This is a genomic window from Bacillus sp. FSL K6-1338, from assembly GCF_038006965.1.
Lineage (GTDB): Bacteria > Bacillota > Bacilli > Bacillales > Bacillaceae_G > Bacillus_A > Bacillus_A thuringiensis_S.
The window spans coordinates 1-230,686 of sequence record NZ_JBBOWI010000002.1; the positions used below are offsets into that span (position 1 = coordinate 1).

Sequence of the window (230,686 nt, forward strand, 5' to 3'; positions counted from 1 at the left end):
TCCTTCTGGATCGATAATCATTGCATGCGTATCTGCAAGTGACGTTTCACGAGCTAATTTCATTTTTAAAAGTAAACTTTTTCCGGAACCTGAGATCCCTGTTACACCAATGTTATAGTTTGGCGGGCGATAATCTGCATTACCAAATGAATTTAAAAATTCTACTTGCCCAGTAATTTTATTCTTTCCTATTGGTATGCCACCATTAAATCTCCCCGATCCTGATACAAATGGTGCAAACGTACATAACGCACGTCTATCGATATTTCGATAGGTATCTTGCAGTGTATTTGGTGCACCTAATGGCATAGTAGCTTTCAAACCACTCTTCACACGGTTCCAAGTACTTGCTATCTTAAAGTGAGATGCTTGCATTTCATCTTCAATATACTCACATAAAACGTCCAATTCTTTCTTTGATTCTGCGTAAGCAACACCCATTGTACTCACCATATAGGAGTCGTTTTCATTGAACTGGATTTCATCCATTAAATTGTTTGTATCTTGAATTTTTGCATCTAAGTCTTTTTCTTGGTCAATGTTTCCTCGTGTACGTTGGAAAGAAAGATTGGAACGTAACATCGTCAGCTGCATATCTAATGATCGCATTGCTTTAGCTTTTGGTTCTTTATGAATATCGATCATGACATCCACTTCCCCAGCCGAAGTTAACATGTTGAGCCAATTGGTTTGCATCATACGCGGGTACCCATCACGTGGAATATAAAACGGACGAAAGAACGTATTACTTCCTAAAGATTGTTTAATGACCCCATAATCTTCTGCATCAATTTTCATTCCTTCTGGAGCAATAACATCAAACACTGTTGTTTGATTGTCTAATTGCGTCGGTATTTCCTCTTCTTCCAACTCTTCCTCCTCTAGCTCCAATTCGTCCCTCTCTTCTGCTTCTATTTTTTTCTTTTCCTTTTTCTTTTTTCCGAACAACTTCATGTTTACGCCACCCCGTTATTTGATTTTTCTGCCTTTTCTTCCGCTAGCACTTTCTTCATTAACTCTAGTTTTCTTTCATTCGTTTCCCCTGTTGAATAGAGGGAGAAATTCTCGTTTTCAATTAAGTCCTGGAAACGAGCTTTTATAGCTTTACGACGGTTAAATGCTACATATAAAAGTTCTATTAATTTATCTTTCGTTAACATTTCTACATTAATTTTTGCTTTCGATAGTAGATTTCGAGATGCATTATAACGACGATATAGTTCGTTAAATGCCTTATCTACAATCTTTTCTTCTAACTCGTCCTCTGTATCAGCCGTAATTGTACTAATATCAACCTTGTATGGATAAATTAAATAACGTTTTTGTTCATATCGAGGTTGCGAACGTTGCCAGTACTCTAAATTATCAATAACTTCTTGACCATATAGAACCGTCTCTGGTGTAAGGTCCTTCGCACCTTTCATCGTTTCTGTCATTTTTCGTACAGGATCTGTTAAATCTACAAACTTACTTTGAATATATACTTTCGTATTAAACTCTAATGTGGTTAACCATGATTCAATTTTGATATCAATCGCTTCTTGTTCCATATTGGAAAGTAAATAATAGTTAACTGGATGTGCTTCCGCAATCAGGACAAATGTGTCATCATGATACCGAATCATATGATTATCGATTTCCTTAATGTCTTCTACAAAATTACGAAAGAAGTCAACATTATCCTCATCAATTTCCGGTTCAGCAGACATATTTTTTTTATTTTTCTTTCCAGCTTTTTCAGTAGTGTGTTTCTCTACTCCACCTTGCTTTTTCCCTTTTTTCTTAGAACCAAACAGCGGTTTTCCATTCATTTTCCGATAAAAGAAAAATCCTACAATGGCTATCGCCGCAAAATATATCATTTCTAACATTTACAGATTCTCCTTTGCCCATGTAGTTGGCTCGTACCCTTTTCTCCACTTACCTTTTTCGGAGCGGCTACGCATTTTAATAATTAAATACTTATCTAGATACATGTGTTGTTTTTCTTTATATATAAACGCAAACGCTATTACACTTACTACCGTTGGTAGTGCTAAAATTAAGCAAATAAAAAATGCTACTACCGCATCAATAGGTGCAAATAACCGCCATAAGAATGGTACATATAAATAAAGGGATGCCCCGCCACCCAATAGATAAATCAATTGGCGTTTGCTCAGCACACCTAATAGTGTTTTTTGCTCCGAAGTCATATCAACAGGAACAGTTACTTTTCTCATTCTTTTTCCTCCCTTGTATAAGAGAAGCTCTCCCCAAATCGAGGAGAGCTTGTACAAACTCTTATGTTAGATTGTCGTAACCCAAGCAGCGATATCGTAAGCTTTGATCATGACAAAGCCTCCAATTGCTGCGCAGGCTAAACCAATCATAGCTTGTGTACGGTTTTCAGGATTCTTCCCTTGTGCACCAGATAGTTTAATAGCTGCAAATACAACGCAAGCTGCCACCCATATTCCCCCAAAACCAATTAAGGTTTTCACCAAAGTGTTCATGCTTTTTTGGACGGTTTCAGCATTGGCACCACTGCCACTACCACCAAGCCCCTTCGTAAAGCTACTTTTTGCCAGTAAGAAATCTCCTACAGATGTTGTCATAAGTTTTGCAGACAACCAATTCAACATAATTCCTGCACCTCCAGGTGTTTTTGCTCGCAAAACGCAAAAAGACCTCAATACACGCACACGTCCCCTAAGGACATGGCGCATATTGAGGTCTTCTCTTATATGCGAACTGATTAATTTTATATTTTCATTGTAAAATCTTATTACTTTTATATTATAGCAATACGTTTTTATAAAAACAAGTCCTTGTTTACACCTTTATTTATACCCTCTTTGTTAGGATCGTACCATACTATAAGAATTAAAAAAATATTACCGTCCTTAAGACCTAAAGCATTCATATCTTCTTTCAGTGAGCAACATGATTCTATTTTATCCATTTTGGAATTTTATCTCTAAGGGTATTCGCTTCTTTTTTCTTATTCATTTTAATCTCTCCAACAACTTATTATGCTCCTTAATAAGAGTATACTACCTATTAAGGAGTGTCTAAGCCTTGTGTTTATCAAACTATTCATTAGAAACAAAAAACAGGTAATTGTGCGTTTTTCACAAGTACCTGTTTTTCACTACTTCTATCTACTCTTTGTTTCTTAAAATTTCATTAACCTTTTCGACACTTAATTCAGTGGCTTCCGCTATCTTCTCTATAGGTACACCTACTTTAATTAAATTATGAATCATTTCTATTCTAGCTTCTTTTGCAGCTTTTTCTTCTGCTGTCTCTATTTCTGATATTCTATCTTTTATTGCCTTCTCTCTCGCCTCATATAAGCGTAAAAAGTCTTTATCACTACTTAAACGCTCCCAATCCTCTATTGCCTTTTTCAAAACTGGATCTTTTTCCATCGCGATTCCCTCCAGGATTGTAGTTAATTTCTCATCTTCATATGCAGGAAATAATAATAGCCAACGTGCTAATATATCCTCCCATGGATCCATTCGATCTTCTTGCCATTCTCGAATTACTTTTGGAATCTCAAGAAAGTGCAATTGCATATTCTCTGAAATTATGTGCTCCGATTTTTTGTTCATGACTACACCGACATTATGAAAGTCCTCTTCTCCTGGAAACAGAATGAAATCCACTATATTAATACAAATAGTTGGTCTTAATTCTGTATACTTCATCCCCTGAGTCATTTGAGAATAATACATGCCAGCCCAGTAGAACAAAGATCGCTCAATCATGTCTTTTTTGTCGCGAACCTGTATCTCTATATTTAATTTTATACCATTATTCAGAGTAGCTCGCAAATCTAAAATAGACAATTTATCATCCTTTTGTTCCCTTGGAAGATGTGGATCATCTAAATGCAAAGAAATAATTTCCTCATCTAAAGAAGATTGTAATACCGCATTAAGAAAAGCAATGAGTATACCCTCGTTTCCTTCTACTCCAAACAAGCGCTTGAAAGCAAAATCAACTCGTAAATTTACTAGATTTTTTTTCATAGATGTATTCATATTCTTCTACCTTTCTTTTAGTGAATTTTTATCCTCTGTAGTAATTAGATATAAGAAAAAGATAGAATTACAAACTCTATCTTTTTCAATCTACCTATTTATGAAAATATCAACCTACTTTATTGTTTAATTACAACAAACCCTTGTACTAATATGCTTTTAAAACATTATATTTAAGACCCTTAAGAGAAAATAATTACAAGAAAGTTTTACACTAATGTATTTCCTTTAGGAATGCATACTATCTTAATTATTACAAGAAAGTTATGGACTATCCTACTAAAATAAATTATTAAAAATTTATACACTCCCACTTAATACTTGAGCATAAATAAAGAGTGTGTTCTGAAAAGGATCAAAACACACTCTTTATATTTTTTCTTGTAAAACAAAAGTTCAGAACAAAATGGGTTAACTTTCTATCTATATCCCTTTGTTTGTTTATAAATTCGATATTAATTTTCTTCTTCTCTTATTTATTCATCATGCTCACTATATCTCAATAAAAAAGCCGAAATCATAGATAGATTTCAGTTTATCCTTTTTATAAAAGAGTTATATTTATTTTAAACTCACGAATGAATTTTTTTGTTTTAAAAACGATGATTTATAATCCTTAGCCCACACTATCTTTTAGTTTGTTTGATTATGAGCCTTGATCAATTTTTCAACGTATTCTTTTATATCCCCTTCGCCTTCCCTTACAGCCACCTTTATACTTGCAGCCTCTTTTATTTTAGATAAAGTAACTACTTTATCTTTGAATTTTGTATTTAATAAATATCGAACTCTTCTTTTTTGAAAATCTTGTAAAGATTCTTCAACTGTGACAATGTAACTTTGTAATAAAGAATGATTTTTCTTTTTTTGACATTTCTGGTATACACCTAACATTTTCGTAACAGCTGCATACGTTTTTCTAATTAACTTGCCTCTATTTTTTTCATATCCATCCCAGTTATTAACTATTTTTTTTGCTTCTTCGATTAATATCAAATCTTCTCTATTGTAGCTTTCTACACTCTTTTTTTTTGAATACTTCCCCAAAACCTTAGGTGGTGAATGTTCCTCTAACCACGCTCTCTCATAATTGCTTAGCCACGCATATGCTGCTCTATTTAAATCACTTAATTTCGCTCTCGTATACGCTGGATATTTATTTCGTAATTGTATCCAATTATGCTTGTACTGAGCTGTTTTCTTTTCTCGAGCGACCTTCAAACTGTCTTCTCTCAATTTTTTAATTGAGACATTTTTACGATCCTTTAATATTTTTCGTATAGTCCGTGGTGTAAAACCCGTTTTCATAGCTATTTCTTTTTGTGTTAATCCACTAGATAAAAGTTTGCTAAACTCTACTTCCCATACGTGACCTTTTTGAATAATCCTATTATTAAAGAATGCAACTTCTAGGGGGTTTTGTTCCCATCCCCTAAGTCTATATATATAACCACAATCACACTCAAAATCCCCTTGAATTTCTCGATTCAATCCGTGAACACTGATTTTCACCTTATCTACACATTTTTGTAAATAATGATTCGATAGGGAATTCATGCATAACCATGGACCTTTTCCAAAGGGTTCATACAAATATTCATTTTCAAAAAATTTTTTTACTGAGCCACACAAACATCGCATAACCAAAATATGCCTAATGGGATGACAAAATTGTATACTACCCTTCCCCAGAATATAATTTCCCCATGATGATCTTTCATCTATGTCAAATGAAGATTCTAACATCCTTAATAGGGTTTGCGAATAATGATCTTGAAGTAACTCCCTTAAGCGCTGATGTCTTTTTAAAGCGGGGTATCCAATCCCTTTAACCTTCAAAAGTGTCTCATATTTCTCAACGTAATAATCTTTTGAAAAAGACGAAAAATTTTTATCCAGCAAATATTTTACATCTTCTGCAATTCCTATTAATTCATCCACAAGTTCACTTTCCATGAATACTTCAATGCTGTTACTATCCTTTAGATTTGGATAGATAAAATTATGAGACCGAAAAGTCGTAATATTAACCGGATGTTTCTTTAGAGGTAATTGATGTTTAATGCATACAAAAACTCCTGGAACCTGATGTACTCTATTCCAATAACCTTCACCATAAAGTTGATATTGTTCCTTTACGCATACAGAGCAATAATATAAATGCTCTTTTGACTTTATATTCCCTTTTTTCAAACTAAATAAACTCTGATAAACTTTTGAAGAGATTCCTATGCTTAATTGTTCGTACCATTCTTTTGTTTTAAATGGTCTTATAAGTGGAATCAGTGAATGCCTTTCTATAAAATACTTTTCAGTAAACACATCTGAAAACACCTGTAAATTATCAACTAAATATTTTAATTCACCAATGGATTCAATCCCGAGGAAACAGCCACTTTTATTAAACAACTTCTTCATAGTATGCTTTTTTGATAAATCTGGACTTCGAATATGATATCTAGAGACTATACTATAAAACAATTCATCCTCATACGGTACAGGAAAATAATCAAGCATTTTACATCACCTTGATTCTTTATAATTAAATTCTTTTAAAGGGTCCTTAATATATCCTTCACCATTGAGAGCCTCATACGCAGACTTTCTATTCTTTTTACCTTCATCAATGATACACTTTAATTTATTTCTATCCTCTACTACAACTTGTTTCTTTTTGTTCTCTTTATCCTTAATATATTGTAAAGCTTCTTTCATCAACTCACTAATTTTAGAGTTAGGTGATTTATTTAATACATATTTCGTTGCTCTTTCTGCATCCTTCTCGTTTATATCTAAGTTTATAAGGGAAATAATCAATTTCTCTACCTTTGTTGGTTCTATTTTCTGGCGCTCTTGTGCGATTTTTTCTTTTTTATCTTGGAGTTTAGCTCTCATATCAATTACTGGAAGTTTATTAAATATATAATCTTGTATATCTAACGATACAATATCTTCATATTTTGCAATCTCTGTTTCACAACCAGATTTAAGAGCTTGAAGCATAGGTTGAACAAGTCTTAAATCTTCTTTACCAACTTTTCTGATTAGTTCTGATGAAATTTTTTCAATGCCCGTTTCAATCGCTCGCCCCTGTGCTAGTAAAAACAACTTTATAGCTATATCAGTAATACCCTCGCTTTCCTCGTAAATAACATCTAATAAACCTTGATTTAGTTCCACATGTTGCTTTGTCCACTGATAATCCCACATACTTGTAATTAAAACTTCCCAATCTTCTTTATTACTCATTTGTTGCCAGACCATGTCTCCTTGTCCACTACCACGACGTGCTTGTCTAAAATCTTTTTGTAAAAGGCTCCTAGCTCTCATGGTTCCAATTATCATTACCGGAATTCCAATTTCATTAATAAGAGTAACAAAAAAATTCATCATTTTCTCTGAGGCATCCCCTGTCGCTGCCAACAGATGTTGAATTTCATCTATGATCAATGCACCAACACAATGTAATCTAGAAATTTGCCCCATCCTAGTTACCATTGAACTTATAGAATTAGAGGATTTCCCATAACTTTCGAGATAGTTTGTACCAATTAATTGATCTATCTTGTCAAAGAAGTTTTGACATAATGACTTTAACGACCCATCATGTGGGCAATTTAATTTTAACCAAACAATTTGAAGCGTATTGAGGGGATATCTATGAATAATAAGTTGAGGATATAATGAAAGTATTCGTTCTATAGCTGTTGATTTTCCAATTCCAGAGAAACCCATTAATGTGAAACTAGATGCAGTAGCCCGTATATCCGCCGGCAGACTTAAATTATTTCTTTCTACTAATTGATGATGTAATTCATTTAGTACTTGAACATGTTGCTTTTGAAGAGGATTCCGATTCACATATCCATAGCGTAAAAATCTTGAAAAACGTCTTTCCAAGTCTAATGTTTGAGAGATTGGTTGAAAAAAACGAGTTAAACGTAATAAAGCATGAAATCGATGATGATCTGATAAATTTCTTTCTTTTTCATGATAATTGGGTAAAAAGCTAAGTTGATCAAAAGCTTCTTCATATGACAATATGCCAGGTAAAGCTTCTATCAACGGATTCCCCTGATAATCAACTAATTGCTGTTGTTGATAATGAGCTAGAACAGCGTATGTCCCATTATCTAACTGTATTTCTCTTAGATTGTCACTCATGCTTATGCCCCCTCCTTTTATTGAATAATTCTTTAACTGAGCGACGCTTGAATTCATCTTCTTGTTGTTTGTCCAAATGAATAACCTCTGGTAGAGCCTCTTCTTCATTGTTATCAAGTTTAAATACTTCCTTAGTTCTTCGCATTTTTCTCTCCAATTGGGTATGATGCTTAATGTCTTTAATTTTCTTTTTCTTTGTTACATGCTTTGTTTGTTTTTTGCTTGCTTCCTTAACAGCTTCTTTAACAATAGATTGAATATTATCAAAAAAGTTAATTTCATTTTGTAGTAATATATGTTCTTCTTCTTTGTAACCTTTACTTTCTAAGCTATTTAACTGTCTAACCTCCTCTAAGGCTTTATCTTGATACCGCTCTTGATGTTTTAATAAATAGCAGTTTTCAAATATCTTTTCATCCTTTGTATGAATATAAATATTATTCATATTTCGAGGATCATAAGAAACATCCACTTTCCAACTTTTCTTTGTTCTTGCTGTAGCAAACCATGATTGTTGTATTGCCGTGTCACAGCTATACAACATTTTTTCAAATCTGATTCCTTTTGCAGTGACTGTAGCAACACCTCTCGGCATTAAATAAAATTTCATGATATCAGGATGAATGACTCGTAATTTCCCAGAGCGATTTTTTATTCCCCATTTCCACAATTCAATTGGTGTTGGTTTTACATTATCAACTATCATATCTTTGTCCCGTATATAATTCTTCATATAAAAATTTTTATTGTAATGCAGAATAAAATTGATAATAATTTTTGTATATTGTTCTATATCGAGTTTCGCCTCTAAACGTGGATCTTTTGCCCCCCTTTCACCCCAATCTTTTGAAACATATCCAGGTAAAAAGGGGCGTATTGTTTCTTGAGATGTATCAAATAATTTTTCTACAATTCCTTTCCAGTCTGGACGAAAAGATGGATTATTTTCCACTGTAATATTAAGCCCTTGTATCAAATGATTTACATTATATCCTTCTAACTCTCCGCGATCTCCTAAAATAATCTCTGGTAGATGTGCTGCTGGCCAACAATTATCTGTAATATTAATACCATAATCCGCACAAAAGTCCTTTTTATAAACTGTAGAATTCAAAAGTGCCATCATCATTCCAGTCCATGAGGGACCTTCAATCCCAATATAAAAACCAGTAATTAAATGGGTAAAGACATCCGTTACATAGTATATAGTTGGTCTCTTCAATACCCAATCAGAATTATAACGAGAAACTATATATACGTTAGCGATTGTCGCATCAATTTGATATCTGGATCCTGGTCCAAAAACTTCAAAAGAAGACGAACCTAAAACGGCCCTATGATCTCTTTCGAATTTCTTTCTCCCATGCTTAGCTGACGTAATTTCTTCAACTCCATATTCTTTATGAAACCAATAATAAAACTGTCGAAAAGTAGGAACGGTATCTGCGTCTTCAATCACAATATACTTTCTTCCATCTTGATAACGAATGCTTGCCTGAAAAGCATCCCTAATCATCATTTTGTATGTAAATGTCAGTGTATTTTCTGGATTTGTAAAATAATAATTTTGTATAGCTTTCTTGAATATTTCTTTTAATTCCGATGTAATATTGATTCCCGTGCTATTTGTCATTCTCGGTCTACCCGTCTTATTTCCGCTCCAATTCTTCGACTTCCCCTTATTACCGCAATTTTTAAAATCAGGAAGTAAGCTATCTCTGACCTTTCCTCTTTGCCAATACCGCTTTAAATATTTGTAAATCGTTTGCTTTGAGCAACCAAAATTCCCTCTCATTTGTCTAATTAACGTACCTCTTTTATCTCTTTTATAAATGTTAGGTTCTTGAATTATTAAATCTTGTATAATATTCCATGCCTTATCTCTCATAAGGATATCTTTTTCTGTCAATTCTTGATGATTTACAACTGGAAATACTTCATCATTGCTTACTTTCATATACTGTCCATTCGAAAAGCCTTCTTGAAGACTTTTCAGTGTATCTACAAAAGGCATAGCTTTTTCATCATACACATCGATTAAATATGTAATAACATTACTTTCATCTATCCAGAGTAATCTGTATATCTTTGAATCATCAATTGATTTAAATATTTCATTAACTGATAGCGTAATCAAAATTCTCATCGCCTCTTTCACTAAAAGCTAGTTCGCTTATACTTAAACCTCGCATATTTAATTTTTGCGTATTGATATCTACAAAAATTAACTTTCTAGCTAATAAATGTTTAAAATAATTAATTGACGCACCTTGTTCCAAATTATACTGTTCTTCAAACTCATTGCAGCTTTCTATAAGGCTCTTATCCACATTTTGAAATGTCATTAAGTAACTAAAAAAGAATTTTACAAAAGTTTCATCTTCAATTTCCTCGAGATAATAGTGCTTATGAATCCACGAAATATTATGACATGTTATATCAGGAAAATCCTTTTCTGTTACAACTCCCCAATCGATTCCTTTCCTTTCCCAATATTCTCTTTCTATCTCAAACTTTTCAATTACTCTTTCATTTTCTAATTCACTACTAGGTTTTATAGTCCTAGCAATATATTTAATTTCTTTTCCGTCACGAACCGTCAGGAAAAAATCTGTTGTCAGAACTATTAACGTTTCAGTTCCTTTACAAATAGGATGATGTATCCCTTTCTCTCCAGCAATTTTATATGTCAATTCTCGATTTAATGGAAATTGTTCACGAATATCAATAACTTCTTCTATCCATTCTAATATAAAAAAATAATCCCTCTCTAAATCTGATAAAAACTCATGTCTCCTATTAGTTTTCCATCCCATTAAACGAGAGCTATTACCCGTTGAAGATACATTTTGTATCGTTAACCAGGGTTTATAGTTATTTAATTCACCTTGTCCTCTGCCTTCTTTTATATACTTCTCTATTTTCTTTTCCGTCCAATCATTTTTACGCTTTGCCATTTATATATCCCCTCTTAAAAAATTTTTATTATTTACATTATCGGATATTTTTATGCGTACAATACATATTCTCATTTATAAAAAAATGGATATCTTTTATAAAATATCCGTTTCACTCTTAGTGTTGATATAGATTTTGTAATACTTGTTTTAACTCTGGTTTAATTGCAATAATAGAACGCACTGTTCTTACTTGTTGTTCTGCATCTTCTGTATTAGAAGCATGACCTAATTCTAATAATAATCCTGTAGCAACTGTACCTGTACGATTACGTCCGCCAGAACAATGGAAAAATACTTTTTTATCTTGTTCAACAGCTTCCCTGACCGCTGCAATTGCATTTCTTACTGATTCATCTTGTCCTTCTACACCTTCTACGATTGAATAAGCATGACGTTTAGTTCCAGCCGGAAACCCTTTTGGTTCTTCTCCTCCAGCACGTAAATCAAACACCTCTGTAATCCCGTGCTTTTTTACTGCGTCTTGTATAGCGTCTACTCCACCAATATATACTTTTCCTTTTACGAGTTCGTGATAGTTAGTCATGTTTGTTAATCTTCTTCAATTAATACTTTGCAGCAATTCGATTCGCCACCTATTACAAGTCCTGCACCTTGTTGATCTTCTGCATAGTCTAGTGTCAATGTATTTACAATATCAACGACCTTTGGATCCATGGCAACTTCAATACCATTTACTGTTTCTGTTACATCATTTTCTTGCGCTTCTCCTAAATTAATACCGTAGCTTGGTCCACAGCATCCAGCACCCTCAAATGTAAAACGTAGTGTTGAAACACCGTTTTCTTTCATAGTAGTTTCAATAAAACAATGCTGTAAACATTTATTTTTATAATAAAAGAAAAACTCGTATCTAAAAAAGTTTGTGCAAAATACGAGTTATATTTGTTACTAATTAATTGTTTTTATAAAAAAATTTATTAAATTTTTTTCATACCTTGAACTTCTAAACAATTAACCTATTATTCGAAATATAATTCTTCAACTACTTTAGATTCGTTTAACATTTGATATAAAATAGAAATATTACCCTTGGAGCAATACGCCCATTCACGACTTTCTGAAAACGTAAAATACAAATACCTTTTAGCTCTAGATAAACCTACAAAAAATGTACAAGTATCCTCCTGTTGTTGTTGAGAAAAGCTCCAAAAAGCATTATCATCAAATCCTACAAAAAATACCGCTTCATATTCCAATCCCTTACTTTTATGAATGGTCATAATTGGAATAGAGTTTTTCCCTTCAAAAATATCAATAGCAAGTAACCAATCTTTTGTTTCTTGAAAATAGTTGTATAAATGATATTCAACATCTTCCTTCAATTTGTTAATATATTCACCTTGAGAATACTGAGGATAGTATTTTCGTATTTGATTTAAATCGAAAAAATTAAGTATTTCTATAACCAGCTCCCTCAATTCTTCTACATGGGCTACTGAAGATATTTTTTTCTTTACAAGCTTCAAAAACTCTTTCAGTTCCCTTCTTAAATTATCATAAGAATATTCATTTTTAGATCCTTGTATTCCTTCAAAGATAATTTTAGAGTTCCAAACCAAAAGCCAGGCATCGCTATTATAAATATCTAAGGCCGCTTTTAATACATTAAGAATAAGATTTACTACATCTTCCTTTAACAAGTCTTGAAATACAGTTTCATTTCTAGCCTTAATATTCAATGGTTTTAGTTCTTCAATTATTGATGTTGCATATTTGTCAACTGTTTGTTTTACAATTATGCAAATCTCATTAGGAGTAGCTCTATGAGTCTGTATTAGTTCCTTAATTTTCGAAACTATTATTTTCGTCTCGATTTTATAATCTGAAAAATACCATATTTCTGCTATACCATCATCTTTAGACCATTTTGGATTAGGTACCGGTGTAAATGGATTATCCTGTAAATAATTATTTACAATCTTCTGTATTTCTAATAATCTGGGTGCCGATCTATGATTCATTTCTAAAGAATATTCTCTAGCTTTAAAATCTTGTTTATAACACTCAAAAATATCTTGTTTTGCACCAGCCCAAATCATTATTCTTTGTCTATTATCTCCTACTGCTGTAATAAAAGTATGAGTGTTAAAAAAGCAAACCTTTACAAGTTCATACTGTAATGCTGTAGTATCTTGAAATTCATCTAAAAATACATTACTATACGTCTCCCTTAAGGACATAAGAATATATGGATTATTTTCTAGAATATGAATTGCTAAACGAGTAATCATCGGAAAGCTCAAAGTAGCTTTATGGTTTTCATCTCCTTTTAATAACAGATGCCATACATTTTTTATTAAATCATTTTTTTCATTCGCCAACCTCCCACTTACTAAACGATTAAGGAGAATTTTTTTTGTCTCTTTATCATTAATATACATATTAAACTTATTAAAAGCCCTTACAATTGCATTTTGCTGCCTATCAACTATTTCATAATCAGGGTTAGGTCTATATTCTTCTGGTAGTGCATTTAAAAATCTATCTAATATACTTTTAGCAAACGAATCAAATGTCTGAGATGTAAATCTATTCATCAATTCATTAGATACCCTTAAACCAACTCGCTCTTTCAAATTAGATGCTGCATCTTTTTTAAAACTAATTGCTAAAATTTTTTTAGGATTGGTACAGTTATTAGTCTGTAATAAATAGCTTGCTTTTTGAGCAAGCAACTCTGTTTTCCCTGCACCTGGTCCTGCGACTACTAATAAATTTTTCAAATCCTTTACAGCTTTTAAAGCTTGATTCTCTAAGATTAACCCATCACTTGGATGCCATTCTTCAATAGAATTTCTCATCTCTTTCATTCCCTTATAAGAATAGTTTTTGCTTTTTCACATAATCTTTGAATTACTACAGGCATATCTTCCTTTAATTTTTCATCTTCAATGTAATTTACGGCTTGTAAATGTGTTACGGGTTTCCCTCTTGTTAAGAAGAAGTAATTATACCAAACCATTAATTCTTTTTGAGTATCAGTATATGTTTCCCCACTTCCCCCTTTTTCCTTGAGAGTCCGTTTAATACTTTCTTTGATTCGTTCTTTATATACTTCTAATTTTTTTTCTTCACTAGTTAGGTTATGGAGTCGTTTCTGTTTTTCACCTTCCCTTATTTTAATAAGCGGACCTTCCCCTTCATTTAATGTCATTAAATAATGTGCTAAAAATTTCTCAATCATTAAAAAGTCTATATCTAAAGGACTAGAAAAATATATATTATAATTTTCAAGAAATCTGCCCCAGTTCCCTAAATTCTCAACTTTTGCTTTCGAATCCAATTTCCACTTATGCATATTTTCTAAACGATCATCTGATAAAACTGCGCCTCCTTTTAGTTCTAGAAGGGATTCTTTCTTAGCTCCAATTTCAATTAATTGTTTCAGAGCATATTTAATTCTTCCCCAACCTCCTCCTTCTCTCTCTCTATCTAAATCTAATAATGTAATAAACGGAATATCCAATTGACTTAACAACTTCCAAAAGTGATTTACATGTCGACCACCTAAAGGTACAACAGAAATACCTACGGAATCTAATTCATCTGTATATAGACGTAAAAATTTAGGTAAAAGTATTTCTTCACTATCACCTTCACCTAAAATTACTAATGAAGAGAAATAAAGTTCTGGGTAAGCTTTAACAGCCTCCTTGACATATTTATATGCCACATCTTGTTTGTCTGGTAAGGTAATTTCTTTTACGATAGTAGTGCAATTTTCCCTGTTAATTCTCAAATGTCTAATTTCAGTCGGCTCTATTCTTTGAATTATAGTCGGGTTATGAGAAGTAATTAGAATTTGAGCATTGTTATGACTTTGTATACTTTTAAGATTTTTAATAACTTTACCTAATAAATGCGGACTAACATGATTTTCTGGTTCTTCAACTAAAACTAATGTTAGTGCAGGAGGATCGACATTCAAAATCCTTTCTCCCTCCACAACTTTTCTTTTTATTTCATCTATTGCTTCATTTTCTAACTCTAAAAGGGAGTCGATTAAAGTTAAATAAAATAGGGACTGTAACCCATCACCTAATTCATTAACTTTAAATGCTTTTTCAGTATGTGATGGAGTAAATTCTACATCTAATTTTTTTAAAATTGTATCTAAATCACTACTACCAAATTTTATATTGGCCTCTTTATATCTAGAGTCATTATGATAATTTTTCCATTGGGAGGAAATTATTCTTTTTATTGTAGCAATACCTTGTTGATTAGCAACCTGCATATCTAGTGCCTCTATTTTTTCATTAACCAATGTTTTATCTGTTTCTTTCCAATTAATTTGTTTTAAAATTCTCCATAGAATTGTACCCGTAGCGTTTTTTAATTGTTCTGTAGGGTTTCTTACAGCGGGTATGTAAATAACTTTTATTTTCGATTTATCATGCATTGATAACGGTTTAAGATTGTTACTTCCATCTTCCTTTTTTTGTGTTACATAATAAAATTTATAGTCAATAATCCCTTCTGGATCACTTCCTCTTTCCCAACTAGCTTCTAGGCGCATAGCAATATAAGGTTTACCACCTTCTTTGTTTACTACAAAGTTTTCATAGTATATTGGGATTGCATAACTATCTGCCTTTTCGTCTTCTTTAAAGAATTCAAAGTGTGCTTCTATAGATAAATTGTTTTTTTCTATCTCTTCAGGTGATTGATTAAAAGGAACGTGAAAATCAGCTTTTTTTATTTTACTATCTCCAAACAGTTTTTGAAGCGCACTAAGGACTGCTGTTTTACCTGCACTATTATGCCCTATGAATGCCGTTAAATCTGTAATATTAATAGTAGTAGATTTCGGTCCAAAACTACGGTAATTATTCAATATCAATTGGGTCAATTTCATAAGAATCTCCTTTTAAAAAATATTTTTATTAAATATAAAATATGCTACTTTTACTCACACTTCCATTATAAAACAAAAACCAACACTTGGAGTATCAAGGTTGGTTTTTTTATCCATTTAATTAAATATTGTAATCCTCCAAAAAATGTTTTACACTATGTTCGCCTATCCAATACTTTATAATTTGAATTTATTTATTCTACAGATAATAATTTTCCCATTTTCATCACATCTACACGCTCGCCGTCCATTATTGCGTTAATTTTTTATTAAATAAAAAAGGAACAACACTGCTACCTCAAATATTAGTTCTTTTAAGTATTGAAATCAGCGTAATTTATATATTTCCCCTATAATATTACTATGTCAGACATTTTTATACTTAAAATGACTTCTTATCCATTATAATTCTAGGGGGATACATAGTGACCAAAATTAAACTCGACTTTTTTGAAGAACTAATCTCATCACACAATACAGGCTTAATTGTAGGAAATGGATTCAGTATGAACTTTGATAGCTGTTTTAGCAATATTTATGGCTGTTTAAAAGAAGGAAGCTATGCTTTATCTAAAAATGGTGTATTTTCCATTTCACCAGGTGCTAAACCTCATACTAAAGCAATAATTAAGGAAAATTATAATAATGTATTAAGGTATGTTCGTACCCTTAATCAAAAACAATTAGAGGAAATTTTTAAAGATGCTATAGCCTTTGCAGGATTTATTACAACAAACTCAACTATTTGGGATTTTTTAAATCAAAATAAACATTTAAATCGATTAAAAGTTGGACCAGATATGCTAGAAATTACAGAAAATATCTATAGAATTGGTATTACTAAAGGATTTCAATTTGTTAATATTGAAAATTGGCCAATACTTATATGGTTATTTCACTTGATTGAAGACCTAGCTGAATTTAAAAATTATAATCAGCAGAATAACCGTTTCATTACCCTCCTTAAAATAGGTGGACGAAAAAGCATATCGCCGCCTAACTCAGCAGGAGATGTAATCGTAAAAACAAAATTTAATGGTTTTGCAATTTACTATCGTTTGCTTATGTTAACTATCATCTTTGGAAACGGAAAAGCAGTTGATTTAAAAAAAGCAGAGTATGTAGAAAAAGTTAATCGACACTCGTTGACATGCTGGTTACAAGAATTCAAAGAGCTGTTCAGCTTAAATTATGATCTACTTCTGGAACAAATCGGTCATCGACCTGTAACTTATCTACATGGGCATTTCCGAAATAATGCAGCAGGGTTTTCGTATTTTCAGTCATACTCTATGAGATATGGTGATAAACAATATTATACCAACGATATTATATTAGGTGACTACGCTACTACGAAGGTATTAGATCAACTCATACATTCCCTAGCAATGAAAGATATCGCCTTTGAACAACCACGAGTTGATCCATTAAAAGAATTAACATTAAAAATGAATGAATCCAAAATAAATCATATTGTATTTTTTGGTATGCATCCAGAAAATGATTACCACATTTTAAGTGGAATATACCATAATTTTTTAACGACTAAACTAGATACTCCCATGATTACATATTGCTACTTTAATGAACAGGAGATAGAGGATTTCACTTACACTTTCTATAAGATTACCGATTCAATTTACAGAAATAAAAATTTAATTCCTCTGCATTTTGTTGACTCTAAAGAAGTTATTAATCGATATTTTGTGTAAATATATATATCAATCTATGTTATAACTGGTAACTGTTTAGAAAATAATAAAAAGATGTTTTGAACAAATTACCTAAAAATGTCCAAAGATCCTAAGTGTTTTAATTATATGTTTGTAAATAAAGTAACCATCTATCTAGCTATCATGCATAATAGCTAGATAGATGGTTACTAAGGTTGTTTAAATACAGACACTTACTTTCATTGTAAAATTTTTAAAATAATAAAATATTTAACTTTCGAAGAATGAATCATTTACAATGACTTCTTAGAAAATCAGTTCAAAAAATAACTTCTCAATACTTTTGATCAATCGTTGAACTAAATATTTCTTCTAAAAAAATTTCTGTTAATTCCTTATAAACAAACATTTTAACACTGTTTTCAATATTACGGACATTAGTAAATCGATCTACATTTGTTAACAAAAAGGATTTTAAGTCCTTTTTATGTAGATATTCAACATCTTCTTTACTGAACTCCATAAGAACTTCTTCATAGAATTTACTTACAAGCCTAGTTTTACTAGCAGTATCTAAATGATTAAACTTTATAAAATGCGTAAACCTAGAGTAAAGAGCTGAACCGATTGTATCATGTATTTCTTTTACTGAATTAAAATTAGATGTACAGATTATGATTGTGTTTGTAAGATCTACTTTATAGTTGTTATCTTCATAAATTCCTTCATCGAATATTTGGAAAAATGCCGAATAAAAATCAGATGGGCATTGACTAAATTCATCCAATAAGATTACATTACCTTCATTTCTTATTAAATCTTTTGTCAGCGCTTTCCCTCCCATTTCTCCTCCAAAAAGGTAGTTATAAAATTCATTTGCTTTAAACATGGACAATTGCTGCCTACACAAAGGTGCTGAGCTTATACAATTATTAATAATCTTAGCACTTTCTGTTTTCCCAACACCCGGGGGTCCATAAAACATTAATACGATTGGCTTACTGGATTGTTTATTTATTAAAGGGTATAAGGCTGTTATCATTTGTTTTAATACACTATCTTGCCCTAAAATTTTCTCATTAAAAGTTAAAGCAACTTTCCTTAAATCATTTTTCGTTAAAGGTTCTCTCTTGTATTTTTCCTTCATAACTCCTACACATTGTTCTGAATGCTTTAGACTTTCTAAACCTTTAATAAAGTTTTTAGGAGGGTTTTGAATAACTGCATGTGATATATAACCTAGTTGAATCCAGCTGTATATGAGATACGGTAAGTTATCTATAAAGTGATCTCGAAAAGAAAAGAAGTCCTCTGTCTTAGCTACTAATACTATTTCTTCATCTTCATTTTGTTCTTTAATTGACACAAGTATAGTATCTAGAGAAACTTTATCTAGATTTTTAGCTAACTCTTTAAGAGGAAATCTTTTAAAACTTTCATATATCCTGTGTTCTTCAGTAAATGTGTTGAAAGCTGTATCTGGTCCTTCGAAAACAAAAAAATCGGTCATTCTTTATTCAACCCCCGCTAAAATAATATCTATAATATCTAAATTATCCTTTTCGCTAGAAGGCTTTTCATTTTTTTCATTTTCAAAAGCATCGAACCCTAAACTTTCACTGTTCACATCCTTCTTCGGCTGTATTTCATACATGAAGTTCAATGAAGCTTCCGTTGCTTCTCCTACCTTTACTCCATAAAGTGTTAAAGACATCAATTGTAAATCTTGTAATCTATAATTATTTCTAAATCCATCTAAATTGAATCTAACAATAGATTTTTTTGAATCCCCATCTACTGCCACTAGCTCGTAATATCCTTTTGCACTTTCTAATATCTCGTCCATTTTATGAAAGTTAAAATTTTCAATATCACTTTGTAATGTATTTTTACCAAAGTCTTCTTTTAAAATTTTTATAAAAGGCGTGATTGATTTCAAATACGTTGCAGACTCCGCTAAAATTGATAAATCGTTCACTTTAATTGTTTCTAATTGAATTTCTTTATCTCCTTTTTTCGGTTTGGGATTATACAACAGTTCTAAAAAACTAGTTAAAATGGTATTAGTAATATTGGTAAAGATAATATTTCTTTTATTTCTAGATAAACCTGCTTTTAAACTTCCTGTAATACCTGTAGTTAAATTATCTAACCATCCTGTACCAAAAGCACCTTCCCCACCAAACTTACTTGCCTTTTCAACCATACTTTGCAAAATTTCTTCAGATCTACCTTTATTCTTAATATCTATTAAGTCTAAAGCAGACGCTTCATCAAAATATATGATTTTTCTCATTTTATACGCTCCTCAACTATATAGAATACTTATAAATAAAAAATCTCTTATTTGTTAACTAAAGGAATAAATACATTTCCTTCTATTATATAAAAGAAATGATAAAGATGATATAAACGTACTATTTAATACCATCTTTTCAAACAATTATTTTTAGTATTAGTACACAAAATTCTGTAATTATAAAATAAAAAAGCATGACTTGAAATTGTCATGCTTTTCCTTATGTTTCATGTTTCATTCTTCATTCATACATATATTTACTGTTCTTTTTTCAAGATTCTCTGTATTTTTTCTACACTTAATTCCACTGCCTCTGCAATTTTTTCGAAAGACAAGCCCATTTTACTCAATTTTAGAATTATTTGTTTTTTCTCCCCCATGGCTCCTTGCTCTCTAGCGGTCTCTATCTCTGATACCTTATCTCTTAGCTCTTTTTCTCGTGCTTCATACAAACGGCGAAAAGACTCATCACTACTCATATGTTCCCAATTCTGGATTGCTTTTTTCAAAACTGGATCTTTCTCCATTGCTATCTCCTCCAAAATCGTTGTTAATCTTTCATCTTCATGTGCAGGAAAGAGTAATAGCCAGCGTACTAATGTATCTTTCCATGGATCGACACGTTCTCCCTGCCATTCTTTTATGAGTTTTGGAATTTCAATAAAATGCAACTCCAGATCCTCTGTTATAATACGCTTCGATTTTCTATTCATTACCACTCCTACATTATGAAAATCTTCTTCCGGAAAAATAATGAAATCGACTAAATTAATACAAATTGTTTGACGTAAAGACTTATAAAACATGCCTTTTTTTAATTGAGAACTATACATGTTTGACCAATAATACAAAGAACGTTCCTTCATATCCTTTTTATCTCGAACTTGTATCTCTATATTCACTTTTATACCATTGTTTAAGGTAGCACGCAAATCTAAAATAGACAGCTTATCATCCTCATGTTCCTTTGAAAGATGTGGGTCATCTATATGTAAAGAAATAATTGTTTCCTCTAAAGTTGATTGTAACACTGCATTCAGGAAACTAGTTAAAATTTCCTCATTTCCTTCTACTCCAAATAGCTGTTTAAAAGCAAAATCAACTCGTAAATTTACTAGATCTTTTTTTGTATTTGTATTCATATTTATTCCCTCTACCTTTCTTTCCTACAGTGGATAACTATAAAAATCCCTATCTATAGACATAACAAAAAGATAGAATCATTCATTCTATCTTCGATATCCTAGTTATTCATAAAAAATATAATTCGCTTCGCGGGTCTTATACTTTTTATAATTTTCCTCTAATTGCAAAAGCAACCGAATTAATATATTTTTGGAATTTAACAACTCATTTGTATTTACACGTCATTACTTTAATTATGCATTAGTCTACAACTTTGTTGTAAAGTCCATAACTATGTTGTAAATTCTACAACCTTCTTGTATAATCCACGACTTTGTTGTAATTATACATTTATGACCTTCACAATCTCTGAAATACAGGTTTAAATCCCGCTTGCATTGTATCATCCAACCCCTTACCTTGCGTTGGATTCCATGCAGCTATGATTACGTTATAGCCCTCTGTCTTTAACTTTGTCGCAAAGTCTATAAGAGCTTTTCTTACTTTTTGATTCTCTACTAAATCGGCATCAAACGCTAAATAGACATTTTCTACACCCATATCCTTTAATACAGGCATAGTAATTCGCCAAGCATTTACACCAGGAATCGCAAGAACCGTTGTTCCTATTTCAGAAAGCTCCTCTTTATTAAATCTCTCTGGAAGCAAATCAGCAACCAGATCTGCTTTCATAGCTCCCTCTGTAATCATTACTGAGTTGGTTTGATGTAAGGTACCAGAATTCCAATGTTTCAAATGAGAACTTGGTACAGCTACATGTACAGGAAGTGGATTTTCACTACCGCCTGCACCAGTTCCTTGATTTTTGTTTGCTGATGAGACCCACAGATATTTTTGCCCTTTATGAATCTTTACAACAATTTGTCCCTCTTGAAATGGAATCTCTACCTTTTTGCTCACTTCTAGTTCGCCTTCAAAGATACAATCACCATTTTTAATTATCTTCACAACATTAGGCTGTTCGATTAATTCTGCTTGAACTCCAGTAGGTGCAGATTTCACATGAACGGAGTTTTTCACTTCATCCACACGAACCTGCCATCCAACAATTTGATTGTACTGATTCCGAAAAGGAATCAATATACCAGGAGATCCTGACATCAAACGAAGAGAACGTTGACCTTTCTTCATCTCATAGAAACCCGGGATTCCCTGCCAGCAATTTTTATTCCCCATCTGTTTAAATAGCTGCTCCCAAACAGTCGTATACGTATTATCCTCCTCTAACACAATTTGTTGTTTTAAGAAAGAACGATATTGACGTATTTGTATTTGTTCTTCGCTCATTTTTCTATCTTTTAATAAATGTGCATGATGATGCTCTTGTAATGGTATGAACTCCATTAATTTACGATTAAACACATTTAATTCCTCATTACTTTTCTTATCATGAATCTGAATTTCATCCACCTCAGGCAATTGATATTTATCTTTTCCTTTTATGTAGTGAATGTAGCTTGGATTGCCCGTGTTTTTTCCATAAATCCATTTACTTTCTACACGTGTACATGCTACCTTATCTTGCGAAACGTGCAGCATACAATTACCTGTATCATAACAAACTGGACAAGGTATACGGTAAAACTCCCACCAGCTACCTCTCGGATAAGCACTTGTTAAACGAAACTGTCCTTTTTGAATGTTATAATTCATTTTTCCCCACTCCTTATATACTGTTTATTATATATGGGACTATTACTTCGATTAAACTTTTTATAATTACATTAGGATATTACGTATAATCATCTAATGGATATACAAAAGGATACGCATTACAAACTAAATAATCATTTCTATGTTCTTGATCTTGCAAATCCGATTCTACGTATGCTTCAAATGCTCTAGCAAACATCTCGTGATTTGTAGACTAATACTTTTTGCTTCTATTCTTATATAACTTAATTGCTGTATCAAAGTACATAGACACTTGCGCTTCATAAGATATTCCATCAAATTTTCCGCCTGTTTTTCATAATAAGCCAACATTTGTGTAGCTCTCTTGAATTCTTTGTCAATCTTACGTTCCATGCGTGCCTTTGTTACTCCTGATAAAATAAAAGACAGAAATTCATAGTAATTCTTCACTACAAATTTCTGTCATTCCCTCTGTCTGCATACTTCCATATAGTTCTGTAAATTATTCATTACGATACACTGACACCTGTTAAAGAGAATACATCCTCTTTTATTGGATTAAGTGCTTGTTATGCACGTAAACTTTGAATAGGATCATCTGGATGTACAGAATAAAATAACGATACTTCATAACCGTTTATCATAATTAAATACCCCTAAATAAAAATTTTTGCTCAATGTGATAATGGGTTCTCCAATCAAACAGACTTGGAAACAACACAAAAAGGACTTCTTCAAGTCGATTAAAAATGTATATAGCAAAATAAGCTATATATACACTAATCGGCTCAAAGAAGCCCTTTCAGAATTAAAACAAGACGCAGCTTGCTTCTACATCTCAACCACAACTCATAAAGTGTGAGAATAAACAGAATCAAATAAACAATAAATACAATTACATATTAATGAATTCACATAAAAATTTCAACAACTTTATATTTCCTTAAGATTTTTCGCTCCATTCTACTTTCCAATGAATATTTTTGTAGAACCATAAGTTTCTACCGTGTTAAATTGCAATTGTAAATCTTGCTCTCTTATACTAGCTCGTACATATCACACTAATTTCATCAGTCATCCCCTAATACTATTTAAAATTTATCATTGTTTTATATACTCTATTTCAGACTAACTCTTAGATAAATATAAGGTAAGATTTTAATAATTTTTCACAGCATTTCCCCACATCATCTAAAAGCATCAACTTTTAGACAGTTGAAATTTATTTTCGTTCTTTGTGTTCGTTTGTTTTGTAAAATGTTAAATAAAATTGAAACTGCATCCTTCTAGTTAATAAGTAGTAATTAAAAAAAATAATAAAAAAGAGTGCTATTAAAATATGCACTCTTTCAAAAGACTTTACCAATCTCGATGGTCACCATGATCATGCTCACGATCGTGGTCATGATTACGTCTACGACGACACTCATCACAATCGCAGTCACGTCTACAATGACAGTCGTTAAAATCGTTTCTTCTTCGTCTACGGCCGCAACCGCAAAATACTAAATCATCCCAAAATCTATTACAATCTCGAGAATGTCCAAAATTATTATCCCATCCCATAGATATGATTCCCTCCTCTAAAATAGAATTCATCATATTCTATGATTAAAAGGTAGAAATAGTTTGTTTATTAGTCCATGTTTCAAACTAATAATATTTCAATTTGCAAGTCTATCTCACGCCCTATCTTTCCTTAACAACAAACAAGATACCATCCCAATTATGGCAACGCCCACGATAATTCCTATACACTTAATCAAGAATATTTACCCTAACATCATTTATTTCTTTGCTTCCATACCCCATTCTCTTTACGATAAGTATTCTTCCCATTCATGAATCCGGCTGTATTACCAGGGATGCTATATTTCTTATTCTTAGTCTTTTTCTTCATCCTCTTTTCTTCTTGAACAGCCTGCAAATCTACCTTCCATTGTTTCAACAAATCCTTTTTACGTCGCATCGAATTTGTACCCCTCAGATTAAAATGAAAATCCATTAATCATATTATATATATTTATGTTTTATTTTCAATATAAAGAGAGCACCCTCGCTATTGGCGCTCTCAATGTGAATTGGGGTTTATTCTGAGCATTGAATAGGACACGAAGAACTCGTCCTATTACATTATATGCTTGTCCTTATCATAATGTGCAAAAAAAAGCACCCTCGCCCAGGCGCCAAAAGATACATATACTTTGAGGTAACTAACACGTTAGAAAAGACCCTTCCATATCATTGTATGATTATCGATTATCTTTATACCTAGATGACACATTAAATACGTTTAATGTGTCATCTAGGTATAACTAGGAAAAAAGCAACCGTTATGGACGTTTTCCTCATCTTACCTAATCAACTACATAAAATAACTTTTTTGATACATTTATGAAACATTTATGTGTTATCTTCAGTAAGTTCTTTTCTTTTCATAAACCGTGTGGATTATACCAACACAAGAATCTCTAGATCCCTAAATCTAGAGATTCTTCGTTTTAATAACTATTTTGTCCAACCATGTATAGACAACTATATATTTAGGTGTTAAAATATTATTGTGATTCCCACGTGGTTTCACATACGACTTTTTTCTTCGATTATGGGGTTCTTACGTAATGTAAGGACCATTTTTTATTCAAATAAGGACTTTTTAAAAATTTATATGTACATATTTTTCAGTATATAATTAAATTATCAATATATTAGAGACAATAATGATTTTGTAATATATTTGTTTCGGAATGAGTGCAGTTTTTAGCATACTGAAGAAATTTCGAAAGCCTCAGATAAACCGGTTCTTGGTTTTAGTTGATTCTTTAATTTTGCTGGGAGCTTTATTCCTAGTAGGTAGCATCTTCATCCCTCTTTTAACCCTTGAGTAAAAAGGAACGTTCTTACTGCCTTTCTTACTCACTAATTTCAAATGCACTGCGTACACTTTTCCCTTCTTTGCTGTTTCATATGAATTCATACCATTTTTGACCTGTTTGAAGAAGGCCGACTGGCTTATTCCATTCCGTTCAGCTGGTGTTATCATCCTAGAATTAATGTCACCTTTTATCTTTACATGTTAAAAAATATTCGGATAGGAGTCCTAATACATATTATTAATATTAAGCTGGTTCACGTCAGAGGAAGGTACCTTAGGTTGTCTTTTTTTTATTTTCTTTCGACATAATATGAAAATATGCAAATTAATAATTTGCTATTATTATCTAGAAATCTTACATTTATCTACAAATTATTATTGTATTTTTAATTTTTTAAATGTAAAATATTTCAATGTAAATACATACCATTTAGGGAGATGGAGAAAATTATGAAAAAATTATTAGTTTCAGCAACAGCGGTAACACTATTAACAGTGGGGTACAGTTCTTCTGCATTTGCAGCTAAGAGTCCGAATGATACAAAAAACTGTGGCCATTTTAAAAGTCAACAAGATGCTCAAGCATTCTGGGATCAAAATGGATATGGTGTTGGAAATGATCCACACCGTTTAGATAATGATAAAGACGGCATTCCATGTGAAGATTATAAATATCCAAAGAGCACAAATACTACAACAGAAAATAAAGAAACTACTAAACCTCAAGAACAACCTAAACAAGAAAATACTAAACAGGAAAACACTAAACAAGAACCTGTTAAACAAGAAAACACTAAGCAAGAGAATTCAAAACAAAATAACCAAACAACAAATACTACACAAGAACAAACTAAGCCTCAAACAACTGCAAAAGAAACAAAGAAAAATACTAATACAGTTGTGAAAAAAGAAACAAAAAAACAAGGTGAAAAATTACCTAATACAGCATCAAACGGTGTTACAATGATGTTAGCAAGCTTAGGATTAGCATTAGCTGGTTCTGTATTAATGTTCCGTCGTAAAAAGACAAACGCATAAAATAGTTCCTTAAAACGGCAGGAGAAATCCTGTCGTTTTCAAATGGAGTGATAAAAGTGAATAAAAAACAATGGATAGGCTTATGTTTAACTGTTATTGGACTTACTATCTTTTCCTATTATTTTCTAGAATGGTATAGTGCTAGACAATCAGCAGAGTCGTTAACAACTAACGAGGCTAAACAATATGAGACCTCCACACCTTCTAAAGAAAATGAAACGCAAAACATCAATCAAACAGAGACAGAGATAAAGACTGACACTTCATTACAAGAAGAACCTGTACAAATTCCCGCTTCAAATGTAAACCATCAGTTAGGAGATAAAGTAGCATATTTAATTATCCCTAAAATACAAAAGAAATACTCTATATATTGGGGAGCCGATGATAAAGTACTAAAAAAGGGTGTAGGTATGTTTGTTAGTGACTTAACTACTACACCATCTGGAAATGGCCATACAGTTTTAAGTGGACATAGAGATACTGTTTTTACCGAGCTTGGTCAATTAAAGGAAAATGACCAACTTATTGTGGAATATGAAAATAAAACATATACATATAAAATTAACAAGCATTGGATAACAGATTCAGAAGATCGAACAGTTATTGTAGAAAAAAGTGAGCCAACATTAACATTAACAACTTGTTATCCTTTTGACTATATAGGAGACGCTCCAGATCGGTACATAATTGAATCATCTCTACTTTCCATTCGGTAAGGAAGAAGATCCAAAAATTAAAGTGGTTTAAGTAGGAAGAAGGCACCTTTGGGTGTCTTTTTTTATGAGTAAGAAGTACTGCCAATATGCGAGAAAAAATAGGTCATAAGACGGAATTTCAGCCTGAAAATTCTAAACTATCTTTTTTATTTCCTTTCGACATAATATGACAATATCTTTATATATAGTTTGTTATTATTATCTTGGCAATCTTATATTTTACATAATTGGAGGAACAAACGTGGGAAAAATATTTAAATTTGGATGCCTAGGCATTATAGCTTTATTTGTAATCGGAATAATTGCTATGGTCGCTGGTGGTGGAGACACAACTGAAAAAACTTCAACAGACACTAAAGCAGTATCAAAAGAAGGTGTATCTTCTGATGTAAAAATCGCTGTAGGATCTATGGAAACAGTAGATTCTGTGGGTAATGAATATACAAAAGAACAAGCACAAGGTGTCTTTAAAATTTTAGAAGTTACACTTACTAATAATCAAAAAGACGCTATCACTGTTGATGCTAATAGTTTTAAATTAGTAGATAGCAAAGGTCGTGAATTCACATATTCAACACAAGGTCAAACATCTTTTGACTTAGCTAATGGTGGGAAAACTGACTTCTTCTTAAAACAATTGAATCCTGGTCTAACACAGACAGGTAAAATTGTATTTGATATACCAAAAGATGCTGAAGGTCTTTTCTTAAAAGCAAGTGGCGGTATGACAGGTAAAGAAATTAATTTAAAAGTTGAATAGGAAAAAGGCACTCGAAGGAGTGCCTTTTTTTTAACAACTGGCATTACTTAATGCAGTAAAATAACACTTAAATAGGGCCCAATACATATTATTAAAATTAAAGTGGATCAAGTCAGAGGAAAGCACCTTTGGGTGTCTTTTTTTCTACATTAAAAAGCCTACCTATTTGAACTGAACCTAAAAAATTAGACAAATATATTAAGCAGCTACTAAGGATTGAACTCTGTATTGCACAGGGGACAATCCTTTTAGTTTTGTTTTAATTCTTTTGTGATTGTAGTAATGAATATAAGTTTCTAGTTCTTGCTTAAATTGTTCCATACTTTCAAACTCTTTAAGATAAAGTAATTCAGATTTTAATAAGCCAAAGAAATTTTCCATGACTGCATTATCTAAGCAAATTCCCTTACGGGACATACTTTGGATAACGTTATGTTTTTTAAGCGACTGATGATATTGTCGCATTTGATAATGCCAACCTTGATCCGAGTGTAAAATAGGAGTTTCCTTATCATTCAAACGTTGAAACGCCTTATTTAACATTTTAGAAACAAGGGAATAGGCAGGTCTATGTTCTATATTGTAAGCTATAATGTCTCCGTTATATAAGTCTAAAATAGGTGATAGATATAGTTTTTTACCATGTAAGTGGAACTCCGTCACATCTGTTACCCATTTTTCATTTGGTTTTAATGCGTGAAAATTACGTTTTAAAATATTAGGAGCGAATTTCCCGACAGTCCCTTTATATGAACGATATTTTTTTAGTCGAACAAGACATTTTAATCCCAGGATATTCATTAAACGTCGAACGGTTTTATGATTTAATGCATGGCCTCGATTACGTAATTCCAATGTAATACGACGATAACCATACCTCCCAAAATTCTCAATAAAGATCTCTTTAATTAATTCTTTAACTTTCTTATATTTATCTGGACGTTTCGCTTGTTTCATCCAGTAATAATACGTAATACGAGCGATATTAGCGACTTTCACAAGGTCAACGACCTTGTATTTATGCCTTAATTCATAAATCAATTGCGCTTTGTCTTGGTCTGTGATTTTTTCTTCTTTTGAACTAAGGCATTCAACTTTTTTAAATAGTCATTTTCCATACGCAGACGTTCATTCTCTGCTTGTAGCGCTTCTATAGAACCTTCAAGAGATACTTCGTTTTGTTTTAAATGTTGTAGCTTAGCTTTTTCTTTGGCCATGGTTAGACGCCCCTTTTTCTTTGATTTTAGGGCATCTAATCCTTCTGTTTCATAAGCTACTTTCCATTTTCGAAGTGTTTCGCAAGAAGGAATATTAAAAAAAGCAGCTGTTTCTCTCAGAGATGTCCCATTTTCATTCATATAATGAATTACATCTAGTTTATACTCGAGAGAGTAAGTTGTATAGCGTTTTTCAAACGCCTTTTCCCCTGAAAATTCAAACTGTTTAATCCATTGATAAAGTTCTCTAGGATGAACCCTTATAGAATTAGCAATGGCTTTTCCGCCTTCCGTACCTTCTAGATATCGTTTTACTGCTTGTATTTTATCTTTTGAAGAAAATTTAGCTATAAAAAATACACCTCCAATTGTTAATTATGTGTCTAACAATTGAGGTGCACTTCATTCATAGATAGGCCATTTGTGATTTTGCATTTGCGCACGATGATATAATAACAAAACTCCCTAATTCTCAAGCTCCTTCATTGTTCTTCTTCAATACACTTAAGATGGTACTTTGTATATTAGTCTAAAGTACGAGCAGCTGCATAGAATGATCCAGAACCACCATTTCTGTGAGTAACTTTAAGCTTATATTTACCTTTTGAAAGAGTATTGTACGTATTCGTAAAACCCTTTCCTGCTGCTAACGACCCCTTATCAATAACATTGCCTTTTGAGTCTTTTAAAAACCAGTCAAGCGTGCCTTTAGTATTGTTAGTCATATGAACTCTCATATCCGCTTTTTTTACATGTTCGAACGACACTTCTCTTTCACCATTTATCAGACTGAAATCATCTTTAAGTATTTGGGTACGTTGGATAATTGGTGCTGAATTTTTAGTATTATCTACACCTTCTGTACTTGCTGATGCTGCTCCAATCCCTCCGGTTAATGCGATACCAGTTGCTAATGTTCCTACTACTAATTTCTTGAACATAATAAATCCCCCTTTAATAGTTTTATAACTTACGCTTTAAATGTATCGCAATTGGTATTTTTGTAAATATTTTGAATGTTTATAAATACTTGTTTATCTTTTTGGTAATATTGGGATTCTATTTTATCAAATGGAAAATAGAGGGATTTAAATGAAGATTAATAATGCATAATAAATCAATCAGGTATTTTAATATACTCTCAAAGAGCTGATACACAATTTCTTTAGATTGGAAAACTAAAATCTAATCTACCTAAAAGGAATGCGCCTAATGGCGTCTTTTCTTTATTTTCAAAAAGAACTGCTCAATTAAATCTTAAAAAATAAGGTAAAGTGAACCCGTTGAAATACATGGAATAAACCCTAGTTTTATCCTCTAATCTAAAGGAGGCACTATTGTTATAGGATATGGTGGTAGTTACGGTAAAGGATTCGGTTTCGCTGGAGGGTTAGCTTTATTAGTTGTATTATTTATTCTATTAATCATTATCGGATGCAGTTGCTTCTGCTAAAAAAACTATTGGAAAAGACACTCATATATGAGTGTCTTTTTATGTTTATAACTTTTTTTAGAAAATATTTGAAATATTATACAAGTAATTATATCATTATATAGTAATTGTTTATAATTATAGAAATATTTAGGGGGATTTTTAATGAAATTAGGAAAATTAGTATTAGTCGGAGCTTTAGCATTAGGGGGGGTATCAGCAGTTGGCACACTTGATGCAAAACCAGTGGCAGCAGCAACAAATGTACAAAAAGCAGTAACAACTGAGGACTGGGGCTTTAAAACAATTTTTGACGTGGAAGTTGGAGCTAAAATGATGCCTAGCATTTACACACACAATATGCAATCCAGCTATAAAACTGGTGGTCGTCCTATTTTTATTACTGTACCTTGGGAAACAAATACATTCACATCTCAAGAACAAATTAAAGTCTTCAAAATCCTACCGGGTGGCAACTTAGTTCGTTATCAAACAATGAACTGGAAACAAGAACATGATTACGGTTCAATGCAAAATTTTGCAACATTTGAAGCGCAAATTACAGATGCTTATGATGCAGGTAATTATATTGCAGTAGGATATGTTAAAGGTGAGTTTGTAAAAACTGACTTCTTTACTATCAATAAATAATTTCAATAACCGCTTCCTTAACAAATAGGAGGACAGTTATTTTTTGTGTAAACGTATATTTTCTCAAAATTTTATGATGACCTTTAATACATAAAATATGGTTATCAAGTCGGAAAAAGGCACCGTTGGGTGTCTTTTCTTTTTCTCAATATAAAAAAGCCCACCTATTTCCGTAGGCGAGCTAAATGTAACTTTGCACAATTAATTTATAGCAAAATCATTTGTAGCGAAAGTAATTAAATTTAACTTTGTAACCCTAATACCTTAATAATCTCAATTGTTTTATTATCTTTTATTTTAAAATAAAGCCTTTTCCCTATACGTTCACTAATTACAATATTTCCAAAGGCTAATTTACGCAAATGTTGTACAATCAAATCCTCTGTAATTCTTGTTTGCTTACTTAAATCAGAAACTGACAACGATCCATATGTAATCAATTTACAAACAATTGATAAACGAGTAGAATTCCCTAATAATCCCAAAACTTTTATATTTTCTGTATAGAAACTAAAATCCATATGAAAAGCATGTAACAGATCTTCCAACCTCCTAAAATAAGATGAATAACAACCAAAATATCTTAACATAAAAACAGTAAAAAATAACCTAAAATATTCCAATTATTCATTGAGAAAAATGATACTTGAATGGGAGACCAATACATATTCTTAGAATTAAAGTAATTCAAGTTGGAGGAAGGCACATTTAGTTGTCTTTTCTTTTGTACATTATCTCTATTACGTGCTCATTGATTTTCTATATACGTTTGATACAATTACTGTAGTAGTATTACAGTAATTGCTTGTGTATATAATAAAAGAAGAGATGCGCTAACATTTCTTCTAATAACTGCTACCGTCAGGGTGGTGGTTATATCATTTATTTTTTACGAAACCCACCCTTTTGCTTTGGACGGCGACGAGGAGTGGTTTTTTTGTTATCTTTTTCTAAAATTTTTTTCCTAAAAACATACGCAGAAACTTCACGTACAATGGCTTTCACAAATTCTTTTAGAAGCTTAAACAAAAACCCCATAGGTATATCACCCCCTTTCCTTCCAAATGGAAAGAAGGGATAACCAATCACCCTCACAATATACAGTTAATCCTCTTCTATCATACTAGTACAATCTCACCAATATAAAAAAGACCACCATTAGGCAGTCCTTTTTGGGTAGTTTTAGAGATAAAATTATAACATATTAATATATAAATTATAAATTTTTTCCCAAAAGATACTATAAGTTTTTTATAATTATTGATTTCTCAATCTTCATTTTATGATAAATTTTCCTATAAGGATTAACAAATAACAGTAAAATTATCAATCCATTAGATTATTAGAAAAAACTGGTTATCCGTATAACTATTTGGTAAAATATAGATATCACTTAAGAAGATAAAGTTAATATAGATTAACTAAGTAATCCAAAAGAAATGTTTTATTACATAAAAAAAGGCTCCATTGCTGGAGCGCTCCAAAATAAACAAACGAATTAAAACAAGAAACAGACAATTTAATTATATAGATAAAATATAAATAAATCCATATATATGTAATATTGCATATAAAACTTTATTTATTGATGCTATAATAGACTTACTCGATGATTGTTATATTTTTTTATGGTTTTTAAGCAATACAATACCTTCTTAACACTAAGTGTACAAGTAAAAGAAGACATTTTAATCGATATCTTCTTTTTTTTATAATAACAACACAATAAATTTCTTTATGAATTAGAGGAAACTCTAAAACAAGAAAAAGTATTGTTGTAATCAAAAACTGGGCATCAAACAAAAAGAATAAAAAACAGGTAATTGTTCGTAATCACAATTACCTGTTTTTTATCATTTATATTTACTCTTTATTTTTTTAAAATTTCATTAACCTCTCCTACACTTAATTCAGTGGCTTCCGCTATCTTCTCTATAGGTACACCTACTTTAATTAAATTGTGAATCATCTCTATCTTAGTTGCTATTCTAGCTTCTTTTGCAGCTTTTTCTTCTGCCGTCTCTATTTCTGATATTCTATCTTTTATTGCCTTCTCTCTCGCCTCATATAAGCGTAAAAAGTCTTTATCACTACTTGAACTACCCCCACTTTCACTTCGTTTAGAAGTGAGGGATTCCTAAGTAAAGAGTTCTATCGAACTCTAATTGATTAGGCTAACCCCGCAGTCCTTGCGGTTAGAAGCCTTATTGCTTCATTCTTTAGATTGATACTTGCGTTAATATCCCTATCATTGTTTGCACGACAAGAAGGACAGTCCCATTCACATAGGTTTAGATTTTTAACGTCTTTATTTTGATATCCACAACAAGAACATAATTGGCTGGAAGCAAATGTTTTCGATACGACAATAACTTGTTTGCCATACCATTTTGCTTTGTATTCTAACATGGATCAAAATTGCGACCAAGATACCTCACTAATTGCTTTTGCTAACTTATGATTCTTTAACATATTCGATACTTGCAAATCCTCTATACCGATAACATCGTGGTTTTTGATGATTTCAGTTGAATTTTTTACTACCAACCATTAAAATATTTTATAATCTTTATATATAAACTTATTTTTAGGAGTAGATAGAATGCCAGTTACACTCGAACTTATTCTTTTCATTCTTATAGCAATTAGTGCTGTTGGCTATTTGATAAAAGAATCTCAAAAAACTAAGAAAAGAACCCTTGGAATTTCACTAGAACTTTTAGTTCTTTTCTGGTCAATATGGAGAATATCGACTATCATAATCCAAATTTCAGAATATAATCTCTCGTGAATAAAATTCAATATTCCGTCAATAATGTATATGACATCAGATTTTCTCCTTGTTCCCCCTTGGAGAACCGAACAGTTAGCTAATTTGGCTAGCTGCTTTGTTGTGTAAAACAAAGCATTTATAAAAAGCTTTCTTAACATCCAATTAATGGAAGTCAATTACCTTTTATGGTAATGTTTTGGTAATCCCATAAAGATCTATCGTTCCATTAACAGGACCCGTCCCCCTAATCGGGTCCTGTTAAATGTTCTCTATTAAAACAGTGTTTTTGTTCAACTATCATCTTCGCTTCTTCACATTCTACAATTCCATATGCAATATTACATATCCTATATGTTCAATTTATAAACATGTAATAATTGGTTTATAAAATATTTAAAACTAATATTGAAAGGAGAATACTAAATGTCTTTCTTTTCGTGGTCTCCTCTTATTTTCTTAGCAGTTGTTGCAATTATCATTTCTATTAAAAAGAATAAGAAACAATAGTTTTAAATAGTTACAATAATTTATTTCTAGGAGGTGTATTTATGTCATTTACAGTATGGAGTGCAATTTTTATGACTTTAATCGGCGCAATGTCCGGAGCAATCTTTGGTACAATTTCTTCTAAGAAGAGTAAAAATACCAACTAAAAACCTACTAATAAAAATGAATTTTTATTTTAGTGACAGCTGATACGATTTTAATATTTCAGCTGTCATTTTCCATTCAAATAACTATTTTGTTCACTTTTTTGATACATTTACGAAATATTTATATGTTATCTTCAGTAAGTTCTTTTCTTTTCATAACATTGTGTGAGTTATACCAACACAAGAGGCCCTAGATCCCTAAATCTAGGGATCCTTCGTTTAAATAACTATGTTGTTCGATTTGATGTATAGACAACTGTATATTTAGATGTTAAAACATTATTGTGATTCCCACTTGGTTTCACATACAACTTTTTTTCTGCGATTATGGGGTTCTTACGTAATAGTAAGGACCCTTTTTTTATTTAGTACCCATAGCCAGTAAATCCGAGGCCCATATTTCTCCTTTCTGATTCCAATAATCCCAACGTTTCTACTAACGCTATGACGCCTACTGGTGCCTCGTTTAATCAAATGAGTTTCTGCCCTTTAAATGCGTCATAACGCTATTACGCTTCAAGAATTTGTCCACGGTACTTGTTGCGGTATAATCAAAACTTCCGACTACATCCTCCAATGTTAGTTGCTTCATGCCCCTAACCCCATTGGACGTGATTTGATTTTGTTCTTATCTGCCTGATCCATAATTAATGCAGCGATTTCTAGTTGATGCCTTCCTAACTCTTTTGCTATTTCAAGAATATCTTTATCCTCATCCCACATTTCTCTCAATTGAATCACTTCGCTTTCATCAAACACTAAATCCAACTCTTCTAAAGCAATATATAAGTTATGACGCGACTTGTTCATGTACTTTCCCTGCTGCAACGCCATTGTGTAATTCTCCTTTTCCAAATCCGTTCCAAGTCTTGGAATCCCATTTCCCCTCCAGTTGTAATTGATGAATTTCTCTTAACTCCGCCATAACGGCATGACGTCTTCTATCCACTTCTTCAGGACTGCGATTCCCTGCTTTGCAAATACTCGGAGGAAACGAATTATGCAAAACTCATTTTATACAAAGTGGTGGTTTTGGTTTATCATTGCCGTTGTCGTAATTGTTGTTGGCGGAAAAAACACTAAAGAAGAAGCTACAACAACTCCAACCGAACCAAAAAAAGAAATAAAACAAAAACAACCCAAACAAGATGTTCAAGTTCAACCAGAAAAGAAGGAACAGCCTAAACAAGATATTCAAACTCAACCAGAAAAGAAAGAACAACCTAAACAAGATATTCAAACTCAACCAGAAAAGAAAGAACAACCTAAACAAAATGTTCAACAATCTGCATCGGGATTCACAAATCCTATAAAAAATATTGATAAAACAGCTGCTATGAATGCAGTCAAAGAAAAAGCAAAGAAAGACTTCCCAGATGATTACATGACACAGAATTATTTAGCAGATGAACAATCTAAGGCGTTTGATTATCTAAATGGTATTGAACTCAAATCTCAGGAAGAAGTAAACGTTATGAAGAAAGTAATCAACGACTTCCCTAATAACTTCATGCCTACTAAGTATGTTTATGAAGAACAGATAAAAGCTATGAACAAGCAGTAATAAGATATTATGCTTTTCATTTTTTCGTAAACAAAATATGGATAAATACGTTAAAACAATATTCGGATGGAAGTCCAATACATATTATTAAAATTAATGTGGTTCAAGTCGGAGGAAGGGACCTTGGGATGTCTTTTTTTGTTTATTGTTTTATTTATAAAGTGCTTGAATTCAAAAAAGACATAGAATAGAACTTAATATAATAATCCCAATAAACCGATAATATCAATAACCTTCTTATTTTCTACTCTACAATAAAGCTTTGTACTCTTGCGCTCGATAATTACCATATTACCTTTAGTTAGTTTTCGTAAATGTTGTAAAATCATAGGTTCCGAAATATGCGTCGCAGCGTTCAACTGGGAAACTGTCAAGGTCCCACTTACAATCAATTCACGTACAATTAATAAACGACTTAAACTGCCTAATAATTCTAAGATTTCAGCACCATTTTCATAATTACTAGAATTTATATTAAAATCGCCCAACATACTATTCATCTCCCTAATATTGATACAAATACTAGCTCAAATAGCTTAACATAAAAATCGGATGTATTCTCCTAATAATTTCTATAAAAATGTAAAAATTTCAAGTTTTGATGGTTCAAGTCGAAGGTGGGCACCTTAGGGGGGATTTTTTTATATTCATAACTTTTTTTGGGAATTATTTGAAATATTATACATAATTTTATATTATTATATAGTAATTAATTATAATTATAGAAATATTTAGGGGGATTTTTTTTATGAAATTAGGGAAATTAGCATTAGTCGGAGCTTTAGCTTTAGGTGGTTTCACAGGTTTAGCAACATTGGACGCAAAGCCAGCGGCAGCAGCGGAAAATGTACAAGTAGCATCAACAACTTGGGGCGACCCAGCAACATTATTTGATTTAGCACAAATTGCTTGGAATTTCCCAGCTTATTTATCCGATGATGTTAAGCCTTCTTATAAAACTGGTGACTACTTCACAGTTAAAATGGGTTGGTACAACGGAGTAGATGGCAATCCAATGAAGATTTATCGTGTTCTCGATAATAACTCATTAGTTCGCTACAAAACTATGTATCCAATTCCAGTAAATAACGGCACTCTTAACGAAGCTGTATGGAGTACTGATATTAATTCAGTATACGAGCCAGGTCGTTACATTGCTGTTGTGAATATTGATGGCAATTTCTATCAAAGTAATATCTTTACAATCAACAAGTAATACGTTTCTGTCCTGAGTATGACAGAATAAACTACTCTCTTTCATCTAAGACCTCACATAATTGAACTCATAAACTATTATATTCCTGAGGAGGAAACGGATTATGAAAAAATTATCGAAGGTAGTATTAGCAGGAGCTTTAGCTTTAGGTGGATTTACAGGTTTAGCGGCACTGGATGCAAAGCCAGCGGCAGCAGCGGAAAATGTACAGAAAGCACCGACGGTTGACAACTGGCCTTTCAAAACCCTCTATGAATTAGCAAAAGGCACGACTGCATTACCAGATTTTTGGATTAATCAGTTCAAACCTGCTTATTACACAGGTGATACATTAACATTTAGTACGAATTGGGTAGACCAAGCATCTGGGAACGCATTGAAAAATTTATTGTGTATTAGATGATAAGGAATTGACGTTAGCTCGCTATCAAACACTTTATCCTAACAAAGATTGGAATGGAACTGAGTGGAGAGCTGCATATAGAACACCTATCACTTCTGTTTACGAGAATGGTAGCTATATTGCAGTTTTAGATGTTGATGGCACTTAATATCGTAGCCAGGTCTTCACAATCAATCAATCAATCAATAGTAATACCTTCCTAAGCAAGACGGTATAAACTGCTTACCTTCATCTTAGATACTACAGTGATGATTTCATACATAAAATACAATTATCAAGTCGGCTGAAGGCACCTTATGGCGTCTTTTTTTTGTACATTAAAAAGCCTCGCCATCCTATGGAGATGGTGAGGTGCTTATGTATATTATTCACTATCTTGTTTTCTCTAATACTTTCTTCTTGATTGAACATCTATTGCGTTGCAAACATTGCAAAAAGAATCATTACTACAATTACAAGTACGGAAAAAACATAGACCATACTACTAGTACCTTCCTTATTTTGCTTGTTCTCTTCTTTCATCCGTTGTACAGCATAAAAGAAATCACATATAGCAGAAAAAATTTCTAACAATATCTGCATAACTTATTTGCCTCCCCTTATAATATATGTGCAGTATTAATTAACTAATAATTTCCTTATATATTATATCAGCTAGGGTCCATGGAAGAATAACTAATTATTTTTATAAATTAATGTATTAATCAATATGGCATTAATACAGGATAGTCCAAGTTAGAGGAAGGCACCTTAGGGTGTTTTTTTTATAAAAAAGAACTCCTAAAACGCCTTAAATTAGTCAACTTCAATATTACTCTTTTTTATTAGTTTGTTTTAACTTAATATATTAATTTTAAGTTAAAAATTTGTTATAATTAGTAAATGATTATATTAATTAGATGGAGAGGATACAATATTATGGGTTATAAGTTTCGTAGAATTATCCAAGTTTCCCCGGGTGTGAAAATTAACTTTACATATACAGGTATGGGAGGGAACTCCATTCCACCTGAATCAAGAACAACAACTTATATACCTGGAACTGGAATCTCGTATATGCCACGAATATCTGAGTCAAACAACTATTATATACAACGAGGGTATCAAGGACCAAACACTTCCTATCCCACTATGGATGAACAAGATTACAATACGGTAAATGCATTTGAGCCAGTAAAAGAAACCCAAACTTACCTTGTTACTGCTTTTCGTAAAAAGGATAATCAAGTAAACTCTGTAGGTAGAAAACTAATGAAACCACTTTCCATAATTGCAGGCGTTTTTGCGGGCCTATTCTTACTTATGATGCTTGTTATACCTGCTCTATTCCTGGCAGCCATGTCTTTCCTATGTTATAAAAATATAAAAACACCATTTGCGGTTGTATGCCCAGAATGTGATGCTGAGAATTTATTCATTTTTGAGGAAGAGAAGATTGCTTGTCGTAAATGTGAGAGCACTCTTATAATCCAAAAATAAAAGGTTCTTGAATACACTCCCCAAAAATGAATTGTGGTATTGAATTTCAAGATGGCCCTTGAAGGCTCCAGCTCTCTTTTTTATTTCCTTTTGACAATATAAAGATAAATAGTTTGTTATTATATTTAAGGATTTATTTATATTAGGAGGAATGAACAACTATGTTTAAAAGATTAGCAGTATTACTTATTGGAGCTCTATTATTATTTGGTTTATCCGCTTGTGACAGCGTTAAATCAATGACAAGTAATGTCACGGTTGGTAAGGTAATTGAAAAATTTAAAGCTGCAGGATTAGAAGCTGACAATCCTAGTGACCTACCAGAAAAAGAATTTGGAAATACTAGAAAAGAAGCAAAGCGCATTCTTGTTCCAGCATTAGGTGAAGATAGTGGTGGTAGAATATTTGAGTTTAAAAACAAAGAAGATCTTGAAAAAGCTAAGAAATACTATGACGATTTAGGTAATGGTAATCAAATGCTATTCTCTCATACTTACGCAAAAGGTAACTTCCTTATACAAATGAATGGTGATATGGAAGATGCACAATTTAACAAATATAAAGAAGTTATGGACAAAGTAATTAAGTAAGTTAAATAATCCGCTTTCATTTATATGAAAGCATGTTAGAATTATCTTTGGATTAGCGTCCAATACATATTATTAAAATTAAGATGGTTCAAGTCGCAGGAAGGCACCTTTGGGTGTCTTTTTTTTATTTATCTTCGACAGTGAAAATCATACATTACACATTTATGATGAGATTTCTAACATCACAAGCGGAACAAATGCAATTAATAGAATCGGTAAATATCCAATCATTAAAATGTATGAATTATAAAATTTAAAAGACTATAAAAATGCAAAGGTACTTATTTATTTACCTGAGTCACATAAAGATTTTGGTTTAGTATCTTACGGTTATCATGCAGAAATAGATGCTTTCGATTTCGGACTTGATATTAGTGATGTGACAAAATATCAAGCATTTATAGAACTCGCTAAAAATCATGTATAGTTCACGAAACTGTTAGAAGAAATAGCAAGAAAAAAAGACAAAAGTATTATAACTTTTGTCTTTTTATTTTAAGGTTATCCATTCGTAACTTTCCCATTCTTTAGGCTTCTTATCATACTTTAAACGGCCAGTCGTACAGAATGAAGCAATTATCCATTGAATAAAGTTCATCTTGGCATATGGATCTATACAATCTTCTAACTTCTTTAGCTGATAGCCTGTACTATTTTTCTGCCAAATTGTATATAAACGAAAATGAGTTGTCGTTACAAGTCTAGCTTTTGTTGTAACTTGCCATTTAGAAATTTTCGTTAAATCCTCTTTGACTTTTCTCTCATACTCTTGTTTTATCACTTTATAAGTCTTATCTTTTTTAATTAATCCATTAGAGATTGTAAAAGGCATTTGATGCACCTCATAAACTGTTCCTTCTTCATCTCCTAAAATATTTGATTCTACTAGAAACATATTTTTTAGTTTTAACTGTTCTGTTAATTCTTTTCCGCTCCGATAAAATGGCTTCTTTATCTTCTGCAACAAGATAACCTGCACAATTAATCCTATTAGTAAAGGATATGCTAATACAAACAATATATTAATAAACATGTTTAAAATAATAACGCCTATTAGAGCAAAAATTGTAAAGTAAATATAGGTTTCTCTTTGATGAATGATTCTACTGTTCAAGCCAAGATACCTCCATTTTGATAAATAGTGAAAGCAATATACACAATTGCTCCTAATAAAATAGAACAAGCCCCTGGAAAGCTCTGTATCAGCTGTATTTCTTTCTTTGGTAGTTTTGCCCCAAATATAGAAGCAGCATGCTCCAATTGGTCTTTAATCGCTCCTACAAACCCTAGAATTTTAATTAAACGATACACGCTAGCAATCCAAAAGAATAGTAAATGGAAAGCTGTTAATGTAATAGCGGTAAGCATAGCCGATTCCTCTGCTACATCGCTAACATATAGAGCTGCCACCACAAGCATTTTCGTATCACCGGGTGAAGAAAATTTAAATGTCTCTAACAATAAGCCACATACTAAGGCCATAGTTAGTACAATTACAATCTCTTTTCCCGTTCGTATTCCAGCAAAATACGTGATACCTAAACCTACTACTAAAAAAATGAAATGCCATATATTTTTTGTTTTTCTATACTTTAAGTCGGTAAATACATTAAGTACCATATAACTTAGAAATAATCCCATGATATACAGGCTCATTTTCTTTACTCCCCTCTTAATTTCATATAAAAATACTGTGTAAAAAAGGGAACCACTTTTAGAGTAGCCCCCTCGTTTATTTTTATATTTATTTTTTGTTCCAAGAATCAACATCTGCATTGCTTGATGCTTTTGTGAATCGAGCTAGAATTGTATCATAACCACCTTGGATTGCTTTCCATACGAACGGGCCAATTACTAATACAATAATCACCGCTAACGCGATTAACATACCGTTTTCTGATGATAATTGTGAGTCTTCGTTTTTTAACCAACTTTTCATTTTTGCTAACATTTCATTTCGTCTCCTTTATATATCAATTTTAAGTATCTACTAAAATTAGAACTTATCTATTTAAATCTTTAATTACTTATTCCAAGAATTTACGTCTGCATTGCTTGATGCTTTTGTGAATCTTGCCAGGATCGTATCATAACCACCTTGGATCGCCTTCCATACAAATGGGCCAATTACTAATACGATAATTACCGCCAGAGCGATTAACATACCGTTTTCTGATGATAGTTGCGAATCCTCATTTTTTAACCAATTTTTCATTTTTGCTAACATGATTGAATCTCCCTTCTCCATTTATTTGAGCTATACGTAATAAACATCATTCATCTAAAACTTCTATTACTTGTTCCAAGAATTCACATCTGCATTGTTTGATGCTTTTGTAAATCGAGCTAGAATTGTATCATACCCGCCTTGAATTGCTTTCCATACAAACGGGCCAATTACTAATACGATAATCACCGCTAACGCGATTAACATACCGTTTTCTGATGATAATTGTGAGTCTTCGTTTTTTAACCAATTCTTCATTTTTGTTAACATGTGTAATGCTCCTTTACCTATTCCATTTTTGATAACATCTACTATAAACTTGCAAATCCTTGCATTAAGGATTGAATAACAATCACCATTGGATAAATCACAATACATCCAATAACTGCGACGTTAAATTTATTCATTTCCATCGGCTTATTTTGAATGAGACGGTTATAGTTCTCATGTTTTAACTCACGCATCATTTTAATCTGTGCATCCATAATATGAAGACTCTGTACCTTGTCCGTTTTTTGCGCTTGTTGCAATGCAATCGTAAAGGTATTTACTTCTGGACTATTTAAAGCAGCAGCAAAGTTTCGAAATGGTTGATCCGAGCCAGCATACATTTCTAATTCCGCAGTAAGTGTAGATACATACGGACGAAGATGTCTTCCAGCATATATCTCTGCCTTTTTTACTGCTTCTAATGTTGTATGTGTTTTTAACAGCTGCAGCATAGGAATTAGATACTCTGGTAATTCGAACTTCCTAGCTTCTATCGCCTGCTTGATTCTTCTCTTTAATAGATAATCAGGATAGAAGTAAAGCAGTGGTGAAATCAAAACTCCCACTTTAAATAAGTAGTAATCATGGAACACCGTACATATCAAGAAAACAGAGGTGAAAATGATGGGATATGCTACCTTCATCTTTAAATATTCTTCTGGTTTCGTATCCAGGCCAGCTTCTTCTAATTTTTTCTGAATCTGCTCTTTCTTTTCTTCTGTCAGGTACTTATGTGATAACGACTGGAAGGGCGCGAGCATCATCTGATTTAAATTCTTCTTTTCAATTCGTTTTGCATTTTCTACATAGTTCGTAAGTAAGCTACCGCTATCTTTTTTACTTTGTAGAAAGGTAGAGAATACCCAGTACATGACAACGAATACCACTACAGCTAAAATCGTAGCCACCTTATTCCCCTCTTTCTGTTGGGTTATAATTTGCAATCTTTTCTACACGGGTTGCTAAGAAAAAGACAATGAACATATTTACCGCTAACGCGATTTTTCCCATCATAGAACCTGCTAAAAATCCATATGCTTCTTTTGACATCAACATAATAACAATCGGCATAGCAATGGCAATTAAGCAGTTCTGTACAAAGGCACGTTGCGCTTGCGACAAACTAGAACGCAATCTTGCCAGGTATAGCTTTTGTTTTTCGAAATCTTCTGCAATATCTAGTAAGACTTGAACTGAATTTGTTCCACCTTCTCGGCTGCACACTTCCAACATTTCATGGAAGAAAACCAATTCTCTAAAGTTAAACGTTTCATTGAATCCTCTAAATGCACGATGCATTGTGGTTCCACCTTCTAATAAAAGAGAAACTTTCTCTATTTCTTCTTGAATGCTTTCATGCATCATTGGCTTCACCTGAACTAATACCCGTTTTGCATTGTTACTAATTTGAAGTGCATTTGCTACAGCTTTCATATAGATAGAAAGACGGTCAATGACAACCAAGTAGTAACGTTTTTTTCTTCGATAAAGAAGAAACCTTGGAACTAAAAATCCAGATAAAACGGTAATCAGTGTAAAAGGATCTCTACCAAAAGAAAAATAGAATACTGCTGCAATACTCATTCCGGAAAGAATCGTATATACCCAGTACATACTTTTTGTTAATTTCCACTCGTACTTTTGGGCTTCTTGGATAACGGATTGTGGCAAATACATTCGTATCCCTTTGATATTTCTTAATTCCAAGCGCCTTTCTTCTTTCTCATTTTCTTGAACAAATTGAGAGAGAGCAGAACCCTTAGATTTTGCAAAAAGTAAAACGAGCAATACTACACTAATAAATATCAAGAATATGCATCCATAGGCTAATAAACTACGCATATTGCACCTCCTGTTTTGAAAGGAATGGTGCATAAAGAGCTGGATTTACAGTAGAAGAACGGAATTTCTTCTCCATATCAGCTGATATTCTTCCTGTAATAATATGTTGGCCATGAATTTTCCCTATTCTTTCATTCATTTCATCTTGTTTCTCATATGTTGGCATAAACTGAGACAATGGATTAAACTGTATATCTTCCTGATAATCCAATAGTTCAATCATCTCTGTAATATAACGATTTCCATCATCTTTCTTTTCCAAAAAGACAATTACATCAAATGTCTGTGAAATCAATTCATATAAATACTGGGCATCAATATTCGCACCACTTTGCAGACACATAAGCATTAAACGCCTAACTGCTTCTTTTGCACTTCTTGCATGGACAGAGGTGAAACCAGGATGTCCTGTTTGGAAAAAGTTAATCATTTTTAACGCTTCTTTCCCCCTCGATTCCCCTACAATTAATCGCTTGGGCCCTTGACGTAAAGCATTTGTTAACAATCTATCAAAGTCGATTGCATTTTCTTCTACTTCCGATGCCCTACACTGCATCGGAACAAAATGATGTTCTGGAAAAATGCGATGCAAATATAATTCAGGGTTATCTTCTACTACAAGAGTACGTTCTTTTTTCTTTCCTTTCGGAATGTGAGAAGCAAGATATTTCATAAACTCTGATTTCCCTGTACCCGTAGCTCCAGCAACTAAAATATTCATTTTGGCTTTCACAGCTGCAGCCAAAAAGTTCAACATTTCTTTCGATGCTTGATTGGTAGATAACATCCGCTCTTCAGAAGCACGAAGGTGATCCGCATTCTTACGAATCGTTATCGTTGTTCCGAGTCCCCCAAGTTCATCTAACGCAATATTGATACGTATATACGGAAATACGCAGTCAACATATGGCTTTGCTGTATTTAATGACTCTGATGTACTGTTTACCATCTTATAAGCTAGGGCTTTCACTTCTTCTTCTGTCTCAAATCGGTAAGGAAATGTACATTCTCCCTCTCCGATTTTTTCGTAAATGATTTCTTTTGTGCCATTGATATAAATATCAGTTACATCCTTATCTTCTTTTAAAGGTTCTATAATCCCAAATCCAACAATTTCATCACACACCATATTTAGTAACTGTTCTGAAGGTACATCTGAAACGACGACTTGATTGCTTAGTAAAAAGCCTTTAATAATTTGCTCCACAGCTGTTCTCTTCTCTTTATTCATAAAGGATTCGCTTAAGATATCACGATGTTCTTTTACTAAAAATGCACGAATTTCATCCGTAATATCTTTAATTTGTTGAGCTGTAGTTGTTCCTAACTTTCGCACCGATTTAGAACGAATCCTATAACCAAAGTGATATAAATCCACTCGATTTCGCTTTAAGGATACTTGTTTTCCCTGTAAATAGCCCCACATACTACTTGCCACCTTTTTAATTTCGTAAACCAAAGAGACCCTTTTTCATAGAGGAGTGCTGGGATGGAATATTAAGACCAGCTGCTTCCATAATATGATGGACCTTTGCATTAATTTGCGGGGAACCAAATTGCATCCCCCATTCATAACTCGTACGATCTCTGTCATACGGAATTGTCACTGCAATGTTTTGGGAAGAAAGCTTTTCAATATCTTCTACATAGTCCTCGTCTCCCATATTCAAAACATGAATCATACGAGGCAATGTTAGCTTTGCTTCTTCTATTAGTTGTAATTCTCTTTTAATTGCTAACGCACCACGAGGGTTGCCATTTAGCACATGAACAACAAGGTCTGATTGGTATAGAATTGGGTAACTAAGCACCTCGGATAATTCAGTTGGTACCGATAGAATGATGTAGTCATATTCTGTATCTACAAGTGATTCGATAAATGTCGTTACAAACAATTCTTTGTTTTGAATCTCTGGGAATTGATTTAAGCTATAACCTGATGGAAACACCAGAAAATCCATCTTATCGTGTAATTTTTGCGCCAGCCTTGGATTCACTTTTTTTTCTAGTAAATCTTGCTTGGTACAAATATATTGCAAGAGATTGTATTCATTTTCTTTTCTTACAAGCCCTAGCATGTTTTTACTCTCATGGCTAAGACCTGTTCCAACCGCGAAGTTTGGTCTTACTTGGTCCGCTTCTACATAAAGCACCTTTTTCCCTAAATGAGCTAACTCATTTGCCATCGCAATACTTAACGTACTTTTTCCTACGTTTTCGTTTGTCGCATAAAAGGCAACCATTCTTACTTGCCGGTCCATCTTAAAAGCCCCTTCCTTATTTGGATTCGTTCAGATACTGTGCAACATATTCTTTTACACTTTTAGATATGGGATTGGTTGAATGCTTCTCTACATAGTCTAAAATATTTTTCTGGTCAGATATTTGCGAGAATCCTTCTGCTGTTTCTAATTCTTTCCCTGTTTGTTCTACCTTTTGTCCAACTGCAACAGGAATTACATCTCCAAGTGTTTTCGCACGGTTTAGATATTGAAGTTGTTCTGGTGAAACAGCCAATGTATATAATCGTGTTACCTTTGGCTTTTGTTTTCCTTCTTGTTCCTCTTTTGATTCTTTCTTTTCTAGTACAAATGCATCTTCTGTATTGCTATCCTTTGCAGCCGTAACACGTACACGTTGGAAAAGACCACCGAATACTACCTTCTCATTTTCCCCGTCCTTCACAACCTGCTTAAAATATAAGTCCACATAAGTGTTAGGAATGATACTATTACCTGAACTTGTTTCCAAATCAACGAGTAACGGGAATGCAACTTCTCCATCTTTCAAATTTAAAATGGCAGAGTCAGGTAACTCCTCTTTCTTTACTACTTTATTTTTAAAAAGATAGCTATTTTCGGTGATGGGCTGCCCATCATTTGTCCACTTACCTATAACCTCTTTTTTACTTACACGTAATGCATTTGGAGGAATCCCATCACCAGGTAATGTTCGTTCCACTAGCATTTCTTCTTTAATCTCTGTATGCGCAGGTATATCCTTTGCAGCTACAACAACTTTTGTTGGTTTTACTGCATTTTCTACTGCAAAATGATTGTATCCATAGATACCCGCTACTGTTATAGCAGCTAAACCTACCGCTGTAATCTGCTTCATTTGAAACTTAGACGGCTTCAATGTTTATATTCCTCCTTATGTAGCCTTTAAACGCAAAAAAGGACACACCTATGGCGTAAAACGCCTTAGGTGTGTCCTTTTAGCTAATCTAAAGTCTATATGAAAATGTTGGATTTATTTTCTTTAATATTACAATCTCAATATTATGATATATATAGTTTCATGTCAATCATTTCTAAAAAATATCTGTTTTTTCTATTTAAAAACACGTAATCGATAATTAACTTCGCTCCAAAAACCCTGTTATAACAAGGTTTTTAACCTATTAAGCATCCCAAAAATATGTTGTAATTAATCTAACACAACTGAATATTCCAAGGTGTTCGTTTGCTATCCTTTCTCTTTCATTTTATGGAGAAAAGAAGAGATCGCATGGAAATACTGTTCACAATAGTTGATACAAGAGACAAAATTATTATTAAAACGAAATCAATTTTGTTCCTGTTTCAAAATACTTTGCAGGAGCATAACTTTTCCCATTCCGATCCTGAAATTCACTTCCAATATATAACGATGCAATCATTACGATAATTCCAATGAAAATTACACGTTTCATACGTTGTTTTTTCTTTTTATCCATTCAATATTCCCCTTTCTACAAAAAAAGACACATCCCATTACGGGATGTGCCTTTGGTTTATCCATTCAGCTACTAGTTTAAGAAGGATATCTTATTGTGTCGATTCATCTAATTATACTATATTTTATTCTCATTTCCTATTTCTCATGTAATACCAATCTGTTAATTTATAAAGTACGTCTTCCTTACCAACCCAATTCCAACCAACTCCACTTCCTCCAGGGAATGGATCGTCAGGAAATACTCTTCTTTTTATGAAATCATCATACGCAACACCTTTAATCTCTACTTGCTCAATTAAACATAGACTCATTTCATTGATACCTGCTGGAGCTGTTTCTATATTAAAGGTATATACACCATCTTTTGTCTTCATTGGGGTATACCATTTTTGCCCACCATCAATGATTTTCTCTTGTCCATCCCAGTATAAAGACTTCGTTGGTCTTTTACTATCGAAGACATGGCCCGTTTTCTCTGATAGATACATATTTTTTGGAGAAAAACTTGATATGGAACCTGTATTTTTCTTAGATTCTAAATTTTGTTTAGATTTTAATCCCTCATCAGCAAACGGATATTGTGCCGTTGCTTTTGCAAATACACCAAGATAATTTTCATTCCACTGATTTTTATATGTTCCGTTTACTTCATACGAAAACCCATAGCCAGAATGAAGCTTAGATGGTGCCAAATTATCTATACTTCCACTTAATGTTTCATAGAACATTTCTCCCACCGTATCCTCTTTTGACACACGTTCACCTACTGTCTCTACTACACCTTTCACACTCGTTACACCACACATTGCTTTTTCTTTTGAAGGCTCATAGATAGCGATTTTAATAGGATTATTTTTATACGTAGTTTCCTCTATGTCTATGCGATTACCATCAGGGTTAATTTCTGCCTGAATTGTTCCTTTCCCTTTATGTTGCCAGTCAAGGTTCAAGGTTTTCCTTTCTCCCTCAGTTAATCTTACCTTTTGTGATGATACTTGTTGTCCGTTATGTTTTAACACAACTACTGTTTCAGGATTCTTATATTTTTCTTCTAATACATCTAACTTTTTAATTTTATTCTTCTCTTTTTCTAGTTTCTGTCTTGCATTATCTAGCTTACTTGCTGCACTATCTAATTTATTTTCTTCCCAAGAGCAGTCTCTATCATAATAGTGATCCTTTCCCTCGGCATCTACTTCATGAATTGGATTGCGACGACAATAACTTAAACTGGACTGCGCACTATCTCTATCAGATTCAGCGCTGTTTATTTCTTGTTGAGACTTATTAATATTGTTGTTTACCTTTGCTCTATATTGATTACGCTCTAGTTTAAATGTATCACGTGATACATCTACTCTTGTTTTGATATTCTTTCCTTCTCTTGCTGTTTCTCCTTCAATTCGATCAGCAGAAAAATCAATTTTATACTTAAAATCATCTTCATCTCCTGGATCTGGGTTAGGTGTTACTTCAGTACCACAGTTACCATCTATGGTGAAATCAACAGTTTTCTCGTTTGATTCCCTCTGAACAGCATCAAGGACTTTAATTTTCGCAGTATATCGGCCACACATTTGTGGCTGCCACTTTAGTTCTTCTGACTTAAATTGCCCTGCATCTCCTTCATTTGGTTTTTGGTTATCTTTTTGTGGAGTTGAACGTAAGTAATTTTCTTGATGATGAACAGTTTCGCCATCTTTTATAATATCAAGAATCCACTTGACTCGATTACGTTCACCTGCAGCTCTTTGATAAGGATTTACTGTTGTTCCATTGGGATCTCGATCGTTATATCCTTTATTTTTACTTACATATTCAAAACCGTTGAATATAAATTTAACAGGTACATCTTTTTTGCTACTAGAGGCTTTAATGTCTTTTATTTCAGGCTTACTTGTACGTACAAACCACAAATTATATTTATTAGCGTTTCCTCCGGATCCAGCATACCCTCCGGATAAATAGGCAATATCACGAATCCAGTAAAAATCGCCATATACTTTACTTCCTTGATACTGCGAAAGTCTATACTTCAGTATTTCTGCTAAAACAAATTCAGGATTCCCCCAATACTTACTAGCTATTATGTCATCATTAATTCTTTGTACTTCGGTTACCATACGATCTCCTGCAGGAACTGAATTGTTTAGGTATCCTTCATTAGCAATACGAACAAAAGGTTCTGAGAGTTCTTCATTTTGTACTTTGTTTTCATTTGAATTATCCCAACTAAAAGAACCATTATATACAGCTGGATAATGTAAGTCACTTAAATATAGTGATTCCTTTGCGGCATACCCACTTCCTGGACGATAAAACCTTCCTGGCATTTGCAGTTCTTTTGCTTTCATAAATTTTTCTTCATCCCCATCAAAGAAGGGTACATCACTATTCTTTGCATGTGCCAATGTAGGTAATAACAACAATGCAGACGTACAACTAATTAAAAATTTCCTTTTTAATTTCATATCTTATCCCCCTAAAAAACAAAAAAGGACACACCTGTACCTTTAGTAGGTACGTAAGGTGTGTCCTTTACGTAATTATCGTAAAATTATTTTATTATTATATTACGTGTATAATGATATCAAATTTCTCTGATAATAACAACTTTATTTCTTTTCCACTTCAACATACATCATATGTTCCGCAGTTGAGTGTGCAATACGGATTTTAAAATTATCTTTCTCAAATACTTTTGTTTTTTGTGTATCAATTGCTTCCTGTAACTCATTATCTAAGTTCAAACCACTTAATAATTTCGTCCACTCTTTAGTTAAAGATACTGTAGCTTTGTTATTATCTAAAAATATAATTTTATAATTTCCTTCATTATCTGATTGCACAACAAATTGCGCTCCAATAGTACCTGCAGGAAGATACATATTTTTATCGAGTAAAGATACATCGTTACTAATTTCACTATACTTTAAATTTGTACCGAATCTTCCATTAACCTCTTTTATTATTCTTTGTGCTTCATTCGAAACTTGTTGCTTTACAACTGGCATTTTTTCAACTGCTTCAGGGTAATATTCAATATTCTCTGTGACTAGATTAGAATCCATACCTGCAGGCAATTGAACTTCAGGTTTCGGGTCTGGCTTCACTTCTGGTTTTTCCTCTGGTTTTGTTTCAGGCTTTGGATCTGGTTTCACTTCTGGTTTTGTTTCAGGCTTTGGATCTGGCTTCACTTCTGGTTTTGTTTCTTTTTCAACTGCATTAATAGAGTTATATAAGAATTGGCTATACGCTTCACGTGTTACAAACATTTTTGGAGAATACATATTATCTCCTGTACCAATTGTAACCCCATTTTCCTCTAATGCACTAATTGCACCGTAAGACCAAGAATTTTTATCAACATCTGCAAATTTTGTTGTTTTCGTTGCCTTAAATTTAAAAGCATTTGTAAGCACTTGTGCCATTTGTTCACGAGTTAAAATATCATCTGGACCATACTTCCCATCACCAAATCCATTTACAAGTCCTGCTTTAGCAAGTGCTAAGATTTCTTTTTCAAACAAATGTCCTTTAATATCAGTAAAAGGATTTTTGAAGCTAGCATCTGCATCTGCTGGTTTTACGTACATATAAATCATACGAGCAACTTGCCCACGAGTTACATTATCACCAAAGCCAAAGATATTATTTCCGTACCCTTGCACTACTTTACGATTTGTTAAATCATAAATTGCTTTTGTAGACCAGTGATTTGCTGGAACATCATTGAATTTTAATGAGTCTGTGTTATCAGCCTTAGCAGTAAATGCTCCTGCTCCTAGTAATGATGTACCCATAATTGTTAGTGCTGTTGCTGTTTTTAAAAATTTGTTAGCCATTGTTTGTTCCTCCAAATATATTAGTTTTTCATAGATTCTTTTATTGTACCTAATTTAAACATAAAATCCAGATAATTTAACATATAAATTAATTAATTAACATTTTTTATAACTTCTGTTCTATATAGGTATATTTTCCTGACAAAAAAACTATACTTTTCAGCATAGTCTTTTATAGTACAAATCTTAGAATTTTCATTACTTAAAATATACTTGTCCCAATCCCTCTTTACTCGCCCATATCGGAGCTTTTATGCCATCTACACCAATCAGCTTAAATATGAAGAAATGGTGTTCTGCTTTCACCTTAAAAGAAAGGGATTGATTATGATCGATGCGTCCCTTTGTATACTCATACTTCCATCCATCCATCTTTTCTTCTTTCATTCTTTTCTCTATCCCAGGGACTAAATCCACCCTTTTTCCATTGTAATCATATTGAAATCCACCCTTATTTTCTGCGTTTTCTACCATATCAGCAGCAAAGTTATGTGCTTTCACTAACTGTATTCCATACAAAACGCCTTCGGGTAAAAGGCTAATTAATAATAAAGAAAAGGTAAGGAATAGAGCCGTAGTTACTGTATTTTGCATTTTTAATGCACCTACTCTTTTTCTTTATTTTACGTTTCCACCTAATTGTTTTTCTTTTCCATTCGCATCATAAATAATAATACTTCTCGCTTTACTCTTTATCGTTTCTTTTTTTTCATCAAATTGCTTAAAATAACTAGCAGCTTCTGCATCACCTTCGACAGCAATCATTGCTGGTTTTTCCTGTACATCATGTACAGTGAAGTTACGTTTTGAAGCGGGATCTTTAAAATCCGCATTACCGTTATACGCCTTTTCAAACTCTTGTTTCGCTTTTCCTGGATCAATAGCTATTTCTTCTTCTGCACGCAGAGTACCTACTTTTACAGACTTAGCCACAGCTATCTCGCCTCCCCTTTCTAAAGACGATTTATTATCAGTATGTGTTGTATCTCCAATCACCATATCAGTTACAAAGAATAGACAACCTACAAATAACAGCAACATACTTGCTGCAACAATAAACTTTTGCATTCCTCTTCATCCCCCTTAACTTTCAGACTTTCGAAATCGAAATCCACTTAAAATGGAACTTTTTTTTGGATTCAACAATTGATTTGGTAGCAATAACTCTGCTATTCCCTTCATTATTCCTTCTATCTCTTTATAATAGTTGCGACTTGATAGTAACGTACTACTATTCAATTGTGACTCAAACACATCTTCTATTTCATATGGTGGTAAAGCAGTTAATACCTTATCTCCAAAGCATTCTTCTACTATTTCATGCTTTAAAAGTGCAGGAGAAAACTTATTCCCAATGATCCTCACTTTCTCTAAAGCTAAGTAAGAAACGAGCTTTCTCTCTTTTTGTGTAAGAGGATGCGCTATTTTTAGCAATTGATGCAGATCTGGTTCCACTACAAAGAATATGTAATCCGCCATTTCACATATCTCACTGTATAAATCTTTATCCCAATCGCTCCCTGCATCAATAATAGATATAGATGCTTCTTGGTTGGCCAATAAAACCTTAATAAAATGGTCAAAGTCCTGCTCTGTTTCGTTTTTCAGCTCTTGGTCAACTATAGGATTCTTTACGATATAATTTATTCTTCCTTGCTTCCATTTTGGAATTGATAATATATCAGATTCCTTCTGTAGCATCTCTTTATATCTCTGCAACATAAATTCACTACGATAGTTTTCTGGTGCTTCTGTATATCCCTTTAATAACGGATACGTATAACCATCATCATATAAATTCTCTATATAATTCACATCAATCTGTAGTTCATTTAAGTAAGCGGCTAAAAGATGTGAAACAAAAGTGGCACCACTTCTCCTATTCACGTTGGCCACAACAATTGTTCTTCTTGGAATAGCAATACCAATTTGTTTCTCATATACTGGCTCAAAAGCCAATTTATACTGTTTTTTTATAATTGGCGCTTTTGGCGTTTCTTCCTGAATAGACTTACGCTTTTGTTTGTTTTTAAATAATTTTAAAGTAGAGTGTGATTCACTGTTGTTACCTTCCTCTAATTCACTTGATACTTTCTCTTCTTCATCATCAAAAGGAACTTCAGGCAATTTCGTATGTTGCGGTGCTTGACTTGCTCCTACAATTTCCACCACATTTTTAATATCCGATTCCTGTAGCAGCTGCGGGATGACTTTATTATCAATATCAATTTTACGAGAGTTAAAAATGTCATAGATACCTAGATAAATCAGCTTCGCTAAAAATTCATCATTATTTTCACGCTCTGTAAATACTACAATGCGAATATCCCGCTGAAAGCGAATGTCTCTTAACTTCTGTAAAATAATTAATTCTCGCTTATCTTCGTGTCCCGCATCAATATTTAATCGTTTGTCATTAATACATAGAATATCAGGTTGCTCCGTATCTAGAATTTCATCTAAATACTTTATGTGCATAACATCACTATCAGCTACTTCAAATCCTGCACCAACAAAATCCTCACGTAAATATGCCGTATACACAGTATCACTAATAGCTAATACAATCTTTTTCATTATAAAAAACTCCTCTTTGATAGAAAATCACTTTAAAGTAATAGCATGTTTTCAAAAGGCACTTTTGTTGCGTTTTGTATTTTTGTTAATAGTTCGGTGAGAAGCGATTCTATTTCAAATCCATCCAAATTACATGGCATATTATCAATAAGGTTATATTTGACTCTAACCTCTAAACGATCCTCTATTTCTTCTAACGGCATCGCACTAAATAAACTCTGTTCATATATAAATCCATCCTGAAGATTTTTTTGTATTTCTGTCTTGTCTTTGTAAACAATGGTTACTTGTGCTAATTCAATAAAAGGATTATCTAAAGTTAATTTTGTATTCCAGTTTAGACTCCAGATTTCACAGCGGCCATCCGCATGCACAACATTAGCAGCTACAGATGGAGTAATCGTAAATAAACGATCTACTGGAACATTTGTAAAAGTAGTTGTTTTTCCTTCAACTACTTTCAGTCCTCTTTCCTCACGTTCATGCTCAAGCGAAATTTCCGCACCAAACAATGCAATTTCACAAAATACTTGTTCCATTATGGGTTTAATGCCTTCATACGTTCGAACAGCAAATACACTAAATTCTTGTGTTTCATCCGTTCGAACTAATTCATAAATGCTAAATTCCGCTGCATTTACAATTGCAAAAGGAATATCTTGTACAAAATTAGGATTTATAAATAGAGAATCCGGAATCACTGTCTCTGGATGTTTGAAAAACTCTAAACCAAGCTGATATCCTTTTAGAAATGCATTCTTAGCAGCAGCTGGGAATAATGTTTCAAATCTTTTGAGATTGCTTTTAAATTGCTTCTCTTCGACCTCGTTATTAAATTCTCTATCTTGTAAAATGTTTACACGATCAGCAAGCAGTAAAAAATAGTAGTTAATAAGAGAATTAATTCTCTCCTCAAAAACTTGATTATCTTTACAATATTTATCAAATCTTCTTTTACTTTCACTAATAATTTCATTCATTCTTTAATACTCTCCTTATCATTTTCTAGTTATTAAATAAAAAAAGACACACCAATGGCAGGTATATGCCCTCGGTGTGTCCGTTTAGCAAGAATTAAATATCTCTCGATTTGTATATTAATTTTAAACAATAAAACTTATGTATAAGATTATCTATATAATATCTAAATGTCAATACTACTTCGCAATTATTAAATAAACTCACAAAAATAATGCTTCTAATTGATTAACCTTTTCTTTTTTGCATATGTCATTTAATAACCTAATTCAGGTAATACTATTAGTATATCTAAGTATAGGATTTTCATAACAAAATTTCGATTTTTTTATTTACAACTAAATTTCAAAAGTAAAAAACATTCATTTAATATATTCCTTACCTTAGAGAACTTTAAATATAAAACAATCTTTATATTACTCATAGCATAACTAACAGCAAAGGACTAAAGCATATTAATGTTATGTAAACAATAAAGCGACACAAACTCGTTCGGTTGATATTAACATATCAACTGACATTGACATGAAATTTCATATTGAGAGATGAATACAAGTTAAACTAACCATCCAGTTCATACCTAAGCCAATTTATTAATTACATATTTCGCAAACAAAAATTATAAAATTGCTTTTAAGTTCCTATTTTAGTTATTAGACAAAAAGCACGCTAATAATGAATATACATCCATAACATATTTTTCTTGTAACAATTAAAATGACTTTTAGTTAATATATACTTATATTGGAATGATACACAAAATCATTTCTTCTACTCAAATACTATAAAAACTACAATCTATAATTATAGATTGTAAAGATATTAGCTGCACTTTTTTTATCATAGAAAAGAACTCATACTTATAGTATGCCCAAATAAATAAGTCGTATACCTAAGTATTACAACTGCTATTTATAACCAAAACTCCCAATATGCTACACCGTTCTTTTTATAAACCTCCTTGATCAAGAAGGTTTCAAAGAAAGTCTATCTCCATTTAATTTTTAACACAATTTGAAGTACACAACCCAAAATTGTTAATGTCATATAAACAATTAACCAACACTAATACCCTCGAATGAAATCAACATATCAATTGACATTGATATGAAAGGAAATAAAAATGTACAGATGTTAATTTCATATTGATATTTTATGTGTTATATCAATCCGATGATACTCAGATATAAATTAACGTAAAACCAATTAGTAGATCTACATTTATTATCATTAGTTACTGGAATGTAATAACTAACAAACCAGCGCATGCTATATTTTATTACTAATTACTTTTATTAACTTTCTAATGGGTATTTAAGTCATAAACACCCATTAGAATAACTAGTATCTCTAAATGTAAATGGCAGTTTTCTATTTCTGATCAACATGACATTAACAATTAGGATGATTTATCCTTTGTTTGGGTGTTTTTTTGTTAATGTCGTATTAATCTCATAGCAATACCTCATTTTATGTCAATGTTATCTTTATGGATATTCGAAGTATGCTTATCTAATTTTCGTTAACATATCAATCTCATTGTCTTGTTTATGATCTTATTAATATATGTAAACATACACCAGAAATCGGATATCTACAAAATACATCACTTGGATTATTCTAGTATTCTAAGTCGAACCTTAGTATCTTAAAAACTTCCTCAAAATTATCTATAAAATCCTTCGTTTATGGTTCACATTTCATGTTAAAAGGTAATCTTTTTAGATCAGCATGTATACAAAGGGTTGATCTATATCTATTATAGTTAACAAAACATTAACAATAGGTGTTCGTATGTTATTAGTAGGTGGTTGTAGTATTGATTTCATGTCAATGTCATGTTTCATGTTAATGTCAACTCACAGGCTCAATCTGTTCTTTAATACTGATAAAGATCATTTTGTTGATACTGACTACATAAATTTCTATCATGACATGCAATATACAACTTAAATTGTACATTCTATACTAAATTAATATACATAAATAGATCCTAACTTGTATGTAGCAAGTAAATAGGGAGTAGGACGAACCTCTTCGAAGCATTATGATTGTACTCCTATATCCTTAAATACCGTTTTGTTTATTGAACAATACTAACTCTACATTAATATTATTTACTTTTTGCTAGCTTTTATACGTGATAATTAGATTTTGAGCGTTACTTTGTGTATTTTCCGTTATATAACCGGATTATATCCTTATAACTTATTTACAAAATAGCTTTATTTCCTTATCATTAATATTAAGTAGCCTAATTTGTTAATCTCATAGCAACTATCAGTAGCGCTACTACAATAATATATATATTCCCATTAACAAAACATTACCAATTATATATTTCAAATTGGTAATAAAGTTACTGATTCACCGAATTCTACGCTAAACGTCAATGTTTTGTTAACAAGTATATGTTTACATGTTAATTCTATATTTCATGTAATTCACTGGATTGGTAGGGATTTTTACAAATATTATCGAAATACTAGCTAACATGTTAATCTCAGCTCACATGTTAATTATAATTAGTTATTTATGAGTTGATTTTTGAGGAGGTAGTTACAATGATTGAGCAAAAAAATGAAAAACAAGACCATCAAATTAACGATGATGATATATTAGATGATAATGTTTTCGAAAAAGCATGGCGAATAACAGAATTCTCAAAACTAGTAGGACGTCATCATAATACAGTTTATAATTGGTTCAATATCCTAGAAGAAAAGGGACTTCATGAAACTTTAAGAACTCAAAATACAAATGAAAAACTCTATAATGCTTTAGATCTTGAAATTGCTCTATTTATAAAGCAGAAAAGGGATGAGAAATGGTCTCTAGATGCAATTATTGACCTTTTACCACACCAATTTGATTTAAGACCAGTTTCACCAGAACATCAAACAAATGAGGTATCCACTGAATTAAACCTTCAAGCTACTGCTGAAATTATTGAAAAAATGGTAACTAAACAGTTAGAAGAAAAAATAAAACATATTGAATCTCATTATGAAGAGAGGGTAGAAAGTATATTAAAGCAGTTACCACAACCAGAAGATGTAGAAACGCTAAAATTACGCCAACGCCAAGATAGGCTTGATAATTTTATTATTGAGCATAGGGCACGTCAGGAATTAAGAAAACAAGCAGAGAGCTTATGGAATAACAAACCTGAGGAAGAGCGCACTAGAAAAGCAGGCTGGTTTAAAAAAGAGGAAGACTTGAGTAAAAAACAACTCTTCATAGAGCAGTACATACAAGATAATATTATTGAGTATATAAAATCTCTTATGGATTCAGTGGAATAATAAAAAAGTCTGGAACTTAGTCCAGACTTTTTTATTATTTTGTAGTACCAAACATCTTATCTGGATCTAGAAAATCTGCTAGATCTTCATCTTCATTTGCTCCAGCATTATTATTTTCTTCGTCACTACCCATATCAATAAAATCTCCAAATACAAAACCTAAATCCTCATCCTCATCTATACTTTCAATCGTACTAATTTGAGACTTTTTATACTGAATTTGGCTTTGTCTTTCTTTAAATTCATTAAATTCTTCAACTAAACCTTTAGATAATCTCGATGGTAATGCATCGGTTTTATAGAAGGTATATACAGTTCCTAAGAAATCATTCTTACTTACCAAATATCCATTAAAAACTGTACCATTTATAGGTAAATTATTTGAAACTTCTACCTTAGCGTCATCCATAAAGGAATCATTAATATTCTTTTGCTCATCTAGGATAGCAAGCATACCAAAATGATGTACTTTTGATGCTTCAACAGAACCATCATCGTTCTTCTTCATCAAATCAATCGGGGGATGGAAAGAGCTTCCTCTTAATGATTCTTGGAACATTTCTATAATTGCATGGCTATTTTCTATTTGATTCATATTACGTGAAACCTTATTAATTACTAAACAGCCCGTTTTCTCAAGTAAAATACGTTTAAAATCTTGAGAATCCAGTATTACAGATGTACCAGATCCATTAGCAGCGGTATTTAACTCATGAATAATTTCACTAATACGTTGATTTGCATAATCTCGTGAATTAGCGATACCTTTTTTCTCATTTTCATTCAATTCCTTAAATTCATCGTAAAAATGCTGGTTATCAGCAAACACAACAAATGCTACACCTTTTGATTTATCATTTGCTAATTTCCAAATTTCCTGTGAAAATTTATTTACTTGTCGTAATACATCAGGCCCATCTGCTCGGACGGGAAGAGTTACAACAATCCCCATTTTAATAAAGTCTTTGCGCTCAATAGCATTTTCAAAGGCTATTCTCGCAAACTTCGCTTGATTCGCCTTGATTTCAGACATTGGATATAGCTGCGCAACTTTTTGTAATTCTTGTCTGATTACTGGCTTGTTATGAAAAGCCGAAAATTCTTCAATAGCCTTAATGATTGTAGAAGTTCCAGTTCCTCCACCTAAACCTGCAAAAAATAAAACAAGTTCATCCGAAGGTCTTACTCGTTCAGTAATAAATTCTTTTAGCTTTTCTTTTGCTTCCTCATTTGAATCAAGGACTTTTACTGCACGCTCAGGATTCTTACCTAAACCACCTAATTTCAGTGAAACTTGATTACTTTTGGGTACATTTTTTAATTCAGCTAGATCTCCATCATTACTGTTTAGTGCTAAGCAATTATATACTGCTGTACCATCTGTATGTGTATATTCCGCAAATTTATCTACCATTCTAGTACCAGCTTGACCAAAACCGACCATCGTCATTTTAACTGCCACTTCATTCTTCAAGAAGTTTTTTGCCATTATTTTATCTCTCCTTATTTATCTTTTTTCTTTTCCCTAACTCAATCAGTACTTGTTGCCCTCTATAAGTTGAGATCAAAAATTTATATGGGTGCATGGTTTTTTCATAGATTAAAGACATTGATGATAGTGTACTCACACTTATTTCAGCTGAACGTCTAGATATATTCGTACGTTCAACCTCTAAAGAATAGGATTTTCCCTTTTTTTTCTTTACTCTCCTATCAATAACTACATTTTCCACTATTTCATTAATAGATATGCCCCTCATGTACTTCGTCTCTTGAAATTGTTTATTTACTATGTTTCCTATGTATAGAAATACACTATAGAGTATCTCATCTTGTTCAAGTATATCAGCAAACATGTTTACTACTTCATCTGCAAACTTGATTGTTTGATATTTTTCACTTAAAACTTCGTTCAAGTCGTCCCCCCCTTAAAACACTGGTTAATTATTCCTAGAAACATAGTACATCATTACACGTCGTATATCAAGTCATTATAAATAAAACTTATATACAGGACTTGTATATAAGACTTATAAAATTAAAAATAGAATTAATATATATTTTATAAGGGTTTATGTATACGCCTTATATATAATGCGTATACATGTTATATCAATCTTAAATTTCATGTGATTGACATTTCAAAAAAGATTATTAAAAAAACCAAATCAAAATTCTAAAAAACAGATAAAAAACCACCAATTTTTTTAGCATAAAAATTCCAGAAAAACTTATACACCTTATATATAAGCTTTACATATAAAATGTATAAAATAATGCTTTTATATCGTAGTTAAATCAAAAAAACAAATTATCTAGTTTACATACAAGTTTTATATAAGACCCTTATATAAAACTTGTATGTAAACTGTATTTATAAAGCTTATATAATTCAACTAAACTTTTTTTAATATTCCAACAATAAATATTGTTCGAGTATATTTATATTACTAGGGAGATTTCAAGACATTCTTATAGCAATTCACACTAAGTTTTTCTTTGTTACCTAGCTGTTTTAACGGGATTTATCACTTATAAGACCGCTCATTGTTAATGTTATGTTAATGTACTGTTCTTCACTTAGTACTTGTTAGTTCACATTATTATATATGTTATAAGAAAAATCATCCTCTTTTCCTCATTTGAATTCAATTCCTTGTCAATTTCATTCATTCCTCAAAAGCCAGTAGAAGAGGTTGTTAATTTCATATGAACAGCATCAATACCCTTGATATTCAACATATTAAAAAGGGAGTACTAGGATAAATCAACTTTGACATTCTAAAAGTAGTAGGCTAACAACCACATCTCTATTATAAAAAAGATACATTTGTTCAAACTAGATTATTAAAAGTGAAATCTCATCTTATTAACATCAAAGTGATACTTACATTATAATAAATTTTTTTGTAATGCAGGAGGAATGATGATAGCAATTACAACCTCACATAAAATTAACAACTGTTCAATTTTATTATTTCAGTTAAGATAACTCCTTGTTTAACGAAGAAAAAGTGAAGGTAATTCAATTGACTAAAACCAATATGTTAAGTATCTATAGACATATTGTTAACTTATTTATGATTTGGTATAAACAATTAATATTATTTGTCTAAGTGAATTTATGATTCTATACAAGAAAAAAACATAAAAGAAAAAGTTGGAATTTTACATTGAGCAAATAGTAGAAGTTGAAAAGAGCGTTTCATCACTAATAAAAAGTTGAATTTCGAATTAAGGATAGAAAAAATTATTCTTTATTATCAATAAACCTTTTTATAAATCTTGAATAATTTTAATCAATTAAAATAGTAGTTTGGCTATCTAATAAATGTTAGGACGTCATAACATTATTTTATAAATAGAATTTCATTATAACTATTGTTAGGTATCTAGTAGTAGCTCGTCCTAACAAAACAAACGATTTAATAGAGCCTTATAAATCAATAATTTATAAGAGATTTATAAGAGTAGTTTTCATCTCAACTTCAACGTACAAAATGAAGTACCTCTAAAAATTAAAATGTCTTATTAATTTTTTCAGGTTTTACAACCACCACATCAATGTAATAGTATATTAAAAATAATAAGTATTTAATTTAGTTTAATTCAATATAAGAGGTGTATGCATTGTCCGAGAAAGTGTATAAATATAGAAGATCAGGTACCCAAAAACATTTTCACTTAAAAGAAGCTGACATATTTGTCTTTACAGTTTTATATTACAAAAGAGCACTTACAACAAGGCAAATCACGCAGTTATATAGTGCATTTGAGGGAAGAGAATGTTCTGAAGCTAGCATATTTACAAAGCTTGACCGGTACTCACAATATGGAGCTATGTTAACTAAAAGAATAGATAAAAGGGCTGACAGTATTACGAAACGCGCTTTATTCTCCTTAAAAGAAAAGACAATTGAATTCTTATTGGAAATAGGAAGAATTCCCAAAAAAAGTTCAAAAAGACGGTACTCAAGAACAACTTCTCTTCACACTATGTGTTCACGTGAAGTCATGATCCGTACTCTTTTAGCGACTACAAAGAAGACACAAACCAATGAAGTATTATATGAATTGGATATTCGTTCTTTTTACCAGAAAAAAAATATAAAAATTGAGGACAACCAATTGGCCTTGATTCCTGATGAACATATTTCATACCAAGATAAAAATATCCATATTGAGATGGACATGTGCAAAGAGACAAATTCTATCTTAGTTGAAAAAGTAGAGAAGTACATAGAATATGCAAAAAAAACAAATGAGGATGTAACGGTTGTCTTTGTTATGTACGACAAATCAATGTTCCTTGCTGAAGATGCAGAACCGCCATACATACGTATGAAAAATCTATTATTTTCTATGCGGAAGCATCATGAATTATTAATGAATATACCAAATCTAAATGTACACATTTGCTCATTGAAAGATGCTGGGGATGTTATTTCAGATATCATTCTAGGAACAAATGATAATCAAAACTTGGAACAAGATATTCTTTTTCCTTTATCTCAACGTACAGTAGGAGATGTCAATTGGCGTTACACTTTTGTCGAAAAAATTCAAACGTTTAAAGAATCAATAGATGGTGGCCTTCGACGCACATACAAGAGAGATAAAGCTTCTATTCAAGATTTCTTTTTTATTTTTGGAAATGAAAATGATTACCGAATGATTGCAAGATTAGATGATGTCGTGTTTTCAAGAAGGGATGGAGATGAAGGCGTTCCGCTTGTAGTTATCTATCCTAAACGTGAAAATCCTAGAGATATTCTACTGATGGACACTTATGATAATGTACTACTTCTATCCATTCAAAATACAAATATAGCAACCGATGAACAGATCATGGTACATGCTGCAAATAACGTTAATCCGAAAAGACGTAAACTTGTAGAATTATATTAATCGTTTATTTTTTATATGTTTTTATATGTTTTTATATGTTTTTATATAACTTTATTGATTTTTATTATTTAAGGTGATAGAATAACGTTTGAACTAAACACTCAAAACTACAATCAAATCAGAACATATGAAATTAAGGCAAGCGACACACGCTGTTTTTACAGTGGGTGTCGCTTGCCTTTTTTTGTATGGAGAAAGGTGGAAGTGGAAAATGACAATGAACTTACAATTTGCAACAACTACTGGGGGAGTGCTCTCAGCAAGAGAAGCATTTAAAACTCCAGAACTAGTCCTTAAACATATTACAGAAGGGGGAGCTAAATTTTGCGTTTCCCTACAAGATATCAAAATTCCAGGGAAACCTAATTATTATTGGTACGATGTAATAATTGAAACTGCGGCGAATAACAAACTAGAGATAAATATTGCAGTACTTTCTCAAGAAGAATATAACCAATTGTGTGAAGGAGATAGTATTGACTTATATTTAAAACAAACTGAAGATGCAGCGAAGTTCTTTCTAAAAAAATCAAAGGAACAATTCAAGCCAGAACTTCATAATCGTTTTACATTACACCATAAAGCTCAACTATGTCTTTAAAAAGTAGGTGAACCCTTATGGAGACATCTAAGCAAAGATTACCATTATACACTACAATCGCCTTAATTAGCGGATTTATCCTTTCATTTGGATTTGGTGTAGTAAACTATATCCAGTTACTCTACTATGCATTTGAACCACCGTCTTATCCTATAGAAATTACATATGTACCACTATTTTTAATGTTCTTCTCTTTGCTATTAGGAGAATTTAGTTTTAGGTTCTACAGCCGTATCCCAGCTTTACAATTTCAAAATGGCAAGTTATTAATTTTAATTGCTTCTCATATTGCAGTAGATATTCAGTTTTTATGGTTTGCAACTACTCCTATCCATGCGAAAGTTATTCCTTATCTTATGAATAAAGCAAAACATGTTAATTTTGGTGAATATCAAGCAATAGGGGATGTATTAACAGGAAATTTCCATACACTCACCATGATATTTGTATTCTTACCGACCGTATTTATGATTTTGTTTACTCTTTGGTATAGTGGCCATATTATCCGTTACAGAGAAGAAATCTTAAAGTGGGTACAAAAATACGAATATAAAAATCATAAGTTGCAAAAGTGGTTTAATAGCCAAGAGGAACAAATATATCCTGATGTTGAGATAGGTCCTCATATTAAGCACAAAGAAATGATTCGAATTAAGGGGAAAGATAGAACCCTAAATGGAATTATTATTGGTCCTATTGGTTCTGGTAAGACATCTAGTTTAATTATTCCAATGATTAATCAAGATTTACACTGGATGGTACGTTTTATAAATAAGTTTGAAAATACGTATAAAAAGAATAATTATGATACAGAAGAAGTAAAAGGAACATTTTTAAATGGGATAACTGTTATTGAACCGAGTAATGATTTATGTCAAAAGGTATTTAAATTAGTACAAGCACACAAGATTCCTGAAAGTTCAATTTATTATATTGATCCCACAAACCCTGATACCAAAAACATTAATATTTTACGTGGACCAGTTGATAAAGTAGCCGAGGTTTTTGCAATGGTTATCCAGGGTTTGTCGGAATCTAATAATGCATTCTTTGAACAAGCACAACGGAACCACCTTAAGCAACATATTTATTTATTAAAACTACATAACCCACAAAAAGATGTGACCTTTGATGACTTAATAGATATGTACGACGATGTAGAACGTGTACACCGTATGCACAAACTATTAAAAGTACAGGTAGAAAAACTATATGATTTTGTTCAAAGTGGTGTTGCTTCACGTGACCAAAAAAACGAATATAAGATTATAAAAGGTATCGATGAATGGTTCGATAATACCATTCGTGAAAAAACAGGTTTCCATGGGGAACCTGCCGTTTATAAATCTGGAAAATATCGTGGAAAACCAATGCATTATGACCGGGAAGAAGAATATGTAAAAGGTTTGCGTAACATCTTAAAAGATTTAGCCTCAAATGTTTTAATACGACGTGTTTTATTTGGAAAATCAGATTTTGATTTTGATGTTCACTTAGAGCAAGGTGGTATTTTACTAGTAAATACAGCCAAAGGAGAACTTGCAGATCTTTCTAATGTACTAGGAAAATTCGTATTACTAAGTATGCAAAATGCTGTATTCCGAAGAGAACCAAATATTTCACCATACCATCATATTATTGTGGATGAATTCCCTGATTATGTTGTGCGCCCGTTCAAAGAGTTCCCTGCACAATCTCGTAAATATAAAGTCATTCTGACAATTGCAAGTCAAACACTATCTCAATTAGCTTTAGATTTCACAGAGCAGTATATGTTTACTTTATTAGGTTCGTTCCGTAACAAGATGATATTTGGTGATGTAACACCATATGATGCGAAAATTTTCTCTGACATGTTTGGTGAAACAGAGGAATTTAAAGAATCCGAATCTGAACAAGGGATCTCTCCTATGCAAGAGAACCCCGTTAGTCGCTTAGGTTCGACATATCAAAAATTAAAAGAAGTCGTTATGTCACCAGGAGATATCATGGCACAAGGTGCCTTCATTTGTGCTGCACGTATTGTACAAGACAATCATGTACAACCTGTACAACAAATTACTAGTAACTTTGTACCCAAAGAGGAATTTGCTCAAGCAATCATTCAAGTAGAGCTTAAGTCTGGACAATATTGGGAAACTGAACGTCTACGACTCATTGAAGAATCTATCGCAAAATCAAATCCTATGAAACATGTAGATGCAAATAATATAAAACAGATAGAATCATTTCCACCTATGCATGGTGATAAAATAGGACAAAATCAGTCCATAGAAACAAACAATAATAGTACATCGATATTATTAAAGGGCTCTCAAATCAATACTACTCCTTCATCTAATACAGATTTAGATAATACAACTTCACGAGGAGAGAGCATTCCAAACGAAGACATAGAAGCCAAGCAAGAGGAAACAAGCTTCTTTAAAGATATCCTATACGATGATGTAGTATCCTTTGTTAAGGAATCAGGGACTGCTTCTATAAATGCACTACAGAACGCATTTAAAATCGATTATACACGTGCTTCAAGATTACAAGATGCCTTACAACGGAATGACGAGCTGCCGAATATAACAAAGGAGACACATATGGAACTTGTAAGTCCTAAAAAAAATATGGAGCTAGCAGAACGGAAGAAAGAGGTATCTAATACTATGTTGGAACCAAAAAGGGATATAGATTACCCAATTCATTTAGGAATTCCTGTAGAAACTCATCCATTGCAAAAAAAGCTTCTAACAGAGGGACTTATAACCACAGTATTAGAGGAAACAAAAACAGATATGAAAACTAATTTGAAACCAGCTACAAAAACAGTTAATCCCACTAAAGAAAATAAACTTGATGAAGAGGTTGCAAAAGTTTACGAATCTATTAGCATTACTGTTCATCAAAACTTAGAAAAGAATATGGTAGAGAACACTAGAAATAATGAAGAGCAGCATGAAGATAAACATATCGACTATAAAGAACGCAAAAAAAACTTAAAAGCCAAACAAAAGAATACGTATAACAATACAAATTCACTACTTAATAAAAACCAGCAACAAAAGAAAAATACATCTAATGTAATGAGTAAGGAATTAGATGATTTTTTTGATTAATACCTATAGAAACCTAAAATAACTTTTTATTCAAGATTATATTTTTAGGGAAAATCTAACTTAAATTAGGAAGAAAGGTTAGATATAGTATTTTAACTTTTCCCTTTTCAAAAAATAATACTTGCACAAATTACATAAAAACGTTATATTTTAATTAATAATTATACAAATAAAACATGACTTACGTGAAGGACACACCTTACGTACCATTCCAACGGTACAGGTGTGTCCTTTTTTACGTTCTAGGAGGAAAATATAATGGTTGAAGATAAGGTAAATACTCATATTACAAAAGAACTAGGGATGGCATTTGAATCGGATAACACGCTAGAGGACATCTTTATAGAATCAACTTTCAATCAATTTGAAAGAATACGTGAATATGAATTAGAAGAATTAGCTCGTATGAAACGTGAACGTACTGTAGGGAAAGGCTTAATTACCATAGTATCTGAAAAATTATTCCCAACTAAAAACGGGACATCTGAGCGGATACAAGTGCTCACAATGCAAATTGGTACTCATACAACAGCATATTGTCCACTTACAGAGGCAGGTATAAATATTCCTAAAAATCCTCAATGGCTGATAGGTAAAACAAAACCCGTTATTATTGAGCATTTCCAAAGAACTGAGGAAGGGAACTTTGCTGTTGTATCTATCACTGCAGGAGAACTTGCACTGCAAAGAAAATTATATGAAGAAATAGTAGAGCAAGAGGGGAATAAAGTATACACAGGAACAGTTTCTGGACATATTCCATCTGCACAAACTATTCTGGTTGAAGTTCATGGTGTAACAGTAGGAGTAAGATACTCGCAATGGTCTCATTCATTCGTTCGTTCGGCGGATATTATTATTGGCGATGTTGTAGAGCTTATCATCGATAAAGTAGTGGAAAAGGATGGGCGCTATGAGTTTAGAGGAAATAAAAAGAAACTTGAAACGGATCCAATGGAAAAACTATTAGAATTAAACAAACGACGTGACCGCTTTGTAGGTAAAATTGTAGGTGTAGATGCTATTGCTGGGATTTTCGTAGAAGTTGCACCAGGTATTCAGTTTAAAGGGCTAAAGGGTCGTAATCTGGCAAATCCAACTGTGGATGACGCAGTAAACCAAACAATTGTTACATGTGAGCTGCTTAATATTGATGCTAAAAATAGAAGAGGAACTGTACGTATCCTAAATTATCCGCAAGGCCAAAGTAAAAAATCTAATTCGTCAATTTACCAATTTTAATGGATGATTATGCGTACAATAGAGAAACAAATGTCTACTTATATTCCTTCTATTCCTCATTTATCAAGTGAGGATATACAAGGACTTCAAATATATCGGATACATGATTTGGATAAAACCTATGTATTCCACTCTTATGACGAATTAGTTAAGTTTAAGCAGCTTTTAACAGAGGAACAATATGCTATACTCAATTTTATTGGTGTTCATACATCCGTTCGGTTTAATCATTTATTATATCTATTCAAGAATAAATTTTCGCGGAAGAGAATTAACAATGCACTTCAAGGATTACTTTACTATCAATTTATCGAAAAATGGCAAGTAGAAATTTTTGATATGGAAATCTTTGAAGAAACATATACCTTATCCAATAATGGATTTAAACTACTAAAATACTGGCAAGGAAATATGTTCTTCTTTGCCCCAGAGCGTCTTGACAATCATGGTAAATATGTTCACCTGCGTTATTGGCATGACATAGACCTACTTTGTCATTTACGCTACGCTCCTTCATTTTTAGGTCATATTATGCATCCATCTATTAGTAAAGGGGTTTTTACCCCTTCTTTAAGTTTTATAGTAAATGGAGGAAAAGAACGTAAATTTAACTTTGTTGTATACTCCACCTTATTATCTGATCAAAAGGATCGATTAAAACGAATAATTGCTAGATGGCAGACTTTTGTAGAGTCAGGAAAAGATGTTATTATGCAGGACTTAGGGAATAACCCTACAATCTTAGTTATTTATGTTTCTACTAAAAAACAAGCAAAGCAAATTAATAATGAACTATTACTTGATTTAATTCCTGGTAAAGTATTGTTATGCATAGGGGAATCTTTACATTTTCAAGGATTACAACACGCTTTTTATCAACCTCTTGCAGAAGGGGAGATCAAACAATTAGATACAAAGCTATTTATAGAAAACTAAGCCACCATACAAGCTTTCGCTTTAAGGGTGGCTTGTTTATTTTATAATTAGCTTGGAGTATTCAAAAAAACTTAACAAAATTAATAATCCTGTATCTACCTCTATACAAAGCACAGATTTTGCGAAATAATATTCTTTGACACCTGTTAATCAAATAACATTATATACAAATATAGTTATTTTATTGGAGGAATATACAAGAAAGGAGTACTATATTGCTACGTATACAAAGAGGGTACATGTACGATCCTGATGATAATGAGGTAATAGTAAATGAAATTTTCTATGAAGGTACATCAGAAAAAAAGTTAGGCAGTAAAATGGGTGTATTTGATGCAGTTAAAGTACCTGTTGCTATTTTTCAAAAGGTCCAGGAAAACGAAAGTATGACCTATATGGAAAGTGTTGAAGTAGAAGAAATAAATATAAAGGAAATACTTTGTTATTTAGTTCAAAATCAAAAGCCAGAAAAGCTATATTTTGAAATACAGTACATGAAGTAACTCCAGGAACTGAATATAAGAGGGGATTTATAGCAGGGGATTCAGGGGCATTATTATACAATACATGTGGGATCTGCATATAAACTTCCTTCTTATCCCTGTTCTATTGAAAATAATTGAATATAATATAAAAATAGTTTAATATAAATCTATATTTATTGTTTAATTGATTCCGTTTATTCCCACACCCTATGTGTTGTGGTTGAGTTTTAGAAACAAGTTGTATTCTTGTTTCAATTATGAAAGGGCTTCTTTGAGCCGATTAGTGTATATATAGCTTATTTTGATATGCACATTTTAATCGACTTGAAGAAGTCCTTTTTGTGTTGTCTTCGAGTTAGGAATCACTTATACATAAACTTTTAGGACTAAAAGTATGCTAAATGAGAAAACACATATTTTGTGCTTTTTGTTTAATTTAGAGGGGAGATTATATGAATTTTTACAGAGCATAGCATAAAAAAATATGGATAAACGCACATATTTCCTGCTTTTTATTTAGAAAAGAGGATATTTATGATGAAATATGAACATGTAATTACTTTAGATAAGCCAACATTATCAATAGGGGAAATCATTTAAAACTTTCAAAAGAAAAAAATTAATTACCGCGTTAAAAGTTATGAACTTACTATCTATAAAATCAAACCTTTATATTGTTGGAAATTCCAAAATTTTACGATGAAGTAAGATAATAAGTATCCATTCATAATGGCATTCGAAAGAGAAGAAAAAGGGAATCTAAATATGGAAAGTACTTGTTGCAATGCTAAAAGCACGAGGAATCAGAATATGAAACTTGAGAGGAGTTATATAATATGATTACAGTTAATCGAGGATACATGTATGATCCGGAAGATGATGAATTTTTAATTACCGAGATTTATTATGAAGCTGCTACAGATACTAAACTAGGAAGTAAAATGAATAACTTATCTTACTCAGCCATTCCTAATGAGATTAAAGAAAAAATAGAAGCAACTGCTTCATTATCCTATGTGGAAAGCATTGAGATGTCTCAGCCATTAGCTGTCCTATATCAAAATGAAATTAACATGTATGGAAAACCAGAAAAATTATACTTTGAGTATACAAACATTTAAAAAGAAAAAAGACATTGAACGGTTTGTTTCAATGTCTTTTTTCTTTTTAAACTATAGAGGAACAAATGGTTAAGGCTTTGTTTGGCATCCTATAGTGTTTTAGGTGTGTTACACTTATATTTGTAAATTATAATATCAGGTTTGTTTGCTACTATTCGATATATATAACTGGAGGAAAAATTATGGTTTTTTTTAAAGTACTTGTAGATAATTTTCGTATAATCCTTTTATAATGATATATCTATTTATGCCATTCTCACCACGAACCACTAAGGTATTTCTAACAAACTGTATATGGCTCATATTAGGCGATACAAGCTCTTGTAAGGACAACCCATAGTTTACTACTAAATCTATTATAAAAGCGTTTCTATCCATAATAAGAGGGCGATATTTAACTTGTCTTTCTGTTAATCCTTTTGTTGAAAGTATAGTTTGTTTTAATAGTTTTTTTCTGCTTCGATTATAAAATCCTTATCACTTAGTGATTGATCAGGAATTAAGGAGAGGTGAAAACCATATACTGAAGTTTAAACATGTTCAATTTATTTAAGAACCGCCATATTCTGTGTCTTGTTTTCTAGCTCATAGAAATACTCCTAATAATTTTCTTTAGATAGTTCACTCCATGATTTGATATGTAGGAGTTTCTCATTTGCTCTTAGTCACTTATAAAAACCTTTAATATCGTAATTATAACGTTCAACCCTAGATTGTTTACGTCCATTTTCTGCTAAATAAGCAGAAAATGCTTCTAATGCTACTTCTAAACTAATACCCTTGATCATTATAATCACCTAAATTCTTATTATATATTATAACAAAAAATAAGTGAAAGACCTGCTACCGCCCTTTGCTACGCTCGGTTGCTGGCATATCAAAAAGGAAAACGGACAAACAACCCTTTTCCTTTTTGATATGTTGTTTTTTATTTTCAATGAAAAAAAGACAAATCTCGTCCTAATAAGGATTCGTAGATTTGTCCTTTTACATGGGAGTAATGATATGTTTAATTACCATTATTATAACGGGTTTTACAAATATTTTCAATTAGGTCTGACATCTTATTAACAATCATATTAGTAATAATAAAATCTATTATAAATATATATCTTATATATTAAAAAGAAATAAAGACAAAACTTTTATAGGCTATCAAAAATGGGGAAGAGATCAACTCTCACAAGGAAAAATTTAATATTAGAACGTAAAAAATCATAAATAGTAGAAAATGTATCCCTAAATTTAATAATTATTAGAATTTCAATTCTACAAAAAAGCAGAAAGAAAATTATATATTTCTACATAAAATCGGAAAAAAATTGATACAAATCATATTATATTTATTCAACCTTTAAAATAGAGTGTTTTTTCTATATTTTGGTAAATAGGGAGGTGTCCGGGTTTTATTTATCCACATTTTGTTCAGAGAATGTAGCTATTTGTTCACATTACACAGTATTTACACATAACTCACATTATTATTGATGATTTTTATTAGATAAATTCAATAGCACTAGTATTCCCAACAATATTAGTAAAATAGTATTCACATTTGATCATATTTGTCCTCATATCTACTATTTTTATTAATATCCTTCTGATTTTTTGTAGATATAAAATTGGATATTTTACTACACGTAAAGAATACTTAATGTGTAGTGTGGAGATTCTACTATAGGTAGAAGAGGATTTATATAGAAATGCATAAAAAAAGACTCCATTTTACATGAAGTCCTTCTAGTTATGTATTTATAAATAGATTAGTAAAAAAAGGGCCGAATAAACCAAACACGAATAGCCCTCCACTTTCGATTTTTTCAAAAATAGAGAGCTTGTTGCTATTATTTTATTTCCATTGCGGTTAGCACCTGATCTGGAGCTGTTATTGTTACACCGGCACGTACTAAACGTTCGAAGGTACGCATAAATTCTAGTAAATTAAACTGCTTTGGTAGCTCAATAACACGAAGTTTTTCTTGTGGCAGCTTATCAATTGCCTCGATAAACCATTCACGTACATCACTTGGAATCGTGCGTTCTTTATGGCCACGAACTTTTAGTTTTTCACGCATTTCAATTTCTAAAGCGATATATGCATGGAGATTCACTCCCTGATCATATGCATATTTTCTAAATAACGTTTCTTCCTGGTATTTTAGATAATTACGGTGATAAGATTCTTCCGTCACTGGTACCGCAAACTTCTGCTTCAGTAGTGCATGTACATTTCTAAACATCTTCTTAATGTTATGAAGAGAGTACATAGAATAATGTAGACCAAAATTAAAGACAGCTTTCTCACGGTCACTATTTCTCTCTTTTGGTATATGTTGTGCAATAAGAGGGTAGATACCTTCTTTCGCCGCTGTATCCAGAATTTGATATTGAGATGTCTGATGTAATAGTTTTTTCAATGTATATATAAGTTTTGTAGGGTATCCTTCTTTGCGATCAACCATATCACGAAGCCCACGAATGACACTACGAATTTGACGATGACAAGTATACTTTAGTACATGAATGAACTTATTCATGCCTGTAGACAATTCACCGATATTCATTTCTTGTAGAAGTGATTCGATGAATTTCGCTTTACGTGCATAGGTAGCTTTTGGTGTAAACGGATCCCTGTATTGTTCTTCTCCAGATTCTTTCGAACATAAGAAGTCTGAATGGATAGATAGATATAGCGTTGTATATCGTTTTGTATGCTTTACACCTTTTTGCATTTTGCAAATTTTGAATAGGGGACTACCCGTACATGAGAATGTAATTGTTAATTCATCGATAACCGCACGGATTTGATGCGGATATTTTTTATGTAAGAAACGATACATCCCGCCAAAGTGAGTCTTGTTTCCTCTTTCGTCTTGCTTGTCCAAAGAGCGCTTTAGCGTTATTTCTGTATGTTGTTGCATTGCGATGTCTAAGAATAGTTTCTTAGCTGCTACAGATAGCTTAAAGAAATCCTTTGTAAATACAACAGGACTAATATATACGTACGGATTTGCTTTTTCTGTTTCCTCATTCATAAAATGAGTGAGTTTGATTGTATAACGGCCATCTACTCCATTTTCGATGGAGATAATGTTATGTAAGTTTAATTTCTTTAATGCGATATAGAATTGAGAGTGTTGGATATAAGCAAATTCTTCTTTATATTGCTTGTAATCTTCCCACATCATATGTATGGTTACATTTGGAATGACGCCGTTTGTATAGCATTTTTTATGTAAGTACAAGAACACTTCAAGATCAGCATTCGTAATACCGTATAATTTATGTTTTCGTCCTGCTTTTTCTGCAAGTGTAGACATTGCCCGACGTGAAAAAGATGGTTTGGCTTTTTCAACAAAACCTTCTACATCCGCAATACGCTCTTCGTATGTCATATGCTGCAAAATATCTTCTAAATATGTATCTTTATAGCTGTAGTATTTCTCCTCAAATGTTTCCACAAACTTTTGCCAAGACTTTAGTGTTACTAAAACTGCGTTTGTTGTTTTCGCATTTAAGCTACGTTGATTACGTATCACAAATGATTTTCCCATCTTTTTCACCTCCGTTCTACAAATTCAGAAATATATGTCAAAATACTATAAAATATACCAATTTTGATTATAGCAAATCGAAAAATGATGAAAGGTGCTCCTTTAAGAAGAAAATTAGCAACTTGCAACAGCTTATGAAGCTAGTTGTATCAAGGGATAAGAGAATTTCATGATTTTTTTTTGTGTTAAGGATACCGCAAACGTGTTGCAAGTTGTGTGGTATGTATAAAAGTAAGCGAAAAAGCACCTAAACCCTTGGTATATAAAGGATTAGAGTGAAAATGGTAGGAAAGTTAGGGAAAGGATACCGCAAACATGTTGCAAGTTAGTGAACGCAATCATTAAAAATGAATTGTAATAAATACCCTTGATATAAAAGGATTGGTGGGCATTTATAGAATGAAAGTAGGGAAAGGATACCGCAAACAGTGTTGCATCTTGTGAGGGAAATAAGGGCATGCATACCGCAAACGTGTTGCAAGTTGGGTAATATGTATAAAAGTAAATAGAAAAGCACCTAAACCCTTGGTATATAAAGGATTAGAGTGAAAATGGTAGGAAAGTTAGGGAAAGGATACCGCAAACATGTTGCATATTATGTATGTAACTTATTAAAAATATGAGATAAATAGCTTAAAAACTTTAAAATGACATGATTTTTTTTAGAATTACTTAGTTGAGAAAAAAATTATACTGTTGCAAGTTGAAAGAGATAGGGAAAGGATACCGCAAACGTGTTGCAAGTTGATTAGAAATAGGTAAGAGAAAGAGCAAACGTGTTGCAAGTTGAGAAATATAAGGCAAACAAAGCGCAAAAAGAATGTAAGTAAGGAGAAATAGGTAAGAAAAAAAGCAACCTGTTGCAAGTTGAGGAGTTAAGGAAAGCAAGGCGCAAAAGAAATGTAGGAAGAAGAAATAGGGAAAAGAAAGAGCAGTATGTTGCAAGTTAAAAAGTTAAGGAAAGCAAAGCGCAAAAAGAATGTCAGTAAAGGAAAATAGGTAAGAGGAAGAACAACCTGTTGCAAGTTAAAGAGTTAAGGAAAGCAAAGCGCAAAAGAAATGTAGGAAGAAGAGATAGGGAAAAGAAAGAGCAGCATGTTGCAAGTTAAAGAGTTAAGGAAAGTAAAGCGCAAAAGGAAAGTAAGTAAGGAGAAATAGGTAAGAGTAAGAACAACCTGTTGCAAGTTGAAGAGTTAAGGAAAGCAAAGCGCAAAAGGAATGTAGGAAGAAGAAATAGGGAAAAGAAAGAGCAGTATGTTGCAAGTTAAGGAGTTAAGGAAAGCAAAGCGCAAAAAGAATGTAAGTAAGGAGAAATAGGTAAGAAAAAAAGCAACCTGTTGCAAGTTGAGGAGTTAAGGAAAGCAAGGCGCAAAAGAAATGTAGGAAGAAGAAATAGGGAAAAGAAAGAGCAGTATGTTGCAAGTTAAAAAGTTAAGGAAAGCAAAGCGCAAAAAGAATGTCAGTAAAGGAAAATAGGTAAGAGGAAGAACAACCTGTTGCAAGTTAAAGAGTTAAGGAAAGCAAAGCGCAAAAGAAATGTAGGAAGAAGAGATAGGGAAAAGAAAGAGCAGCATGTTGCAAGTTAAAGAGTTAAGGAAAGTAAAGCGCAAAAGGAAAGTAAGTAAGGAGAAATAGGTAAGAGTAAGAACAACCTGTTGCAAGTTGAAGAGTTAAGGAAAGCAAAGCGCAAAAGGAAAGTAAGTAAGGGGAAATAGAGAAAAGAAAGAGCAGCATGTTGCAAGTTAAGGAGTTAAGGAAAGCAAAGCGCAAAAGGAAAGTAAGTAAGGGGAAATAGAGAAAAGAAAGAGCAGCATGTTGCAAGTTAAGGAGTTAAGGAAAGCAAGGCGCAAAAGAAATGCAAGTAAGAAGAAATAGAGAAAAGAAAGAGCAGTATGTTGCAAGTTAAGGAGTTAAGGAAAGCAAGGCGCAAAAGAAATGCAAGTAAGAAGAAATAGAGAAAAGAAAGAGCAGCATGTTGCAAGTTAAGGAAAGAAAGTTGCAAAAGGAATGCAAGAAAAGCAGAATAGAGAAGAAAGAAACAAAAATTTGTAAATATCTGTTACAATAAATTAAATATAATAGTAGTTAAGATTTTTATACTGAGAATTATTTAATTGTGATCCATGGTTTAGGGAGGAAAAGAAAGTGGATAACTTATTACAAATGTTTCGAGATGCATTGTTAATCTCTGAGCCAATTTATAAAACTAACGAGCTAGTATGGAATAAGTGGAATGCATATTTTAAAGATGTTGAAAACAATAATAATAAAGTACTCACATCACCTCATGCTTCCCCATCATTTACTGCATTAGTGTCTTGGCTAGAGAAAAAACAAGAATCCGGTACTACATTAGTACAAATTTATGCCAAAATTGATTCCTATAAGGAAGAAATATATAAAGAAATTGAAGGATTTATAGACAAAGAATTCCAAAATATAGCTTCTTCAAGTTCCATAATAGTAGAAAATGATCAAAATATAGAAGAGACAAGTATAGTAAACCATGAGGATTATTATGAGGTAAATAACTCTGCTGTTTATTATAAGCTAAGAGATGGGATTGCAAAAAATCAATTTGAAGAAGATGAACTGAGTAAGGTTTTACAATATCCTATTGAAACAAAATCTTCTAATGGTGTAGCCCAGCTTTCTTCACACAAAGATGAAGATTTAAGACTTACTAATATAGAAGAAGCTGCTCGATGGAATACTCTTGTTGATGATGTAATGAGTAATATGGATGATTTAACGGCAGATTGTTTAGATGCAATTACAATACAATGGATAAACGAAGCAAAATCTCCAGACGAATTCATTGATTTTTCTTATGAGCAAGTTTTAGAGATGTGCAACATTCCAAAAACAGTAGTCAAAAATAAGGAATACTATAGAGCGGAAGATAAAATTAAAATAGCAAAAAGAATTGCAGCTTTAGCAAGTATTTTTATCTATTTAAATGATGAGAATGAAGTCGTAGTATTAAATGACCGTGAAGATGAAGGGGAACGACTAGAATTAAAGCGTGAGGTTGTTAAACGATTATTTGTATTAGATTCGGTTGTATTGTGGAGACATAGTGTTACAAATGAATATATGGGTATTGAATCTTGTCGTATTAAGCCAGGCAGCTTTTTAACCAATTATTTATACGGATCAAATAATACAACAGCATTATTGTCTAAAAAAGCACTTGAATACAATAGTTATAGACACAAATATCATAAAAGGTTAATACGATACTTAACATGGCAATGGAGAATTAGACAAATGTATTCATCATTGAAAAAGCCATATTCTATAGGTGGGGACAAAGGCCTGCTAGCAGTAATGGATATCCCGAAAGATTGGAAGCCTAATCGTATTAGAGAACAGTTAGAAAACGTTCTAATGGATTTAGAAAATGAAAAAGTAATCTCTCATTGGGAGTATAGTGACCCACTGGATGAACAACAAATTGGGAAACGTAATTGGTTTAAAAATTATTACACTAACTTAGGAATAACGATTTTGCCACCTGAAGAAATGCTACAGTCAATGGATAGGGTAATAGGAAAGAAGATTGTAGAGGAACCACAAGAGCAATTACCCGAAGTAACAGTTGTTAAAGAGATAAAGAAGACTGTAGAATCAGTCGAACAAATAGAGAAAAAGATCCGTGACCAAATACTGAAAGTACACAATGAAAAAAAGGTAAGCATTCGTGAAATAGCAGATGAAATGAGTATTTCTCCGTCTACATTATCTAGGTTTTGTAATTATAAAACAAAACGTTTATCTAAAAAAGCATTAGAAAAGCTAACAAAATGGTGTGAAAGGCAAGAAATATTAGAAAAGATGTAACATAGACTAAATATTTCTTTTAATAATAGTCAAATTAAAAATACACATACATTATGTATGTGTATTTTTAATTATTATCACCAATAATAGTCTAAATTTTCTTTATTGATGGTGGTTTTGGCGCGCGAAGATCCTACTGGAAAGTCATTATAGTTATGCTATTTAATCCACTGCAATTAAATTTCTTGTCTTATCGATATGGTTCAGTAACATACGATACTCTTCTTCATACATAGTTATACGTTGTAGAAGAGATTGATTCTCTGTTTCTAAATCTTCAATTTGATTTTGTAATTTTGTCAATTCATTCACATCTTTATAATTTTGTAGAAAGAGAATAATATCATCTAATGTAATAGACAAAGAGTTTTTTTCTTTTTCTGATGGGGAGAGGGGAATGTTGTTTCCCATTTTTCGGTCTTGTTTTGCTTGTTGTATTTCTTCTTGGTATTGTTTTCTCACATATGAATTCCAACGAAATCCACAAGCTGCGGGTGTTCTAGCTAGTAGTTTTGCTACTTCTTTGAATGCAGCTAACTGTGTGCCACCGTTACGAATATTCTGAAGTACTGTTGATGCGAGAAGTAAATCGTTATCATCAGTCCAAGAATCTTGTCTTGAGATTACCACGTTTTAACCCCCCTTATATGTTTTATATTATATATATGCAATTACTCAAAATGATAGAAGTTCAACTTCTCTTGAAATAATTGGGAGTAAGTTGGTAGAAGTATGTATGATTTTACATGCAAAATTGCATTTAAGGTTGACTATTTTGTAAAGGTGTAACTATAATAGTTACAGTTGTGCGGCTGAATGAATACAATGGTTGGTATGAATTCGTTGTATTAATAATGTATAAACAAATATTAAAGAAAGAACGGAGTTGGAAATATAGTCCTACATATAAAACGTTTGTATAAAAAGAAATTAGGTAATATACATTTTTTTATAACTATATATTAATAAAAAAGAGGTGCACGTTTTGAAAATTTTTAAGGGAATTCTAGTTTCTTCAATTGCATTAACAGCATTTAATGGGATAAGCGGACTACTTCCAAGTGAAAAATCAGAAGTTGCCTATGCAGCTACTTACAATTATTCAAATAAGCAATTGAATTCTACTGTACATAAGCAAGTTACTAAACAATTAATTTTGAAATTTAAAAATGAAGCGAATTTACCATATCAGGATGGAATAGAAAAATTCATTAAAGAAGAAAAACAAGATCCTGAATTAATTGGAATTTTAGCTGAATATCCAAATGTAACTATAAATCGACTTTTTAATTCTTTAAATCCTAAAGAAATTAAAAATCTTGGTAAAGAAATAAAAGATTCCGATCAAATTTCTTCTAATTTGTTAAACTATTATATTGTAGGAACTCAAGATGATATTGATGTACAAGCATTACTTACAAAAATTGAAAAATCATCTCTTGTTGAAACGGCGTATTTACAGGAAGAAGAGGCGCCACCAGCAGAGCGTTTGCCAAATTTATCTGTTAATCCATATGATGAGCCTAGACTTACAAGACAAGGTTACCTTGAACCAGCACCATTAGGAATTAATGCACCTTATGCCTGGAGCATAAAAGGTGGAGATGGAAAAGGAACTACTTTCGTAGATATGGAGTATGGGTGGTTATTTAATCATGAGGATTTAGTGAATCAAAAGATTGAATTGATATCTGGACAGAATAAAAGCGAGCACCATGATCACGGTACCTCAGTCTTAGGAATTGTTTCGGCAGAGGATAATAACATAGGTGGAATTGGGATCGCACCGAAAGCTAAGGTAAAGGTTGTATCTCAGATTAGGGATAACGGAAATTATAATACAGCTGATGCTATTTTAAGCGCGGTTAACAATATGCAAGCTGGAGATATTCTTTTACTAGAGGCACAAGCAACTTACGATGGATATGGAGATAAGAACTATTTTCCTGTGGAAGTAAAACCAGACATATTCGATGCAATTCGTATGGGAACAAATAAGGGAATTATTATTATTGAAGCAGGTGCAAACGGCGGAAATGACTTGGATCAATTTAGAGACCGTAATGGTAAACAAGTTTTAAATCGTAATAGTCCTGATTTTAAAGATTCAGGGGCAATTATGGTTGGGGCAGCTTCTGCAAGGGTTCCTCATAAGCGTTCATATTTCTCTAATTATGGTAGTAGAGTGGATGTGTATGGATGGGGGAATGCAGTAGATACTACAGATGCTAAACCAAGTGAATTTATAACAAATTTATATACATCTAGTTTTGCTGGAACATCTAGCGCATCACCTATTATTGCTGGTGCTGCAGCATCAATTCAAGGAATTGCAAAAAATAATCAGGGTAAAGTATATACACCAAGCCAGATTAGGGCTATTTTAAGTGACCCTAGCACCGGAACGAAATCCAATGATCCAACTTCTGATAAAATTGGTGTTTTACCTGACTTAAAAGCTATTTTATCTAAACTTGGTTTTTCACCAAACTTAGGTAATGATTCTTCCATTGTATTTCCTGAGGAACAAGAAATAAATAAAGGAAATAAGGGAAATGAAGGATCTACTATTACATTCCCGAAAGAAGATACCGCTAATAGTGGAGAGGACTCTAGCTTTATTTTCCCAGAATAATAGAAATACCTCCTATTAAGCATGGGGCAAAATAGTTTACTCAATAAGAATAAAGGATATGAATTCAATAGAAATATGAATTTATATCCTTTTTATTTTAAGTTGTTTTACCTACCTTACAAAAACGTAATGTTAGCGTAATGGAAATGAATTTTGGCAGCCAATAGATTAGGATATAATTTTTGTGAGAAAAGATATGAGGTGAATAATATGAAACGAATAGTGCTTATGTGTAGCGTTTTTGTGATGTTTACTGTGTTGTTATCCGGGTGTAATTTAAATCGTCTTGGTACAGATACATATTATGTGCAAATTACCAAGGATGGTGAAAAATTAAAAGAGAAAAATGTAAATGGGGATACGACTTACGAATATAAATTACCTGGATTTGATAAGGATGGTAAAGAGAAAGAAATGGAGTTTACAGCGTTAAAAAACCTTCGTAAAGAAGCGTTTTTACGTATATATTACTCTGAGAAAAAAGGTGTGAAATCTTGGGAAGAAGTGAAAAAAGATGAACTCCCTACAAAGGTAAAAGAAAAATTAAAGGTGGATTAATATATAATTCTTTATCATTTTAGCCAAGAAGACTCCTTCCTCAAGGAGCGTGAAGGGTCACAGTCCAGTGAGTAGGTGGGAGATGAATTGGGTTTGAACAAGGGATGGCGGGAAGCCATCTTAATTGTTCGACATATAGAAAGTATTACTCCACTATCTATCGAATGTACGTTTGGTGTATAATGGTCATATACCGAAATGGAGGTGAATCAAATAATGATGAATAAAGCCTATAAGTTTCGTATCTATCCAAATCAAGCACAAGCAATTCTAATTAACAAAACGATTGGGTGTTCTCGTTTTGTATTCAATTATTTCCTATCCTTATGGGATCATGCATACAAAGAGACAGGAAAAGGCTTGACCTATGGTACATGCTCTGCCAAACTACCTGCCATGAAGAAAGAGCTTGTTTGGCTAAAAGAAGTGGATAGTATTGCGATTCAGTCGTCCGTTCGCAACCTTGCGGATGCTTATACGCGCTTTTTTAAAAAACAAAATAGCGCACCGCGCTTTAAATCTAAGAAGAACAACTTACAATCTTATACCACAAAACAAACAAATGAAAACATTGCCATTATAGGGAATAAAATAAAGTTGCCGAAACTAGGCCTTGTTCGATTTGCCAAAAGTCGTGAAGTAGAGGGACGTATTGTAAATGCTACAGTTAGACGGAACCCTTCTGGTAGATATTTTGTGTCACTATTAGTTGAAACAGAAATACAAGAACTTCCGAAAACACATTCTTACATTGGAATAGATGTAGGACTAAAAGATTTCGCTATTTTGTCAAATGGAACACACTATAAAAATCCGAAGTTTTTCCGATCATTAGAAGATAAGTTGGCGAAAGCACAGCGTGTTCTTTCTAGAAGAATGAAAGGATCTTCTCGCTGGAATAAACAACGAGTAAAGATAGCTAGAATTCATGAATACATATCAAATGCTAGAAAAGATTACTTGGACAAAATCTCAACTGAAATCATCAAAAACCACGATGTTATCGGTATAGAGGATTTGCAAGTATCGAATATGTTAAAAAATCATAAGTTAGCAAAAGCAATTAGTGAGGTATCTTGGTTGCAATTTCGATCAATGTTAGAATACAAAGCAAAATGGTATGGCAAACAAGTCATTGTCGTATCGAAAACATTTGCTTCCAGCCAATTATGTTCCTGTTGTGGATATCAAAATAAAGACGTTAAAAATCTAAACCTACGTGAATGGGACTGTCCTTCTTGTCGTACACACCATGATAGGGATATTAACGCAAGTATCAATCTAAAACATGAAGCGATAAGACTTCTAACCGCAAGGACTGCGGGGTTAGCCTAATCAATTAGAGTTCGATAGAACTCTTTACTTAGGAATCCCTCACTTCTAAACGAAGTGAAAGTGGGGGTAGTTCAATAGAGCAATATATCCTCAAACTATTAGAATGTATATTGTGAAATAGGCGAAAGTTCTTTAGAGTTGTTAAAGTAAGAGGCTGACAGTTATTGTCAGTCTTTTAATTTTGCAGGAAGAAAATAAAAAAGGCATTTAACAGGAAAGTGTTGGATTATTAACAATTATTTAAGATCCAAAGCTACAATATATCTACTCCTGAACTATAATAATTTTAGGTCAGAAATAAGCTTCTGATTTTGTGAGGAGTTAAGTACTAAAAAAGCTTAATTTTGTTTACGTATTTATAGTCGTTTAAAGGATTTATGATTGGTTATGATATAATAAAATTCAAGTACAATAAGGGGGATTAATTAAATGATTTTTCAAAGCATGATAACAGCTATTATAGAAAAATTACAAGAGACGGTGAATCCCTATTGGATAATTGTGTTTGGATCAACGGCTGAGAACAGAGAACGAGAAGATAGTGATATTGATATAGCTTATGTAAGTGACACAACATTAGGGAACTATGAACGTTTTTTATTAGCACAGGAGTTAGCTAACAGTGTTCAGAGAGATGTTGATTTAGTTGATTTATCCGAAGCTTCTACAGTTTTTCAAGCTCAGATTATACATACAGGAAAGACAATATTTTGTTCCGATGAAAAACGTAAGGTTATTTTTGAAATGAAAACTTTAAAAATGTATTCAAAATTGAATGAAGAACGACAGGTAGTATTTGATGATATAAAGAAAAGAGGTTCTATATATGAAGAATGAGGTTATTTTAAATAAAATTTCTACAATAGAGCGTTGTATAAAAAGAATCCAAGATGTGTATGGAAATGACCCTGAAAATTTAGAGGACTTTACAAAACAAGATTCAATAATATTGAATATACAAAGAGCTTGTGAAGCGAGTATTGATCTAGCAATGCATATTGTTGCTGGGAAAAAATTAGGACTACCCCAATCTAGTCGAGAGGCCTTTGATTTATTGGTTACAGCAGGATTACTTAGCGCTGATCTAGCAAATAAGTTAAAGGCGATGGTTGGATTTCGTAATATTGCTGTTCATGATTATCAAAGTGTAAATTTAGATATTGTTCGTCAAATTATTGAAAAACATTTAACTGATTTCAAACTATTTACGAAGGAAGTAATGGGGATATTGGAATTTTAGGCGAAAGAACAGAATAATAAAGCTGAGAGATAAAGTAATTCTATGACTAAAAAACCAGCTATTGAAACAATTACTTAATTTCGTAAGAAGAAACGCGGTCATAAGATGAGTTTGTTTTTGATTTTAGCGAATAAAAACAATATAAAATAATAGAGTTTCAAAAAAATAGCCCTCCACCAGACCTTTTTTGGTCAGATGGAGGGCTATTTTTTTTCATGTTTTGACAAGTTGCGGTAAGATAAGCCTGCATTTGGACAGACTTCAGCCCCCGAAATCGAGCATATCGATAGCCATGTAGTTCTTTGGCGTCCGCAAAGCTTCGCTCTATAGTTGAATAGCGTACTTTGTAAAACTTTTTCCCTGTAACTGTTAGTTTGTTTTTTCTAGCGATATCCTTATATTTCTCCCATATATGATGAGTGATAACTTTTTGTTTCTTTGAAAAACATACCTCACGTAGCGGACAAACAGCGTAGTCTTCTGGGTTGGATTTATATTGATGATATCCTTCACGATCCGTTGTCGCATACTCTAAAATACACCCCATCGGACAAGCAAATGCATTCATTTCTTCTACATATTTAAATTGGCTTTTTGACCCTTTACGCTCCTTGAGGAAGGAGTCTTCTTGGCTAAAATGATAAATTTGAAGCTATAAAAGTAACAGAATTATGTAATAAGTGAATCAAAAAAACAACCCCAAAAGCAGACATGGTAACCTGATATTTTTCATTCTTTTTTTTATATACCCAATAAGCATAGTTATATAAAAGACCAATTATTGTTGTACCAACTATATAATTGATTCCATATCGATGATTTAATCCAAATATAATTGAAGCTATTAAAATGATAAGGTAATCGCGATTTTTAATGTGAGGAATCCAACTCAATATCCAAAATAAAAATACTTGAAAAACTACAGTTTCATATATAGGTGCCGCTAATACCCCTAATAAAACTTGAAGAATAAGAGGTGCTTCTGTTATTGGGTTTTGTTGTATTTCAGGTAAGAATAGATCTAATGGTATTACAAATAAAAATGATCCTAATAAAATAAGAAAAATAAAAGAAATTGTAGGCAAAGCAAACATAAATCTATTTATTTTTTTGAGCATATATATTTCTCCTATAATCTTTTATTATATCTATACGAAAAGTAATAAATAATCGAGTCTCTTTTTGTTTGACATGTTTTCGTCTACTATTGATGAAAACCGTTCTGTAATTGAATCCTTGGCTTATATGTAGGTGTAGCGATAAAGTAGGGATATATTAACACTATATTGTTAATATCAAAATATTAAAGAGCTAAGTGAGATATTAAGGTCACACCAATTTTATGATGAATATAATATCAAGCCCGTTAAGGAAATATGCTGTATAGGACACGCTTGTACTGATTATTTTACTATGTGAATATTTAAGTGCATATAGTTTTAGAGGAGTATGTATTTTTGCATTTTTTAATACAAAAGTTTTTTATTAAAAATTTACTTTCTGCGCTACCTCATATGAATTTAAGACAATTAAAGAGTAAAGGCCAAAAGAGTCTAAGTTTAGATTGTACAGGTAAATATTATAATGTTATAGAAAAATAAGGAAAAAAGTTATAAAATAGGAGATTGAATTAAACTTTCAGATTTTATTGTTCTGCAAGATAAAAATAACTAAAGATGAGGCTCTTAAAAATTCTTATCTTTATTTAAAACTAACGATAGTATAAAAAATCCTCGCTGAAGGTACTGCAACAAATCTAATTTGAAAATCTTTAGGAGATAAATATGGAATTTTAAATATTCTTAGTCGTCTATTAAACATTATAGCAATTATTATAGGCAAACCCTTTAATATCATCGATTTAGAAGAAATCAGTACAAATAGAAAAGATGAAGTAGTAGAAGTATTGTGTCTTCCTTTAAATAGATTTCCAGGAGTAGCTGGACATATAAAAGATGCGATCGCAAATGAAAAAAATTGGAACGTTTGGTTGAACGATTAGTATGCTATTTTAAAGTTTAAATTAATAACAGAAAGAAAACCTCTTAATATGTTACTACTTTGTTTTTGTATTGTTGAAAATAAGAAAGGAGAAATCAATGAAAAAATATTGGCATAAGCTATCGTTGCTTCAAAAAAATGTATTACTAACGGTATTAGTAATTCTGACCCTTGTTGGAAGTATGGGAGCGTTAAGTTTTAATATGTTTCAAAATAGTATGATGTCTATATTTGAGAGGCAGTCTTTTGAAACAGGTGATGCGGTATTAAATCAATTAGATCTAGAAATAGTAAGAGATGTAGCAAAAGACCCCACAGCTCAAAGAGTGAATAAAGAAAAATTGACAGAGCAATTAGATAAAGCTATAAAAGATATGAAAAGTGTTGGGCAAACATATGTTACTGGAGCCAAGCTAAATGATAAAGCTGAATTACAAATAGTAGCTTTGGATACAGAATTAGCAAATACTGTTTCTGTAAAACCAGGTGAATACTATGAGCAGCCTACTTATTGGATAAAAACATATGATAAAGTAAAACAAACAAAACAGGCACAAATGACAGAAGTGTATGAAGATGAATTAGGGTTCTGGGTAACAATTTTAGAGCCAGTTACAGATGAAAATAAAAATATAATTGCAATTGTTGCAGCGGATTTGGACGCTTCTATTATTCCAATTACAAAGAAAAACTTTATGATACAAGGTTTACTATTTATTATAATTTCATTAACAATCGCAATTACAATGCAAATATTTATCTCACGAAACTCCATATCGCCTTTAAAGGATTTACAAGAAGGGTTACGTAAAGTTGGTGAAGGGGATTTAAGTATTAAATTGAATGAAAGATCTGATGATATAGGGATAACCAATATCTATTTTAATAACACTATTAAAAAGTTTAATAGGATTATAGATAAAGTAAGGCAGACTGCTGAACAGGTTTCGACATCTTCACAGGAATTGTCGGTAAGTACAAAAGAGAATAGCATAGCCTTTAAAGAAATTGCAAGTGCTATAACAGGATTAAATTTAGGAGCACATTCTCATGAATATGTACTGCAAAAATTTTTAGGAATTGTACAGGAAATGGAAAGTAAGATGAAAGAAATTAAAGGAGCTGCAAAACAAGTTGGGAATGTTTCGGAAGACATAGAACAGCATTCTGTAGAGGGAAAAGATTTGATTAAGCAAATTGTGAATCAAATGAAAAGAATCAAAGATACAGTTCAGGATGTATCTTCTAGTATTTATGCATTAGAAGCACGATCTAAGGAAATTAATGAAATTCTTACTGTAATTACAACCATTTCAAACCAAACAAATTCATTAGCTTTAGATGCTTCTACTGAATCCTCATGTGCTGGAGAGATGGGGGAGGAATTTCCAGGTGTTACGGACGAGGTACGTATATTAGCGGAAAGAACCGAGGCATCTGCAAGGGATATTGCTAAATTAATTGGTGAAACCCAGACTGAAGCAGAGAGAGCTGTAAGATCCATACAGAAGAGTTCAAAGGAAGTAGAATTAGGAATAATACTTGTTCAAAGTAGTGGTGCTTTTTTTGAAAAGATTTCAGAATCTGCACAATCTGTTACAAATCAAATTAAAGCGACTTCGAATCATTCAAGTGACATTCTAAAAGATAATCAAACTATTGTTCAGTTTGTAAATGAATTATCACACATTGCAAATACATATGTGAATAGCAGTAGTAATGTGGAGAAAAGTATGAAAGAGCAAGAACTATATGTACAAGATATTGCAGAGTTAGCAAATTCTTTAAATTGGCTCTCGCAAGAGTTACAGGGGTTAATAGGGGAATTCAAAAATAAGTAGGATAGGGGAAGGTGTAGGTATAGAGTATGACCTATACCTTTATTTATTCCTATATAAGAGATGAAAGCTTAGGTATATATGTAAAATAGCTAAACGAATAACTTTTTGCATATTTTGTTGGAAATAGAGCATGATATTACCAAATTCAACGGAGGTGTTTAAAAAATGCAAATTCACGAAAATAATAATTCAAACGAAATCTTAATAGCAGCTGCAGCAAGTGCAATTGAACAAATGAAATATGAAATCGCTCAGGAGTTTGGTGTTACACTTGGACCTGATTCAACTGCACGAGCAAATGGTTCAGTAGGTGGAGAGATTACAAAACGTTTAGTTCGTATGGCGCAAGAGCAGCTATCTGGTCAATATAAAATTCACTAAAACTAAAGGTATATCCCATTGAAGGGATATACCTTTTTAATTTGTTTTTAAAGAGGATCGTTACATTTTTTATTATTGATTAAGTTTAGAAACAGCAAATTTAGCTGTAAAATTCATCTTCTTCATGTACGTAGAATTTACACCTGCTTGAAATTGTACAGAAATATTACCGTCTTTTTGTGCTTTAAATACGCGACCATATGGGGAATTAGCATTGAATGTACCAATTACTTGATTATCAGCATCAAAGACCGTATAAGAAATTGGGAACCCTGAATTTTGCACAAAGACTGTAAGTTCTTCCCCTTTTTTAAGATTAAATGATTCTTTTTGAGACACTTCATAGGAACTCATAGAGTAGTATTTTGTGACTTCTTGAATTTCTAAATTCGTAGTAGCTGCACTCGCTTTTGATGCCTCAGCCCCTGGTAAGTTCATACCTGATAATACTGCAATTCCTAGTGCCCCTGCTAAAATCAATTTTTTCATACTAGTATTTCCTCCTTTAATATATTGTGAGATTTGAAACGAAAGTGAAAATCTCAATCCCTGAAACCATTATAGTTACAATGAGAACTATTTTCAATGGGAATTGGTATGTAATTTTGCATACACAAAGTAGCGATATAAGGTAATCTATTCAAGTTTTGAAGTCTTCTTAACAGAAGGGAAGGGTAATTTAAAAAAATCATGAAACAGATTGTAAATGAACTTTATATCTTATGTAGAAAGACTAGAAAGTGGGGAATTCATAATTTGAAAACACCAAGGTGGAGTTTTTCTGAATGGAAATGAACAATCCTCTATTAAAAATATTTTTTAACACCAAATATATTAAATTAATCCTCATATAACACATTATTTTTCAGTAAATGTTAAAAACTTTACGCGTATGTAAATTTTTAACATTACTATTTTTCTCAATTGTATAATTTTATTTACGAATTATACTTAATTCGTAATACCAAAATTAGGAAAGGACCTTTGAGACAGGACATTTATCTTAAATTCTTATTTAGAGGAGTGATTTAAAAAATCAATGTAGGAAATGTATCTCTAGATTAATTAGGAAAAGAATTTGAAGTGTTATTATACTCATCCAAAAATATAATCAGCATTGTTTAAAATACGTGTACATTTAATATATCCACTTTTGAAATTAGTGAGAAAACTGATATTTCGTATGCAAGTAATAATGAAATTGAACGAAAGGACTGATTTATATGAACAAAAGAAAGAGTGGTAGATTACAAAAAACTATAAAGGTGTTTGCGACATCCGCTATTTTAGCAACTACTTTATTTGCCCCTATCATGACAAATAATTTAGCTGTACATGCTGAAACTGCACAAACTGCAACTCAACTTGAACAAAGAGAGTTTGATCTTCCAGGTACAGGAAGTTTTTCGGATGAAGCAAAAAGAGAAAAAAGAGGTGAGCAAAAAAATTATATGCCAACAGGCATTTATGTGAAACCTAATGAACAGGTTACTATTACAGTATCAGGAACGCAAAAGATTAGAGCCATTATTGGGACACATCAATATGATAAAGAATGGGGAAAAGAAATTGACCTTTCTCCCGGCTCTAATACTATTTCTTCACCAAACGGCGGTGTATTAGGGTTAGATAATTTTCAAAGTACAGGAACAGTTAAGGTGCAGGTAACGCAAGGCGGAAGTCCTATTCCTTTCTTTGAATTAGGGAAACACACGAAAGAAGACTGGGTTGCCATGATGAACAAATATCCAGATGCACATGCGGTACAATTGAAATCAGAACGAGCAGTATTAACTGTAACTCGTGATAGTGCCAATAAATATATTGTAAATCAAGATCCTGTGCCACTATTAAATAAATATGATGAAATGATTAGAGCGCAAGACAAGATATCGGGGCTATCTGAAACAGAATCTAATCCTTTACATCGTTCAACTCGTCGTATTTGGACCTTTGTAGAAAACCCTAATGCACAAAACTGGGGCATGTATGCAAGTTGGGATGGTGCCGTCTTTACAACTGCTGGTGAAGCAATCAAAAGTACTTTAAATGTAAATGAGTTTGGATGGGGACAAATGCATGAAGCGGGACATGCAAGACAACAATATCCATGGACGTGGAATGATTTAAGAGGTATGGGTGAAGTAACTGTTAATCTATATTCTTTAGCTGCATTCAAGAAAATATATCCAAATAAACCAACACGTTTAGATACAGAGGGAGATTATAATAGGGCTTTTGCTTATTTAAAACAAACGAATAAAGAATATAAAAATATTGATGACCTGTTTGTAAAACTTGTTATGCTTTGGCAGCTTCATTTGGCATATGGGGATGATTTTTATCCAAATCTTCACAAATTATATCGTGAGATACCAGAGGATCAACTTCCCAAAACAGACGAAGATAAAATACAAGCTTTTATTTACAATACATCGAAAATAGCAAAACAAAATGTACTACCGTTTTTTGATCAGTGGGGATTGAAGGCAACCCAAGAAACGAGACAAAAAGTAGAAGCTTTAAATAACCCGACATTAATTGCACCTATATGGGAAGCAACGGATGCTAAACCTGTTAAACCACTTGCTGTATTATCTAAAAAAATAATGAAGGCAAGTGCAAATAGTGAGGAATCAACGGGTTCAGCTAGTAAGGCGATAGATGGAAAAACAGATACATTTTGGCATAGTAGTTGGACACCAAATCAATATCCATACAATTTAACACTAGAACTTGGCGATACACGTACCATTTCACAATTGGCATATCTTCCAAGGCAAGATTTGTCAGAAAATGGCCGTATTTTAACTTACAATATTTATACGAGTATAGATGGTGTTAAGTATGACAGAATATCGTCAGGAACGTGGGAAAATAATAGTAATAAGAAAAATGCAACATTTGATCCAGTTACTGCAAAATATGTAAAAGTGGAAATAACAAATGGACAGAATGGATTTGCTTCAGCAGCTGAAGTAGATATTCTAACTGATTCTCCATCTGTTAAACCATACGTATTGCCTAAAAATACAATGAAAGCAAGTGCAAATAGTGAGGAGTCAAGTGGTTCAGCTAGTAAAGCAATTGATGGGAAAACAGATACATTTTGGCATAGCAGTTGGACACCAAATCAATATCCATACAATTTAACATTGGAACTTGACAAAAATCAAACAATTTCAAAAGTGGATTATCTTCCAAGACAAGATGGATCAGAGAACGGCCGCATTTTAGGGTACAGTATTTATACAAGTGTAGATGGTATTAAATATGAAAAAGCATCATCAGGAACATGGGGAAATAATAGTGATAAGAAAACGGCAACATTTAACCCAGTTACTGCAAAGTATGTAAAAATAGAAGTAACGAATGGACAGAATGGATTTGCTTCAGCAGCTGAAGTAGACATTTGGGGATATTAATCTTTTACAGAAATGGTTGGGGATTATAGCACGTCGCTATTAAGTTAATAAAGTGTATCCATAAAACAAAAAACGCTATTCTTTTTGTAGAAATATACAGAAAGAATGGTGTTTTGTATGAATCCATCAATTCAGGATGAGTTTCATTTGTTCACTAAAGAACTACAGCGATACCCATCTTTAACAACTTGAATAAAAGATAGGTTTGGTAAAATGTAAAAGTTAGTATAGTGCACGAGATTTGACGGTCTTATGTATCTGGAATCGTCGAGGAGGAGCAAGCGATTCTGTTACTTGATTATTTAATCAGTTTTATGCAAATACAGCTACACATATGAGTTCAAAAGGAGTTAATCAATGTTTGAACCGATATTCGGATTTATTTCTACAGAGTTTATTATATATAAGTAAACATTTTCTTATCTTTCTATATCTTTTGAGAGTATTCCGTGTGCATCAAGTGAATATATTATTAATTTTATCTGTATTTTTTTTTTATTATAAAACATTTTAGGGTTGATAAAGTTTTATCATATGGGATTATTAAACAAAAATGATAAATTATATGTTATGATGAAAAGGCAATAAAGTACATCATCCTGACTTTATTGTGTATGTTTAGCCTATGTATGTCGTTTGTATTAAAAATAAGAAGTCTCTTAAAAAGAGACTTCTTATTTTTTGTATGGAGGGGGTACTACAGATGATGGATTACTACCAAATATTTTTAATTACGATGGCAGGTATTGCCTTGTTTTTTTATATACAACATGCTGGAAAACCAACGAAAAGAAACAAATGGAAGTTTTTAATTATAGTATTTTTATTTTACCTTTTGAATTATTTATTTCTTAAATTTTTATAGATAGATGTAGAGGGGATACGTTTATCATTCTAAAAAATAAAAAAGGAAGGTGTAATCCTTCCTTTCATTATCCAGTATGTCCGTGCGAATATTTAATAATATTTACAGTACTTTGAGTGCCTGTTGAAGGACTTGATCCAAAAGTTACTGTAACGACAATTAAAATACCAAGTAAGCTAACCGCTAATTTTTTCATTTTAATGCTCCTTTTTTAAAGTTTTTTTCATTGGCTTTACTAGCTTCATAAAAGTAATAGCTAGCTTTTAGATGATTATCTTCTTTGTAAAATTGGACTGCTAACTTTTCGGTATATTCATTTATATACTCATATAGTTCTTCTCGTTCAAAATAAGAAATTCCTTCTAAAACAGCTTTTTCTAAATCATTAGCACAACTATGTAGATTTATTTTTTCTAAAATATTAAAGTGATGAACATAACCTTCAATTCCCAATTGAGTAGAGAGTTGGAGGCCCTTTTTTATTAATTCTTGAGCAATTTCATGTTCTCCTAATTTATAATGCTCTCTAGCTTCAATGAATACGGCTTTATAATCGCTAGGTAGTTTCTGATTAACTTCAGATAAATATCGTAATGCTACTTCAGATAGATTCTGTGTAGCGTACATAAATCCTAGATTGTGACGGACAATTAAAATATTGTATTCTAAATTTTCTTTTTGGAACGTATCCATAGCAGAGATAAAGTGTTCCTCAGCTAACTCCCATTCCTTTAAATGAGTGCATGCTAATCCATATAAGTTATTACAAAAGGCAACTTTTAATTCATATCCAGAATGCTTTGAAAATATATCTTTTGCCTTCATTACATGATTAATACATAAAATTGATCTATGTGTATGACAGTAGAAAATGGCTAACTCATAATGGAATTCAGCATGTTCAATCTCATCAGGTATGGTTTCTAACAAGTATTCGGCTTTATCGTAATGTATTTTTGCAAGGCTATGATTGCCAGTAACATTGGAATGAATGGCTTTAAAGAAGTGATAATAGTATGAAAGGAAATCGTCTGTAGGAGTTTTGTAAGCATCACTTTGTTTAAAGCTATCTTTAGAAATACTTAAGCTATCAATTAAATATTGATGTCTAAAATCTAGTAGTGAGTAGTATAATAATATCGTTTGATTTTCTTCTATATTATGGATGTTGTTTTCAATTTCTTGTTTAAGTAATTGAGCGGCGTCTACATGCCTAGCCCTAATTTCTTGATACCATTCATTTAATAAATGAGTTATTTGCTCGTTCCCCTGTATATGAACATTCATTGTTCAATTTCATCCTCTCCAAAAATATTATTCAGCAATTAGTATCATATCAGAAATTTCCTTTATCAAAATCTATTTAATAGCATTTATCAATAAAAGACGAAACATTCTGTTAGTTTGTTTATTGAGATTCAAGTAGTATGTATTATTGTAATTTCTATAAAAATAACCTCTCTTTTTCAATTTAAAGAGTGGATTAAAATATATTATCTCAACAGAAGAAAAAGGGAACATACTTAAGTAATTATGTATAGGGATAATAGGAAAATAGAAATACGTAATAAAGGTGAATTTGAAATGTTAGAGTTAAAAGAAAAGCAAGAGAGAAAATAAATCTTGGAAGAAGATGTAAATGTATTAAAGGAAATGGCACATCCAGTACGGTTAAAAATAGTAAATGAGTTAATGTACCATAAGACATGTAATGTTAAACAGTTAATAGAGATTTTAGAGCTTCCACAATCTACGGTTTCACAAAATTTGTAAAAATTGAGAGGAACCGTACTTCGTGCAGAAAGAAAAGGATTAGAAATGCATTATTATATTGAGAATTCCAAAGCCCGTCAAATCGCTAGAGTTTTAAATATATAGATTGGAAATAACATCAAAATCTTCTGTATTAAAGCAGGGGATTTTTTTGTTTTTATTAAGCTGTAAATATTTATATTAGAGTAAAAAACTATTTTCTTATTATAGGAATGAGATAGGAATATCAAATGGGTTTTAAATAGTAAAAATATAGAAAAATAAAGAAAAATATGTTAATGTGATAATCGAAATATAAATTTATTCGAAAAGGAGTGAAGAGAGTATATGTTAAAAAGGGGTGTAATGTTATTATTCTTTATTCTATCTATCTCGACATTTAGTATGGTAACTCAAGCTGCTAATAGTTCTGAGTACGTGAATCAATCATTCTATGGGTATAAAGAACCGTCATTTACTTCAGCTAAAACAAATGGTGGATCAGAGTACGGTGCCCAAAATGTAGGAGTCGTAGAAAAAAGAGATAATGGCTGGTGGAAGATTGAAACATGGGAAGGTCCAGTTTGGATTAACTTGAATGGGGAAGAACGTGTCATGGGAGATTTCTATGCATATGATGAACCTTCTTTCTCATCAAAGGTTGCGAATGCTGGAGCGAAGTATGGGCGACAAACATTTAGAATAGTAGATGGAACAACAGATGGTTGGCTAAAATTTAAGACGTGGGAAGGCGACAAGTGGATGAATCCTACGTCTGAACAAATTACTGTCAACAAAACGATTTATGCGTATAATGAGCCGTCATTTAATGCAACGAAAGCAAATTATGGAGCACCATATAACCCACAAAATTGGGGAGTAGTAGAAAAAAAAGAAAATGGCTGGATGAAGGTAGGTACTTATGAAGGTTATAAGTGGATTAATCCAGATGGAGAAGAAAGATTCATAAACAAATCATTCTATGCGTATAATGAAGCTTCATTTAATGCAGCAAAAGCAAACGCTGGAGCATTATATAATCCACAGAATTTTAGAGTTGTAGATGGAACACCTAGTGGATGGTTAAAGGTTAAAACATGGGAAGGCGAGAAATGGCTGAATCTAGATGGAGAAGAAAGATTCATAAATCAATCATTCTATGCGTATAACGAGCCTTCATTTAGTTCAGGCAAAGCAAACGCCGGAGCATTATATAGTCCGCAGAATTTTAGAGTAATAGATGGGACAACTAGTGGATGGTTAAAGATTAAAACATGGGAAGGCGACAAGTGGGTTAATTTAAGTGCGGAAGATACAGGTATAGAATTCTACGTGGAAGCTACTGCATACAGCGTAGAAGGTAGTCCACCACATGAAAGAATTACAGCGTTTGGAATAGATATAGGAAAAAATCCTAACATTAAGTTAATTGCAGTTGATCCTAAAGTTATTAAACTAGGAACAAAGGTTCATGTTGAAGGATACGGTGATGCAATTGCTGGAGATACAGGTGGGGCTATTAAAGGCAATAAAATTGATGTTCTGTTTCCTACAGAAAAGCAAGCACGTGAATGGGGACGTAAAAAAGTGAAGATTAAAATAATGAAATAGGATATATCTATTCTTTGCTTCGAAAATTATATATTAGACAAAATAAAAGGGAGGATATTTTTATGTTTAGGAAAAGTATAGGAATCTTATTATTTTTTATTCTATCTATCTCGACATTTGGTATGGTAACTCACGCTGCTAATAGTTCAGAATACGTGAATCAATCATTCTATGGGTATAAAGAACCATCTTTTAATTCAGCTAAAACAAATGGTGGGTCAGAGTATGGTGCTCAAAATGTAGGAGTCGTGGAAAAAAGAGATAATGGCTGGTGGAAGATTGAAACATGGGAAGGTCCAGTTTGGATTAACTTAAATGGGGAAGAACGTGTTATGGGAGATTTCTATGCATATGATGAACCTTCTTTCTCATCAAAGGTTGCGAATGCTGGAGCGAAGTACGGGCGACAAACATTTAGAATAGTAGATGGAACAACAGATGGTTGGCTAAAATTTAAGACGTGGGAAGGCGAAAAATGGATGAATCCTACGGCTGAACAAATTACTGTCAACAAAACGATTTATGCATATAATGAGCCGTCATTTAATGCAAAGAAAGCAAATTATGGAGCACCATTTAACCCACAAAACTGGGGAGTAGTAGAAAAAAAAGAAAATGGTTGGATGAAGGTAGGTACTTATGAAGGTTATAAGTGGATTAATCCAGATGGAGAAGAAAGATTTATAAACAAATCATTCTATGCATATAATGAAGCTTCATTTAATGCAGCAAAAGCAAATGCTGGGGCATTATATAGTCCACAGAATTTTAGAGTTGTGGATGGGACACCTAGTGGATGGTTAAAGATTAAAACATGGGAAGGCGAGAAATGGCTGAATCTAGATGGAGAAGAAAGATTCATAAATCAATCATTCTATGCGTATAACGAGCCTTCATTTAGTTCAGGCAAAGCAAATGCCGGAGCATTATATAGTCCGCAGAATTTTAGAGTAATAGATGGGGCACCTAGTGGATGGTTAAAGATTAAAACATGGGAAGGCGACAAGTGGATGAATCTAAGCCAAACAGATTCTGGTTCTTCTGGAGTAATTGATTTAGCTTTAAAACAACTTGGAAAGCCGTATGTTGAAGCTGGGACAGGACCAAATGGATTTGATTGTAGTGGCTTTATTTATTACGTATTTAAAAATAATGGATATAACATTGTGAGAACAAGTGTTGCAGGATACTGGGGCATGGTTACTAAAATAAATGACCCTCAGCCAGGAGATTTAGTATTCTTACAGAATACATATAAAGCTGGTCCTTCTCATTTAGGAATATATTTAGGAAATGGTGAATATATTCATGCTTCTGATGAAACAACAGGTGTAATTAAAAGTAAGATAAACAGTCCATACACTCAGAAGCATTTCTTGGGGTATGCTAGATTTTCAAAATAATTAAATTGGATTTAATGAAGAGACAGTTATCTAAAATAGCTGTCTTTTTATAATTGGTATCATTTTGGGATGGGGTTTGGCTAAAAGCTTCAGATAAAAAGAAGCTGGATAAATTAAAAGTATTGATGCTATTGGATAATTGCTATAGGGCATTTGTGTTTATCGCTATAATAGTATAGTTATATAAATCTAAAAATCAAGAGAATTCAAACCGAGAATAAGAAGTGGAAATAAAAGATAAAATTTACCAGTAAAAATATAGAAAAATAAAGTAAAATATGTTAATGTGATAATCGAAATATAAAATTATTCGAAAGGGGAGAAAAGAATATATGCTAAAAAAGGGTGTAATGTTATTATTCTTTATTCTATCTATCTCGACATTTAGTATGGTAACTCACGCTGCTAGTAGTTCAGAATACGTGAATCAATCGTTCTATGGGTATAAAGAACCGTCATTTACTTCAGCTAAAACAAATGGCGGATCAGAGTACGGTGCCCAAAATGTAGGAGTCGTAGAAAAAAGAGATAATGGCTGGTGGAAGATTGAAACATGGGAAGGTCCAGTTTGGATTAACTTAAATGGGGAAGAACGTGTCATGGGAGATTTTTATGCATATGATGAACCCTCTTTCTCATCAAAGGTTGCGAATGCTGGAGCGAAGTATGGAAGACAATCTTTTAGAATAGTAGATGGAACAACAGATGGTTGGCTGAAAATTAAGACGTGGGAAGGCGAAAAATGGCTGAACCCTACGGCTGAACAAATTACAGTCAACAAAACGATTTATGCGTATAATGAGCCTTCATTTAATGCGACGAAAGCAAATTATGGAGAACCATTTAACCCACAAAATTGGGGAGTAGTAGAAAAAAAAGAAAATGGCTGGATGAAGGTAGGTACTTATGAAGGTTATAAGTGGATCAATCCAGATGGAGAAGAAAGATTCATAAACAAATCATTCTATGCGTATAATGAAGCTTCATTTAATGCAGCAAAAGCAAACGCTGGAGCATTATATAACCCACAAAATTTTAGAGTTGTAGATGGAACACCTAGTGGGTGGTTGAAAGTTAAAACATGGGAAGGCGAGAAATGGCTGAATCTAGATGGAGAAGAAAGATTTATAAATAAATCATTCTATGCGTATAACGAGCCTTCATTTAGTTCAGGAAAAGCAAACGCTGGAGCATTATATAATCCACAGAATTTTAGAATAATAGATGGAACAACTAGTGGATGGTTAAAGATTAAAACTTGGGAAGGCGACAAGTGGATGAACCCGCATGAAACAGATTCTGGTTCTTCTAAATATCAAATACCTGTAAAAAACCCAAATGTGAGTTCATGGTATGGAAGTCGTTGGGGGACAGTGCATAAAGGTATTGATTTCGCAGCAGCAAAGGGTACACCAATAATGGCATCTAAATCAGGAACTGTACAATTTGCTGGTTTTGGTGTAAGAGGTCAAGGATTTGGTGGATATGGAAATGCGGTAGTTATTAGACATGAAGACGGACTTTGGACATTATACGGTCATATGGACTCAATTTTAACTACTGTAGGAGCACATGTACAACAAGGTCAAGTAATAGGAAAAGTAGGTAGTACAGGCGATTCTACGGGGAACCATTTGCACTTCGAAATTAAGAATCAGTATATAGGTGGACAAGTAGATCCAAAACCATATTTACCATTTTAATAAACATTAAGTTTGAATAATTAATATACGATAAGAATAATAAATTTATTGCATATTTAATAAAAGGACAGTTATCTAAGGATAACTGTCCTTTTATAATTTATTAATGCTTCAAACTTTCATGTTTTAGAGGAAGAAATTATCTAATAGAAACCAATAAAGTACTTGTGTTAAGAATAATTTTATAAATTTCCTTGATAATAAAAACCTTATTATGTAATATATAGTTATATTGTTTATCTATTTGATTCCGTTTATTCCCACACCTTATGTGTTGTGGTAGAGTTGTAGATTTGTAGAAACAAGTTTTGTTCTTGTTTTCATTTTGAAAGGGCTTCTTTGAGCCGATTAGTGTATAAAGCTTATTTTGCTATGCACAATTAATCGACTTAAAGAAGTCCTTTTTTTAAGTGGATATATGTAAAAGACATTGAGTCAGAGAAAAAGATCGTTGTTTAGAAGGAATGAGTAATAAAGAAATAAAGGATAGAGCATCTAACAAAAAGAGTTATATGAGATTATAGTAAGTTAAATCTCTTATAGAGATTTCAAAATACCGAAGTAATAAGCACAGTTAAAGGGGAAGGTCTCAAATTTTTAAAGGGACATAATAATGCATCTATAGAAGAGGAGAATTAAAATTGAAACCAACTAGAGAAAAGTACGTAATTAATGGGGAGTATACAATAGAACGTAAGCTTTTACATAAAGAGATTATTGAATCACTTCTAAAGGGGCAATTACAGCAAGAGCAAGAACCTGAGGCTATATTACTTGGTGGTGGTTCTGCAGCTGGAAAAAGTTCAATTGGAGAGTTAGTAAGTAAGGGATATAAACATCAGAAACAAAACCTGGTTTGGATAGATCCTGATAAGATCAAAGAAAAAATACCAGAATATCAAGAGTTAATAGAATCTGAAAATATTGAGTTAATGAAACAAGCAGCTTTTTTAGTTCATGATGAAAGTAGTGATATTACCATGAAACTTTTAAAAATCTGCATGAAAAGAAAAATAAACTTTATGTACGATGGTACAATGAAAAATGAAGTAAAATACAAAAAGTTAATTCAACAATTAAGACTAGCAAGTTTTAGCATTAAAGCAATTATTGTAGATGTCCCAATAAAAGTTGCCTTAGAGCGATCTAATTTGCGTTTTAAAGTAACAGGAAGATTGGTACCCGAATATATAATTAAAGAAAGTCATATGAAAGTAGCGATTACATTTTCTAAAATTAAGGATTTAATAGATTGCTATACTTTATATGATAATACCGGGAAGGAACCAGAAGTTTTTGCTTTTAAAGAATCAAAACGAGTAAAAGAAATTATTGTAGATGAATCTCGAAATAATCAATTTATTGAGAAATCAGCTCTTGTTTTTTAGTGAATATATATCGTATAAATTTTATAACATAATTAATAGATTTTTTCCTGACAATTTATTATATTATTGATATAATAAATACAGGAGGCGATATAAATGGAATTTAAAGACCTTATGAATTATATTGAAGAAAATAAAGAAGAACATTTTCATGATTTAATCGCTAAAAATGAACGGGAAATTGCAAAAAAAGAAGAAGAAGAGAAATAAATAATTTTAAATAGAAGAGTTGGCCTTTTGGGTCAACTCTTTTGTTGTTATAAATGGTTATAAAATTGAATTTCTCAATTGTTGAGTAAAAGGAATTGCAGAATTTTTCTGTAGAAAAGGTTGTTTGGTATTGAAAATGAAACAGACAATTTGCTAATCATAGGAGAGTTTTTTAGTATTATATTAAATAGAAAACAGCGTAATGAGTTAACGCTTTAGGAGAGAGTATATGAATCATTTTATTGTTATGCAGGGGCATACATATCAAGAGGAAAAAGGATTAGAAATTATTTGGTCACCTAAAAAGGATAGAGGCGGTAATGTACCACATTCATGGAAAAGAATGATGGATGTAAAAGAGGGGGATCGAATCTTTCATTATGTAAAAGGGAATATTGTAGCAGTTAGTATAGCTGAAGAGGATTGTAAGGAATCGAATAAACCATCGATTATGAAAAGCCATGATCAATGGAATGATGAAGGCTATTTGGTATCTTTAAAATTTCATGAGTTAGAAAAACCAATTAATATACGTGAGAAATTTGAAGAGATATCGCACCTGTTGCCAATTAAATATTCACCTTTTCAATCAGATGCAAATGGAAACCAAGGTTATTTATATCCATGTAATGAAGAATTAGCCCTTAAATTAATGGAACTAATTGGTGATTCAAACATTTATAAAATAAATGATGAGCAATTAGAGTTAGCAGTTGATCCGGTAAGAAGGACAGAAAATAACACATTAATTCCAGTTATAGCTGAGACGGAATCCGAAGTAAAAGCAAAAATCCGAATTGGACAGCAAAAATTTAGAGAGGAATTAATTGAGATTTGGAGCGGAAAATGTGCATTATGCGGAATAGATTTACCAGAATTGTTAAGAGCAAGTCATTCTAAGCCATGGAAAGATAGTACAAGTATGGAACGCTTAGATCCGCATAACGGTGTACTACTGTGCTGTAATCATGATGCTCTTTATGATAAAGGATTTATCACATTTGATGGACAGGGACGACTGCATATTTCCTCATTAATAGTGGAAACAGATTATTTGAAATTGGGATTAATACCAAAAGCTAAGATAGGAATTCAACCGGAAAATAAATTATACTTTAAGTGGCATAAGAGGAATATTTTTAAAGTAAAATAGTATAATTTTCAACTTCAAGGACAGGAAGAACATAAGAGAGACGAATTGGGTTATCCAGTAAAGGGGAATGGTACATGTATAACTGTAATCAATGTGGAACAGAAATGATTATGCAATTACAAGATAGATATAGAGAATATTGTCCCAAATGTGAAGAGCTTAAACCAAATAACTTGGTATACTATAATCTATATGAATTACTAGATTATATGGAAGCTAATCACTACATGAGTAAGGAAAATATGTTACATAATTTTTTGAAATGGGAGTTTGATTTAACGAAAGGGAATATATTCAAGTTATATCTAGCCATAGATAAATATGATCAATTGAATGATGAGGATTTTACAAGAAAATTAGAGGACTATATGAAGGGTATTCGATTAAAATTAAATGTTAAATATGAAGATGATTATATCTGGATCAAGGTTAATTAGAGGGAATTATAGATGTAATGAATTTTGTTTTAAAGAGATAGTAAGTGATTGAGAGGAGATTAATAATGATGGAAGATTTGCAAAAGGTAGTAATAAAATTTCGAGATGAGAGAAATTGGGGGCAGTTTCATAATGCGAAGGATCTAGCAATTTCCTTAAATTTAGAAGCATCAGAGTTGCTTGAGACTTTTCAATGGAAGTCTAGTGAAGAAGCAACAGAGACGAAAATGCAGGAAATAAAAGAAGAAGTGGCCGATGTAATGATTTATTTACTTATGCTAAGTGATAAATTAGATATCGATCTAGAAGAAGTAGTACATGCTAAGTTGGAAAAGAATGCAGAGAAATATCCTGTAGAAAAAGCATTTGGAAGTAATAAAAAATATAACGAACTGTAAAGCGATAATCGTTTTACAGTTTTTTAAAATGGTTATGAGAAAGCAGATGGTTGAGATCATGATTTGGATGTGTGTATTTCAAAAGTATGAAATACACACATCCTTAAGTATTCTTAAAATTAAAAAGTAGGGAGTTATTCAAATGCTATCATTTGCAGCAAAATTATCTTCATTTGAAATAATTAAGAAAAAGCGGAAAGATTTTGAGCAAGGCAGTATGAGAGACTTTGAAATTGATAGAGTACCTGTAGTCTATATTCAACGAGATAAGAAGAATTTATATGTAGGTAAGTCCACAGATATATATGAGCGTTTTGTTGCACATATAAGTGATGAAGGTAAAACATTCAATGAAGTTATTGTAATAAAAAGTGAATTATTTAATGAAAGTTCAATTAAGCATATTGAAACATTGTTAATTGAATATTTATCTGCAGATGATAAATTTAACTTACTGAATAAAGTAAGGGGCCAAAAGATTCATTCTTATAACGGTATTGAAGATATTCAGAGTATGTTTAAAGAAATTTGGAATGAGTTAATTGAAGAACGGGTAGCTAGTGAGAATTTAGGTGAGATACATAATAAATTTATTTATAAATATTCACCATTTAAAGAGTTATCGGCTAATCAAATTGAGGTTTGTAAAGACATTTTTAATACGATGCTTACTACATCAAATAGTCGACATTTGATTACAGGGGACCCGGGTACCGGTAAAACAATTGTATTAACAAACATCTTATATGCGCTTGCTTATGACAGTGAAACTGGTAAAGCACGAGAGGGATTGAATTATGAGGATATAGCACTTGTTATTCCACAAAATCACTCATTAAATTTATATAAGAGCTTAATGAACAAACTAGGTCTACAAAGTATTACAGTACTGTCACCTTCACAATTTATTAAGCAGGCAAAAAGTAGGGGCACAAAATATAAATATGTTTTTGTGGATGAAGCACATCGTCTGAAACAATATTTTGGTAAACAAGCACGTGATTTAAAACATTTAGTTACTGATAATGGTTATACAACTGAGTTGGAGTTAATAGAAACATTCGCGTATCACTTAACTGTGGTTTATGATCCATACCAAACAATTCGACCAGCAGATATAGATACAGATGTATTCCAGCAGTTGGCAGCGAATTATAAGAGGCATCCCTTACATAAACAATTCCGTTTAAAATCTGGAGATCAATATTTAGCATGGCTTCGTAAATATTTACAAATAGCAAATAATGTTGGAGTGTATGAAGAAGGGTTATTGCGGGGTTATGACTTTAAGGTAATGGACTCTATTACAGAGTTGAATCAATCTATGAAAGCGTTAAATGAAAAACATGAATTATGTCGTGTAGTCGCAGGTTATTCTTGGAAATGGATTACACAGATGGACAAAAATCATTATGATATAAAAGATCCTGTTACAGGCGATACATTCAAATGGAACTCAAAGGTAAAAGGTTGGATTAACTTTGAGAATAGTATAGAGGAAATAGGATGTATACATACTACCCAAGGTGCGGATTTAAATTATGTGGGTGTGATTTTAGGAGCTGAAATTGATTGTGATTACGCAGGTGAAGAAAATGGAGACTATGATTTAAATAAAGCTAAGATTGTGGTGAATCCAAAAGAATATAAAGATCGAAATGGTCTTCCAATTAAGGGAACAGATATAAATAATGAGGAGTTAACATCCTATATTAAACGTATTTATTACGTGCTATTATCTCGCGGGATAAATGGATGTTACGTTCATGCAGTAAATCAAAATATGCAGAGATACTTAAAAGAAATAGTGAGAATAAGTCATTAATTATATAAAGAAGTTACTGTAATTACAGTAACTTCTTTATATTTAGTAAAATGAAAGGTATATAGACATTAAATTTTAATCGTAAAGTTATGTTTTATTGTTAAAAAATTTCGTTAAAGATATGAAAAGATACTACTACTTAGAAAGTGTATAGAATGAGGAGTATAAACACTGTTAACATGATGCAAATGTGCATATTAAATAGAAAGTAAAGTAAATTGATAATTCATGTGGTAAAATTTTATATATAAATACAATATATGAGTAAGATGTATGCTTTGGACCTTTAGCTCAGCTGGTTAGAGCAAACGGCTCATAACCGTTCGGTCGTAGGTTCGAGTCCTACAAGGTCCACTTATAAACAAGGAGAGAGCACTCAAATGAGTGCTTTCTCCTTGTTTATAAGAAATAAAGGGGATTGTATGATGAAAATAATTGACTTAGAAGCAGTAAGAAAAAAGAAAGAAAAAGTAATGGTAACTATTCCAGTTATAGAACTAATATATGGGGATGATGGAGAAATTGAATTTAAGATAGTAGGAAAAAAAGTTGTTCCACAATCCATGTTAGAGAATTGAACTACTTATAATAGGCTGTAAAGTCGCAAAGTAGACGGAGTTCAATAAAATTTCATTCCTCTAACGAGGAGAGGGTTTAAATTACATTAAAATAGCAATACTTATATTTGAATTAAGAAAACTAAAATTAAGTATAAAAATATATGGGTTTTGTTTTTTATAAAAATAAGAAATCATTGATAAAACAACAGTGGTTTCTTATTTTTTAGGATTAGTGCAAGACATTTCTAGCTCTCTTTTTCAAAGGATAAATCTATAAGTTTTATTAAAGTTATGTTTGTCACATTATAAGTAGAGATTAAAATTATTTCTCGACCTCATACACTATATGTGTTTTGAGAAGCGTTCGATGACCTTTACCTTCAGGGAAAATCTCTCTCCAATCAAAATATTTTAAAATATCTTGCTTATATTTACCTGCATTTCATTTTTGATCAGCCTTGACTATGTGATTTAAAACTATTCCATAGGTCAAATTATTAATAGTATATATATTTTTTTTTAGGGGAAGATGAATTTTGAAGGGATAGGTAAGTCGTACCTTCGAAATTTATTTTAGTAGGTGAAATAATGAAAAAACAGTTAGAACCGTTTGCTAAATTAACTCAAGTAAAATCATTAGACGTCGGAGAAGAGCAAAAGGAATTCAAGCATGTACAGAAGTATCTCTCTAGATTTGGGTATTTGAAAGAAGATACGTACGAGGTGAATAGGTTAGATGATACTACATCTAAAGCGTTAGAAATGTATCAAAAATTTAACAAGTTAAACAAAACGGGGGATTTTAATGATGAAACCCGTAGCCAAATGCAAACTAGTCGATGTGCACTACCGGATTTTAATAATGGTATTACATTTAGAATTAGATGTTCTTGGGATAAAAAAAATCTTACATATGCATTTGACAATATTACAGCAGACGTTCCGAAGCCAGACGCTATTCAAGCTGTGAGAAATGCTTTTAAAACATGGGAAAATGTTTCTAGCCTTAAGTTTTCAGAAGTTGCAAAAGATGAAAATCCTGATCTTATAATTGGATGGCGAAATGCAAATGATGAAGATTTGGATATGACAGGAGGAACATTAGCTCACGCTGATTTTCCTCCGGGATGTTCTATTATTACAAACGCATTACCATTACCTATTCATTTTGACGATAGTGAACATACTTGGTGTATTGGTGCATTTAGAGAGCAATTTGATATTGAGACAGTTGCAGTCCATGAAATTGGGCATACACTAGGTTTAGAACATTCTGATGTCCAAGGGTCTATTATGTTTCCAACTGTTGGTTCAAATTTAATTAAAAGAAATTTAGCGCAAGATGATATCTCAGCTATTCAAAGTTTATATGGAGGTCATTAATGATCCTCTTTAAAATCTCAAAAAAAGAATCCGCTTATTGTGGATTCTTTTTTTAATTTAAAATGAGTAATGATAGTGGTTTATCTTTAAAATATATTTTAGGCTCATTATTATAAAAAAACAATATAAGTTCAATGCGTACCTTCATGTATAAATATGAAATACTTTTTCATTGAAGTTATAGAAATCACAGCATTACAAATTTAATTTAGGTAATGGTTATTTAGAGCTTAAGATTGATTGTCAGAAAAGGCAGAATCATAAGACCTCAGCCCTTTTTAAAAAGGTTTATAGAATTCTAATAGTTCAACTGGAATATTATTTTTGTATGCTATACATGCTTTTGTATCACCAGGTTGAATGGTCTTTTTGTCAATTAACAAAAGCGCAGCAAATGTATTTGCTTCTATCTCTAATTTATCAACGGAAAAGAATGTATTCTTACGCAGGAAAGGTGTATTTGCATGAGTATGTAGAACCGCGTGTCCTAATTCATGAGCACAAACAGTTCTCTGCATAGATGGAGATAAATTAGTATTAATAACAATGAAACGATTTCTTTTTTCATATTTATAAAAACCATTTATTTCTTCATGTAAATCCCATGTTAGTACATGTATTTTTAAGTAATCTGCAAGCTCATAGGGGTTTGTCGTGTTGTATTTGGTGCTAAGTTGTTGGACTAGATCTCTAATGACGAATTTCAATGTTTTCCCTCCTAAGCTTGCATCAGTTATCGTCTGGATTACGATATTTCTTAGGCACGTATTTTTTATTGATTACTTTTGTTTGTTTTACAATGTACTCCATCGCATCTAATAATGACTCTACTGCTTCTTGACTCATAGGTTCACCAGAGAACATTAAGCCATCTTCGCCTTGTAAATCTTTCTTTATTTTTTCCATTCTTTTTGCTATATCTTTCTCATCTTTTGGCGTTACTTGTTCGTTTGGTTCGTCTGCAACAGATCGACCAAGTAAATAGTCAGCTGAAACTGAAAAGCAATCAGCTAATTTACTGAGAACATCATGTGGAGGGAACCTCTCTTCTGATTCGTAGTAACCTATCATTCTTTGGGATACTCCAATTTTTTCTGCCAGCTGTTTTTGAGTTAAATTTTCTTTTTTTCGTAAGGATTTTATTCTAAGTCCTATCACATTGTTCACCTCTCTAATTGAACTAATTGTTCTCTTTGAGTTTATTTTAGCACAAAAAGTTCTTTTGTGCATTGACAAAGAACAATTAGTTCTTTAATCTGTATTTAGAACTAATTGTTCTTATGGAGGTAGGGTAATGGGAAATAAAATGTACGATCCGAAAAAAAACTTATATAAAGAAATTGCTAGCTATTGCGGAGTAACTGAACGCTATATTCGAATGATAGATCAAAAAGAAAGAACGCCATCAATGGAGACAGCTAGGAAGATTGCACAGTTTTTTGATAAGAGTGTAGATGATATTTTTTTTAGTAATAAATCGAACTTTAAGTTCTTTTTGGCCTCACTTTGGTTTAATAAGTCTGGAAAGTAGATTTTTTTATGAGGAAGTTAAAGGTTGCAATAAGTAAGTAAAAAAGGTTTGAAAATATGAGAGGTAGATAATATGGGGATTTTTCGAGTAAAAAAAGATAATAATTATTCCGTTATTAATAATACCGGTCTAAAGGATAAGAGGCTTTCTTGGAAGGCGAAAGGAATATTAGCTTACATACTCACACTTCCAGATGATTGGGTGTTTTATAGAGAAGAGTTATCGCAACATGCAAAAGACGGTATTAATAGCTTAAGAGCTGGAATGCAGGAATTAAAAGAGTACGGATATATTAGAAGATTTCCTGTTAGAGATGAAAAAAACAAAATTGTTAGGTGGGAGACAATTATTTACGAAATCCCAGTGGATGATTATCCACCAGTGGAAAACCCACCTGCTGGAAAACCTGTTGCTGGTAACCTACCGGTGGAAAATCACAAGCTACTAAATACTAATATACAAAGTACGAAAGAACTAAATACTGATATACAAAATATAAATCATCGTCATGATAATAAACAAAAATTAATCTCACAAAGGTTAATAAATGATGATTTTAAAATAAGTCATCAATTTTTAATGAAGAATAGAATTTCATTAAGTGAAATAGCGATTAGAGAGCTTGGTGTATTTTGTGAATCATTAGGTAGTGAACTAATTGGGGAAGCAGTAAATAGATCAATTGATGAAAATGTACCAAAGTGGAGATATGTACGTGGGATTCTTAAAAAATGGGAAACCAAAAAGGTAAAAACACTCAAGGATGTAGCTATGCTAGATGCACAGTTTGATCTTGGTAAGAATAAAAAACAATTTGGATCAGGGAATACTAATCGAAGTGAAATGGTACCAGAATGGTTACATGAAAAAGAAGATGTTCCAGAAGATCAGCCTATAAAAAATAATGAGTTAACTATTGAAGAAGAGCGTGAGAGATTAAAAACTTTATTAAAAGAATATAAATCATAATTAATATTTATAAATTTTATTAAATTGATAATAAAGGTTAGTTTATCTTTGGTGATCAAAATAAAAGCAGGATTTAAATAAAGAAAAGTAGGGGGATTATTATATGTTTGACTGGCTCAAAGATTATCAGAAACTAGAAGAAGAAATAGCATATTTAGAATATAACTTAGACAAATCAAAAGCAGAATTAAAGCGCTGGACTAGTGGAGACTTACAAAATGTACGATTAACTGCTGAATCCGAAGGGGCTAAAGTAGAAGATCGGATTGAAGCGATTGGATATGAATTAGGACATAAGATCAATGAAGTATTTGATTTAAAGATTTTAATTAATAAGTTTACAGGATTAGATCATCAAATTCTCAAAATGAAGTATGTTGATGGAATGACTTTAGAACAAATAGCGTTTGAATTACATTATAGTACAGGTTATATTCGCCGAAAACATGCTGAAATAAAAAAGATTGTCAAGTTTGTAGATGGGTTTTAATGTTACCTTTTTGTAGGGTACATGCAGTGTACAGAAAGTATTGAAAAAGTGATTTATAGTAGTAATATAAGATTTCGACGAAAGGGCAACTATTTTTATGGTTGCTCTTTTTGTTGTGAAAGAAGGTGAGCAACATGAAGTAATTTTAAAAAATTTTTTCATTTAAGTGTTAGATGTAATTAGTAGATTAAGAGTTCTATAGAAAAAATAATAGGAAAATAAGGAGAGATTTAGTAATGAGTATATTAGCTGCTTCAGTTAAAACAAAGAATCTGCCACAACAAGTGTTACGTTGGCAATCAATGGTAGAAAGTGAATGTTCAGCACAAGGTGTGTCTGAATTAGTTCCCTACGTACTTGGGATTATTATGGTGGAGAGTGGAGGAAACTCTGAAACAACATCTGATATTATGCAGTCCAGTGAATCACAAGGTTGGGCGATGAATACAATTAAAAATCCTAAAGATTCAATTTATTATGGAGTAAAGCATCTAAAAGGAGCTTTTGATGATGCAAAGAAAAATGGTATTACAGATTTAAGTGCCATTGTTCAATCATATAATTTTGGACGAGCTTACCTTCGTTGGTTAGCATCTAATAATAAACAGCATTCATTACCAGTGGCAGATCTGTATTCTAAAACGGTTGTTGCGCCATCACTTGGTAATACAACTGGTGCTATGGTCAAGTATAGTCAGCCTATTGCCATTGCATACAATGGTGGCTACCGATATAAAAATGGAGGGAATTTCTTCTACTCTGAAATTGTTAAGCAATATGTAGATTTTGATGAAGCTGGTAATAACAATAAACCAATACAACCGGTGGGCTTGGGGATTGCTGTAAATAAATATCCGAATAACGGTGGTATTAATCTATATAGCCAACCACAAGGAGGACATTTTACGAGAGTAATTTATGATAAAACACCGTACCTTATTATAGATGCAGCATGGTTTGAAAATCCTATGATTTGTCTCGGAAACGAGGCATGGGCTGCTCTGGAACATTTCGATGTGCAATGGTTCAGTGCTTATTCAAAATATCCACCAGGTGGCGGTATTAACACGTATGATGGTCCTAACGGAAATTATACAGGTTTTGTAGATGGGTCTGTTCCATATAGACTTTTAGGACGAAAAGATGGTTACCTAGGTATTGGAAATAATGCATGGGTAAAAGAAGAACATTTTGATGTTAGATAATAACGGGGAGCTTTTTGTTCGGTTAATCTTAAGATTTGAAAAGCTAAAATACATCCAAAAAATAATAAATATAGACAGTGAACGAAGGTGCTCATTCAAGCACCTTTTTTATATTGTGTAAAAATAGAAAGGAAGACTAATATGGCAAAATTTATTTATCCTACAGATACAACAAGAGTAACAAGTGGTTTTAGAGGTAGTAGACCAGATCATCATGGGGTAGACCTTGCTGAAGCGGGCTATCATCCGATTTATGCAGCAGCTAGCGGGCAGGTTAGCCGTTCTTATCTTTCATCTAGTTATGGTGAATGTATTATGATTGTGCATACTATTGATGGAGTTACATGGGAAACTGTATACGCTCATATGCGTAGTGGTTCTCGAACAGTAAAAGTAGGCGATTATGTTACACAAGGACAAACTATTGGGGTTATGGGGAACACAGGGGAGTCTAGTGGCCAACACTTACATTTTGAATTGCATAAAGGGCGCTGGGATGCTAGTAAGAGTAATGCTGTGAATCCACTAGATTATTTGGGGAAAGGTGACAGTGGCAACAATACTGATAAACCGATACAACCAGTAGGTCTTGGAATTGCTGTAAATAAATATCCAAATAATGGGGGTATTAATCTATATAGCCAACCACAAGGTGGACATTTTACGAGAGTAATTTATGATAAAACACCGTACCTTATCATAGATGCAGCATGGTTTGAAAATCCTATGATTTGTCTCGGAAACGAGGCATGGGCTGCTCTGGAACATTTCGATGTGCAATGGTTCAGTGCTTATTCAAAATATCCACCAGGTGGCGGTATTAATACGTATGATGGTCCTAACGGAAATTATACAGGTTTTGTAGATGGGTCTGTTCCGTATAGACTTTTAGGACGAAAAGATGGTTACCTGGGTATTGGAAATAATGCATGGGTAAAAGAAGAACATTTTAATGTGAGATAGTATTTTGAAATCTATAAATATCAAATTAAATGGAAGAAGCAGTGTGATACTTTTTTATGAATTCGTTTAAAACGATGGTGTAGGAGTGTAGAGAGGAATTAAAGGAAGAGCAACTGATAAACAGTTGCTCTTTTTCTTTTTTAGCAGGTGAAGACAAGGAATTTATTAGAGATAATGCTGGCCGTATGGAGATTAGGTTACTAGATGTACTAAATAATGCAGTGAGAATTTTAAGTAATAAAAACGAGAGAATAAAAAGGAGATGTTCAGTAATGGAGATTAGAAAAAAATTAGTGGATTCAAGTAAATATGCTATAAAATGTCCCAATGCAATGAAGCCAGAATTCATCACAGTACATAATACGTACAATGATGCATCAGCTGAAAATGAAATTTCTTATATGATTGGAAATAATAATGCAGTTTCGTTCCATGTTGCAGTAGATGACAAAGAAGCAGTACAAGGTATTCCGTTTGATCGTAATGCTTGGCATGCTGGTGATGGTAACGGAAATGGTAATCGTAAATCCATCGGAGTGGAAATTTGCTATTCTTTAAGCGGTGGGGATAGATATTATAAGGCGGAAGATAATGCAGCAATTGTTATAGCTCAGTTAATGAAACAATTCAACATTCCAATTAGTAATGTACGTACACATAAATCGTGGAGTGGGAAACATTGTCCACACCGTATGCTTGACGAGGGAAGATTGGATCAATTCATTGAGAAGGTAAATAAAGCATTTAACAACAATAATAAACCAATACAGCCAGTAGGTCTGGGGATTGCTGTAAATAAATATCCGAATAATGGAGGGATTAATTTATATAGCCAACCGCAAGGAGGATATTTTACGAGGGTAATTTATGATAAAACACCGTATCTTATTATAGATGCAGCGTGGTATGAAAATCCTATGATTTGTCTCGGAAACGAGGCATGGGCTGCTCTGGAACATTTCGATGTACAATGGTTCAGTGCTTATTCAAAATATCCACCAGGTGGCGGTATTAACACGTATGATGGTCCTAACGGAAATTATACAGGCTTTGTAGACGGGTCTGTTCCATATAGAATTTTGGCACGAAAAGATGGTTATTTGGCGATTGGAAATAATGCATGGGTAAAAGAAGAACATTTTGATGTGAGATAAGGTTAAAGAATTAGAGTCACTCGTATGAGTGGCTATTTAATTTTTGGATTGGAGTATGATTGGAAATAGAAAATGTCAGTAGTGTTCTATACTAAGTTGTTTTTATGTATCGATTCAAGAATAAAAGGAGTAGTTTAGTGCGTAATTTGTTTATGTTGAATTAAATAAGAAGTAGGAAAGAGGTGGTAAAATGGATAGTTTACAAGAGGTGAAGGGTGATGTTCAGGAAATAAGGCAAGATATTAAGGAAATACGATTAGAGATTAGAAGTTTAGAAATGCGGACGACAGGTAATGAAAAGGACATTATTAATATTAATAAGCAATTAGACAAAATCAGTGCTAATACAACTTGGATACTACGCCTTATTATTGGTGGACTAATTGGAGCTGCTCTTACCTTCTTTTTGAAAGGAGGAGGTATGTAATGATTGAAATTACAGCAATGATTGGGGTTGTTGTAGGGATTTCACAAATTGCAAAAACAACTGGACTGCAAACAAAATATATTCCGTTATTTAATTTAACACTTGGCATTACGCTAGGTGTTTTATTTTTGTCTCAAGATATTAAAATGAATCTATTTCAAGGAATGATTATCGGATTGTCAGCTAGTGGATTATTTGACCATACAAAAATTATAAAAAGGGATGCCGATAGAAAATGAAAAAGAAATACAAGCATATTTTATCCATAGTTGTTGCTATTATTTTAGTGTTATCAATTGAAACAAATGTATTTGCTGATAGAATTCTATTTATTCCTGATTTACCAAAACAACCATACCGTTATGGTGTTGGAGCTTATGAAGGTGTTGTGGCACATTCTACAGCTACCCCAGAGGCGCCAGCAATTAATATTCAAAAATATGAGTCTCGCACATGGCGTTCAGCGTTTGTTCACTACGCAGTGGATTGGAATGAAAAAATTCAAATTGCATCTACAAAACATCAGGCATGGGGGGCAGGTCCCGCAGCAAATGCTAGATTTGTTCATGTTGAATTGTGTGAGACAAGTGATCCATTGAAATTTAAACGTTCATATGAAAAATATATAGAATTAATTGGGGAAATCTTGCGAGAACGAAATATTCATCCCTCTAAAGGATTATGGACACATAGGGATATTACTTATAAATTAGGTGGGACAGACCATGAAGATCCACTGGATTATCTTCGTAGTCATGGCGTATCTGAGGCTAAGTTCCGAGCAGACGTGTTAAAGGTTTATAACGGGAGCACGGTTACAGTGGATACCAAACCACAAAAACCAAATGAAATATCTGGTACAGTAGAGTCGAATGGTATTGCATATATTGAAGGATACAATGTAAATCTCCGCTCTGGACCATCAACAGAAAATAGTGTTATTCGTAAGCTACAAAAAGGTGAGGCTTATAAAGTATGGAATAAATTAGGGAACTGGTTACATTTTGGTGGTAACCAATGGATTTATTACGATTCTTCATATATTCGTTGCCAAGGCAATGAACCTGCTACAGTAATTGGTAAAAGAGTTATTTCAAAAGTAAATAATTTACGTTTCTATGATTCTCCATCTTGGCAAGATAAAGATGTTGCCGGTACTGTAGATATGGGTTTAGGATTCATTATTGATACAAAGGTAATTGTAAATAATTCACCACAATATAGAGTGCACAATAGTAAAGGTAAAACATATTATATAACAGCAAACGAAGCCTATGTGTATGTGAAGTGAAAGAGAGGATCTGCTCTAGTATGGGGCGATCCTCTTTTTTTTATTTATCATATATAAATTAGGTTTAATGGTGAAAAGAGGGGCTATGAATGATCTTTAGTTTGGAAAAATATTCTTGATATAAAAATAATATAGTGTTATATTATGATTTAATAATTTATTATTTAAAAATGAATTTTTGACATGATATAGATTTACTTAAAGATGTCGATTTTGGTAAAACAGAAGGTAAGGTATTAGGTAAAGAGACATAGTGTTTATGATGGTCGTTAATCCTTTATTATAATTTAGGAGAAATATATTAAGTAAGGAGTTTTTTTATGCTGAAATGGGCTAAGTGGATTGCCATGTTTGTGATTTTTATCTGTAGTATTTTAACTATCGATGCTCTTGTTGGTAGCAAAAAAGGTATAAAGGCCATTACAGCAGCAGTTGAGGAATTCACTGCGGATAAAAAAAATATAGGAAATCAAAAAGAAGTAAAGCAAGGAGCCGAAACAAGTGATTATAAACATTTAGACAAGCAGCATTATGCATGGGTAATGGATGATTATTTAAAGGATCTATCTGATGTGGCGAACAGATTTAGTATTTTAGAGGCTGATGCAGAAATTAAGGGTACTATAAACAAATCATGGGTTTCAGATGTAGGCGATGTTTTCTATAAAATGTCTTATCTCATCTCAAGTGTACGATATGTAGAACCCCCAACAGAATTAAAGGGTCTACATTCATCTATTTTAAAGGCGATGGATAACTTGCAATTTGTTATAGACAACTATGGAGATGCTGCGAGCCAAACAGATTTAGCGAAATTAGGAAAATGTTTAAAATCGTTAAGAAGTGCTAGGGATACAATAGACGAGGTCCGTAGTGAATTATCCACTTATGAATAATTATCATAAAAACCGATTAGTATTACAGAACATCCTCAAAAGTATATATGAAGTTTAGCGTTTTCTTTGCGGTTAAGGAAACAGTAATCTCAAAGGTTTCAATTCTAATGCTTGGTACATGAAAGAGGATAACAAGCAAGGAATGGAAGGCAGGCAGGGAAGATCAAAGCTGTTGAGTTCATGGACAAGGCTGGCATAAAGAAAGCGATATTTTAAAAGAAAATGAGGGAATACGAGGAAATAAAATCATTAAAATGATATAAATAGATTTTATACTTTTAGTATTTGACAATGCAACCACAGTCATTAGAGAGGATATAGTAGTCTGTGTAATAACAAAACCAAAACTTACGTTAAGTATTAGCGGACTTGAACTACTCACCACTTAACGTCCTAACGGACGTTTGAAGTGGGAGATTCCTGCGAACACCGATGTATCCACCAGTTATCTTAGCAGGCTCTACCCGCAGTCCCTACGGTGAGAACATAAGTATCTTGTACGCTGACTCACCACACTATCTACTTTAGCTTGGTTTTCGCAATTTTGAGAAGCGTGGGGCGATAGAACGTTGAAGATTTTACGGTTGCAACGTTTTTCTGCAACCAACCTCATATCTTCAGTTTTCGAAGAGCAATCTGTACAAGTAAATGATAACAAATATGTTGGCTTATGCCAACCGACATTCATCTTCCACCTAAAATTGGTGTTTCACACCTTCACATTTTTGAGGAAGGAGTCTTCTGTCGGAAAACGATAAAAGACTGATTTTGAATGTCATGATGTCCACTAATGCTTATAGCGTGATTTGGTTCTAGTGCTATACAAAGGCCATCATCACCATACTGAATAAAGTGAATAAAATATAGATTTGATTTATAAGTCGGAGGAGGGCACCTTAGGGTGTCTTTTCTTTTATCCATTACACCCATTGTTTACACATTGATTTTTTATGTTCATTTGATATAATTATTACTACAGTAGTATTACAGTAATACCTTGGGTATATAATAAAAGAAGAGATGCTCTATACATCTCTTCTGGTAACTGTTGCCGTAAGGCGGATAGTTACTAAATAAAGTTATTTTCTTTTTCTAGAACTTCCCTTTTGCTTCCGACGGCGTAGGGAGGTTCTTTTACGTTTTTTGCTAATATTACTCACTAGTTTGTTTCCATAACCAGTAACAAGAATTGTCAAAAATACCTTCAACAAATCCTGTAGCAAAGACAGTAAATATTCCATCATAGGAGTTACCTCCTTTCCCTCTATATAAAAAAGAGAAAGGACAGCAACCAACCACCCTACGTCATACAGTTAAATCTATTCCATCATACTAGTACAATCTCACCAATATAAACAAGACCACCATTATTGATAGCCTTTTTAGGTAAATGTAGAACAATTAATTACAACATGTTTATAGCATGATTAATATATAATAATTTCGTCTTATGACCTTTATCATAAACTATTACATGATATATATTTTTTGTACCACGCTTTGTTAATGCATTTAACCTTCGTAGGTGTTGAAGGTTTAGAACTATCCTTTAGTATAGTCATATCATTAGAACATCCTGCGGTATTTAGACAGAATGTAACTAATAAACATGATAGTAATAATTTATTCACATAATCACTTCTAATTCTTTATTAGTTAACATTTTTTCATGAAATACGTTCTTTACTAATTTTACATTACATTAAAGTTCAGAAAATATTCTTCTACTCATAAATTGTTACATTTGATCTAGGGGAACTCTGCTAATAATAAAAGTTGTTCTAGTCGAAGAAAGGCATCCTATTACTGATAAAGGTAAAACTGTTAGTTATCTAATTTTCCCAGTCATTATGTATTTGATGTATGTAACAAAGGAACTAATAGCAGAAAATGAACTAAAAGGTACATAAATGGGGACAATCTGGAAATGGATCTTTTGGTTATTTATTGTACTATAGTTTTTTTACAAAAAAAAGTATGTGCCGAGACTAGATTATTAAAATTACAATGTAGGGAGCTGGGGAGGGAGTTAAAACAGGGTGATAAAAAAGAGTTTTAGAAAATATACCTGTGACAATTTAGAGTGTCATAGGTGTACTAATATTGTTTTGTATATTAAGTTAAAATACTATACTAAATTTTACTTCTTTAATTTATAAAGACATTTCACCTTCATTAGCTAATAATGTAGGGCCAATCCATATGGAAAATATGTTCAAACCTTTACTTGAACATGGCAATATTTAAAAGATTAATATAAACATGGAAAAAACCGTCTTGAATTGGGCGTTTTTTTTAGTTTATACTTTCAAATTCAAGAAGTTTAAACTTAGTGTGATTAAACTGAAAACATCCTTATAAAACTTAGTTTTAGTCATTTGTTTAATATGAATTATATTTATTTAACTATATATAATTCCTTAGATTTTTGATAAGTATCCATCATATTGACTTAAACCTCAAAAAGGGTATTTCTATTAGACGGAAAAGGTAAGGATTCTAAAGTCTAATATGCCTCCACATTGCTAATAAGATAATAAATGAAATGCCTAAAATGAGAAAATTGATATTCTCAAATGAAGGGGTATATTTTTTTGCCTTGAGTTCCTTTTACAACTTTTAAATTGATGAATATGTGAATTCTTTATTCCAAAGAATTCAATATCTACAGAAAGGTATTTAAGGTTATTGTAAGGTAAATGAAAGTTACCTGAAAGAATCCCAGTTTAATATACAGGTATGAATTAACACAGGAGGGATGAAATAATGTTAAAGGAACTGGGAATAGGTTTAGTAACTTCCTTAATTTTGTTGAGTACAAATGGTATTGCTGATGCATCTACTAACAGCGTACATGTAAAAAATGAAATGATATCTAAGAGCACAAAAAAGTGCAGTGACTGTTGGCGTGTTGGTCAATCTAGGATTGAGGAAGGAGTTGCAGCAAAGCATACAATAAAAGGTGGAGAAAAAGTTGTAAAAGTTACATTACAAGACGATGGAATGGTTAGGATGGATGTCATTGGCAAAGGGTTTGCTGAAGTTAAAGTAACTAGGGAGAATGGGAAAAGTGTATATTATCAGTTTGAGGTGATTTAATTATAAATCAAATATAGGTTTTCATTTTAGAACGTTGCCTTCCTATAATTAGGAAGGCTTTTATTATTACATAACTAGGATAAAATAATAGTTCGCTAAATTGGCTAGGAACATAACTAAAAATGTCAGAGGAAATTTAATAAATTGTTTCACATGAATCATCTTCTCTTGGTTGGATTAAAATGTTTACCTTCGTCTAAATACAAGTTATACACACATATATTGATCATATAAAGATATATATTACACATAATATTATGTTAAAGGTGGCGAAATGTATCATGAAAGATTTTGTTCTCGAAAAAGAAAACATTATTCGTAAATATGGTGAATGGACCGCTTATGATATTAAATTAACGGATACTCTATATACAAGAGATATTCGACAACCAAATCCTGCATTAAAAAAAATTGTGACAATGATTCAAGATATCACACAATGTGATTTTAAAAATCTTCGAATCTTAGATTTAGCTTGTTTAGAGGGGCATTACGCTATTGAGTTTGCTATGCAAGGAGCAACTGTTGTAGGGATAGAAGGAAGAGAATCAAACATACAAAAAGCTATATTCGCTAAAGATTTATTAAGGTTGGAAAACTTAACCTTTTATCAAGATGATGTAAGAAATTTAAGTGCTGAAAAATATGGTCAATTTGATATTGTTTTATGCTCTGGTATTTTATATCATTTAGACTGCTCAGATGTATTCCCCTTTTTAGAAAAAGTATATGAAGTATGCAAAAGGTTTGTAATAATTGATACTCATATCACTTCTACTCCCAATGTATCAGTACTTTATAAAAATTATGAATATAAGGGACACACAATGCTAGAACACTCTGCTAATTCATCAATAGAAGAACGTTTACAATCAAAATGGGCATCATTAGATAACGTTACTAGTTTTTGGATGACAAAATCCTCTCTATACAATTTTTTAACGCGAACAGGTTTCTCTTCTATAAATGAATCCAGAAGTTTAGTTCAAGAAGATAGGATTACTGTTGTAGCTTTTAAGAAATATCCTATAGAAATTAAAAGCTCTCCTGAAACAGAAAAATACATTGAACCCGATTATTTAGAATGCTAAAAATAACACGTTTAAGTTTAATGTTTTAATCAATCTGTATGAGGTAAAACTATATGTCATTTAAGCTAAAATCTTAAAGTATCCCTAAACAAAATTATTAGTTTTCCAAAAGCTATTTATATAAATACAACTCGTTGTTTCCGTTTTGGGATACTATAAAGTTGTAGATAGTGATGGAATAGCACCGCATTACTATCAACTTAAAGAAATACTTCCGAAAACAAAAAATGAAAAGAATAATAAAAAAGCTTATCATTACGTGTTAAAAGATAAGCTTTTTTATTTTAGGGTAATTACAAGTATTGAAATTCTTTTAATACTCTCATAATAAACTTAAAGATGCTCTTTTCGACCTTGTAAAATTAACCCTTTATTATTTAAAAGCTGTGATATACCAAATAGCAACAACATTTCCATTTTTATCGAGTACTCTGCCTTCAGCTGCTCCTTCTTCATATGCTGTTACTACACCAGTTTTAGGGTTTACATAAATTTTGTTTTCACTAAATAAGACATATTTGTATTGATTTCCGCTTGGCGTCATTGACCAAGGTTTCCCCACTTTAATATGCATAAATTCACCTTGCACGTCAGATACTTGATAACCCGATTTTGTTGATTCTTGATTGTTTACTGCAGCGTGAGTTTTAGTAGTAGCAAAAGTTCCTAAACCTCCAATTCCAATGGTAGCTGCTAACGCAATTCCAACAAATTTTTTCATGTGATAATGCCTCCTTTTTTTATTCATACCTGTATATTAAACGGTTAGTCTTTCATGTCACTTTCATTTATCTTACAATAACCTTAAATAGAATTTTGAAAATTCTGACTGATGCGAGGGAGAGTATGAAAAAAAATATATTAATTGTTGATGATGACAAAGATATTATTGATCTTTTAAAGCTTTTTTTAGAAATGGAAAATTTTTTTGTTGTAGAGGCTTCAAATGGTGAAGTTGCCTTAAAGTGTCTAGAAGAAAATCATATTGATTTAGCTATTGTTGATATTATGATGCCTAAAATGGATGGTTATCAATTAATCAAAAAAATTCGTGAGACGTTACAATTTCCAATACTTATATTGTCAGCCAAATCTCAAGAAGTAGATAAAATTATAGGTTTAGGGATTGGAGCAGATGACTTCATTACAAAGCCATTTAGTGCTTTAGAAATTATAGCTAGAGTTCAAGCTCATCTTAGAAGGTCCTATGAATTTAATGATAAGGCTGTAGAAGGTAAGGAGAAGCAAATTCATATGGGTGATTTAGTATTAGATCATCATTCTTGTACACTCTATAAATCAAGCGAATCCATTTCTCTCAGTGCTACGGAATATAAAATCTTAACACTTTTTATGGAAGAACCAGGGAGAATATTTACTAAAAAACAAATTTTTGAAAGTGTATGGTCGGAGTATTACTGTGCAGATGATAATACGATTATGGTTCATATTAGTAGACTGCGAGAGAAATTAGAGGATTCTCCTAAGAATCCAGTTTATATAAAAACGATCCGGGGACTTGGGTATAGATTTGCTAGGAAGGAAGAACTTTATGAAAAATAAAGTTTTATATATCTTGATTAAAAATTACGTTATATTTGCACTAGCAATAGGTTTCACCGTAATAATTTTATTTATATTTTTGATGTATCAAACAGAAAAGCAACTAGGAAAGCTAAATAAATTAAAGGCAAGTGAAGTAGTTCGTGAAAACTTTAAAACTATTAATGCAGAATCAATAGAATCATTTGGTGGTTGGGTAGAAATTCTTAATGAAAATTTACAAGTTATCTATACCAAAGGGGAAAAGAAGGATAAGCTTTTATCATATTCACAAAGAGAATTTACTAAATTATTATTTGATAATGATAAGCTTCCTTATTATTCATCTGTAGCAACATTTGTAACGAAAAAAGGTGAAACATTATATTGCCTTGTTAAGGTTCCTAAAAAAGCAATAAAGTATGAATATACGTTTTCTGATAAAAATGAGGAATACGTATATGTTTTTTATAAGATATTGCTTACTACAATCGTTTTATTTTTTGTATTTTTCTCTATGAATGTATATATATTTAGTAGGCAAATTGCTAGGAAAATAACCAGGCCATTGGATAAACTAGCAACTGGATTTGAGGAAATTGCTAGTGGGAAATATGATAAAAGGTTAAACTATGAAACATATTTTGAGTTAATGCAAATACAGCATTCGTTTAATGTTATGTCTGAAAAACTCGATAAAATAGAGAAAGAGAAGAAGAGGTTGGAAGAAACCAAGCAGAAGATGCTTGTAGATTTGTCTCATGATTTAAGGACACCAATTACAACTGTTCAAGGTTATATTGAAGCATTACAACTAGGGATCATTACAGAAAAAAGTGAAAGAGAAAGAACTTTGAATGTAATATATAATAAGATTCGAATCATTACGGTATTAACTGAAGATATTTTTGAACTGTCTAAATTAGAGCATTCTGATTACCCTTTTGAAGTACATCCAACTGATGTATCTGAGTTTATTCGTGAATTGCTTGTAGAATATTATGATTTATTTCAAGTGAAGCGCTTAATCCTTCAATATCAAATTCCCTCTAAAGAAGTGATTGCTCCAATTAACAACAGATTACTATACCGTGCTATCTCTAACATAATATCTAATGCCCTACAGTATAATACGGCAGGTACGACCGTGTTTGTATCGTTAATTGAGGATGAAAGCAAAGTATATATAAACATTATAGATAATGGAATTGGAATACCTGAGGATATGAAACAGAGTATTTTTGATGCATTTGTTCGAGTAGATGATTCTCGAGAAAATAATGGGGGATCAGGTCTTGGATTAACTATTGCTAAGCATATAGTGGAGAAACATGGAGGGAAGATTAGTTTAGAGAGTGCAAAGAAACGTACAATTTTTTTTATTTCTTTGCCTAAATTGAATGGGTAGGTATTTTATCTTTTTTGAGGCATTTCTTTTTATCATTTTAGCCAAGAAGACTCCTTCCTCAAGAAGCGTGAAGGTTCACAGCCCAGTGAGTAGGTGGGAGATGAATTGGCTTCGAACAAGGGATGGCAGGAAGCCATCTTAATTGTTCGACATACAGAAAGTGTTACTCCACTACCTATCGAATGTACGTTTGGTGTATAATAGTCATATACCAAAATGGAGGTGAATCAAATAATGATTAATAAAGTCTATAAGTTTCGTATCTATCCAAATCAAGCACAAGCAATTCTAATCAACAAAACGATTGGGTGTTCTCGCTTTGTATTCAATCATTTCCTATCCTTATGGAATCATGCATACAAAGAGACAGGAAAAGGCTTGACCTATGGTACATGCTCTGCCAAACTACCTGCCATGAAGAAAGAGCTTGTTTGGCTAAAAGAAGTGGATAGTATTGCGATTCAGTCGTCTGTTCGCAATCTTGCGGATGCTTATACGCGCTTTTTCAAAAAACAAAACAGCGCACCGCGCTTTAAATCTAAGAAGAACAACGTACAATCTTATACCACAAAACAAACAAATGAAAACATTGCCGTTGTAGGGAACAAAATAAAGTTGCCGAAACTAGGACTTGTTCGATTTGCCAAAAGTCGCGAAGTAGAGGGGCGTATTGTAAATGCTACAGTTAGACGGAACCCTTCTGGTAGATATTTTGTGTCACTATTAGTTGAAACAGAAGTACAAAAACTTCCGAAAACACATTCTTACATTGGAATAGATGTAGGACTAAAAGATTTCGCTATTTTGTCAGATGGAACCCACTATGAAAATCCGAAGTTTTTCCGATCATTAGAAGATAAGTTGGCGAAAGCACAGCGTGTGCTTTCTAGAAGAATGAAAGGATCTTCTCGCTGGAATAAACAACGAGTAAAGGTAGCTAGAATTCATGAATACATATCCAATGCTAGAAAAGATTACTTGGACAAAATTTCAACTGAAATCATCAAAAACCACGATGTTATCGGTATAGAGGATTTGCAAGTATCGAATATGTTAAAGAATCATAAGTTAGCAAAAGCAATTAGTGAGGTATCTTGGTCGCAATTTCGATCCATGTTAGAATACAAAGCAAAATGGTATGGCAAACAAGTCATTGTCGTATCGAAAACATTTGCTTCCAGCCAATTATGTTCTTGTTGTGGGTATCAAAATAAAGACGTTAAAAATCTCAACCTACGTGAATGGGACTGTCCTTCTTGTCAAACACATCATGATAGAGATATTAACGCAAGTATCAATCTAAAGAATGAAGCGATAAGGCTTCTAACCGCAAGGACTGCGGGGTTAGCCTAATCAATTAGAGTTCGATAGAACTCTTTACTTAGGAATCCCTCACTTCTAAACGAAGTGAAAGTGGGGGTAGTTCAACATTTAGTATTCATTTTCCATTACTATCTGTCAATGGCACCATTTTTTGACTGATTGGATGTTGAGATTTTGGTATATTTAATTTCCTTTAAACTTGCACCTCTAGATTCATGGGAGTTTTTTTCCTCTACTTTCGTAACTTCAAACCTTTTAGTTGTAGTATTGTTTACTCCCTTACTGTTCACTCTACATACAGTAACAAACAAATCTTTAATTGGAGGTCTTTCATTTTTAAGTGGACTTATACCAGCAAAAGCAAATCGGTCTTTCAATGATAATGGACTTGAAATAGGGGATATGCTCTGAGAATCTTGTTAATTTTACAGAGTCTCCAAGGGAAGTTACTTTTCCAATTTGGCCTGCTCCTTTATTTTCAATTCATCCTAAACCAAACTCCATAAAAATATTTGTTCCCCATTGCACCCATATCTGCTAGTGGCATAACTTGCTTCGTAACTTCAGTATTTGTTCTTATTCGGTCAATCTCTTCAATTTGTTCTAATAGTTCTAGTTCAACTACATCTGTTGAAGCGATCCTTAATTGAAATTCGGTATGAAAAGCTTCATTCTTATCATTAAGAGCTATCAATTCCTTACTAGAAATATTTGATACATTGAAATATTCTTACATGGTATAATTTTCTTGATGATTTTGGAACTAGAAGGGGTTTAAATGATGGGAAACTTTCAAAGTAATTTTCAAACGGCTACACAAATTGCTACACAAATGAAAAATGCATCGGATACAATTCAAGGTGCGACAAATCGTTCTATAGCAAAGGCGAGCCGTACTACACTATCTGTTAATGCTCAGGCGCAAGAAGCGAATCAACAAATGCTAGATTTGACTAGACAATTTTGTGGGGCCTTTCAACAAGCAATTGATAATATTCATTTAGTAGCTAAGGATTTTGAAAGAATGGATAACGAACTACAAAAGACATTTCGCTAATGTGGCAACCTACGGTAAAGGGAGAAGGATAGGGAGAATAAGATGAGTCAAGATGTAGAAAAGCAAATAAATGAACTTAATCATGAATTACGGATAGTATTTGAAAAACAGGATCGAAATCAAACGGAGATTCAAATCCAGGGACAAGCAGAAATGGACTTTCACGAATTGAGAAATCGAAATAATCGTTTATTTAATAGGATTTTAGAAACATGGCATGGTGATAAAGATGTTTCTCATTTTTTTATGAATAAGCTTCAAGAGTCGCAACATATTGAGCGGAAATTAACATTGGAATTGGAAAATCAAAAAGAAACATTACTTAAAGAAAGACGCAATCTTATTGATTTAGAAACCGACCTTACCTATCGGCAACAGCGATTAAAAAGGGAGGACAAAGCATGAGTTTAAATATGTATTTAGGGGAAGTACAAAATCAGACCCAAAGCATGAATGCTGTATGTGTCACTACTATCCAAGCTATGGAGCAAGCAATCCAATCAATTGATACCTTTGCAACTGATACAGTTTTACAAGGGCAAACATATAGTAGTGCAAAAATATTTTTTGTCCAAACTTTTCGTCCTTTAGCACAAGGTATTATTTATTTATGTGAAGAATTAATCCGTCAAAATGATGCATTTCCAAGCGATTTTCAATCACAAGTTGCTTCCACAGATGTCATTGAACAAGAAATAAGAGAGCAAATTCAAGAAATTAATCGAATGATCTCAAGTATAGAATCAATTAGTATTGCTACAGTATTGCCTGGAATAGATGCCATGGTTATTGTTTTAGTCGAGATGAGAAAAAAACTGCAAGAAAAATTAGAGCATCTATATGAATTTAACTATACGTCCAGTAATAACTACCACACAGCTCTTCAACTTGTAGCTAGCCTTACTGCCGGCCTTGCTGAAGTCCAAAGTGGAAAAGGATTTAGTCCTGTAAGTGGTACGTTTAGTACACAAGGATTAAATATGGATTGGACCGTTTCGATCCAAGAAATTGCTGATGAAAGAAAACGTCAAGTTGATAATCTTTTAAAGGAAGGATCAATAGAAGAGGGAGCGGTGTGCAAGAAACCTCCTGAAAAATCTACTTCTGAAAAAATTATAGATGGTATTTTAGCAGGTACGGGTCAAGCAGTTGAAGATACAATAGATGGTATTTTCGCCCTTGGTAAATGGGAAACATGGGAGAACATGGGGTACGCTTTTACTCATTTAAATGAAACCTTACCCGCTATGTGGAACACATTATCAGATTCGTTTATTAATGATGTAATAAATGGAGACGCTGAAAGTCGTGCTAAGTGGGGAAGTTATGCTTTTACACAAATTGGACTTGGACTTATTGGTGATAAGGGGATAAGTAAAGTCACTACATTAGCAAAAGGTGCAAAATTCTCTACAGGAATGTCTTCTTTCGCAAATAAATTGCCACTGACGGATCGGTTGGCATTTGCAGGTGCAAGTGAATTTGGAAGCAATCAAATAAAAAGTTTTGAAGTCTTACAAAAAGCTCGTGAAACATTTATGTTTTCTACGACTGGTAGAAAAAGTAGAGTTAAGGATGTACAAGATGTAATTCAGGAATATGCAGATAAAGTACTTGATAGGGTAACTGTAGAAAAGGAATATCCTAATTCTTATACGGCATCTCAAGTGTTACGTGAAGAACTAAAAGATGCTGGAATTGATCCGCCTCCATACCATAATGCCGCACATCATATTGTACCGTGGAACGATGGTAGGGCAGTGGAAATACAAAAATTAATGAAAGAGTTTGAAATAGATCCTAACTCTGCTGCTAACGGAGTATTTTTACCTGGATATCGAGCAATAGATAGTAAATATGTAACTACGGAGGCAATGCATATAGGTAATCATGGACCTGAGTATATAGAATTAGTATATAATACGTTGACAGAGATTAAAGAGTTTGGTGGTACTCAAGCTGATGCTGTTGCAGCGCTCCAAACAATCAGAGAAGGATTATTAGATGGCAGTATAAAACTAAATCAACCAAAGTAATAAAAATTGAGTAAGTAACAGATCCTGTAGGAGGGAAAGTATGAAGATTTGGGAATTAAAAAGTAAGTTTAATAACTATGAGTCTTTCCAGTTATTAAATTTTGAAGAAGATCACAAAAAATATATTGATGGAAAAATAAATTCAGTAACTCATTTAGCAAATTCATGGGGAAATATATATATAGAGTGTATTGAAGGAGATATTCATAGTGATTTCCCTAAATTTTGGGGAGGAACTGGTGCTCCAATGATTAGTGAAAAAGCCAAGCAAGTACTTGAACCTTTAATAGGTGATAATGTTGAATTTTTACCACTCTTACGCAATTCAACTAGTGAGGTATATTACTTGGTCCACGTGTTGAATGTACTAGATGCGATTGATGGTGATAAAGCAATCTTTAAAAAACTGATTACAGGCCTTATAGTAGGTTGTGAAAAGTTCGCATTTGATTTTAATATAGTTCAAAATGAAATGATTTTTAAAGTTTACATAAATGGAAAAATTCATCCGACGGTTGTCTTTATTTCAGACGAGTTGAAGGCTCTTATTGAACAAAGTGAATTAAAAGGTTTTGAATTTATTGAAGTATGGGATTCGGAAGAGGGTGCCTAAATAATCTAATTTAATTAGATACCCCTATATCTAATATAGCAAGAAATAAAAAGCTTATGCAATTGTATAAGCTTTTTATTATAAATAAGTAAAGGTTCAGAAACAACAACATATTACTCAGTAGTAAAGGAGAATCGTTATGAAGATATGGGAATTAAGAAGTTCTTCTGATAACTATGAGTCTTTTCAATTATTAAATTATAAAGAAGATAAAAAGTTTTTTGAAGAGAAGTTCAACTCTACAATAAAACTAATAGATTCATGGAGAAAGTTACCTATTGAATGCTTAGAAGGAGGAAAGACCACTGATTTTCCACACTTCTGGGGAGAAATTGGTGCCCTAATGGTTAGTGAAAAAGCAAAAACATTATTAGAACCTTCAATAGGCCATAATGTTGAATTCTTACCACTTTTACGCGATTCAACTAGTGAGGTATATTACTTGGTCCATGTGTTGAATGTACTAGATGCAATTGATAGTGATAAAGCAATTTTTAAAAAACTGATTACAGGTTTAATAATAGGATGCGAAAAATTCGCATTTGATAGTAATACTGTTCAAAATGAGATGATTTTTAAGGTTTATATAAATGGGAAAATTCATCCCACGGCTGTTTTTATTTCAGATGAATTGAAGATTCTTATTGAACAAAGTGATTTAAAAGGTTTTGAATTTATTGAAATATGGGATTCAGAATAGGGTGCCTAAATAATCTAATCTAATTTAATTAGATTAGTAATGTGAACCTATATCTAATAGAGTAAAAAATAAAAAGCTTAAGCACATTGAAATGAACTCGAATATTAGTACATGATAAAAACATCACCTGAATTCGCATTCTAATCTTTCTCGTTTTATTTTTTTGCAACGATGAATGAGGAAGAATGCTTATCATGTTTTAAATTAAAATTATATTGGCTAACGTAAAGAATACCAATCATTTACTTCTCCCATCAGCACAAGTAAATGATTGGTACTTCTTGTTAATATCGCTAAGTATTAGCTACGAGCAGAATACTTTATTTCATTCTTTTTTCCCTTACAGTTTGATCTTGTAATCGCTGTTATTCTTTTATTAGTCGATGAACAATTACACGGGTTGGGATTTTATCAGTCATTCCTACATAAGCGTTAGATATTTTGCAGGTTTGTCCAGTCTGAAAAGAGCTTATGAAACCATCCATTATTCACGTTCTTCTTCATATATTTGTACCACAATTATTTTTTTGCTGTTAAAACTAGTTTTTAAGAAGCATATGTTTTAGCAACTGCAGAAATTCTGTATCACTTTTATCATCTTTTATATAATCCTGTTCGTAGTTAAAAATCATTCGTACTAACATAAAAGCTGTAAGCGGTAATGGGACCTTATGCAAAGCTCCTTGCTGATAACCTTTTTCAAGTAAATTACTTATCATGTTAATTGCTTCTTCTTCAGATTGTTTAAAACAAGTTGTAATTTCAGGTGAATGGTACTCTTTATATTCTTGAAAGAGTGTAGAAACAAATGGATCTTGATGATATTCTAGGCTGATATAATGAAGAATTTTTTGTATTCGAAGTAAAACATCTTTTTCTTCTTTATATAAATTAAATAATTGTGAGCGTTTAAGCTGAATATGACGCATATAGCAGTCGCATAATATTTCAGTTTTATCTGTATAGTAATAATAAATAGTACCTTTACCAACTTTAGCTGTCTTTGCAATTTCATCAACCGTTGTGTTACGGACACCACGCGTAGAGAACAGTATTGTGGCAGATTGAATGATTTTCATTTTTTTATTTTCTTTTTCTAATTTGATCATTGTCTACACCCTATCCTTGAAATATTTAGCGAAGTTTTCTGTCTTTACATTCTGTATTAGTTCATTTCTAATTTTGTAAATCCTAATAGAAAGTCCTCTATTTTCTTCTTATAGAATAACATACACCATTCTTATTTCTAGTATATAACTATAATAGAATGCAACTGTATCACTTAGGATGAAAATGAAAGTTTAAGGTAATAATTTTTTAATCGGACGATGAGAATTCAAGTGAAAGGGGACGGTGATTTCTTTCTTGAATGAATTATTTGATTTTTTATTCAATTCATTTTATTATATAAACATGACTAAAAGATGTTTTTAGTCGGATTTTTTTACGGAAAACCGACTGATATTTGATTTTAGTCGGTTTCTATACTATTTGAGAGAAGGTAGACACTATGTGTGGAATTGCAGGGTGGATAGACTGGTCTAAAGACCTGTCTCATGAACAAGAAACGTTAAAAAAAATGACAGATGCTATCATTCACCGAGGGCCTGATGCAGAGGGACATTGGTTTTCAAAACGAGCGGCATTAGGTCATCGACGTCTCATCGTCATTGATCCTGAAGGTGGCCTTCAACCTATGCTCTATAAAGATGGAAATGATACAATTGGCCTTACGTTCAATGGAGAGATTTATAATTATCAGGAATTACGTAAAGAACTTGAGGAGAAAGGTCATGAATTTCAGACCAAGTCGGATACAGAGGTATTACTACATGCTTACTTAGAATGGCAAGAAGATTGTGTTCAACACTTAAATGGGATTTTCGCTTTTGGTATTTGGGATGAAAGATTTGGGAAATTGATGCTTGGTCGTGACCATCTAGGCGTGAAGCCTTTATTTTTCGCTCAAAGGGGAAGCGCAATTCTCTTTGGTTCAGAGTTAAAAGTTTTACTTTCACATCCACTTGTAGATGCTGAGGTAGATAAAGAAGGACTTTCTGAAATATTCTGCCTTGGACCAACACGTACTCCTGGTCATGCTATTTTCAAGGATATACATGAAGTGCGTGCTGGCCATTATATGACGTTTACCTCTAATGGCTCGACTACGACACAGTATTGGAAACTTGAAAGTAAAAAACATGTAGATGATATTGATACAACAGTCGAGACAATCCGCTCCATTTTACAAGATACGGTTAAACGTCAGTTAATTGCTGATAAACCAGTGGTATCTATGCTTTCCGGAGGTTTAGATTCCAGTGGTTTAACAGGTTTAGCAGGAAACGAATTTGGGAATAAAGGGGAACGTCTTCATACATATTCTCTGAATTTCATCAATGATGAAAAAGACTTTGAGCAAGACTTCCTTCGTTTTGATCGTGATGAACCTTGGGTGAAACGTGTAGCTGAATATGTAGGAACAAAGCATCATTCTATAGAGTTAGGATCAGATAGTTTAATAGAGTATTTATTAACTCCAATGCGAGCGCGTGATCTACCTGGAGTTGGAGAACTAGAAACGTCTCTTTATTTGTTATTTAAGGAAATGAAAAAAGATGCAACAGTTGCACTTTCAGGGGAATCCGCAGATGAAGTATTCTCAGGATATCCATGGTTCCATCAAGAGAAGTTTCTAGATGCAGAGATATTCCCTTGGAGTGTTAATTTATGGTATAGTACAGAGATTTTATCAGAGAATTTTAAAGCGAAGATTAGCCCTGAAAAATATCAAAAACAAAAATTTGAAGATGCGGTTGCTGAGATTCCCTTTTTAGAAGGTGAAAGTGATCTGCAAATGAAGCAACGTCAAATGTCTTACATGTTTATTACACGTTTCTTGCCATTTATGCTAGAACGAAAAGATCGCACAAGTATGATGAATGGCTTTGAAGTACGAGTTCCATTTTGCGATTACCGGCTTGTAGAATACTTATGGAATGTCCCATTCGAAATGAAAAGTATAGACAATATTGAAAAAGGTATTTTACGTCGAGCTTTTGAAAATGTACTTCCAGAAGATGTACGTTATCGCAAAAAAAGTGCATATCCAAGCACAAAGGATGCCTCTTATCTACAAGGTATTAGTGATTGGATGTTACATGTGTTGAATAATCCTGAATCACCTATTTTGCCATTAATTAATGTAGAAAGAGTTCGTGCTATTGCAGAAGGAAAAGACGAAGTAATTTCAGGTAATGATGCACGAGGTATAATAGATTATTTACTTCAAGTTAATAGTTGGCTTCAGGAATATAATATTAAATTAGTATGGTAGATGTAATTTTCAAATAAAGAGAATAGCTGAAACATCAATGACCTAAGTGAACCGCACCTCCAATGTATTAGATAGTTATCTAATAATTGGAGATGCGGTTTTATTATCTTGATTTGCAATAACCCTAATCAGTTAGTAAATTAGAGTCAAATAAAGAACTAGGGGAAATAGTATGAATTGGAGGTACTCCGTAAAGGAGAATACGATGAACCTTTTAATTAGAGAATTAGAAGTAAATGATTTAGACAATTTACGGGAGATTGATGATAGTTTTATAGTGAATTCTCGGTTAATTTTTTCTCTTTCAAAAGTAAATAAGCAAAATAAAAGGGAGAAAAGCAATTAGAGCAGGAACTGAAAGTATCTGATGAAGATTTAGAAGAGTAAGTTTTTAGGGGAATCAATATAAAATTTACAAATGAAGAACGAACTCAGCTCACATATAAAATCGGTGATATTAGCGAAAAAAAATGCAGGCGTTGTTATTACAATCGTTCATCAAATGAAAACTTTAGTGTTAATGAATGTAAAATTTGCCCAACTGATATGAGAGAAATGAGAAGGCGGAAATTATGAATTTATGATTTGTAAGGGAGAAGAAATAAAACTATGTGATTGAAAATTGTAGGTTTTATTAAAATAACAATAAAATCAATAAATTGTAATTTAACGATTTTATTGTTATTCTTGTAAAAGCTGGGAGTTAAGTAGATAAGATCATTCTAAAATAATATTGGTTAGCCAGTTAGAATAAATGGTAATCAAGGAGGTTTGACTTTGAGAAAAAAGAAACTAGGCAAGAAAATAAATGGACGTATAGGACATGCTAGAAATTTTTTAATCACAGTTGTATGGGGATTGGAATTGGGATTGGTAGTTTATATGAGCTTTTATTTTGGGGTGGGAATAATATTTGTATTTCTCATGGGATCTACAATGTATTACTATTACTTGAAATTTAGTGGTAAATATCATGTTAGAGCTATAACTAATGAAGAATATCAGGAGATTAAAGGGAGGAAATTAATTCATTATACAGATTTCTTTTATGAGGAACAACTTATTAATTATAAACAAACAGGTCTTATTAACTTAATTGGAAATTCAAGTGCTAGTTCAAATTATAGAATGAGATATAAAGATAAGTGTAAGAAATTTGTTTGGTTTCATATTGAAAGTGAATCTGAAAAAAATGAGCCCTATTTTAGTAGTTTTGTGGAGAATCATTTTTTTGAAGGTGTACCAAGAAAGTATAAAATTCTTATTAATGCAGTAGATTTAAAAAAAGAACAATTATTTATTAACCCTGCCAATGAAAATGTATTAGTACTAGGTGATGTATTAGTTAAAGGGAGAATAGAGGAGAAATTTAATTGGTATAATGATAAATTATATTTTAAAAGTGTATTAGGATCTGCAAAATATATATTAATATTACTACCAATAAGTGGCCAACAATTATTAGGAAACCTAATAAATAAATTAAGTAAGTAAATTTTAATATGGTGAAAACACGGGAACCATACTGTATGAATCAATTGTCATTGTTGGAGGATATCGATAAAAAGAAAATATGTAGACTTGTAGTGAAGGAGTTGAAAAACTACAAAGCATTATTTGTCCGGATGAAAAAAACAAAAAGAACAGGCTTGAGGAGGGGCATCTTTTTTTCCTTAAAATAAAATGTGACAAAAAAATCATGAGATAAGTTTTTTCAAAAGAAAAAAAGAGCAATTTATTTAATAGCTACTGCTTTTGGGATTATATAAACAGGTACCAGATGGTGTTTTTTTATTTGCAATAAAAAAACAAATTGGCAGTATGGGTACTATAAGTTATAACTTTAAATCTTTATAACACAATATAGGTATTAATGATTTTAAAGGAGGCAATTTATAATGGAAAATAAAAAAATAGATTCTGCAATAATTATTTTTGCTATTACTGTATTTACGTATGGGATTGTGTGTTTGTATGAAATGGGATTTAAAACGTTTTATAAATTACCTCATAAATTAATTGATGTAAACCCATCTATAATAGCAGTTATTACAATTACCATAGGTTCCATTGGTATATTAGGATTGATTTATAATGTATTTTTAAATGAAGATACTGGTTTAAAAGATTCTTTTAAAAGGTTACTAAAATTAGATAATAGAAGAGGGAGAAATGAGAGGGATCTTAAATGGTGCTCTTTTATAATTCTTATTTTAGTAATTTTTTTATATTACTTTAATGTAATTAATTTTGATAAATTCTATTCAAGTGGATGGTATCTTGTTGCGATAGCAGTGAGTTTATATACACTTTCTAAAAACTATATAAAGTTATGGGTTTGTGTTGCTATTATAGTGATTGGATTGTCAATTTTTAAAGCTGGTTTTGGTATGGCTAGTATTAAGGAGGACTATCTAATATTGAAAGGAACGGATTTAGTTGTATTAGATTTTAAAGGAGATAAGGCAATTGTTGCTAAAGTAGATTTTAAGAAGAAAATTATTTATCCAGAATATCAATTTATTAAATTAGAATCTAATAAGCCAAACGAACAACAGTTTGAACTAAAATATACTGGTTTTATGGAAATGAAAAAATAAAATATACAATACCTAAGGATTTAGATGATATGAATAGATAAGTATTTACGTTTGCTTTCCCATTTTTTTAATTGTTTTAATGAATCAAAATTAAAATTCTGTATACATCTTTTGTACTAGTAGAACTAAGTCTAAAAGTATGTACAATTACACCATTTGACTAATGGGTAAACTTTACAAACTGTTATATACTAGTATTGTGTCTTGCCTTTATAGGTGCAGTACACAGCCGGTGATTGGCTAGTGGATGTCTTTCCATTTTGCCAGTGCCGGTTTTTTATTAGATAATAAAGAAAACGAAGTTTTTATAAGGAAAGAAGGGGTTGTTTTGAAAGATGTAAATTCTATCTTTATGAGAGAAAAGATTGCTAGTTTTTATCTTTATTTTATTTCTTTTCTTGGTTTGGTTACTATAACTATATCTTTACTTGAAATTAAAATCCCTTCTCATCCAACAATACTCATATTGTTGTTACTATTTATGGGGATTGCAGAGTATTTTCCTGTAAGATTTTGGAGAGGAACTAGCTCGCTTACCTTTCCGATAATTTACGCTATGAGTTGGCAGTTTGGAATCCATATAACTATTGTTGCTATTGTACTCGTCACGCTAATTATTCACCTGCATCGTCGTTCACCGATACAAAGAATGTTATTTAATAGTACTCAGCATGCACTTAGTTTGTTCTTGGCCGAATGGTTTTCAGACAAATGTATGTCCTTAATAGTTAATAAGATAGGTATGTCAGTTCTGTATGAGAATTTAATATCTTTGTTATTATTTTGCGTGATTTTTTGTTTTTTCAACAATCGCTTTTACGATTTGTTAATGATACTCCTTCCGCAGCCATATTCAATCTATCAGTGGTATAAAAAAACTGTAACGGTATTTCTTTGCGAAACTTTTGGTTTCTCTTATGCGGCACTAATGCACGTATTAATTAGTACATATAGTGTGGAAGTAAACGAGATTACAGTACTGTTTTTCTTTTTTCCACTTGTAGCAACTTCCATTATTAGTTCTTTTTCTGTACGGATAAGGATGGAGAAGGAACGATTATATGAGTTATTTCTTATTACGACCGAAATTAGTCGAGGATTAACCGGAGGAAACTTGAAGCATATTAAACAAGCACTTAAAGGTTTTTTTGGTATACAAGCATATGTAATATGGACAAAAGATGATGGGAACTGGAATATTCTATTAAAAGATGGAAAAGTCAAATCTGATATTTCTGATCATTTAGAAAATTTTCGAGCATTTGAGGAACTTTCTAAGAATATTGTATTTAATGATTGGAAAATTGGTACGGCTCCTGGAGATGAAATATTTGATAGTGTCATACGCTCACTTGTATATTTTCCTCTTATTGTAAATGATGAACTAGTCGGGATGTTTGTTGCAGGGAAGAGTAGAAATGCGGGTTTCTTCCCAGAGGATGTACAGTCGTTGGCTACATTTTCTAACCAATTAGCTAATGTAGTTAAAACAAGGATATTGATTTCTGAACAGGAAAAAAGAATGATTCTAGAAGAAAGAAATAGAATCGCCCGAGAAATTCACGATGGTATTGCGCAAACATTAGCCGGGGTGATATTCCAACTAGAATCCGCGCAGAAAAAATACCGTAATAAACCAATAGATATGCAGCAAGTAGTGGAGAAAAGCATAAAAGATTTAAGAGGAAGCCTAGGAGAAGTTCGCTATTCTATTTATGCTTTAAAACCATATCCGACACAACAATTAGGCCTTAAGCAGGCGATAGCAAGTAAAATAAAATCTTTAAAACAAGAATATGAACTAGATATTACATATCATGAAAGAGGTCATGCACGTGCGCTTAGCTTTTCGAAAGAAAGAGTTATTTTTGATACATTGCAAGAGAGTTTGCAAAACATTGTAAAACATGCACAAGCAAAAAAGGCTGATGTTTTACTCAGTTATCAAAGTGAGCACGTGCTTTTAAGAGTTAAGGATAATGGAGTTGGTTTTTCACTGTTTGAGTCTATGGTGAAAACAAAGAATGAGCCACATTATGGTATATTACATATGAATGAGCAAGCTGAACAATTAGGGGCTACTTTACAGATTGATAGTTCCGTAGGGAAAGGGACAGAAATTACACTGTTAATTCCAGATTCACAAACAAGGGGTGCGTAAAATGATTAAAATATTAGTAGTAGATGATCATGCTTTTTTACGGGATGCAATTCGGAGCATACTAGAGGATGAATCTGATATGAAAGTGGTTGGAGAAGCTAGCTCGGGGGATGGGGTATTGGGAAAAGTAGAAGAATGCGGACCAGATTGTATTTTGATGGATATTAATCTTCCAGGGAAAAATGGGATTGAAGCTACAGAGTTAGTGAAAAAAAAATATCCGAATTGCCGAGTACTTGTGTTTACAATGTATGAGCATGATGAGTATTTAATGGATGCACTCCAGGCCGGTGCTGATGGTTATTTATTAAAGGATTCATCATCGGAGCAGGTAGTGGCAGCAATTCGAATGTTATATCGAGGCGATTCCGTTATTCATCCACGTATGACTAAAAAATTAATTACATATCATCAGCAAAAAATGAAAGTAGAATCAAATGAAAATGAACTGACGGAACGTGAAAAGGAGATTCTCTTTGAACTAGTAAAAGGACTTAGTAATAAAGAAATTGCTGAAGTTCTATATATTAGTGATAAAACCGTTAAAATTCACATCAATAAAATTTTTAAAAAACTAAATGTGAAAAGTCGATCGCAAGCAGTGATTTATGCAGTTCGAAATCAATTGGTTCCGTTGGATTAAATAAGAGATTTTTCAAAGAACTATCATGTTGCTTTATTCTGTATTACACAGAATAAAGGACAAGATAGTTCTTTTGTACTATGTAGGCATAGAATCCTTAAAGAAAAGATACTCCTTTTGTTTAATTTTCAGAATAATCAAAATGTGAAATAATGAAAATAGAATTACATTTTAACTTTGTTAATAATTCATTTCGTGAAAATCCTTTATTGGAAATAAATGATGGAGGGCTCTTATAGAATGAGAAACGTGAGTAATTAGCTATATGAGGTATGGGGATGGTAGTAGCGTTGGAAACCTTTCGTGATACAAAAGATTAAGTTTAATAGAGTTTTCAATACTAAATGGGAAATTAAGAATCAATTTGTTTCAAAAAATAATATTAATAATGGGGAGATGCAATATGAAACGAGGGAAATTTGGAAAGATTCTTATTGGAACGTTAACAATTGGAATGTTATTGTCTCAAGGAATTCCATATAACGTCTTAGCTGAAGAGGTAAATACATCTACTTTAACTGGAATTGATGATGCAAATGCTATCTTGAAAGGTCTTACAAAGGAACAACGTAATGCCTTAAAAACGTTAGATACAAAACCAGGTTTTGTTATTTCGCCAGGGATCAATACAGCAAGTCCTAATAATGTGAATGTGATTATAGAGTTTAAGCAAGCACCTAGCAAAATTGAGGTATTAAAACAAGCGGCTAAAGGGAAAAAGGTGGCTCTTTCAAATGCGGAACAAAAGGTTGAGGCATCACATAAAGGGTTTAAAGCAGAGCTTGAACAACTTCAAAAGAATAAAGAGAAAGGGGCAAATTTAAAATCTGCAAAAATAACAAGAGAATATAAGAATGCTTTTAATGGTGTAGCGATTTCTTTACCTGCGAACATGATCGAAGACTTAGTTCGTACTGGTTTGGTTAAGCGTGTATGGGAAGATCATGAGGTTAAAATTGATTTGCCGAAAGAAACAGCTAAGACTGCTGTTGAACCAAAAATGGCAGATAGTGTACCGCAAATTGGTGTGGACAAGCTGCATGATGAAAAAATAACAGGTAAAGGAATTAAGGTAGGTGTACTAGACACAGGTATTGATTACAACCACCCAGATTTGAAAGATGCATATAAAGGATATCGTGCAAAACAAGGTGAAGATCCAAGCAAAATAGATCCGAACTCCATAAAAGGATGGGACTTTGTTAATAATGATGCTGATCCAATGGAGACAACGTATAAGGATTGGCAAAATTCTGGAGGATATCCTGAGATTTATGAGGGAAGTGCATATTATACATCCCATGGTACGCATGTGGCTGGGACAATTGCTGCAGACAAACAGAATAGTGTGGATTATGCAGTGAAGGGCGTTGCTCCAGATGTAGATTTATATTCATATCGCGTATTAGGTCCATATGGAAGTGGACAAACAAGTGGTATTCTTGCTGCGATTGATAAAGCAGTGAAAGACGATATGGATGTTATCAATTTATCACTAGGAGCGTCTATTAATGATCCTTTATATCCTACTTCTGTGGCAGTGAACAATGCGATGTTAGCTGGTGTTGTTACTGTAGTAGCAGCAGGTAATAGTGGTCCGGAAGAAGGTACCATTGGATCACCTAGTGCAGCGGCACTTCCAATTACAGTGGGAGCCAGTGACGCTGCAATGACAATCCCAACGTTTTCTGCAGATGCAGGTGATTTACATGTGGATAAGATGATGCTACTTGGAAAAAGCTTTACTGATAAGATTGAAGATTTGAAAGGTCAATCCGTATCAGTTGTATATGCAGGGCTTGGGAAATCAGGTGATTTTACAGGGAAAGATGTAAAAGGGAAGTTAGCTCTTATCCAACGCGGTGAGATTACATTTGATGAAAAAATTAAAAATGCTAAGGAAGCAGGCGCAAAGGCGGTAATCGTATATAACAATGTAGATGGTGAAATTACAAGTTACCTTGGGGAAAATACTTCATCTATTCCATCGTTCCGCTTAACAAAAGTAGATGGTGAGAAATTACAAGCAAAAGCTGTACAAGGAGATGTGTCGTTAGTATTTGGGGAACTAAGTAATATAAAAACAGAGGGAGATCGCTTAGCTGATTTCAGCTCCCGTGGTCCTGCAACTAAAACAGATGATATTAAGCCAGATATTGTAGCACCAGGTGTGTCTATTTTCTCAACAGTTCCTGAATATATTAATGATCCAAAGGATGGAGAAAATTATCCGGTTGCGTATGGACGTATGTCAGGTACTTCTATGGCAACTCCTCATACTGCAGGGGTAGCGGCACTCATTTTACAAGAACATCCAAACTATAGTCCATTTGAAGTAAAAGAAGCACTTATGAATACCGCAGTTGACTTAAAAGAGGAGCGTTCAGTATTTGAGGTGGGCTCAGGACGAATTGATGCATATCGTGCAGTTCATGCAGATACATCTATCGAGGTTATCGATAAAACATCAAACGTTGTAGATGATGAAGAAGTAGAAATTGAAGAAAAAACAGGTTCTATTGCATTTGGATATAAAAATCAACTAGAAACTGTGCCTATTAAAGATAGTCGAAAAGTCTTAATTAAGAACAGCAGTAAAACAGATGGGAAAGAGTTTAAATTAGAAGTAGAGTTTTCACCTACAAGTGTAGGTGTGCAAGATGCAGCGAAGAATGGTGTGAAGCTAAACGTACCAGAGTCTATTAAAGTAGCTCCTGGTACATCAGAGGAAATTAGCTCTGAAATTATCATTCCAGGAAACGCTGAATTTGGTAGATATGAGGGATATATTCATATTACAAATAAAAACAATGAAAAAGAAGTATATCAAGTACCATTTGCAGTTAAATTCACCGAAAAAGGGATTGCGTCTGTAGATTTACTGAGGGATGCAATGGCAACAGATGCTTCTAAATTCCATCCGTTTATGGAAAGACCAAGTTCACCGTTGACATTTAAATTGAATAGTCCTCTTGAAACCATTGATGCAGTTGTGAAGGACCGAAAGACTGGGAAGGCATTAGGAGTCGTTGGTACACTTAATGCAAGTAGTCTAACACCGAATGTTGAATATATGATGTTTTCTGGTATGGGAGGGTATGTACTTCCATTTACAGGAGATCCAGCTCATCCAATTGCGGATAAACCTGTTATGTTGCCTGATGGAGATTACGAATTGAACTTTGTTGGATATGATAAACAAGGAAAATCTTATACAAAAGGCGATAGCATTATCATTGATAATATAATACCTGAAATGAAATTTAAGGATGTACAACCTGGTATACACGAAGTCAATGATTCTATGTTTAAAGAAGAAGACGGCCAGCGGGCTTTATGGGTGCATGGTAATATTTATGATTCTACAGTAGATGCATTAAAGGCAAAAGGCTTGCAGTATGATCAAAAAGCGAATCAAATTGTATATTATCAAAACTCAGCCTTTCCATCAGGTTGGCTGAATACAATTCAAGCAAATGGTGATTTTAAATTTGGAGTACTTCCAGAGGAAATAAACGAGCCGTTAAATCTAAAATTATTTGGATATGATCTTGCAACTGCAGGGAATATGGCAACTGGATATAAAGATTACGTCTTTGTAAAGGAAGGGACAGAATACGCTGTTCCAAGTTATGACAAAGAGAAAATCAAATTAGGAGAAAAAATTACGTTAACTTTGAATCTCAATAATGTAAAACAGCTTATGTCAGGTACATTTGAAATTCCTTATTACAAGCAGCTATTTAAATTTACAGATGTGAAACCAAATCCAGCACTTACGGAATATGTAAAACAACATGGACTGAATCTTAAATTAGAAGATCCAAAGGTAAATGAAGAAGGAGCTTGGGAAAACAAGGTGAAAGTTGGCGCGTCATTGGAAGGAAAAGAATTTAAAGGATTAGATGGTGATACACCATTTTTAGATGTTACATTCGAGATGACGAACGATGAATACTTTAATGATTTAACTGCATTTGGAGTAGATAAGTTCTCTTATACAAAAGCTGGTGCATCAGAAGGCATTGAGATTCCTGCGTTTAAAGATAAATCTTTTGCTATTGTTTCGAAACATTCAACGGTTACAGGATATATTGGCCCGGAAGCTTTCTTGAATGAAGAGGGGTATTTAGGTAAGAAAGACTATACAAAACTAGGAGCAAAAGTGTACGTAGTTGGCAAGGATGGAAAGAAATATACAGGAACGATTGGTGATAACGGGCAATTTGAAATTCATAGTGTCCCAGTAAGCGATAAAGAATATGATATTTTCGTAGAAATGCCAGGTCATTTAAATAGTAAATTAACAACAAAAATAGGGAAAATGCAAGACGGAGAATTAGTGGGACAAAACTTTAGAGCTGACATGGATGATAACCTTGCAGGTGATGTAAACGGCGATAAAATGGTAGATATTCAAGATGCTAGAATAGCAGCTCTGTCATATGAAAAAGGAAAAGTGTCTGTTAAAGATGGTGACGTGAATCAAGATGGTGTTGTAAACGAAACTGATATTCGTTTTATTGAGAAAAACTTCTTGAAAAAGGGTCCAGATGCTAAAGAAAATCAGAAACCGAAAGAAAATGTAGGGCCAGTGACGTTAGAGAAAATTTTACGCTCTATTGGTTTAGAACCAAAAAAATAAGTAGGAAAACTTCTAGAGTAAATAAAGTAATCAGACAATGAATAGTAAATGAAATGGGATTGGGTAACAAATGACCGGTAATGATTTACGGTAACATTACCGGTCATTTTAAAAGTAATAATTGTTTGGGTGCATGAAATAGCTAGTTTAAAGTGAGTTCGCTTTCATTATGTGACAAGGTGGTTGCTTAATTAGTATTGTTTGTGGGATGGAAATAAGTTTTGTAATTTGACCTTTAAAAATAGGGGGACTTGTGAAATGAGTATGAAGAAAAAACTTGGTATGGGTGTTATAACTGCAGCGCTTGGCTTATCCTTAATTGGCGGGGGAACATATGCATATTTTAGTGATAAGGAAGTATCACAAAATACGTTTGCAGCGGGTACTTTAGATTTGAGTGTGAATCCTGAAGTTGTTATTAATGTCGACAATTTGAAACCAGGCGATGAAATGGAGCGCGGTTTTCAATTAGTTAACAAAGGAACCTTAGCAATAGGAGATGTGAAACTCCTGACAGATTACAGTGTAATCGATGCGAAAGGGGATAATGGAAATGCTGATTTTGGTGATCATATCCGTGTTGATTTCTTGTGGAATTTGGATAAAAATGAGGTTCCAATTTGGTCTACTACATTATCTGAATTAAAGGTAGCTACGCAAAATGGAAGTATTCCGGATCTTGTACAAAAAGGTGTGGTAGACCGAGAAGGAAATGGACTTGCTCCTGGTGATGATGATACATTTTATGTAATGTTTACATTCGTAGATAGCGGTGAAGACCAAAATGTATTTCAGGGAGATGCATTGAAATTAAATTGGACGTTTAATTCCATGCAAGCAAGCGGTGAAGAAAAGTAAGCGTAGTAATTTGCATACTATATGTTTGAGACGTATAGTATACGAATGATGATACTTTTTTATCCATAAAGAAAAGACACCCTAAGGTGCCATCCTCTCACTTGAACCATCTTAAAATTAAGATGGTTCAAGTGAAAAGAAGTATAAAGTATTAATAGGGATGCAAATTTCAAAATAAAAAATACGTTAAGTAAACTTTTATTCGAAAATTCACATTAAGTAATAATGTTTAAAAATTAAGTTTATAAAAAAAATAAGATGTTTATAAATGTAAAACCTACGGGAACTTTTCCTGTGGGTTTTTTAAGTAGTTTTTACGAAATTATGAGTGTTTTTTATTTTGTATTTCAATAAGTTCATCTTGTACCATTTTTATATAATATTCTTTTTCTGTTAGTTCAAATATAAATAATGCTTTTTTCCAGTTATAAACAACATCTTCTACATTGTGTTGTTTAATCTTTAATAAACACTGACCTTTTAAATAGAATAGTTCACCTAATAAGTATAAAGTATTTAGATTAATTGCTAATTTGATGCCCCTATCAATGTATTTTATTGCCTCTTCATGTTGATATGTGAAGTCTAAACATTTTGCTAAATTGAAAATGATTTTTAATTTAATTTCTTTATCTCTAGGAAAATCTAACTTATTAAAATTAGTTAAACATCTTTTTAATATCGTAATACTTTTTTCATATTCTTTATTTTCCCCATGAAATATAGCCATTGTCTGCATAATATGTATTTCTCTTTCTGATAAAAAATCAGAATTGGTTAAAGTTAGTTTTAACGCATGATTTAAAAGAGTTAAAGCGGTTTTTGTTGATCTATTTACCTCAAATATAGCAATTGCTTCATGCCATATTAGAAATTGTTTCTCTTCGTTTGTTTGAAAATTATTCAAGTTTTTCTCTTTTTTTACTATTTCATAAAGTTCTTTGTATTGTTTTTGCTTTAAGCAATCTTTTATTACGTATTTTACATTTTCTACATATTTTAATCTTTTGTTTTGAGTTAGTGCAAATATATGATTCGGATCAATGCCAAGTCTTTCTGATAATTGATATAACAATATACTAGATGGATAAATTATACCTTTTTCGATCTTGCTAATTTGACTTTGTGAACATATTCCATGACATAATTCGGATTGTGATATATTTTTTTTAATTCTAAGTTCTTTAATGGTAATACCCAAATCGTTAAATTCCATTTTTTCACCTACTATTTAGCACTGTATTAGTATAAGAGTTTTCTCTAACTTTTAATGTAATGTAAAATTAATATATTTACAATTGTTATTTGTTTTAAAGGAATTACCGTTTTCATAGGATGGGTGAGGCTTTTATTATGTACAAAAAAAGACACCCCTAAGGTGCCTTCCTCCGACTTGAACCACGTTCATTTAGTATAAACTTATCCGTATTATCCCTTTGTTATGCGTGTAAACACACCCTATAAAACAGAATCGTCTATATACACCAGATTGTTAGTTTACAAAGTACAAGAGATTTGAGATCAGTATTAGAGTGACGCGACACCTTCTATAATGATTGGTATGTTACGCCTTTCAAAAGAATCTGCTTTATAGAATGTATCCACGTTTATTATTTTACTATATATAATATTTATTTGGTGTAATTTTTGTAGATATGTATAATTACATAAAGTTGATGGAAAAATCAGAGTATAATTTGGATTGTGTAATAAAGATAAGGCCCACCTACGGAAATAGGTGGGTTTTTGTTGGGTATTACTATCTCATTGCACACAAGGGAATTTCTATTAAAATCATAGCATATTTTTATAGCTCTTATATTGAGAAATAAAGAAAAGACACCCAAATAAGAGTGTCTTTTCCCATAGTTTTTTAGCAGAAGCAACTGCATCCAATAATGATTAAAAGTATAAAGAGTACAACGAGTAAAGCAAAAACGGACTATTCTACATTATCTGAATTAAAGATAGCTACGAAAAATAGAAGTATTCCTGACCTTGTAAAGAAAGGTATTGTAGATCGAGAAGGAAATGGATTTACTCCAGGTGATGATGATACATTTTATGTAATGTTCACATTCGTAGATAGCGGTGAAGACCAAAATGTATTTCAGGGAGATGCATTGAAATTAAATTGAACGTTTAATTCCATGCAAGCAAGCGGTGAAGAAAAGTAAGTGTAATAAATTTGTATACTCTATGTTTAAAATTGTAACAAGAAGCATAAGATGGCCGTTTTGATCAACTTATTCCTTTTTAGTTTGCGGACAACGTATGCTTCTAATATGTATACAACAAAAATAACAACTAGCGCCTCGTAAGAGGTGCTAGTTGACGTGAAATTCGTTATTGATACTGAAAAAGGATCTTTTTTTTTAAAAAATCTGGCCCATTTCTATATTAAGTGTAGTTTTTTCTATACTTAATTAATTTTATATACTGAAATAAATTATTTGTTAAATTTTTTTATCTACCACCAAATCCAGGTTGCATAGGGGCAACTTGGGGGAACATGACCCCACCACCAGGTGAAAGTTGAGAAGCTGCAACTGGCGCTAATCCAAGACTAACATTTCCACCAACTACATTAGGGAATACAATTGTAACCACTTCGTTCCCCATTTGATTAAAAGCTACTCTAAAAATAAAAACACGCGTTCCTGCTTGAAGTTGTTGACCATTAGGTAAAATAACAGACTGAGGAAGAATATGAAACTGACCTACTAAATTTACAAATGATTGTTGTCTAGGATTATTTGTATAATCATATGAGTATTCATCATAATTTTGTTGATACATAAACTTTCAGCTTCTTTCTATTTTAAATTTTAACGAATTTTCCGAAAGGATTCTCCTTCCTCAAGCGTGTGAAGGGCGTAGCCCAACGGTAGGTGGGAGATGAATTTCGGTTTGGCGTAGCCAAAAGGTTTTCCTTTTTATTTTGCCTCTGATATAATCAGTCTTATAAATTATAAGGGCTGGTATATAAATGAAATTAGATAGTAATAACCATTCAGTATTCTTGTTATATTATCACCTTGTGTTGGTCGTGAAATACAGAAGAAATGTGTTTGATAATGATATGTCAGACTATGCAAAAGATATGTTTGTTCGATTATCTAAAAACTATAACATCACGTTAGTTGAATGGAATCATGATGTAGACCACGTTCATATTTTGTTCAAGGCACACCCTAATACAGAAATGACAAAATTCATCAATGCTTATAAAAGTGCAAGTTCTCGACTTATTAAAAGAGACTTTCCACAAGTGAAAAAGAAACTTTGGAAAGAGATGTTTTGGTCAAGAAGTTTTTGCTTGCTAACTACTGGTGGTTCGCCAATAGACGTAGTAAAAACATATATTGAAAATCAAAGTGAAAAGTGAGGTGAAATGATATGACAAAGCAGAATAAAGCATATAAATTCCGTTTGTATCCAACAGAAGACCAAGCACATCTTATGCGTAAAACATTCGGTTGTGTACGTTTCGTGTATAACAGAATGTTAGCTGAACGGAAAGAAGCGTATGAAAAACATAAAGATGATAAGGATCAACTAAAGAAACAAAAGCTTCCCACTCCTGCGAAATACAAAGCAGAATTTGAGTGGTCAAAAGAAGTGGATTCATTAGCTTTGGCAAATGCTCAACTAAACTTGCAAACTGCCTATAAAAATTTCTTTCGTGGTCAAAATGACTTCCCAACATTCAAAAGCAAAAAAGACAGAAAGTCTTATACAACGAATGTAGTGAACGGAAATATTATGTTGCTTAACGGTCATATCAAATTGCCAAAACTGAAAATGGTACGTATCAAACAGCATAGAGAAATACCACAAGACCATATAATCAAGTCATGTACGATTTCTATGACACCTACTGGTAAATACTATGTGTCCATTTTGACTGGTATTTATGAAACAGATATTAATAATAAAGAACAATTAAATGAAAAGTTAAAAGAAAAAATGAGTAATACCTTTATTTTATGTTTTGTCGCAATAGGTGCTACCACATACAAATATAACTTACCTGAAGATTTCGTTGGATGGTTATCAGTAATAGCAAGATTTATTATACTTTTTGCTTTCCTATTTGGTATTCAATATCTTATTACAGTATTAGCATGGAAGAAATCAAATAAAATTTAATAAGTATAGACAAAAAAGCTTATCTTTTAGCACTTAATGATAAGCTTTTTATTATTTTTTCATCTTTTTTCGTTTGGGTGTACAATGAATTTCTTAGCTTGATAGCGATGGGATAGAACCACATCGCCATTAAGCGGAAGTTTTATAATACTCCAGAACAAAATTTCGTGCTAACTTGTAACAAAAAAACATGTGAAATTGCCCATAGATAACTATCTTATAGTAATTACATAAACTAGTGTGTGATATAATAATATAAAGATATTACATTTAAAGGGGGATTCAAATTGGTTAAAAACTTACCTTTACTAATAGTGATTTTACTACTTGGTATAAGTTCTTCTACGTTAAGTACGAATGGATACTTTTCTCCAGTTATAGAAGGGTCTTTAATGATTATAAGTATTATTTTAAACATTGCTGCAGTGATAGGTTTATCACTACACGTTCTTGTATACCAACCTATGAAAAGATATGAAACAAATTTAAAAGAGACATTTAAATAAAATAATTATATTCGAGGTAACAACCCATCGTTATTGAGCTAAAAAATGTATCCATAAAAAGAAAAAATACGCTATTCTTTCTGTAGAATCATAGGAAAGGATGGCGTTTTTTAAATTTTATAGATACTTTGTGGTAGCCTCAAGTAGGAGGATTTAGCACAGACAAACAATAATATTTTTTGTCTAGAAAGGAGAATGTTTTTTGAAATACACATTAAGAAAAAAATTAAGGGTGTTTTTTATAGGATTACTAGTACTAGTAATAATCACTTCTATTTTCGTTTATTACAAGTTTTTAACACCTTCAGCAGATATTCAACAATACAAGGAGTATTATGCTCCAAAAACAACACAAAAAGTATTGAATCAAGGTGAGGTAAAGGTCACATTTTTAGGAACATCATCTTTACTATTTGATGATGGAAATACACAATTAATGATTGATGGTTTTATTTCTAGGCCATCCTTACCAAAAATGTTGTTCAGCAATATAAAAACAGATGAAGATACTGTGGATAAAGCTTTTAATCAAATAGGGGTTGATAATAATAAACTTAAGGGATTATTTATTGCACATACACATTATGATCATGCGTTTGATTTAGCTTATATAGCTAAACGAACTGGAACACATGTATATGGTTCAGAATCAGCAATTAACATAGGTATTGGTGGTGATATAAATAAGAACCAGATGTCTGTATATGAAGTAAATAAGGCTATGAAGTTTGGTGATTTTACTGTTACTGTCCTTCCATCGAAACATTCACCAACCTTTGATGAAGGAGAAAAAATAAAAAAGCCACTTAAACAACCTGCTAAAGTCCTAGATTATCATGAAGACCCTTCTTATGATTACTTGATTACACATAATAATAAAACTTTCCTTGTTAAACCAAGTGCTAACTATATAGAAGGAGTATTAGATGATATTCGAGCTGATGTCTTGTTTTTAGGAATAGGGGTATTAGGAAAGCAGGAAAGTACTTTCCAAAATACGTATTACAAGCAAACTGTACGAAAAGTACAACCGAAGCTTGTTATTCCAATACATTGGGACGATTTCAACAAACCATTGACAGATACTCTTGAAGCAATGCCTAAATATGCGGACAATACCAAAAATGGATTAGATTTTATAATTCAAAGGACAAAAACAGATAAAATTGATTTTCAAATACTTCAAGGTTTTAGAAGTATTTACTTCTAAAAAAGGGATCCACCACACCTCTATCAAGTTAAGGAACATAAAAAACGATAATAATGAACTTCTGCGCTAAAAAAAGACACAAAATTTTCGTTTAGGGGGTAATCTGTTCTGTTAGCTTGATGGATGTGGGTTACGGCCAGCATTTCGGAAAAACCTACAAGTGAAATAAGTAATAAAAAGTCAATATTATTTCTACATAAACTAGGTTTTTCTAGACAAACATGTTTATTATCACACGCTATTACCTTAATTTAAACATTTAAATGAAGACGAAAAACTCTAACAATAACAATTTTTAAAATTATAAATCATAAGTATATGCTCTTCTTACATATATAATAGAGAGCTTGTCTTATTAAATATTAAGTTATGTAAGAAGGGAGAATCCCCCTTGAAAAAAGTATTATTATTTGGAGACCCAGGTATAGATGATTCTTTGGCAATTATATATGGTTTATTACATCCTGAAATTGAGATTGTTGGAATTGTTACAAGTTATGGAAATGTTACAAAAGAACAAACGACTCGAAATGCTGTTTACTTATTACAATTAGCTGGAAGAACAGATATCCCTGTTATCAGTGGTGCCTCTTTACCATTTCTTAATGGTTTCACTGCTTATTATCCAGAAATACATGGTGCAGAAGGACTTGGACCTATCCAACCACCAGAAAGTGTAGCATCAATTCCTATTCATAATTTTAGTCTTATTCTGTCAATTGTTGAAAAATATAAGGAAGAATTAACAATTGTTGATGTAGGTAGATCCACTTCTCTTGCAATCGCTTTAAACCTTTGGAAAGAAACAATGCAAAGCATAAAAGAAATATACATAATGTCCGGGGTATTTCTTCAACCAGGAAACGTCTCACCTGTAGCTGAAGCAAATGCATATGGTGATCCAGTTTCAACCCGGTTTGTAATTAATCAATCTAAAAATTTAACAATAATTCCTTTAAACGTAACAAATTCAGCTATTTTACTTCCAAATGAAGCAGAATATATTGCAGAACACACTACTACCCCATTTAAATCATTAATTAAACCAATTTATGATTATTACTTCAGTGCCTACAAAAAATTAAACCCTAGTATTAAAGGCGCGCCTTTACATGATGTTGTTGCGATAAGTGCAATTGTCAATCCAGATTTCCTTCAATATATGTATCGAAAAGTAGAGATTGATTTAGAATCTTTAAGGGGACAGACTGTCGCAGATTTTCGACCAGGAGCAAAAGCAGAGGGAGCTAGGATTGGATTGAAATTAAATCAAAAACAGTTTATTAATAATTTCATGGAAATTATGATAGATAGAGGAACAAATTAGGGGTACAGCCGCATGCCCATCAAGCTAAGAGAAGACAACTACCCCAAAAACGAATTTTTGTGCTGACTTGTAATAATAAAGCTCATTTTTTTCTTTTTGGGGTGGATCTGTTTTCTTAAGTTGGTGGGCATATGGTGCTACCCCTAATAATGGTAATTCTAATCTTGATAAAAGCCTGGAACAAGATAATAAATAATATAGATAAGAACCTCGCCATTTCCATAAGATGGCGAGGTTCTTACGCATAAAGAAAAGACACCCTAAGGTGCCTTTTCTAATAGTTTTTTAGCAGAAGCAACTGCATCCAATAATGATTAAAAGTATAAAGAGTACAACGAGTAAAGCAAAGCCTCCAGCAAAACCGCAGCCTTCGCCGCAACTACCACCATATCCCATAATAATAGTTCCTCCTTTAGATAAGAGAAAAAGACTAGGGGTCATTCCATGTGTTTTAATGGGTTCACTTTATCTTATGTTTTTACGTATGACTTGAGCAGGTCCTTTTGAAAATAAGGGAAAGATAAATTAATGTGTTTCCCTTGAACGTTGTTAAATTACACATTTTCTAAAAAACAAACTATTTAATTATATAAATAATATGATTATTTAATATAATGTATTAATCCTAACAGAAGGGAGGATTAACCATGCAATTAGTTTGTTTTAAAGTAGTAAATGGACAATACTTTTTAGTTGTAGAAGGTATCGAGATTCCAGCGCCAATTCCAGCGTTTGCTGCAGCTTTATTAATTGGTTTAGGAGTAATCCCGCTTTGTTCTTAATTTAAAGAATTTCAAACAGCTCTACCTTTCAATTGATAAACCCTTAAGCATATGGATGCTTGAGGGTTTTTTATAATAAAAAGAAAAGACGCCATAAGGCGTCCCTACAATTAGGTAGATAAGACTTCAGTTTTCCAATCTAAAGAAATTTTGTATCAGTTCTTTGAAAGTATATCATAATATCCAGTTGATTTATTATGCATTATTACATACTTCTCTCAAACCTTCTAGTTTTTATTTGATAAAATAGAATCCTAATATTACCAAAAATTAAATAAATATTTCTAAAAACCCTAAATATTTATAGGGATAACAAAAGTGATACATTTAAGGTGCAAATTATTAAAAATATAAAAGGAGGGTGAATAAAGCGGTATTTAAAAAAGACTATTATAAACGGTGAGCAGTTATACAGGTTATATGAACCTGAATCTTGTTAAAAAATGATACTCATTTGAGTGTACTTTCTGATTTGAACCACCTTGATTAAAATAATGAAGAATCATCATTCGTTTATTCTGATTTCTGGAAAAGTTTTAATAGATTCATGTTGAACAAACATACTTTTTAGAAAGAGGAGAGATTATTGATGGATAGTCAATTACTATATCAACAGCAAAAAAGAGAAAAGGCACTTGTGATTGGAGCTGGTATTGCAGGCTTACTTACTGCACGCGTGCTTTCCAGTTATTTTGAGACAGTGATAGTTGTTGAAAAAGATGAGTTACCTCAAAAACCATCTGAACGTCCAGGTACACCCCAAGACTTTCATCCTCATCGTGTATTACCACGTGGAGAAATAATTATGAACCGTTTCTTTCCTGGATATGTTGATGATTTATTAAATTTAGGGGCCCATAATGTCAAGAATGATAAAATGATTCGATTTTCTCCGTATGGGGCACTGGAACTAGTTATAGAACGAAAAGGTGCAGCAAGCAGTCGAGCATTGTTAGAATGGACAATCCGCCAACGTGTGCAAGAAATTCCTAATGTCCATTTTTATTCAAAGCAAGTAGTCACAGGCCTTTTAGCTTCGTCTGATCACAAGCGTGTTATTGGAATTAATATTCAAGAACGGGACGAATTAAAAACAAAGCGAACTGTGTTAACCGATTTGGTAGTTGACACATGTGGTCGTCAATCTAAACTCAATAAATGGCTTACATCTATGGGCTATGATGTTCCAGAACCAGAACGTTTAAAGGTGAATTTCGGATATAGCACGAGATATTATAAAGTACCTTCACATATCAAAGAGAAATTGAGTGCAATTTCTGAAGGAGATCCTGCTAAAAAGGTTGGAGCTGTAGGTTTATTATATATTGAAGATAACATAGCTCAAGCGCTACTATTTGTTGCTGGAGGTACGCATTATCCACCAACAAATTCAAAAGAATATGAAAAAGAACTGGATTCTTTAGTTACCCCTATGATGAGGGAGTTAATTAAAGAGTTAGAACCAATTAGTGTCCCAAGGGGATTTAGAGCGCAGGAGTCCACTCGTCAACATTTTGAACAAATGGAAAATTGGCCATCTGGATTATTAGTGTTAGGTGATGCTTTTTGTAACTTTGATCCCATTTATGGACAGGGGATGACCGTAGCCGCCATTGAAGCTGAAATGTTAGATACTTGTTTAAAAGAACATTCTACTCATAAACCTGGATTCGAACGCAAGGTGTTGCAACGTATGCAACAAGCTATTGAGCCGGCATGGTGGCTGAGTTCAATTGCAGATTTACGTTGGAAAGGTGTTGAACATGTAGGAGCCGTTCCACTAAAAGGTGTGGAATTTGCACAGAAATATTTTGATGTATATCTTAAACAAGCTGTAAAGCAAGCGAATGAGGGGAATTCATCCATGCTCCAAAAATATATAATGATGAATGGGCTAGTTCATTCGCCTCATGAAATCATTAACTCAGATATGTTAAGGATGTTAATCAATGGAGATGAGTCTTTAGAAGAGAATGAACTTTTGAACGAACTTGGAGAAGTAGATAAGAAACCAATGCAAGAAAGAATACATGAATTAATCCCTTCCTTTACATTAGCTTTTGAGAATAGTATTCCAAATCTGTTCTCATCCATTTCAATTTCTAATGCCAAATGAATAAAAGAAACATTGCTCTAATTAGGGCAATGTTTCTTTTATTAGATAAGCAGTATTTAATAAACTACTTTTTCAATTGTTGGCATTATAGCGATTGGTGGTAAAGAGTAAGTCCAAGCAGCAGCGTATACATTTAATTTTTCACCTAATTTGTAGTTTTCACCATTGGATACAGGTACTCTTAAAATTTTATTTTGGGAAACTAGCTCCCATCAATTATTCTGATAATAAAGTGCGTCTTCTTTCGTAAAAGCATCAGCAACAATTAAGTAATTATCGTCTGCTGAAATAACATAGCCCGTGAAAGGTATTTGTATTCGTACCTGTTCCTCCTTAAATTTTATTACCACATAAAGGCCGCAATAAAATTAAAGGTAAAATAAACAGAATATTTTAAATTATATATATCAACTTATTTAAAGGTTAATCTAATGTAATACCATGATACCATGGTTTTACATTAGATATAGATAATTTTGGAAAAGGGGAAGATTCTATGAATGTTCAACTAGAAAATGAACAAATAACAAAATTATTAAACGACTGGTATCAATCCATGCTAAAACAACAATTAGTTAAAGCAAAACAATTAAAAGAGTATGTAGACAATGAAATTAACAATGTCAAAGAAAATCAAAACGTACTCTTATATTATTCTTTATTAGATTTTAGATACAAAGCATTAACAGATTGGATAAGTATTAACGAAAGCAGTTTTGATGAAATGGATAATTTCACAACTCCAGCAGATGACTTCCTAGCTTATTATTATCACTTTTTTAAAGCATTCCATTCTACTTTAACATCCAATTACACTGAAGCAAGTGAACACTATGAAAAAGCTAAAGAACTATTAATACACATTCCTGATCCAATAGAACATGCTGAATTTAATTATCGAATGGGATATTTTTATTATCAAATCTATAAACAAGTAATAGCTCTTGATTATATAAAATTAGCTAAAGAAGAATTTTTAAAACATGAAGGTTATGAAATAAATGTAGCACTATGTGACAATTTTATAGGTCTGTGTTGTATTGATTTAAAACATTTCGAATTAGCTGAGGAGTCATTTAATAAGGCACTAGACACATTCCAAAAAAATAATCATAAAAATTCTATCCTTATGGTAAGACATAATTTAGCTTGGTTATATTCAAAACAAAATTTATCTAAACTCGCAATTCGTCATGTATCTGAAGTAACAAAGAACAATCCTAACCATTTCAAAGCATTTTTCGTAGAAGCATATGAATACTATAAGATAAATGACCATAATTACAGCGATCAACTAATTCAAAAAGGATTAAAACTTAGTAACGATTTTAACAATCAAGAATTCCAACATCGTTTTAAAATTTTAAAAGCTCTCAACAACAATGTCCCTACATTAACTTTAGAAATATTTATTTCAGAAGGTATTACTTATTTCAAACAAGAAAAACTATGGGAATGCGTAAAAGAATATGCTGATATCTTAGCTCTAAAGTTTTATGAAGAAAATAACCATAACAAAGCAAGTCAATATTTTTACATGAGCAATACAGCTCAAAAAAATGAATTAGAAAAAGGAGCGTTAAAATAATGAAAAAAATCTATCTAACTATACTTGGAATATCTTTAATTAGTATCCTATCGTTAGGGTTAAACGACTCTTTTAAAAATCAAGCTGTAAATATAGGAGACGGTGGAGGTGCACCAGCAAGACCAGATTATTTATTACAAACACACGCTGACTTATAAGAAAAAAACACCTTCATTCTAATATGATCCCCTTATAGTAGACAGGAAAAAGAAAGCACATTAACCTATTTACTATGGAGGGGATTTTTCTATGGGAAAAATTAGAGTTACTTACGATGTAGAATTTAAGAAAAAAGCTATAGATTTATATTTAAAAGAAGCCATGAGCTATAAAACTGTTGCGGAAGAATTAGGTATTCATCACTCAGTTGTAAGTCGTTGGGTAAAACACTTTGAAGCTGAAGATATTAAAGGATTAGAAGAAAAACGCGGTAAAGCGAAAGGACCAGGTTTAGGCAGACCAAGAGTTAGACCAGAAGATCCAGAAGCCAAGATTAAACGATTAGAAGCGGAAAATGAAATGTTAAAAAAGCTCTTAGGGATGTAAAAGGAGGCATGCAAGCTATATCCAAAACGAGAAAGTTTGAAGTAATATTTGAGATGTTAGAAAAGGGGTATACGGTTACCCTATTATGTACCATTGCTGGTATAACTAGAAGTGGGTATTACAAGTGAATAAAACGGCACTTAGTGCCTTCTGAAAAACAACTAGCGGACACTTAAATCAAGAAAAAGATATTGGAGTGTCATAAAAAACTAAAAGGGATTTATGGATATAGAAGAGTGCAAGTGTGGCTGAAAGTCACATATAACCTTCATTTGAATCATAAGCGTATACAAAGATTGATGAATGAATTAGGCATCAAAGCCATAATTAGAAAAAAGAGACCTTATTACGGAAAAAAAGAGGCATATGTAATTTCAGATAACCATCTAAATAGGGACTTTCAAGCCTCAAAACCAAATGAGAAATGGGTAACGGATATAACCTATTTGATTTTTAATGGACAACGCTTGTACTTATCAGTTATTAAGGATTTGTACAACAATGAAATTGTTGCCTATGAAACCAGCCGTAGAAACGACTTAAAGCTTGTGTTAGATACACTTAAAAAGGCAAAGAAAAAACGAAATGTAAAGGGAATTCTCTTACATAGTGATCAAGGATCTCAGTATACATCTCGTCACTATAATCAATTACTTACAAAATATCAGATGAAGGTAAGCATGTCTCGAAGAGGCAACTGTTGGGATAATGCTTGTATGGAAAACTTCTTCAGTCACTTTAAAGCAGAATGCTTTCATTTATATTCCTTCCGCAAAGCGCATGAGGTTAAATTTGCCGTGCGCAAATACATACATTTTTATAATCATCAAAGATTTCAAAAGAAATTAAATAACCTGAGTCCATATAAATATAGAACTCAGGTTGCTTAGTTGCGCTTTTTCAATACTATCTACTTGACAGGGGTCACTGCACTTTAAAGGATTCTTTTTTTTGCCCTTCTTCTCTTTTCCACCCCTTAACAAACCAGATTAGCTAGCCAAAATAGGATATGCGAAGGGGAGGGGGCAAAGCTGGGGCGTGGAAAGCCTTTTGACTATGTGTAATTATTTCACTGCCTCTTTTAATTCTTTTCCTGCTTTAAAAGCAGGTGCTTTTGAAGCCGCGATTTGCATTTCTTCACCTGTTTGTGGGTTACGTCCTGTACGTGCAGATCTTTCACGTACTTCAAATGTACCAAAACCAAGAATCTGTACTTTCTCTCCAGTTGCTAACGCATTTGTTATTGTATCTAATAATGCTTGTGTTGCTGCTGCAGCATCTTTTTGTGTAAGTTCAGCTTTTTCTGCTACTACTTTTGTTAATTCAGTTTTATTCATTTTCTGCACCTCTTCATATGTAATTAGGTGACTATTATAACGTGTGTGTATTCATGACGCAATTATACTGTACTTAGAAAAGGCCATAGCAAGAGATAGAGGACAATGTCTGTGTAAAAGGCATAAGAAGGATATTAATTATCGCTTTAAACTCTGTTCATATTTCTTTACATCTTCCATGGTTTTAAATATTAATACATCAAAAATTCCTTTTTCATTCCCACATACGACAACAAAACCATCTGTTGCTTCCAAAACTCTACCGACGCCACCATCTGTAAGTGTAATACTGGTGATATGTTTTACGTTCAGTTTATCTTCTTTTTGAATGTAAGTAGTTATGGGGGTTCCTACAGGAAATGCGTCTGTGATTTCTTTTGTTGTATATGCGCCATCATCTACTGATTGAGTTTTAGTTGTAATAGAATCAGTTTGAGTGGCACATCCTGTTGAACATATTAAAAGAATGCCAGTAATCATACTTACACATGCTGTTTTTACCATTCACAAAATCCTCCTATAACTGTTCGTATTGTCAACCCATTTAGGGTAACAAACTATATATACGAAGTTTGTTGGTTTATGTGAGTCGTAAATTAACAAAGATACAGGTATTTTGCCAGAATGTGTTTTAAGCAAAAGAAAAGACACCCAAAGGTGCCTTGCTGCGACTGGAACCATCGTAATATGGTATTGGGTGCCAACCCGAATATTATTTTACCACATTAAGTAATTTTGGTTGTTGAGAAATATAATTCAAATCTATATGTTGTTTATTTTTGCTTCGTTAGCTTTTTTGTAATGGATTCTTCAACCTGTTCAGATTTACTTTTAATTTCATCGGTAATTGCTATCTTGCTACCCGGGTGCACACAATAACAGTATTTATTGTACCAGAACAAAAAAAGTGATTAAATGTAAAGAATTTGAAATTCGAAACGTATGTTATTATTATATTGAGAATTATAAATTAAAGGTGGCATCTGGAAGGGAATAGTTATAAATGAAAAAAATAAAGGGGAAGTTATCTTTTAGCATTGATATTATAGGTTGTATCCTTTGCATTATAATGCTTATTATAAGTCTTGTTAATTTTAGAACATGGGTACACCCATTTTTATTCCTTATCTTCGGACTAATTTTCTTCATTAATATAGTAAATACCCGTAAGAGAAAAGGGCGTAATTCAAATTAAAATAAAATTGTATCCGTATAACCAAAAAACGCTATTCTTTTTGTAGAAATATACAGAGAGGATGGCAATTTTTATAAATTTTTTGTTTTAAGATGAACTCCAATGATTTGCTGAGGGATTATATCAATATTTTCCTCCTTCACTTTTAGAACAGCTTACTAGAGGGGGAGATTTTGTTTAAAGAAAGGGAGTTTTTGCGATGTTACCTGATTATATAAAGATAGCTTATGAGATAGCCCAAAAAGCCCATGCTGGGCAAGTAGATAAAGCAGGTATGGATTATATCAAACACCCTGAGGCAGTTGCTAGCTTTGTAAATACGAACGAAGAGAAGGCTACTGCTTATTTGCATGATGTTCTGGAAGATACTGAGATAACTGCTAATGATCTGTTAAGTGCTGGTATACCTCATAACGTAGTTGAGGCAGTGCAGGTACTGACAAAAGAGAAATACACACCTTATTTTGAATTTCTGAGCAGAGTGAAAGAAAATTCTCTTGCCCGTACAGTTAAACTTGCAGACTTAAAACATAATTCTGATCGTTCAAGACTTGCTAGGATAACAGATAAAGACCTAAAACGATTAGAAAAATACCGCAAAGCGATTCAGTTTTTAGAGGAATAAAAGAAACAGCAACTTCTTAAGTGACAATTTCTTATAATACTAGTTGTTTAAAGAAACTCCTTCTTGTAATGTTTTAAGGCATGTAAGAACAATTCTCTGGTTGTTATAAAATAAAAAAAATAAGAGACGATATTCTAAAGGAGTCTAGAATATCGTCTCTTATTATAAGCCTTAAAACGTTAATTCAGGAATATGCAAGTGGTTTTTTAATAAGTTCCAAGTCTCATCTAGAATGGGTTTTGGTGGTATGTAAATAATTGTTCCATCCCGACCTCTTGTTAAAATAACTCTATATGCATTGAGTTTAATTTGGAATGGATCTTCAACACCCCATTGATAGTGTTGCCCCTTCCAATTCCCATTTTGTAGATATAGATCATCATCCCAATGAACAAGCGTCATATCTAGTTCAAGACCCTGTGTTTGGAATTCAGTTGAGCTGTAGTTGAGCGCTCTACAATAGTATTGGGATTCGGCATAGTTAAAGTATTGAGCGATCTTACTAGGGCGTTCATATCGTTCATCTCTTGGTAGAACGGGGACTTCTTTTTGATGATCAGCGCCACCAGCACAGACAACGCCAACTGTTTTTGTATCATCCTGATAAAGCTGATGTAAAGTGTGTTTGGCTTTGGCTAAATCACGCGTAATAAAAAGTTGATAATGTTCTTTTGGTAGCTTATGAATAAGCTGTTTTGTTTGTTCAAAATTAGCATCTAATAAGGTATTAATAATTTTATAGTATTTTAAAGCTGCATGAGCACGGAAAGATGAGTTTAAATGTAGCTGAGAATGTGTTCTATAATGTGCTGCATTTGTGAATATAGAATTAGAATGTTTAGAGTGAACAGTCACGTTTTTTCCAGCGATCGCATGATTCCACAGGGCGAGACCGCCTTCTTCTCCAGAATAGATCTCCTGTCCGTCTCCGATTAAGCCAATTGTTACACTCCACGGTTTATTGTTTGTTGTAATATTCATTATAATATCCGGTTCGCTTAAGTTTTGGGCTGTTCGATTTCGTTTAGTGAGCGATTGATCGACTTTTTTTGTATCCCATGCTCGTTGGGCCTCATCAAAAATGATTATTTGTTCTTTTGGAATCATTCTCTTTTCGAGAAAATCCATTTTATAGCCATATAGACCTTGTACGAAGGTTCTATTTTTCAACGTATCTTGTAATACGTCTACTAATGGGCCGTTACCAGATAAATAAACTGCATTTTTCATCTCGTGTGCAATGGTCAGACCTAAATATGTTTTACCTGCTCCTGGCTCGCCAGATACTAAAATGAGATGATGGGTATTTGTAAGTTGAGCTTCTTCAATGATTGAGCGTACAGTTTGTTGTACTTCTGGAAAATTACTGCTTGATACAGCTTTAATGTCAGGGAGCGGTTCATTATTTAAAATGGATCGAGCAGCTTCTAGCATAGAAGGTGAGGGTTCATAGACACCATTGATTACTTCCTCTAGCGTTAAAGTTGGTGCTTCTGTTTTATTTAATATTCGTTTAAGTATGGTTTCCAATCCATCAACGGTGGAAAGGGTTACTTGGTAATCTTTTTGGAAAAACCAATGTTCACCTTCATAGTTTGTAATCAGTAAAACACCTATGACTTGCATGTTAGATTGTTGAATAGCCGAGTGATAATGTTCGAGATCACGCATATAAAGGGATGTTTGGATATATTCAGAAGGCGAAACGTTATTATAACTTTTACATTCGAGGACTATCAGATAACCATTGATTAGTAAAAGTACATCTGGACGACGACCGCCTCCGCGTAAAATCTCATATTCAAAAATAAGTGATGCATCTAAATTAGAAAATCGATTAAATAAACTTTGTAGTTTATTGAAACTATCAATCCATGCTTTCTTTTGAGAAGTTATTTTTGAATCATTAGCATTGGTTTTATAGATATGATCTAGCAATTGTTTAACAAAAAACTGTACATCTAATTGCTTAAATTGTTCAATAGTTCCAGCCCAGCCGCAGTTCAAGATAAAGGCCTCCTTGTGACGTGGTTTTATATATGTATATCCTTATTATACGTAATAATATAACTAGTAGGGAATAAGAAAAGAGTTATCCTTTTATTTGAAGCATTTTCTTCCTCAATTTCCTGATTAAAATGAAGAGGTAAGGAAGGGGAGATGAAGTGAGCTGAAATAAAGTTGTTTTAGTGCGTTTGCTTTATTTTAAAAGTAGTTTGAGTGAAGGAGATAATTTGTTAAATACACTATGTTGTTCATTTCCTTCTTGATTCATACCTGCCTGATAAGATGTAAATCCTTTATACGTTTTTCTTTTCCATTGCCATAAGCCATTAGTTTGATCGAATTCACCATAGTAATGATTGTAATCGAGTTTGTTTCCAGTGTTTTTATTAAAATTATTGCTAATAAAAATACGGCTATTACTTGCATAGATTTGGTTATTGTTAATTACATTGTTCCGAGTATCGTAATTTAATTCGATTTGGCCACTCTCTTGATCTTTTGTATCATTTTTATAAATTACATTGTTCGTAATCATGTTATTTTCAGCATATCCTTGCTTACTGTCATATCCACCAATTGCAATGCCACTCATGATATTATTGGATATTGTATTGTCTCTAACAGTAATTTGGCTTGCGCTTTTTCCTGCATGTTCACTAGCTACTTCAATACCGAGATCATTTTCATAGCTTTGATTTTGCTCAATGATAATTTCCTTCCCACCATCCACGTAAATACCATCAGCTGAATATTCATTATAACTAGTATTATTGATGGATGAATTGTGGTGGACAATGTTATTACGAACAACTCCATTTCGTGCCTGATCTAAAGAAGCTACTGGAGATACGCCTTCATGTCCAATTAGAACAATTCCAATGTTGTTGTTATCATGTACTTTGTTATTGGTAACTTCAAAAGAATCCACATTCCCATTCACAGCAATAGACTCACTTAATCCTAATTTTAAATTTGTTACTTCGTTATTATCGATGACAATATGATTTAAATTATTTTGTGCACTAGATGAAGTACCGTAGACAGCAATACCGTGTGCGTTTCCATCCTTTACATTCGCTTCAATGTGGTGAATATAATTATTTCTAATATCAATGTAACTTCCTGCTCCAGTGATATAAATACCAATAGGGGTTTCGTTAACTTTCGTTGACTTTAAGTTACGAAATTCTAATCCCTTTACTTGAATATAATTTTTGTCTTCTATTGTAAATAACCCATCATCTTCTAACTTGACTTTAGAACCATCAAGAATGACTTTTTCATCTTGGTAATTTTGAAAAGTAATGGGTGCTCCTGAGGTACCAGAATGAGCGACACGAACTTTTTGGTTATAAACCCCGCCTCTTATGTAGATTGTACTTCCTTCTTTTGCGACATTAGCAGCTTTTTGAATGGTAGCGAAAGGGTGATCTAATGTACCAGGATTGAGGTCATTTCCTGTTGGAGATACATAGTAATTTGTAACAGGGTTTGCATTGTTATTGGATTGTGCAAAGGGAGAGGCAGGGAGTGTGAAAATTAACATACAGAAAGAAAGTATAAAGATAAAAAGCGATTTTTTTAATAAGGGAAATATTGTTTGATATTTCATCATGATCCTCCTTCTTTTTTAGGCATTCCTTCTCAACTATATAGTTAAAACTGGCGATTTATATCTTGTTTCAATAAAAATATTTAATTGAAACTGGAGAGGATGTGGTGAATGAGATAGCGAAAAGGTTATAAAAAAGACACTAACAGGAGTGTCCAAATTAATTAGGAGTATATCTTTCAGTACGAGTTGTTGTTTTATCTCGATTGACTTGCGCACTTAATTTAATCAATAGGTCACGATCTATAAGTAATACATCATTTGCATGTGCTAATTTACGTGCTGGTTCTGTGAAATAGTTATTAGTTACAACCCAAGCATGAACAGCATCGTAATATCTTTTAGCTCCAACAACTTCTTGTACGGATTGAATACCGACTTTATTTTTATAGCGCTTTGCTTGTACAACGATTTTTGTACCATTATTTTTTAAAACCAAGTCAGCCCCAAAGTCACCAGAACCTTTGGTAACTTCTGTTTGGTACCCAAGCGCTTGGTATAAGGAACTTAAGTATTCTTCGAATTGTCGGCCATTCATTTGATCAATTTGATTAATACTGGATTGGCGAAGTAAATCTAAATAAATTTTATGGGCCTTCTTATCTTTATTTTTCTTGTACATATCTAAAGGGAAAATGATTATTAAAAATAGTAGAGCCATTTGCCATAGTTCCATAATTAAAACTCCTTTTTACTAATATAATGATATATCAAATTATATAGTAATAGTTTTATATAAGAAAATAGATGTATATATAAGAAAATTTTAATAAATTAATTCTTTTAAAGAAATGGGGATTAATAGATAGGGAAAAGTTAAAGAGGTAAAGGAATAAGACGTGAAAGAGAATTTGCTATTTTGATAGGTGATACATATGTGTTGCTCTCTGGTGCGATGGAAGAGTACTCATATGAAATAAAGGGTTTAAGACGTTATACAATTGGTTTGGTTGGAGAATGGCCGTGAATAAACAGATGTACTAGCAATTAAGCTAGAAAAGCAAAGAGGAATTGAGCTCACTGAAAAAGAATTGCAAATGATAAAAAGAACTCTAGAATCTAAAAGAATGTATATAAAAGTTCTGCATTTTAATATCGTACCTTTTCGCGAAATAATAAATAATTTTGTCGAAAGGGTATTGAATATTATGGGAAAAAGGTAAAAACAGAAGTTCGACAGCCTGCAGTTCCTCAACGTTCAATTTTAAAAACGTCAATTGATTCAATGACACTTAATATTGAAAATGAATTAGTGGAAAGTTATATATAAGCACCTATATAAGGACTTTTTTCTATGGGAATTTTTTAAGATGAGAAATATAGCTTTGTATGAGTTGAATTATAAAATAGGAAATTAAGTATTATTTAAATTTAAGAGAGGAGATTAAAGAGTTCATTTGTAATGAAGTTCTTAATGATGAAGACTAGCCATGTTCTTGAGAAGTGTATTATTTAAAACTTAATATTAGATTTTATTGATTTTATATCCAGTTTTCTTTTATCCTTATATAGAAGGAGGCTATCATATATGAGAAAAATCCGTAAAGACATTCGATCTATTACTCGATTAGTCGTTGCTTTAGCAATTATTACAGTGATTATTGTAATATGTAATACCATAGGAAATATGAAAATGTTAACAGAAATGCTTCAGGAAACAGCAAAATTAGGAATAAGTACAATTATAGGTTTAATTGCAATTTCTATTGCTTGTATGTCTTTTCAAAATCATGAATCTAGAATGGAAAATAAAAACTTTTATTTGAACTATTTGACACTGATGCTCGTTACGTTAACTTTTTTACTCGCAACTTTTTTGTTTCCTTATTTGCCGATAAATTCTAATTTGTATTTGTATTATGCAATTTTTAACATTTATTTTCTTTTGGGGATAATTTTGTTGGGGGGATCATTAATAGCTACTTTTGGGGTTATTAAGAAGGCTTTTGAATAGGAAAGAAAAACTAGTAATCATTTCCTATAAATAATTTTTGATTTTTTTATGGAGATAGACAAAAAGGGATGAAGATAATTCATCTCTTTTAAATGTTTTATTGTTTTCAGTAACACCTAAATGCTTTTTAATGTATCTTGTAGCATTTGAGAGTAGTTTACATTATTAGCTGTTCCTATCTTATTTATAATCATTCCTTCTCAACTAAATAGTTAAAAATGACGATTTATATCTTGTTTCAATAAAAAAGACCCGGGACTGAATTCCGGGTCAAAGGACATCAACCATCGTGGTCTCCGTCTGCCATCGTACTTTGAACGACTTTTACTACGTGACTATCTGTTTGAGATGTAATTCCCAATTTAAATATTAAAGCAGTAGCAATACTTATTACTTTAATTAGCTTTTTCATTTTAAAGCTTCTTTCGCATCGGCTTTTTTCTTAGCTTGAATTGCTTTATAGAAGTATGTACCTGCTTTGGCATGCTGGCCTTGTTCGAAAATCTTTTCTGCTAAAGCATTACAGCATTCATAGATATACTCATATAAATCTTCTCGTTCAAAGTATTCAATTCCTACAAGAACCGTAGCTTCTAATTTCTCAGCGGATTGATGCCATTTCTAAAATATTCTCCGTATAATACTCCCCTTGCGTTGAATTGGGAGTCGTTACAAACTATGTTTAGTAAGAACATTGAACTATTTATTTTTTTAATTATAATAAAATTATATACGGATATATAATTTTAAAAATTCATTTCAAAAGGGTGGTAATTCAAATTGAATTTAGGACTAATTGTTGGTATTCTGCTAATACTTGTTTTTGTATGGGTTATAATATCAGGGATTCGTAACGGAGACGCTACTATCTCACAAATGTTTGGAAGTGTAATTTGTATTTTTGTATTAATTTGGCTAACTAAAGGTTGCGTACCTATATCAAAAGAATCGTATGAAGAACAAATTGTATCTAATGTTGAAGGCTTCCAACATGATGCTATACAATTTCAAAAAGCTATTGAAAACTCCTTTAACTACTATGAAAAGGGTAATGTAGTGTATTCGAAAGAAGAAGCAAATACTATATTAACAGATATACTTAATATTCAGGACACTGTAAAAAATCTAGAAGAATCACAAAGAGAAATCAAAAAGATGAAAATACCTGATGAATACAATTCCGCCCATACAGATTTGGAAATAGCTACGCGTTACCTTGTATTAGCAGCAAAAGCTATTAGTTTGTTTAAAGAAACAAACGACCCTGAATCTCTAAATAAGGCACATGAGTATCTTAATCAGTACAGTGCCAACATAGAAACCGCAGTTATTGAGTTTAAAAAAGTAAATGATATAGATATTATAAAAAAATAACACATATTAAAACGATTATGTTCTCTAATTTGTGGGCGGAAAATACACACCGCTCTTTTTTTATGTTCAACATTTAAGGACATTCTATTCAATGCTCTAAGTATGTTGTTTTTGCTGATTTAATAATTTAAGAAATTTTTAAGACAATACATGTATGTGAAACTTAAAGATTAGTTGTTGTCAATCTATTAATTTGTTTCATATTCGTACAAACTGGAATATTTTTAAACGGGAGCTTTATAAAATTACTGATTGAATAGATGAGAGGGAGAGTGGTGGCACAAATTAAAGAATGGGGACTAGCAAACCCAAAACGATCTGCATATTAAATTATAATAAAGCTTACTAATATCGATACATTATAGGTTAAAGTTAATAATAAGTATATCGTTTTATAATAATGTAATATTTATTGTATTTATGACATAGTTAATTAGTTTTCTAATTGTAAACAAAGAATTTCTTAACTCATAGCTTCATAGAAATTTTCTTTAGTTTATCAAATTATTATGAGAATATATAAGAATATAGGATACTCTCCCCTTAAAGTAGAATGTGTAAAAGACTGTGAGTAAACATGGATGTTACACTTCTAATTTGAGGGGATTTTATTAGGGATTATAATAAACTGGAATTTTTAATTTATTTAGACAGATTAGAATTTTTATTAACAGATGCTTTTTGAAAAATATTACAACGGATCTAATACAAGGTGAAATTCCTGGGTATTTAATCATTTTCCCCCTCCTTTTTATAAGCCTTCCTTCTCAACAATATAGTTTAAACTAACGACTTATATCTTGTATCAATAAAAAAGACCCAGGAATATATTCCGGGTCAAAGGACATCAACCACCATGGTCTCCGTCTGCCATCATACTTTGAACGACTTTTACTACGTGACTATCTGTTTGAGATGTAATTCCCAATGTAAATATTAGAGCAGTAGCAATACTCATCATTTTAATTAGCTTTTTCATTTTAAAGCTCCTTTCGCATCGGCTTTTTTCTTAGCTTGCATTGCTTTATAGAAGTATGTACCTGCTTTGGCATGCTGGCCTTGGTCAAAAATCTTTTCTGCTAAAGCATTACAGCATTCATAGATATACTCATATAAATCTTCTCGTTCAAAGTATTCAATTCCTGCAAGAACGGTAGCTTCTAATTTCTCGGCAGGGACATTATTATTAATGTCTCTTAAAATTTTAAACCGATGCTGATATTCTTCATTGTTTAGTTCTGTACAGAGTTGTAATCCTCTTTCAAATAAAATATTAGCAGTTTCTTGGTTTCCTAGTTTAGAGTGTTCTCAACCTTCGATGAAAATGGCTTTATAGTGGTTAGGTTTCTTTTCGGATACTTCAGAGAGGTAGCGAATAGCTAATTCAGACATATTTTGCCCTGCATATAATAAACCTAAATTATGACGAACCATTACAGTGAATTTTTCTTCTCCAATTTTTTGGAACAGATCCATTGCTTTTACAAGATGTTCTTCGGCTAGTACCCATTCTCTTAAATTGGTACATGCCATGCCTAAAAGGTTTTCACAGAATCCAATATTTCGTTCATGGCTTTCATGTTTAGAGAATATTTCTTTAGCTTTGTTAACATACTTAATTGATTGGAGTGATTCATAAATATCATAATGGAAAGCACCAATTTTATAGTAAAATTCAGCCTGCTCAATTTCATCAGATACCTCATCTAGAAGTTCTTCTGCTTTATCATAATGATCTCTGGCTATTGAATAGCTGCCAACGGTACTTGCATGAATTGCTTTAAAGAAGTGATAGTAGTAAGTTAATATATTATCATCGGGAATTTGAAAACTTTCTACTTTGTCGAAGCAATCTTTTGAAATGTTTAAATTGTCTACTATGTATTTATAACGAAAATCTAATAGAGAGTAATATAAGTGCAAGCTCTGATCCGAGACATCTATCATTCTATTATCAATTTCTTCTTTTAGCTGGTGAGCATTATCAATGCGTCTCGCACGAATTTCAATATACCAATCATTTAACATATTAGCGACTACTTCATATTCTTTGACTAAAGTATCCATAGTATCCTCCTCATTCTATTGCAGTATATGTATTAATAATAATAGAATTTGGATATTTTACACACAAAAATATCAAATATTCTAATTAATCTAAAATTAATTTTGAGAGTTCATGATATATAATATTAATAATAAGTTTATATATAGTTCTTAAATCGGAAATTCGTATTATTGTTTATTTTAATATAATAATATTAATGAGCTATTATAAGAGAGGGAGGATATTCTTATTGAATAATATCCAAAAGAAACTAGGATACTTAATTTGAAAATTATTCATAGATTTATTGTGAAAATTAATTTTAAAAGTATTTTTCATAAATTTTAATATAAGTAAAAATATCTTTAATGATTAAGATATGGGGGAGAAATGGGTAAAATGAACTACAGTTGGAACAGGTATTGGTATGAAAGAGAAGAAAAAGTAATTTTCGATCATGATGGGTTTATTGTTAACCCAAAGGACAATAAAGAGCAGAAACTAGTTACTTTTAAATCAATTTCTTATAAAACATGTTTAATTCTTTTGGGAGGGCCGGGAATAGGAAAATCTAATACTATAGAGATGGAGTATTGTAAGCTCAAACAAGAACTAGTTAGAAATGCTAATAAAATAGATAAAGTGGAGTTTGTAGACCTTAGTAAAATTTCTACTCGTGAAGATTTAAAAGAAGAACTACTAGAAAATCCTTTTTTTGATGAATGGATTAATGGAAATGGACACCTTTATTTATTTTTAGACAGCTTTGATGAATCATTTATTAAATATGAATCTTTGACAAATATGTTAATAAAAAAGTTCCGTGAGCATAAATCTAAACTTTATAGATTAACTTTAAGAATAGCTAGTAGGATAATTTTAGAAGTGTTTGAATTAGAGAAAGAATTAAAGAAGTTATGGGGGGAAGATTCCTGTGGAATATATCAACTAGCACCATTATGTAAGGAGGATATTATAAAAGCCTTAGAGGAAAATAACATATCAACAAAAGATTTTATAAAGGAAATAAAAAATAAAAATTTAGTTTCATTTACTGGAACACCTGTTACTTTGCAAATGTTAATAGGTTACTATCATACGGGATATGGCGTGTTACCTAATTCAAGAATTGATATTTATAAACAAGGATGTAGGGGTTTAGTCAGTGAGGTTAATCCTAGCCGTAAGACAAAACAATCACAGGCTGGTAGGTTAAGTGAAATAGAATGCTTGAATTTAATATCAATAATTGCAACTATTACTCTGTTTTGTAATAAAAGTATTGTAAATACAAGTGGCATCTTAGGTGTGATAAATAAGTCTGAAATAGGTTATGTTGATATTGAAACAATAATGAATTTAGAAAGGGAGTCGGATGTTGAAGAGGCATTAAGAACAGCCCTTTTTGTAGCACGTGGAACAAATAAATATGGATGGGCGCATCTAACATACGCGGAGTTTTTAGCAGCAAATTTTATAAATGAACATCTTAATAATGACCAAATTATGAATTTGCTTATTCATCCTAATGATTCAGAAGAAAAAATAATTCCTCAACTTCATGCCACAGCTGCTTGGATAGCAGGCATGAATCCAGTTGTTTTTGAGGAGATTTTAGAAAGAGATTATAACGTATTATTTTTAGTTGATTTTACAGATATAAATGGTACCCAAAAAGAAAGGTTTATTGATAAGTTTTTAAACTCACTAAATAAGAGGGATAATCGAAACTTTTATGCAAATTATCAAATATATAGTAGTTTAAATCATATTAATCTTAAACAACAGTTAAGAGACTTTATTTTGAACAATACAAATGATGAAATAGCTGTTGTAATTGCAATGGAGATTGCAATTCAATGCAGTATTGATTTTAAACAAGAGTATTTGGATTTAGCTTTAAATAGAGGCGGTGAAATCCAGGAAAAAGCTATACTTTCATATCTTAAATATGCAAGCAGTACAGAACTAGTATGTTTAAAACCATTAATTACAAACCGAGTATATTTAAGAGATTCAGTGTTAGAGCACATCTTAGATCTGTTAAAAAAAAATAATTTAATTGAAACTGAAGAGTTCATGACCGCATTACTTAAATTTAAAATAAATCAAACTTCTGATGAAAAAAGACTATTAAGGTTGGTTAATAATTTTAAAACCATTGATTTTAAGATAGCTTTAAAGTGGGGAAGAGATAAACTTAATATGTATTCCTCAAGGACATTTACTTATGTAATTGATTTATTAATATATCTTATACTAAAACGTATTGATAATGAAACTATAATAGAATCTTTAATAGAAGAGGTATTGTATTCTAGATATGAAAGTGCTAAGCCTATAATTTCAAAAGATCCCTTATATATATTAAAAGATGGGTTAGACAAAAAGAAAAAAATAACTTTATATTTATTAGAATTAGAACATAAATCAGAAATTCCCTATATGGAACTTGTCGCAAATCAATTATTTACAGTTAAAGATTTATCATGGTTAAAGTCTATAAGAGCTAGCAAGAGTTCAGTGCTTTCTTGGAATAGTATTGATAAGTTAATAGAAAAATTAAATAAGCAAATAAAAGAAAACATGAAAAAAGAAGAGACCTTGTTAAAGGATGAAGTATTGGTTAGAAAAGAAGTTGCTGAAATTGATTTATCTATTGATAATGCTGTGGACTCTTGGATTAGTTTCTGTAATCAACCATTATTAAATGAGTTTAATATAAACTTTTTAATAGATCCAAGAAAAAGAATTAGACTTTTACTTATAAATGAAAATATAAAGCAAAAATTAATTAAAGCTGCATTAAATTATCTATTGACTTATCAGTTAGACAAGGAAAGTTTTTATGAAATGATTCATTTTACTAAAGATGTTGAGGCTGGAAAATTAGCATTCGAAATTCTATATGAAGCTCAGCAAGATATCTTGATAACTTTGCCTGAGACAGTATGGGAAAAATGGGCACCTATTATCATATATTCCCCATATTCATCACCTTTTGGAGAGAAATGGAATCATGATATTTTAAAGTTAGCTATAAAAATAAATAAACATATTATATTGAATGGATTTATGGATATGTTAGATAAACGAGATGTAATTCGAAATTTAATTACTGATTTTTGCTATATATACTGGTGTGATAAGTTAGCGGAATCCATATTAGAAAGAGTGGAATCGGATAAAACTGATATTGATAAAATATTATATTTGTTAGGAGCTCTTTTAGAGAATGGTTATAAAAAGGGATATGAATATGCAGTATCAATCTTAACACAACCTATACCTAATAATGGTGATTGTAGGAATAAAGCAATAGAAATTGCAACTTGTTTGATTAGTAAAGGTTATGATGCGGGTTGGGATACTATTTGGGGAGTCATTAATACTGATAAACAGTTTGGTATTGAAATTTTTCACAGAATTGATACAAAAGATTACTCAAAGGGCTTACACCTTGGAAATTTAATTGGCAATAAGTATGTAACAGAAAAGGACTTAAAAGAACTTTACTTATGGATTAAAACTAATTTATGTAACAGTCAAGAAAAGATTGTAGACTATTCTAGTTGTATAGGGTGGCAAGGATCAATATTAAACGAGTTAAGGGGTCGAGCTAACAAAAATGCTTATGAAGCAATAAAAGAAATCGTAGAAGCTTTACCGAATGATATGGAAGCATTGTATATGTGGTCTTCTATAAAGCATAATTATATAAGAGATAACTGGATACCACATAGCCCTAAAGATATTAGTAAATTATTATTGGGTGGATCGAATCTTTTAATATACAACGAAAAACAATTATTAGAGGCAATTTTAAAATCATTAGATCGTTTACAAAAAAAATTGCAGGGGGAGACGCCTGCAATGATTGATTTATGGAATGAGTCAATAGAGAATGGATTTAGACCTAAGAATGAGAATGCTTTTTCTGATTATATTAAACGACATCTTGAAGAGGACTTAAATCATAGAGGAATTATTGTGAATAGAGAAGTAGAAATTAGAAGGGGATATGGTACTGGAAGTGGTGAAAGAACAGATATACAAATTAATGCAATTATTAAGGATCATACTGAACAAAGAAATAAAAAAATTACAGTTATAATAGAAGTGAAAGGCTGTTGGCATAGAGAACTAGATATTGCAATGGAAGAACAACTGATAAATAGATATCTATCTGATAATGAATGTAATTATGGTATCTATTTAGTAGGATGGTTTTATTGTAAGCAATGGAGAAAGTCTACAGTTACTTTTGAGGAGAAAGGTAAGTATTTTAAAGAGAAGGCAAAAGATTTATCCAACAAACATAAAGTAACAGTTGTACCCTATATAATGAATACAGCATTAAGGGAGTAGTAACTAGTTTATTAATTTATATATCTTATAATTTTTGTATAGTTTAATTGATAAAAAAATTGTTGCGTTTAAATCTTCTCCTTTTTATATAAGTATTTTGGGGATATTTTTATATTTAATGTATTTTTAATAGTTATATTTTTGATGTGAAGGTGAGATTTTTATATGAAAAATAATATAAGTGAAACTTTGTTAGAGATTTGGTGAATATATCAGGCCATATTTAAAGTTTTAAATTAATGGTCAAGTTAAATCAATAAGCTTGAGAAGTCAAATGAAATCATTTCTTTTAGTTTAAATTTAAGTAACTAACGAAGAAGAATATTACTTAAAAAACAATTGATATAAACGAAATTTCTACATAAGAGTAAAATGATTTGGCGGACTTGTAAATATAATTGTATTTGTAAAAATTGGACGTGATATGAGTGAAGAAAAATAAAATTTTAATTGGAGAAAAGACACCGATTTAATAAAGTTTTAGATATTAAAATATGGATGAAAATAATTAAGATTCATCTGGTTTTGTACACCCCCCCACTAGAATTAAAGGTGGGGGGGTGATCATTGTAATTATCTTAACTTATTAATATTCATCTTAATGAATATGATATCAGTAAACTCCCCCGTTGTATTCTCTATACTTCCTTATCAAAATTGTTCTATATATTTTGTTGGAAATTCTTTTAAGAATAAAATTTAAACATTTATACTTTTTTCATTCTTCCAGTAGAAGCTCCTTTATCTTTTCAAATTTAAACAATATTTTAAAAGATTCATTCTCTGCACAATTCATTAATTCTGAATTATATGTATATTCGTATTCTTCTAAATGTCCATTTCTCTGTTTTTGTAATTGAAAATATCTTTCTTCTTCAAAACGATTATTCAAACCCTCAATAATTGAAATTTGTAAAAATAGTATCCCATTACAAGATAATGGGAACGTACTCATGAAATTTAGTAATTCTAAAAGTTTAGAATTTATAGTATCTGTAATAAATGTAACGATGCGCTCATTAGTTTGGGTTTTCAATCCTTTATTATTTAACTCATTAAAAAAAGTTTTAAATTCTTTTTTGAGTGGGCTTTCTATAATTCTAAACATCTTAGAGAGTGCCCTATTTAAAATACTTCTTCCCTTAAAGTCATCTAGAAATTCATCTGAGAACCATGAAAATTCAAACCATTTATTATCGTTAAATTGCTTTAATTGGGGGAATTGAACTACTCCACTGCTAAATATATATGAAAACTCTAAATCACAGCATAGTAACTTTACTAATAAGCATCTTGTTTTTGTAAGTTTTTGATTATAATTTTCTACAATTTGAATCCATTCTTTATCTAGCCTACACAACGATAAAGAGAGCTTACCAAACAGTATGCTTGTTAATAAATTTTTAATTAGCTTATTTTGCTGAGTTTCATCACCAATCACTAACTCACTTGATGAAATATCAAAGAAACTGGCTAATAAATCTAATTTATTTTTACTTAATAAGTAGGGATTATTTTTGGTTAACTTTATTTTCTTTAAATTAGTTATTACACTTGGATCAATTAGATAACTTCCAGAGCTTGAGAAATATTTGTTTTTTTCATCAATTTTTCTAACTAGTTCTATATTACTAGTAATATTATTTTTCCTCATTAAATTTGATAAGTTCCAAGCAAATTGATGGAAAACAAGCTTTTGATAATTAAACATATTTTTCTCCTTAATACTTGATATCAGTTTATTCCCAACTGTAGTCCTTTTTAAATCTTAATTTAAAAGTATTTATAGGTTCTGTTTTCATCTAGTAGGTATTGCCTATTAAATTTTATTTGAAATAAATAAAACACTTGAAATTAATCTATCTTCTCTATTTTATCACAATAAATTCTTGTAGAAATGTGTGTGAAATAAATAATAATCTATCAATGCGAAAATAAGGATTACAATTTAAAGTTGTACATAGAAGAAAGAAAAAGAAATATATAAAATTGAAGGGGTATTTTATGCTTATTCATCTAGTTCAATTAAATAAAGCAAGTAAAAATAAATTTTGTGAATACATTATTTTTAATAATGCAATAAACCTATGCCTATTAAACTAATTTAGTTTAAAAGCTATTCTTTTTTTATTTTAAATTTTTTTTGAATTGCTATTAAAATATATAAGCGTTGTGAGTAAAATACATGGATAGAATGAAATTTTACTAAAATATACAATCTCAATCTAACGATCTGTTTGTAAAGAAGTTATGCAAAATTAAATGGAGAATTTCATTTATATTTCACCGTTAAAGATTAAGGAGGAACTACTATGGAATTTCAAATTAAAACAAAAACAGGAGAAGAAATATTTTTTAAAATGAGTACACCTGTTGCTCTAACATTAATCTCTACAATAGCTACAGGTATCGGTACCGTATTCTTTCAAACGTTTATGTAACAAGGGATGTAGGATACCACTTTTATATTATTAACATTAATATCCTTCTACTATAGGCAAGAATAAATAAAAAGGGATGTATAGCTTTTGTAAAGGAAATAGAAAATGGAGAGGGAATAAGAGGTAAGTAACAAAGAGATTACCAAGAATAGGGTATAGAAGATATTATGTTATATATTTAATATTAAGCATAAGGAAAGCATTCAAACATTTAACGCGTGGTAAACCTTAGTAAGAAGTAAAAAAGTTGATTTTATTTTAGCGAATTTATGCATTCCATTTATTAAAAGAGCTGATCAAAGGCACTATGATAAAGTACCAGCAAGTATAGATTAATTTAAAAGGGTTGGGGGATATTAAAGAAAGCTTAGGCGGAAATAAAAAAATATGGCGTATTGTGAATATGAAGAAAGAACCATTAAGTATGAGATTAACCAAGTATTTATAGCTGCTAACCAATTATTATTAAAAAATATTAAGGGTATAAAGGCTCAACAACAGCTAAAGCATAGAGATCATGTATTAAATGGTGTATGGTTAAAAGAGAATTTCAAGTGTGTCATCATTTTTTGTATACTTTAGAATTGATCGTATAATAGCTAGAATATAAAACTTTTATTCCGAGCATCTACTTTAAAGAAGTTTCTTAATTTATCAAGGTATTTTATTAAATACAATTTATATAATAATTTATTTTTATAAAATAAAAAGTAGCAGGAAGAAAGATTTTTTTAAAATTAGGCAATTGAAGTAAAAATGATAGGGTTTAGATTGGGAACTTAAACTAAATCCGTTGAATGATTATCCTTATATAAGAATGGATGCATTTTTATTTTTTTTCTTAGATATTTTAATGAAAATCTTATGGGAAATTGTTTTGAAGTTGTATAATTAAACTTAATAACATAATATACAAATTTTTTATAAAATAATATTGCTTGAAGGAAGTTTAAGGTATAAACTAAAGGTATTAGAAAAAAGGTTTAGTTATATAAAGTGCAGAAGAAATTACAGTTTTATATGGAGGGAATTATGAAAAATATTATTGTGGAAAAGGATAATTTAAATAATAAATGTACCGAATGTGGAGCTACACTAGAATACAATGATGAATGGGATGATATGTTTGATAGATATGATCAGACTACTCCAAATTTTGATATGGTTACTAATCGATTATATCAAGATGGGATACCTAAGTATAAATGTACTAAATGTAAAGTGGCTTTCTTAGTAGCTCATCGATAGTCTTCTATTATGTTTTGATAAATTAAAAATTTCAAATTTTATTTGTTAAAACAAACTAATAATTTTTCTTTATAATTTAGTTTAAATATAAAAAGGCATGTTTTAAGCAAGCATACTTAAAATATGCTTTTTTTGTTCATCTGATACAATAATTAAGCTTTTTCAAATTTTGTTAATAAGTTTAAACGGGGCTAAAGGATGAGGGATGAATGTTGCTGTTTTGGAAAAATAAATATTCATATAAAAAATATATATGTAATTTATAAGGAGTGTTATCTTTGGAAGAGGAAAATAAACTTTGGCTTTTAAAAAAAGAAAATTGGTGGATTTTTTTGGGGATTTTAGTGATTGCTGTAGCGATTGCTACACCTTTTGCAATTCTTTATAAGTTAGGATGGAAATTTGATTATGAGCAATTCAATAAATTGGGAGTAGTTGGAGATTTTTTTGGGGGCACGACAGTCGGACTGTTTACTTTAGCGTCAATTATGTTTGTAATTGCTGCAATAGTAATGCAAAAAAAAGAGTTAGCCTTACAAAGAATAGAATTACAATTAACTCGAGATGAATTTAGTATTGGTAATAATACAGCTAAAGTTCAGCAAATAGATAATGCCTTTTTTAATATGCTAACTTTACATCATCAAATTATAAACCATATCAGCACAGTAGAATTTGGGCGTAATATTACTGGACGAGAGGCAATTGTAAAATTTAAATCTATTTATGAAAATATGTTGCAGACTAAACAATATTCATGTGGGAATTTTAATACTTACGATGCAATTACTCAGGAAACTTTGGATGAAGTATATGGAAATTTTCATAATGAATATGGTAATAATGTTGGTCATTATATGAGAAATAACTATCGAATAGTAAAATTTATAGTAAATAATGTGGCAGAAAATGAGGAAGAACAACAAAAAATAAAGAAAAAAACAGGAAGAGAACCGATAATAGGTGATAGAAGGTATTATTTTGGAATGCTACGTGCTCAGTGGTCGAATGCAGAATTTGAATTGATACTAATTAATTCTCTATACTCCAAAAATTATAAGTTTAAAAAATTAATATTAGAATATGATGTATTAGATATATTAGAAACAAGTCAAAACAATAATACTTTGAAGCCTAAAATAAAACTTAAAGAAAGTATGCAAACATTTATAGCTTATGCAAGTTTGATTGAGGAGTAATAAAGTTAGTAAATTAATAGATGTTTTTTTGCTTTTTTTAAATAGACATTTAAGAACTTAATTAGGAGATTTTAAAGAGAAGTAGTTAAAGCGAAAATATTTTTGCTTTAACTACTTTTTAAATTAAGGATTTCTTAACAGTGAAAATAGAAGTTTAGTTATTTATTTGAAAATTCCGTCTGAATTTCTGGGTTGAAAATGATAAAGCCTCTATAGGTGAAGTGAATTCTTGGAAAAAATCTCATGGGAAATTATCAGAGTTAATTCAGATAACAGAGGGATTAGAAAATTTAAAAATTCTTGCGAAATATCAACTATTATCTAAACTTGAAAGCATAGATTGTATTCTAATAGGTACAAAGTAAGGTGTTTCTATATCACTTTTATTAGAAAAGAAACAAGGGTAAAACGTTAATCTAACTGCCAGCTCAAAAAAGTAGAAAATAAAGTAACTAGATATCTGTATCTCTAAGAGAATTAAGAAATTAATAAAAAACTTCATAGAATTTCTTATCATATAAATTTTGTTAATTGTAATTCTGATTTAGTTCGGCTCTATAAGAATAACTTTATAAATTGTATTGATTAGAATTCTAAATATGATTTTAGTAGGGAATTTTATATTTTGTTGACCTATAAAACATTTTAAGAGACATTTTGAAAAATGAATATCATCCACTTTCTCTAATTGGAGAACAGTAAAAAAAGTATAAATACAAATAGGTGATATGCTATAAATTCTTATACTATAAAAAACGGATATTTGTTAAAATACGAGTTTCAAGAAAGAATAGTATAGATGTAGTACTTTTAAGTCAACAGATCTTAGATTAGTAGTATTGTATATTGTTGATATTTATATATTGTATAAAATGATAACCTGTAGAACTAATTAGAAACCTACAAATGAAAGAATTAGAAGGTAGTATAAAAGAGATGGAATGTGGGCTTGCAGAAATATTATCTTTGTAGTAGATATCTTTTAGAGTCTACTACATATGTGATAAGATTTTTACACATAATTGTGAGAAATTCTTAAATCAAAGTCGAAATAAAGAAAGGTGTATAAAAATTCAAAAAAGGGTTCTTGTATGTTATAATTTGTTATCTGTATATATAATTTAAAGTGAAATGGGATTGATGTATTAAGCATTGTAACACCCTATCCACATTAAATTAAATACAAGTTTTTTACACTCAAAAAAGAGGAGATGTTAAATATGATATATATTTATCCAGATTATGAAGTTGCGGAAAGAGCTGGGGCAGCTGGTATGTTTCAAATAATAAGTATTCGAGAAGATGATTTGGATATAACAGATAAAGTAGATCAAGGTAAATTTTACCATACTGGTGATGAAGTTTTAAAAGATATAGGACTTAATCCTAAAAAAACTGATTGGGAGTTTGAGGGGTGACCTGTAAATAAGGTTTAGTAGATTTATAAAACTTAATCTAAATAATAAAAATTTTTAAGTGAAGAATAGAGTTCTCTATAATAGAAATGAAATTTTTAAGGGATGGTTACGACATTGAATTTGAGCCATCCTTTTTTATGATCTCAGATATATTCTTTTAGGTAACTAATGACCACGGTAACCTACTAAGAGTGGTTTTATACTTGCAGTAATCAAGGAGATTAGAATTATTATGCAAAGAAGAAAACATTTGATAGCATTTTAAAAATAGTTTGTATCAGAAGTAATAAGAACCGAAAATTAACCCCTAGTAGCTAGAAGGTATAACCTTAGTCTAAGCTTATTAAACAAAAGGGATAAAAGTTTTTCAAATTTATTAAGTAAGGAGTGTCATCTTCTGAAGTCAAACAACTAAAAGCGTAAAAGAGCATTGAAAAAGATTTAGAAATCGTTATCGTATGTGATGTACTAAAGAAGAAGAGCTTTCACTTATTAAAACGTTCGATTTAGTTCATAAATAGGCTGGAAAAAGGTTTCTCTTCTTTAAAAGGAAGTTACTTTGGAATCAATAATAAAGAGTAGTATGAATTGGGTGTAAGGATATTACGTAAAGATAACAAGGTAATAGATAGATATGAGAATCAAAAAATGTTCACTTAATATATAATATCAGATTTAGATACACAACAATAAATTTTAACATAGGTAGATGTTTTTTACATTTCAAAAGTTATTCTCTTTATACTGGAGCAGGGTAGTAAATCTTAATAACTTATTATATTTAATCCTTGCCAACGGCTAAACTTTTTAGGGTTTTTATGGTGAAACACGGAAATGTTTTGTTGGAGGTTGATAAACAATATAAATTCAATGCACTATAAAGTTAATAAAACTACTTTATTTTATTAAAGATCTTTAAATTAAATAATAAGACAAGATAAGTGAGGTAAATTTATGGCTCAAGTTTATGAGGAAGTATTACAGGGGGAGTTACTTAAGATTATTCAGTCTGGTCAGTTTTATGATAGTATTCAAGGAATTGAGGAAATTGATCGTCTCAATGAAAGGGATTATGACGAAGACCTTTTTCCAAAGTTTACTATTGACTATTTACTTAGACAGAAGGCATATAGGTCTGCAAAATTTATTCTACAAAGTTTAAAAGAAGGTTTTACAATAATAAATGGAAACAGTATTCGGAGCGTTTCTTTACAGAGCGGCGAATATTTAATGCCGGATTTTCTACTAGTTAATGATGAAACTCAGCAAGTAATCATTATAGAGTTGAAAAGAGAGAAAAATGCAGAGAGACAGACCGTAACTGAAATAACTGGATATGCTCATGAGGTGAAAAATCATTTACCTTTCCTAGCAGACTACAACTTTTCGTTTGTTATTGTTTCCACAGAATATAATACGCTCCTTCAGCATTCTGTTGGAAATTTGCTGTTAAATAATACTCATAAGGTGTTATGTTTAAATCCAGTAATTAAAGATAATAAAATTTCCTGTTTGGATATTGTGTTACCTAATTCATGGTCTGATCTAGATATTAATTATCTGGATAGAAACTTTTTCTTTGGAAAAGAATTACATATTCATTTTGAAAATGTTTCGCAGCCGCTAAGTTTATTAACAACAGCTATGGATTTGATTGTAAGGGATGGAGAGAGAAATCATTCCCACGGTTTTATATTGCTTTGCAAGTTAAAGGATAAGACTTATTCTTTAAAAATATATATTCTAAATCCTTATAATATATTTAAAAAATCGTTAGAGTTAAATATGACACCGAAAAATCAAGGAAATCCATTAGCACAATATATTTTAGGGGCCAATGGTGAGAAAGGATTAGAAAGAACTATAAGAAATTTGGCTGAACAGGGAATGCGCTATTTTGCCAAATACACAGAAACAAAAATTATTTGGGGAGATAATTCAGATTGGGAACATGATCGTCAAGAGGCAATGAGCACGGCTTTACCACTCTATATTGATAGTTGGGGAATTATAAATGAATTCACACATGAAATATTCTTGCATCCTGGTGCATCAGATCGTTTCGTTCCGGAAGCTTATCTTTATGAGAATAATTTCCATAATCCAGAGATTGGACTTCAAATCATTGATCAAATTACCAAAAATGATTTATTTGCTTTTGGGAAAATAAAATTGAATGATTTGTTCCACTTTGGTTCTATGTTAGGGATGTGTCAAAAGATATCAGATAGCTCGAAGCTTAACTTTGAAATGCTTGCTTTCTTGAATTGGTTGGTGATGGATCTTGCACACCCCTGTAAAGAAGTTGGTTTTAGATGCCAGGATTGTATTGAAGAATTATGTCCACCAAATCTTCAGTTAACCACCTATCCCGTTGATAGGATAAAAGAAAATGTTAGTAAAATTGAAGAATATATTAAATGGATGAATGGTGAGTTTTTAGAGGGAAACTCCAAAGTCTTTAAACAGTTTTTTAATTTGGGAGTTCAGTTTGGTTGGAGTCTTAACACAATATTAAAAAACAAGATTTTAAAAATACCGGAGGGGAATCTTACACCTATTTATGATCATCTTACAAAAATTATGAAACAAGAATTTAATAAAATTATAGAATTCTATTATGATGAGTTTCCTGCGAACTATCGAAATGCAATTTCTACATTTTTGGACACAAAAACCGGGAATAAGAATTTGTTATTGGAAAGTATACACAAGTTGAACTATTCGCAAGCTATTGAACGATTTGACCTTTTTTTAGATATAATGACTTTTATTACTGATGAAGTTTATCATGTTTTAAGGAATTCACCATTACAGAAGTCTGTAGATTGGGAATTTTTAAAGCAGAAAATTAATGAAATAAAAAGTACAGGTAATTTTGCATGTGGTATCTTAAGGGACAGTGCAGGAGTATTTAAGGTATTTGAGGATCGTAATAATGAACTAGTTTTGTTACATCTAATAAATACGAAAGAAAACGAAGTCATTTTCCTTGATGAGTCTGATTTGATACCTTTTGCAAAAAAAGTAACATGGGATTTTCTAGAGAAGGGTAATTATAAATGAAAATATACTTCATATGGATTATTGTATGGCAATAATGGAAAAATACTAAAGTAAGAATATAAAAATAAGTAGGATATGATGAAAGACCTATCAAAATATTTGATAAAACCAAAGGAGATATCGACAAATTAATAAGTCCTATATTTTAAGGGTTAGGTAAATTTAGGAATTTGTTGGTTCGTTTTGATGGGAATTTAAAGAATATTGAAACAGGAAACAAAGAAAGAAGTTTGAAGGATATTTAAAAGAGACTATAGATATTTAAAAAAGAGAATGGAATTATTTTTATAGATGTTAACTTACTTGAAGATTATATAATGCCAACATTAAGTTTTATTTAGGAATGTTCTATTTAAATTCTTTAATTGAAGAACATTTTAGAGAATAATTAAGAAGTATAAAAAGCTCCTTTATTTGTAGGAGCTTTGTTATATTAAATATACAAGTATCTTTGGTGAAATCTACAAATTTGAGGGTGTTTTTTTATTAGTAACTGTACTCATTGGATTTTGGGTGCATTGTTTTCTCAATGCCTTTAACTAAAACTTCTTCTTTAATTGCTTGGTAAATTCTTGTGAAGCTAGGAATTTCAACTAAACCCTTTCTTCCGTGAACTTTCTTATTCTTACATTCCTCAAGTAAATTATTTTTATTCAAATTAAATGGAAACTGATTGTAGCGGTTAAAACCATGTTTTAAAAGCAATTTAGCTCTCTTTTTTAATGAATTTAGAATTGTAGATAATAGCCATTTGTCAAGTTGTTTCATCTGCTCTTCATCATCAATTAATGGATAGAAACTCATAACCCCTTTGAAATTTAAACGTTTATAAGAGCCATTTAAATAATTTTTTAACATATATTCACTTAAATTACCGTATAAGTATCTCCTTATTTGCATTATTGCGGTAAAGAAGTGACTATCATTATTATTGCTTGGGATTTTTACAGACTGTAAAGGTGTTTTATTTAACGGTTGAATTAAATTCTTATATAATAGATAACTAATATGTTTTTTTATTTTGTTTACCGAATTTGGCTTAATACTAACGGTATCCCCAGAAAGTTGATAACCTAAAAATTCAATAGAGTTTTTATCTGAGTGAAGTTCAGAAGGCATTCCTTTTTTTGATAGTAGGCTTATTCCATGTGATTTATCAAAATTTATTTCAACACCTGTTTCTCTGGAGAAATCTTGCATAATATCGAATGATCTACAAATCTTCGTATAATCTTCTGACCATATAACAGTATCATCAGCATATCTTGCGAATCTAAGGCCTTCTAGCTCTAATTTTTTATCTAAACGCCAACAGGCAATATTTGCTAAGAATAAAGATATAGAAGTGCCTTGCGGAATACCTTTTGTAAAGTGATCAAGAAATACTTGTATTCCTGTTTTCTCAAATTCACTTACTAAAAATCCATTTTGATTAAGCTGCTCAATCAAATAATTATGATTAATTGAGCCGAAAAAATCCCTGAAATCAAACTCAGCAACAAACATTCTGGGATTAACCTTAATGTCTAATGCAATATCTTGAATAGCATAATGAACATTTCTATCGTTTCTATAGGCATAGGAAAAAGAGCTAAATCTATGTTTATTTTTGCTGAGTAATCTATTATAAAAATAATTAGATACTGCTTCGTCTGGAATTTGAAAAATATGTACAGGTCTAGTCTTATTACTGTTTTTCTTTGGGATTTGCTTTAAATATGGTTTAAATGGTTTATAAGTTCCATTGATTAACTTATTAAAAATAGATTTAGCGATTTGTTTCTGATGTTTTAAAACATAGAAAGGGTTATATTTCTTGTTAACTTTCCATTCTTCAGGAATTTTAATTTCTTTCTTTGGAGGATTTTTAATCCTTCTTTGTTCTCTCTTGCAGATTAATTCCAAGTTATTATGATATTTTTGGAATTCTTCAGCTTTACGAGTTGCTATTTGGTTTATGTGTAATTCTATATCTTCGAGTAGCATGTTTTGTTCCTCCTAAACAAAAAGCCTTGCTTATTGCAAGACTTCCCACGGAAACTATAATTAAAAGTAAGTTCTCACTTAGAACTAAGCATGAAGTAGCTTTGTTCTCCATTTTCGAATAAATCATTCGAATCAAATAGCCTCCGTTCGTCACCTGATGACATAATTTTAATTTATCATACTTTATATATTATGTAAATATTGGACTTTTACGATTATTATATTGAAACAGGAATTAATCCTTATTGCTGGTTAGGGTTTTGTAGTTACGTAGTGATTTTCATTTGGGAAATTTAGGGAATAAAATCTTTGGTGGGGAGGAAGTGAAGAATATACGATCTTTAAAGAGAAGGCTAGTGGAAGAAAGCATAGAGAGATTCAACTGAATCCTTGGGACAGTGCAAGAAGGTGACACTATTGTTGTTATTAAGTAGGGCAGTTTCGCAAGAAGTGCAAAGGATGCGTTAAGCATTAAATAACAAAGGTGTTTCTTTTATTGTCTTTAACATAAGTGGAGATCAGATTGATACAAGTATGGAAATTGGAAAATTAATGATTACTGTCTTATTTGGTATAGCTGAATTTGAGGCAGATATGATTAAAGAGAGGCAATTAGAGGACATTGAAGAAGCAAAGCACAGAGTTGTCTATAATGGAAGACCTAAGAAGTATACAGAGAATAACAGAGGTTTACAATATACCCTTGAACTATTCACAACAGAGCAATGAGTAAAATGACTGTTAAAGAGATTGAAGGAGCATTACAGAAAAACTTTGAGGCGAATGGGTTTATGAATGGTACATTAAGTGTGGAAATAGCAGATTAATTTTATTGAAGTGCTCTTAAACTAATCTGGAATATTAATATTTTTATAGATGGTTTTTTGTTAAAATTAATTGAATTTTTTTCTAGATAGATGATATGATTCATTAATTCATACAAAGAGTCTTTTTAGTATAAAAGGTAGTGCATATGAACTTATTCATACAACCATATTATAAAACTGTAGGCACCATAAAGGGTGTCTTTTCTTTTGAAATGGGAGTATTTAATTATATGTAACCATAACCGATGCACTCGAATTAGGACATCTACAAAAGGCAGAGTACATCTTAAAGATTGAGAAGTTATGGGGAGAATTTACAGAAGCAATTGGCGTAGTATGAAAATCTGTAAGAATGATGAAATACTTGGTGTAGCCTGTCCGAAAACGTCAATTCCTCAAATACCGAAGGGTACCGTTTAGCTTTTAATTTACATTCAAAAACCTAGATGCATCAAGCGTTTGATCAATTTTTTTCGATTTGTTATAAAGTAAAAATAATTAACAGTATGACATTGGATATATTATATAAAATGAGTGTTGACTACAAAAAAAAGCCCTACCGTAATCGGTAAGGGCGAAGCATTAATTACTAGATTTACCTTGGCAACATGTTCAGACACGTATATTTGAAAAGAACATGGTTGTTTACTCCGATGATTGGAAATACTATTCATTTGGAAAATTGTGAAACTCGTAATGCCACTGGAAGAATTTTGAATTATTAGAGTTCCACGACAGGAAAGTTTTTCCTTTTAAGTGTGCTAATCGTCTTGAAAGATCCTTCGTTATAATGTGCGAACTATTTTTATCCACAGTGACGATACGGCCGTCGTATCCTACACCTATATACCCTAGCTCAAAAAGTTTATCGCAACCGTTTAAAGTACACATTAGGGTGACGACATTATAGTCTTTTTTTTCCTCCAATGTACAAGTCGCTCTTTTTTTTATGTGACTGCAGACGAGTAAATCTGCACCCATAGTTTCTCCGCAGCACGCACATACACCAGTTGGACTATTATTAAGTAGGTGCTTTCGAAGGTGAAATTGTTCTAAGCGTCCTGTTTGATTTCGATTTACATCTAAGTCCCCGTTGAATTTTGTTAGCTCGTTTTCAAAGGCGAGTTTACTGATAGTGGGTTGGAACAAATTACTTTGTAAATCATAATAATTAAAGATTTTTGCGCTTTTTTCGTTATCTAACACGGTGAAAGATTGGATGAAGTCTTTGTTATAGCCAATGACTTTTGTTAATTCTTTTATATTTATTTCTTGTGGATTTAAATCTTGAATTAGGTATATCAACTCAAAAGGTTCTTTGCCCGTTTTTGTTTTCCATAGTTTTTCTGCTAATCCTTTACTCTCGATTTTATGTGTGATAACCCCTGAAAAATATGCCATCCTATCACCGCAAAATAACACAGTTGAGCCAGCTGTTATACGAAGGAATTTGCTTCTATTGAAAAGTGTTGTCCCCCAACAATGAAAACCGGATGATCCATACGTTTCGGAAATACCATCGAAGGTCTTTTGATCTACATAAGGTTCTAGAGTTTCAAGAGAGACTTTTCGATAGATAGTTTGCTGTAAGTTTGCTGATACGATTGTGTCAGCTCTTCGTGCAGGTTGCAATGTAACTGTTGGAAGACAAGCTTCGATGTTGGAATTTGCTTCTTTAATAATTTCTCTCTCTACTGAATTAAGTGTCTCTTCGTCAAAATCTTCTCCAAAATCTATGGGGGAGAGTTGTTTTCCGATGAATTGTACTCGTACTCCTAACATATTGGCAATAGTAGTTTGGTGGTCTTCGGGAATCGGTTTTCCTCTTATCCACTCACTAACGGTTTGCTCAGAAACTCCTACTGCATTTGCGATTTCTTTTCCTTTAATATTTTTTGTTGCAACGAGAAAATTGAAAACAGACATGTTAATCGCTCCCTTTTTTAGAAAAACTAATGGGTTGATTTTTTGCTTACGCATAATATACTAAATACATTACTAAGGAGTCAAGTATCAAGAATTTTTTTATATAACAAAGTTTTTAATGGGTTTATTTTATTTTATACTGATAGGTTGATTTTTATGTGGTTCTTTAGTGAAACGAGTTTAGTTAATAAAGGATTCAGTTTTATATTTGTTTGCTAGAATACATTTCGGGACACTGATGAGGTCGTCAAGATGTCAAAAAGTCCCTGCCTTAATTGGCAAGGACAATCAATTAATGTATACTTCCTTAGCTTTATAGGAGTTTTTAACCACTTGGGCAATTAACGTAATCCCTCACGCTCTAATAGCCTGTATAACGTTCCTGTACCGATTGAAAGCGTTTTGCAGATGTCTCGCACTGTGATTTACCTTCTTTGTACCATTGGATTGCCTGCGATGCCTTATGAGCCTTTTTACCACCTTCGATTAGTTCGACCTTATGCCCTTTGAACCTACCATTTGCCTTGGTGATTTCTATACATTCTTTTTGTCGTTGTTTAATCATGGAACGTTCGAATTGTACGAGTCCCGAGAATACAGTTAGTAGAAATTCATTCATCGGATTTTCACTTGATGTGTCTAACCACGTTTCTGTAACGGACTTAAAGCCCGCATTTTTTCTTTGATCCGCTCGATAATCTCCAGTAGATCTTTTGTTGAACGTGAGAGACTAACTGTTTTACAGTCGTCAGGCTTATAATTATGATTTTCAAATTGTACCTTCTCGTTTTTCATGAATACTACGTAGTTACAGATCACATCAGTCGTAAATGTATCGATATTTCTACTAAGACCTTTTTCGTGGAGGAAATACGTAAAGTATCGAAAGTTTTCCTTATATTGATGCAAAGTACGTTCAGCTCGACCTTCAGCAACCTTAGCATGTTAGAATTTCTCGAATAAGTCGTCAATCGTATGTGTCGTAAATGTTCCTAACTCTTTCTTTACACATTTTCCTTTACGCTTTTAAACTGTGCCTTCATTATTAAATGTCGTCAAAAGCGCCTTCTATTTCGTTTTTGAAAACGAGATGAGAGACGTATAACTATCCGTTGCAGCCGACCTCCACCGTGTTTAGCCGGCAACCGCCACCCTGCGTCAAGTCAGCGTTAAGTCAACCACATCAAACGTTAATCTGACGCGGCTTACGACCAATGTATGACCCAGGAGAGGCTCGAACTCACGACCTCCGTCCTGTCAAGGTGGCGCTCTCCCTGCTGAGCTACGGGAAAATGTTGACTTAAAGGGTTTTTTATTGGGGCATATAAACAAAATTCAAATGAAATAGAAATGGTTATTGTAAATTACGTGACCATTTTGTGAACACAAAATTATGTCCTTAATTAGCTGTACAATGGTTATTGATATTATTAGATTATTTGAGGATAAATGGAAATGAACTCGTATAGGAATCTATGTATTTAAAGGATAATATGGTATAATTAGCATGTTTTATTAGAAAAAATACGAACGTATATTCTTGTTTGGTAGGTAGAGGGGGAACAAATATGGATATAAAAAGGTGTGAGACTTGTGAAGAGTGGGGAGATAAACCTCATCAACATCTTCATATAGAAGAAGATATTGAAGGGTTACTTGAAACAAGCGAATTGAAACGCAGTCAAGCTACATTGGAGGCCGAAAAAGTAGATTTGTCAGAGGCGATTATTTATAGATATGTTTGGACACCAACCGATTTATTCAAGATGTCATCTAGCCAGTCTATAGCTTCTGTTGCGCATTGCCTATGTATAGACTGCATTAACTATAGTTTATCCTTTGTTCCTCATTACGGAGATGGGGCATATTGTACAACTAATGGACAACTTAAGAAAGAGAGTCCTAGAGTAGTGCATACCCATGGAATTGATATTAGAGGAATGAATTATCGAGTTTTAATGAGAATTAAAGATACTTCTAATTTTAAAAAGATAAAAAACACAGCAGGTGTGACTAGAAGTGTTCCTGTTGGGAAAAAACTACATAGAGGTGAGCTAGTATTTTCAGATAAACAAGCTATTAAAATTATTGGTTTTCAACAGTGGGATGGACAAGAGTGGAAAGACGTGTTATTAGATGATTTGAGAGGAGTGAGTTAATTGAGTATTAATGATATTATGTTTAACCCTTATGATGAAAATATATCAACAGAGATTGTAAATATAATTGAAGAATACTTAAGTGAAACTCATCCAAAAGTAGCGCTACAAGAATTGTCAGATAGGGTATTTTATGATAATTCAGTAGGCTGGAGAGAACCGTTATTAAGTATATTTCAAAAAAATAACAAATTAGCTAATCAAGTTCCTGCATATTACTATGAATTAATTCGAAATAACTGTGATGAATTTTTACCGCAATTTACATATCTTGTAACTTTTTTAATAGCTGAAAAGATATTACCAGTAGATGTTATCTCACATATGGTAGTAAAGAGTCTAAACAATAAAGAGGCCAAGTACATATTAATGGCATTTTTAGCTTCTTGGGATATCGAAATAGCTCTAGATTTAGATGCCCATTATGTAAAAGAAAATTTTGAACATATTATTTATTCAAGTCAATTAAAGATTAAAGAATTAATATTAAGTTCGTCTAGAAATGAATCTTACTTCAGTGTAATTGAAAATATGCTAATGGATGTGACTGTTCAGTACCATTTTAACCAAGAAATACAAAGAATAATAAGGTCTCAAAATAAAGTTGAATTAGAAGAATTAGACATTTTTCTGGAAAAATGTAACCGAAGTGAAAAAGAACAAATTATTGAATTTATAGCAGATTTAATCGAACTAAATACTATACAAAAGTTTTTAAAAGAATCTTGGAATTTTAATTTATTAGAACGATTATATAAAAACTTTGCTCTTAATGCAGAAGTAATGTCAAGTAGCCTAAAGGAAATTACTATCAATGCTTTGAACAGACTTAAAAGAAATTTGGATTCTGATTTTGCGATTGCTGCTAGACAAGAAATACATAAGTTGAAAGAAAATGATAAAAAATACATTACTAAAAGAGTTGGAGAATTATCAGAAGCGAAGATAACTCAATATAATGAGGTGTTTACTTCACCTGAAAACGGACAGTGGGATTGGAAAGATTATGCTAACCATGTAGTAAGATATTATAAGGAGAAACACCCAAATGAGGATGTTGTAAATGTAATTCAATTAGCTAAGGATTTAGGGCTGAAAACAATAATAAAGAAACTAGAAACTGAACAGTTTGATGCGTGCTTAGTGAGAGATTGTACATTAAAGGCCCCTGTAATTATTGTAAATTCCACAAAAAAATCAATAGGAAGAGTTAATTTCTCAATAGCACATGAGATAGCACATGCTATATTACCGCATCACGCACAAAATAACTTTTTCTGTTTTTTAGATGATGTAACTGAAACAAGTAAAATTAAGATGGATAAACAATTAGAAAGAGAAGCTAATAATTTTGCAGCATATATTCTTTTACCTTATAAACAATTCGTGGAAGATATTTCTCGTATGGATTTTACAATTAAAAATGTAAAGCGGTTAAGTAAAAAGTATAATGCTTCATGGGTTCTTGTAGCTAAAAAGTGGGTAGAATTAAGTAAGTTAGACATAGCTATGGTTTTCTCCGAAAAAGGAATTGTAGATTGGTGGACTCGTTCAGAAAGCTTTCCTTATTATAGGATTGAAGGTACTATTCATAAACAGTCCTCGGTATTTAGGGTGATTGAATTAGAGGGAAATAAGGTAAGTAGAAAGAATGTAACTTTTGATAAATGGTTCCAAGAAAAGTATCCAATATATAGGATTCAAGAGCAATCTTATAGTGTATTTGAGGATAAGATTTTAACATTAATCCAAATAATTGAAGAAGATTAAAGCAATGTTTTAAAAACTATTTTATATATTTTAGGTGAATACCAATCAGGTTATTGTAAAAGAGGATATTATATAGAAAGCATTCAAATTTTGGTATGAGGATAGTTAAAAGGTTCAATGATAATGCCATTGGACCTTTTATTTAATATGTTATATAGTATTTCACGTTTAGTGGGTAAATAATTGAGAGAATGTAGAAGAGAGAAATGTTAAATAAAAAGAAATTTCTTTGCAAATAATTTATATATTATTAGTAAAAAGATGATTTAAGAAGTGTTTAAGTAAAGAGTATACAATGATAGAATATATATTAAAATAAAGAATTTACTAAAGGTGATATGTATGATTACTTATGTGAAAATGGATTTATTTCAAAGTCCTGCCCATGTGCTTGTTAATACTATAAATACAGTTGGTGTTATGGGGAAGGGGATTGCTAAGACTTTTAAAGAAGTATATCCAGATATGTTTAAAGAATATCAAGTACTTTGTGAGAAAGAGTTATTAACAGTAGGAAAGTTGTGGATATATAAAACGCCTAATAAGTGGATTTTGAATTTTCCTACAAAAAAACATTGGAGAAGTCCTTCAAAAATAGAATATATTGAAGCTGGTTTGCAAAAATTTGTGAAATCATATGAGGAAAAAGGGATTGATTCTATAGCGTTTCCACCACTAGGGTGTGGGAATGGTGGCCTCAATTGGGAGAGTGAAGTAAAGCCTTTAATGGAAAAATATTTAAAAGACCTTCCGATTGATATTTATATTCATTTACCACCAGCAGAATTAAAGACTGCAAAGAAGGAACATTTAAATGTAAAAGAGATTAAAAATTGGTTACATTCTCAACCTAATTCCTTAAGCTTTTATGAAGTTTGGGAAGATATAGTGAATCTAATTGAGAGCGAAAAAATACTCTTTTCTAAAGGGAAAACATACGAACTTAAAATCTTAGAAAGAGATGAACAAACTTGTATACAGTTTATTTTAGCTGGGAAGATTGAGGAAATTACTAAAGAACAACTGAATGATATCTGGGATTATTTAAGAAATGTGGGGATATGTACAAGTAAGTCAATTCCAAGTCATTTAGTTTCACAGACTAATTTAGTATTTAATTTACTTAATGGATTGCCATATATTAGGCCACTAGAAGTTGCACATGGCATCAGAAAATCAGGCGATATTTTTGAAATGGGAATTAGATTAGTACCCGTTTATGAAAGTGGGTCACAACAAGGGGAACTTATGATATGAAGAATAAGTTAAACTCACATATATTTTCAGAAGTGTTTACAGAAATGGCTAAAAGTGATTGGATTGGTTCTAGAAAATGGTGGACAAATTATATTTTTCATTTTACTAATATCAATAATGCAGTGGAAATATTAAAACAGAAACGCCTTTGTTCTAGACAAAAGGCATTATCTGAAGGCTTGATGGTTACGGATAATGCTAGTAGAGATGTTATAGCAATAACTGAAGAGAAGCGGAAACAATATGTAAGATTTTATTTTAGGCCTAGAACACCGACTCAATTTCATAATGAAGGGTTTAAGAGTGTTAATCAAAAAGAACATTTAAATGCACATTGCCCTGTGCCTGTTTTTTTCCTATTTGATTCATTAGCTATGTTATCAAGAACAGATTCTTATTTTACATATGGAAATTTAGCGAGAAATCCTGACGTTTATTGTAAAAGTGAAGATTTCAGGGGAATGCCATTTCAAAATGTTTACCATGACCAATGGCATTATGAAGACCAAATTACTTTTAATCGACATGCTGAAGTTATCATTCCAAATGAGTGTGATTTAAATGATTTAAAGTATGTTGTTTGCAGGAGTCAGGCGGAAAAAGAGACATTGATAAATGTATATAATGATTTCAGTGCGAATACTATTGATTCCTATAAAGTTTTAGTCAAACCAAGCCTGCATCTTTTTTTTAGAAAATGGTTTTACATAGATAAAGTAACGCTATCGGAACAGTGTATAGTTTTTGAATTTAACAAGGGTGAAAATCGGCATGCAGAGTATGATTTTTGTTGTGAGTTTGAAAAAACAGATACTGGAGAAGTAAAAGTATGGAGAGACCCAAACTTTAATCCTGGGAACAGTTTAAAACTTAATTTTAAGAATGGACATCATCAGTATATTTTGTCGGTTTATATTGATGGACATTTGGCTTATAAAGGGAAATATCATAGAGAAAGTGGATTACCTTTCTAATTTCTATAAAAGGATATTTTTAAAGAAGAACAGCAATGTTAAGTAAATAATAGTTATAAAAATTCCTCCATTATAAACTATATAGAGCAAACGTCTATAAAAGTACTTTTCGGAATATGAAATAAATGAAAAATATCCCCTTTATACAGAGCTATTTTGAAGGGTAATGAAGGGGTAATTTATAAGGAAAGTGAAAAATATACTTGTGGAATTGTTAATGTATTTTAAAATGCACATAGTTAAGATTTGTAGTTTTATAGGCAATAACTAAAGGGAGATTCTTTGCCGAAATTTTGTTGCAAACCTTAATAGGTTAACTTTTTGTGGTCATTAATAAATAATTATTACTAGTTTCTATTAGTCTTCATATATTAAATATAAGGGAATCGTAGCTCACTTATATAATATAATTATATATTACCACGGAAAGTTAACCTGTTAAAAAAGTTGACTAGCAACTTCTCAATACTCTGTCAGAGGTCTATACTAGCCCTACATGAAGTTGTTTGTAGTGGGGTGCAAAAATGTCAGTTTACTAGTATCTTCTCCATATCAGTATCTGAAGTGTATTAGGGTGGTCGTTGAGAGGTCTTGGCTAGAGTCTTCATATACCCTTATCTAGAACTTGTTATAACAAGTTAGTTCTTACAAATCTTAATATGTATTATTTTTGTGGTCGCTCATAATTACTAATGTAATATATATTGTTCCAAAAATGGTACATATTTAAAATCGTGACAAATAAAAAAAGGCAGCATAGCTACCTTAATATATGATATGTATTTGTTAGATATTTACCGTTTTCCATTTTCCTTTTAACATATATATAATTCTCATCTTCTAATAGTCGAAGATATTCTTGAATTGTGTTTTGACGTATCTTGTAAATAGCAGCTAACTCATCCTGAGGTATCCTGAACTTCTTTTTCGTTCCACATAGACTCTTCAAGATGCTGTAAATCAAAAAGCCATTGCATCCTAGTTTTGAGTTTTGAATAATACTTTTGAATACTTCAAATTCTATGTTGAAAGTATCAGATACATTGTAAAGTGTACCGTCATATTCTCTTTTATCTTCATTATCAGGAATAACTTTGCTGCGTTCTATTAGAGTAGTGGCATCTTAACCCTAACTCCTCTATATGGTACAAGTTCTTTTCTATGAACCATTTCACGTATGTCACTAGCCATTTTAAATCCTTCAACAAAACCTGTTTCTTCGTAGTATATTGGGTTCATAGGATAATCAGTGATTGTTTTAATATACCCTAACTGTTCAAGTAATCCTCCATCTTTAATGATTTTATCCACTGTTTTGTTAATCGAACTGTAGCCAAGAAATGATTTCATCTCACCCTGTGTGATGATTGTATTGTCATCTTTTAAATACCAACAATATTTATATAGAAAATTCAGATATGTATAGTAGCAGTAAGCGAAGCTGAACGGTTTAATACTATTGAAATGTTTTGTAAATTCTATAAAAATCTCATTAGGTAAGTATACGTGTTCTCCCTTTTTTTCCATTTAAAATCTCTCCATACTCTATTTTGAAAATTTACAATCAGCGCTGTTTGTTTGCTCAATATATCACAAAGTGATTAGGGTTGTCGAAGTTCAAAATAGCTCTTGAAATGAAGAAGAGGAATTTTAGTATGTAATCATTTGTTAAATTTAATGAGAGGATAGAAAGGGGTTTTTAATCTATTAGAGTGTTGCGAGCAGGTTTCTCCATTTATTGGGGGTTACTAAAAGTTTGCTGTCACAAATCATAATAAGTTAACTTTTTGTGTTGATTAATAACTACTAACGTAGTGTCTGTATACTTAGTTTATCTAGTATATATATAACATTTTCCAATTTACTAGGTGACTAGTCGCATAGTAAATATAATATAATTATATATTACCACAGAAAGTTAACCTATTGGGAATGGTGAGAAGTGGGAACTCAAAATCAAAATCAGGGCAAAATTTGGGAGTGTATGCTTGCTCGTGGTATCGGCTTGTTGGTCAATTATTGTAAACTATCCGCCACCTTTTCGGTCACATAAATTTAGTTGTGTGACGTTTGTCTTTGTTTTTCATTGGGGGTGGTTCGATGTAGTGGTTTGTTTTGCGCGACAATTACCTTGAATAGTTTGACGAAAAAGTTCGAGAACTTGCGGAGAGATTTGAGAGTATAGGGCGTTTCAATGGCTTTTAAGGCTATTCATTACAAGATGTTACAACTCTACTTTAGATTAATATGTTTGTTGTACAGATATAACTCTAGAACCTCTACAGGAGTCTCGAGAGGTTCTAGAGTTATATGTATGACACATAGTATCAAATTGGAATTTTATTCAACTAGAGAAACCTGCATCAAATTGATACAGCACAAGAAGAGACAAGGGGAATAGTGATGGCATGCACATATCATATCCATGTCATCAACATACCTTGTCTTGTGTTGTTCCGTTAATACTGTCTATACACTCCCGTACCTTCTATATACTTATTATGCATGTGCTTGCCTTTCTCTCGTTGTCTTGCCTGTCCTTGTCATGTTATGCTCCTACTTGTTAGTATGTGCCTGTCTGTCACTGTCCTACGATTCAATGAATATAGTTAGTCCGTGCCATGTTGGTATCATGTTACATCTTTTGCATAAAGCTTTTATATGAGAAAAAGCCTTGCACATCTTAGCAGGGCTTTCTTATTTGTCAAACGCTATGATGTGAGTAAAACAATTGGCCTAAAGCTGTCTGAGATATCACATGTTTTTTCCGTCCTATTTCTGTTGATTAGAATATTACACCTTTGCTAGGAATTATATAACCCATGGATATTTCTCCTTGTCATTATTATTGCAGCTTTCTCTTTGCTCGAATCAATGTACTCATACTTGATACCCGTCAATTGCCCTAGTTGCGTATATAAATGCGTTTCTAGTAATTCTAACGTATGCTCTATTTGTTTCGGTGTGTACTTGTTCGGTCTACCTTCTCGAAAGTCGTCACGCTGCTTAGTGATTGCCTTACCTTCCTGCGGACGCTCTATGATTAAATTACGCTCCAGTTCTGCTACTGCGAATAACGTTTGTAAGAAGAAACGCCCCATCGTTGTATTTTCTAGCAGCACTACATTAAGCGCATGAACCAATGGTTGTAAAAGATTAATTAGATTTAATGAGTAAATGAGATCTATTATCCCTTCACAATGGCGGTAAGTTCGGCGTTGACGGACATTTTTGGTGGTTTACATGGTGTTGGGGCATCTATTACAAAACAATAAAAATCCTACAAATCTAAACTAGGAAAGTATAAATAACTAGCAATGAAACCCTAATCATATCAATGAAAAAACACCTAATATGCATTTAATAAAAAATCAGTTTGCATTAAAATATTTTAATTAATATAGAAATGTTTTTTATTAATTAGGATTATTAAATTTACAGTTTTTCATGATATGATAAATTAATAAATGAAGTTAGTTTTTTCCTTTTTTATCAAAGAAATTAAATTGATAGAAAGGAGATGAGAAAATGGAAGAATTAGTATGGTCTTTTCTAAAAGGAATTTCTTTCGGTGTGGGGAAAAAGGCAATAGAATCACTTTACACTAATACAATTAAAAGCCACTTCTTCAACGACTGCAATCGTAAAAAAAGTGGCTAATAAAAAAGATTAAATAAAGTTAATGGTAAAACTAACTTCACAAAATATTTACCGAAAGCAAGGGTACTGCAATACCTTTGCTTTTTATTTTGTGTAGTTGTGTAATACACTTCCATTATAACATGTTTGTAGATGAGGCACACCGTACCCAAACCTGTAATATTTTATTATTGGCATACAAATAACATACTTTAAACAGCAAAAACGTTATCGCTAAAACTTAACAAAATAAAGATTTTTTATAGCAAACCAATCTGATTTTAATTTTTATCGATAATTCATGTGCATTCACTACTATTCTTGTTTTATTTGAAGGGAGTATGGATGAGGGTGGTTAAATGGAAACGGTGTACATAATTATTATCCCCTAACGTGCTATAATTTACTTATGTAATAATATGTAAAGTGAGAAGGAAGGATTTAAATATTACAATGACACAGGAAGAGTAGTATATATTCATCCTGCTACATTTATTCATGGTTGCAAAGGGGATGAAGCACCCATTAAGCCATTGGAAGAAAGATTATTTATTCTACCAGAAGGAACATATCCTTGGATAAAGATGTGGGATTACGGTGAAAAAAGAGGATTGCAAATTTTGGTTTCACCTACTATGGATTAAATTGAGTGATGCTTATCAAGGAGGTTGAATAAATAGTAAATACAGAAATATATTTCCGTATTCCTAAAGAGAATTATAATATGTATAAGAAAGTATGGATTGAGAAGATTTCATGGGATTGAAGAAAATGGATATAAACATTTATATAAATTGGTAAAAGGGGTTGGAAATATGAATAATTCTGTAAACTTTACTGTATTATCCATGAGCTTGTTAAAGGATTACGATGTAGTACCTTTTTTAATAATTGCACTAGGAACCGTTAAGCATACTCATGATTTAATTGATAGTTGTTATGATGAAAGAGAGCAGGAATATTATGAAGCATATCGTAGAAGTAAATTCTATATTCCTAAGTTACATAATGGTTATACTGTTTCAAATCAAGAAAGAATAAAAAAAGTGGTAGGAATGTTACAATGGGCAATTGATAACGAGGATGATACGAATATTATAAAACTTATGAAAAAAGGTTATAGATTGGCATATAATTATGTTTTGCAAAAAAAAGATAGTGTTATTCTTCATGAGTTTTTAAATGATAAATATAGAAAGAATTTTGCTAAGAATACTTATGAAGATAGCTATACTTTTTCACAAATGCATTATATGAGTTATATTTCAGTGGTAATGTATAGTACTATTAGGCAAAATAAAGAACTTGTAATAAATTCAATGTTAAAAATAGATTTGGAAGAGATGGTTGGAGGAGATTCTATGAAATTTCCTATCACAATTACGGAAGCCATTTCTGATGTAGAAGAATGTTATAAAAATGAAGAAATCGTTAAACTTTTTAATGAATATGAAATTGCGTTTAAACAAAAAAATCACGTTTTAGAAGATATAATTGGTTATCTAACTGACAAAGAGAAACGAATTTTTAAGAAACTGCATTCCCAGGATATAGAACAAGCGGATTTTGATTATAAAGTGGCGAGACAAGGTAAAATGAAATTTCATTCTATGATTTCTGCATGGGTGCAGTATATGGGAATTAATTATAAAGATTTGAAAATGAATATAGTATTTTCTAAGGAAGACTTGATTCGTTTATTTGCGACATATACTTTTTTTAAAAAGGAATTTAGCATTAGAGATGATAAACATAAGGATATTATTATATTCTCTTTCTTAAATATTTGGGCTATATCTAAAGAATATGAATATACAAAAAATAAATATTTGGAAGATATAAAAGAGGAATATTATGAAGAGTTATCTAGTATTAAGAATGAACTATTACTTCAGACGGAACAACTTGCGACAAAGAAGGCGGAAACTCAGGCTAAACAACAAGTTATAGAAGAAGAAAATAAATTATTAAGAGAAGAGAATGAAGCATTAAAAAGGAAAATAAAAAGGCATGAGCAGCAGCTTCAAGAAGTGAAACAAAATTCTACGGAACTTTTAGCATTACGTGAGTTGCTATTTGATTTGGAAAATAAAGAAGAAAATCTTCAGCGTAGAAATTTACATATTGAAGAAGGATATGAAGATAGACTTCGATATCTTAATAGTAAAAAATGTGCAATAGTTGGTGGTCATCCAGATTGGCAAAATAAGATAAAGAAGGGTATTAGTAGTTTTGTATTTATTGATGTAGACGAAAAGTGTAGAAATTTGAGTTTTTTAAATAAAATGGATGCCGTTTTTATAAAAACGACTTATCTTAATCACTCACTTTATTATAAAGTGATAAACGCTGTTAATATGAGTGGTGTACCTATCTTTTATCTTAACCGTACTGATAATATTGAACTAACTATTAATGAAATGAACGAAAGATTATCGTCTCAGATAAGTGCAAACTAATAATAGATAGATTAGTTTGCAGTCGGATTAATGATTGTCATAAAAATCTCTGAAAGAGAGAATACCGAGTGAAATTAATTCATAAAATTATTTTTAGAATTGTTAATAGAATGTTTGAAAATCTTGCTATTTTTCGACTGAGTTCGACAAGAGTTTTTTTGTTTATTTGTTAAAATAAAACTTACATTCTAATTTTAAGGGGGGAGATAGAAAATGCTGAATTTAGAACCGTTTGTTTATGTGAACAAAATAGTAGTTAATGATACAGATAAAGTGCGAGAGTATTTTGAGGAACTTTTACAGAGAAGAAATAGTACAGAGGGCTACCATTCACTTGAGAGTTCAGAAGAAGTCATTGCTATTAATTACTATAGGGTTATAAATACATTTGATTTTTCTTTTGATAAAGAAAACAATAAAATCATCTCAGAAGAAACCCCTAAAATTATGAATGCAGAATTAAGATTGAATTTAGAGAATGGAACGCTAATCGTCTGGGGGAAACCCAGTGTAATTAAGTTTATAAATAAAATTTTACAGGATGAAGAACTTTTTCAGGTTAAATCAAATGGATTTGAATTTGAGAATTTTTATAAGAATTTTTCAGAGTGTAAAACTGAAATAACGGAAGTTTCATTTAACGATATTAGAGTTCTTAATAAATATATACCTATTGCCACTTTGAGTACAACAAGTAATAATGACGCTTTATATTTAGTTGAAAATCTAGGTGCAAAAGTCTCGAGACTAAAAGTTAAGGTTTTTTCTAAAGACGATGAGTTTGTTGAGCTAGATACCAATCTTGAAGATGGGATAATTAAATTTAATTTTCAAGTTATAGATAAAGTGTTTATTGAAGATATAAAAGAGAGAATTAATAATTTGAAATTAATATGAGGTGTATTTTATGTCAGAGCAACAACAATTTGAAGGGGAAAGATGGACAACACAAACTATAAGGTTATTAACAGAATTAGGTTGGAGGCAGGTAGGATGCTCTAATTTTGATATTTCTTGCGAAAAGAAAAGTCTTCATGGAACAAAAGATGGAGAAAGAAGAAATGACCACGGAGTAGATTCGCTTTTTACATACCATGATCCATATCTAAATGAAAATTTAAATATTATTGTTGAATCAAAGAAAAGAATTTGGTCTGGCATTAATAAATCCAATATTGAATCATTTGTAAAACAGCTTTATATGACCGTTGAATGTGCGGATTATTCTCATAAACTACATGAATTAGGATGTGAAGGCGTCAATACAGGATTACTTATGATTTGGTGCGATGAGATAGATAAATATAACCATGATAAAGTAATTGAATATTTATCTCAAATAAAATTACCGCAAAAAAAGAAACCTATTACATTATATGTTGCAACAAATCATGAGATTTTAAGGTGGTCATCGTTAATAGATTATAAAGAAAAATTAGAAAGAGATTGTGAGGAATTTAATTTCTTTTACCCTAGTGACTTTTATAGAAGAGGAAAAAGTATGGGCACGCAAAAAGGTTATTTAAATTTAATTCAGTTGTATTCTAGCTACATTTTTGCTAAAAGCCGAAAAAGGGTAGAAGCAGGTGATGTTATCACAACAATTGACATAAATCATGTATTCTTTTTTGCGGAGCCAACTAAAAAGGAATTGGAGTTTATGTATCAATTATTGCAAGATTTTCAATTTGAAGCTGCAAAAGAAATTCATATTCATTTTCATGGAGAGCAAATAGGATTTAGAGAGGCTATTGAAGAATTTGTTCGCAATAAAAGGAGCTATTTTGAACTTAATGAATCAAAACTGAAGATTAAAATTAAGTATATGGATGAATTAAAGAAAGTGCCAGAAAAGTATAGTGTTAAGGAGGGGGTATGAATTGATTAAAAATTATCCTAAAAAATATAGTATTAGAAAAGTTATGCAAGAGCATCTTTCAACAAAAGATACTAAGGATTTTTTAAAGATGAGAGGGGTTTTAGCTATTTGTAATAAAAAGGAGGATTTAGCTAAAATCGGGGGGGATTACTACTTCAATCAGAAAGATTATGCCGATTTAAAGGCGAGAATGGATGTAGAACAAAATTATAAAAGGTCAGGTAGAATTTTATTTCCAAAGGAGCATTTAGATAGCCTGCAATCAGCTTTAGAACTATTCGGAAATTCCTATATTAATCGAGAAGATAATACAAGATTAAGAGTTTTAAAAAATGCAGATGGTACTACGAATGTTTTACTAACTTATGACGAATACAAACCAAGCATGATTGATTTATTGGATAGTACTACACGTGAAGTTGAAATTAAGTTGAATACACATGGTGCGAATTGTAGCTTGGATTTTAATATGCAGGCAGTCAGTGATTATAAAAAAGTTAAGGAATTGATAAAATATATTACTGATAATGATGAAGATATTAAATTCGAGTTTCAAGAGATTTCTTTAAATAAGTTAAAAAAATCCAATAGAATAGAGTTATTTGAAAGATTTTTCAGAGCTATTGATAACCCTTGGGAATTGGTTGAGATAAAAAAGTTAAAAGTTAAAAGAGATTCAACAGAGCAAAAAATAGATGCAGACCAACTAGCAGGAATTAATTCTGCTGTTTTAGATGGTGATAATCTAAATGAAAATAGGTTTGTAAAAAGTACACTAGACCAAGGTTTTTATTTTTCCATGGCTTCAATGAGGTTAGACCATATATCTAGTAATAAATTCATTGACTTGGTTATTGATTTTAAAACGAGACCTGAGATGTGTGAAGTAAAAATAAATAATTCTGGAGTTTATGTGGTTAAAGAAGTTGGGGATGGTTTGGCGGAACAGAAAAGTGTCATGGAAGGCAATGAACAAGAAAAGTTGTTACTAGAATATAAAAATAAACTTTATGAAATTTTTCTTGAATTAGGTAATGTGCCAATGGTTAATGTAGAATTTGCAGCATCTAATGAAGTTGCAGCTTCGACAGAAGATAAGGAATCAGAATAGATATAGTTCTACATAACTTTATAATGTTGAATATCAATAATAAAACACTGTGTTAAACCTTTTGACATAGTGTTTTTATATGTGAATATCAGTATACTCAAAAAATACTTTTATTGAGTATAGAAGGGTAAAGAAGAAAGGGCATTAGCGATGCAGTGGAGGGGATACAAGGGTTGTCCAAAACGTTACAACGATATACATAAGAAATTACACTATGCAATCAAGATGAAAGTAAAATAATAGTCGATGAATTTAGTGAAATGAAACATATAAGCCGAGTAACTTTATACAGAGTCATAAAACAGTAGTAATGAAAAAAGAGAACTATCTGTTTCTTTTATATAAGGAGAGGGGATATTTTCGAACTTTGTCTTTTTTGGAGTAGCATAGTTGTTTAGTAGAGATATTTACAAGACAATGGATGAAAAGTACTAATACATTTAAGTTAAAATGAAGATTATTTCAAGTAAATAGTATTATTATAAAATGACTAGAAAGTAAAGGAGTGTAAAATAATGTCACAAGCACATGAGGTTATAAGTGTGGGAAGATATAAATATATTTTAGCTAATCACCATAGAAATAGACAAAATAATGATAAATCTCTTTGGACTATTACTCAAAACGAAGAACTAGAAAGTTTTAAATTAATGTCTAATAATAGTTGGATAGTAGATGATAATAAGGGCTGGTCTATACATAGGGTAAATTATTCGAATGAAATTTTAGGAGTCAGTACTCAAAAAGAGAGTGTTCAGATTGCAAAATTTGTAGATAGTTCTAATAATCTAGAATGGCATGGATATCCAGTTGATTATAGAAAGTCTGTGTATGATAGACCACAATCTACAATTTTAAAAGATTGGGTTAATCAAGGGATTATAAAAAGAGCTGATATGTCCAAGATTTTAAAAGGGAAAGGCTGCACAATTTAAATGAAAAATATAACTATAAAAATAGAAGGAGAGTTTTGGGATTATTTAATTAAGTACAATGAATTAGTTCTCTGGACATTTGATGGTAAAATTGAAATTTACGATTGGCAAAAATTAATTATAGATTTATCGATAAAAAGAAATGATTTTAAAATATTGGAATTATTTCAAGGTAAATCAAATTCGGGGCCAAATGATTATTATTCGCCTTTATATGAAGATGTATTAATATACATTTCAAAATATGAATTAAGAAATTACATAAAAAAGGAACTTGAACTACCTTTTTATGATTTAGTAATTTCTATTGATTCTTATAAAAATAATGTATTTGTAAACACTGATGAGGGATTATATGTTATAGATATGTTGAATTATATTGATAAACAAAAAATATGGGATAGCCCACTTTATGATATTAGAGTTGGTACATATGGTAGATTAGCTTTATCTGCTGGAGATGAAGGAGTATATGAATATAATACAACTGAAGAAGTACTAAAGAATAGCTTAGATGTAAGAAAAATAGACAAAAATATTTATTTGTTATCGAATAAGCATTCAAATTCGGTTAATTGGGTAAATAACTATATATATAGTACATCTGCTATAAAAGATGCTTTTATAACACAATCAAAAAGTAGAATAGAAGAAAATAATTATATAGATAAAATTATTGAAGAACCTAATATATTTAAATCATACAAAAAACAAAGACATGAAATAAGTTGGGCAAGTAATGGTAAATTATATAGGGTGTTTGGTAATAATAATTTGGAAATAGTAACTTTTACTAGAGACAACAGACAAAATCTAAGCTTCACATCCAGGTTTGTAAAATTCATGACTTGGAAGGGGGATATTATTTCAGGTGCTAGTGCTAAATTTGGTACTGTTGTGGAATGTGAAAACGCTTTAGTTATTATCTATAATGAAGAAGAAGTTTTAAATATAGGGGGTGATATAATCAGATGGAAAATCTATAATAGATACCATAGATATAATAATATATTAGGAATAATTTTTGAGGATTCAATTATGTTTAAAGCATATGATACTAATGAAATAGGTTACTGATAAATCATACAGAGTAGATTTTATATAAAGATATTGAATGGAAATAAGAATTTTTACCACAAAACTTATTGAAGTTCGCTCGTTGTTGCGGTTATATGCTATAGATGCTTATAAATTATTAATTAGTGTAATAAACCGTGGTCAATCTCAATGTATTGTTACAATGAATTTTAAAATTTTTCCTATTCCGAACTGCTCCTTCAATCGTTAGATACAGTCTAACAACTGATGGGGCAGTTTTTATGACTACATTTTCTTCCAAAGAAAACATACGAGTGGTGAGGTGAATATTTATAGGATATCAAAGATGGGAAAATGATTGCTATATCTATAGGTGTTTAATATTATTTTCTCTATAATAAGATTAAACGATTTAAAACTTCAGGTGAAAAAATTTTGAAAAACGTTATAAGCTCTACTCTGCACGATGGGGAAACTTGATGTACTTCATTATAGGGTCGAACATAGGTGAATTATTAGAGAAACAGTGGCAATTTTTAATATTCCCTCATATAAAATTCTTTGAAAATGGAAAGAGTTTTATTTTCTATTAGTAAAACTTTAAGCAATAGTCAATAAATGAAAAACATCGGTTATAATAAAATTACCATATACAGTACAGTTAAGGACTTCTAGGAGGCTCTTAACGATGAAAGGAAGCGTCAAAAAAGATAAGAATACAGGAAAGTATTTTTATATTGTTGATATTGGTATTGACCCTTTAACAGGTAAACGAAAGCAAAAGAAGAAAAGGGGATTCATTACTAAAAAGAAGCAGAAAATGCTTTAACAAAGCTGCTCTCAGAAGTTCATACTGGAACATATGCAGAACCTAGTAAGTTGCTTTATGGTGAGTATCTTGAGAGTTGGTTTAATACAAAGAAACATAGTTTCGGTATCCAAACAGCAAAGGTATTGAAAGGTTATTTAAACAGTCGTATCATCCCTTCCCTAGGCAACATCAAACTAGCTAAGTTTAACATCATTGCATATTCAAAACTATGTCAATTCACTGCGAGATGAGGGTTTAAAGCGAGGGACAATCGAGAAGATAATCAAAATCATTCGGAACTCTCTTGAACATGCGATTGATTTAGAGTTAATAAGTAAAAATGTTGCAGCGAAAACCAAGTTGCCTAGAGGCGATAAGGAAGAGCTAACTGTTTGGAATGAACAGGAAGTACAGTTGTTCTTAAAAGCTGCGCAGGATTGCAGGTATTCTATTGTCTTTCATATGGCTCTTGTAACTGGAATGAGACAGGGTGAATTTCTAGGGATACGGTGGAAAGATGTTGATTTAGAAAAGGGACATTTAACTATTAGCCAAACGTTAAGCCATGATGGGAAGATGTTCTTGCTTGGAGGAAAGACGAAATCAAGTTTAAGAAAGATACTATTACCTGTATCCACAATAGCAAAGCTAAAGAAACATAGAGCAGTCGTATTGAAAGAGAAGCTGAGTCAAGGTGAGGAATACCAAGAAAATGACTTGGTGATGTGTACGCCTTCTGGAACGCCAATCAATCCTGCTAATGTTAGGAGAAGTCTAAACGCTTTGATTAAGAAAGCAGTTGTGCCAAAGATTCGTTTTCATGATTTACGTCATACACATGCAACTCTGTTATTGGCTAAAGGTGTGAATGTGAAAGTGATTTCTGAGCGACTAGGGCATAGTAATATTAAAATCACATTAGACACTTATTCGCATGTATTGCCAACAATGCAAGAAGATGCGGTTAACAAAATAGAAGAGATTTTGTAGGGAATGTGACCAATTCTGTGACCACTGGTTGTTTAGGGAGCTATTGTAGACAAATAAAAACCGCATCAAACGTTAATTTGACACGGTTTCTACAAATATGACCCCGGAGAGGATCGAACTCACGACCTCCACCCTGTCAAGGTGGCGCTTTTCCTGCTGAGCTACGGGATCATGACCATTAAGGAGCGGTCGTATGTCACCGCTTATCCTTAGTTTGGTGTAACAATGTATTTACCATTGTTGTTAGATTTTCCAATATAATAAAGTAATTATTAGTATTTCAATAGAGATATTAAAAGGTATATTGTTTAGTAAATAGAGGCTAGGGAGTATCTTTTTTATACTTATATTTGTTAGAATTTTTTGGTAAAATGGAAATGTTATAGTACAAACAAATATTTATTATACTAATTATTAAATTATCAAGAAAATATAAAATAGTTTTTTATTTTAACCAGGAGGAATTCTATGAAAAGAGTAGTATTAACAGGAAATGGTTTATCTGTAGCACTAAACTCTGATTTCAGCTTGAAATCTATTACAGAAAGATTTTTTGATAGATTGGATGGGAGTCATAGGGAGTTTATTAAACATCATATGAAAGATAATTATTCACAGTTAGATTTTGAGGAGGCAATAGCCTCTATTGAACAGGTCTATGACTCTTTGGCACATTATAATGGTTTTCTAATTGGAGAAAAAGGTAAAAACTTTTTGGATGCTTACAAATTGAAGAATACGGAGTTTAATGATCATATTAAGGCTATACAAACAATAATTCATCAATACACATCATCTATCTTGGATTTAATAATTAACAATGTAAAGCAAAAAGATATCTCAGATAAGTTGCAACCTTTTGTTGATTGGTTAGTGGATACTATTGATTCATCTGAGAAAATAGATTTATTTACTTTAAATTTTGATTTGCTATTAGAAACTATTTTATTGACCTATTATTCAACAGATAAATTTGCAGACTTTCATTTTAGAGGGAAGAGATGGAGTGCAATAAACAATGAATGGCAATATTACTTTGACCCTGATAGAAGTAAACAAATACATCCGATAAATTATCAAAATAATATAAGATTGCATCATTTACATGGGTCTTTGTCTTCTTTTAAAGATATAAAGAGTGGAAGGCTTTTTAAGATTACTACAGAGGCATTAAGGGATAGCAATTTATATGAAAATATTTTTGAGAAAGGTGTTACTCCTTCAATAGTAACAGGTGGAGGAAAGAGTCTTAAAGTTCAACAGAATCCATTTCAATTTTATTACAATGAATTCAAAAAAAGTATGGTAATTGAGGATGATCTCTGTGATGAATTGTACATTATTGGATATAGCTTTAGAGATGATCATATAAATAAGACAATTGCAGACAGATGTAAAATTGCTAGAAGAAAGGAAAAACCAAAGCCGTTCAAATTGGTAATTGTAGATTATGCAAATGATGATACTTCAAAATTAGAGTTTATTTCAAGGATTAACAAAGCCTTAGAAATTCCAAAGAAACATGCTTTTCAGATAGATAGTGCAAATATATTATTTGGTGGAGCTAATAGTATTAAAAATATGTTAGTAAAAGTATGAGGCTGAGAGATTGCCTCTTTTTTATGGTAAAATAAAGAAATGTAATACCAACATAATTTTAATTCCTTAGGGAAATGAAAGTGAGGAGTCTATTTGTTAGAACAATTTAAAGGAATTATAGGTTATACAGATGAGGAATTTAAAGAATTATGGGAAGAAGCAGTTTTTGTAATTGATACTAATATCCTGATAAATTTTTACAAATATACATCAAAGGAATCTACACAAAGTTTGTTAGATATTTTAAAGAAATTAAAAGAAACCAACAGGTTATGGATACCTCATCAGGTAGCTCTTGAATATTTTTTTAATTATGAAGACAATATGTTCAAACCAAATGAGGGTTATGAATTATTGGGTAAGGAGTTAGCTAAACTAAAAGGGGATGCTAGAAAAACATTAACTACAGTTAAAAGTAAACATCCATACATAATGACTGAAAGATTTCAATTTTTTATTGAAAGTATAGAACAGTCAGATCAAAAACTCCAAGAACAGCTAAAGAAAGAAATTGATAACTTGCCTGATGCTAATGCAATTCAAGAGGATTTATTAAATTTGTTAGATGAAATAATTGGAGAGCCATATTCACAAAAGAGGATAGATGAGATAGAAAAAGAAGGTAAAAACAGATATCAGCATGATGTGCCCCCAGGATTTAAAGATAAAACTGACAATAATAAACAAGATTTTAGAACTTATGGTGATTTTAGGTATCAGCAATTATATGGAGACTTAATAGTATGGTATCAAATAATTGATAGAGCTAAAGATAAGAATAATCCAACACCAATAATTTTAATTACAGAAGACAGAAAAGAGGATTGGTGGGAGAAAGATGGTTCAAAAATCAAAAGACCTCATCCTCAACTAATTCAGGAATTTATTAATAAAACACAACAGAAATTTTATATGTATAGAACGGAAAATTTTGTAAGGAATGCAATGGAATATTTAGAAGCAGATGTTACAGAGGAACAATATAAAGAAGTTACAATGGAAATTGAAAACATTAGAAAGATTGAAGATTCAAAGATTGAAGATTCAAAGATAAAGAAAGTCAATAGTCAAAAACAAAGTGACATTGACAAAGTACTTGAATACTTAACTGAAAATGAGAGAGGTATTTATCAGTTAATGATCACTGAGACATATGGTCTACCATTTGATATTACTGTAGATTTTGTTAACTTTACTAATGCTGTTAAATGGGCTAAAAATATTGCTTTGCCTAGAATAGAGAGAAAGTTTCAAGAATTAATTACTCATCTTACATCAATAAATAAGGAGAAAGGTGAGCAGGCTCAGTATGTGTTTAATTCACTACCTGAAGATTCTGATGAGAGAATAGTAATGCTCTTAGAAGAAATAGAAGAAATATTAAAAACAATAGAAGTTTATAATTTAATTCCAGGATTAAGATAGTGATAAATGCGAAATAAGATCTTTACACTGTGGAAAAGCAGTTAGGTCTAACTCAAAGGAGCATATCACCTAAGCTAATTTATCCTTTACTAACATAGTTAATCTTAATGAGTTGAGGTAATTACACAACAATTACAGGCATAACGTAAATTTTCAAAGAGAGGTAGGTGCCTCTCTTTTTTGTTTAAGATGTCCACCATAACGTACATATTTGTTCTTCAACCAAACAATCTAATCAGAAATAAAGTTTGTTGTTATATCTGACTGATAAAATGCTTTTGTACTTTTTTCGTTATGAAAAACTTTAATATTGTTGAACATAAATATGAATTGATTTAAAGATTTTGGTCGCAAATTCTGTTTAACTTTAAATTTAAGAAAATTTTCGAATAATCGTTCACCTGCATTTTCCTTTGTAATTCTTTTAGCTTTTCGTTCATATGGCTGTCGTTTTCGTACGTTTCCTTTTTCACTAAATTATCCTAAAGACAATAAAAACACTCCTTGTATTCAGAATTTTAGATTTAAAGGAGTGTTGGGTTTCAATCAATATTTGAGTGGAACCTAATACTATTTCTTTATGTTTAACAGTATACATATATCAACGTTTTTTTAAGTTATAATTGATAATCCTTCTGTAAAACCTGTTAAGGAGGAGGTCTTTTAGATAAATTAGTCTTCTCTTTGTATTATAAACTCCCAAAACTTTTTTAATTCCTCACGTTTTTGAGGAGTCGCATTGCTTATATCTTTAAACCATTGATAAAGGTCAGGATCTTGTATGTCTGTAACTTGTCTTATTTTAGTTGTACCGAGGAGGTAATCAATTGATACATCAAAGAAAGTGGCTAATTTTATCAATGTATTATAATCGGGTTCACGATTTCCTTGTTCATACATTGCATATGTAGTTCGGGCGATCCCTAGTTGTTTTGCCATGTCTTCTTGACGCAGTTTGCGTTCTTTTCGAAGAGTGTGTAGTCTTGTGCCAAACATATGCTACCTCCTTTTAGGTGTTTTCTATATCAATTATAACGTCACAATATGTAACATTTAATAAAGTACACGAAATGTGTAAAAAATGTTGAATTTATAATTATTTTCATGTAATGTGATTATTAGATACACATTTTGTGACAATAAATGGAGGGGAACAATGAGGTTATGGTTATTGGAAAAACGCAAATATAGAGAGAAAACACAGGATTATATTGCATATAAGGCAAGAATATCTAGAAGTATGTATGCAATGATTGAAAGTGGTGAAAGAAATCCAAGTGTTCCTGTCGCAAAGAATATAGCTAAGGTACTAAATTTTGATTGGACTCTTTTTTTTGAAGATTAATGTCACGATACGTGTAAATTAGAGGGTGAGAATTTTATTTATATATTGTTTTCCTAAAACGAAATAATTTATTAATTATTTTTAAGAAAATATTAGATAAGGGAAGTGTTTAAATATGAATATGAAAACATTTGAAATGCGTGAAAAACGATTAGCAGAACTACTAGGTGCAAAAGTACTATGGGAATTTATAAGTGCTGTCACAGAGGAAATTGAAAAACAAGAATTAGAATCTACACCAGGTTTATTAGAAGATCTATTTGTACATGTGAAAGAAACCATTCAAATTCAAAATATGAATCAACGCATAACAAAAGCACCTGTAAAAACAGAGGCTAATGGTATAAATAAAGATACATTATTTATGGAAGCATATGTAGAATTAATCAATCATAAGTTTGTTATTTCTGAATTAGCTGTAGAGCTTTCATCTGTTCTAAAAGAATTAAATTATTTTGTTCAATCATCTTTGCCACAGCTTCAAAATAAGCTTGATTCTCAAGAACCTCAATCTGCTTCTCTTTAGAAAGTGATTGAAGTATTTCTTTTATTTTTTTACATTCGTATATGTTATTCTCCGAGTTTTCGATTAATTTATTACGACGATTGGTGTATTCAAGTACACCTAAAGTCGCTAATGCGCGAGGGTATAATCCTATAATTTCCATTTATTCCTCTGCTTTCCTCTGTAATAATTCGATAGGGGGAAGGAGATTCTTTTAATGATTTAATGGAATTGTATATAGTTATATAACCCACCTTTATACTAATAAAAGAGTTATTTAACTTAATAGATAATAGAGATAAATTTATAAATGCTTTTAGTTAGAATTAGAAGAAGCACAGAAAGTGGTGAATAGTCGACCGTACAAAACGCAAAGGTTATATTCAAATACTGTAAGAAATGTAAAAATAATCAATGAGTTATTGGTGGGTTATTTATTATTGCTAAGTCTTTAAATAAGTAAGCATGTGCTTGCTTGGCTGATATTAATATATGAAATGGAGTAATAAAAATAGAGAACTATGTAAAGGTATCTGAGGAATGCTTAGGAGAGGATTAGGAAGATTGAAAGAGTGGTCGCAGGTGAAATTATTGAAGCATATATACGATGAAAAATGTGAGAAATAACGGCTGTTAAGACGATGAAAAATACTATAGTAGATCCGACAAAGTTTTATAAATTAGCAAAAGGATATGAAATGAAATTATAGCTGGAAAAATAAGACCGTATTTTTTATTTAAGGGTGTGGTTTCATAATTTCTGCTCGCCAGATGCATGGTAAATCTAAAGGAAAAAAGAATATAAAGTACAATATCAGGGTTTTCATATCAATGTAGAATATGTATTTTTTAGTATTAGTAAAAAAAGAGCTGTATCCTTGTTAGGATAAGACTCTAAAAATATAGTACGATTCATATTTTTATGAAATCAAATTTTATAAAAAATGATTTTATATTGGTTCAAGTGGCCATTGGAGTGTATGTACGATAACATCACTTCGTGGATCTATCCAAAAAGTACTTCCACCTTCTAGCTGAACGAGAAAGAGTACTTCCAATTCTGCAAAAATACTAATACCAGGAAATATTTGATTGATTATCACTGGTGGCATAGGTTGTGATCCAGTGAATCGGTGCTCCTGAAATTTATTAGAGCCCTCTAGAAAAATGAGTGTCTGAACCGCGGTGTTTTCACTAAGTATTTTCTTATTATCAACTCCAGGTGGAGCAAAGATACGTTGAAAAATTGTTTGCCGTGTAATCATCCAGCATTTACTCCATTGATCACCACTAAACCAATCTTCAGCGGTCGTAGATCCAATAATATTTCCAAATAATTCGATGTTAGGCGCAGAACGCCATGGACCTTGATCTGGCCGTGGAATTCGTTCTGCCTGGAGTTCAAATAAGGAAGATACACCGAATTGTAGTTTAAGTAATGAACTACCGTCATAAGTTTTCATCCCCGTAAAGTGGAAACCATCTGACTTTAACTCGCCTATAAAAGGGGCAGTATTTTTAAAAATTGAATTCGCCCAAAAGAAAAATGTATTCTGCCGATTTGGAACATGGTGCATTTCATCACATCCTTTCTATCTTAATGTATGAAGGCAGAACATGACCTATACCTGCTATGTATTCAACATTTATATCCCGGAAAAAGATAATGTTAAGGCAAATATCGATGGGTATTTACAGTGAAAAATGCATAATTCGAAAGAGAGACGTATTACATTACCATTAGCTAATTTTACATAAACATTTACAAATAAACCGAAATCGTAAACCATAAAGGAAGCGTATGTAGAATTAATCAAGCATAAGTTTGTTATTTCTGAATTAGCTGTAGAGCTTTCATCTGTTCTAAAAGAATTAAATTGTTTTGTTCAATCATCTTTGCCACAGCTTCAAAATAAGCTTAACTCTCAAGAACCTCAACCTGCTTCTCTTTAAAGAATTTTATTTCTTTATTCTCAAATATGTTATTTCCGGATTGTCGGATTAATTTATTATCTATGCACAACGTATTGTAGAATATGTTTTATTTTAAATTATATATGTGTGATATAATATATAAATCATTTTTTGGGAGGAATTATTTATGAAGTGCAATAAATATAATTGGGTACATTTAAAGAGGGAAAGCGTATCAATGACCCTATAAACTACGTCTACCCTTATTATTGGAGGGTAAAGTGTGAATTCATCTCATTCACATTCAATATTACGCCATAATCAAATTTTATTATGGCTCTGTGTTCTTTCTTTTTTCAGCGTTTTAAACGAAATGGTTTTGAATGTTTCATTACCTGATATCGCTAGTGATTTTAATAAGGAACCAGCAAGTATAAACTGGATAAACACAGCATTCATATTAACTTTTTCTATAGGAACAGCTGTATATGGAAAACTATCAGATCAGTTAGGCATCAAAAAGCTACTCTTATTTGGAATTATAGTGAATTGCTTCGGATCAGTTATCGGGTTTGTTGGACATTCGTTCTTTCCTGCACTTATTATGGCTCGGTTTATTCAGGGAGCTGGCGCAGCTGCATTTCCAGCACTTGTAATGGTTGTTGTTGCGCGTTATATTCCAAAAGAAAATAGCGGTAAAGCATTTGGGCTTATTGGGTCCATTGTAGCTATGGGAGAAGGTGTCGGACCATCTGTTGGTGGAGTAATTGCCGAATATGCTCATTGGTCTTATATACTGCTTTTGCCTGTTGTAACGATTATCACTGTTCCCTTCCTTGCAAAATTATTGAAACAGGAAGATGTAATAAAAGGAAGTATTGATGTTAAAGGAATAATATATATGTCCGTCGGTATTGTATTTTTTATAATGTTTACGACATCTTATAGAATTTCCTTTCTAGTTGTTAGCATTATATGTTTCTTGATATTTGTTAAACATATTAGGAAATTGTCTAATCCTTTTGTTAATCCTTCGCTAGGAAAAAATATATCATTTATGATTGGAATCATTTGTGGAGGACTTATATTGGGAACCGTAGCAGGATTTATTTCTATGGTTCCTTACATGATGAGAGATGTCTACCAATTAAGTACTGCCGCAATTGGAAGTGGGATTATTTTTCCTGGAGCAATGAGTGTTATTGTTTTCGGTTATATTGGGGGAGTGCTTGTTGATAAGAAAGGTTCTCTATTTGTATTAACAACTGGAGTTGCATTTCTTTCTATAAGCTTTTTAGTAGCAGCCTTTTTTATAGAAACAACGCCTTGGGTCATAACAATTATAGTAATGTTTGTTTTTGCCGGGCTTTCTTTTACGAAAACAGTTATCTCTACCATTGTTTCAAGTAGTTTGGAACAAAAGGAAGCTGGTGCTGGAATGAGTTTGCTTAATTTCACAAGCTTTCTATCGGAAGGGATGGGTATTGCAATTGTAGGTGGATTATTATCGATACATTTGCTAAATCGAAAATTATTACCTATAAATGCTGATCTGTCCACTCATTTGTATAGTAATTTGCTATTACTTTTTGCAGGAATCACAATTACTAGCTGGTTAGTTACAATGAAAATGTATAAACGCTCAATAAGAAATATATAAAAGAGCCAAAGAATTCATTTTTAAACGAATTTATTATTATATTTTTGGATAGTGAATATCTTACATCAAAAATTAAATGATTTTAAGCATAACCTCGTCCTAATTATAGAACGGGATTATACTTTCTTTAACTCGTAAACATAAATAACTTCATTGTCGCTTTATTATGATATAAATTTGATTGTGGCTTATAAGGTGTAGTCATTGAGCGATGAGAGGGATAATAATATTGCTGTGGACTTGAAGGTGAAGATGGATGATAATACAAGGTCTATCACTCCTTATCTTAATCATATTTTTCTCGATATTTTATTCATCTGTATATTTTTGAATAATTGTCTATGCATAATTGGGTGAATGCCAACTAAAACAGACGGTTTCCTCTTAAAACTCAATACAACAATATATGTATTAGTTACATTGGATGAAATAAGAAACCCAACTTAGATAAGATGGGTTTTTTTAATATGATACAATGCCTACCTGATGCCCAAAGCTCTTTTTGGATCTGGGAATATCTGTTAGCACCATCCGCAGTAATAGCAACAATCTAAAGGACTACTTCCACCTTTTGCGCATTCTTTCATACAAGGATCATTTGAAGGGGAATGAGTACTATGCGAATCTACGTACATCGTTTCAGGATAGGAATAGGGAGAATAAGATGGCTGTGGATTATAAGGTACAGCTTGGTTCATGCCATAAGTTGTATATGCCGTAGGTCTTGTACATTGTAGATACCAAGGTCTTGTTTTATACTGCCAACATATAGGCCGACATTCATATTCGAAACCTGGAGCTCCAGGTGTGCAATCCGCCATACATTGGGCATAGGTATAAGGGACTTTATAACAATACTGACGGTACAAAGACAATCACTCCTTATCTTAATCTTGTTTTCCACAATATTATATTTAGCTGTATACTTTTTGGGAAATTGTCCATGCATAATTGTCTAACCATGCATAATAAAGGTTAAATTTAAAATATGAACAAAGCTACTTTAACGGATCCGGAAACGTTCGTTAATTGAAAGGCGGTGAGAAATTGGGTTTAAGGGACAGATTTTCAAATTTTTTATTTAAACAAGCTGAAAAGCGAGGTTTGTTCGAAGATATTTTTAATAATACTGTTCGATATGGTGGTAGATATGCAGGCGATGATAATATCTTGGAATCTAGTGATGTTTATGAATTACTACAAGATATAAGTAATCAAATGATGTTGGCTGAGATTGTTGTGGAAGATAAAGACGGTAAGGAGAATGAGGAGACTCATTCCTTGTTTGATGTAGAGGGGGGATTTTCACAATCGGAGGAGGACTAGTGGAGAGGATAGGTATAGGTTGGTTCAGACACATGGTATGGAAATGTTGAGTGTCCGAGAAAGAAATATGAGAGTGTGGAAGCTGAAAAAGAAAATTGATGATAAAGAGAATGAATTAACAAACATAAAGAGAAAGGTTAAAGAAGGCATGGATGCTGAGCGAAAGAAACTTGACAATAGAAGGACAGGGTTCTAAGAGGTTTTAAACCTTGTTTATAATAAGAATCAATTAACATCAGAAGTTGATAAGCTAGGAATAGATGTTGAGGCTAAGAAAGTCGAGATTAATATGATTTACATTCTAATGGAAAACAATTAAACTGTATAAATGAATTAATTAATTAATTAATAAATAACAGGTACAAAAAGGAGAATTATCGTGAAAACAAAAAAATGGACAATTTGGGGAATTATCTTTTACATTCATTCAGCAGTATTACTTTTCTTAGGATTCGATAGACTCGGAGGATATCAAAATTCTGAAACATATACCGATTCAAATAAATATGCCTACGTAGGCGGAGATGCGTATAATTATATTATCAATACAAATGTACTTACAGGTTTCTTTGTACTTAGTGCTTCATTTTTTGTAGCAGGTACGATGTTAATTGCAACTGGTTCAATTCTAAGGGCTATCAAGGAAAAGTAAGTGAAGAACAAATACTTGAACCGTCAATAACAATATATAATTAAAAATGGACTTCTTTAGGGAGGTCTATTTTTATCTTTACTTTTGTTTCTACGAAGCCGGACATGACTTACGGGATAGTACACATTCAACTCTCTGCTCATTATAAGGAGAAGAATGGAGTCTCTAGAATTGTTTGCTGAAGGAGCTAAGCTAAGAGTGTTTTTAATAAAATCAATATTTCATTAGCACTTGATATGCAATTTAAATGTAACGTTTTTTGTAACCTGATTTTAATAAAATAAAATGTACCTGTTATTTGCTTGTGTATCGTTATATCATACTTATTAGATAGAGATTCGGAAGTATCAGCAAAACATTATAAAAATGTCTCAAACCCTTGGTATCATTGGGTTAGTAGCTTATTAATAATATTATGGTAGTATATGAATTGAGATAAGTCTCGCTCTTCTATTTAAACTTTAAAGACTTATTTGATTCTAAATATAATCAAGAACAGGAGAATGATGATGAATCTAAATAGTATGGTTAATTCAGCTTTAAAAGAAAAAGAAATAAGTAAACATTCATGGGCTTTAAAATCAAATAATATTGCTATGAAAAAAATGGATAAATCCTCTTTTATTAATAATGAAACAGGTATTCCTATTGATATAAGGTCTTTTTTTGAGATAGATGTAATGAAGGAAAATAGCAATTTTCAAATAACTCTAGAGTTTATGAAACAAGACTATCTTGCTAGGATTAGAAAGGGGTTGGGAGAAAAAGCTAGGACAAAATTATTATGGCCTAGTAAACTAACCGAGTATGTTCAAATGAAGTATCCTATTATATATGAAGAATTTAGAAAGAGTAATAAAGTTGATGATAACGTACCGTATATGATTTTTAAAAAGATAGATGAGAAATACTATAAGGTTTCTTTTTCTACAAGTTTGGAAGAATATGAAGGAATAGGTTCTGTTCAAGTTACTTCAACTTCAAAGTTAGAACCAGTTAAAAGAAACCGAGAGTATAGTTCTTATGGAGAGGAAATAAGAGATTCTGTTGTATATGAGTACTTATTCAATGCTAAAAGTCAATGCTGGATTGATGAAAATATCCTTGGTTTAGATTCGAAGGAGAGCAAAGGTTATGAAGCTATGGGTATTCTACATCATATTGGGATAAAGAATGACCATAAAGGAATCTTTGAAGGAATAAATATTTCTGATGCTCTGTCTCTGTTACAAAAAGAAATGGAAAATTTTAATCCTATTAAGGATGTTCTAATACGATTGAGTGAAGAAGCTATAACAATAACTCTTGATACACATGTGGATGAAGAAGATGATTTTCCTGAAGGGAAAGAAAAGTTTAGATTACACAGATATAGAGAACGTAATAATAAATTAGTTAAACAAGCTAAGGAACGCTTTATCCAAGTACATGGGAGGCTTTATTGTGAGGCGTGCGGAATGGACTTTGAACAAGTTTATGGTGATAGAGGAAGGAATTTCATAGAGGCACATCATAGAAAACCGATATCTGAAATGAAAAACGATGAAACGACTAAAATTGAAGATTTAGCAATGCTTTGCCCTAATTGTCATAGTATGATTCATCGTAAGCCACTGGTTACTGTTGAAGAGCTGAGGGTTTTAATTCAATCGAAAGGAAAATTTATATAAATAGATTAAAAAAATTAACAATGTAACACATAATGGTATGAATAAGTCCTTAATATGATGTTTTATCGTAAAGGAATAGGTGAAAGTTATGCCGCACGTGAAGTTTGATTTTTAGAAAGGTGTGATATTACACCTATATATAATAAAGGTACTTAAATTTGGAATTTATATCAGGAGAAGTTATTCATTTAAGATAATGAATTAATATGAATTGGATGGAGCAACGTGTTTTTCCGAGTTATATAATCCGATATTTAAATCCAGAGATACATAATAAAGAAGAAAACCCGCTACTCTCAGGGTACACATACATTTATGGAGAGGATAAGAAAGATGGGTGATTTTGAAAATTAAAGTTTTAAAGGAGGACTTCTTTTTTATAAATGCATAGAAAATTCTACTGTATTACCACATGTTACTAGGTGGAAAAGTTTTGGATATTCATAAAGCGGGTGTTCCTAAGGTTCACTTTCATGTTTTACGTCATACCCATGCAATAAACCTACTAGCTAAGGATGTGAATGTGAAAATTATTTCTGAGAGATTAAAAGTTATAGAAACATCAAAATCACATTAAATACTTACTGGTGTGTGCTGCGAACGATGCATGAGGATGCAGTCAACAAAATTGAATATATTTTGTAGGTAATGTGACCAATTTTGTGATCATTGGTGTTATAAAGTATGAGAGTAATCAAATAAACCTTCCCCCTGAAAGGATGGGGGAAGGTTTATTTGATTACTCTTCTTCTTGCATTAAGAATTTCCAAAAACGTTTTAATTCTTCACGCTTTTGGGATGGTGCAAACTTTATATCTTTTAGCCATTGATCTAATTCTATTTTGTTTCCGTCCTCTGTAACATTAAAATCTCGCCCTAGAAGAAAATCAGTAGATACATTAAAGTAATCTGCTATACGTATCAAGGTATTGTAATCAGGTTGACGTTCATTCCGTTCGTACATACCAATTGTACTTTCACTTAGCTGAAGCGAGTGAGCAAGTTCTTTTTGCGTAATTCCTCTTTGTTTTCTTAAATCACGAATTATATTTCCAAACGTTTTCATTCTATCACCTGATAATATATTAACACAATATGTGTTAAATAATTAAAAATTTTAAAAGTTGATAATTAGAATCTATTGACAACACAAAGTGTGCAGTTTATATTTTAAGTAACAACACGAAATGTGGTTTTAGGGGGAGAAGACATGAATTATGAAAGAGTGGCCAAAAATCTAATTAATTTAAGAAATGAAAAATCTAGAGAAGAAGTGGCAAGGGCTGTGGGAATCAGTGTTAGTACATTGCAAATGTATGAAAATGGCCAGAGAATTCCACGGGATAATATAAAAATAAAATTAGCGAATTTTTATGGTGTTACAGTCCAAACAATTTTTTTTGATTCAGAACAACACGAAGTGTGTTGAATAATATTAGATTTTTAAGATTATGTAGTTATTTTTTAGAAATGTAAGTTTGGAAAGTGTCTTAGGAAATTTTACATAAAAAATAATATTTTTATCATTATATATAAATAATAGGAGTGTATTTGCATGAACATGAAAACATTTGAAATGCGTGAAAAACGATTAGCGGAACTACTAGGTGCAAAAGTACTATGGGAATTTATAAGTGCTATTACAGAGGAGATTGAAAAACAAGAATTAGAGTCGACACCAGGTTTATTGGAAGATCTATTCGTACATGTGAAAGAAACTATTCAAATTCAGAATATGAATCAACGCATAACAAAAGCCTCTGTAAAAACAGAGGCTGATGGTATAAATAAAGATACATTATTTATGGAAGCATATGTAGAATTAATCAATCATAAGTTTATTATTTCTGAATTAGCTGTAGAGCTTTCATCTGTTCTAAAAGAATTAAATTGTTTTGTTCAATCATCTTTGCCACAGCTTCAAAGTGAGCTTGATTCTCAAGAACCTCAATCTGCTTCTCTTTAGGGAGTGATTGAAGTATTTCTTTTATTTCTTTACACTCGTATATGTTATTCTCCGAGTCTTCGATTAATTTATTGCGACGATTGGTGTATTCAAGTGCACCTAAGGTCGCTAATGCGCGAGGATCTAATCCTAGAATTTCCATGTATTCCTCTCCTTTCCTCTACAATAATTCGATAGGGGGAAGGAGATTCCTTTAATGATTTGGTAAATTTTTAATATAGCCATATAATATGATATTAATTAGTGGAATGTTATGTAGCAGGAATACAATAGAATTAGACTTAAAAGAACTTCTAAAAAACATGAGAAGAAAGGGGAATCCAGTAATTTCACTTCTTTTTCTTAAATTCTCTACATATGGAACAGTTGTTTACTTGTATAATGAATTTTAAATTGGATTCCTTTAAGAAGATTAGATAGACATAAGGAATAAGGTATGCATTTGTAGATAAACAAAATGAAAGAGAGTTGTTATGGAAAGAATGATAGAAAATATTCAGGAGTTATTAGATAATATGTTTTAAAGTGTTCAAGAGAGTAGCCGTATATAAATCGTTACTTAAAAAGTAAAAACTTAGTCCTTGAATATAGAGAAAGGACTAAGTTTTTTGTATAGATGAAATATTGAGTGTATAAAGTTAAATTAAGTAGGGCTCTGAAACCTGAGTGTCCCTTAATGTTAATAAGCATTAAACTTTATATTGCAATACTCCCAGGCGATGCTCCAACCGTTACTACTGTATTTACCGTATAATCAACGGAGTTAAGGATCGTAACTGTGTTTTGTTCTGGCTGAGCAATATAGATGAACTCTCCATTAGGTGTAAAGGCAGCGTCTGCTGGTCCATTGATAGAAATTGTTCCTGTAGATAGTCTTTGTGCTGTATCAATAATATTGATTTCATTGTTTGTTTTGTCTCCTAACAATGCTACAGGTTGATTAGGTGAGAGAGAAAGAAACGAGTTGTAATAGGCCCCAGTAAGAATATCTCCAACCTTTTGGAAAGTAGATAAGTCAATCACTGTAAGAGTGGTCCCAGACGCCACCATTTCTTCTGTAACATAAGCGAATCCATCAAATAAACTGATTCCAATAATGTTTGGATAATCATTTGAAGTAGGACGCTCTTCTACGATATCTCCTGTATTTAAATCAACTTTTATAATACTCCAAGCGTTAGCATTTACGATGTAAGCGTATTGTCCATTTGGATCAATGGCTATACTTGAAAACCCACTTACTCCGATTGAGATCGTATTAGAGATCGTTTGAGTTAGAATGTTAATTGTAGTAATATCCATTGATCCAGTTGAAATATTTAGTATATATGCAAACTGACCATCTGGAGAAAATGCAATATCAATCGGTTTATTTATTGAGAGAGTAGAGGTAACGGCAAGGGTTTCATTTGTAATTATAGAAACACGGTTATCATAAAAGTGCGAAACTAACGTATATGTTTTATTGGGGTTAACAGCAACCTTAATTGGCTGATAAGGGAGATCAATTATTTGCTGAACAGTCTGTGTTGCTGTATTAATTACTGAAAGAGTATTATCATCTTGATTTGCTGTAAAAGCATAAATAGGAGGATTTGGTGGCACTGGTAAAAGGGAAAGGGTGCCACTTAAGATAAACGTATTATCATCTTGTGGTGTGATTGTTAGACTCTTAAGTTTAAAGCCACTAAAATCAAAGCAGCAATTAGAATCCGTTGTATAATAAATAATCTGATTGATGGAGAATTTGTGCCATTTAGAAAAAGCTGCAGCTCCTTGTCCATATTGATTTTGAACAGGGGAAATACTAACAAGCATAGAAAGTACACCATAGATGCGAACACTGTGTACTGGATAGGAACCATCTGGTAAATCAGTTTGAAGAAGACAAGGGTTCGGTGTTTGTAGCGTACATGGTTCAAATGCACATTTTAAGCGGTTTGTATTCCAGGTGACGGCACCAGTGTAATTGGTATCATTAATTATATATCCTTCAGGAGCTTTAATTGAAACCTCAAAATTTACATATTGATTGCACGTACCTTGGCAAGGTAACATGAATATCACTTCCTTTATCAGAAATTATGTGTTAATTCACGTAGTATATAAAGTCGATTACATACCATATTAGGAAAAATATTTTTAGAGCCTATGCTTTTCTATGAAATGACTATGCTTGAAAAGCATCTACTTGTTGATACTACATATAAATAGGTAGCAATGCTCTATATTATGCTTTCTATTTCTTAATGCTTGTACAAATTGTGGTTATTTTAATCGTTAGAAAGTCTGATCCAGTAATGGTAAAACATATTGAAGTAAATAGAAGGTTAATCTAGATATGTTAAGTCTAATGATAGTACATACGATATAGTGCTATTAAATTCGAGGAAGTTAAAGTATGAAAGGGGACACTTATGTTAACTTGAATATCTATTACTAACTTACTTTGTGTAAAAAAGTAGCTGCACAAAAGTACAGCTAGTCTTCTTCACAAATTTATATGGCCTTGATGACGAATTGAGATTGAGGTATATATAGTAATTGAGCTGTTAAGGAAGTTGTTGTATTAGCAAATGGGTATGCTTCCTTATAAAGAAAATTACTATACACTATTTCATTCATTTCATAGGTCGTACACAGTTTTTTTAGGATTTTTTGAGAAATTTTATTTGTACAAGCGGCAATAAAATCATAATCTCTTTTACTTATTTCTTGAATGGCATGTGAAAGAAGGGTAGTGACTATACCACTTCCCATCCAATCTGGATGACAAGCGCCCATATCTAGATAGACCAGTTTTTCTTTATCTAAATGAGAAAACTCAATAGATTCTGTCTCTAATGTATCTAAAAGTTGAAAAATAGGTTCCATTTGTGGGCATAGTTCAATCGCTTTCTCTGTATCTATTAGTGGCTGGGTTAATTTTTTTGTTAAAAGAACTCCAATAATTTGAAAATTTTCTATTGCTACAAATGACATAGCTTGAGATACAGCTTGTTTCATCATTTCTTCGCACATTTTGTGAAAAGGAGCAAAAGGAATTTGTAAACTGCTTACAAGAGGTTCATTATTCACAAAAGAATGTGCAAGTAAATGTGCTGCATCTTTCACATGGTGTGTATCAAGTAGCTCTATATTCATATGTTTTTCCTCTTTCCTGATATAGTGAATAGTAATTAAAAGGATTAAAAAATTTATTTCATCTAGTTAAGTTTAACTATTAAAGCGCTAACAAATATGGTTATGAAACATATGAATGAATCTGTTTAGTAGCAATCGAAATATGTTCATAAAGAAAGTCTACGATCTCATCTATACATTCAACAGTTGTATATGGAGAGATAGAAAAGAATTTTAATGTAGAAATCGGATTTCTATCATAACTGTTTATTACATCTACTACACAAGAACGAGTTGTATCACCAAAAAATACTTGATCGCGATTTTTTCCTAGGTAATTAAATAGTTCTATATTTAATCGGTTTGTATCCTCAATTTCTTCCTTTGTTGCAAGGCCTATTCGTTCTTTTTCCCAATTTTCTTGGCCATCTCCATTCAGATAGAAGCGGAAAGTTGTAATTGGTCCATATGTAAAATCATTTGTGATTGCGACTTGGGGTAGGGCCTTGCGCAACTTCTCTCTAAATAATAGATTTACACGAATATAATTTGCTAATATTTTTTGATATCCTTCAATTCCGAAGGCTAGTAGATTGATATACATTGGAATAGCACTACCAGATCGTGAACATTCTAAGGTATAGCCTGTATGATAACTTCCATATGACCTATTACCAAGATAAGGTGTGTCATCTTGTTCAATGTCCATCAGTTGTAAATCAGTATGATTTTTTACGATTAAAATACTTGAAGCATAAGGTGTTTGTCCTAATTTATGAAAATCAAAACATACACTATCTGCAAGGGACATATATTGCATTTTATCTTGTACGTATTGTAAGGCATTTTTCACATTAGGTTCAAATGAGAGTGAATTTTCTTCAAAACTATAATTATTAAAGAAACTATAGAATCCGCCCATTGCAGAATCAGCATGGATATAAATCGGTTTTAATTTATATTTTTTCTGTATTGCTTCAGCGCTCTCTTTAATTTTTCTTATATCATCAATAGTAAATGTGTCTGTTGATCCCATGGTAGCTAGAATATAAAGGGGGATACCGCCATTGTTAATAACTTGTATCATTTTAGCCTCTAAATCTTCTATATCCATAGAACTTGTATAAGGATCAGTTTTCACTTTTATTAAGTGATTTGACCCAATACCAGTTGCTTCAGCTGACTTTAATAAACTATAATGTGCATTTTCAGAAGCAAAGCAATATACATTTTGTGGAGCGCCATGTTCTTTTGCTGATGGGAATTGTTTAGAAATTGCTAAGCGCAGGCTAGAAAATACGCATCCTTGTCCACCCCATGTTGTATAGCCGCCGCTATTATGTGGATTATAACCTATCAGTTTTGAAAGCATGGATACCACTTTCACTTCTGCTTCAGCTGCCCCTGGACCATATACATCCCAAACACCATTACCATTTAAAAGTGCCATTGTCATTACCCCTAATAGTGAAGGTATACTTGGTAGTGGTACAGCGTTAGACAAGTAATATTTATTTGGATACGGATGTCCATTCATAAATTGGTTTAGCTCTTCTATAACCTCAGACATAGTGATTCCAGCTAGTGGAATATGACTTTGGTGAATTAAGCCATTGTAGTATCCTTCTGATTTTTCCTCACATTTACCTAAAGTAGCTCGCTCATCATTTTTTAATTGGTCAAGATTTTTAATTATTTTCTGCATAGATTCTAATAAAAGTTGTTGTTTTTCTTCATTTCCGTCAACGCTCGGAAATAGTTTTAAAATATCTTGCATGCAGTCACTTCTCCTTGTGAAAAACTGGATTTTTATTTTACTTGGTTAAACATAAGGGTATAATAATTTGTAATTGCCCTATTGAATACTTAAAAATGAGGAGCTATTTAGAAAAAAATGTAATTCCATAGAAGATTATATGAATTATGGAATTTAAAGTAAAGAAAAATTTTTTGATTTATTTTAAAAAAAGTAATTGTGAGATAATGAAGTTTCTAAAAATATTTCTGAATTAATTGTTTATTCGGTTTGCATGTTGCCTTAGCATGTATTCAACTAGTGTAGTAGATATTTTAATATAATGTAGAACGTATTATAAGGTAGTTGAATAAAAGGGTTCAACTACCTTATAAAATGTAGATATTGTTGGGAAAAGATAAAAAAATAGGGTGGAAGTGCTAAAGATATGTTCTAGTGGAGAAGAAGTAGTAGTATGGATTTGGTAGAAAAATCAGCATAATTTTTTATGGAAGAATAATTATTTGATCAAAGTTGTTTAATGAATTCAATTTCATTATCTAATAATAATGGACGAGTTAAGTGGGAAGAGTTCTCTTCAACCTGGGTAGAATTTTTTGCACCAGGAATAGCAACTGAAACGGCAGGGTGACTTAAAACATAACGTAAAGCAACTTGCGCTAAACTTCGATTTGAGCGTACAAGTGAACGTAATTTCTCTACTTTGTTTAAGCTATCTTTAAACCACTTTTCTTTGGGCCAATCTTTTCTTAAATCATCGTCTGGAAATTGAGTTTCATGATTAAATTTTCCAGTTAAAATCCCCATCTTAAGTGGACCTCTTATCACAGCACCTAAATTATGTTTTTCAATATAAGGAAGGATGTCTTTTTCAGGTTCTTTATTCAAAATACTATAATCGAATTGTACGACATCTAAATCATTATCTTGATTAAAATGTCTTATATAATCTAAATCATTAGTAGAAACACCAACGGCTCTCACTTTACCAGATTTTTTTAAGGTTTGGAAAGCTTGTAGAAAGGCTTCTGTTTCTTCATGTTTATCCCACCAAATATGACAAAAGTACACATCTATATAATCCGTTTTAAGCCGCAGTAAACTAGCCTCAAACGCATCAATGATCTTTTGAGGATCTCCATAAACGGCTGGTTGATTTGGGTCATAATGATGACCAATTAATCCACCTTTTGTAGAAAGAATGATATCCTGCCTGCGATTATTTATGGCTTTTGCAACGAGTGTTTCACTATGACCTAATCCATAAACATCAGCAGTGTCAATAAAGTTGACTCCTAGGTCAATCGCTTTCTCAATTGCATCAAGTGATTCATTATCTTTTACTGCTCCCCATTCATCTCCACCAATCGCCCACGAACCGAATCCTATCTCTGAAACTATTAACCCGGTGTTACCTAATAATCTATATTCCATTATGTACGGACTCCTCCTTTACAGTTTATGTTATTAGAAGTATATATAGTGACCAGTTGGAATATTCTTGAATTTATTTTCGGAGTATAAATTAGACTATTTCCTTTAATAAAATATGTAAGATTGCTGTATAAAAAGAAATTAGAATTATTAGTGAAATGGTTTTTTATGCTTAAATTGAATAAAAGTATGAATTGATACAGTATAAATATGAGTTTTATTCATAATTTTAATAACTATGCAATAAGCGAAATAAATGTTGAATTTAGTCGGAAAATATAGATTTACAAATTGCAGAATGTGTACATATAGTTGTAACTGTAAATATTATCCGTTTTTAAATATTTATAAAAGGAGAAATTCATATGAAAGAAATACAAAAGAAATATGAAATTGTAGAAGAATTGGATGTAACAGTAGGCCAAGAAGCATTATGGATAGCTCATCAAATGGAAATAGAAAAAGGAATGAACAATGAACCGATTATAATAAAGTTAAAAGGAAATCTTCAAATAGAGGTTTTAAAGAAAACGCTTACTACGATAGTGCAATCACATCCGGCGCTACGTACAATATTTAAGAAGAGGGATGAAAAAATAAAGCAATTAATTCAAAAGAATGTAGAATTTGATATACCAATTAAAGATTTAACTGCTTTTAAAAACACAGAACAAAAATCTATTTTAAAAAATTTCTTAGAATCTATAGTGAATGAGAAATTTAGTTTAGAAGAGGGGCCTTTGTTTAAATTCCACATTATTAAATTCAGTGAAGATACATTTGTTTTACATTTAATGTTTCATCACATTATTTACGATGGATGGAGTTTAGGAGTTTTCATCCGACAATTATCCAATACGTATGGTGAATTACTTCAAGGGAAGAAGAATGTAGAATTTGAATCTCCTTATAAGAACCTCGTAGAGTATGAGGAGGGTTTTATTGATAGTGCAATATATAAAGATGGATCATCGTATTGGAAAGATTATTTACAAGGTGAATTAACTCCTACAGAGTTTCCTATTGATTTTAATAAAATGAATGAAAAAAGATATACAGATAAAAATATAAGTAAGAATATTAATTCGGATTTATTTTATCAAATACAATGTTTTGCTAAAAAAAATAATATAAGTATTTATCGAGTAATGTTAAGTACTTATTGTACCTTGCTTCATCAAATGACAAATGCTGAAGAGATAATTGTTGGTATTCCAATTAATACTAGACCACATACAGAAGAACGAAATGCTTTTGGCTATTTTGTTAATACAGTACCTATACGTATAACAATAGAAAAGGGAGAAACATTTAAGGGAATACTTAATAAAGTGAATAAATCTATTAATCTAGCTATTACGTATAAACATAATCCATACTCACATATAGTAAAAGATTTAAATCTAAATACAAATACAAATACAAATACAAATCATAATATGGTATATTCCACAGCATTTAATACGATGAAGATACCGGAATTAAAAATTCCTGATATTGAGTCAACAGTTTTAACAGATTGTAAAAGAGTAAATCCTTTTAATATGACTTGGAGAATAATGCGATATGAAGGGGAAACAGAGAATAAAATTGAGGTTGACTTTAACTCAGCATTATATAAACCAGAGAGTATTAGTGATTTAGTCGAAAGATATATATATTTGTTACAAAAACTAATGAAGAATGTGAACGAACCTATCCATTCATTGGATTTACTTGTAGAGAAAGATCATCGTCTATACAAAGAAATGAACTCAAATGCTCTTACATATCCTCATTCAAAAACACTAGATCAATTAATCGATCTACAATCATTAAAATCACAAAATCAAATAGCGATTTCAATGGGGGATAAATCCATTACCTATTATGAATTACAGCAAAGGTCAAATCAAATAGCGAATTATTTACGTGAAAATGATTTGAAAAAGGGACAACGTGTAAGTATTACAATGGAGAGAGAGATTGATACCATTGTATGGATTCTAGGCATCTTAAAATCAGGTGGAGTTTATGTACCAATTGATCCAAAGTTTCCTGAAAAAAGAATAGAATACATCTTAAAAGATAGCGAAAGTCAAATGATTATTACGAAGAAAGAATACAGGGGATTGGTTGAAAGGTTTGCGATTCATACAATTTATCTAGAAGATTTTCACTACGCTAATTCTATAGAAAATATTGCGTCTACACATACCATAGAAGATGCAGCTTATATTATCTACACGTCAGGTTCAACAGGTTTGCCAAAAGGAGTCGTTGTACCACATAAAGGCGTAGTTAATTTATCATATTCAGTAATCAATACATTTCATTTAGGAAAAGAAGATGTGTTTTTACAATTTGCAACGATCATTTTTGACGCCTCCATTATGGAAATATTTCCGATTTTGCTATGTGGAGGGAGAATGCATTTAATTTCTGAAATCGAAAAACGTTCAGCAGAGGAATTTATAAATGTAATTGAAAAGAATGGTATTACAAATGTGGTTTTACCAACTGCGTTTTTTAAATTAATAGCTGATATGCCAAAAGAAATGTTACTTAAATTAAATTCTGTAAAACGTGTATTTGTAGGAGGGGAAACTTTACCTGCTGAATCAGTTCGTAAATGGCAAAGTAAATTAGGGTTAAAGATTCCAGTTCTTAATGCATATGGTCCTACTGAAACTACTGTATGTGCAACCATGTATGAAGTAAATCGTGAGATACAAAAAGAAATTTCTAATATCCCAATCGGTAAACCAATTGCTAATAGTGAAGTTTTCGTGGTTAGTCCGTTCAATACATTATGTCCGTCAGGTGTAGTAGGTGAGTTATTTATTGGCGGTGATGGAGTTGCCAACGGATATTTAAATCAACAGGAAAAAACAAAAGAGGCGTTTATTTCTTTTGACAAATCCTATAATCACGATAAAAAGATGTATCGTACTGGAGATTTAGTACGTCTTTTACCGAATGGAAATTTAGAATTTATCGGAAGGAAAGATAATCAAGTAAAAATACGTGGGTATCGAATTGAGCTGGATGAAATTGAAGGAACATTATTTAAACATCTAGAAGTGAGAGATGCTGTAGTATTCACGTATCAAAACGACAAAATTGTTAGCTTTTATTTATCAAAAGACAATACAGAACTAAAACAAGAGGCATTAAAAACATTCTTAAGTGAAAGTTTACCAGATTTTATGATGCCAAATTATGTATTTCACCTTGAAAGTTTTCCTGTATCACCAAGCGGGAAACTAGATAGAAAAAAATTAGAATTACAAATCCCATCTTTACTTGCAAACATGCAGAAGCAATATGTTCCACCGATAAGTGAAACAGAAAAAAGATTGGCAAAAACATGGACAGAGATTTTAAATTTAGGGAAATATAGAATCGGCGGAGATGATGACTTTTTTAAACTTGGGGGACATTCATTAATTGCTGTGCAAGTGTTAAATCAAATTCAAAAAGAGTTTCATCTAAAAATTGAAATTAGAGATATTTTTGAGCATACAACGATTGCTAGTCTATCAGCTTACATCGATAAATTAATGATAGTAAATCAAGATAGTTCAGAACAGGAGATGCAAGTATTAAAAGTTGCAGATAAGGAAAGTTATCAGTTATCAAGTGCTCAAAAAAGAATCTGGTTTTTAAATAAGTATAACGCCATTAATAGAGTATATGATACACCACTACACATATATATTGAACCGAGCTTGAAAAAAGATATCTTACAAGACACCATAAGATTTTTAGTTGAACGACACGAGATGCTACGAACAGTTTTTATTGAAAGAAATGGGGAGCCTAGACAAGTCATTTTAAACTCAATAGCCATTGACTTGATTCACGATGAGATTGAACACATGTCTAAAAAAGAACAACAAGAATATATACGTACAACAATAAATCAAACGGATCATACACCATTTGATTTAGAAAAGGGCCCTCTTTTTAGGATTAGAATTTTTAATCTGAATAAGAAAAAGTCTTATTTATATATTAATTTACATCACATTATTACAGATGAGTGGAGTGTAAGGAATCTATTAGATGAATTAATGAAGGTATATAGTGCCTTTGCTAAACGTAGGAATCCTGAGTTGCCAACTATTTCTAATCGATATGTAGATTATGCAGAGTGGGAACAGGCGCAGTTAAATTTAGGTCGATGGGATACAGAAAAATCTTATTGGATGGCCGAACTTGCAGCACCTCTTCCTATATTAAATCTTCCTTTAGATTTTAGTAGGAATCGTCAAAGTACAAATAAAGGTACAGTATTTGAAATGAAGTTAGATAATGAAATGAAAGAGTCTTTGAAACAAGTATGTGAACAAGAGAATGTTTCTATGTATATGCTATTTTTAGCAGCGTATATTCAATTGTTACATTATCTAACGGATCAAAAAGATATTATTGTAGGTACACCGATTGTTGGAAGGAATCATCAAGAATTTGAAAAAATACAAGGATTTTTTGTAAATACCTTAGCGATCAGAACACAATTGAATGATGTGAAAAATTTAACACAGCTATTACAAGTAGTGAGAGAGAAATGTTTGAATTCATTCCAAAACCAATCGTACCCATTTGATAAAGTAATTGAGCAAATAAATCCTGATAGAAGCTTTGGGAATAACCCGATCTTTTCTACTATGTTTAGTTATCAGAAAGATATTCTGCAGCAACATGATGCGTATAAGCTTCAGTTGTTACCTAATAAACAAGATATTAGTAAGTTTGACATTTCTTTAGCTGTTGAAGAAGGATTGGATTATGTAGGGATTTCATTTGAGTATGATATTAATCTTTTCAAGGAAGAGTCAATTAACAGGTTTACTCAAAACTTACTTAATATACTGGACGCCTTTATTCATCAACGAACAGTAACATATGAAAATCTTTCATTCCTATCACAGGAAGAAGAATCTTTATATCAAAAGGTAAATCATACAGAAAGACCATATCCTTATTTTCAAAATATACAGGAGCAATTCTATATGCAAGTAGATGGACAACCCGAACGGATTGCTATAGTGACTGGAACGGAATCTTTAACATATAGACAATTAAATATGAGCTCTAATCAAGTAGCTCAACATTTACTCGAAAAAGGTATAAAAAGAGGTGATAAGGTAGCCATATTTTTAGATAGAAGTATGAATAGTATCGTTTCTATGCTTGGAATATTAAAAGCCGGTGCTGCCTATATACCAATCGATGTAAAATATCCTGAGGATAGAATAAATTATATAGTTCGTGACAGTGAGGCATGTAGAATTATAACGAGTAACAAATTCAAAAGTCATTTGAATGTAAGTGATTATAAGGTTTCAATAATAGAGGATATATATCGTACGACTATAAATGATGATGTAAAAATTTTAAATAAACCAAATGACTTGGCATATGTAATTTATACTTCAGGCTCAACAGGAAAACCAAAAGGTACATTATTAACGCATAAAGGAGTATTAAATTTAGTTGAATGGAGAAATGAAGTATTTCAGATCTCTCCAAATGATAAAGTAACACAGTTTTATTCCCATAGTTTTGATTCTTCAGTATCAGAAA

At 31.8% G+C, this 230,686-nt stretch carries 197 protein-coding genes, 2 tRNA genes and 19 pseudogenes (1 of these 218 cut by a window edge); 122 read left to right on the plus strand and 96 right to left on the minus strand.

Annotation, left to right across the window (positions count from 1 at the left end; genetic code table 11):
* The 14 genes from NZ044_RS27065 to NZ044_RS27130 form a co-directional block, all read right to left on the minus strand.
* A partial coding sequence (locus tag NZ044_RS27065; protein ID WP_340950059.1) for a hypothetical protein occupies positions 1-954 on the minus strand: 954 nt, incomplete at its 3' end.
* A 2-nt stretch (positions 955-956) separates the two neighbouring features.
* Positions 957-1,871 carry a hypothetical protein gene (locus NZ044_RS27070; protein WP_061662886.1) on the minus strand — a complete coding sequence of 305 codons (915 nt, stop codon included), beginning with the start codon at positions 1,869-1,871 and terminating at the stop codon, positions 957-959.
* Positions 1,872-2,222 carry a PrgI family protein gene (locus NZ044_RS27075; RefSeq protein WP_001233534.1) on the minus strand — a complete coding sequence of 117 codons (351 nt, stop codon included), beginning with the start codon at positions 2,220-2,222 and terminating at the stop codon, positions 1,872-1,874.
* Positions 2,223-2,288: 66 nt separating this feature from the next.
* Positions 2,289-2,708 (minus strand): hypothetical protein, encoded by a 420-nt coding sequence (locus tag NZ044_RS27080; RefSeq protein ID WP_016083212.1) that lies wholly within the window; start codon positions 2,706-2,708, stop codon positions 2,289-2,291.
* Between the two features lie 86 nt (positions 2,709-2,794).
* Positions 2,795-2,944, minus strand: coding sequence for a hypothetical protein (locus tag NZ044_RS27085; RefSeq protein ID WP_375231570.1), 150 nt, complete (start codon positions 2,942-2,944; stop codon positions 2,795-2,797).
* 199 nt (positions 2,945-3,143) lie between these two features.
* A complete protein-coding gene (locus tag NZ044_RS27090) occupies positions 3,144-4,031 on the minus strand; it encodes an Rpn family recombination-promoting nuclease/putative transposase (protein ID WP_061662887.1) in 888 nt (295 codons plus the stop codon).
* Positions 4,032-4,664: 633 nt separating this feature from the next.
* Complete coding sequence (locus NZ044_RS27095; RefSeq protein ID WP_340950060.1) at positions 4,665-6,548, minus strand: TnsD family Tn7-like transposition protein; 1,884 nt, start codon at positions 6,546-6,548, stop codon at positions 4,665-4,667.
* 6 nt (positions 6,549-6,554) lie between these two features.
* Complete coding sequence (locus tag NZ044_RS27100; RefSeq protein WP_340950061.1) at positions 6,555-8,195, minus strand: ATP-binding protein; 1,641 nt, start codon at positions 8,193-8,195, stop codon at positions 6,555-6,557.
* On the minus strand, positions 8,188-10,332 hold the full coding sequence (locus NZ044_RS27105; protein WP_440032823.1) for a Mu transposase C-terminal domain-containing protein: 2,145 nt from the start codon (positions 10,330-10,332) through the stop codon (positions 8,188-8,190). Before NZ044_RS27105 ends, NZ044_RS27100 begins: the two co-directional genes overlap by 8 nt.
* Positions 10,313-11,152 (minus strand): TnsA endonuclease N-terminal domain-containing protein, encoded by an 840-nt coding sequence (locus NZ044_RS27110; RefSeq protein ID WP_340950062.1) that lies wholly within the window; start codon positions 11,150-11,152, stop codon positions 10,313-10,315. Before NZ044_RS27110 ends, NZ044_RS27105 begins: the two co-directional genes overlap by 20 nt.
* Before the next feature lie 118 nt (positions 11,153-11,270).
* Entirely contained in the window at positions 11,271-11,699 is a 429-nt protein-coding gene (locus NZ044_RS27115) for a protein-tyrosine phosphatase family protein (RefSeq protein WP_340950063.1), read from the minus strand.
* Between the two features lie 5 nt (positions 11,700-11,704).
* Positions 11,705-11,965, minus strand: a complete 261-nt coding sequence (locus tag NZ044_RS27120) for an adhesin (RefSeq protein WP_340950064.1) — start codon at positions 11,963-11,965, stop codon at positions 11,705-11,707.
* A gap of 170 nt (positions 11,966-12,135) precedes the next feature.
* Positions 12,136-13,986: an ATP-dependent helicase gene (locus NZ044_RS27125; RefSeq protein WP_340950065.1), complete on the minus strand. Its 1,851-nt coding sequence runs from the start codon at positions 13,984-13,986 to the stop codon at positions 12,136-12,138.
* Positions 13,983-16,034, minus strand: a complete 2,052-nt coding sequence (locus NZ044_RS27130; protein WP_340950066.1) for an ATP-dependent nuclease — start codon at positions 16,032-16,034, stop codon at positions 13,983-13,985. Before NZ044_RS27130 ends, NZ044_RS27125 begins: the two co-directional genes overlap by 4 nt.
* 425 nt (positions 16,035-16,459) lie before the next feature.
* Between NZ044_RS27130 and NZ044_RS27135 the strand changes: the two genes are divergently transcribed.
* On the plus strand, positions 16,460-17,746 hold the full coding sequence (locus NZ044_RS27135; RefSeq protein ID WP_340950067.1) for a hypothetical protein: 1,287 nt from the start codon (positions 16,460-16,462) through the stop codon (positions 17,744-17,746).
* Between the two features lie 295 nt (positions 17,747-18,041).
* On the opposite strand, the gene NZ044_RS27140 is transcribed toward NZ044_RS27135, so the two are convergent.
* The 7 genes from NZ044_RS27140 to NZ044_RS27170 all read right to left on the minus strand — a co-directional run bounded on the left by NZ044_RS27140 (position 18,042) and on the right by NZ044_RS27170 (position 24,756).
* Positions 18,042-19,217 carry an AAA family ATPase gene (locus NZ044_RS27140; RefSeq protein ID WP_340950068.1) on the minus strand — a complete coding sequence of 392 codons (1,176 nt, stop codon included), beginning with the start codon at positions 19,215-19,217 and terminating at the stop codon, positions 18,042-18,044.
* Between the two features lie 3 nt (positions 19,218-19,220).
* On the minus strand, positions 19,221-20,003 hold the full coding sequence (locus NZ044_RS27145; protein ID WP_340950069.1) for a DUF6414 family protein: 783 nt from the start codon (positions 20,001-20,003) through the stop codon (positions 19,221-19,223).
* A gap of 260 nt (positions 20,004-20,263) precedes the next feature.
* A complete protein-coding gene (locus NZ044_RS27150) occupies positions 20,264-21,148 on the minus strand; it encodes an Rpn family recombination-promoting nuclease/putative transposase (RefSeq protein ID WP_340950070.1) in 885 nt (294 codons plus the stop codon).
* A gap of 343 nt (positions 21,149-21,491) precedes the next feature.
* Positions 21,492-22,805 carry a DUF3854 domain-containing protein gene (locus NZ044_RS27155; protein WP_098506571.1) on the minus strand — a complete coding sequence of 438 codons (1,314 nt, stop codon included), beginning with the start codon at positions 22,803-22,805 and terminating at the stop codon, positions 21,492-21,494.
* A gap of 79 nt (positions 22,806-22,884) precedes the next feature.
* Positions 22,885-23,004: an LPD1 domain-containing protein gene (locus NZ044_RS30910; RefSeq protein WP_002006325.1), complete on the minus strand. Its 120-nt coding sequence runs from the start codon at positions 23,002-23,004 to the stop codon at positions 22,885-22,887.
* A gap of 1,142 nt (positions 23,005-24,146) precedes the next feature.
* Positions 24,147-24,353, minus strand: a complete 207-nt coding sequence (locus NZ044_RS27165) for a hypothetical protein (protein WP_074625675.1) — start codon at positions 24,351-24,353, stop codon at positions 24,147-24,149.
* 217 nt (positions 24,354-24,570) lie between these two features.
* Positions 24,571-24,756 carry a hypothetical protein gene (locus NZ044_RS27170; protein ID WP_001253140.1) on the minus strand — a complete coding sequence of 62 codons (186 nt, stop codon included), beginning with the start codon at positions 24,754-24,756 and terminating at the stop codon, positions 24,571-24,573.
* A 1,356-nt stretch (positions 24,757-26,112) separates the two neighbouring features.
* Here NZ044_RS27170 and NZ044_RS27175 point away from each other — a divergent pair.
* From NZ044_RS27175 to NZ044_RS27185, 3 genes are all read left to right on the plus strand, one after another.
* Positions 26,113-26,700, plus strand: a complete 588-nt coding sequence (locus NZ044_RS27175) for an excalibur calcium-binding domain-containing protein (RefSeq protein WP_086396969.1) — start codon at positions 26,113-26,115, stop codon at positions 26,698-26,700.
* Positions 26,701-26,756: 56 nt separating this feature from the next.
* Positions 26,757-27,419, plus strand: coding sequence for a class D sortase (locus NZ044_RS27180; protein ID WP_340864003.1), 663 nt, complete (start codon positions 26,757-26,759; stop codon positions 27,417-27,419).
* A gap of 241 nt (positions 27,420-27,660) precedes the next feature.
* Entirely contained in the window at positions 27,661-28,179 is a 519-nt protein-coding gene (locus NZ044_RS27185) for a DUF4352 domain-containing protein (RefSeq protein WP_061663059.1), read from the plus strand.
* A gap of 198 nt (positions 28,180-28,377) precedes the next feature.
* Here the strand turns inward: NZ044_RS27185 and NZ044_RS27190 are convergent.
* Positions 28,378-29,747 (minus strand): IS3 family transposase gene (locus NZ044_RS27190; RefSeq protein WP_098507635.1). Its coding sequence is split into 2 segments (ribosomal slippage): positions 28,378-29,282 and positions 29,282-29,747, totalling 1,371 coding nucleotides; the frame shifts between segments, so codons are not numbered across the junction.
* 173 nt (positions 29,748-29,920) lie between these two features.
* Positions 29,921-30,337 carry a hypothetical protein gene (locus NZ044_RS27195; RefSeq protein WP_061663057.1) on the minus strand — a complete coding sequence of 139 codons (417 nt, stop codon included), beginning with the start codon at positions 30,335-30,337 and terminating at the stop codon, positions 29,921-29,923.
* A 401-nt stretch (positions 30,338-30,738) separates the two neighbouring features.
* On the opposite strand from NZ044_RS27195, the gene NZ044_RS27200 reads away from it, so the two are divergent.
* Together NZ044_RS27200 and NZ044_RS27205 are read left to right on the plus strand one after the other, a co-directional pair.
* Positions 30,739-30,849, plus strand: a complete 111-nt coding sequence (locus NZ044_RS27200) for a YjcZ family sporulation protein (RefSeq protein WP_098506557.1) — start codon at positions 30,739-30,741, stop codon at positions 30,847-30,849.
* A gap of 144 nt (positions 30,850-30,993) precedes the next feature.
* Positions 30,994-31,479 carry a DUF5065 family protein gene (locus NZ044_RS27205; protein WP_098506556.1) on the plus strand — a complete coding sequence of 162 codons (486 nt, stop codon included), beginning with the start codon at positions 30,994-30,996 and terminating at the stop codon, positions 31,477-31,479.
* Positions 31,480-31,721: 242 nt separating this feature from the next.
* Here NZ044_RS27205 and NZ044_RS27210 read toward each other — a convergent pair whose 3' ends face one another.
* From NZ044_RS27210 to NZ044_RS27225, 4 genes and pseudogenes are all read right to left on the minus strand, one after another.
* Positions 31,722-32,000: an ArsR/SmtB family transcription factor gene (locus tag NZ044_RS27210; RefSeq protein WP_000347619.1), complete on the minus strand. Its 279-nt coding sequence runs from the start codon at positions 31,998-32,000 to the stop codon at positions 31,722-31,724.
* Positions 32,001-32,361: 361 nt separating this feature from the next.
* Positions 32,362-32,517 carry a hypothetical protein gene (locus NZ044_RS27215; RefSeq protein WP_000506118.1) on the minus strand — a complete coding sequence of 52 codons (156 nt, stop codon included), beginning with the start codon at positions 32,515-32,517 and terminating at the stop codon, positions 32,362-32,364.
* An 832-nt stretch (positions 32,518-33,349) separates the two neighbouring features.
* A pseudogene (locus NZ044_RS27220) lies at positions 33,350-33,577 on the minus strand (Rpn family recombination-promoting nuclease/putative transposase); the annotation flags it as partial.
* A gap of 71 nt (positions 33,578-33,648) precedes the next feature.
* Positions 33,649-34,017 (minus strand): annotated as a pseudogene (locus NZ044_RS27225) (RNA-guided endonuclease TnpB family protein); the annotation flags it as partial.
* Positions 34,018-34,081: 64 nt separating this feature from the next.
* On the opposite strand from NZ044_RS27225, the gene NZ044_RS27230 reads away from it, so the two are divergent.
* Together NZ044_RS27230 and NZ044_RS27235 are read left to right on the plus strand one after the other, a co-directional pair.
* Positions 34,082-34,270 carry a hypothetical protein gene (locus NZ044_RS27230; RefSeq protein WP_001145518.1) on the plus strand — a complete coding sequence of 63 codons (189 nt, stop codon included), beginning with the start codon at positions 34,082-34,084 and terminating at the stop codon, positions 34,268-34,270.
* A 448-nt stretch (positions 34,271-34,718) separates the two neighbouring features.
* Positions 34,719-34,905: pseudogene (locus tag NZ044_RS27235) on the plus strand (hypothetical protein).
* 466 nt (positions 34,906-35,371) lie between these two features.
* Here NZ044_RS27235 and NZ044_RS27240 read toward each other — a convergent pair.
* Genes NZ044_RS27240 through NZ044_RS27250 form a run of 3 tightly spaced genes read right to left on the minus strand, consistent with a single transcriptional unit; the run spans position 35,372 to position 35,911 of the window.
* Complete coding sequence (locus NZ044_RS27240; RefSeq protein WP_254912702.1) at positions 35,372-35,497, minus strand: hypothetical protein; 126 nt, start codon at positions 35,495-35,497, stop codon at positions 35,372-35,374.
* The gene (locus tag NZ044_RS27245) at positions 35,494-35,739 is read right to left on the minus strand and encodes a hypothetical protein (protein ID WP_016078555.1); all 246 of its coding nucleotides are present in this window, start codon (positions 35,737-35,739) and stop codon (positions 35,494-35,496) included. The genes NZ044_RS27240 and NZ044_RS27245 overlap by 4 nt, the downstream gene beginning before the upstream one ends.
* The gene (locus tag NZ044_RS27250; protein ID WP_061664723.1) at positions 35,696-35,911 is read right to left on the minus strand and encodes a hypothetical protein; all 216 of its coding nucleotides are present in this window, start codon (positions 35,909-35,911) and stop codon (positions 35,696-35,698) included. The genes NZ044_RS27245 and NZ044_RS27250 overlap by 44 nt, the downstream gene beginning before the upstream one ends.
* Here NZ044_RS27250 and NZ044_RS27255 point away from each other — a divergent pair.
* Positions 35,906-36,469 carry a hypothetical protein gene (locus NZ044_RS27255; protein ID WP_016078556.1) on the plus strand — a complete coding sequence of 188 codons (564 nt, stop codon included), beginning with the start codon at positions 35,906-35,908 and terminating at the stop codon, positions 36,467-36,469. The two genes, NZ044_RS27250 and NZ044_RS27255, sit on opposite strands and share 6 nt — an antisense overlap.
* A 194-nt stretch (positions 36,470-36,663) precedes the next feature.
* Here the strand turns inward: NZ044_RS27255 and NZ044_RS27260 are convergent, their stop codons facing one another.
* Positions 36,664-36,960, minus strand: a complete 297-nt coding sequence (locus tag NZ044_RS27260) for an ArsR family transcriptional regulator (RefSeq protein WP_098506744.1) — start codon at positions 36,958-36,960, stop codon at positions 36,664-36,666.
* A gap of 257 nt (positions 36,961-37,217) precedes the next feature.
* Between NZ044_RS27260 and NZ044_RS27265 the strand changes: the two genes are divergently transcribed.
* The 3 genes from NZ044_RS27265 to NZ044_RS27275 all read left to right on the plus strand — a co-directional run bounded on the left by NZ044_RS27265 (position 37,218) and on the right by NZ044_RS27275 (position 38,236).
* Positions 37,218-37,685 (plus strand): DUF5065 family protein, encoded by a 468-nt coding sequence (locus tag NZ044_RS27265; protein ID WP_025689478.1) that lies wholly within the window; start codon positions 37,218-37,220, stop codon positions 37,683-37,685.
* Positions 37,686-37,788: 103 nt separating this feature from the next.
* Positions 37,789-38,088 carry a DUF5065 family protein gene (locus NZ044_RS27270; RefSeq protein ID WP_257147544.1) on the plus strand — a complete coding sequence of 100 codons (300 nt, stop codon included), beginning with the start codon at positions 37,789-37,791 and terminating at the stop codon, positions 38,086-38,088.
* A gap of 7 nt (positions 38,089-38,095) precedes the next feature.
* Entirely contained in the window at positions 38,096-38,236 is a 141-nt protein-coding gene (locus NZ044_RS27275) for a DUF5065 family protein (protein ID WP_257147543.1), read from the plus strand.
* A gap of 263 nt (positions 38,237-38,499) precedes the next feature.
* Here NZ044_RS27275 and NZ044_RS27280 read toward each other — a convergent pair whose 3' ends face one another.
* Positions 38,500-38,670, minus strand: coding sequence for a hypothetical protein (locus NZ044_RS27280; RefSeq protein WP_016078559.1), 171 nt, complete (start codon positions 38,668-38,670; stop codon positions 38,500-38,502).
* Positions 38,671-39,006: 336 nt separating this feature from the next.
* Between NZ044_RS27280 and NZ044_RS27285 the strand changes: the two genes are divergently transcribed.
* The 3 genes from NZ044_RS27285 (at position 39,007) to NZ044_RS27295 (ending at position 40,407) form a co-directional block, all read left to right on the plus strand.
* Positions 39,007-39,567 carry a DUF4236 domain-containing protein gene (locus NZ044_RS27285; RefSeq protein ID WP_089607999.1) on the plus strand — a complete coding sequence of 187 codons (561 nt, stop codon included), beginning with the start codon at positions 39,007-39,009 and terminating at the stop codon, positions 39,565-39,567.
* Between the two features lie 161 nt (positions 39,568-39,728).
* The gene (locus NZ044_RS27290; RefSeq protein ID WP_277514339.1) at positions 39,729-40,157 is read left to right on the plus strand and encodes a stress protein; all 429 of its coding nucleotides are present in this window, start codon (positions 39,729-39,731) and stop codon (positions 40,155-40,157) included.
* Between the two features lie 109 nt (positions 40,158-40,266).
* Positions 40,267-40,407, plus strand: coding sequence for a hypothetical protein (locus tag NZ044_RS27295; RefSeq protein ID WP_277514341.1), 141 nt, complete (start codon positions 40,267-40,269; stop codon positions 40,405-40,407).
* A gap of 240 nt (positions 40,408-40,647) precedes the next feature.
* On the opposite strand, the gene NZ044_RS27300 is transcribed toward NZ044_RS27295, so the two are convergent.
* From NZ044_RS27300 to NZ044_RS27380, 17 genes are all read right to left on the minus strand, one after another.
* Positions 40,648-41,271 (minus strand): hypothetical protein, encoded by a 624-nt coding sequence (locus tag NZ044_RS27300; RefSeq protein WP_061664717.1) that lies wholly within the window; start codon positions 41,269-41,271, stop codon positions 40,648-40,650.
* On the minus strand, positions 41,268-41,813 hold the full coding sequence (locus tag NZ044_RS27305; protein WP_000061106.1) for a hypothetical protein: 546 nt from the start codon (positions 41,811-41,813) through the stop codon (positions 41,268-41,270). The genes NZ044_RS27300 and NZ044_RS27305 overlap by 4 nt, the downstream gene beginning before the upstream one ends.
* Positions 41,814-41,901: 88 nt before the next feature.
* Positions 41,902-42,108 carry a hypothetical protein gene (locus NZ044_RS27310; protein ID WP_000879960.1) on the minus strand — a complete coding sequence of 69 codons (207 nt, stop codon included), beginning with the start codon at positions 42,106-42,108 and terminating at the stop codon, positions 41,902-41,904.
* A gap of 72 nt (positions 42,109-42,180) precedes the next feature.
* The gene (locus NZ044_RS27315; protein ID WP_000879955.1) at positions 42,181-42,384 is read right to left on the minus strand and encodes a hypothetical protein; all 204 of its coding nucleotides are present in this window, start codon (positions 42,382-42,384) and stop codon (positions 42,181-42,183) included.
* 66 nt (positions 42,385-42,450) lie between these two features.
* On the minus strand, positions 42,451-42,654 hold the full coding sequence (locus NZ044_RS27320; RefSeq protein WP_000956352.1) for a hypothetical protein: 204 nt from the start codon (positions 42,652-42,654) through the stop codon (positions 42,451-42,453).
* A 41-nt stretch (positions 42,655-42,695) separates the two neighbouring features.
* On the minus strand, positions 42,696-43,562 hold the full coding sequence (locus NZ044_RS27325; RefSeq protein WP_170264902.1) for a hypothetical protein: 867 nt from the start codon (positions 43,560-43,562) through the stop codon (positions 42,696-42,698).
* Position 43,563: 1 nt separating this feature from the next.
* A complete protein-coding gene (locus NZ044_RS27330; protein ID WP_170264903.1) occupies positions 43,564-44,496 on the minus strand; it encodes a type II secretion system F family protein in 933 nt (310 codons plus the stop codon).
* The gene (locus NZ044_RS27335) at positions 44,489-45,922 is read right to left on the minus strand and encodes a CpaF family protein (RefSeq protein ID WP_000264624.1); all 1,434 of its coding nucleotides are present in this window, start codon (positions 45,920-45,922) and stop codon (positions 44,489-44,491) included. Before NZ044_RS27335 ends, NZ044_RS27330 begins: the two co-directional genes overlap by 8 nt.
* A gap of 16 nt (positions 45,923-45,938) precedes the next feature.
* Positions 45,939-46,757, minus strand: coding sequence for an AAA family ATPase (locus tag NZ044_RS27340; protein ID WP_098505514.1), 819 nt, complete (start codon positions 46,755-46,757; stop codon positions 45,939-45,941).
* 16 nt (positions 46,758-46,773) lie between these two features.
* On the minus strand, positions 46,774-47,634 hold the full coding sequence (gene cpaB / locus NZ044_RS27345) for a Flp pilus assembly protein CpaB (protein WP_098505513.1): 861 nt from the start codon (positions 47,632-47,634) through the stop codon (positions 46,774-46,776).
* Between the two features lie 418 nt (positions 47,635-48,052).
* Complete coding sequence (locus tag NZ044_RS27350) at positions 48,053-48,214, minus strand: hypothetical protein (protein WP_000358416.1); 162 nt, start codon at positions 48,212-48,214, stop codon at positions 48,053-48,055.
* Positions 48,215-48,344: 130 nt separating this feature from the next.
* The gene (locus NZ044_RS27355) at positions 48,345-50,687 is read right to left on the minus strand and encodes a hypothetical protein (protein WP_340950071.1); all 2,343 of its coding nucleotides are present in this window, start codon (positions 50,685-50,687) and stop codon (positions 48,345-48,347) included.
* Positions 50,688-50,831: 144 nt separating this feature from the next.
* Positions 50,832-52,061 (minus strand): S-layer homology domain-containing protein, encoded by a 1,230-nt coding sequence (locus tag NZ044_RS27360; protein ID WP_098281250.1) that lies wholly within the window; start codon positions 52,059-52,061, stop codon positions 50,832-50,834.
* 198 nt (positions 52,062-52,259) lie between these two features.
* A complete protein-coding gene (locus NZ044_RS27365; protein ID WP_001181729.1) occupies positions 52,260-52,655 on the minus strand; it encodes a DUF4320 family protein in 396 nt (131 codons plus the stop codon).
* A 24-nt stretch (positions 52,656-52,679) separates the two neighbouring features.
* On the minus strand, positions 52,680-53,129 hold the full coding sequence (locus tag NZ044_RS27370) for a hypothetical protein (RefSeq protein ID WP_097919464.1): 450 nt from the start codon (positions 53,127-53,129) through the stop codon (positions 52,680-52,682).
* 15 nt (positions 53,130-53,144) lie between these two features.
* Positions 53,145-54,638: a hypothetical protein gene (locus NZ044_RS27375; protein WP_277514351.1), complete on the minus strand. Its 1,494-nt coding sequence runs from the start codon at positions 54,636-54,638 to the stop codon at positions 53,145-53,147.
* A gap of 32 nt (positions 54,639-54,670) precedes the next feature.
* Positions 54,671-55,618 carry a hypothetical protein gene (locus NZ044_RS27380; RefSeq protein WP_001002553.1) on the minus strand — a complete coding sequence of 316 codons (948 nt, stop codon included), beginning with the start codon at positions 55,616-55,618 and terminating at the stop codon, positions 54,671-54,673.
* A gap of 2,562 nt (positions 55,619-58,180) precedes the next feature.
* Here NZ044_RS27380 and NZ044_RS27385 point away from each other — a divergent pair.
* Complete coding sequence (locus NZ044_RS27385; protein ID WP_000572539.1) at positions 58,181-58,921, plus strand: MerR family transcriptional regulator; 741 nt, start codon at positions 58,181-58,183, stop codon at positions 58,919-58,921.
* A 34-nt stretch (positions 58,922-58,955) separates the two neighbouring features.
* Here NZ044_RS27385 and NZ044_RS27390 read toward each other — a convergent pair whose 3' ends face one another.
* Complete coding sequence (locus NZ044_RS27390) at positions 58,956-60,410, minus strand: cell division protein FtsZ (RefSeq protein ID WP_098505510.1); 1,455 nt, start codon at positions 60,408-60,410, stop codon at positions 58,956-58,958.
* 4 nt (positions 60,411-60,414) lie between these two features.
* Positions 60,415-60,837: a hypothetical protein gene (locus NZ044_RS27395; RefSeq protein WP_001006726.1), complete on the minus strand. Its 423-nt coding sequence runs from the start codon at positions 60,835-60,837 to the stop codon at positions 60,415-60,417.
* Between the two features lie 1,714 nt (positions 60,838-62,551).
* On the opposite strand from NZ044_RS27395, the gene NZ044_RS27400 reads away from it, so the two are divergent.
* The 7 genes from NZ044_RS27400 (at position 62,552) to NZ044_RS27430 (ending at position 71,321) form a co-directional block, all read left to right on the plus strand.
* Entirely contained in the window at positions 62,552-63,829 is a 1,278-nt protein-coding gene (locus NZ044_RS27400) for a replication-relaxation family protein (RefSeq protein WP_001291941.1), read from the plus strand.
* Positions 63,830-63,956: 127 nt separating this feature from the next.
* A complete protein-coding gene (locus tag NZ044_RS27405; RefSeq protein ID WP_002006391.1) occupies positions 63,957-64,430 on the plus strand; it encodes a hypothetical protein in 474 nt (157 codons plus the stop codon).
* Between the two features lie 17 nt (positions 64,431-64,447).
* Positions 64,448-67,537, plus strand: coding sequence for a TraM recognition domain-containing protein (locus tag NZ044_RS27410; RefSeq protein WP_074790536.1), 3,090 nt, complete (start codon positions 64,448-64,450; stop codon positions 67,535-67,537).
* A 258-nt stretch (positions 67,538-67,795) separates the two neighbouring features.
* Positions 67,796-68,779: a hypothetical protein gene (locus NZ044_RS27415; RefSeq protein ID WP_016078247.1), complete on the plus strand. Its 984-nt coding sequence runs from the start codon at positions 67,796-67,798 to the stop codon at positions 68,777-68,779.
* Between the two features lie 9 nt (positions 68,780-68,788).
* The gene (locus tag NZ044_RS27420; protein WP_170264909.1) at positions 68,789-69,715 is read left to right on the plus strand and encodes a hypothetical protein; all 927 of its coding nucleotides are present in this window, start codon (positions 68,789-68,791) and stop codon (positions 69,713-69,715) included.
* A gap of 215 nt (positions 69,716-69,930) precedes the next feature.
* The gene (locus NZ044_RS27425; protein WP_098506809.1) at positions 69,931-70,218 is read left to right on the plus strand and encodes a hypothetical protein; all 288 of its coding nucleotides are present in this window, start codon (positions 69,931-69,933) and stop codon (positions 70,216-70,218) included.
* Between the two features lie 818 nt (positions 70,219-71,036).
* Positions 71,037-71,321 carry a hypothetical protein gene (locus NZ044_RS27430; RefSeq protein WP_000633825.1) on the plus strand — a complete coding sequence of 95 codons (285 nt, stop codon included), beginning with the start codon at positions 71,037-71,039 and terminating at the stop codon, positions 71,319-71,321.
* Between the two features lie 194 nt (positions 71,322-71,515).
* Here the strand turns inward: NZ044_RS27430 and NZ044_RS27435 are convergent.
* Both NZ044_RS27435 and NZ044_RS27445 read right to left on the minus strand, forming a co-directional pair.
* Positions 71,516-72,109, minus strand: a pseudogene (locus NZ044_RS27435) (integrase); the annotation flags it as partial.
* A gap of 1,056 nt (positions 72,110-73,165) precedes the next feature.
* Complete coding sequence (locus NZ044_RS27445) at positions 73,166-74,875, minus strand: hypothetical protein (protein ID WP_340950072.1); 1,710 nt, start codon at positions 74,873-74,875, stop codon at positions 73,166-73,168.
* A 2,145-nt stretch (positions 74,876-77,020) separates the two neighbouring features.
* Here NZ044_RS27445 and NZ044_RS27450 point away from each other — a divergent pair.
* Entirely contained in the window at positions 77,021-78,718 is a 1,698-nt protein-coding gene (locus NZ044_RS27450) for a helix-turn-helix domain-containing protein (RefSeq protein WP_000369384.1), read from the plus strand.
* A 162-nt stretch (positions 78,719-78,880) separates the two neighbouring features.
* Here NZ044_RS27450 and NZ044_RS27455 read toward each other — a convergent pair whose 3' ends face one another.
* Positions 78,881-79,348: an RsfA family transcriptional regulator gene (locus NZ044_RS27455; protein ID WP_000237077.1), complete on the minus strand. Its 468-nt coding sequence runs from the start codon at positions 79,346-79,348 to the stop codon at positions 78,881-78,883.
* A gap of 355 nt (positions 79,349-79,703) precedes the next feature.
* On the opposite strand from NZ044_RS27455, the gene NZ044_RS27460 reads away from it, so the two are divergent.
* The 5 genes from NZ044_RS27460 (at position 79,704) to hepT (ending at position 84,486) form a co-directional block, all read left to right on the plus strand.
* Complete coding sequence (locus NZ044_RS27460) at positions 79,704-81,353, plus strand: S8 family peptidase (RefSeq protein ID WP_340950073.1); 1,650 nt, start codon at positions 79,704-79,706, stop codon at positions 81,351-81,353.
* A gap of 210 nt (positions 81,354-81,563) precedes the next feature.
* Complete coding sequence (locus NZ044_RS27465; RefSeq protein ID WP_000822914.1) at positions 81,564-81,911, plus strand: YxeA family protein; 348 nt, start codon at positions 81,564-81,566, stop codon at positions 81,909-81,911.
* Between the two features lie 216 nt (positions 81,912-82,127).
* On the plus strand, positions 82,128-83,246 hold the full coding sequence (gene tnpB / locus NZ044_RS27470) for an IS200/IS605 family element RNA-guided endonuclease TnpB (protein WP_016099952.1): 1,119 nt from the start codon (positions 82,128-82,130) through the stop codon (positions 83,244-83,246).
* 429 nt (positions 83,247-83,675) lie between these two features.
* A complete protein-coding gene (mntA, locus tag NZ044_RS27475) occupies positions 83,676-84,083 on the plus strand; it encodes a type VII toxin-antitoxin system MntA family adenylyltransferase antitoxin (protein WP_086407477.1) in 408 nt (135 codons plus the stop codon).
* The gene (hepT, locus tag NZ044_RS27480) at positions 84,073-84,486 is read left to right on the plus strand and encodes a type VII toxin-antitoxin system HepT family RNase toxin (protein ID WP_000787540.1); all 414 of its coding nucleotides are present in this window, start codon (positions 84,073-84,075) and stop codon (positions 84,484-84,486) included. The genes mntA and hepT overlap by 11 nt, the downstream gene beginning before the upstream one ends.
* A gap of 123 nt (positions 84,487-84,609) precedes the next feature.
* Here hepT and NZ044_RS27485 read toward each other — a convergent pair.
* A pseudogene (locus NZ044_RS27485) lies at positions 84,610-85,084 on the minus strand (transposase); the annotation flags it as partial.
* Between the two features lie 34 nt (positions 85,085-85,118).
* Complete coding sequence (locus tag NZ044_RS27490; protein WP_098506539.1) at positions 85,119-85,604, minus strand: CPBP family intramembrane glutamic endopeptidase; 486 nt, start codon at positions 85,602-85,604, stop codon at positions 85,119-85,121.
* Positions 85,605-86,585: 981 nt separating this feature from the next.
* Between NZ044_RS27490 and NZ044_RS27495 the strand changes: the two genes are divergently transcribed.
* Both NZ044_RS27495 and NZ044_RS27500 read left to right on the plus strand, forming a co-directional pair.
* Positions 86,586-88,328, plus strand: coding sequence for a methyl-accepting chemotaxis protein (locus NZ044_RS27495; protein WP_098506540.1), 1,743 nt, complete (start codon positions 86,586-86,588; stop codon positions 88,326-88,328).
* 165 nt (positions 88,329-88,493) lie between these two features.
* The gene (locus NZ044_RS27500) at positions 88,494-88,709 is read left to right on the plus strand and encodes an alpha/beta-type small acid-soluble spore protein (RefSeq protein ID WP_061667306.1); all 216 of its coding nucleotides are present in this window, start codon (positions 88,494-88,496) and stop codon (positions 88,707-88,709) included.
* A 72-nt stretch (positions 88,710-88,781) separates the two neighbouring features.
* Here NZ044_RS27500 and NZ044_RS27505 read toward each other — a convergent pair whose 3' ends face one another.
* Complete coding sequence (locus NZ044_RS27505; RefSeq protein WP_000733526.1) at positions 88,782-89,198, minus strand: hypothetical protein; 417 nt, start codon at positions 89,196-89,198, stop codon at positions 88,782-88,784.
* A 734-nt stretch (positions 89,199-89,932) separates the two neighbouring features.
* On the opposite strand from NZ044_RS27505, the gene NZ044_RS27510 reads away from it, so the two are divergent.
* Together NZ044_RS27510 and NZ044_RS27515 are read left to right on the plus strand one after the other, a co-directional pair.
* A complete protein-coding gene (locus tag NZ044_RS27510; RefSeq protein WP_097891832.1) occupies positions 89,933-92,134 on the plus strand; it encodes a discoidin domain-containing protein in 2,202 nt (733 codons plus the stop codon).
* A 117-nt stretch (positions 92,135-92,251) separates the two neighbouring features.
* Positions 92,252-92,525: pseudogene (locus NZ044_RS27515) on the plus strand (IS4 family transposase); the annotation flags it as partial.
* Between the two features lie 541 nt (positions 92,526-93,066).
* On the opposite strand, the gene NZ044_RS27520 reads toward NZ044_RS27515, so the two are convergent.
* Together NZ044_RS27520 and NZ044_RS27525 are read right to left on the minus strand one after the other, a co-directional pair.
* On the minus strand, positions 93,067-93,195 hold the full coding sequence (locus NZ044_RS27520) for a hypothetical protein (RefSeq protein WP_000732003.1): 129 nt from the start codon (positions 93,193-93,195) through the stop codon (positions 93,067-93,069).
* Positions 93,192-94,286, minus strand: a complete 1,095-nt coding sequence (locus NZ044_RS27525; RefSeq protein WP_340950074.1) for a Rap family tetratricopeptide repeat protein — start codon at positions 94,284-94,286, stop codon at positions 93,192-93,194. Before NZ044_RS27525 ends, NZ044_RS27520 begins: the two co-directional genes overlap by 4 nt.
* A 366-nt stretch (positions 94,287-94,652) precedes the next feature.
* On the opposite strand from NZ044_RS27525, the pseudogene NZ044_RS27530 reads away from it, so the two are divergent.
* From NZ044_RS27530 to NZ044_RS27585, 12 genes and pseudogenes are all read left to right on the plus strand, one after another.
* A pseudogene (locus NZ044_RS27530) lies at positions 94,653-94,877 on the plus strand (ArsR/SmtB family transcription factor).
* Positions 94,878-95,099: 222 nt separating this feature from the next.
* Positions 95,100-96,362, plus strand: coding sequence for a 3D domain-containing protein (locus tag NZ044_RS27535; protein WP_097807758.1), 1,263 nt, complete (start codon positions 95,100-95,102; stop codon positions 96,360-96,362).
* Positions 96,363-96,424: 62 nt separating this feature from the next.
* Complete coding sequence (locus tag NZ044_RS27540) at positions 96,425-97,765, plus strand: C40 family peptidase (protein ID WP_340950075.1); 1,341 nt, start codon at positions 96,425-96,427, stop codon at positions 97,763-97,765.
* 332 nt (positions 97,766-98,097) lie between these two features.
* Complete coding sequence (locus NZ044_RS27545; RefSeq protein ID WP_340950076.1) at positions 98,098-99,468, plus strand: M23 family metallopeptidase; 1,371 nt, start codon at positions 98,098-98,100, stop codon at positions 99,466-99,468.
* Between the two features lie 641 nt (positions 99,469-100,109).
* Positions 100,110-100,856, plus strand: a complete 747-nt coding sequence (locus tag NZ044_RS27550) for a zeta toxin family protein (RefSeq protein ID WP_340950077.1) — start codon at positions 100,110-100,112, stop codon at positions 100,854-100,856.
* Positions 100,857-101,295: 439 nt separating this feature from the next.
* Positions 101,296-102,219 carry an HNH endonuclease gene (locus NZ044_RS27555; RefSeq protein WP_170264949.1) on the plus strand — a complete coding sequence of 308 codons (924 nt, stop codon included), beginning with the start codon at positions 101,296-101,298 and terminating at the stop codon, positions 102,217-102,219.
* Positions 102,220-102,293: 74 nt separating this feature from the next.
* On the plus strand, positions 102,294-102,656 hold the full coding sequence (locus NZ044_RS27560; RefSeq protein ID WP_000282135.1) for a hypothetical protein: 363 nt from the start codon (positions 102,294-102,296) through the stop codon (positions 102,654-102,656).
* A 68-nt stretch (positions 102,657-102,724) separates the two neighbouring features.
* Positions 102,725-103,054 (plus strand): nucleotide pyrophosphohydrolase, encoded by a 330-nt coding sequence (locus tag NZ044_RS27565; RefSeq protein WP_340950078.1) that lies wholly within the window; start codon positions 102,725-102,727, stop codon positions 103,052-103,054.
* Between the two features lie 142 nt (positions 103,055-103,196).
* Positions 103,197-104,879 carry a DUF2075 domain-containing protein gene (locus tag NZ044_RS27570; RefSeq protein ID WP_086407466.1) on the plus strand — a complete coding sequence of 561 codons (1,683 nt, stop codon included), beginning with the start codon at positions 103,197-103,199 and terminating at the stop codon, positions 104,877-104,879.
* Positions 104,880-105,159: 280 nt separating this feature from the next.
* Positions 105,160-105,233: transfer RNA gene (locus NZ044_RS27575), tRNA-Ile, on the plus strand.
* Positions 105,234-105,304: 71 nt separating this feature from the next.
* On the plus strand, positions 105,305-105,457 hold the full coding sequence (locus tag NZ044_RS27580) for a hypothetical protein (RefSeq protein WP_153602776.1): 153 nt from the start codon (positions 105,305-105,307) through the stop codon (positions 105,455-105,457).
* A gap of 570 nt (positions 105,458-106,027) precedes the next feature.
* Positions 106,028-106,822 carry a matrixin family metalloprotease gene (locus tag NZ044_RS27585; RefSeq protein WP_086407465.1) on the plus strand — a complete coding sequence of 265 codons (795 nt, stop codon included), beginning with the start codon at positions 106,028-106,030 and terminating at the stop codon, positions 106,820-106,822.
* 278 nt (positions 106,823-107,100) lie between these two features.
* On the opposite strand, the gene NZ044_RS27590 is transcribed toward NZ044_RS27585, so the two are convergent.
* Together NZ044_RS27590 and NZ044_RS27595 are read right to left on the minus strand one after the other, a co-directional pair.
* A complete protein-coding gene (locus NZ044_RS27590; protein ID WP_065705253.1) occupies positions 107,101-107,529 on the minus strand; it encodes an ImmA/IrrE family metallo-endopeptidase in 429 nt (142 codons plus the stop codon).
* 22 nt (positions 107,530-107,551) lie between these two features.
* The gene (locus NZ044_RS27595) at positions 107,552-107,980 is read right to left on the minus strand and encodes a helix-turn-helix domain-containing protein (protein WP_325857033.1); all 429 of its coding nucleotides are present in this window, start codon (positions 107,978-107,980) and stop codon (positions 107,552-107,554) included.
* Positions 107,981-108,116: 136 nt separating this feature from the next.
* On the opposite strand from NZ044_RS27595, the gene NZ044_RS27600 reads away from it, so the two are divergent.
* From NZ044_RS27600 to NZ044_RS27645, 10 genes are all read left to right on the plus strand, one after another.
* A complete protein-coding gene (locus NZ044_RS27600; protein WP_000527100.1) occupies positions 108,117-108,353 on the plus strand; it encodes a helix-turn-helix transcriptional regulator in 237 nt (78 codons plus the stop codon).
* Positions 108,354-108,425: 72 nt separating this feature from the next.
* Positions 108,426-109,322 (plus strand): DnaD domain protein, encoded by an 897-nt coding sequence (locus NZ044_RS27605; RefSeq protein WP_016078277.1) that lies wholly within the window; start codon positions 108,426-108,428, stop codon positions 109,320-109,322.
* Between the two features lie 103 nt (positions 109,323-109,425).
* Positions 109,426-109,812, plus strand: a complete 387-nt coding sequence (locus NZ044_RS27610) for a hypothetical protein (protein WP_000460737.1) — start codon at positions 109,426-109,428, stop codon at positions 109,810-109,812.
* A 236-nt stretch (positions 109,813-110,048) separates the two neighbouring features.
* A complete protein-coding gene (locus NZ044_RS27615; protein WP_340950079.1) occupies positions 110,049-111,017 on the plus strand; it encodes a lysozyme family protein in 969 nt (322 codons plus the stop codon).
* A gap of 141 nt (positions 111,018-111,158) precedes the next feature.
* Complete coding sequence (locus tag NZ044_RS27620) at positions 111,159-111,980, plus strand: M23 family metallopeptidase (protein WP_063549719.1); 822 nt, start codon at positions 111,159-111,161, stop codon at positions 111,978-111,980.
* 272 nt (positions 111,981-112,252) lie between these two features.
* Positions 112,253-113,134: a peptidoglycan recognition protein family protein gene (locus NZ044_RS27625; RefSeq protein WP_340950080.1), complete on the plus strand. Its 882-nt coding sequence runs from the start codon at positions 112,253-112,255 to the stop codon at positions 113,132-113,134.
* A gap of 190 nt (positions 113,135-113,324) precedes the next feature.
* Positions 113,325-113,561 (plus strand): hemolysin XhlA family protein, encoded by a 237-nt coding sequence (locus tag NZ044_RS27630; protein WP_000377827.1) that lies wholly within the window; start codon positions 113,325-113,327, stop codon positions 113,559-113,561.
* Entirely contained in the window at positions 113,561-113,800 is a 240-nt protein-coding gene (locus NZ044_RS27635) for a hypothetical protein (protein ID WP_000570185.1), read from the plus strand. Before NZ044_RS27630 ends, NZ044_RS27635 begins: the two co-directional genes overlap by 1 nt.
* Entirely contained in the window at positions 113,797-114,852 is a 1,056-nt protein-coding gene (locus NZ044_RS27640; RefSeq protein ID WP_340950081.1) for an N-acetylmuramoyl-L-alanine amidase, read from the plus strand. Before NZ044_RS27635 ends, NZ044_RS27640 begins: the two co-directional genes overlap by 4 nt.
* Before the next feature lie 320 nt (positions 114,853-115,172).
* Entirely contained in the window at positions 115,173-115,748 is a 576-nt protein-coding gene (locus NZ044_RS27645; protein WP_340950082.1) for a hypothetical protein, read from the plus strand.
* A 1,079-nt stretch (positions 115,749-116,827) separates the two neighbouring features.
* On the opposite strand, the gene NZ044_RS27650 is transcribed toward NZ044_RS27645, so the two are convergent.
* Positions 116,828-116,992 carry a hypothetical protein gene (locus NZ044_RS27650; protein ID WP_165375055.1) on the minus strand — a complete coding sequence of 55 codons (165 nt, stop codon included), beginning with the start codon at positions 116,990-116,992 and terminating at the stop codon, positions 116,828-116,830.
* A gap of 1,522 nt (positions 116,993-118,514) precedes the next feature.
* Between NZ044_RS27650 and NZ044_RS27655 the strand changes: the two genes are divergently transcribed.
* Entirely contained in the window at positions 118,515-118,847 is a 333-nt protein-coding gene (locus tag NZ044_RS27655) for a hypothetical protein (RefSeq protein WP_016083102.1), read from the plus strand.
* 281 nt (positions 118,848-119,128) lie between these two features.
* On the plus strand, positions 119,129-119,938 hold the full coding sequence (locus tag NZ044_RS27660; RefSeq protein WP_016083101.1) for a class I SAM-dependent methyltransferase: 810 nt from the start codon (positions 119,129-119,131) through the stop codon (positions 119,936-119,938).
* Positions 119,939-120,311: 373 nt separating this feature from the next.
* On the opposite strand, the gene NZ044_RS27665 is transcribed toward NZ044_RS27660, so the two are convergent.
* Positions 120,312-120,659, minus strand: coding sequence for a hypothetical protein (locus NZ044_RS27665; protein WP_340950083.1), 348 nt, complete (start codon positions 120,657-120,659; stop codon positions 120,312-120,314).
* A 125-nt stretch (positions 120,660-120,784) separates the two neighbouring features.
* On the opposite strand from NZ044_RS27665, the gene NZ044_RS27670 reads away from it, so the two are divergent.
* From NZ044_RS27670 to tnpB (NZ044_RS27680), 3 genes are all read left to right on the plus strand, one after another.
* Complete coding sequence (locus tag NZ044_RS27670) at positions 120,785-121,501, plus strand: response regulator transcription factor (protein WP_074790473.1); 717 nt, start codon at positions 120,785-120,787, stop codon at positions 121,499-121,501.
* Positions 121,491-122,888 (plus strand): sensor histidine kinase, encoded by a 1,398-nt coding sequence (locus NZ044_RS27675; protein ID WP_340950084.1) that lies wholly within the window; start codon positions 121,491-121,493, stop codon positions 122,886-122,888. The genes NZ044_RS27670 and NZ044_RS27675 overlap by 11 nt, the downstream gene beginning before the upstream one ends.
* A 234-nt stretch (positions 122,889-123,122) precedes the next feature.
* Positions 123,123-124,241 carry an IS200/IS605 family element RNA-guided endonuclease TnpB gene (tnpB, locus tag NZ044_RS27680; RefSeq protein ID WP_340950085.1) on the plus strand — a complete coding sequence of 373 codons (1,119 nt, stop codon included), beginning with the start codon at positions 123,123-123,125 and terminating at the stop codon, positions 124,239-124,241.
* A gap of 313 nt (positions 124,242-124,554) precedes the next feature.
* On the opposite strand, the pseudogene NZ044_RS30915 reads toward tnpB (NZ044_RS27680), so the two are convergent.
* Positions 124,555-124,736: pseudogene (locus tag NZ044_RS30915) on the minus strand (hypothetical protein); the annotation flags it as partial.
* Positions 124,690-124,905, minus strand: a complete 216-nt coding sequence (locus NZ044_RS27690; protein ID WP_170265090.1) for a hypothetical protein — start codon at positions 124,903-124,905, stop codon at positions 124,690-124,692. The gene NZ044_RS27690 and the pseudogene NZ044_RS30915, both read right to left, overlap by 47 nt.
* An 84-nt stretch (positions 124,906-124,989) precedes the next feature.
* Between NZ044_RS27690 and NZ044_RS27695 the strand changes: the two genes are divergently transcribed.
* The 5 genes from NZ044_RS27695 (at position 124,990) to NZ044_RS27715 (ending at position 128,617) form a co-directional block, all read left to right on the plus strand.
* Positions 124,990-125,268, plus strand: a complete 279-nt coding sequence (locus tag NZ044_RS27695; RefSeq protein ID WP_074790097.1) for a TIGR04197 family type VII secretion effector — start codon at positions 124,990-124,992, stop codon at positions 125,266-125,268.
* Positions 125,269-125,310: 42 nt separating this feature from the next.
* A complete protein-coding gene (locus NZ044_RS27700) occupies positions 125,311-125,673 on the plus strand; it encodes a DUF3958 family protein (RefSeq protein WP_074790096.1) in 363 nt (120 codons plus the stop codon).
* Positions 125,670-127,304 (plus strand): AHH domain-containing protein, encoded by a 1,635-nt coding sequence (locus NZ044_RS27705; protein WP_340950086.1) that lies wholly within the window; start codon positions 125,670-125,672, stop codon positions 127,302-127,304. The genes NZ044_RS27700 and NZ044_RS27705 overlap by 4 nt, the downstream gene beginning before the upstream one ends.
* Before the next feature lie 40 nt (positions 127,305-127,344).
* A complete protein-coding gene (locus NZ044_RS27710; RefSeq protein WP_016078296.1) occupies positions 127,345-127,917 on the plus strand; it encodes an imm11 family protein in 573 nt (190 codons plus the stop codon).
* Positions 127,918-128,056: 139 nt separating this feature from the next.
* Positions 128,057-128,617, plus strand: coding sequence for an imm11 family protein (locus tag NZ044_RS27715; RefSeq protein WP_340950087.1), 561 nt, complete (start codon positions 128,057-128,059; stop codon positions 128,615-128,617).
* 135 nt (positions 128,618-128,752) lie between these two features.
* Here the strand turns inward: NZ044_RS27715 and NZ044_RS27720 are convergent.
* Together NZ044_RS27720 and NZ044_RS27725 are read right to left on the minus strand one after the other, a co-directional pair.
* A pseudogene (locus tag NZ044_RS27720) lies at positions 128,753-129,102 on the minus strand (IS4 family transposase); the annotation flags it as partial.
* 54 nt (positions 129,103-129,156) lie between these two features.
* Positions 129,157-129,726: a TetR/AcrR family transcriptional regulator gene (locus NZ044_RS27725; RefSeq protein ID WP_000593069.1), complete on the minus strand. Its 570-nt coding sequence runs from the start codon at positions 129,724-129,726 to the stop codon at positions 129,157-129,159.
* 401 nt (positions 129,727-130,127) lie between these two features.
* On the opposite strand from NZ044_RS27725, the gene asnB reads away from it, so the two are divergent.
* The 9 genes and pseudogenes from asnB (at position 130,128) to NZ044_RS27770 (ending at position 142,861) form a co-directional block, all read left to right on the plus strand.
* A complete protein-coding gene (gene asnB, locus NZ044_RS27730; RefSeq protein WP_098902825.1) occupies positions 130,128-131,954 on the plus strand; it encodes an asparagine synthase (glutamine-hydrolyzing) in 1,827 nt (608 codons plus the stop codon).
* A gap of 205 nt (positions 131,955-132,159) precedes the next feature.
* A pseudogene (locus NZ044_RS27735) lies at positions 132,160-132,276 on the plus strand (GNAT family N-acetyltransferase); the annotation flags it as partial.
* 96 nt (positions 132,277-132,372) lie between these two features.
* Positions 132,373-132,504, plus strand: coding sequence for a hypothetical protein (locus NZ044_RS27740; protein WP_340950088.1), 132 nt, complete (start codon positions 132,373-132,375; stop codon positions 132,502-132,504).
* Between the two features lie 227 nt (positions 132,505-132,731).
* Positions 132,732-133,448, plus strand: a complete 717-nt coding sequence (locus NZ044_RS27745) for a hypothetical protein (protein ID WP_340950089.1) — start codon at positions 132,732-132,734, stop codon at positions 133,446-133,448.
* Positions 133,449-133,852: 404 nt separating this feature from the next.
* Positions 133,853-134,554, plus strand: a complete 702-nt coding sequence (locus tag NZ044_RS27750) for a hypothetical protein (RefSeq protein ID WP_340950090.1) — start codon at positions 133,853-133,855, stop codon at positions 134,552-134,554.
* A 328-nt stretch (positions 134,555-134,882) separates the two neighbouring features.
* A complete protein-coding gene (locus NZ044_RS27755) occupies positions 134,883-136,715 on the plus strand; it encodes a GAF domain-containing sensor histidine kinase (protein ID WP_340950091.1) in 1,833 nt (610 codons plus the stop codon).
* Position 136,716: 1 nt separating this feature from the next.
* Positions 136,717-137,358, plus strand: coding sequence for a response regulator (locus tag NZ044_RS27760; protein ID WP_000590673.1), 642 nt, complete (start codon positions 136,717-136,719; stop codon positions 137,356-137,358).
* Positions 137,359-137,761: 403 nt separating this feature from the next.
* On the plus strand, positions 137,762-142,003 hold the full coding sequence (locus NZ044_RS27765) for a S8 family serine peptidase (protein ID WP_340950092.1): 4,242 nt from the start codon (positions 137,762-137,764) through the stop codon (positions 142,001-142,003).
* A 258-nt stretch (positions 142,004-142,261) separates the two neighbouring features.
* Positions 142,262-142,861: a TasA family protein gene (locus NZ044_RS27770; protein WP_000061951.1), complete on the plus strand. Its 600-nt coding sequence runs from the start codon at positions 142,262-142,264 to the stop codon at positions 142,859-142,861.
* Positions 142,862-143,183: 322 nt separating this feature from the next.
* On the opposite strand, the gene NZ044_RS27775 is transcribed toward NZ044_RS27770, so the two are convergent.
* On the minus strand, positions 143,184-144,077 hold the full coding sequence (locus NZ044_RS27775) for a helix-turn-helix domain-containing protein (protein ID WP_340950093.1): 894 nt from the start codon (positions 144,075-144,077) through the stop codon (positions 143,184-143,186).
* 657 nt (positions 144,078-144,734) lie between these two features.
* Positions 144,735-144,797, minus strand: a pseudogene (locus NZ044_RS27780) (YjcZ family sporulation protein); the annotation flags it as partial.
* 10 nt (positions 144,798-144,807) lie between these two features.
* Between NZ044_RS27780 and NZ044_RS27785 the strand changes: the two are divergent.
* Positions 144,808-144,999 (plus strand): annotated as a pseudogene (locus NZ044_RS27785) (TasA family protein); the annotation flags it as partial.
* A gap of 328 nt (positions 145,000-145,327) precedes the next feature.
* On the opposite strand, the gene NZ044_RS27790 reads toward NZ044_RS27785, so the two are convergent.
* Positions 145,328-145,660 carry a hypothetical protein gene (locus tag NZ044_RS27790; protein ID WP_000284732.1) on the minus strand — a complete coding sequence of 111 codons (333 nt, stop codon included), beginning with the start codon at positions 145,658-145,660 and terminating at the stop codon, positions 145,328-145,330.
* A 190-nt stretch (positions 145,661-145,850) separates the two neighbouring features.
* Here NZ044_RS27790 and tnpA point away from each other — a divergent pair, with 190 nt between their 5' ends.
* The 5 genes and pseudogenes from tnpA to NZ044_RS27815 all read left to right on the plus strand — a co-directional run bounded on the left by tnpA (position 145,851) and on the right by NZ044_RS27815 (position 150,056).
* Positions 145,851-146,249: an IS200/IS605 family transposase gene (tnpA, locus tag NZ044_RS27795; protein ID WP_016078303.1), complete on the plus strand. Its 399-nt coding sequence runs from the start codon at positions 145,851-145,853 to the stop codon at positions 146,247-146,249.
* Positions 146,250-146,260: 11 nt separating this feature from the next.
* Positions 146,261-146,803: pseudogene (locus NZ044_RS27800) on the plus strand (RNA-guided endonuclease TnpB family protein); the annotation flags it as partial.
* 497 nt (positions 146,804-147,300) lie between these two features.
* Entirely contained in the window at positions 147,301-147,519 is a 219-nt protein-coding gene (locus tag NZ044_RS27805) for a hypothetical protein (protein ID WP_000240396.1), read from the plus strand.
* A gap of 202 nt (positions 147,520-147,721) precedes the next feature.
* A complete protein-coding gene (locus tag NZ044_RS27810; RefSeq protein ID WP_016078307.1) occupies positions 147,722-148,729 on the plus strand; it encodes an MBL fold metallo-hydrolase in 1,008 nt (335 codons plus the stop codon).
* Between the two features lie 391 nt (positions 148,730-149,120).
* Positions 149,121-150,056: a nucleoside hydrolase gene (locus NZ044_RS27815; protein ID WP_097892046.1), complete on the plus strand. Its 936-nt coding sequence runs from the start codon at positions 149,121-149,123 to the stop codon at positions 150,054-150,056.
* Between the two features lie 285 nt (positions 150,057-150,341).
* Here the strand turns inward: NZ044_RS27815 and NZ044_RS27820 are convergent, their stop codons facing one another.
* Positions 150,342-150,452 carry a YjcZ family sporulation protein gene (locus NZ044_RS27820; protein ID WP_000540371.1) on the minus strand — a complete coding sequence of 37 codons (111 nt, stop codon included), beginning with the start codon at positions 150,450-150,452 and terminating at the stop codon, positions 150,342-150,344.
* Between the two features lie 251 nt (positions 150,453-150,703).
* Here NZ044_RS27820 and NZ044_RS27825 point away from each other — a divergent pair, with 251 nt between their 5' ends.
* Positions 150,704-150,838: a hypothetical protein gene (locus NZ044_RS27825; RefSeq protein WP_001177696.1), complete on the plus strand. Its 135-nt coding sequence runs from the start codon at positions 150,704-150,706 to the stop codon at positions 150,836-150,838.
* Between the two features lie 589 nt (positions 150,839-151,427).
* Complete coding sequence (locus NZ044_RS27830) at positions 151,428-152,954, plus strand: NAD(P)/FAD-dependent oxidoreductase (RefSeq protein ID WP_340950094.1); 1,527 nt, start codon at positions 151,428-151,430, stop codon at positions 152,952-152,954.
* A gap of 56 nt (positions 152,955-153,010) precedes the next feature.
* On the opposite strand, the pseudogene NZ044_RS27835 reads toward NZ044_RS27830, so the two are convergent.
* Positions 153,011-153,280 (minus strand): annotated as a pseudogene (locus NZ044_RS27835) (DUF3221 domain-containing protein); the annotation flags it as partial.
* 170 nt (positions 153,281-153,450) lie between these two features.
* Here NZ044_RS27835 and NZ044_RS27840 point away from each other — a divergent pair.
* The 4 genes from NZ044_RS27840 (at position 153,451) to NZ044_RS27855 (ending at position 155,978) form a co-directional block, all read left to right on the plus strand.
* Positions 153,451-154,542 carry a response regulator aspartate phosphatase gene (locus NZ044_RS27840; RefSeq protein WP_074790084.1) on the plus strand — a complete coding sequence of 364 codons (1,092 nt, stop codon included), beginning with the start codon at positions 153,451-153,453 and terminating at the stop codon, positions 154,540-154,542.
* The gene (locus tag NZ044_RS27845; protein ID WP_000725639.1) at positions 154,542-154,700 is read left to right on the plus strand and encodes a Phr family secreted Rap phosphatase inhibitor; all 159 of its coding nucleotides are present in this window, start codon (positions 154,542-154,544) and stop codon (positions 154,698-154,700) included. Before NZ044_RS27840 ends, NZ044_RS27845 begins: the two co-directional genes overlap by 1 nt.
* 91 nt (positions 154,701-154,791) lie before the next feature.
* Positions 154,792-155,088, plus strand: a complete 297-nt coding sequence (locus NZ044_RS27850) for a transposase (protein WP_074790082.1) — start codon at positions 154,792-154,794, stop codon at positions 155,086-155,088.
* 191 nt (positions 155,089-155,279) lie between these two features.
* On the plus strand, positions 155,280-155,978 hold the full coding sequence (locus NZ044_RS27855) for an IS3 family transposase (protein ID WP_242476485.1): 699 nt from the start codon (positions 155,280-155,282) through the stop codon (positions 155,976-155,978).
* Positions 155,979-156,152: 174 nt separating this feature from the next.
* Here the strand turns inward: NZ044_RS27855 and NZ044_RS27860 are convergent, their stop codons facing one another.
* Positions 156,153-156,425, minus strand: coding sequence for an HU family DNA-binding protein (locus NZ044_RS27860; RefSeq protein WP_001043943.1), 273 nt, complete (start codon positions 156,423-156,425; stop codon positions 156,153-156,155).
* A gap of 138 nt (positions 156,426-156,563) precedes the next feature.
* Complete coding sequence (locus NZ044_RS27865) at positions 156,564-156,929, minus strand: hypothetical protein (RefSeq protein WP_000241086.1); 366 nt, start codon at positions 156,927-156,929, stop codon at positions 156,564-156,566.
* A gap of 890 nt (positions 156,930-157,819) precedes the next feature.
* Between NZ044_RS27865 and NZ044_RS27870 the strand changes: the two genes are divergently transcribed.
* Complete coding sequence (locus NZ044_RS27870; RefSeq protein ID WP_340950095.1) at positions 157,820-158,245, plus strand: HD domain-containing protein; 426 nt, start codon at positions 157,820-157,822, stop codon at positions 158,243-158,245.
* Positions 158,246-158,416: 171 nt separating this feature from the next.
* Here the strand turns inward: NZ044_RS27870 and NZ044_RS27875 are convergent, their stop codons facing one another.
* The 3 genes from NZ044_RS27875 to NZ044_RS27885 all read right to left on the minus strand — a co-directional run bounded on the left by NZ044_RS27875 (position 158,417) and on the right by NZ044_RS27885 (position 162,540).
* Entirely contained in the window at positions 158,417-160,252 is a 1,836-nt protein-coding gene (locus NZ044_RS27875; RefSeq protein WP_340950096.1) for a DNA/RNA helicase domain-containing protein, read from the minus strand.
* A 193-nt stretch (positions 160,253-160,445) separates the two neighbouring features.
* A complete protein-coding gene (locus NZ044_RS27880; RefSeq protein ID WP_340950097.1) occupies positions 160,446-161,864 on the minus strand; it encodes a right-handed parallel beta-helix repeat-containing protein in 1,419 nt (472 codons plus the stop codon).
* A 160-nt stretch (positions 161,865-162,024) separates the two neighbouring features.
* Positions 162,025-162,540, minus strand: coding sequence for a restriction endonuclease (locus tag NZ044_RS27885; protein WP_445661950.1), 516 nt, complete (start codon positions 162,538-162,540; stop codon positions 162,025-162,027).
* Positions 162,541-163,392: 852 nt separating this feature from the next.
* Here NZ044_RS27885 and NZ044_RS27890 point away from each other — a divergent pair.
* Entirely contained in the window at positions 163,393-163,818 is a 426-nt protein-coding gene (locus NZ044_RS27890; protein WP_086398087.1) for a hypothetical protein, read from the plus strand.
* A gap of 280 nt (positions 163,819-164,098) precedes the next feature.
* Here the strand turns inward: NZ044_RS27890 and NZ044_RS27895 are convergent, their stop codons facing one another.
* Positions 164,099-164,230: a hypothetical protein gene (locus NZ044_RS27895; RefSeq protein WP_254905288.1), complete on the minus strand. Its 132-nt coding sequence runs from the start codon at positions 164,228-164,230 to the stop codon at positions 164,099-164,101.
* Positions 164,231-164,598: 368 nt separating this feature from the next.
* Here NZ044_RS27895 and NZ044_RS27900 point away from each other — a divergent pair, with 368 nt between their 5' ends.
* Positions 164,599-165,192 carry a hypothetical protein gene (locus NZ044_RS27900; protein ID WP_001048487.1) on the plus strand — a complete coding sequence of 198 codons (594 nt, stop codon included), beginning with the start codon at positions 164,599-164,601 and terminating at the stop codon, positions 165,190-165,192.
* 847 nt (positions 165,193-166,039) lie between these two features.
* Here NZ044_RS27900 and NZ044_RS27905 read toward each other — a convergent pair.
* Together NZ044_RS27905 and NZ044_RS27910 are read right to left on the minus strand one after the other, a co-directional pair.
* Positions 166,040-166,171: a hypothetical protein gene (locus tag NZ044_RS27905; RefSeq protein ID WP_340950098.1), complete on the minus strand. Its 132-nt coding sequence runs from the start codon at positions 166,169-166,171 to the stop codon at positions 166,040-166,042.
* Positions 166,168-167,259: pseudogene (locus NZ044_RS27910) on the minus strand (response regulator aspartate phosphatase). Before NZ044_RS27910 ends, NZ044_RS27905 begins: the two are co-directional and overlap by 4 nt.
* A 370-nt stretch (positions 167,260-167,629) precedes the next feature.
* On the opposite strand from NZ044_RS27910, the gene NZ044_RS27915 reads away from it, so the two are divergent.
* Positions 167,630-171,607, plus strand: coding sequence for an NACHT domain-containing protein (locus NZ044_RS27915; RefSeq protein ID WP_340950099.1), 3,978 nt, complete (start codon positions 167,630-167,632; stop codon positions 171,605-171,607).
* 718 nt (positions 171,608-172,325) lie between these two features.
* On the opposite strand, the gene NZ044_RS27920 is transcribed toward NZ044_RS27915, so the two are convergent.
* Entirely contained in the window at positions 172,326-173,318 is a 993-nt protein-coding gene (locus NZ044_RS27920; RefSeq protein WP_340950100.1) for a hypothetical protein, read from the minus strand.
* Between the two features lie 601 nt (positions 173,319-173,919).
* On the opposite strand from NZ044_RS27920, the gene NZ044_RS27925 reads away from it, so the two are divergent.
* The 5 genes from NZ044_RS27925 to NZ044_RS27945 all read left to right on the plus strand — a co-directional run bounded on the left by NZ044_RS27925 (position 173,920) and on the right by NZ044_RS27945 (position 180,979).
* Positions 173,920-174,048 carry a hypothetical protein gene (locus tag NZ044_RS27925; protein ID WP_002006281.1) on the plus strand — a complete coding sequence of 43 codons (129 nt, stop codon included), beginning with the start codon at positions 173,920-173,922 and terminating at the stop codon, positions 174,046-174,048.
* 1,032 nt (positions 174,049-175,080) lie between these two features.
* Positions 175,081-175,296 carry a hypothetical protein gene (locus NZ044_RS27930; protein ID WP_000789538.1) on the plus strand — a complete coding sequence of 72 codons (216 nt, stop codon included), beginning with the start codon at positions 175,081-175,083 and terminating at the stop codon, positions 175,294-175,296.
* 278 nt (positions 175,297-175,574) lie between these two features.
* Positions 175,575-176,495 carry a putative phage abortive infection protein gene (locus NZ044_RS27935; RefSeq protein WP_223153430.1) on the plus strand — a complete coding sequence of 307 codons (921 nt, stop codon included), beginning with the start codon at positions 175,575-175,577 and terminating at the stop codon, positions 176,493-176,495.
* A 1,220-nt stretch (positions 176,496-177,715) separates the two neighbouring features.
* Positions 177,716-177,913, plus strand: a complete 198-nt coding sequence (locus NZ044_RS27940; protein ID WP_340950101.1) for a hypothetical protein — start codon at positions 177,716-177,718, stop codon at positions 177,911-177,913.
* Between the two features lie 954 nt (positions 177,914-178,867).
* The gene (locus NZ044_RS27945) at positions 178,868-180,979 is read left to right on the plus strand and encodes a hypothetical protein (RefSeq protein WP_340950102.1); all 2,112 of its coding nucleotides are present in this window, start codon (positions 178,868-178,870) and stop codon (positions 180,977-180,979) included.
* A gap of 486 nt (positions 180,980-181,465) precedes the next feature.
* Here NZ044_RS27945 and NZ044_RS27950 read toward each other — a convergent pair whose 3' ends face one another.
* Positions 181,466-182,965 (minus strand): reverse transcriptase domain-containing protein, encoded by a 1,500-nt coding sequence (locus tag NZ044_RS27950; RefSeq protein WP_098349327.1) that lies wholly within the window; start codon positions 182,963-182,965, stop codon positions 181,466-181,468.
* 522 nt (positions 182,966-183,487) lie between these two features.
* Here NZ044_RS27950 and NZ044_RS27955 point away from each other — a divergent pair.
* Positions 183,488-183,694, plus strand: a complete 207-nt coding sequence (locus tag NZ044_RS27955) for a recombinase family protein (RefSeq protein ID WP_240525056.1) — start codon at positions 183,488-183,490, stop codon at positions 183,692-183,694.
* Between the two features lie 764 nt (positions 183,695-184,458).
* Here the strand turns inward: NZ044_RS27955 and NZ044_RS27960 are convergent.
* The 4 genes and pseudogenes from NZ044_RS27960 to NZ044_RS27975 form a co-directional block, all read right to left on the minus strand.
* Positions 184,459-185,772 (minus strand): helix-turn-helix transcriptional regulator, encoded by a 1,314-nt coding sequence (locus NZ044_RS27960; protein ID WP_340950103.1) that lies wholly within the window; start codon positions 185,770-185,772, stop codon positions 184,459-184,461.
* A 307-nt stretch (positions 185,773-186,079) separates the two neighbouring features.
* Positions 186,080-186,283: a hypothetical protein gene (locus NZ044_RS27965; protein WP_340950104.1), complete on the minus strand. Its 204-nt coding sequence runs from the start codon at positions 186,281-186,283 to the stop codon at positions 186,080-186,082.
* Between the two features lie 6 nt (positions 186,284-186,289).
* Positions 186,290-186,343 (minus strand): annotated as a pseudogene (locus NZ044_RS27970) (hypothetical protein); the annotation flags it as partial.
* Positions 186,344-186,357: 14 nt separating this feature from the next.
* Positions 186,358-186,627 (minus strand): hypothetical protein, encoded by a 270-nt coding sequence (locus tag NZ044_RS27975; protein WP_340950105.1) that lies wholly within the window; start codon positions 186,625-186,627, stop codon positions 186,358-186,360.
* A 659-nt stretch (positions 186,628-187,286) separates the two neighbouring features.
* Between NZ044_RS27975 and NZ044_RS27980 the strand changes: the two genes are divergently transcribed.
* From NZ044_RS27980 to NZ044_RS27995, 4 genes are all read left to right on the plus strand, one after another.
* On the plus strand, positions 187,287-187,877 hold the full coding sequence (locus tag NZ044_RS27980; RefSeq protein WP_322371745.1) for a hypothetical protein: 591 nt from the start codon (positions 187,287-187,289) through the stop codon (positions 187,875-187,877).
* Entirely contained in the window at positions 187,878-189,647 is a 1,770-nt protein-coding gene (locus NZ044_RS27985) for an ImmA/IrrE family metallo-endopeptidase (RefSeq protein ID WP_340950106.1), read from the plus strand.
* A gap of 342 nt (positions 189,648-189,989) precedes the next feature.
* Entirely contained in the window at positions 189,990-190,904 is a 915-nt protein-coding gene (locus tag NZ044_RS27990; protein WP_340950107.1) for a macro domain-containing protein, read from the plus strand.
* A complete protein-coding gene (locus tag NZ044_RS27995; protein ID WP_340950108.1) occupies positions 190,901-191,878 on the plus strand; it encodes a DarT ssDNA thymidine ADP-ribosyltransferase family protein in 978 nt (325 codons plus the stop codon). Before NZ044_RS27990 ends, NZ044_RS27995 begins: the two co-directional genes overlap by 4 nt.
* Before the next feature lie 1,107 nt (positions 191,879-192,985).
* Here the strand turns inward: NZ044_RS27995 and NZ044_RS28000 are convergent.
* Complete coding sequence (locus NZ044_RS28000; RefSeq protein WP_340950109.1) at positions 192,986-193,405, minus strand: hypothetical protein; 420 nt, start codon at positions 193,403-193,405, stop codon at positions 192,986-192,988.
* 1,318 nt (positions 193,406-194,723) lie between these two features.
* Positions 194,724-195,018 (minus strand): annotated as a pseudogene (locus tag NZ044_RS28005) (recombinase family protein); the annotation flags it as partial.
* Positions 195,019-195,406: 388 nt separating this feature from the next.
* Here NZ044_RS28005 and NZ044_RS28010 point away from each other — a divergent pair.
* The 8 genes and pseudogenes from NZ044_RS28010 to NZ044_RS28045 all read left to right on the plus strand — a co-directional run bounded on the left by NZ044_RS28010 (position 195,407) and on the right by NZ044_RS28045 (position 204,740).
* On the plus strand, positions 195,407-195,538 hold the full coding sequence (locus NZ044_RS28010) for a hypothetical protein (protein WP_340950110.1): 132 nt from the start codon (positions 195,407-195,409) through the stop codon (positions 195,536-195,538).
* Between the two features lie 794 nt (positions 195,539-196,332).
* Complete coding sequence (locus tag NZ044_RS28015) at positions 196,333-197,976, plus strand: hypothetical protein (protein WP_340950111.1); 1,644 nt, start codon at positions 196,333-196,335, stop codon at positions 197,974-197,976.
* A 213-nt stretch (positions 197,977-198,189) separates the two neighbouring features.
* Positions 198,190-198,873: a hypothetical protein gene (locus tag NZ044_RS28020; protein WP_340950112.1), complete on the plus strand. Its 684-nt coding sequence runs from the start codon at positions 198,190-198,192 to the stop codon at positions 198,871-198,873.
* Positions 198,874-198,883: 10 nt separating this feature from the next.
* Positions 198,884-199,855, plus strand: a complete 972-nt coding sequence (locus NZ044_RS28025) for a hypothetical protein (RefSeq protein ID WP_322371737.1) — start codon at positions 198,884-198,886, stop codon at positions 199,853-199,855.
* Between the two features lies 1 nt (position 199,856).
* Entirely contained in the window at positions 199,857-200,966 is a 1,110-nt protein-coding gene (locus NZ044_RS28030; RefSeq protein WP_340950113.1) for a hypothetical protein, read from the plus strand.
* Between the two features lie 515 nt (positions 200,967-201,481).
* Positions 201,482-201,901, plus strand: a complete 420-nt coding sequence (locus NZ044_RS28035) for a hypothetical protein (RefSeq protein ID WP_322371735.1) — start codon at positions 201,482-201,484, stop codon at positions 201,899-201,901.
* Positions 201,902-202,978, plus strand: coding sequence for a hypothetical protein (locus tag NZ044_RS28040; protein ID WP_340950114.1), 1,077 nt, complete (start codon positions 201,902-201,904; stop codon positions 202,976-202,978).
* Between the two features lie 649 nt (positions 202,979-203,627).
* Positions 203,628-204,740, plus strand: a pseudogene (locus NZ044_RS28045) (tyrosine-type recombinase/integrase).
* 98 nt (positions 204,741-204,838) lie between these two features.
* Here the strand turns inward: NZ044_RS28045 and NZ044_RS28050 are convergent.
* Positions 204,839-204,911, minus strand: a tRNA-Val gene (locus tag NZ044_RS28050).
* Between the two features lie 297 nt (positions 204,912-205,208).
* Here NZ044_RS28050 and NZ044_RS28055 point away from each other — a divergent pair.
* A complete protein-coding gene (locus NZ044_RS28055) occupies positions 205,209-206,339 on the plus strand; it encodes an SIR2 family protein (protein WP_340950115.1) in 1,131 nt (376 codons plus the stop codon).
* Positions 206,340-206,432: 93 nt separating this feature from the next.
* Positions 206,433-207,764, plus strand: coding sequence for a PIN-like domain-containing protein (locus NZ044_RS28060; protein ID WP_340950116.1), 1,332 nt, complete (start codon positions 206,433-206,435; stop codon positions 207,762-207,764).
* 672 nt (positions 207,765-208,436) lie between these two features.
* Here NZ044_RS28060 and NZ044_RS28065 read toward each other — a convergent pair.
* A complete protein-coding gene (locus NZ044_RS28065; protein WP_340950117.1) occupies positions 208,437-208,760 on the minus strand; it encodes a helix-turn-helix domain-containing protein in 324 nt (107 codons plus the stop codon).
* 160 nt (positions 208,761-208,920) lie between these two features.
* On the opposite strand from NZ044_RS28065, the gene NZ044_RS28070 reads away from it, so the two are divergent.
* Positions 208,921-209,109 carry a helix-turn-helix transcriptional regulator gene (locus NZ044_RS28070; protein WP_074643555.1) on the plus strand — a complete coding sequence of 63 codons (189 nt, stop codon included), beginning with the start codon at positions 208,921-208,923 and terminating at the stop codon, positions 209,107-209,109.
* A gap of 115 nt (positions 209,110-209,224) precedes the next feature.
* The gene (locus NZ044_RS28075; RefSeq protein ID WP_074789998.1) at positions 209,225-209,635 is read left to right on the plus strand and encodes a hypothetical protein; all 411 of its coding nucleotides are present in this window, start codon (positions 209,225-209,227) and stop codon (positions 209,633-209,635) included.
* A 929-nt stretch (positions 209,636-210,564) separates the two neighbouring features.
* Here the strand turns inward: NZ044_RS28075 and NZ044_RS28080 are convergent.
* Positions 210,565-211,191 carry a hypothetical protein gene (locus tag NZ044_RS28080; protein ID WP_074789997.1) on the minus strand — a complete coding sequence of 209 codons (627 nt, stop codon included), beginning with the start codon at positions 211,189-211,191 and terminating at the stop codon, positions 210,565-210,567.
* A gap of 524 nt (positions 211,192-211,715) precedes the next feature.
* Between NZ044_RS28080 and NZ044_RS30920 the strand changes: the two genes are divergently transcribed.
* From NZ044_RS30920 to NZ044_RS28110, 7 genes and pseudogenes are all read left to right on the plus strand, one after another.
* Complete coding sequence (locus tag NZ044_RS30920) at positions 211,716-211,778, plus strand: tetracycline resistance efflux system leader peptide (RefSeq protein WP_106081929.1); 63 nt, start codon at positions 211,716-211,718, stop codon at positions 211,776-211,778.
* Positions 211,779-211,811: 33 nt separating this feature from the next.
* Positions 211,812-213,188, plus strand: coding sequence for a Tet(L)/Tet(K)/Tet(45) family tetracycline efflux MFS transporter (tet, locus tag NZ044_RS28085; protein WP_340950118.1), 1,377 nt, complete (start codon positions 211,812-211,814; stop codon positions 213,186-213,188).
* 1,047 nt (positions 213,189-214,235) lie between these two features.
* Positions 214,236-214,472, plus strand: a pseudogene (locus NZ044_RS28090) (phage portal protein); the annotation flags it as partial.
* 85 nt (positions 214,473-214,557) lie between these two features.
* Complete coding sequence (locus NZ044_RS28095) at positions 214,558-214,710, plus strand: hypothetical protein (protein WP_340950119.1); 153 nt, start codon at positions 214,558-214,560, stop codon at positions 214,708-214,710.
* A 183-nt stretch (positions 214,711-214,893) separates the two neighbouring features.
* Complete coding sequence (locus tag NZ044_RS28100) at positions 214,894-215,166, plus strand: hypothetical protein (RefSeq protein ID WP_000850455.1); 273 nt, start codon at positions 214,894-214,896, stop codon at positions 215,164-215,166.
* 509 nt (positions 215,167-215,675) lie between these two features.
* Positions 215,676-216,836: an HNH endonuclease gene (locus tag NZ044_RS28105; RefSeq protein ID WP_340950120.1), complete on the plus strand. Its 1,161-nt coding sequence runs from the start codon at positions 215,676-215,678 to the stop codon at positions 216,834-216,836.
* Positions 216,837-217,269: 433 nt separating this feature from the next.
* Positions 217,270-217,413: a hypothetical protein gene (locus NZ044_RS28110; protein ID WP_229145097.1), complete on the plus strand. Its 144-nt coding sequence runs from the start codon at positions 217,270-217,272 to the stop codon at positions 217,411-217,413.
* 162 nt (positions 217,414-217,575) lie between these two features.
* Here the strand turns inward: NZ044_RS28110 and NZ044_RS28115 are convergent, their stop codons facing one another.
* Positions 217,576-217,902, minus strand: a complete 327-nt coding sequence (locus NZ044_RS28115; protein WP_097807950.1) for a helix-turn-helix domain-containing protein — start codon at positions 217,900-217,902, stop codon at positions 217,576-217,578.
* A gap of 144 nt (positions 217,903-218,046) precedes the next feature.
* Between NZ044_RS28115 and NZ044_RS28120 the strand changes: the two genes are divergently transcribed.
* Complete coding sequence (locus tag NZ044_RS28120; protein ID WP_001105582.1) at positions 218,047-218,265, plus strand: helix-turn-helix transcriptional regulator; 219 nt, start codon at positions 218,047-218,049, stop codon at positions 218,263-218,265.
* A 126-nt stretch (positions 218,266-218,391) separates the two neighbouring features.
* Positions 218,392-218,802: a hypothetical protein gene (locus tag NZ044_RS28125; protein ID WP_097807949.1), complete on the plus strand. Its 411-nt coding sequence runs from the start codon at positions 218,392-218,394 to the stop codon at positions 218,800-218,802.
* Positions 218,803-219,498: 696 nt separating this feature from the next.
* On the opposite strand, the gene NZ044_RS28130 is transcribed toward NZ044_RS28125, so the two are convergent.
* The 4 genes from NZ044_RS28130 to NZ044_RS28145 form a co-directional block, all read right to left on the minus strand.
* Entirely contained in the window at positions 219,499-220,860 is a 1,362-nt protein-coding gene (locus tag NZ044_RS28130; RefSeq protein ID WP_340950121.1) for a YncE family protein, read from the minus strand.
* A gap of 441 nt (positions 220,861-221,301) precedes the next feature.
* A complete protein-coding gene (locus NZ044_RS28135; RefSeq protein ID WP_044585355.1) occupies positions 221,302-221,946 on the minus strand; it encodes a hypothetical protein in 645 nt (214 codons plus the stop codon).
* Positions 221,947-222,046: 100 nt separating this feature from the next.
* The gene (locus tag NZ044_RS28140; RefSeq protein WP_340950122.1) at positions 222,047-223,702 is read right to left on the minus strand and encodes a pyridoxal phosphate-dependent decarboxylase family protein; all 1,656 of its coding nucleotides are present in this window, start codon (positions 223,700-223,702) and stop codon (positions 222,047-222,049) included.
* Positions 223,703-224,188: 486 nt separating this feature from the next.
* Complete coding sequence (locus NZ044_RS28145) at positions 224,189-225,115, minus strand: aldo/keto reductase (RefSeq protein ID WP_098505754.1); 927 nt, start codon at positions 225,113-225,115, stop codon at positions 224,189-224,191.
* Positions 225,116-225,480: 365 nt separating this feature from the next.
* Between NZ044_RS28145 and NZ044_RS28150 the strand changes: the two genes are divergently transcribed.
* Positions 225,481-230,686, plus strand: partial view of a non-ribosomal peptide synthetase gene (locus NZ044_RS28150; protein WP_340950123.1) — the 5' portion only. 2,405 nt of this gene lie beyond the right edge of the window; the window shows 5,206 of its 7,611 coding nt (coding positions 1-5,206); it begins with the start codon at positions 225,481-225,483; its stop codon lies beyond the right edge, outside the window.

What these genes read in the sequence shown, in the direction of transcription:
- NZ044_RS27360 (WP_098281250.1), bottom strand. Translation starts at nt 52,061, where the DNA reads ATGGCTAACAAATTTTTAAAAACAGCAACAGCACTAACAATTATGGGT.
- NZ044_RS27670 (WP_074790473.1), top strand. Translation starts at nt 120,785, where the DNA reads ATGAAAAAAAATATATTAATTGTTGATGATGACAAAGATATTATTGAT.
- tnpA (WP_016078303.1), top strand. Translation starts at nt 145,851, where the DNA reads ATGAAATTAGATAGTAATAACCATTCAGTATTCTTGTTATATTATCAC.
- NZ044_RS27965 (WP_340950104.1), bottom strand. Translation starts at nt 186,283, where the DNA reads ATGATTAAACAACGACAAAAAGAATGTATAGAAATCACCAAGGCAAAT.
- NZ044_RS27710 (WP_016078296.1), top strand. Translation starts at nt 127,345, where the DNA reads ATGAAGATTTGGGAATTAAAAAGTAAGTTTAATAACTATGAGTCTTTC.
- NZ044_RS27350 (WP_000358416.1), bottom strand. Translation starts at nt 48,214, where the DNA reads ATGGATAAAAAGAAAAAACAACGTATGAAACGTGTAATTTTCATTGGA.
- hepT (WP_000787540.1), top strand. Translation starts at nt 84,073, where the DNA reads ATGAAGAATGAGGTTATTTTAAATAAAATTTCTACAATAGAGCGTTGT.
- NZ044_RS27100 (WP_340950061.1), bottom strand. Translation starts at nt 8,195, where the DNA reads ATGAGTGACAATCTAAGAGAAATACAGTTAGATAATGGGACATACGCT.
- NZ044_RS28010 (WP_340950110.1), top strand. Translation starts at nt 195,407, where the DNA reads ATGGAAGAATTAGTATGGTCTTTTCTAAAAGGAATTTCTTTCGGTGTG.
- NZ044_RS27385 (WP_000572539.1), top strand. Translation starts at nt 58,181, where the DNA reads ATGATTGAGCAAAAAAATGAAAAACAAGACCATCAAATTAACGATGAT.
- NZ044_RS27165 (WP_074625675.1), bottom strand. Translation starts at nt 24,353, where the DNA reads ATGGGATGGGATAATAATTTTGGACATTCTCGAGATTGTAATAGATTT.
- NZ044_RS27665 (WP_340950083.1), bottom strand. Translation starts at nt 120,659, where the DNA reads ATGAAAAAATTTGTTGGAATTGCGTTAGCAGCTACCATTGGAATTGGA.
- NZ044_RS27420 (WP_170264909.1), top strand. Translation starts at nt 68,789, where the DNA reads ATGCGTACAATAGAGAAACAAATGTCTACTTATATTCCTTCTATTCCT.
- NZ044_RS27410 (WP_074790536.1), top strand. Translation starts at nt 64,448, where the DNA reads ATGGAGACATCTAAGCAAAGATTACCATTATACACTACAATCGCCTTA.
- NZ044_RS27885 (WP_445661950.1), bottom strand. Translation starts at nt 162,540, where the DNA reads ATGGAACTATGGCAAATGGCTCTACTATTTTTAATAATCATTTTCCCT.
- NZ044_RS27365 (WP_001181729.1), bottom strand. Translation starts at nt 52,655, where the DNA reads ATGCAAAATACAGTAACTACGGCTCTATTCCTTACCTTTTCTTTATTA.
- NZ044_RS27380 (WP_001002553.1), bottom strand. Translation starts at nt 55,618, where the DNA reads ATGAATGAAATTATTAGTGAAAGTAAAAGAAGATTTGATAAATATTGT.
- NZ044_RS27825 (WP_001177696.1), top strand. Translation starts at nt 150,704, where the DNA reads ATGCAATTAGTTTGTTTTAAAGTAGTAAATGGACAATACTTTTTAGTT.
- NZ044_RS27260 (WP_098506744.1), bottom strand. Translation starts at nt 36,960, where the DNA reads ATGTTGGGCGATTTTAATATAAATTCTAGTAATTATGAAAATGGTGCT.
- NZ044_RS27570 (WP_086407466.1), top strand. Translation starts at nt 103,197, where the DNA reads ATGCTATCATTTGCAGCAAAATTATCTTCATTTGAAATAATTAAGAAA.
- NZ044_RS27555 (WP_170264949.1), top strand. Translation starts at nt 101,296, where the DNA reads ATGAATCATTTTATTGTTATGCAGGGGCATACATATCAAGAGGAAAAA.
- NZ044_RS28070 (WP_074643555.1), top strand. Translation starts at nt 208,921, where the DNA reads ATGAGGTTATGGTTATTGGAAAAACGCAAATATAGAGAGAAAACACAG.
- NZ044_RS27085 (WP_375231570.1), bottom strand. Translation starts at nt 2,944, where the DNA reads ATGGATAAAATAGAATCATGTTGCTCACTGAAAGAAGATATGAATGCT.
- NZ044_RS27830 (WP_340950094.1), top strand. Translation starts at nt 151,428, where the DNA reads ATGGATAGTCAATTACTATATCAACAGCAAAAAAGAGAAAAGGCACTT.
- NZ044_RS27495 (WP_098506540.1), top strand. Translation starts at nt 86,586, where the DNA reads ATGAAAAAATATTGGCATAAGCTATCGTTGCTTCAAAAAAATGTATTA.
- NZ044_RS27660 (WP_016083101.1), top strand. Translation starts at nt 119,129, where the DNA reads ATGAAAGATTTTGTTCTCGAAAAAGAAAACATTATTCGTAAATATGGT.
- NZ044_RS28145 (WP_098505754.1), bottom strand. Translation starts at nt 225,115, where the DNA reads ATGGAATATAGATTATTAGGTAACACCGGGTTAATAGTTTCAGAGATA.
- NZ044_RS27130 (WP_340950066.1), bottom strand. Translation starts at nt 16,034, where the DNA reads ATGAAATTGACCCAATTGATATTGAATAATTACCGTAGTTTTGGACCG.
- NZ044_RS27890 (WP_086398087.1), top strand. Translation starts at nt 163,393, where the DNA reads ATGAGAAAAATCCGTAAAGACATTCGATCTATTACTCGATTAGTCGTT.
- NZ044_RS27565 (WP_340950078.1), top strand. Translation starts at nt 102,725, where the DNA reads ATGGAAGATTTGCAAAAGGTAGTAATAAAATTTCGAGATGAGAGAAAT.
- NZ044_RS27840 (WP_074790084.1), top strand. Translation starts at nt 153,451, where the DNA reads ATGAATGTTCAACTAGAAAATGAACAAATAACAAAATTATTAAACGAC.
- NZ044_RS28115 (WP_097807950.1), bottom strand. Translation starts at nt 217,902, where the DNA reads ATGAAAACGTTTGGAAATATAATTCGTGATTTAAGAAAACAAAGAGGA.
- NZ044_RS27695 (WP_074790097.1), top strand. Translation starts at nt 124,990, where the DNA reads ATGATGGGAAACTTTCAAAGTAATTTTCAAACGGCTACACAAATTGCT.
- NZ044_RS27715 (WP_340950087.1), top strand. Translation starts at nt 128,057, where the DNA reads ATGAAGATATGGGAATTAAGAAGTTCTTCTGATAACTATGAGTCTTTT.
- NZ044_RS27095 (WP_340950060.1), bottom strand. Translation starts at nt 6,548, where the DNA reads ATGCTTGATTATTTTCCTGTACCGTATGAGGATGAATTGTTTTATAGT.
- NZ044_RS27090 (WP_061662887.1), bottom strand. Translation starts at nt 4,031, where the DNA reads ATGAATACATCTATGAAAAAAAATCTAGTAAATTTACGAGTTGATTTT.
- NZ044_RS27305 (WP_000061106.1), bottom strand. Translation starts at nt 41,813, where the DNA reads ATGAGCCTGTATATCATGGGATTATTTCTAAGTTATATGGTACTTAAT.
- NZ044_RS28080 (WP_074789997.1), bottom strand. Translation starts at nt 211,191, where the DNA reads ATGCACCATGTTCCAAATCGGCAGAATACATTTTTCTTTTGGGCGAAT.
- NZ044_RS27860 (WP_001043943.1), bottom strand. Translation starts at nt 156,425, where the DNA reads ATGAATAAAACTGAATTAACAAAAGTAGTAGCAGAAAAAGCTGAACTT.
- NZ044_RS27920 (WP_340950100.1), bottom strand. Translation starts at nt 173,318, where the DNA reads ATGTTTAATTATCAAAAGCTTGTTTTCCATCAATTTGCTTGGAACTTA.
- NZ044_RS27280 (WP_016078559.1), bottom strand. Translation starts at nt 38,670, where the DNA reads ATGCAGATATTGTTAGAAATTTTTTCTGCTATATGTGATTTCTTTTAT.
- NZ044_RS27255 (WP_016078556.1), top strand. Translation starts at nt 35,906, where the DNA reads ATGCAAAACTCATTTTATACAAAGTGGTGGTTTTGGTTTATCATTGCC.
- NZ044_RS27545 (WP_340950076.1), top strand. Translation starts at nt 98,098, where the DNA reads ATGCTAAAAAAGGGTGTAATGTTATTATTCTTTATTCTATCTATCTCG.
- NZ044_RS28020 (WP_340950112.1), top strand. Translation starts at nt 198,190, where the DNA reads ATGCTGAATTTAGAACCGTTTGTTTATGTGAACAAAATAGTAGTTAAT.
- NZ044_RS28125 (WP_097807949.1), top strand. Translation starts at nt 218,392, where the DNA reads ATGAACATGAAAACATTTGAAATGCGTGAAAAACGATTAGCGGAACTA.
- NZ044_RS28130 (WP_340950121.1), bottom strand. Translation starts at nt 220,860, where the DNA reads ATGTTACCTTGCCAAGGTACGTGCAATCAATATGTAAATTTTGAGGTT.
- NZ044_RS27500 (WP_061667306.1), top strand. Translation starts at nt 88,494, where the DNA reads ATGCAAATTCACGAAAATAATAATTCAAACGAAATCTTAATAGCAGCT.
- NZ044_RS27740 (WP_340950088.1), top strand. Translation starts at nt 132,373, where the DNA reads ATGAAGAACGAACTCAGCTCACATATAAAATCGGTGATATTAGCGAAA.
- NZ044_RS27125 (WP_340950065.1), bottom strand. Translation starts at nt 13,986, where the DNA reads ATGAAAGAGATGAGAAATTCTATTGAAGAATGGCATCCAAGTGATGGG.
- NZ044_RS27430 (WP_000633825.1), top strand. Translation starts at nt 71,037, where the DNA reads ATGATTACAGTTAATCGAGGATACATGTATGATCCGGAAGATGATGAA.
- NZ044_RS27445 (WP_340950072.1), bottom strand. Translation starts at nt 74,875, where the DNA reads ATGGGAAAATCATTTGTGATACGTAATCAACGTAGCTTAAATGCGAAA.
- asnB (WP_098902825.1), top strand. Translation starts at nt 130,128, where the DNA reads ATGTGTGGAATTGCAGGGTGGATAGACTGGTCTAAAGACCTGTCTCAT.
- mntA (WP_086407477.1), top strand. Translation starts at nt 83,676, where the DNA reads ATGATTTTTCAAAGCATGATAACAGCTATTATAGAAAAATTACAAGAG.
- NZ044_RS28095 (WP_340950119.1), top strand. Translation starts at nt 214,558, where the DNA reads ATGTTGAGTGTCCGAGAAAGAAATATGAGAGTGTGGAAGCTGAAAAAG.
- NZ044_RS27845 (WP_000725639.1), top strand. Translation starts at nt 154,542, where the DNA reads ATGAAAAAAATCTATCTAACTATACTTGGAATATCTTTAATTAGTATC.
- NZ044_RS27285 (WP_089607999.1), top strand. Translation starts at nt 39,007, where the DNA reads ATGGGTTATAAGTTTCGTAGAATTATCCAAGTTTCCCCGGGTGTGAAA.
- NZ044_RS27930 (WP_000789538.1), top strand. Translation starts at nt 175,081, where the DNA reads ATGAAAAATATTATTGTGGAAAAGGATAATTTAAATAATAAATGTACC.
- NZ044_RS27605 (WP_016078277.1), top strand. Translation starts at nt 108,426, where the DNA reads ATGGGGATTTTTCGAGTAAAAAAAGATAATAATTATTCCGTTATTAAT.
- NZ044_RS27115 (WP_340950063.1), bottom strand. Translation starts at nt 11,699, where the DNA reads ATGACTAACTATCACGAACTCGTAAAAGGAAAAGTATATATTGGTGGA.
- NZ044_RS27880 (WP_340950097.1), bottom strand. Translation starts at nt 161,864, where the DNA reads ATGAAATATCAAACAATATTTCCCTTATTAAAAAAATCGCTTTTTATC.
- NZ044_RS27335 (WP_000264624.1), bottom strand. Translation starts at nt 45,922, where the DNA reads ATGTGGGGCTATTTACAGGGAAAACAAGTATCCTTAAAGCGAAATCGA.
- NZ044_RS27320 (WP_000956352.1), bottom strand. Translation starts at nt 42,654, where the DNA reads ATGTTAACAAAAATGAAGAATTGGTTAAAAAACGAAGACTCACAATTA.
- NZ044_RS27310 (WP_000879960.1), bottom strand. Translation starts at nt 42,108, where the DNA reads ATGTTAGCAAAAATGAAAAGTTGGTTAAAAAACGAAGACTCACAATTA.
- NZ044_RS27525 (WP_340950074.1), bottom strand. Translation starts at nt 94,286, where the DNA reads ATGAATGTTCATATACAGGGGAACGAGCAAATAACTCATTTATTAAAT.
- NZ044_RS27630 (WP_000377827.1), top strand. Translation starts at nt 113,325, where the DNA reads ATGGATAGTTTACAAGAGGTGAAGGGTGATGTTCAGGAAATAAGGCAA.
- NZ044_RS27610 (WP_000460737.1), top strand. Translation starts at nt 109,426, where the DNA reads ATGTTTGACTGGCTCAAAGATTATCAGAAACTAGAAGAAGAAATAGCA.
- NZ044_RS27330 (WP_170264903.1), bottom strand. Translation starts at nt 44,496, where the DNA reads ATGCGTAGTTTATTAGCCTATGGATGCATATTCTTGATATTTATTAGT.
- NZ044_RS27110 (WP_340950062.1), bottom strand. Translation starts at nt 11,152, where the DNA reads ATGGCAAAGCGTAAAAATGATTGGACGGAAAAGAAAATAGAGAAGTAT.
- NZ044_RS27560 (WP_000282135.1), top strand. Translation starts at nt 102,294, where the DNA reads ATGTATAACTGTAATCAATGTGGAACAGAAATGATTATGCAATTACAA.
- NZ044_RS27240 (WP_254912702.1), bottom strand. Translation starts at nt 35,497, where the DNA reads ATGAAGCAACTAACATTGGAGGATGTAGTCGGAAGTTTTGATTATACC.
- NZ044_RS28120 (WP_001105582.1), top strand. Translation starts at nt 218,047, where the DNA reads ATGAATTATGAAAGAGTGGCCAAAAATCTAATTAATTTAAGAAATGAA.
- NZ044_RS27520 (WP_000732003.1), bottom strand. Translation starts at nt 93,195, where the DNA reads ATGAAAAAATTAGCGGTTAGCTTACTTGGTATTTTAATTGTCGTTACA.
- NZ044_RS27205 (WP_098506556.1), top strand. Translation starts at nt 30,994, where the DNA reads ATGAAATTAGGAAAATTAGTATTAGTCGGAGCTTTAGCATTAGGGGGG.
- NZ044_RS27980 (WP_322371745.1), top strand. Translation starts at nt 187,287, where the DNA reads ATGGATATAAAAAGGTGTGAGACTTGTGAAGAGTGGGGAGATAAACCT.
- NZ044_RS27270 (WP_257147544.1), top strand. Translation starts at nt 37,789, where the DNA reads ATGAAAAAATTATCGAAGGTAGTATTAGCAGGAGCTTTAGCTTTAGGT.
- NZ044_RS27760 (WP_000590673.1), top strand. Translation starts at nt 136,717, where the DNA reads ATGATTAAAATATTAGTAGTAGATGATCATGCTTTTTTACGGGATGCA.
- NZ044_RS28075 (WP_074789998.1), top strand. Translation starts at nt 209,225, where the DNA reads ATGAATATGAAAACATTTGAAATGCGTGAAAAACGATTAGCAGAACTA.
- NZ044_RS27375 (WP_277514351.1), bottom strand. Translation starts at nt 54,638, where the DNA reads ATGAAAAAGATTGTATTAGCTATTAGTGATACTGTGTATACGGCATAT.
- NZ044_RS27340 (WP_098505514.1), bottom strand. Translation starts at nt 46,757, where the DNA reads ATGGACCGGCAAGTAAGAATGGTTGCCTTTTATGCGACAAACGAAAAC.
- NZ044_RS27290 (WP_277514339.1), top strand. Translation starts at nt 39,729, where the DNA reads ATGTTTAAAAGATTAGCAGTATTACTTATTGGAGCTCTATTATTATTT.
- NZ044_RS27635 (WP_000570185.1), top strand. Translation starts at nt 113,561, where the DNA reads ATGATTGAAATTACAGCAATGATTGGGGTTGTTGTAGGGATTTCACAA.
- NZ044_RS27230 (WP_001145518.1), top strand. Translation starts at nt 34,082, where the DNA reads ATGCCAGTTACACTCGAACTTATTCTTTTCATTCTTATAGCAATTAGT.
- NZ044_RS27850 (WP_074790082.1), top strand. Translation starts at nt 154,792, where the DNA reads ATGGGAAAAATTAGAGTTACTTACGATGTAGAATTTAAGAAAAAAGCT.
- NZ044_RS27415 (WP_016078247.1), top strand. Translation starts at nt 67,796, where the DNA reads ATGGTTGAAGATAAGGTAAATACTCATATTACAAAAGAACTAGGGATG.
- NZ044_RS28065 (WP_340950117.1), bottom strand. Translation starts at nt 208,760, where the DNA reads ATGTTTGGCACAAGACTACACACTCTTCGAAAAGAACGCAAACTGCGT.
- NZ044_RS27600 (WP_000527100.1), top strand. Translation starts at nt 108,117, where the DNA reads ATGGGAAATAAAATGTACGATCCGAAAAAAAACTTATATAAAGAAATT.
- NZ044_RS27080 (WP_016083212.1), bottom strand. Translation starts at nt 2,708, where the DNA reads ATGCGCCATGTCCTTAGGGGACGTGTGCGTGTATTGAGGTCTTTTTGC.
- NZ044_RS28015 (WP_340950111.1), top strand. Translation starts at nt 196,333, where the DNA reads ATGAATAATTCTGTAAACTTTACTGTATTATCCATGAGCTTGTTAAAG.
- NZ044_RS27940 (WP_340950101.1), top strand. Translation starts at nt 177,716, where the DNA reads ATGATATATATTTATCCAGATTATGAAGTTGCGGAAAGAGCTGGGGCA.
- NZ044_RS28105 (WP_340950120.1), top strand. Translation starts at nt 215,676, where the DNA reads ATGAATCTAAATAGTATGGTTAATTCAGCTTTAAAAGAAAAAGAAATA.
- NZ044_RS27650 (WP_165375055.1), bottom strand. Translation starts at nt 116,992, where the DNA reads ATGATGGAATATTTACTGTCTTTGCTACAGGATTTGTTGAAGGTATTT.
- NZ044_RS27770 (WP_000061951.1), top strand. Translation starts at nt 142,262, where the DNA reads ATGAGTATGAAGAAAAAACTTGGTATGGGTGTTATAACTGCAGCGCTT.
- NZ044_RS27210 (WP_000347619.1), bottom strand. Translation starts at nt 32,000, where the DNA reads ATGGATTTTAGTTTCTATACAGAAAATATAAAAGTTTTGGGATTATTA.
- NZ044_RS27535 (WP_097807758.1), top strand. Translation starts at nt 95,100, where the DNA reads ATGTTAAAAAGGGGTGTAATGTTATTATTCTTTATTCTATCTATCTCG.
- NZ044_RS27580 (WP_153602776.1), top strand. Translation starts at nt 105,305, where the DNA reads ATGAAAATAATTGACTTAGAAGCAGTAAGAAAAAAGAAAGAAAAAGTA.
- NZ044_RS27820 (WP_000540371.1), bottom strand. Translation starts at nt 150,452, where the DNA reads ATGGGATATGGTGGTAGTTGCGGCGAAGGCTGCGGTTTTGCTGGAGGC.
- tnpB (WP_340950085.1), top strand. Translation starts at nt 123,123, where the DNA reads ATGATTAATAAAGTCTATAAGTTTCGTATCTATCCAAATCAAGCACAA.
- NZ044_RS27915 (WP_340950099.1), top strand. Translation starts at nt 167,630, where the DNA reads ATGGGTAAAATGAACTACAGTTGGAACAGGTATTGGTATGAAAGAGAA.
- NZ044_RS27765 (WP_340950092.1), top strand. Translation starts at nt 137,762, where the DNA reads ATGAAACGAGGGAAATTTGGAAAGATTCTTATTGGAACGTTAACAATT.
- NZ044_RS27490 (WP_098506539.1), bottom strand. Translation starts at nt 85,604, where the DNA reads ATGCTCAAAAAAATAAATAGATTTATGTTTGCTTTGCCTACAATTTCT.
- NZ044_RS27215 (WP_000506118.1), bottom strand. Translation starts at nt 32,517, where the DNA reads ATGGGGTTTTTGTTTAAGCTTCTAAAAGAATTTGTGAAAGCCATTGTA.
- NZ044_RS28000 (WP_340950109.1), bottom strand. Translation starts at nt 193,405, where the DNA reads ATGGAAAAAAAGGGAGAACACGTATACTTACCTAATGAGATTTTTATA.
- NZ044_RS27700 (WP_074790096.1), top strand. Translation starts at nt 125,311, where the DNA reads ATGAGTCAAGATGTAGAAAAGCAAATAAATGAACTTAATCATGAATTA.
- NZ044_RS27540 (WP_340950075.1), top strand. Translation starts at nt 96,425, where the DNA reads ATGTTTAGGAAAAGTATAGGAATCTTATTATTTTTTATTCTATCTATC.
- NZ044_RS27150 (WP_340950070.1), bottom strand. Translation starts at nt 21,148, where the DNA reads ATGAATACAAATACAAAAAAAGATCTAGTAAATTTACGAGTTGATTTT.
- NZ044_RS27995 (WP_340950108.1), top strand. Translation starts at nt 190,901, where the DNA reads ATGAAGAATAAGTTAAACTCACATATATTTTCAGAAGTGTTTACAGAA.
- NZ044_RS27145 (WP_340950069.1), bottom strand. Translation starts at nt 20,003, where the DNA reads ATGAGAAAAATCATATATTTTGATGAAGCGTCTGCTTTAGACTTAATA.
- NZ044_RS27905 (WP_340950098.1), bottom strand. Translation starts at nt 166,171, where the DNA reads ATGAAAAAGCTAATTAAAATGATGAGTATTGCTACTGCTCTAATATTT.
- NZ044_RS27075 (WP_001233534.1), bottom strand. Translation starts at nt 2,222, where the DNA reads ATGAGAAAAGTAACTGTTCCTGTTGATATGACTTCGGAGCAAAAAACA.
- NZ044_RS27865 (WP_000241086.1), bottom strand. Translation starts at nt 156,929, where the DNA reads ATGGTAAAAACAGCATGTGTAAGTATGATTACTGGCATTCTTTTAATA.
- NZ044_RS27625 (WP_340950080.1), top strand. Translation starts at nt 112,253, where the DNA reads ATGGAGATTAGAAAAAAATTAGTGGATTCAAGTAAATATGCTATAAAA.
- NZ044_RS28140 (WP_340950122.1), bottom strand. Translation starts at nt 223,702, where the DNA reads ATGCAAGATATTTTAAAACTATTTCCGAGCGTTGACGGAAATGAAGAA.
- NZ044_RS27750 (WP_340950090.1), top strand. Translation starts at nt 133,853, where the DNA reads ATGGAAAATAAAAAAATAGATTCTGCAATAATTATTTTTGCTATTACT.
- NZ044_RS27620 (WP_063549719.1), top strand. Translation starts at nt 111,159, where the DNA reads ATGGCAAAATTTATTTATCCTACAGATACAACAAGAGTAACAAGTGGT.
- NZ044_RS28135 (WP_044585355.1), bottom strand. Translation starts at nt 221,946, where the DNA reads ATGAATATAGAGCTACTTGATACACACCATGTGAAAGATGCAGCACAT.
- NZ044_RS27645 (WP_340950082.1), top strand. Translation starts at nt 115,173, where the DNA reads ATGCTGAAATGGGCTAAGTGGATTGCCATGTTTGTGATTTTTATCTGT.
- NZ044_RS28040 (WP_340950114.1), top strand. Translation starts at nt 201,902, where the DNA reads ATGAAAAATATAACTATAAAAATAGAAGGAGAGTTTTGGGATTATTTA.
- NZ044_RS30910 (WP_002006325.1), bottom strand. Translation starts at nt 23,004, where the DNA reads ATGTTTGCTAGAGCATTTGAAGCATACGTAGAATCGGATTTGCAAGAT.
- NZ044_RS27960 (WP_340950103.1), bottom strand. Translation starts at nt 185,772, where the DNA reads ATGCGTAAGCAAAAAATCAACCCATTAGTTTTTCTAAAAAAGGGAGCG.
- NZ044_RS27175 (WP_086396969.1), top strand. Translation starts at nt 26,113, where the DNA reads ATGAAAAAATTATTAGTTTCAGCAACAGCGGTAACACTATTAACAGTG.
- NZ044_RS27775 (WP_340950093.1), bottom strand. Translation starts at nt 144,077, where the DNA reads ATGGAATTTAACGATTTGGGTATTACCATTAAAGAACTTAGAATTAAA.
- NZ044_RS27070 (WP_061662886.1), bottom strand. Translation starts at nt 1,871, where the DNA reads ATGTTAGAAATGATATATTTTGCGGCGATAGCCATTGTAGGATTTTTC.
- NZ044_RS27945 (WP_340950102.1), top strand. Translation starts at nt 178,868, where the DNA reads ATGGCTCAAGTTTATGAGGAAGTATTACAGGGGGAGTTACTTAAGATT.
- NZ044_RS27675 (WP_340950084.1), top strand. Translation starts at nt 121,491, where the DNA reads ATGAAAAATAAAGTTTTATATATCTTGATTAAAAATTACGTTATATTT.
- NZ044_RS27510 (WP_097891832.1), top strand. Translation starts at nt 89,933, where the DNA reads ATGAACAAAAGAAAGAGTGGTAGATTACAAAAAACTATAAAGGTGTTT.
- NZ044_RS27705 (WP_340950086.1), top strand. Translation starts at nt 125,670, where the DNA reads ATGAGTTTAAATATGTATTTAGGGGAAGTACAAAATCAGACCCAAAGC.
- NZ044_RS27170 (WP_001253140.1), bottom strand. Translation starts at nt 24,756, where the DNA reads ATGCGACGTAAAAAGGATTTGTTGAAACAATGGAAGGTAGATTTGCAG.
- NZ044_RS27950 (WP_098349327.1), bottom strand. Translation starts at nt 182,965, where the DNA reads ATGCTACTCGAAGATATAGAATTACACATAAACCAAATAGCAACTCGT.
- NZ044_RS27370 (WP_097919464.1), bottom strand. Translation starts at nt 53,129, where the DNA reads ATGCAAAAGTTTATTGTTGCAGCAAGTATGTTGCTGTTATTTGTAGGT.
- tnpB (WP_016099952.1), top strand. Translation starts at nt 82,128, where the DNA reads ATGATGAATAAAGCCTATAAGTTTCGTATCTATCCAAATCAAGCACAA.
- NZ044_RS27245 (WP_016078555.1), bottom strand. Translation starts at nt 35,739, where the DNA reads ATGGCGTTGCAGCAGGGAAAGTACATGAACAAGTCGCGTCATAACTTA.
- NZ044_RS27140 (WP_340950068.1), bottom strand. Translation starts at nt 19,217, where the DNA reads ATGACCGATTTTTTTGTTTTCGAAGGACCAGATACAGCTTTCAACACA.
- NZ044_RS27405 (WP_002006391.1), top strand. Translation starts at nt 63,957, where the DNA reads ATGAAATTAAGGCAAGCGACACACGCTGTTTTTACAGTGGGTGTCGCT.
- NZ044_RS27355 (WP_340950071.1), bottom strand. Translation starts at nt 50,687, where the DNA reads ATGAAATTAAAAAGGAAATTTTTAATTAGTTGTACGTCTGCATTGTTG.
- NZ044_RS27505 (WP_000733526.1), bottom strand. Translation starts at nt 89,198, where the DNA reads ATGAAAAAATTGATTTTAGCAGGGGCACTAGGAATTGCAGTATTATCA.
- NZ044_RS27870 (WP_340950095.1), top strand. Translation starts at nt 157,820, where the DNA reads ATGTTACCTGATTATATAAAGATAGCTTATGAGATAGCCCAAAAAGCC.
- NZ044_RS28025 (WP_322371737.1), top strand. Translation starts at nt 198,884, where the DNA reads ATGTCAGAGCAACAACAATTTGAAGGGGAAAGATGGACAACACAAACT.
- NZ044_RS27895 (WP_254905288.1), bottom strand. Translation starts at nt 164,230, where the DNA reads ATGAAAAAGCTAATTAAAGTAATAAGTATTGCTACTGCTTTAATATTT.
- NZ044_RS27990 (WP_340950107.1), top strand. Translation starts at nt 189,990, where the DNA reads ATGATTACTTATGTGAAAATGGATTTATTTCAAAGTCCTGCCCATGTG.
- NZ044_RS27585 (WP_086407465.1), top strand. Translation starts at nt 106,028, where the DNA reads ATGAAAAAACAGTTAGAACCGTTTGCTAAATTAACTCAAGTAAAATCA.
- NZ044_RS27615 (WP_340950079.1), top strand. Translation starts at nt 110,049, where the DNA reads ATGAGTATATTAGCTGCTTCAGTTAAAACAAAGAATCTGCCACAACAA.
- NZ044_RS27725 (WP_000593069.1), bottom strand. Translation starts at nt 129,726, where the DNA reads ATGATCAAATTAGAAAAAGAAAATAAAAAAATGAAAATCATTCAATCT.
- NZ044_RS27640 (WP_340950081.1), top strand. Translation starts at nt 113,797, where the DNA reads ATGAAAAAGAAATACAAGCATATTTTATCCATAGTTGTTGCTATTATT.
- NZ044_RS27195 (WP_061663057.1), bottom strand. Translation starts at nt 30,337, where the DNA reads ATGTTCAAGAAATTAGTAGTAGGAACATTAGCAACTGGTATCGCATTA.
- NZ044_RS27655 (WP_016083102.1), top strand. Translation starts at nt 118,515, where the DNA reads ATGTTAAAGGAACTGGGAATAGGTTTAGTAACTTCCTTAATTTTGTTG.
- NZ044_RS27465 (WP_000822914.1), top strand. Translation starts at nt 81,564, where the DNA reads ATGAAACGAATAGTGCTTATGTGTAGCGTTTTTGTGATGTTTACTGTG.
- NZ044_RS27120 (WP_340950064.1), bottom strand. Translation starts at nt 11,965, where the DNA reads ATGAAAGAAAACGGTGTTTCAACACTACGTTTTACATTTGAGGGTGCT.
- NZ044_RS28035 (WP_322371735.1), top strand. Translation starts at nt 201,482, where the DNA reads ATGTCACAAGCACATGAGGTTATAAGTGTGGGAAGATATAAATATATT.
- NZ044_RS27390 (WP_098505510.1), bottom strand. Translation starts at nt 60,410, where the DNA reads ATGGCAAAAAACTTCTTGAAGAATGAAGTGGCAGTTAAAATGACGATG.
- NZ044_RS27315 (WP_000879955.1), bottom strand. Translation starts at nt 42,384, where the DNA reads ATGTTAGCAAAAATGAAAAATTGGTTAAAAAATGAGGATTCGCAACTA.
- NZ044_RS27790 (WP_000284732.1), bottom strand. Translation starts at nt 145,660, where the DNA reads ATGTATCAACAAAATTATGATGAATACTCATATGATTATACAAATAAT.
- NZ044_RS27155 (WP_098506571.1), bottom strand. Translation starts at nt 22,805, where the DNA reads ATGAATTATAACATTCAAAAAGGACAGTTTCGTTTAACAAGTGCTTAT.
- NZ044_RS27265 (WP_025689478.1), top strand. Translation starts at nt 37,218, where the DNA reads ATGAAATTAGGGAAATTAGCATTAGTCGGAGCTTTAGCTTTAGGTGGT.
- NZ044_RS28055 (WP_340950115.1), top strand. Translation starts at nt 205,209, where the DNA reads ATGAAAAGAGTAGTATTAACAGGAAATGGTTTATCTGTAGCACTAAAC.
- NZ044_RS27925 (WP_002006281.1), top strand. Translation starts at nt 173,920, where the DNA reads ATGGAATTTCAAATTAAAACAAAAACAGGAGAAGAAATATTTTTTAAA.